The following is a 230,686-nucleotide window of genomic DNA, read 5'->3' on the forward strand; positions in this document are numbered from 1 at the left end:
TAGCACATCCCCTTGCGCATTAGCCTGTTTTACCATCTCCCAGACTTCAGCACTAAGACTGGCTCGATCATCATTCTCAAGCGCAGATTCATCCGGATTTTCACCAGCCATACTTTTGCGTACAAATTCATTTACAAGTTGTGCATACCGTCTACCTTCTTGACGCCACTGTTGTGCAATCTTCTCATCTAACCAACTCAAATGATCATTCCTCCACTCCGCCTATATGTATAGGGCGACAATGATGTGCGATTAAGAACAAATGCAGGTCATGGTCTCTACCCTCTGACTCACCTGTTTCTTCATAGAACATGGCGACTTCTCTGCCATAGGCATAATTAAAGCGCAGATAACCACCAATAGATGCCATAAATAATATACATCTATGCTCATTCTCCACTACAGCATCCCATTTGAACTCCTTTTTACAGCATTGCGCCAATTCCAATAAGGACTTACCTTGCTCACCATCCTCAAGATGATAAAATGTATGGTGCCGTAATTCATTCCATGGTTCAAAATAATGCGGGGTTAATGGCTTGTCTTGTTGATAATAACCACAGTATATACGATCCAACAGCTCACTTATTTCTGCACCATCACCCTCACAAGCCCACAACGTGATATGTTCATCATGACGCGGAAGCCAAAGCAATCCCTCGACCTGAGGGTGAACTGCCAAGAAATCTCCATCCACTGAACTTCCGATACTAACGCATTCCTGCAGTTGGCGCTGACTTATTGGTGTCTCTTCTGTATGAATCCAGAAGTCATATTCAACAAAAGGAGCTAGCACGTCTTGATCGGGCCGCTGTATATTCATCCAGCCGGTGTAAGTACCCTCTCCATATTGCTCAAGCCATCTGCGATAGGATGAAGGTAATGAGATGTTATGTTGTTCTTCGAAATGATTCAGTTCTTCAGCAGATACAGGCTTCATTGCTTGAGATACAATGTACATATGATACATCTCCCTATCATCAGATCATGCTATTTACGTTATAACATTCTAGGCCAATTCTTCTTGAACAATCTCCGTTGAGACCCCTTTGCGGTTAGTAATTTGAATGGCAAACGCATCATATCCATTACGCTTGACTAACTCAAAATTCATGCGTTCTCCCGTAATCAGTTCATAGGTTCCATCTTCATGAACATCTTCCCCAAACTCATCATCATATGGAACATTGTAGTAGGCGGTTAAGTACACTTCAAAAATATCCTCTCCTTCTACGTCCAGATAAGGACGCAAAGGCCTATTTTTAAGCTTATCCTCAGCATACGTCTCACATAGCATGGCATCATATCCATGTTTGGCAGCATCAAATAACAGATAACGTTCTCCAGTTACAGTATGCTCTACATATACAAGTAATGGTGTCGAATCATGCCAACTTATCAGATCATCATCGATCAAGTCACCATAATAAAAAATATGGAACTTGTCGTGACCATCTGGCGTTTGTACTTTTCCATTCCATTCTACTTCATGAGCTTGTTCCTTCTTCAATGTCTGTACCAACCCTTCGAGATAGGCTGGCCCTTGTTGTACTCCTAATTCATTCATGATCTCGCCTCCGGTTTATTCATTCGAATGGAAACAATCTTACGTTCCTCATCCACGGTTAATTGAATATCAATATGAAGTTGATCCCGGAACAATGCCGTTATATTAAGATACGGGTCACGGGCTGCCTTACTGCTTCCATTGCCGTTCGATCGGGTCATGCCTTGATGAATAATGGACTGAACCAACCTTCCATCGCCTTTGCCTGTTTTTTCATATGTATAGATCAGTTGACCATCGTGATTGAACACCTTCACTATAGGTATGAAGTCATTGGCATTGAGATATTGCTGCTCTTCATTGACATAATTCATTGCGTCAGATGAATAGTTTATTTGTCCCGCCAAATAAGGGTTTGTATCATTCGGCTCAATCTCATATTCTTGGTAGGCTAATTGAAACAAATTTTGAAGACCACTTGCATCAATACGATAGTAAAATTGACGGTTCTCCTCAGCTTTGTCCATCGCAGCATAACCATTAATTAGTGGCCAAGTCGCATAAGATTTGCCGTTCACTTCAATAGCTAAGGCATAATCTGACAACACTTTCTCTTTCTGAAAAACACCATAACTTTGCATGATAAAAAATGCTGGAATACATAACATAGCAAAAATAGACAGTGATACTCTTTTTTTCATTAGTAAACCTCCAACACAATATCTCTTGCAAGTTATCCTGTTTTATACTGCAGCTTCGTTAGTGTTCGAACAACCTGCTCTCGATTCTTAGCATTTTTCATATAAGCAGGGATCGCATGCGAGGCCGTTTTCATAGGTGAATTGGCAGGTTTCACTCGCAAATCTGCAGAGATATAAGCAATGAGATAATTCAAATGCTCGCGATTGACTGCCCAGACGTGCTTGCCTCTTACCTGATCGAGAAAGTACAGCTCCATACCAAAGATCGATTCTCGCCCTTCCCGAATTTCTGGATAATACCCTCGATGTGTCTCTCGACGATACAACAGAGCTTGATTGACTTTACCACAATGTGGGCATTCCACATGCGCTGATTGATGAGGTGTTCTTTTCTCATCCGTGACTTGCACATTGAACCATCGTTCACATAAGACACAACTTCCCTTGGCATCACAACGATAGTTTGGTTCTTCCGCACCTTGAGCATAACAATTGGAACACGCCCACACCAACCGATCATCAGACTTAGAAATAACCGCATGCCCACCACATTCCTTACATTTAACGTCGATCTGCTTCCCCCGATGAAGTAGATAATAAAAATTGTACTTATATGCACCTTCATCTTCGAAACGTTTCATTCCACTTCCACCTTTCACCAATTCTCATTCTAAATTATATGTAACTCAGCTACGTAGTACAAGAAACGCCCTCTTCTATTTCAACTTTTTCTCTTTCTATGACTCAAGTGTGTTTCGTATCACACCCCTCCTGATTGCATTTATGTAATCTATATATAAAAGAAAGATAATACTTCAATTTTTGTGAATTAAATCACTAGGATGCGTCTGAGAACTCCGAAGGACGCAGATTTCGCCGAATTTTTGTTCCAAGCAAGGAAGGTTCCTGCAGGCGTGCCGAGGCACGTCAAGGAGAACTGACGCGGCAGGGGGTGAAAAGGTGGTGAAAGATGCACTTCAGAGCGTTTTGAGACACCCCCTAAGATAAGGTCGTGTTCCCATGTTCTCTATACTCCATGTAATGAAATTGTCGTTGGTATTTGTCATTTTCACAGCTACTCTCGCCCACTGTAGTTCAGACTCCGTCAAGCCTGATCATCACGCTGTAGAAACGACAACTCGAATCAGTCAAGAACCTGTCGATCCAGTCATTCGGCGCGAAGGGACGAACGTATACATTGAGATGACTGCTCAAGTCACCGATATCGAAATTTCCAAAGGCGTTATGTACAATGCCTGGACATTCAATGGAACCGTGCCTGGTCCCGTCCTACGAGTAACCGAAGGAGATACATTGATTTTCACATTGAAAAATAAAGATGCCAGTATGCCTCATTCCATGGATTTTCATGCCGTGCATGCTGCTCCGAGCAGCAAATTTATCGATGTAATGCCCGGTGAGGCAGGAACATTCACATATCCTACATCCTCCCCTGGTGTATTCATGTATCACTGTGGAACGCAACCGGTTCTCGCTCATATTGCGAACGGCATGTATGGCATGATTATTGTTGAACCGAAGGCGGGATATCCTTCTGATCATCTGGTAGATCGGGAATATACCCTGGTTCAGAGCGAGTGGTACAAAGAACACGACTATGATGCTTTTATGAATGCGGAACCTAACTATGTTGTTTTTAATGGCAATGACTACGGGTTAAAAGAACAGCCCTTACTAGCCCAAGTTGGTGATACAGTTCGAATCTATGTAAGCAATGTTGGGCCAAACGAAGTCTCATCCTTCCATATTGTCGGTACCATGATGGATCGTGTCTACACAGACGGCAATCCACGCAATATTCAATACGGCATACAGACCGTTATGCTACCTGCCAGCGGAGGTGCTGTCGTCGAATTTACTGTAAATGAAGAAGGCGATTATCCTATTGTAACGCACCAATTCAACCATGTTGCCAAAGGGGCTTCTGGGGTTCTCCGTGTGACGAAGGACGGTACAGACCATGGTGGACCAGCGATGACACACTGAAACAAGATAATTCCGCACCCATTCTAACTAAACCAATTGAGGTGTTTCACAAAATGATATGTGCACACGAAGATCAGGATGCCTGTTTCTCCAAAGTATCCCTGTTCCAACATCTTGAACCGGCAGATTCCGAATTGCTGCTCTCTCTCCTTCACTCTCGGCAATATAACAAAGGGGATTATATTGTCCAGGAAGGTGATCGTTCAGATACGCTTTATGTGGTTCATCAGGGGTGTGTGAAGCTATCTAAATACACGGAGAATGGCAAAGAGCATATTGTTCGTTTCCTTTTTCCCGGAGATTTCTTCGGACAAGATGCCTTGCTTCACCAGAAACCACATCCTGCAAATGCTGAAGTTCTGGAGTCCTCTTCCATCTGCTCGATGAACAAACATGACTTTGATCAATTGCTCGAACATGATCCAAAGCTTGCTTATCATTTTCTACTTGCCGTCTCTGAGCTGCTGCGTGATACAGATGAATGGAACATTTCTCTTAGCGCTCTCACAACTGAACAGAAGATCGCCAAGCTGCTGTTGTATTTTCATAGTCGGAATCATGCACAGCATGAGATTCGTCTGCCTGTCTTCAAAAAAGATATGGCTCTGCTACTCGGGATTACCCCCGAGACGCTTAGTCGTAAGCTTACCGTTATGCAGACACAAGGGCTCTTGCAGGTTACAGGAAACTGCATTCTCATCCTTCAATTAGAACAGCTCAAGGAGAAGTTAATACACTGAATAATAGAAGATTTACGATTCAAGCAAGTAATCTATTTCACATGGAATGTGAGTAACGTCACAGTATGCAGTTGTATTCCATTATACAGTTAAGAAAAGATCAGGAGGTTGACCACATGAGTACAAATACCGTTGTAAAATTAGATAAACAGCTTATCATGCACAAAATGCAAGAGCTATGCTCACTTCTATTGCAGGATGAGGGCTACAAAGAAATGCGTGACATGATTGATGAGTTTGCCGCTGATGAACAAGCGACCACTCAATATGAACGTTTTATGGAGAAACATCAAGCATTGGAAGAGAAAGAACGGCAAAATATCGAATTGTTGGATTCCGAGATTAAGGTGTATGAAGAGGAAGAGCGCGCGCTGTATGATAACCCTCTCATTCGTCGATTTATCTATGCACAGCGTGAGTTCAGTCAATTGCATCAGCAGATCAGCAACTATTTTACGAAGTCTGTTGAATTGAATCGCTTGCCTGAATCGAAAGAACTGGGCAAAGAAGCTTGTGGCTGCGGCGGAAGCTGCTCTGGTCACTAACGTCTCGTTAGCTTTGATCTGGATTAACACATTAGAAAGAGTATCCAAAACTCAGATGATTCTGAGAGGATACTCTTTTTTTTACTTGATTTAACGTATTAGAGTTTGACGGAAACTGAGCATGTACAGAATCATATACCCAACAGCAAGGACACAAGCAATCCCATCGATGCGATCAACCCTACAATAGGGCCTCCTTCTTCAAAAGCCTCAGGCATCATCGTTGAGCAGAGCATGGCTATAATGCCTCCTCCAGCAAAAGCACCGATTGCTGCACCCATCTCCTTCGGAAGCTGTTCCAGAAACAGATACCCGCCCAAAGCGGCAAGTGCAGAGATTAGTAATACACCGAACCACATCAATAGAATTTTGCCTTTGCTATACTTGCTGTTCTTCAACCCTGCCGTACTGGATAATCCTTCAGGAATATTGCTGACAAAAATAGATACCACCAGCACCACGCTGACACCGTTGCCGGCCAGCAAACTGGCACCTAGCATGATTGATTCGGGAATCGCGTCCATCACCGTACCAGCGAAAATCCCGAGTCCGCTTTGCTGACTTGAATCTTTCTTGCTAGAACGTTTCCGATCTGACCCACCCTTGGCCGAGATAAGCAAATCAAACAGGGTATACACCACGGCTCCTGCGGTAAAACCGATAGCCGTTGGCAGTATACCTCCATCGTTCAATGCGTCTCCAAGAAGCTCAAACGTAGCCGCACCGATCAGCGTGCCCGTCCCAAAGGCCATAATCCAGCCGATGACTCTTTTCGGGATCTTCATAAATAATGCTGCAAGTGCACCGATCACAACCGCTGAGGCGGAGATGCCGCCCCACATCAATGCAGTCCACATCCGGGCTCGCCCCTCTCTTGATCCTAATTGTTTTATCTCCCATTAACCCTTGCTGCCAGATCAAAAACAAATTACGGAACGTGTGGACTTCATTTTTAATAACAATCCAATGACGGTGTGACCTATATCACCTGATGTGCACTTAAATCACGTTATGATAAAATGATGTGATTCACAGCAGGATGAACCAGAGCAGGAACTGTACCGCTCCAATAATTTCGATGATCCCCACCTTCATGGGACGCATTGTTTTACCTGCATATCGAAATGCTCGCACAGCGGAATAGACATAGGCCAGCCCCATCCATGGATACCCAACTGCAGCCGGAATGAACAGCATTACAACATGGACAAGACGTGACAACCTGATCCAGCGCGGATTGCTGCGTTCCCGAAAGACGGATTTCACAAAGAACGTACTTCCTGTAAAATGTAAAAAGGAAAATAATACAACGATGGCCATGCCGTAGTCCCATTTACCGCTGCCAATCAGATAAGCTGCCGCTCCGCCTAGAGAGAAGACCAGCATTGCACATAGATCATTGGTCAATGACCTTTCGGCCTTATGTCTTACATGCCAGATGTTAACCAAAAGCAGTCCCACCAACATGGGGCCAAACCATAACAGCGATGATTGACCAATGACGGCCGGAATGAGACACACTAGAGCGATCGTGCCGTATATGGCTGCCCATTTATATAAGCGCTGCCGATTCGCGTTTCGTTTGAGCGATTGCAGCAAAGGATAAGCGGTCAGGTATAAGCCAAGCCAGGCAAAGAACAGCGGCAGATGAAGCCATTGGGGGCTGCTTGCCGCCACACCTACAAGAAAAGGTACGCTGACCATCGCCCACCCACCATGTTCATGGGGAATTACGATTGGTTTAGCGTTTGTACTTCCATTACTTTTCAATTCAATCACAACCTCCTATCAGGTTTATCAATACAAAAAGCTTCACAGAGAGGATGAACTTGTATGACCAGGGTAAATAAAGAAAACGCAGCGGAATTTCTGCAGCAATTCCCTATTTTTCAGGATCTAAGCCCCGAAGAGTTAAAACAGGTTGAAGAAATTGCAATATCCCGAAGCATCAACAAAAAGACAGTGATTTTTAGTGAGGGCAGTGAAAAAGAAGCTGTGTTCTTCATTCGTACCGGTATTGTCAAAGCTTACAAAACGGATGAGAACGGACATGAACAGATCGTATCCTTTCTCAAAACAGGAGATATGTTTCCTCATACCGGATTCTTCAACGCTCATCCCTATCCCGCTACTGCTGTTGCGATCACGCCGTCAAGCCTGCTGGCAATTCCCGTCAGACACTTTGAACGGCTCATGCTAAGCACACCTTCGATTGCCATCAAAATCATGCGTGTACTCGGCGATAAAATACGAGAGTTACAGGATAAATTACAAGTGCTTTCCGGTCAGGATGTACGTAATCGTGTGCTCTCCTTTCTTCTCATGCTTGCCGAGCAGCATGGTCAGGAGCAAGCGGATAAGATCGTCATCAATCTGCCCATGACACACCAGGAGTTCGCCAATTCCATCGGAACGACAAGAGAGACAGCCAATCGACTGCTGAACCAGCTCGCAAAAGACGAATTGCTTGAGGTTGATCGTAGCCGCATCATCATTCACAACCTTCAGGCTTTAAAAGAACAGCGAGACGCTTAAGCATAACGGCAAGATGGCTCTCTGCATCTTGCTGCTTCTTGTTTCTTACTACTTGCTACTTTCTACTTTCTACTTGCTACTTATTTGTTTCTTACATCCTGCTCCCTGCTTCTAACTTGTTCTTTCTGTTATTCACAATGACAGCTCAGCGTTAAGCCAAATTCATCAGGAACGTTAATGACATCCTCTGGGTATTGAAACTAACGCTTGTGCAAAAAGAGACCTTAACTACTGTAAATCAAGTTAAGGTCTCTTGCTGTATGTTGGATCACTTTTTCAATAACTGTCTGTTTACATGAATCGCTTAGGCAATCGTTAGATCAGGTTTACTCATGTCACTAAACATACCCGCGTAATATTTGACTTCCCCTGCTTCATTACGGATTGCTGTAATACTAAGCCATTCCTGATAAAGCTCACCATTTTTCTTGCGATTCCATATTTCGCCCTGCCAGTATCCTTTTTCACGGAGTTCCTGCCATAACTGGTCATAAAACTTCTTATCCTGCTTGCCTGATTTCAGCATGCTTGGCTTCTGCCCTACCGCTTCTTCAGCCGTATAGCCTGTAACCGCCGTAAAGGCTGGGTTCACAGAACGAATAACACTGTTCGTATCCGTCACCAGAATTGCTTCAATGGTATTCTCCAAAATGCTAGCAGACAGTTGTAGTTTCTCTTGATAGAACATCCAGATAACCAGCACGAGACTTACCAGTGCAATCTGGGATAATGCCATGAAGCCAATCGCATAATGACCTGTCATACTGTATAGCAACGTCAGCATCAATGGAGGGAAGAAACCGCCCAAACCACCCATTGCTGAGATCATTCCGTTAGCGATACCTGCTTGTTTGACGAAATACATCGGCACTAATTTGAAAATTGTACCGTTCCCTGTTCCCGCGCAGAGCGCGACAGTCAGACAACCAACCGTATAGATATAGAAGGATGGCGCGAACGATAATACAATCGCGGCAATGGTCAATCCGCCGAACACAAACATCAATATTTTGAATGGATTAAACTTGTCACCCAGCCATCCGCCAACCGGACGCATAATCGTTGCCACCAAGATGAAGCCAGCTGTGCGAAGTCCCGCATCAACCTTATCCATCTGGAAGTTGGTAACGAGGAAGTTCGGCAAGTAAACAGTGAACGCCACGAATGAACCAAACGTCAGGAAGTAGAACAAACATAGAAGCCATAGCTTGTTATTCCGTGACACATCTTTTAATTGCTGCATCAGAGGAAGCGTGACGCGTGTTTCTTTTTTGTCTCCCAAAACAAAGTTCAATGCAGCCATACCAACCAACAGAATGCTGTAAAATAGTACCGTTTTGGACCAACCCACCTGTGCAGCAACCAATGGTGCTCCAAATGCAGATAGTGCTGTACCCAAGTTACCAATACCATAAATCCCATTAACGAAACCATGACGTTCTTTCGGATAATACTTGGGTAGCGAGGTTACTCCAACCGAGAACACGGCTCCACCGATCCCGAGGAAGAAGCCACCAATAACTAGATCACTGAATGATGTTGCTCGACTGACCCACCATACCGGAGCAAGTAATAACACAAAGCTGATCATGAAAATGTTACGTGCCCCGTACCGATTCGTCCAATAACCAATTGGAATACGAGCAATCGATCCGATCAAGACAGGAATAGCTGTCGCCCAAGCAAGCTGGGAAGAAGTAAGCGCGATATCCTCTTTGATAAAAGGCATGAGGGATGACAAGATTACCCATACCATAAACCCAAGAACAAGACTCGTCGTTTGCAAGGGCAGTTGAATTTTTCCTTTTTGCTGCATTTACATCGCCCTTTCCTTTTGTTGTTCCTGATTCGGATACACGGCTCCGTCTCTTCTGCGATACAGCACATAGCTACGTCTTAGATATCCGAGGGGCATACTCAGCATGTGCACCAGACGTGTGAATGGAAATACGCTGTACAATACAAATGTGAGCAAGATATGAACCTTAAAGTTCATGGGCACCGTCTGCATCAGAGTCGGATCAGGCTGGAATATCAACAGACCACGTAACCATGGGTTAATCGTTGTACGATAATCGAATCCACTATGATTAACCGCGTTAGCCGATGTTGCCAGAATCCCGGTCACAATGACAATGATTAACATAGCCAGTGCCACCCAATCCCCGACGCTGCTTGTTGCCCGCACTCTGCGAGCCGTATACCGGCGTACCAACAGAATAACCAATCCGGTAAATGCGATAATACCAGCCGGTAATCCGCCGAACACAGCGCCCATATGGTACGCTTCGTCACTTAGACCGATCCAATGATAAAATTCAATCGGTACAAGTAGTCCGGCAATATGTCCACAGATGACGGCGAAAATACCGATGTGGAAGAGTAAACTTCCCCATCGTAGCATACGTTTCTCCAGCATCTCACTAGATTTGGATGTCCAGCTAAACGGATTGGTTACATATCTCCAGATGGTCGCCGTGATACAAAACACAATGACCATGTACGGGAGAGCACCCCATAACATTAATTCCAGTGTACTCACCGATTGCCCCTCCTCATCAGCTCAACGATCTCGTTCAGACCGCCCAGCGGTTGTTTCTGTTCTTCTTTGCTTGGTTCAGGTACGTCCGAAACAGACGGCTCGGGCATCACCTGTAACATGAGCGTAAGGAGCGGTCCGTATGGACTGTTTTGTCCTGCGATACTTTCGGTCATCGTGACCAGCGCTTTATGGCAGGTATCCAGAACTCCGATTGCATCTTTCTCTGGAGCCTCGGCAATGAATTCAAGCACCATTGGTAAATAATCCGGCAGCTCGCTGGCTTCCATATAGAAACCAGCCGCTTCATATCTACGCTTCAAATCAATCAGTGCCGGTCCGCGATCTCGCTCATCACCATGCAAAGCATAAGTGAGATAAAGATTTGATTTTTTATCAAAATCAAACGCACGTACATAAGAATCTTGCCACTTAATGGCATCTACAGCCTGTGCATCTCTGGTGAAGGTTAACACGATCTGCTTCACTTCTTCCTCAGAGATCGAAAGAACGGCTTCTTGCACCCCAGGTAATCCCTCTCTCCACTCGGTATCAGGATATTGCAGCAGATAGGAGATCAGTTTACAGACCATTCTTCTCATTTCCGGTTCATAAACCTGTTTCACGATAGTTTCTGTATTCGTATCGATTGTCATCGTTGTTGTCTCCTCTCCTATGAGAATACGCCGCAAGAACCTGGGCCGCCTGCAAAGTCAAGGCCACAGCTTCCTTGTTCACTGAATAGATCTGCCACTTCCTCACGGTGAGCTGGCGGGATCACAAAGCGGTCATCGTATTTCGCAATAGCGAGCAGACGGTACATATCTTCAACTTCCTGCGCACTCATGCCAACAAGATCCAACAATTCGGACTCACTCGCTTTGCCGGTTTGCTGGTTACGCATGTGAATCCGCATCACAGCCATTTTGCGCAGTACTTCACGAATACGTCCTGTATCTCCAGCAGTAAGTAGGTTCGCCAGGTATTCAACCGGAATACGCATATTATCAATAGCTGGGAAAATATCATTTGCATCAAGCGAACTTCCTTGGCCTTCTACTCGATTAGTGATCGGACTCAGCGGCGGAATGTACCATACCATCGGCATCGTGCGGTACTCAGGGTGAAGTGGAAGTGCGATCTTCCAGTCGATCACCATTTTATAGATTGGAGACTGCTGCGCTGCAATAATCCAGTCCTCCGGAATGCCTGCTGCACGTGCTTCACGAATAACTTCAGGATCATTTGGATCAAGGAAAACATCCATTTGCGACTCATACAGATCCTTTTCATTCTCCACGGAAGCCGCCGCTTCAATGCGGTCTGCATCATAGAGCATCAGGCCGATATAACGGATACGTCCAACGCAAGTTTCAGAGCAGATCGTTGGCAGACCCGCTTCAATCCGTGGGAAGCATAGTGTGCATTTCTCAGCTTTGTTCGTCTGCCAGTTGAAATATACTTTTTTGTACGGGCAGCTCGACACACAGAATCTCCATGCACGACAAGCATTCTGGTCAACAAGAACGATTCCGTCCTCTTCCCGTTTGTACATAGCACCTGATGGACAGGAAGACACACAGGACGGGTTCAGGCAGTGTTCACAGATCCGCGGCAGGTACATCATAAATACCTGTTCAAAATCCATTTTGATGGATTCCTCGACACCCTTCATGTTTGGATCTTCCATCCCCGTTATATGAGCACCGGCGAGATCATCTTCCCAGTTGGGACCCCATTCTAGATTCATATATTCGCCTGTAATTTGAGATTTCGGTCTTGCAACTGGCTGGTGTTTTTTCTCCGGACTATTGGTCAGTTTCTCGTAATCATAAGTCCAAGGCTCATAGTAGTCGTCGATCGTTGGTTGATCTGGGTTGTGAAAAATGTTAAGCAAACGTCTTGCACGTGTACCGGATTTCAGCTCCAGCTTGCCATTTTTCATCTCCCAGCCGCCGCGATAACGCTCCTGATCCTCCCATTGTTTTGGATAACCGACACCTGGTTTTGTTTCGACATTGTTAAAGTACATGTACTCTGCACCTGGACGATTCGTCCAGGTGTTTTTGCATGTTACGCTGCATGTATGGCAGCCGATACATTTGTCCAGGTTCATGACCATACTGACTTGTGCTTTAATCTTCAAGCCAATCCACCTCCTGCAGTTTTCTAATGATGACGTTCAGGTCACGCTGGTTGCCTGTCGGGCCATAATAGTTGAAACCATAACTTAACTGAGCATAACCGCCGATCATATGTGTTGGCTTCACATGAATACGAGTCGGACTGTTATGCGTACCTCCGCGTGTCTGTGAAATTTTCGTCCCTGGAACGTTAATGTGTCGATCCTGGGCGTGATACATAAAGGCTACTCCACGAGGAATACGATGTGTAACTACGGCTCTTGCCACAACGACCCCGTTACGGTTGAAACATTCGATCCAATCGTTATCCACTAGGCCCGCTTCCTCAGCATCCTCATGGTTCATCCAGATCGTTGGACCACCTCGGAACAAGGTCAACATCGGTTGTGCATCATAGTACATACTGTGAATAGACCATTTGTTATGTGGTGTCATGTAGTTCAGCACGATTTCCTTGCCGCCCTCAATCGGACGTTTGCTGTTTGGATGGAACGGTGTATGTTTCAGAATTGGTTTGAAGGTAGCCAGCGTCTCACCGAACTCACGCAGCATCTCATGGTCGATATAGAACTGTTGTCTGCCTGTCAGAGTACGCCATGGAATCAGTCGTTCTACGTTGGTCGTGAACGGTGAATACCGTCGTCCGCCTTTTTCCGATCCGCTAAATGCAGGTGATGTGATAACCGTTTTTGGTTTCGAAGTAATCTCGTCAAAGGTGAAGCATTCTTCTGAACGTTCTTCTGCCAAATCCTTCAGATGCAGTGCCGTTTTCTTCTCCAAAGACTCCCACGCACGTACAGCCATCTTACCGTTCGTTGTTGTAGACAGCGTCAGAATGGCTTCAGCGACGTTACGATCTGAACTTAGATCTGGACATCCTTGTCCAACGTCATCTTTGCGGTTCACACCTAAGATGCCTTTCAGCTTCTCGTATTCTTCGCTTGCCGACCAGGACATGCCCTTCGTACCAATCGGTTTATCCTTCACGTTCGGCCCGAGACTGATCATTTTGTTATAGACCGCAGCATAGTCACGTTCAACCACTTGAATATGCGGCATGGTTTTACCCGGAATAGCTTCGCACTCTCCAGCACTCCAGTCTTTAATCTCACCATACGGTTGAGCCAGCTCATCCGGTGAATCATGCAGTAACGGTGTAGCCAGAATCTCCTTCTGTGGACCATCGAACTGCTGTTCTGCCATTTCGGAGAACACACGTGCAATCTCCTTGAACGTATCCCAGTCGGAACGAGATTCCCATTGTGTAGCTACCGCCGGGTTGAACGGATGTACAAACGGGTGCATATCCGTACTGCTCAAATCGCTTTTTTCATACCATGTTGCTGCTGGCAGTACGATATCGGAATACATTGCTGTACCTGCCATGCGGAAATCCATATTGACCATAAGATCAAGCTTGCCTTCTGGAGCTTCATCCACCCACTCCACATGCTCTGGACGAAGTCCATGATCATCATCATTGAGCAACCCGTTTGTTGCACCAAGCAAATGCTTGAGGAAATACTCATGTCCTTTGCCTGAGCTTGAGATCAGGTTTGCTCTCCAGACAAACAGCACTCGTGGGAAGTTCGCTGGATCATCCGGCTGCTCAATCGAGAATTTAAGATTTTTATTTTGCAATTCCGATGCCACATATTCGCCGATCTCTTCCTTCGTTGTTGCCCCCGCATCTAGTGCATCCTGGTGCAAATCAATCGAGTTACGGTTAAATTGTGGATAAGATGGAAGCCAGCCCATGCGTGCAGCCATGACATTATAGTCAGCAACATGCTGGAAGCGCGGGTCACCTTCAAGTGCCGAGGTTAGCTCTCCGACTTGGGTTTCCTCGTATCTCCATTGATCTGTTGCAAAATAGAAGAACGATGTTCCGTTCTGCAGACGGGCAGGTCCACTCCAGTCACGTGCAAATGCAATCGTCTGCCAACCTTCCGCTGGACGTAGCTTCTCCTGACCTACATAGTGAGCCCAGCCACCACCGTTAACCCCTTGACAGCCTGTCATCAGAAGCAGGTTGATAATGGCACGATAGATAACATCGGAGTTGTACCAGTGGTTGATCCCGGCACCCATAATAATCATGGAGCGGCCTTGCGTATCCACTGCATTTTGTGCAAACTCACGTGCGATCTGAACGACGGTATCCCGGTCAACTCGGGTAATTTTCTCTTGCCAAGCTGGTGTAAATGGTTTGTCCTCTTCTGCTTCCAGAACAACTCCTGATACGATTTCAGTAGAGTCTGCTGAACGTGTCATTTCACGATCGACACCATACTTCGCCAGCACGAGATCGTATACCGACGTGACGGTAATCCAGCGATCTTCAACCCAGATGCGGCGCACTGGGATTTGACGCTCCATTACATGACTTCCTTCATCATCGAAGTAAGGCAGATGTACGGTTACGAGATCATGATGCACTCCGAGCATGGATAATCTTGGATCGATCGGCTCGCCGGTATCCACCTGTTCCATTTTGAGATTCCACGTACCTTCTTCACCCCAACGGAAGCCCATACTCCCTTTTGGGATAGCATAAGTGCCGGAGTTTTCATCGAATACAAGGGTTTTCCATGCCATATTGTTGCCTTGGATGCCCAGGTCTTCACCAAGCAAGAATCGGCCTGCAATGTTCACGCCATCCTTCTCTTCGACAATCAACAAATTCGGGAAGTCTGTATATTGCTTCGCATAGGACATGAAGTAATCTGTAGGATGATCCAGATAAAACTCTTTCAGAATGATGTGCCCCATAGCCATTGCAAGAGCGCCGTCTGTCCCTTGTTTCACAGACATCCATGTATCTGCAAACTTCACATATTCCGCATAATCCGGACTGATGGATACCACTTTTGTTCCTTTGTAACGTGCTTCTGCGAGGAAGTGAGCATCCGGTGTACGTGTCATCGGCAGATTAGAACCCCAAACTAAAATGTAACCAGAGTTATACCAATCACTGCTCTCCGGAACGTCCGTCTGATCTCCCCAGATTTGCGGGGATGCCGGCGGCAGATCTGCGTACCAGTCATAGAAACTAAGCAATGGTGAACCTACCAAAGACAAGAAACGTGATCCGGCAGCATAACTGACCATGGACATCGCTGGGATTGGCGAGAAACCAATGATACGGTCAGGGCCGTAATCTTTGATCGTATGAATCATGGAAGCAGCAATAATCTGTGTCACTTCGCCCCATGAAGCACGAACCAGTCCGCCTTTACCGCGTACCGACTTGTATCTTTTCACTTTGACTGGATCATTCGAAATACTTGACCATGCCTGTATGGGATCACCATAAGTCTTCAGAGCGTCACGCCACATTTCCAGAAGCGCACCACGCACGTAAGGGTGCTTCACACGCAATGGGCTGTATAGGTACCATGAGAAGCTTGCTCCACGCGGACATCCACGTGGTTCGAAATCAGGCATATCCGGCCCGGTAGATGGATAATCCGTCGCTTGCGTTTCCCATGTCACAATGCCATCTTTCACATAAATCTGCCAACTACATGAACCTGTACAGTTAACGCCGTGTGTGGAACGTACCACTTTATCATGCTGCCAGCGGCGGCGATACACGTCTTCCCAGTCCCGGTTTACCGGGGACATCTCACTCCAGCCTTCCGCGTTTTTTTCACGTTTGGCAAAATACTTCAGTTTGCCCATCCAGGGCATGCTTTTGCTGCTCATTGTTGTCCTCCCACAAATGTGACCTGTTGATGCGATTTCGCACCTGAAATTGAGTTAGAGATTAAACTGCATTCGCATCTCTATTTGAAGCACTTGCTTCTCTTGCTACCCTCCGATCTGCGACATATGCCGCAGCGTAGGTGTTCCGTCAATCTGCTGCCCTTTTAAGGCTTTTACCATGTCATGAGTTTCGGGTTTGGAGCCGAGCGCCTTGTAAAACAGATCCTGTACCGCCTTGTCGTCGCCAACTAGCGGGCGAACATTGTACTCATCCGACCAGTACAGGCACGGTTTAATGTTGCCGTCGGCTGTTAACCTGAGCCTATTGCAGCTACCACAGAAATGACTGCTGACCGGATGAATCAGACCAAATGTTCCAGCTGCTCCAGCGATTCGATAACTATCTGCCGGACCATTGCCGTACATATCACCGCAGCTCTCGTAGTTCCACTTGTCTCCACAAGTCTTCAGCACATGTTCAAGCGGCAAATAACTCGACTTCCAGCTGCTCCCGCTATCACCGATGGGCATGTACTCAATAAATCGAATATCAATCGGGGCCTCCAGCGTCATGCGCAGAAAATCCTCAACCTCATCGTCATTTACACCTTTCATCAGTACAACATTTAGCTTGATGGGCTGAAATCCAGCCCTTTGACTGGCTTTGATGCCCTCCAGCACACGATCTACCTTGCCGCCTCGTGTAATACGCGCAAATCGCTCCGGCTTGAGCGAATCCAAGCTAATGTTGACCCGAGTTAATCCCGCTGACTTGAGTCGATCTGCATAAGCTGCCAGATAGATGCCATTGGTTGTCAATGCGATATCTTCAATCCCTGGAATAGCGGACAACATCGCAATCAGTTGATCCAGCCCCTTGCGAACCAGAGGTTCTCCCCCAGTCAAACGCAATTTCCGAATACCCAGTGGAGCAAGCGCCTTGACGATCGACGTGATTTCTTCATAAGACAGGATTCGTTCTGTCGGTTCAAACTGCATCCCTTCTTCTGGCATGCAATATACACAGCGCAGGTTGCAACGATCTGTAACCGAAATCCGCAAGTAGTCATGAACTCTGCCAAACGGATCCATTAATTTTGATTCCATACACGTACCTCCCTTCTCTAGGGTGCTGTCTTTATTCGGCTGAAGGAGGGAACTTGCTTCCTCTCATCAATTGTCATCTTGGTGCTAAATATAAGGATGTCTCGCTCGCCTAACTGTGCAAAATATCACAAGAAGTGAAACATAACGCACACTGGCACATTTATAAAATCGCCGCAACCCCTTTCCAAACAGGATTCTCTTTTAAATAAGGCAAGATTATGACAATAGGAAATGTGAGCCTGCTCACACAGCCCCTTCTTTTCGTTTTCTATAATCAAATTGCAGCACCACACTATCCCACTTGGAGGAATGAATCATGAACACATATGCAGCTACAATTAACGCTACTGAGTACCCACCTCATCTGAAACATAAAATCATTTTCGAAACTTTCGATCAGCTACAGCCTGAAGAAGCGATGCTACTCATTAACGATCACGATCCGAAACCTTTGCGCTTCCAGTTCCAATCTACACATCCTGATGGCTTCGATTGGGAGTATATTGAACAAGGACCTACCACGTTCCAGGTCAAGATCAGCAAACGATAGATTGGAGATGAGCAGCCATGCCGCAAGTTGACATCATAAATGACACTACACTTCGCATCACGCTTCGGCTGGAAGATGCGACGACCATGATTCAGATGGCACAACAGAATCAAGCGGAATATGCACAAGAAATCATTACGATTTATGAGAAAATGCCAGTCTTTGAATATACACACTTTTGTTTTTACGCCTATGACAGTGCAAGACTTTTTGAGCGATTGTTAGGTATGGATCCTAAGGCATATCTGTCCTTCTCTCTGGATGCGCCGGAATCATTCTTTTATGCGCTGTACGGCGGAATGGCTGCTCTCTATGAGTCGTCACAACACTTGCTCCAACAGGCCCATGTAGCGGGTACAGGATCGGATGTGAACGCACATGTCTCGAGCTGATGTCAATATTGTTGAATTGGATGTCCGGCCTCATTTAAATAAAAAGCTGGAGCCCTTCCAACTCATTATGGATACGGTAAAAGGTCTGCATCCTGAGGATGTGTTTGTACTTCATGCCCCATTTAAGCCAACGCCGCTACTTGGCATTCTCAAATTGAAAGGGTACTCCAACTCGTCTGAACGAATGAGCGCGGATCACTGGGTCACCACTTTCGTTCACAAGAAAAACAAAAAAGGCGCAAAAGCATTATCTGCGCAGCAGCTTGAGTCCGACAAACCAACTCTTGATATCTCGTTAGAATCAGACGAGGAAGCATGTCAAGGACGCCCTGAAGGAGTTAACTCTGCATTGGGAGTTGACGATCAGTCTAAGGCTACAACCATAACGCTGGATAATCGCGGATTAGAACCGCCACAACCGATGATGCGCACACTCGCTGCACTCGAGCGTTGCAAACCTGGAGATGTTGTTCTCATTCACAATGATCGCGTTCCCGTGTTCTTAATTGAAGAGTTAAACAATCTGGGCTGCCTATATACAGTTGAGGATCAAGCGGATGGCACAGCAAAAGTGAGAATTGAAAAAGGGTAAGGAGGCGAGAGCCATGTCCAGGTTGCCGTTTCTTTTTATCATCACGGGCATCTTCGGATTTGTTATGTATCACGCCTTCTCTCTGCTCTCGCTAACAGGCTGGCTTGGTGATGAATTAAGAGGCCCTGAAGGCTGGTTTCACGCTCACCTCTTTGTTCTGGGGTGGGCAACCATGCTTGCCATGGGTGCGGTGTATCAGTTAATTCACGTTATTCTGCAATCTAATATCTACAGTCTGCTACTCGGCTACTGCCATTACTTCTTCTTCACCATCGGACTTACAGGTATGTTATATGGTTTCATCCGTGGAGATGTTCATTGGATCGCCGGCTCAGCGACGCTAGCCTTGACCGGTATTTTATTGTTTGGATGGAATATGGGGGTAACGCTCTTCCGTGCTTCTCAGTGGAACCCGGTAACGATTAGTGCCGCCTGTTCTTGTCTGTATCTGGTTCTGACCGGGCTTTCCGGTATGCTGATGGGATTGAATTTTGCTTTTGGACAATGGAATGGTCTACATGAGCGCTTATTCGGAGCACACATCTGGATGGGAACCCTTGGTTGGTTCGGGATGTTAATCACTGGATTCAGCTACAAAATGTTACCGATGTTCTACCTATCTCATGATTACTCCATAAGGCTGCAAAAGATCGTCTTGGTATTATGGAATGCAGCGGTAATCACAGGTGTAATTGCATTTCTAACAGATATCAAAGACGGCTTACTCTGGTTCGCACTATTGCTTCTAAGTGCAGCAATGATCTGTTATGTGTATCACTTGGAACAGATTCAGGAGAAGCGGCATAAAAAAAATCCAGGGCCAGGTATTCGCTGGTCGGTGTATGTAAGTCGTGCTTTTGCCGTATATGTTATAGCATTGCTAATCTATTCCGCACAAGGAACGGATCTGTTGCTTCATCCTCGAGTAGTGCTTCTCACTGGATGGGTATATCTAGGAGGCTGGGTTTCACTCACGATATTAGGTTATGCTTCCAAAATCGTACCGTTTCTATGGTGGACACATAAGTATGGGAAACAAGCTGGCAGACCAGGAGTGCCCCTTATGGCTGGCATGCTGAGTGAACGCTACGTACAATGGGGACTCATCGCCATGGTGGGTGGCAGTCTATTGCTGGTGAGTGGAATTTTAATAAATTTGGCAGAAGTAATGATGGTCGGAGGAACCATACTATCCCTGATTTCCATTGCTTATATCGTAAATATAGCCTTAGTGTTTAAACGTTAATTTGGAGGATTGGAGAGCGATAACCATGGAACAAACAACAGACTTGTTAGAATGTCTGAAGGAAGTATATGACCCTGAGTTAGGCGTCAACATTGTTGATCTTGGACTTGTATATGAAGTACGTGAAGAACCTGAGCGTGTGCACGTACGAATGACTCTGACCACCCCTGGTTGCCCACTACATGATACGATTGTTGGCGCCGTGAAGTGGGTGTTACAAGAAAATACAGGCAAGACTAATATCGATGTACAAGTTGTATGGGAGCCTCAATGGTCACCTCAGCTGATGTCTAAAGAAGCCAAAGAGATGTTAGGATATTTCTGACATCGACTGATGTATTCATATCACAAAGAAACGTACTTAAGCTCTGTTCCTACCAGAGATGTAAGTACGCTTTTTGTTGTTTAACCGTTATCAAGTTCATGATTACATGCTACGATCTACAGGTGTAATTACACATGATTATAAAGTGTGACTTGTTCTTCCTATATATTTTGCGCGTAGGATTCGTTAGGCACCTTGTTTAGCGTTACAAATAAACGAGTCTCACTGTTACCTGTATTATGGAAGGCAAATTCCGTCTCTCCTCCGCAACAGATCACGTCCTCTTGCTTGACCTCCTGTTCAACTCCATCCAGAATCATCGTTCCTGTGCCTTCAACGACCAGCAAGATAACATCTGTCCCTGGGTGTTTGTGTACCGGAAGCTGCTGACCTGGTAAAAAATGAAGTACAAATGTGACACCGCCATCGTGTCGGAATAACACCCGTTTAGTAAAGCGTTCTGCACTAAATTCTTTTACGGATTGCAATGATGTGATACTCATATTCATTCATCCTCCTCTGTAATCTGTGATTACATCCATCATAACGTGTTATAGCCTGAAAATCCTTGATCTAAATCAAGAAATCCCAGGCTATGTGAATGACTATCCCGATATTTAAGTCTGATCTTATTGTAGGTATACAAAATGGAGACATTATACGACTAACTGCCCTCGTTTATCCGCAAGATTAATGGTCGCCTCCACACCTGAATTAAATTCAAGAAAATCCTGTTCAACACCATCGCTGAATATTACTCCATCTTCTGGCATCTGGGATACCATCCGTAAGGGTTGGTTCGCATGGATCTGTCCAAACACAACATTGGCGGCTGTTGTACGGCTAGGGAATGGCTCGCGAACAGTGAAGTAGAGGTAGGGTGCGTCCCAACCAAAATGCTCCATCCTTTGTTGTCCCCTATCCGTAGTCGTTAATTCATCGTTTGTGTTCATATGCTGCCAGGCCTCCGAGTTTACAATGCCAGTCGCACCTGCCAGCACACTTTTGAACCAGCCCGTAGAGCCCATCCCTGTGGATACGATCACACCACTAGAGGATTGCCGTTCTACGGCTGAACCAAATTGCACTTCATAACGAGCTGAAACATGTGTCTTCCGACCAATAAACAGATCGTTGACCCCATAGAGATACTGACCATCATTCAGTTCAACTTTGGCAATCGTGACTTCTTTTAGTGAACGCCGTCTACGCATCACGTCAGGAATAATAAAGCGCAGATCCTCTACCGTAAAAGGAAGCAGCACCCCATCCCAACGCATTGGATCAGGATTAACCCCAATAAGCGGCTGCTCTGATAGATATTTGAGTGTATTTGCAACAAGACCATCCTGACCTACAACAATGATAATATCCTGTTTACCAAATATAAAATTGGGCACATGCTCCCGATCTATCGTATGAACTCTTCCGAGCGAACCAAGAATCTGTTGCGCTTGCTTCACGGACTCCCGATAACAAGCATCCTCTGCAATATAATCATTAAAGTCCGCCCCAAGACGTTCAATATAGAACTGTGCTTGCTGTACCGTATTATAACGAACGATCAACTCCTCCAGCCGTGTTCGTCGTTTAATCAAAATAAGTTTATGTTCCGTTAGTCGATGCTCTTCCGTCGCTGGCATGGATGCTGACTTTTCGGTTGCCAATCGTCTCATCGTCCTCTACCCCCTTGCTCTCTATTCGAGTTAGACATCAAACCTTGCAGCAGATCAGGTGAGATATTCAGTTGTCCGATCTTACCTGCATTCTCCGCCAGTTCCTGGAATGCAATTGCAATAAGTTTATCCGAATTCATCCCCATATTCGCCATGGCCTGCAGAACGGTCGGTTCTACATCCTGCAGTGATTTCATTACAGCTGCCATTTCGTAAGCTTTGGCGTCTGCTTCTGCATTCCGATTGGCAATCGTCAGCTCAATCAGCTGTTGTTTTCGTTCTTCCATCGCTGTATTGAATTGGAGCTGCTCCTGCTCCATCTCATTTTGCTTTTGTTTGATGGAACGTTCTGCCTGTAATTGCGTTTCTCGAATTTGCCGCTTTTTGGATTCAACTGCGATTTCCGTATTCAGTTCGTTTTCCTTCACCTTACGCTCCTGCTCGATGGACGCATTACGACGCACATATAATGCTTCATCAGCCTGACGCAAAATTTCTTCCCGAGCCTGCGCTTCCAGCGCACGCATCGTTTCTTTGTTAGGCAAAATCGCCAGAATCGATAAACTCATTAGCTCTACGCCCAGCTTCTCCAGTTCTTGGCTCTGTGCAACCTCACGTTTCATACTCGTTACAAGCCGTTCACTGGATTGTATTGCTTCCTTCAATGGCATTTGTTCTAGATGCTTCTTGGTCAAGACTTTGGCAATCGTGATCACACGTTGATCAAGCTTACTGGGGTCATCGGAAATGTACTGATTTTTACGTAAGTTATACGTATAATTCAAGCTTTGTGTAATTTTCATGTAATCCACAATACGGTAGCTAAGTTGTCCCTGAACCGTTACGGTCTGATAATCTGCAGTTATTTCTTCGAACATAAAAGGTACTTCTACAGAGGATACAGGTAACACGACAACCGAAGTGGTTGGTTCATAATATGTGAAGGATAAACCTACGCCTTGACGCTGTACCTGACCGTTCTTCACTTTCATCACATATTCACTTGGCTGAAATTTTACAAATCGAAATCCGAACATGGTTCATTCCCCATTTCCAATATAGTCATAATGATATTATCGAAATGATAACAAACAAATTTGTTAATGTCAATATGACATTAATGATTTTTGGATTTCTTTTTTTGAGGTAGGAAAATACATCTAATAGAGATAGAGATACATTGTCTGGACAAAAAAAGATCGAGTCTTATGACCCGATCTCTCCTGCTTACATGTTATTATTCTGCATACAGCTGTTCCATCAGTCTCGCGACTGCAACAGCACCTTGTGCACGATTAGCCGTTTGTTTAGGCGCAAACGTACCATCTGCCATGCCATTTAATAGTCCAAGTTGCTGCATCGACGCTACAGCTTCTCTTGCATACCCAGCAATGGCTGTATGATCTTCAAATGTATTCCCTTCTTGCGCCGTAGGAGCTGCTGTATCCGTTTCTTGCTTCAAAGATTGCAAAGCACGATTCAGCATAACCGCCATATCTTCTCTGGAAACAGGCTCATTCGCGCCAAAGGTTCCATCTGCTCGGCCTTGGATTATATTCATCTGCACACCGATTCGCACCGCATCTGCATACCATTGACCTTCCTTCACATCTGTTGGAGTCTGCACACTTGCTTCTGGCAGGCGTGAATCTCCCATTCCTTTAATGATCATTTGCAAAAATTGTGCACGTGTCAGGTTACCATCTGGAACAAAGCTTGTGGCATTCATGCCATTGATAATCCCTTTACCATAGAGGTTCTGCACCTCTGGTTTCGCCCAATGATGATTTTGCAAATCGTTTAACGGAACTTGAACTTCAGTAATGACGAAACTTCCGGATTGTGTAGGCTTGAACGCAATGCTTTCGTTCTTGTCATTCGCTACAGAGTACATTACCGGCTTCATCTCACCATTCTCCGATAGCGATTGTACAATTCGAACGGTATCGCTTCCTTGAAGCTCGCCTTCATTGGACATGACGACTTCAATCGCTCTATCTGTCCACGCCATTGGCTTCCCATTCATCAATACATTAACGTTAAGGATGGATCGGTTACCGATGGCTGCTTTTTGTGATTCCGTTAAAGCTATATTTGATCCTTCAGACACCTCAACATCAAAGGTTCCGGCAGTTTGTTCATCTTGTAACGGAATAGAGTTCAGTGGAATGCGAATTGATGTCTGTCCTACTATTAGATCTAGTGACTTAATCGTCTGCGAACGCACCCATTCTGCAAGTTGATTCGTGTCTAATTGGAACGATACAGCTTTGGAGTTGTCAGGTAGATTAGCAATGAGCTTTAACTGATGTTCTCCTGCACCCATCGATTGAATCGCTTCGTTTAATTGCTGTGCAGTCGGACGAATCGAATAGTGTCCATTACCTGTTAAGATACCCTCTACAGTAATCGCGCCTTTCTCAGGTCGACTATTTGTGTCAGCCGGTGTCACACCATTGGAATTTCCCGTTGATGGAACCGATCCTGAACTGGACGGTTGTGACGGTTGTGATGGTTCACTTGGCTGTGATGGTTGAGACGGCTGCGAAGGCTGCCCCGAGCCAGGAGTAGCGTCTTGCCGTTCGAGTTTATGCATCGCAGCCTTTAACTCTTCATTAGCAGTGCTAGCATCTTGCACGGACGCTTCTTCATCTTGGATAATAGACTTCGCGTGCACAAGCGCCTTGCTGAACTCATTCCAGCTTGCTAATGTATAATCATTTTGTTGCAGTTTGGCTACTGAATTCACGGTTGTTTCGAGAGCCGATTTATCTGCTGGGAACGTACCATATGCTTCAAAATCCATAAACCCTACCCATTCTGGTCCCGCTGTTATCGTAACCTTAATATAACGTGCTTGTGTCTGATCAGGGAGAACGTGTCTTGGCCCAGTTGAAACAATAACATCACTTGTTGTGTCCACGACTTTTACGTATTTACTACCATCTTTAGAGACCTCAATCTTGTACTTAATACCACCACTCCACATCGACATTTCAATCGTGCGGACAGACGCAACCTCACCCAGGTCTACTTCCCACCAGCTATCTACGCTCTGATCAGTCCCCCATGACGTCGTTGTATTTCCGTCAATCGCTCCTTCTGGTGAATTCGCTTGTCCCCCACCTGTTCCAGCACTTGAAGAAGCCGTCGCTGTCTTATGAGTTGCTAGAGCTTGCAGGCGAACAAGACTTTGATTGGCCTGTTGCAATGTTTCCAAAGCTTGATTAACCTCAGATTGCACTGCACTTTGCTTATCTCTCACAACGATTGCAGCCTGCAACGCATCCATTAGCGTCTTCCAGCTTCGATGGGTATACGATGATACATTCTGCTGCTGCATCTCACCAATCAGCAACGTTAATTTGGTTTTGTCTACATCAGATAGTCCGCTAATGGCTTCATGTAAACGTTTCTCCGCCGCATCTACGTCAGTCTGGGTCGCTCTAGGATCTGATAGAACCTGACTCGCATGTGCAAGCGCCTTAGTAAAAATCCCCCATGTGACCGCTGACCAATCCGATTCCTTGTATGTCCGGGCTTCTATTACCTTAGCTTCGAGCAACGCTCGATTCGCAGGGATTACTTCCATTGAATCCATGACTTGCTTAAGGGACTCGGTTGCAGCATTCGTTTCTTCTTGCGTTACGCCTGCTGATGTATATGCCATACGGTATACAGACTTAGCAGCTTCAATCGCTGGTGCGAGTAATTGCCAGCTCTCTTCTTCGAAATCTGCGGCTACCAAACCTTGTGCGCGTGTAATTGCAGCAGATAAATGCTGACGATCTGCAGGAACATTCTGCATTCCGCGTTTATACACATCAAGGGATGGCAGTGCACGTCCTTCTAAGGAATATCCTCCGTTCCCAGGGAATTCATCGTAGTCGAACATCGCTTGATTTTCCCAAGCATCCCCTTCGGAAGCAATCCAGCCCACTCCAGCAGGAATCCATGCTGGCTCCCAATAGAAGAACCCAGCCCCACGACCTTCGGGCACTTCGGCAATCAAGTCCATGATGCCAGCAATGGCGTCATATTGACCTTGCACTGTTGCTGGGAATGTCGCGCCTCCGATATTTAACTTGTCCGGGCCGCCAATAATATTGCCATGAGCATCACCATTTTTGAAGGAAAATGGATACGATGTTTCAGCAATAACGACATCTTTTTTGTATTTCTGGGATACTCGGTTCATCGTTTCCTGTACATCTGCGAACGTACCGTGCCAGAACGGATAATAAGAGAGACCAATAACATCATAATCCAGTTTTCCTTTCTCCAATTCACCGAAGTAGGTATCGAACATATCCGCTTGTCCACCTTCAGCCAGATGGATCATAATCTGAACGTGCTGATCTCCTTCGAGGTCACGTACAGCATCAACACCACGCTGTAGCAGAGCCACATTTTCCGTCTGATTCACTGTACTCACGTATCCATTAAGCACACCGCTGTTAATCTCGTTACCAATCTGCACCATGTCTGGCATGGCACCTTCTTCCTTCATTTCACCAACAACCTCATACGTATAATCGTATACAGCCTGCTTCAACTGATCGAAGGTCAGATCTTCCCATGCTTTGGGACGTAGCTGCTGACCCGGATGCGCCCACTCATCCGAGTAATGGAAATCGAGCAGGATTTTCATGCCCTTTTCTTTCACTCGCTTGGCTAAACGGATGACATCTTCTTTATCGTTATAGCCTCCTGATTTCTGTGGATCATTCCACAAGCGAATACGGACATAATTCACACCACGGTCTTTAAGAATATCTAGCAAGTCCCTTTCGGTACCGTTACTGTCGAGGAATTTACCCTTCTTGTCTTCAATGGCCGTTAACGTGGAGATATCGACACCTCTGATAAAATCATCCTGATATCCTTGTACCGTTACCGAAGCGGTAGGTTGAATTGTTGCACCTTCCACATGACCGTTTACACTGAATGTGTTAGCCAACTGATATTGTTCAGGGTCAATATGATCCCAGACTACAGCTACATTCCCTGATTGATCCGCACCATATTGTGCCCGAATCTCTGTAGGTAAGACAGGCGCACCACCAATGATTGTCGTGATATTCACGGCATCATAAGCTGTAATATTTTCTGGCTCACGTCCTTCTTGTTGTCCAAAAATACGAATCTCGGACAGCGTTGGCCATGCCCCCTGTTGATCATAAAATGGAATAGTCACTTTTACATATCGAACTAGATCGGTTTGAAAGTCAAAATTGAGCTGCTGCTCTGTTGTTTCTTCTCTATGAGTAGCTACTTGCTCCCAATTCTCCCCATCCAATGATACCTCAACATCAAGATGAATCTTCTTTTGTTCTTTCAATACAATCTCTGCCCCGTTTAAGCGAAACTCTCCGTCCAGATCAATTTCGATCCATTGAGGAGCCTCTTCCGTAGCTTTTTCTTTTGCGCTCCAATGTGTATCCATCTTCCCATCTACTAAATGGTCTTTACTACTCTCCCATTCCAAGTATTCGGTGCTAACCGTCACCTCTTTATTCAATGCTACATTCACCTTCGTTGCCGCGTCTGCCGGCTGAACCAACAAACCTAGCTCACAAAATAACAGTAGCAACACAAGGCAACCACTTATGTACCTCTTGTTCACTCTTGATCTCCCCCTTTTTATCGTTGTAAATCGATCAATGAATGCGTTTAACCTTTTTTATTGTAAGCGCTTCAGGTTGATAGACGACACGGTATAATCCAAAGGAAACAGCAGTTTTTTTAACAAATTGTGTGTCGCAACTAGTTCAGCACATCCTGGTCGCCTTGTTAGAATTAATAGACAGCAAAAAGAATCTGTTCCGCTACCCTCAGGTAGAACAGAACAGATTCGCTTTTGTGCCATTGATGCTTTTCTTATTTCGTGAGTTTCAACTCCAACTGTAGCTTAATGTCATTCTCTGTTGAGAGAACAACAGAGTGAGGGTTTTCCATACCGAAGTCTTCGAACGTTACCATTGAAGTCGCAGACAACAATACCTGATCATTGTCATACGCAGCTTTTGCATCAAAAGTGACTTCTTTTTCAACACCTTTTACAGTCAATGTTCCATTCATTTTCACATCAACCGTCTGACCTACAGGCCATTCCGCTGGTAGACCTTCAAATGAGGTAGCTGTAAACGTTGCTTGAGGGTATGTAGCAATATCGAAGAAATCCGCTTCTTTCACATGTCCGTCGCGCTGGCCGTTGCCAGAGTCAATACCGTCCATCTCAATCTGTCCTTCTGCTTTCATCTGCGATGCGTCATCTACATTGATTGTCCATTTACCAGATACCTGCTCGTCCACAAAATTGACGGTTTCCTGTGAAGTTGTTACAGAGAAATATACTTTTGAGCCTTCGCTGATGTTCCAGTCTCCATTCAATTGCTCTGCGCCAACAACATCATTCGCTACAGGCGTTCCTGTGCTATCTACTGCTGTGGTTGATGTTGCTGTACTTGCAGGGAGCACTTGCTCGATTTCGACGTTGTTGCCGAGGTAACTATTGGTGAGATAGTATCCTCCACCCCCGAAAATAGCCACTGCGGCTACTCCTGTAATAATCCATGTTTTTGTCTTCTTGTTCATTTATTTTTCCTCCAGTACATTATTGGTTAGGTTACTTGTTGATATGGATAATATCAGCCCAATGTGTCAGGAAGAAGTCAAACAAGAACATGTTACAATTTTTTTTGAATCCTCTAATACAGGATTGGCATTATGCGCTTGCTCATGTAAAATCAGTACACAAGCTTCTGAAGTGAAAGGAGACCGCTTTTCTTGAAATCCATACTCATCGTCGAAGATGAGCAAGCCATTGCCCGGGTATTGGCTGCTTATCTGAGAAAAGCAGAATTCGAGGTGCATCATGCAGCAGATGGCCCCACTGCACTTAACCTTTTCGAATCCGTAAATCCTTCCCTTGTATTACTTGATGTAATGCTACCTGGAATGGACGGATGGGATCTGCTGCGCATTATTCGTGAAAAAAGTGCTTGTCCTGTGATCATGCTAACCGCACTGGATGACATCCGAGATCGTCTCAATGGACTAAATGCCGGTGCTGACGATTATATGAGCAAACCATTTGTTCCCGAAGAGGTGGTTGCCAGAGTTAATGCTGTGCTGCGACGTAACCCTCATTACACTTCGGGTGGTGAAGATAAACGCTGTTACGGCAATCTCGTTATTGATCTCGCTGCCAAGCAGGTATTGCTTAACGGCGCCGAGGTTGCACTCACGCCACGCGACCTATCATTACTTATATTTCTATCTGAATATCCAAATCGTACATTTACAAGAGATCATCTGATCGAACAAGTGTGGGGCATGGACTATGATGGCAGTGATCGTGCTGTAGATTTATCAATTAAACGACTACGTCAGGCACTCTCTCACTGGTTGCCAGAGACTGGAGAAATTCGGACGTTGCGAGGAATGGGGTATCAATTTTGGATCGCAAACTGAGACGGAAAGGGCCGAGACGTTCAACATCCATTTTGTCCCACTGGACACTTCGTTATTTTCTAATCTTGTGCATTGGATTCACCATTATTGTCGCAGGAGCACTCTACTGGATTCGTACAACCTCTATTGAGAAAAGTCTAAAAACTGCAGAGTTATTAGGGCTGGAGATTGCCGATCGAGTGACTATTGACAATAATAAGCTTCATGTACCACCCGATCTAGACACCATGGTAACCAAGAGGGAGAAACTATTCAATACAGATCATTATTTCTGTGTCATGGTGTTGGATAACAACAATCAATTGATTTTCTCTCAGCCTAAAATGACACAAGAAGAGGTGTTTTATCGACTGTCTGACGACTTTCGTGAACCAAGAAACAACAAATATGCAGGAGTAACCGTCAGTATTAATGAAGGTGATCAATCGTTTGGAAAAGTATGGGTAATGCAGTCGAAGCAATCTCTTACATTCGGTCCAGAGACGATGTGGCTTGTACTTTTGATTCTGGGCGGATTAATTCTATGTGGATGGTTTACGATCTATCTGCTATCTAATAAGTTGTCCCGACCTATTCGGCAAGTTGCTTATGCAGCTGAACAAATTCGTGGTGGCAATTACGACGTGAGTCTTGATATCAATACACGGGAGCGTGAGATTACGGAACTCGTGAGCTCTTTCCGAGATATGGCGACACGTCTAAGACAACTTGAGGAATGGCGTACCCTCTCCTTGGCAGGGGTGAGCCATGAACTGAAGACACCGGTCACTTCTATTAAAGGGCTCGTGATGGCAGTACGCGACGACGTGGTCAGTCCTCAGGAAGGAAAAGAATTTTTGGATATCGCTTTGAAGGAATCGGAACGTATGGAGCGGATGATTGCAGATCTACTAGATTACAATGCCATGTCTGCCGGAAGCGTTGCTGTTCGTAAGGAACGAACAGATCTGCAATTATTAGTTGGCGAGATCATCTATCAGTGGAAGATTGCGTACGAAGATAAGACACCTGAGGTTGAACTACATGCGCCTGCTGGCCCACTATACACCATTGGTGACACCCTGCGAATTCAGCAAATTATCGTTAATTTACTGAATAATGGGCTTCAAGCTACTCCTTCGGGTCAAACAGCCAAATTTGACATTGAATTGCGGGCAGAAGAAGACCATCTATTCATTGATGTACAGGATTATGGCTCCGGTATATCGGAAGCTGATCAATCCAAAATATTTGAACGCTTCTACCGCGGAGAGATAAAAAAACGTAGAAATCGTGGCTTGGGTCTCGGTCTTACCTATAGCAGACTGCTGGCCAACGCCCAAAACGGTGAACTGTCTCTTGCCTCAAGCACGCCTAATGGAAGTAAGTTCACGTTAAGACTGCCACGTTGGAAGATACCTAAACATGTGACTAAAGAACAAACGTATCCTTCACCAGTTAAAGCCTAGTTATCTATTAAAAGTTATATCAAAAATGAACAACCTACTTGCCTCACCTGCGGAGTATATGAAGCGAGTGACAAGCTACCAACGCGCACCGATGATCTATCGGTGCGCGTTTTATTTACTCTATGAGGTGAATTGTGCAAAAGTCTCTAACTTCTCTGACTATTTGCGCCAAAAAGTAGTGCAATCTGCCTTATCTTTAATGTTAAACTCAATGATTCTTTCAAGTAACGAATAATCAATCGGCAATTTCCACTTCATACGAATAAGCTGATTGGTATGCTCATAACCCGCCTGAACGATTTCTTCTGAGAACTGATCAATGACTACTTTCTCTGGAGCAACAGCTAGATGCTGCTTCGACACGCTAAAACCGATAATAAAGGTCTCATGGTCGGTAAACATCGGCTGATTCCAAGCAATTTTGGTTTTCAAACTTGGGAACTTCTCCGTAATCCATTTCAGAACCTCTTCGGTTCGTTCCTTATGCTCCGGGTTATCAATGCTTGCTAAATATTCTGCAAAAGTCTCCATCATCTTCCTCCCCCTTTTACTCCAATCCATTCTATCATGAATACGGAGTTCTAATTACCTTTTAATCAAAACGCATCATTACTGCTGCTTTTAGTATAATCCATGTCTCAAACAACTAAACAACCTGATGCATCACTGCGTTCAATCGAACTAATGAATAGCATTTGCCAACACAGTCCCTAATAGCAAACACACATACATACTCGTACAAGCAAAGAGAGCAAAAAAAGCAGTAACCACAAAGGTTATCTGCTTTTTAGTATACCTGCTCTATTACGTGCTTATATACGTGCGCTAATCAATGACGATTAGGTAGTTATTATCGAATGGATTCTATTAAATCGTGCTCGTATCAATAACAAAGCGATATTTCACATCTGAAGCCAGTACACGTTTGTAAGCTTCGTCAATCTGGTCAGCCGAAATCACTTCAATGTTGGGAGCAATATTATGTTCTGCACAGAAGTCGAGCATTTCCTGTGTCTCACGAATACCACCAATCATTGAGCCCGCGAACGAACGACGGTGACCGATGAGTGAAAATACTTGTACGGGCAATGGTTCTGCTGGCGCACCAACGTTAACGATTGTACCATCCAGCGTGAGCAGAGACAGGTATGCATTAATGTCAATACTGGCACTTACCGTATTAATCATCAGGTCAAAAGAACCCGCAAGTTTCTCAAACGTTTCCGGTTCACTTGTCGCATAATAATGGGCAGCGCCAAATTGCAGGCCGTCTTCTTTTTTGCTGAGTGATTGGGATAATACGGTAACCTCCGCACCCATCGCATGTGCAATTTTAACTGCCATATGACCAAGTCCACCCATACCTACAACCGCTACTTTTTTGCCTGGGCCAGCTCCCCAGTGATGTAGTGGTGAATACGTCGTAATACCTGCGCACAGCAATGGTGCAGCGGCATCAAGCGCAATATTATCAGGGATTCGAACAACGAAGTTCTCTGTTACAACGATATGTGTAGAATAACCACCTTGCGTAGGCTCACCATATTTGTCTACCCCAGCATAGGTCTGAATATTTCCTTTGAGACAGTATTGCTCTTCACCTTTGCGGCAATTTGCACACTCGCCACAAGAATCCACCATACATCCAACACCTACGCGGTCGCCCACTTTATATTTGGATACACCTGTACCTACATCCGTTACAATGCCAGCAATCTCGTGTCCAGGAACGAGTGGATAGTTCACAGGCCCCCAGTCACCGTGTGCAGTATGAATGTCAGAATGGCAAATGCCCGCATATTTAATCTCGATCAGTACGTCACTGGTATCAAGATCCCGTCGTTTAATTTCGGCACTTCGAAATTGTTGGTCTGGTCCGTCAACTGCTCTCGCTTTAGCTATAATCAATGTAAAAAACCTCCTAGTCATTTCGAATACAGCATTATCGTACCCCCTACAGTTAACTCTAGGTCAAATACTTTTTTTTATTTTGTTCCAACTTTGACATCTATTCATGCGACATGGTAGTATTCACTCGGATCACTCCTATAGTTAACTCCAAGTCTATCCTTAATGGAAAGGAACATCATATATATGACATATTCGATTGGCGAGGTTGCCAAAAAATTAGACCTTACGGTATATACACTGCGCTACTACGATCGGGAAGGGCTCATGCCTTTTGTTGAACGAACTTCTAGTGGAACTCGGTTATTCAAGGAATCTGACATTGATTTTCTTAAGATCATTCAATGTCTGAAAGCAACCGGAATGCCCATCAAAGATATCAAAGACTTCATTGCCTGGTGCTCTGAAGGAGACTCTACGTTAAAGCAAAGGTACGACATGTTTACAGAGCGAAGAGCTAGCGTAGAAGCTCAGATTGCGGAGCTACAGAAGACGATGGAAGTGATCGATCATAAATGCGCGTATTATGAGAGTGCACTGAGTGCGGGAACAGAAGAAATACACAGGGTGAATAATGGTAACCCCATCACCAATTAACTGTTATGTTAACATCCAATATCATCGACTTAACCTGTGATGTAACACTGAAATCTAATACCTTCAACTTCTGTCCATTGCTACTTCATTCGCATCTCATCATTACGCTCAACTTCAATACAAATAAGACCTCCGTAACTTAGACGGAAGTCTTATTTGTATTTGTATCCTTTAATTATTGTATAGGCTACTTCGCAGATAATAGGCTGTCCGTAATAAACTTCAGTTGACCCTCCAGCGTTACCGGATCATTGTATGTATCCGAGGTAGGATCAAGTTGGAACACATGATTCGCTTTAACTGCAGGAAGGCTCTTCCATAGGTTGTGCTCATAGACTTTCGAAGCATCATTTGTATCACCAGACCATGGGCTAGTGAAGATAATATCTCCCGCATACTCAGGTAAAACCTCCATGGAGATGGAAGCCCATCCTGTTCCACTGTCGATTGCTTCCGCCTGAGCCTTGGTTGGTGCCTTAAGCCCAAATTCGCCATAGATGACTTCACCACCACGGCCGTAATTATGACCGAAGACGTATAATCCTTTGTCATAAGGGTTCAGGATGGAAACGGTACGGTCACCTACAGCCTCTTTCACTTTAGGCTTTAACTCATTAATCTGCTCTTCCCAATTGCTTATCCAAGCTTGCGCTTTGTCTTCTCTGTTGGTCAACTTGCCTAGTTCGATCAATAGCTCTCTGAAGGGACGTTTACCATATTCAATCTGTACTACAGGTGCAATGAGCGATAACTGATCAATTCCCTCTGTCCCTGTATATACGATGAATAAATCAGGTTTTAAACTAACCAGTTGCTCGGGTGTAGGCACATCACCCAGATCAGTAACTCCTGCTGCTGTCAGTTGATCCTTAATATATTTATTGTTCATTGCACCGGTTAAAGCTCCAACAATTGGAGCATCTAGAGCAACAAAATAACCGGTTGTGAATGCGGTCAAGTCAATGATTCGTTTCGGATCTTTAGGCACCTGAACTTCTCCTGCATCGGATTGGAATGTGACTAACTCTTCTTCTGCAGTTGTAGAGCCAGCTGTCGTCGTATCCTGATCTGTCTTCGTTTCTGACTCTGCTGTTACGTTAGTGCCCTCATCTGTTGACGCATTAGTGCCTACAGATTGTCCGCACGCACTAAGTATGAGCAGAAGTGCAAGTCCCATCATGAGCCATATAGAAGTTTTCCCTTTACGCAAAATAAACCCACCTCTTATTTGATATTGATAATCATTATCAAATAATATCACGCTATGAAACAACTTACAAGCATATTTCATATGTCTTAAAGTAACGTGAGCGCCCCATGACCTCAACAGCAAACGCACTTAAGCAAGGTCATGGTTCCGTTTGTATACAACCCATTGCTTACATATGTAAATGATATTTTTTTCAACTCTTTACGAAATTGAAACTTGCAAGTCAGTAAGCTAAACAACTATCATCAATAGAGTAGTGTATCCTTATAAGAGAAAAAGAGATGATCATTGGAAGTTCCAATGATACGTATTCAAGGAGGACAAGATGGAAGACATTATATTGTGGTTAAAGTATTTATTATTAGGAATCGTACAAGGTGCGACAGAGCCCATTCCGGTTTCCTCTAGTGGACATCTAATCATTGCCCAACGACTTATGGGGTTGAAGCAGAACGGTTTGTCCTTTGAGATTCTGACTAACACGGCGTCTCTACTCGCGATTGTTTTTATTTTCCGTGAAGATATTAAAAAACTAATTATCGGTGCATTAGGATATCTGCGAACGCGAAAACAAGAATATAAAGCAGACTTTATGTTTTGCTTATACATAGTCATCGGTACAGTTCCTGCTGCTGTCGCTGCAGTTCTGTTCAAAGACAAGATCGAAGAAATCTTCTCGTCCGTATACACCGTTGCCATCGCGCTATTAGTAACCGGGGTTGCCCTCTGGCTGATTCGCAATCTTCGTGGACGCAAGCAGGACGGGGATCTCTCCACTAAGGATGCACTGTTGGTTGGTCTTGCTCAGGCCGTTGCGCTCATTCCAGGCATAAGCCGTTCTGGTGCTACGGTTATTGCTTCCATTGCTGTCGGGATGAAACAGGAAACCGCCCTAAAGTTCTCGTTTATGCTCTATATCCCTATTAGTATCGGCGGACTTATCATGGGTGTATCAGATATCGCCAACGATCCAAATCGGGGACAACTCGCCATTCCTTATCTGATTGCATTCATTACAACACTTTTCGTCACCTACTTCTCCATGAGATGGTTTATGGGAATTATGGCGAAAGGTAACCTCAAGTATTTCTCGTATTACTGTTTTGCAGCCGGAACATTATTGCTTATCTTTTTATAAAACAAACACCAAAAAGGAACAACTGGCCTATCGCCAGATTGTTCCTTTTTTCATTTCATTCACGAGATAAGTTGAAATCCTGAATCTTATTCTCAATGTTAAATTTCATTCTCATTTTCAATTATAACTACCCATTGTCCGTTTATTTCTTACGTCTAATCGCAGTCTTTGCATTAGGTTCCTAGTAACCGTGGCATATATTCATCATAGGCATCTGAGATCAATTGCTCATGCAGAGGGCTGCTCGTTATAATCGCTTTTCTTTTGGCTTTGAGTATAATCTGCTCCACATCGGCGAAGCTGCAGCCTTCTAACCGCTGACACATATAATGTTGCACATCAGCCTGGTGTTCAAACTGCCCCACCAGTTTGCTGATATAGCGTTGCCTACTTGGAGCATCCGGCATAGCATAATTCATTTTGGTATCAAACCTGCGCCAGATCGCATGATCCAATTGTGTTTCGAGGTTCGTTGCAGCAATACATATACTGTCTCCTTCGAACTCATCTAGGCATTGCAACAACGTATTCACAACTCTAGCCATCTCTTTTACCTCGTCGTTACTTTCTCTTGTACGCGCAATCGCATCGAACTCATCCAAGAAGAGCACGCAAGGATTCACTTTCGCGTATTCGAACAATTTACGCACATTGGTACTCGTTTCCCCGAGATGACTATGAATGATCGCATCCAGACGTACAAGCACCAACGGCAAGTTCAGACGATCTGCCACATACGATGCGGTTAACGTTTTCCCTGTGCCTGGCGGCCCAAACATGACTAATTTATTCGGAATCGGAACCTCGTGTTCTACAAAACGATCCTTCATTCCAAGAATCGTTAGAAACTCTTCAATGATGCGTTCGTTCTCCGCCGAAAATACAATATGTTTGGCTTTACGTGCACATTCCTTGGGTGAATAGAATGCGGCCATATCAATACCTTTTGCTCGTGGGATCCGATTTATATGATTGGTTTTACTCATTACGCTAACTCTCCTTTAACGCTAATCCAGCGGTATGCATTAAAATTGTTGATGATCTATAAATAAGTATGATCCGTCGTCCGGTTTTTATTCGTAATAATTACTATTAAAAGATATCACACAAATCCCTTTTTGCCAACACTGGAGAGATCATGGGATAAAAAGCATCCATGTAGTCTTGTACTGTTGCAAGCCGAGACATTATTTGCTATTCTAAATGTGCATCGTTGTGTGTAACGCAAAAAGCCCTCTTGTACTAGAGAGCAATAAAGTTCAGATTAGCAAGCGGCAACTTGCAGAATCTGGATATGTCTTATACCAACGAATGTAATCCCACTACAAAGCGAGGTTATTAATCATGGCAAAAGACGTATTGTGCGAAGTAAATTCATGTGTGCACTGGGCTCAAGAGAACAAATGTAATGCAAGCTCCATTTATATCGTAAGCCACAGCTCCAAAGAAGCAAGTGAGTCTGCGGAAACAGACTGCAAAACTTTTGAAGTAAAATAAGTTAATGAATTGTTTACAGTTAAAGGAGCCCTAGCCGGTTCCTTTTTCTTTTTGTATTGTAACAAGAATGATAATTATTATCAAGCCTTTCTTACAAAAAAACGTTATTCCCTTATCGCTCTCGGATGCACACTGGACGTTCTTCACACGTAAACTACGAAAGCAGTGCGTATGCCTATGAACGATTAGATCCAAGAGGTGAATAACGATGCCCGTTAAAAATGGCAAACAGTATATCGATCGTATCAATGCTCAAACGGTACCCGTGTGGTACAAAGGAAACCTAGTGACCGGAAACCGTTCAGACCATCTTGCGTTTGCTGGTTTAATGGATACTCAGGCCAAAATGTATGATATGCAGCACGACCCATTGCTTGCGGCTAAGATGACCTATGCCTCCCCAGTCGATGGCAAACCAGTCGGTCTTTCCTTTCTTCCACCCAAAAGCGTGGATGATCTGGAGAGACGCCGAATCTCCATGAATTTATGGTCTAATATGCATCATGGCTTCTTAGGTCGCTCTCCGGATTACATGAATACTGCAATCATGGCGTTTTACACAGCCGCAGACCTACTGAATGACTTATCACCACAATATGCTGAGAATTTAAAAAACTACTATGCTTATTGCCGCGACAATGACATTACACTCTCTCATGCATTCATTCAGCCCCATGCCAGCAAAATATCTGGACAGATTGACGCAACCGAAGATGCCATTGCGGCTAAGATCGTAGATCGAACACCTGATGGCTTGATCATTAATGGTGCATTCATGATGGCGACCCAGGGTGCCACTTGTGATGAGATTTTCGTATATCCTTCCCCTTCTCCTGCACCATTCGATGATGAGAATCCCTTTGCCTTCGCCTTTGCCGTCCCTAATGATCTGCCAGGCATCAGTATGATCTGCCGAGATACGTATGCTGCAGATTCGCGTTATAATTATCCGCTTAGCTCCAGATATGAAGAGATGGATAACATCGTCATTTTTGACCATGTATTGGTGCCTCATGAACGAGTCTTCTTCGCAGGAGATGAAGAAATGTCCTCACGTTTATTCAGCGGAAGTCATTTCCACATCTACGCAGGACATCAGGTATTGTGTCGCTATATTGCCAAGACAGAATTTATTTTGGGAACGATACAGTTACTTACGGAGACACTGGATCAAGTCTCTGAAGCTCATGTCATTGAAAAAACAGCTCGTATATTAGCAGGGCTTGAAACGCTAAAGGCGTTAGCGATTGCGGCAGAAATCAATGCTATACCCGATGGTAGAGGATTCTTACTACCTGCTCCCAAACCTCTGATGGCAGCGAACATCTTGTATCCGAAACTCTATCCTGACATGATCGACACGATGCAGTTATTAGCATCTAGCGGCATGATCATGATCCCACAAGAAGAGGAGTTCCAATCCGATGTAGCTGCTCACCTCAATACGTATCTTAAAGGTACAGATTCAACACCTATAGAACGTACTGCACTGTTTCGTCTGATCTGGGAGCTGGGTTCAGGTTCCTTCGGTGGAAGACAGACTCAGTTTGAACGGTTCTTCTTCGGCAATTCGATAACGGTATCGAATCGACTATATGCCGCCTACTTGAAGGACCAAACTTACCGCGAACTCGTTCGCAGTTTCATCGCAGGCGCAGAATGACGACATCTGTAACGTTTACATCATTTAAACGAGATGATCGTACACCGTCATAAGCTCAGAAGCGGGTCTGCCATAGTCAACATGCCTGAACGCTGGCTGGTCTCCGTACCCGATGTGAAACACACCCAACACTTTCTCTTCGGGAGTTAGACCCATCAAATTCATAAACACAGGATGATGTTGATAATCGTTCATCTTCCACACAGCATGCAAACCTTTTTCTGCTGCCAGTAACGAGAATCGTCTACTCCACGCCTTCGCGGGTAACGATTGATCCTCTCTGGCAGCAGATGGGGCTACGACGACTAGATGTGCTGGGATCGCCTCAGTGTACTGATACGTAGCCCAATCCCCATAACGATCAGCCAAGTGAGGAGGATAGCTCTGTCTAACTGCCTCCAAGTATAACTGGCGTCCTTCCCCGGCGAACAACATAAAGCGCCACGGCTCTGAACTCATTACATATAATGACGGGTCTGCTTCATCCAACAATTGTCCAATGACCGCTTGGGGTACAGGGAGTGGACTAAATTCACAGCTTCCAGCTTGACTTCTCACATTACCCATCTCATGTTTCGTATGGCTAGACATGGTATCAATCCTCCTTCATCTCACTTTAGCTTCTCTACATTAACCAGGTTTTCTTCGTCTCTAATTCACTTCTACGTCGATCAGCTTCTTCATGGATGCGAGCTTTGTCACGTGCACTGAATTGATCTGATTCTACGTCTTCAGCTTGCGGTACACTGTCTCGGATCAAATGAATATAATCCATAGAACGAGCAAGGGACTGGCGCCCAGGCATAAAACGGACTTTACGTCCTTCCAACAAACAATACACTTCAATCATGCCCGGCAGTGTGCCAAAGGCCTCATAACAAAACACACTTGCCATGTGCTGAAAAGCTTCAACGACATTGGGGTCATATACCACCATATACTTCTGGATTAATAGCGAATCCCAGCCTTCAGGTTGCCAAGCTGCATGAAAAATCATCGACAGCTCCATAGACAGCGAAGGAATTTCTGTTTTCCACTGTTCGAACAAAATCGAAGGATGCTGCAGGTCTTCATTGGTCCGGATGATACGTGATAACTCATCAATGATCTTATTTTTCACTTCCCAGTAGTGGAGCACCGATTCGAATCCCGTTGTTTTCTTAGGCCACCACTTCTCCAGCATATACTGGACAGGCACTTCTTTACGCACTTCCGGATCCATACTATAAAAGGCATTCACTGCGTGACTGACTGCATACTGGACTCGATGTCTCCATAGAAGTTGAGATGCCTGCGTGATCTCCGGTTCTGGGCGAATGAACCGGTGTGGGCTGCGCAGCATCTCCTCTAATTTGTAATCTTCAAGCAATCGTGTTGAGGTCCCTGACACCCCCAAAGGAACGCTTGCTTGAACATGTTGTTTTAACATCTTCTCTAGGACACCTGTAGTCCGGCAGCAATGAATTTTTTGCCAAAGTCACGGCAAGTATCCTTCTCCTGCTCAAGCGGACTGTATTCGATTTTAAGCATCTCTGGATATACTTCCGCCCCACGCTCCTGCAACTTCTCTGCAGCCAGATCAACCGCTCCGCAGTACTGCTCATAGGAAGTATCACCACTACCAAATACTGCGGCTCTTTTCCCGGTCAGATCTAACTCATCCAGCTCTTCATAAAAATCTAGAAACTCATCGGGTAGCTCACCATCTCCCCAGGTATATACTCCAATTAGAAATCCATCATAATCCAGCACATCCGCTGCATTACAATCCGTTACAGACTTGAGATCAGCCTCATGACCACTCTGCTTGATTCCTTCCACAATCAATTCAGCAATCTCTTCTGTATTCCCTGTCATACTTGCATAAGCCACTAACAATTTAGCCATCTATTATTCCCTCACTTTATTTAATCATGGATATTAATTCTCGAATGAAGTAACGTTTGAATTATCAAAATCATATGTGATAATGATTATCATTGTCAAATTAATTTTTCCAATGTAATCAATTTTAGTATACGGAGCTAACTTAGAAACAACACTAAAAAGCATATTGGTATGAAACTATACATCATTGTGTGGAGCAACCTTCCTCACAAGCTTGTTTTCTTATAGGTCTTGCGCCCCCCTAACTGGCGTATATGTCTATTTTTGTTGTACAATAGTATCCAAATGACTTTTGAAGGATGGATAAATGAATATGTACGTAGCTAATCAATGGAAGGATTATGAAGTAATTGATACAGGAGGCGGCGAGAAGCTGGAACGTTGGGGCGATGTCATTTTGCGTAGACCCGATCCACAGATTATCTGGCCACTTAAACAAGAAACGAATGAATGGCGTCAGGTGCATGGTCATTACCATCGTAGTTCTTCTGGTGGCGGCAGTTGGGATATGAAAAAGCCGATTCCTGAACGCTGGACAATTGGTTATGAAAATCTTAAATTTCATATTAAACCAACTAGCTTTAAGCATACCGGTCTGTTTCCTGAACAAGCCGCTAACTGGAGCTGGATGATGGATAAAATTAAGAACGCAGGTCGTCCAATCTCCGTATTGAACCTGTTTGCATACACAGGCGGAGCAACAGTTGCTGCTGCCTATGCTGGCGCTTCTGTTGTGCACGTAGATGCAGCCAAAGGCATGGTACAATGGGCGAAGGAAAATGTGCAGTTATCTGGGCTGGCAGACCGCCCTGTTCGTTTCATTACAGATGATGTATTCAAATTCGTACAACGGGAAGAACGTCGTGGTAACCGTTACGATGCGATTATTATGGATCCTCCTTCCTATGGTCGAGGACCCAATGGAGAGACTTGGAAGCTGGAACAGAACTTGTACCCGTTCCTTAAGTCCTGCATGAACATTTTGTCGGATAATCCGTTATTCTTGCTTATTAACTCATACACAACGGGTATCTCTCCAACGGTGTTGCGTAACATGCTTACGATGACGATGTCCGCTCAATATGGAGGCAACATTACCGCAGGTGAGATTGGCTTGCCGATTACACGTAGTGGTCTTGACCTGCCTTGCGGCATTTTGGGCCGCTGGGAGTCCTAGTCATGTCTGATCATTCACACCGTACGGTAGATATACCTATTTTGTTTGAGGATAATCACTTGCTTGGCATTGTTAAACCCGTGAACGTCCCAACACAGGAGGATGCCTCTGGAGATCCAGATCTGCTCACACTGCTTAAACAGGATCTGAAGGAACGCTACAACAAACCGGGCAATGTGTATCTTGGTCTCGTTCATCGACTTGATCGGCCTGTCGGTGGAGCGATGATCTTTGCCAAAACATCCAAAGCGGCTTCTCGTTTGTCTGAGACTGTTCGAGGACGAGATTTCCGTAAAATATATACAGCTGTTGTGCATGGCAAGCCACCAGCTCAGCGTGGCACGTTGAAGCATACGTTGCTGAAGGATGCCCGCACAAATACGGTTACCGTCGTGCCCCCAGGCACACCTGGCGGTAAAGATGCCGTATTAGACTACCAAGTGCTCGGTCAGAATGACCGATACAGCCTTGTGCGTGTTGAACTGCATACAGGCAGATCCCATCAGATTCGGGTACAGATGCAAGCCATCCATTGCCCTCTGTTCGGGGATCAGAAGTACGGCGCTGGAGTGAATAAACCAGGGCAGCAGATCGCCCTCTGGTCTACTATTGCAGGATTTCCCCATCCAGTAACCAAAGAAGAGATTACGCTAATATCACTTCCTCCGCGGGAATTCCCTTGGGCTGAATGGCCATTCAATTTGTACGAGCAGGCTTTTCAGAAATAGTACAATAACCGTGTATCCCGCTTAGACATGGGTACACGGTTTTATTCTTATGTGAAAGGAAAATTCATTCTTATGACACCATTCACACAAAATGTCGTCTCCATCATCTCTTCTATTCCTGAAGGCAAAGTCATGACCTATGGACAGATTGCAGCTCATGCCGGAAGCCCACGAGCTGCAAGACAGGTTGTACGTATTCTACACTCCATGAGCCGGAAGGAACGTCTCCCTTGGCACCGAGTCGTGAACGCCAAAGGTGAAATTGCCATTCCAGATGAACATTCACGGCTGATTCAAGAAACCGAGCTAATCAGTGAAGGTGTTGAATTTAAGCTCGATGGAACTATTGATCTTGTGCTATTTGGTTACCAGCCTGAGCCTGAATAACAAAAGAGAGCCTAGACAGATTAATCTGTCTAGGCTCTCTTTTTGTACAATTTCATTTTACGTGAAACATGATGCATTACGCTGTTGCGTTAACTTCGGACGATTCCTTAGGCGTCGGTTCGACAGCCGGCTTCGTTTTACGAATAAAGAACGCCATCAGCATAGCCACAATCGTCATACCAGTCGCTACCGTGAAGGCATAGTTAACACCATAGATCGTAGCGTCTGCGGTCGCACGCAACATTGCTGCTTGGTCATCCGGATTGATCTGTCCTTGAGCAAGTGTATCTGCCAGATGTGACTTCAGCTTACTACTCATAATAGTGACCAAGATCGCCGTACCAATCGCACCTGCTACAGTACGAAGTGTGTTAGACATTGCCGTACCATGTGCATTGAGACGCTGAGGCAGTTGGTTCAGACCAGCTGTCTGAATTGGCATCATCAGCATGGACATCCCGAACATACGAGCTGTGTAGATAAACATCATATAGCCATATGTTGTATCAATCGCTAAACGGCTAAGTCCCCAGGTCGTAACGGCTGTAATCGCGAGACCCGCAACGGACAACCAACGAGCCCCTACTTTATCGAAAATACGACCAGTAATCGGGGACATAATTCCCATCAGGATTGCACCTGGCATCATCAGGAGCCCAGATTCGATTGGTGAGAACCCACGAATATTTTGCAAGAAAATAGGTAACAAAATCATGCCTGCAAACATAGCCATCGTTACTAGCATGTTAATAATCGTTGTTAGTGTGTACATGTTGTATTTGAAAATACGGAACTCTAGAAGCGGATGATCGGTTGTCAATTGACGAATAACGAATAGTACCAGGGAAAGTGCACCTACAATCAGGCAACTGATAACAATTGCACTGCCCCATCCATCTGTACCTGCATCACTGAAACCATACAACAAGCTACCGAATCCAAGTGTGGATAAGATGACGCCTGGGTAATCCAATTTCGGTTTAGATTGACGTGTTACATTTTTGACAAATGCAATACCGATTGCTGTTGCAATAATAGAGAATGGCAGAATAATGTAGAACAACAGTCTCCAGGAATAGTGCTCTACCACGTAACCTGACAATGTAGGTCCGATCGCTGGAGCCAAAATCATCGCAATCCCCATTGTACCCATGGCTTGACCACGTTTCTCAATCGGGAAGATTGTCAGGAAAACAACGGTCATCAGCGGCATTAGGATACCTGCGCCTGCTGCTTGAATAACACGACCGACCATGAGAATGGCGAAGGTAGGACTAATCCCACAGACCAGTGTTCCTAATGTAAAAAGCATCATAGCCGTGATAAAAATCTGACGTGTAGAAAATTTGGCAATGAGATATGCTGTAACGGGAATCAGTACACCATTGACGAGCATATATCCAGTTGTAAGCCATTGGGCCTTATTCGCGTTAATCGCGAGGTCTTCCATGATTTTAGGAAGAGCTACGTTCATCAGGGTTTGATTCAAGAAGGCTACAAAAGCACCTATTAACAAAGCGGCAACGATTGGCCCTTTCTTGATGTTGTCCATCCCTACGGATGGCGCTGTAGCGGTTGTACTCATTGGTTGTTCATCTCTCTTCCTTCTAACTTTTCAATCATTTGAGTATGAATTCTTAGCAGATGATCGAGATCTTCCTTCGGAATGTCCAGAATAGGCGATACTCTTTCCATCCATAGGTGATGTGTCTCCTGCTGCGCCTTCTCCCCTTTATCCGTAATCTGCAACATAACGGATCGGCGGTCAGCATGTGAACGAGTCCGGATGAGGTATTCACCTTTCACGAGACGCTCTATAACCGCACTCATAGAGCTGCTTCCCATATGGCAAAGTTCTGCCACTTCATTGACTCCGATTGAAGGTCGCTCCTTCAGAATGGATAACACCATAAACTGAATAGAGGTCAACTCGATCTGCTTGTTTTCATTCCAGAATGCTCTGAAGAGCATTTGATTCACTTGTCGGAACGAATTAATAATATAGAATACTTCATACGTATCAGTCATTGTTTCACCCGTTTACTTTTGGAATATAATATTTCGCACACGAAATATCAGGGGAACAATTACTTATTATAACAAAAATATTTACATAGTCAACTCTTTACATATGATTTTTAAAATAATATTAGAACATATTATATTTGATATATAAAATATATAAGCAAGCCCGGTAGGAGCTAATCAGTTTGATTGTAGCTTTTCCCTGAACGATGAGATTATGCAGCCATAGTCTTGAACTGTAACGTTGTTCTAGTCGTCATGATCACCAAAAACCTCTATTCCACTTGAGGTGAAATAGAGGTTGATCATTTCGAGAATAAGATTGAGTTTAATGATTCGATTATACTTTTAGATAAACAAATTATGGTTCGCCTGATCTGCTTGTCCGAGATAATAACCAACGCCACCAATGACAGCCTGATCAATTAATTCCTCATGCTGAATGCCCATCAGATCCATCGACATCTGACAAGCCACGATCTCTACCCCTTGTGCGATAGCAGACTCCATAAGTTGCTCCAGCGAAGCGACATTATTTTTTTTCATCAGCCCCCGTATCATCTTTGAACCTGTACCAAACATATTCATCTTGGAGAGTCCCAGCTTGAGGCTGTTGCTTGGCAGCATCATATCAAACATACGAGCCATACCTGTTTTAGCAGGTGCTTGCAACATCTCGTGCTTGCGAATGATATTTAAGCCCCAGAAGGTGAAAAACATCGTTACTTTCCGTCCGCTTGCTGCTGCCCCATTGGCAATAATGAATGAGGCAATAGCCTTATCGAGTTCACCGCTGAATACCACCATAGTACTGGCTTTATCAAGTTGCTGTGAATGGCTTGTAATAGGTGAAGTATTCTTGGCTAAAACTGCCTCAATCACCCCGCCCTTGTCCCGCTCCAGCTTAAGAACGTCAGACCCGGACATTGTAGCCCATGCCTTCACATCCTCATAGAATCCTGGATCGGAAGCTTTCACTCGGAGAGTTTGTCCGTCTACCAGCTGATCCATTTTTTGTTTAACCTCGATTAAAGGCCCAGGGCAACTCAGACCACATACGTTCAATTCGTTATCGATGCGAAGTTCATCTGACGAATGTACTTGTGAGCCTTGCTTGGTTTCGTCATCCATCGGAATTTCCCCTTGCCCATCATCTGCTTTATTTATCTCATGGCGATTAATGTCGTTACTATTGTTCCTTCCGTTGTCCCCGTCGATGCCACCTCTTAAGACGGTTTCAGGTTTGAATTGTACCTGACGATAGGTTTTGTACCCCCCGCTCAAGTTTTTCACCTTATAGCCATGCTGGCGTAGAATTTGTGTGGCGGTATAACCACGAAGGCCTACCTGGCAATAAACCCAAATTTCTTTGGAAGCATCTAGGTCATCCAGACGTTGACGCAGCTCATCCACCGGAATGGACAATGAACCTGGAATATTGCCGTTACGGTATTCTAGGTCACTTCGTACGTCTAACAATACAGACTCAACAGGATTGCGCTCTGCCAGCTGATCATACGTGAATGAGTCTAATCGACCTGCAATCATGTTTTCAGCAGCATACCCGACCATGTTTACCGGGTCTTTCGCAGAAGAATATGGCGGTGCATAGCTCAATTCAAGTTCTGTCAAATCTCGTACATTTCCTCCGAAGTGAATCGCCACCGCAATATCATCAATTCGTTTGTCCACCCCCTCGTAACCAACAGCTTGTGCACCTAGAATTTTCCCATTCGAAGAGAAGAGCAATTTCAATGTCACTGCACTGGAACCTGGATAATAGGAAGCATGGGAGGCTGGATGTACGATCACAGTACGATAGTCTATCTGCATTCGTTTGAGCGTTTTCTCATTGCTGCCGGTAGATGCACCCGTTAACCCAAATACTTTGATGATCGACGTTCCTTGAGTCCCATTATAAGTTGTTGAGAGACCTGCAATCTGATCCGCTACAATGCGTCCTTGTTTGTTCGCAGGACCCGCAAGGGGAATTGCTGTCTGCGCACCATGAATGTAATCCCTCACTTCAATGGCATCACCCACGGCATAAATATGCGGAATACTGCTCTCCATCTTTTCATTAACAAGGATGTGCCCACGCGAACCAAGAGCCACGCCACTGTCCTGTAAAAATGAAGTGTCTGGTGTAACGCCGATCGCCAGAATAACCAGATCAGCAGATAATATAGTGCCATCGGACAATTCCACGCCGATACCTCGATCCAGTGTCCGGAAGCCTTGAACTCGTTGCGAGAATATGAGATTTACTCCATGCTGCTCCATCTCTTGCGCCAGCGTAGCCGCAAGTTCAGGATCAAACGGTGTTAACAGTTGATCATTGCCTTCAACCAAAGTTACATCGAGTCCAGCTTCCTTCAAATTTTCAGCCATTTCTACACCTATAAATCCACCGCCGATAACAATTGAACTTTGGTTGTTATGAGAACTTATCTGTTCTTTTATTCTATCGATATCGGGAATATTCCGCACGGTATAGATCAATGGGTTCTCTTTACCCGGCAGATCAGGCACAAGCGGATGGGCACCAGGCGACAAAATTAATTCATCATAACTTTCCTCATATAGACCACGTATAGCACTGCGTACCTTTACGGTGCGTTTACTTGAATCAACAGCTATAACCTCGCTTTGTGTTCGCACATCAATGTTGAATCGTTCCTCCATACCTTTCGGTGTCTGTACAAGTAGTCGTGTACGCTCTTCAATTGTACCTCCAATGTAATAAGGCAAGCCGCAGTTAGCAAATGAAATATAAGGCCCTTTTTCAAACATAATGATCTCTGCATGTTCGTCAAGACGCCGGAGGCGTGCAGCAGCAGATGCACCCCCTGCGACACCTCCCACGATTAACACTTTTTTACGTTTATTCATCTTCGCATTCATCCTTTTCGAATAAAATCCTAATTAACTGCTCCACACGTGCATCTGCAAGTACGTAATTTACTTCAAGACCATTTCGCTCTGTAGCTACGATTCCTGCACTGCGAAGCTTTTGCAGATGCTGTGACACCGTTGATTGCGGAAGATCCAGACATTCCTGCATATATGAAACGTTACATTTCTTTTTGCGCATCAAACCACGAACAATACATAAACGCACCGGGTGAGAAAGCGCCTTAAGTAACTCAGCTGGTTCGTCAAACTGTTTTAATTGATTCCGATCAAAAGCAGGCAATTCCAAAATAATTCCTCCTAAAACGTTATATCGTAATATTACGATATATTGATTTTGTTGTCAATTTTATTTTCTAAAAAGGCATATCGTATGAATTCATTGTTATTCTGTTATAACAATTCAAAATCAATTCAACCCAAAAAGCATATTCCCAGCTTATAAAAACCAGGAGTATGCTCAGGGGTACATCAATTCTGCTGGCAAGTCATCAGATATATACGTACTTCGTATCACTTTTTAGTTATATTGCCTTAGTTTAACCTGAACTCGTTAAGGCCGGCTCTTGAACGTTGGTTTTGGGTGCTGTCATCTTGCCAAGCAGGTATACCAGTAGTTGTTGATTGTGCATTGAAATATTACTAAGCACCGAATTCATGAAGTCGTTGCGAATAGCAATGCCTCGCTCCGTTTCCTTCCGTCCTTTGTCCGATAGAGAAACCCAGACGATCCGTCTATCTTGATTATCTCGATCTCTACGAATGAGACCATTCTTCTCCATGCGATCAAGCAACATCGTCACCGCCGCAGGTGTAGTCGCCAAAAAAGGAATCAAATCAGATGGCTTCATTCTCTGGTGATCCTCAAGAACCTCCAGTACTGCCAACTGAGCTTCAGTTAGGGAGGGGGCTAATTCTTGATCCATATGCAATTTATAGTCCTTTGTTAACCTTGACCAGCACTTCGCAAAATCGGAATTATACATGTTATAACGCTCCTCTCTGCATCCGGTTATCACTTCACCTGCTTAAGTTTTCGCCCTCAAAAGCCGCATTCCTGCTGGGTTTTTTCAATTTCCTAGCGATCGACCGTAATCGACGAAGGTTGTTAAACTTCGCATAAAAGCTCTCTTGTAATCCGCCTCATAGCAACAAAAAAAGACTCCTCACATGACAGGATCGCTGCACTGTGAAGAGTCTTCTATTATAACTATTTTTGAAATTTATGATGATGCGCCGGAAGCATCTTCCGTAAAGTCTCCGAGCAATTCCATAATTTCATCTTGCTTATCTACATGTACAAGTAACTTACCAATATGCTTACGCTCCGTAATCGGCACACCTTCCGAAGAAATCGCATGAGTATGCCCTTCCTTGGTCATTACATTAAAGCTTCGTTTTTCACGACAATAGAAGGCTGCTGCAATACGGCTACCGTTCGGCTTAACCCGTTTGCCTTCCTTAAACTCAAATGTTGCAAGACCTTTGCCTCCGCGGCTCTGTAATGCATAATCGAGCAATAATGAACGTTTGCCATAGCCTAGATCAGACAACACAGCAACTTCACCTTCATCGCCCTCTACCCATAAAGCAGCAACCACTTCGTCTGTATCTTTTAGCTGAATCCCGCGTACACCACCGGATACCCGTCCCATCGGATTAACTTCATCCTCACGGAAACGGATCGCCATTGCTTCTTTGGTAATCAGCATAATTTCTTTGTCACCTGTGCTTAAATGCACTGATAATACCTCATCATCCTTACCTACTTTGCACGCAGCCACAGCACCCGAACGTTTCGTTACATACTCTTTCAATTCGGTACGCTTCACCTGGCCGTTACGAGTCACAAACACCAGGCTATGATTAGGCTCCTCAAAGGACTTCACTGCAAGCACAGTGGATATCCGATCATCTTTGGCAAGTGGAATCACATTGACAATAGCTGTCCCTGGATCTTTCCATTTGAACTCTGGCACCTGATGAACAGGCAGAAGGAAGTATTGCCCTTTCTTTGTGAATACCAGTAGGTTTTCAAGTGTATTTACTTCAAGGACTTGTGATATATAGTCCCCTTCTTTTACACCGCTACCGTTACGTTCCCCACCAGATCTTGAAAAGGACTGCATGCCTGTGCGTTTAATGTATCCTTCTTTGGATAAAGTCACAAATACATCTTCCGCATTAACCAGCACTTCCAAATTAACTTTAAGCTCTTCGACTTCGCCTTGGATTGCAGAGCGACGATCAATACCGTATTTCTCTCGAATCTCCAACAATTCCTTACGAATTACTCCGATTAGCTTGCGGTCACTATCAAGAATAGCACGTAGCTGTGCAATCTTTTTCATCAGATCGCCAAGTTCTTTCTCCAGCGAAGTGATCTCCAGATTAGTCAAACGGTATAATTGCAGGGTAAGTATTGAATCCGCTTGGCGCTCGGAAAATCCAAACATCCACATTAGGTTATTCTGAGCATCTTGGCGGTTTTTTGATGCTTTGATCGCCGCGATCACTTCATCCAAAATATTCAGTGCTTTAACAAGCCCCTCTAGCACATGTGCACGGTCTTCCGCTTTCTCCAGCTCATACTGGGTACGGAACGTCACAACTTCACGCTGGTGAGCAATATAAGCTTCCAGAATCGCTTTTAAGCCCAACTGCTGCGGGGCTTTGTTGACGATCGCCACCATATTGAAGTTATAGGTGACCTGCAAATCGGTTTTTTTGAGCAAATATGCCAGAATCCCCTGTGCATCCGCTTCTTTTTTCAATTCGATTACGATCCGTAACCCTTCACGCCCACTCTCGTCACGTACCTCAGCAATGCCTTCGACCTTTTTCTCCAGACGGATGTTCTCCATCGCGGTGACTAGGCGAGACTTCACGACTTGATAAGGAATCTCCGTAATGACAATTTGCTGTCTGCCACCACGCATGTTCTCGATATCCGTTTTGGAGCGAATATAGATACGTCCTTTACCCGTGCGGTACGCATCTAGAATGCCATCACCGCCCATGATCAATCCACCTGTTGGAAAGTCCGGCCCCTTCATGAACATCATAATTTCTTCTAGCTCAATCGAAGGTTTCTCCATCACAGCAATACTTGCGTCAATGACCTCCCGCAGATTATGCGTTGGGATCTCCGTTGCAAAGCCAGAAGAAATCCCGCTTACACCATTAACCAACAAGTTCGGATAACGTGAGGGCAATACAACGGGTTCTTTAGCTGTGTTATCAAAGTTATCCTTGAACAAGACAGTACGTTTCTCAATATCACGTAACATCTCCATCGCAATCGGTGACAAACGTGCTTCTGTATAACGCATCGCTGCAGCCGGATCATCATCCTGCGAGCCCCAGTTACCATGACCGTCCACCAGCATATGGCCCATTTTCCATGGCTGTGCCATCCGCACCATACCATCATAGATGGAGGAGTCACCATGAGGGTGGTAATTACCCATAACGTCTCCAACGGTTTTGGCAGACTTACGATACGGCTTCTCAGGCGTATTACCCGAGTCATACATGGCATACAAAATACGCCGCTGCACGGGTTTTAACCCATCACGCACATCGGGGATTGCCCGATCCTGAATAATGTATTTGGAGTAGCGACCGAAACGGTCACCTACGACCTCTTCGAGAAAGGCCGGCATAAATTGTTCTGATAGACTCATTCCAAGCACCTTCTATTCTTCGTACTCTGTAAAGTCAACGTTCTCTACAATCCAGCGTTTACGCGGATCTACTTTGTCACCCATAAGTGTGGATACCCGTCGCTCTGCTTTTGCCGCATCCACAATTTCCACTTTGAGCAATGCACGCGACTCTGGATTCATTGTCGTTTCCCACAATTGATCAGGGTTCATCTCGCCCAATCCTTTGTAACGCTGAAGTTCGACGTTTTTACCTAATTCTTTCATGTAATTAGCCAACTGTTCATCCGTCCAAGCATAACGAACGGTTGACATTTTGCCTGATTTGCTAGTGATTTTGTATAGCGGCGGCTGAGCAATGTACACTTTACCCTCATCAATCAAAGGTTTCATGTAGCGATAAAAGAACGTTAGCAACAATACTTGGATATGCGCACCGTCTGTATCGGCATCTGTCATAATGATGATTTTGGAATAATTGCTGTCTTCAACCGCGAACTCGGTACCAATACCTGCTCCAATGGCAGCAGTAATTGCACGATACTCTTCATTTTTCAGTATGTCAGCAAGCTTGGCCTTCTCTGGGTTTAGCGGCTTCCCTTTCAGCGGAAGAATGGCTTGAATTTTGGAATCCCGCCCTTGTTTCGCTGAACCTCCCGCCGAATCTCCCTCTACAATGAACAACTCATTCCGAGAAAAGTCCTTCGATTGTGCCGGAGTTAACTTACCGTTCAGATTGGAACTTTCACTACGTTTCTTGCCTGAACGCATCTCGTCACGTGCCTTACGCGCTGCCTCTCTTGCACGAGAAGCCTGAACTGCTTTGCGAATCAATGTCTGTGCAACCTGTGGGTTCTCTTCTAAGAACCGTTGCATGTTCTCTGCCACGACAGAATCCACTACACTTCGAGCAGATGCGCTTCCGAGTTGGTCTTTCGTTTGACCGACGAACTCAACCTCAGACATTTTGACACTTATAACAGACATCATACCTTCACGAAGGTCGTTACCTTCTAGGTTTTTGTCCTTTTCCTTAATCATGTTCGTCCGTCTTGCGTATTCATTCATCACACGGGTATAGGCCGTCTTGAATCCGGTCTCATGTGTTCCCCCACCTCTGGTAGGTATGGAGTTAACAAATGACGCCAGCGTTTCGGTATAACCTGCGTTGTACTGAATCGCCACTTCAACTTCGATATCATCCTTCTCCGCAACAAAATGAATGACATCATGTAGCACATCTTTATTTTCGTTCAAGTATGCGACAAATTGACTTGCTCCACCTTCATACATGTACTCATCTTGATTTCCTGAGCGCTCGTCCTTGAGCACAATCCGTAGACCGGAGTTTAAGAAAGCAATCTCCTGCAAACGCTCCGCGAGTGTATCGTAATTTAACTGAATACCATTTTGAAAAACACGAATATCCGGCTTGAACGTAACCTTCGTTCCGGTGCGATTAGTATTGCCCAGCACTTCAAGGCCTGTAATAGGCTCTCCGACATGCTCTACACCTTTTTTATCTTGCCAATATTCGAATCGTTGACGATGAATCTTACCATCGCGGAAAATTTCAACTTCTAGCCACTCAGACAAAGCGTTCGTTACCGAAGCACCAACGCCGTGAAGTCCGCCAGATTTCTTGTATCCTGATCCACCGAATTTTCCGCCTGCGTGCAAAATCGTAAACACGACCTGGGGAGTAGGAATCCCTGTTTTATGTATACCTGTCGGAATTCCCCTTCCGTTATCCTGAACCGTAATGGAACCGTCCTTATGCAGGGTGATATCGATTTTGGAGCAGAATTTGGCGAGATGTTCGTCGACAGCATTGTCAACAATCTCCCATACCAAATGATGCAGACCCGAAGAACTGGTGCTGCCGATGTACATCCCGGGCCGTTTCCGAACCGCTACCAGTCCTTCAAGTACTTGAATGTCGTCCGCGTCGTAGCCTGAAGACCCTTGTCCTCCGCCTGTCGAACCTGCCGACATATCGATTTGCTCGACCATTCATGCTCCCCCTTCTTCACTACCAACTAAAAAAAATGCTAAAATGCAAACAGATGTTTTCTTATCCTTGTCCATTTTAATTCAAGATATCCCGTTTCGTAAAGACAAGGAATGACACAATCAGTGAAGCAACGCCCCAAACACTAAGCACAATAAGGGAAAATGACAAATTCATTCCTTCAATTGGCGGTAATCCACCTGACAAATAATTAGGAAGTTCAAGGTTTACCATGAAGAGATATTTGGCTGTCTCCCATGAAGCCGCCATGTTCGTAAGGATTGTTCCTGCAATCAGAGCAGCCATCATAATGACAATACTTGCAGCCGTACTTCGCACAAGAACCGATACCATAAAGGCCAGCATGGCTACGATCACACTAACAAACCAAATTAATCCTGCCTGCATGAGCATATACTGCCATTGATCTACAGCATGCACAGTCGACATGTCCACTTCTGTCCCCACAATCTTGAAGCCTGTGAAGACCGGCATCGTAAATCCTTTATATCCAAAAACAGCGCCCGATATGGCATAGCAGATCACATAAGCCGATACGACGATAATCGAAACAAACATGATCAGTGTGATCAGTTTGCTTAGAAGCACTTTCCATCGCCTAACCGGACGAGTTAAGAGCATTTTAATGGTTCCTGTTGTGCGTTCTCCTGACACAAGATCCGAAGCAATCGCCATAATTAACAGAGGAATAAATAAACCAACTGCATTATTCATGAACTCTCTCGTAAAGGTAACACCACCCGGTTCTTTCGGATTGATGTCATTTTCCAGATAATATTGCATCTGCTGGATATATACCGTTCTATATTTCTTAAATTCCTCAGGAACCCGATCACTGCCAAGCGAGTTCTGATTATCGGTAATTGCCTGTTGCAGCTCAAGTCGCCAATCGCCGTTAAACTTGTCTTGATTATTTTGCGAAGATTTCATCTGTGCATACGTAAACATCGGCACCAAAACGGCCAGAACGATAAAAATAATATAAAGGCGTTTTTTCTTCACCATTTTAATCGTTTCGTTGCGAATTAACGGCATAATATTACTCAATGGATTCACCTTCTGTCATTTTTAAGAATAGTTGTTCCAGTGTTGGCTGGATACGCTGCACACCTTCCACTTGAATCCCAGCTTGAACCATTTGCTGCACCAGATCAGGGATCTGCTCTTCAGGCATTTCGGCAACAACAGCGTTGGAACCAAGCCCTGCAACAAGAGTGTCATCCATCACATCGCCAGGTCGATCGACCAACGTAATCCCTGCATTCAACAGCATTTGTTTGCCTTGTTCCAGGGGTGTAAGATGCCATATCGCTAACTTCGAATGGTCTTCAATCAATTCATGAACGCCCCCAACCGTCAGTACACGTCCAGCACTTATTATGGCTACACGGTCACAGAGAAGCTGTATTTCACTTAACAAGTGACTGCTGACAAAGACAGCCATCCCTTCACTAGCAAGCTGCTTGATGAAGATACGTAATTCCTTGATCCCCTTAGGGTCAAGTCCATTTGTCGGTTCATCCAAAATGAGCAGTCGCGGACGTCCAAGCAGTGCTTGAGCAATTCCGAGGCGCTGACGCATCCCTAGAGAATACGTTCTAACTTTGTCGTGAATACGCTGATCGAGACGGACAATATCAACAACTTCCTGAATACGCTCATAATCCACGCCAGGTTGCATACGAGCGAAATGCTCCAGGTTCTCCCACCCGGTCAAATATGTATATACCTCCGGATTCTCAACGATGGAGCCAACGTACTTCAGTGCTCTCTCTGGATCTCGGTTCACGTCATAACCACAGACTTTAATGTTGCCTTCGGTTGGTTTGATCAGATCCACAAGCATACGAATTGTCGTTGTTTTGCCGGCTCCATTGGGTCCCAGAAATCCAAAAATCTCACCTGGTTTAACGTCAAACGTAACGTCCTTAATAATCCACTTACGTCCAATCTTTTTCTTCAGATGTTGTACGGATAATACTGAATCGTATTGCTGCTCTGCCATTTATTTCGCGCTCCCCTCTGCCGGTGTCTCTGCTTGATATTCCTGTGCAATCCGAACTGCAATTTGTTCATAGCCTTGTCCATTGGGGTGGAAATGATCGGATGATAAATATTCGCCCAGATGATTCTCAAATAGATCAAATGTAGGAACGAGCGTCATGTTGTCTTCATTGTCCAGAATAGCGGAAGCGGCATCGTTCCATGCCGAAACAACTGCATTACCAGGCTCCTCCAGTTCCTTCACATCACCAAACGGATTATAGAGACCAAGGTATGCAATCTGAGCAGTCGGATTAATCTCTTTTACTTTCTTCAATATTTCTTGAAGACGTTTAGACGTTTCCGGTAAAGCGGCTGACAACGATTCTGCTGTTGGTGGATTTTCCCCTTGCAGAACTTGCCCTCCCTGAAACAGGTCATTCGCCCCAATTGAAATGAGAATAAAATTGGACTGCTTCAGCACATAACGTACGCCTTGCTCATCGAGTTTCGTCAATAACGCATCTGTTCTCAGTCCATTAACACCAAGGTTATTCAGAACCTGTACATCGTAGCCCTCATCTTTCAGGATGTTTCCCGCCCGTCGTACAAAGCCTAAACCCTGATCATCTCCCGTACCTCTTGCTAGGGAATCACCAATAACAGCCATACGAATCTTGCCATCCTCTACAACAGCTGGTTCATCCTGATTATCACTTGATGCAGCTGCTTTATCGCCTGAATTCAGCGAGGTGTCTCCTTCCGGATAAATAACATCTTTTATCGCGTACCCAAATCCGAATATCAGCAACAAGGTTGCTAGTATTGATAATGTACCTACAATTCTCCAGATCCATGGTGCTGAATCCAGAACTTTTTTCTGTTTTTTCATCCATCACATCTCCACTCTTTACACCGCTACGGTGTATATAAATTTATAAATGACTTTACACTAAAGATGATGTTTTCATAATTAACATAAATGTTCTGTGGTTAATTTGCAAACTTTGTCATGGTAACTGTAAAATGCATTTTCATTATGTCATTTTACGGCAAAAAGGTTATACCCTCCACAGATGTTTTTCTGTGTTGGTATAACCTTTTTGGAAGCTTTATTTTAGCATATCTCGATCTTCAATACACATATAACGATATCTTATTTACCAACGAACTCTTGCGCCCAGTATCCGTTGTAATAGCCAACACCGATCTGCGTGAAGTTTTTGTTTAGAATGTTTGCGCGGTGACCCTCACTGTTCATCCATGCTGTAACAACTTCCTGCGGTGTTTTTTGACCTTGAGCAATATTCTCACCAGCATAGCTGTAAGTTACGCCAAACTGTTTCATCATGTCAAACGGAGAACCGTACGTTGGTGATTGGTGAGCAAAGTAGTTATTGTCACTCATATCTTTCGCTTTTGCCAAAGCAACTTTGTCCAGAAGTGCATCAGAAGTCAGTGCGTTTAGACCTGCTTTGGCACGTTCAGCATTCACCAATTTGACAACTTGAGAAGCAAAGTCAGACTTAGTGCTGTCAGTGTTCGTGTTGTTTGTATTACCTGTATTACCTGTGTTTCCTGTATTCGAAGGATCTTTAGCTGGCGTAGTCGCAGGCTTGTCTTCTTTAACTGGTTGTGCTGGTTGTGCTGGTTTAGCAGGAGCAGTAGGTGTAGTTGGCTCAGCTACAGGCTGTTTAACCACTTGACCATTCGTTACAGTGAATCCATTGTCTTTCAACCATTTCTCCAAGAAGGTCTGGAGGCTACCTGCATCTGTAATTTTGTATGTTTGCTTATATGTGGATGGGTTAGCAGCAGATGCGGAGGCAGGGAGCATAACCCCTACAGCCAATACAGCTGTCAAACTTCCAGCGACGACAGTTTTGATCAAATTCTTCTTCAAATAATTCATCTCCTCAAAAATTAAATTATGACAACTTTGTAATGAATACTCTAGCAGTATATCAATTAAGAGGAGTGTTGTGAACCTTTAAAATATGGAAAAGTAACTTTTTTGTCATTTTTATAACTGTTTCAATGATGAATCTACGGTTTAAATTACTATGCTGACAGCAAAAAACGATTTTACCACGATGTATATAAAATAAATGATTAATGCTATAAACAAGTTGAAAAGTACATAATCTATTATTCACGCACATAAGCATCAAAAAAAGAAATGGCATCCAGACCGAATAAACTTGTCCGAATGCCACGATTTTGTCTTGTTTAGCAACAGACGAATTCCAATAGGATTCCTCTGAACGACAAGACCTTTCTTTCTATAGAAGGACTTTACTGAAACGATATCCTTTTTTATGGAAGCCAATGTGCTCGTAAAATGAATACGTTGGTGAAGTTGCTTCGCGATTACCTCCGGTAACAAACAGCTGTTTGCCGCCTTGCTGTTTGCCCCAAGCCTCTGCACGAGCCATCAAGCGACGACCAATTCCGCCTCCACGATGTTCTTCTCCCACAATTAAAGAAGTAATCTGTGCTGCTGGTTCTGGATAGGCATGACTTTGCACACATTGCAAGCCGATCACACCAATAATTTGTTCATCCACTTCGGCAACAAGCATGCAAGCATTCGGATTGTTCTCCAACCCTTCGATACGCTCTTTCATAACATTTGTTGTTGTCGGATAGCTGACCTCTCGCATCAGTCCCGTTACCGCTTCTGCATCTCGCAGTTCACACTCTCGGATCATCAGTACAGGGGCCTGGGCATTATTGGACATGATTTACCTCCACTTTCAGCATATTTGCGGCTTGAACCGCTGTTTTTCGAGCTTCTTCCACATTTAAGTCTGCACTTAACGCTACAGCCATTCGGCGTCCAACCTTGGTCTCAGGCTTACCAAAAATACGAACCTGAGTACGCGGAAGTGCCAATGCTTCTTCGATACCGCCTATAGTAAAGTCAGATGTTTCATCAGTAGCTTTCAGCGTAGCTGAAGCTCCCGGTGTGAGCAAATGTACACCCGTTACCGGAAAACCAAGGATAGCACGGACATGTAATGCAAACTCAGAACAATCCTGAGTAATCATTGTAACCATGCCTGTATCATGTGGACGAGGAGATACCTCACTAAACACTACACCATCCGTCGTCAGAAACAATTCAACCCCGAACAGTCCATATCCACCAAGCTCATCGGTAACAGACTTCGCAATATGACAAGCTTGCTCCCATTGCTCTGGCGTCATCGCATGAGGTTGCCAAGATTCGACATAATCCCCATCCTTCTGAATATGACCGATCGGAGGACAAAATACAGTCCCTGATACAGATCTTACAGTTAACAGCGTAATTTCACTCTCAAATTTCACAAAGCTCTCCACGATAACACGTACGGATTTGCCTCTAGCTCCCGAAAGAGCGATGTTCCAGCAATCCTCCACGTCATTCGGCGTACGGCATACACTCTGCCCCTTGCCCGAAGAACTCATCAGTGGTTTGATTACACAAGGTGTACCCAATTCACGAACAGCTTCTTGAAGTTGCTCCAAATTGTCCGCAAATAGATAAGCTGCCGTTGGAAGTTTCAATTGTTCGGCTGCCAGACGACGAATACCTTCGCGATCCATCGTTAAACGAGCAGCACGAGCCGTAGGTACGACACAAAATCCCTCTTCCTCCAGCTCAAGAAGAGCTTCTGTAGCAATAGCTTCGATCTCCGGTACAATAAAATGCGGTTGTTCCTTACGAATCAATTGTTTCAGAGCCTCGGCATCTAACATGTCGATGCAGTAAGACCGGTGAGCAACCTGCATTGCAGGTGCATTATCGTAACGATCAACAGCGATCGTTTCGACTCCCAGTCGCGTGGCCTCAATAACGACCTCTTTTCCCAATTCTCCGCTGCCTAATAGCAGCATTTTTTTGGCTTGAGCCGAAAAAGGAGCACCCCACATGTTCTTTCCAATCCTCCCAAAGAGAAATCTTCTATATCTGTCTCTCTATTTTCGGGGTTTTGGTTAAAGATTGCAAGAGTACTCCCTATTTTTCTTGTGAATTTTACAAGATTTTTTCTGTTTTTTCGATCAAATTTTACAATTATTGCTTAGCGTTTTGGCACTCTTTCCAATCTTCCCAGAAATAAGGATATAAATATAATGTTAAAGCTTGTCATGTAAGAGGCCTAACATCTCGGAGATCTTGGTCACCTTTCATGGGAGAGGAGAAAGCGATTGACGAGCGATGAGAAAACGTAAATCTTCTCCTACATGTCTACGACAAACCATTTCTTTGCCCACTTATGAACGGGATATATTTCGATTTTTATCACGGAAGAGCTCGTTATGGGAGGAAACATACGCCATCTTAGCCGCCTCTGGATTCAAGTATTGTTTGGCACGATTCACGGCAACAATTGCATCGTTAAAAGCTCCAGCTATGAGCCGGACTTTGCTCTCATTAGTGGCACAGTCCCCTGCTGCAAATATACCCGGTAGATTGGTTTCAGTGTGTTGATTCATCATAACCATTCCGTCACTCATCGTTAGTCCACAACTGGCAAGATCACTAAGATTGCTTGTATACCCATGGCTAATTACAACTTCATCCACATCCAATACGATATGATCTCGATTCACCGTCTGCGTAATCTCTACCTGGTTGATGCGATCACCATTGGTATGAAGCTGTGTAATCTGATAGGGAGTTCTCACATCCGCTATCTCATGCATATCGCTGACATTCCGTTCCATTGCGCGGAATTCAGATTGACGATGGATGACAACGACACGTTGAGCAACTTTTGCAAGTTCAATAGCCCAGTCTACAGCACTGTTGCCACCACCTGACACAAGCACATGCTTCCCTGCAAAGTATTCTGGGTTTTGCACCGTATAGTGAAGGTTTATAGGCTCATTATCTTTCGATTCCTGTAGTTCCAGCCTCTGAATTTCAGCGACGCCACGACCTACTGCGATGATCATCGTTCGAGTATAATGGATCTCACCCTCAGTGGTATAGATCGCCAATACTCCGTTTTCCATACGAGAGAAGCGTTCCATCTGACAATTAAATACAACCGTTGGGTTAAATGTGTTCGCCTGCTGTACAAGCCACTCAATCAACTTTGAGCATTTCATAGGTGGCAACCCGCCTACATCCCAGATCGTCTTCTCAGCATAGGTGTGCAGAAAACCGCCAAGTTGATCTTTACCTTCAATAATTTTGACCTTCATCTCTCGCATGCCCGCATAAAAGGCCGCGTACATCCCGGCAGGGCCGCCTCCAATGATGGTTACATCATAAATATCTTCTTCATGCATTGTGGACACATCCTGATTAATTAGTTATGAAATGCGAGACTTGGTAACAGAGTTCTTTATCTACAATTCATTTTTTTCCTCAAAAGCAGCAACGATATCATCAATAACATAGCTATCTGCAAGCGGAGCCATACCCAGATTGAACCATTCCTTGCCACCTACCATGTACACATGATCTTCCTTGACGGCTTTTAGATTTTTCCACAATGATGTCGATAACATCTGTTCGAATTTCTTTTTAATTTCCGGATTAGTCTCGTCATCAAGCTGAACGATTAGATGATCTGCATCGTACTCAGGCAGCACTTCTAGGGATACGGACATTGCCTTTTCGGACTGCGGGAAATTAGGAACGGGCTTCATTCCGAGTCGTTTGTGAACAAAGTTGCCTCGGTCGATGTTCTCTCCATGCATTACAATTTCCTTTTCCATTACCCGAATGTACAGCACCGTTTCATCACCAATCCGTTTGTTCAAAGTGTCAGCAGCCATCTTCTCCTTCTCCACTAAATCTTGTATGACCTGCTCGGCCTGCTCTTCCTTGTTTACAATTTTGGCGATATCACGCAGCTCATCACGCCAATCATCACGACCTTGCAACAACACAGTTGGTGCAATTAGCGTCAACTGGTCGTAGTCTTTCTGCGACCACCAGGCTGGAGCAATAATCAAATCTGGGTTCGCCTCCATAATGGCTTCAAAATTCGGTGTCTTGCCGATGCCCATTTTCATCGTATTCGAGAAAGGCTCTGACAGATAAGAAGGAAAATCGTCATGATAATTTTGTACAGCAATAGGCACAATACCAAGGGCATACAAAAATTCAGGATATACTACGGATAGACCAACAACCCTTTGTGGTGTTTCTGGAATTTCAATTTCGCCCATCTCACTATTCACTGTTTTTACGTTACTTTCTTGTGACGTTGCTCCACTCTCCACACGATCCTGTCCGGAGCCCGAGCTTACTTCCTGCCCCTTCGCACCACACGCGGTAATCACGAGCAGAATCAATATCATGCTTACTAATGCTAGCCATTTAAATCTCATTTCTGTATGTACCCCCTATATGTCAATAAGTAATGACAATGTCTAATTAATAATAATTATCATTATCATTGTGATATAGGAGTAGTATAATCAAATTCAGTCTAGCATGATATTGACGATTCAGACTTTTTACTATGGACGATCGTGCCACAGCTTTAATAGTTCATGCAGCATAAGTTCATGGGTGAACGCAGTATAATCCAGCAGAACGCTAGACATTAATACGTCCATCTTACCGTTTCGTACCGCAGCAATATTATTCCACTCGTCCGAAGCTCGCAGGCATGTCCAAGTCTGTTTAGAAGTCTCATCTTCACCTATGATCAACAATAATCTTCCAAAATGGAGCGTGGATACTTCCTGTAGGGTGACAGAATCCTTGTTCCATAGAGTCTCTGCACCTGCAGGAGCATTCATTTCCATATCTTCATAGAAGACAGAAGCAATGCTAGCAGAACTAAGCACCTGCAAATGCTCGCCGTACACTTTGAGCACAAGCAATTCGTCCTCGCGAATGGTCACTGCAAGCTCTTCCTTCACTTGAGCTGCACGCTCTTCATACCTCTTAAGCCACACCTCGGCGATATCCGATCTATCCAAAAATCGAGCAACCACTCTCAAATGCTCTTTCCAGTCATTGTTTTCCCAAGGGACGGTACAAACGGGAGCAACGGACTGAAGCTGACTTTGTAAAGACTCGGACAGATCTGTGGATACTGTCACAATATAATCTGGTTGAAGTGATTGAAGCTGTTCTACCCAAGTGTTCTCCCCTAATGCGAGCGGGATCACCTTGTCCGTCTGATATTTTCGCCGATAATAATACGTCCATGGATGACTTGCTGGAGCAGCACATGGGATGATCTGCAGTGCAAGCAGGATCCCGATACTGAACGGATGAACGGCAGCAATTTTTTGTTTGCTATTTCGTAGGAATGCCGCTGGTGGAATACCCGAGATTTGTTTGAATTTGCGGCGGAAATACGATTCATCCTGATAACCTACATATGATGCAACATCCTTGAGTCGATAATTGTGATCGTTCCGCATCAACATCTGAGCTTGCTTGATTCGGTAAGAGGTCAAATAGTCCATTGCACTACAACCATATCTCTTCTTGAAAACACGCATAAAGTGCCTTGAACTCATTCGCGCAACAGCTGCCAACTCTTGAATGCTTAATTTATTCGTATAGTTCTGCTCCAAGTAGACCTTCACCTGTTCAACAGGTAATGCCTGTTCATTCTCTGCTGCAAGAACGCCATCAGAAAATATCGTGTACATTAGCTCCTGAAAACGAATCTGACCATAATACCGTTGCAAGCCGTCTTTGTCCAAGATGAACTGATAGATCATCTGACAGAGTTCACCAACAACAACGGGTGAAAGGGATGTGAGCTCACCGTTTACCTCATAACGGAGAAGCTGCTTCATTCGATCCAAAGCGACCACTCTATCTTGCTCTCGTGTAAACATTACATCAAAGCTCATATGATACACACCGTATTCATCTAAGGAATGTACATTCGCCTCTACTAATTGCCCAGGAAAGCCGATATACAGCCCACCTGAATGCAGCTCCACAAAATTCCCATCGATCCTTAACCAGCCCTGTCCACTAACCACAAATATAAGCATATATGTTTCAATAAAATGCTTTTTCAAAAACCATTCGCTCGTATTCTCATTCGTATGATCTATATAAGTGAGTTTAAAATGCATATGATCCAGCGGATCAAACCGAGCTGATGGTATGTTCACATAGGTATCGTGCAAAAGTGTTCCCCCCAGCCCTAAATGTAGATTTCCCTAAGCTGTTTCAATATAACATATGAAACCTTGCATGATCTAAGATAATACACTTCTTAAGAAGACCATCGTTTATAGATCTATTGAATCGACAATATGGGAAGTACTAGAAAAAACACTCCAGTAACCTTTATACCTGCCTCCAACGAATAGGTTGCTCTTATCCGAGAAGATCAAGTTTAAAAGAATACCAGAGTGTTATAGTTTAGATTCTTATAACGCTTAGAAAATGTTTAAGTTTGCTCTACAAAAACTTGTACTGAGCCTCAATAAGCCCGTTATACACACCTTGCTGTTTAATCAACTGCTCATGGTTTCCTTCTTCTTTAATTTCACCATGATCCAGTACAATAATGTTATCCGCATTCCGAATCGTTGAGAGACGGTGAGCGACCATAAAGGATGTTCTACCTTGCAACAGAACCTCCAACGCCTCTTGGATTTTCAGTTCAGTTTCCGTGTCAATACTTGCTGTTGCTTCATCCAAAATCAAGATACGTGGATCTGCCAGCAATGCACGAGCGAAGGATAATAGTTGGCGTTGACCCATGGATAAGACATTTCCGCGCTCTTCAACCTCAGTATCATATCCACCTGGAAGCTTCATAATGAATTCATGAGCGTTTACTGCTTTTGCAGCTTCCTCCACTTCTTCATTCGTTGCATCCAACCGCCCGAATCGAATATTATCACGGATCGTACCTGAGAAGATAAATGTATCCTGCAACACGATGCTGATCTGACTGCGCAAGCTCTCTACAGTTACATCCCGAACATCCCGACCATCAATCGTTAAACGCCCGTCAGATATATCATAGAAACGGCTGATTAGGTTAATGATTGTACTCTTACCAGAGCCTGTGTGACCTACCAGTGCAATCGATTGACCTGCGTCTGCCTTAAAGCTGATTCCCTTCAGCGCCTGTCTGCCTTTCTCATACTCGAATACAACATTGTCAAATACGATATCGCCTTTAATTGAAGGGAGTGGCTTCGCACCTGGTTTGTCTGCAATACTTGGCTTCTCATCCATGAATTCGAAGATCCGTTCAGAAGAAGCCATCGCAACCAGCAATTGATTGTACATTTGACCTAGACGGTTGATCGGATCCCAGAAGTTACCGACGTAGTTGGCAAAGGCTACAAGCAAACCGACAGTCAACTGATTATCTTGAATCAGGTATGCACCAAACCAGAACAGAATTAATGTACCGAAACCACCCGTAATCTCAATAAGTGGTCCGAATCCCTGGTTCATCGCTGATGCTCTATCCCAAGACTTCTTGCTGGACAGGTTCATGTTGTCAAAATATTTCATGTTCTCTTTTTCCTGCGTATACGCTTGAGTCACTCGAATCCCTTGAATGGATTCATTCAAGTGGGAGTTAATACGGGAGTTCTTCATACGCACGTCCTGCCATGCACGGCGAATCAACACACGCAGTTTGGTCGAGATAATAAACATAATCGGAACCGTGATAATGACAGCAAGCCCCAGCTTCCAGTTGATCAGCAACAAAATGACGATGATACCAAGCAACTGCACACAGTCAATCATGACGTTAACTGCACCATTTGTGAACAAGTCCTGCAAGGAGTTAATGTCATTCGTGACACGTACAAGCACTGAGCCTGCTGGTCTTTTGTCAAAAAAGTTAAAGGACAATTTCTGGATATGCTTGAACAGGTCTGATCGAAGATCGTAAATGACTCGCTGTCCAATAATATTGGTCAATTTGATCCGATACGTATTCGCACCCCACTGAATTAAATACAGCGCAAGTACCGAGCCAGCGATCAAATAAAGCAATGTCATACTAGGCAATCCCGTCTGAGGTGCTATCGCACGGTCAATCGCCAAACTGATTAGGAAAGGTACAGACAATTTGGTAATTGTTCCCAATATCATCATTAAGATGACTAGTGGCAAAAGCTGTCTTGCATAAGGTTTCATATATGCAAACAACCGACCAAACTCTTTCCAGTTAAACGGTTTTTCTATAATCTCGTCATCTTGATATACGAATCGTTCATTTAATTTCTGATTCGAGGTTCCCTTGACCTCGCGCCTATCTGCTACCGTATCGGCACTCATGAATTCACCTGCTCCCCAGCCTCCCGCTTACCGCGGGCAATGTAATCTGCATATTGAATCTTATAAACATCCTGATATGGTCCAGGTACTTCAATAAGGTCTTGGTGTTTACCGCGCTGCACGACACGTCCTTCATCGAGCACCAGAATCTCATCCGCATGTCGGAGTGAAGATATCCGGTGGGCAATAATAAATGTCGTTCTACCGCGCATAACCTCTTGGAAGCCGGATTGAATCTCATGCTCGGTTTCCATATCTACCGCACTAGTTGCATCATCAAGCACTAGAATTTTCGGGTTTTTCAATAAAGCTCTTGCGATGGCGATCCGCTGTTTCTGACCACCTGAAAGACCCATGCCTCGCTCTCCGACAACCGTGTCGTAACCTTCAGGGAATTCCATAATGAAATCATGTGCTTTGGCCAGCTTCGCTGCCCGGATGATTTCATCCATTGTGACATTTTTCAATCCGTAGGAAATATTGTTGCGAATACTTGAGGAGAACAGGAACGTCTCCTGGAACACTGAAGCAATCTGGCTACGTAAACTACGAATACCGATGTCTTTAATATTCTTCCCATCTAGCTTAATCGTTCCCGAGTTAACGTTATACGCTCTCATCAGGAGCTGAATAATCGTCGATTTTCCTGACCCTGTTCCGCCGAGGAAACCGATAACCGTTCCAGGAGGTGCATCAAAATTAATATCTGTCACGGCTGGCATTTTGTTGCCATACGCAAAAGTTACGGACTCGAAGGTTACATGTCCATTAACATGATCCGCCTCCATAATAAGTGGATCTTCTGTTTCTTGTACATCTACTGGCGTATTCAACAGTTCTAGTACGCGTTCACCCGAAGCTTTTGATTGAGTATAGTTGTTGATATGGAAACCTAGGTTCCACATTGGTCCAATTATGTACCAGATCAAACTGAAAAAGGCAACGAGTTCACCAAGTGTTAGCGTTTGCTGAATAACCATTCTGCCACCGATGACCAAGAGCAAGACCACACTTACAGAAGCGAGGATCTCCATGATCGGAAAATAATGACTCCATAGGGTTGCCGCATGAATCTGATTCGTTTTGTAACGTTCATTGCGTGTAGAGAACTTCTCCACTTCATATGGTTCACGAGCAAAAGACTTAACCGTACGCACACCTGTAATATTCTCCTGTACGGCTGTCGTGAGTGAACTCAGCGCGAGTCGCATTTCTTGGAACGCAGGGTGAATTCGGGATTCGAATCTTAGCGCAACGAAGGCAAGTAGAGGAATACAAATGAGTGTATACAGGGTAAGCTGCCAACTCATCGTCATCATCATAATTGCGCCGAATACGACCATCAATACCATGTTGAGAATCTGGGCGAAGCCAAATCCGATAAAGTTCCGGATCGCTTCCAAATCTCCCGTGAGGCGGGACATCAGATCTCCCGTTTTGGCCGTGTCATAATAACGGAAGGATAAAAATTGAAGCTTTTCATAACAAGCATTACGTAGCCGGTATGCCAAAAAGTTACCCAGTCGGCCTCCAAAGAAACCGTGTAAAAATTGCATACCTGCCTTCAAAATAACAACACCTAACACAGTTAAAGCAAGTATGGGAACGTCTTCAAAACTTCGCGGTATAATTACGTCATCAATCAAAATCCTAAGCAGGTTCGGATACACAAGCCCGAGTGCAGTCGCTAAGGCGAGGAACAAGATTGATACAAATAAATACGATCGCTTTTCCCAAAAAAAGGTTTGCAGTTGCCTGAGAACATCCATGTTTCTCCTCCTCTTGTCTAGTTCAAAATAGTATGAACATTTATGAAGTTTATCACCGTCCCCCCTTCGCGGCAAAGCGAATAACAGACCATATTCAGGCTACTTTCTCCTTAATGCGGCATTAACAGGGGTAAACAACCACCTATCAATCAAATGTTTGAATATTCTCTTCATTTCAGGTTGTTCGTACAAAAAAAAGGCTCCCTTGTTGACCTCTTGGTCGGGAGCCTTTTTGAACATGAATTCATAGGTACACACTTCGTGTAGATTTATTCGTGTACGAATTGCTGTACTTGCAGGGAAAGAGCATTCCATTCGTCTGCGAGTATGCCACTTGTCAACGTTTCATTCAGCGCGTTTACCGCTTCTTGAAGTCTCTCCTCTAACTGTCTGGCTTGATACTGTAATGACTGCCGAAGCTGCACATCATAGAATTCAATAAGCTTATGCTGGGCAGGAGGTAACACATCAGCAACCATTTGTTTGATGACAGGCTCCAGCACTTCTTGCAGTCGCTGACGCCCACCTCCTTCGAAGAACTGCTTGGGATTGCGTAAATAACTTTGATAGGTTTTCCAGCCGGATGGCTCCTCTAATCGAATCTCCTCAAGAACGGGTGTTGTCCATTCCTCATTAAAGGATAAGGATAGATCCATTCCCCCAGATAAACGCTTCAATTCCTCGATACAATCCGTGATCTGCTTCTGCAACCATGTCTGACCCGTCTGTTCTAATCGTAGTGTGGTTGCCAGGAGCTCCTGTTCAAGCTCAACCGCAATCATACGCAACAGTTCACGTCCACATGCAGCAAAGGCGCTTTTCAATTGACCGCGATCTTCTCGTAGTACTGACGGATGGAATGCCTCAGCCATAAACGTACCGAGTCGATATGCGAGTCGCTGTCTCACATGAAAGAGCAACTCCCCTGTTTCTTGTGTCAGCTCCTCCTTCATGGAACGTTCAGAGAGGGTACGAATACGGCCTACGGATTGATCCATGATCGAATTCAGCTCCAGACGACGCTGCTCTAACACCTCTTCACCTTGTACCGCATCTTCTGCTCTCTGCTTCAATCGCTGCACCACACGTGTCAATTCTTCCGCTGCTCCGTGAACGGCGAGATCGGCAAGCTCTCTCCCAGCGAAGCGATTGAATTCTTCTTCAAACCGCGTAAAGCCCGACTGCTGAAGCAACTCAGCATTACCGGTGCTCTTACCATCCATCGCAAGCAAGCTGGACACCGGGAATAATCGAGGGGAACGAATTCCGTTGGTACGAAGCTGGGTGCTCACATGATTCAGAACTTGTTCCAATTCCTCTTCTGACGAAGAAAGATCACTTGCATTCACAACAAAGAACATCTGATCCATTGCTGAGCTGTCCTTCACCCGTCCTAATTGAGTCAGGAATTGTCGATCTCCTTGTGAGAAGGCATGATTATAATACGTTACAAATATAAGCGCATCTGCATTCTTCATATAATTAAACGTTACTCCGGTATGTCGGGCATTCACCGAGTCAGCCCCTGGCGTATCTACCAGGACAATGCCTTGCTCCGTAACTGCACAACTATAGTAGAGGTCTATGCTATCAACAAAGCAGGACTTCCGTTCATTCGCTACAAAGTTACGATAACCGGCCAGATCAACTAACACATCTTGACCTAATTGATCCGCAGTATCCTCCCAACCAGCCGCAGCCGCTTGTAAAAAGCTATAATGAGGTCTTCCCGCTGGATGTACATCTTGAGGCGACAGAGATTTGACGCGCTTCTGCCAATCCGCCCCTGGTTCACCTAAGCCAAGTAAGCGGAACGAATATGCCAGATCCTCTTGGAAGGCATTGTGAGTCTTCATCCGGACTCGGGCAGTGCCATGCTCCGCTCCACCGGACGGAGCCATAATGCGGTTAATCGCCGCTGTTGTTGGGTGCGGCGAGACCGGTAAGATCGCTTCGCCGAGCAAAGCGTTGGCGAAGGAGGACTTACCCGCGCTGAACGCACCGAACAGCGCGAGTGTAAACGTGCCGCCGGCAAGCGAAGCCGCGCGTGCACGCAGATCCCGTACCGCCGACCCCATGGCGGGGTACGGCTCTACCACCGCAGCGGCGGCTTCCAGCCGTGCCGCCGCTGCGTCCAGGCGCCGGCGACGCTCAGCGCCAGCCGCCGGGTGCCCTTGCGCCGCTGCTGCTGTGCGCGGCGGCGTTGCCTGTGGCTGCGCAGCCACAGGCGTAGTGCCCGTGTGCGAGCCGGGAGCTTCGCTCGGCGGCTCGTGCGCGGGCACTTGCGGGCTCCGCACCTCCGGCAATAGCCCGGAGGAGAGGGAGCCCGCAAGAGGCAGCAGGCTTCGCAGCCCTGCTGCCTCCGCTGCGGCGGCGCGCTGGAGCGCTGTGTAGCGCGTCGCCGCAGCGGATTGCGCCAGCAACGCTGTGCGGCTGGCGTCCAGCGCTTGAAGCGCGGCTTCGCCTTGCGCGCTCAGCGCTTCAAGCATGCGGTCGACCAGCATCATGGCCGACTTGCGGTAGCGAGCCTCAATCTCGCCTCGCAAATCTTTGCTATATTGAAGTATATACTCAGGAGACAACTCTGCACTTGCACTTCGTTTCATCTCAAGCAAAGCCTCATCCACGACAGGAAGCTCTGCATTCAGCGCCTGTTCCCACTCAGATCCCCAGAGCTGATGAGATTCACCTAGCTGTCTAAGCATCGTGCGTATATGAACCTCCACTTGTCCCTGAACTTGGTCTTGCAGCAATCCAGCAAGCTCTGTCGCTCGGCGTTGTTTCTCCTGCTCCGTTTTGCCGCCCGAGAATAGGAGTCCCACCCGGAAACCAGGTTTGCGACTTTCCAGAAATGCACCTGCCGATGTACGGATATCTGCTGGTGTGAGATTGGCATTGGCCAGAAGAGGTTCAAGTTCTGCCCGAAACTTCTCTCGTTCCCGTGAGGGCTTGGAACGAAGCTCAGCTTCTTCTTGCTGAATTGCCGCTAGCTCATGCTCCAATCTCTCCAAGCCTTCCGGCCCACCGATTTCCTCAAGTAAACTCGCTTCTTCCTCTTCTCGTTCTTCCGCTCGCCGCTCTAAATGTTGTTCTGTCACATGACTGGCGGAACTCACCAAACTATGCTGGATCAGACCCTCTTTATGTTCCAACATATGTTTAATAAGCTCAGGAATCTGCTTCCACTGGTTGTAGCGGTGATCCTTGTCTCGAAGTGATGTGAACAGTAGCCCATCATATCGAACTTCCCAAGCATTAAAGATCGTTTCAACACCTTCGATATACGTATCAAACGAAAGCTCATTTTCTCGATGCTTATCAATCTGATTCACGATCAAGAACAACGGTTTGCCCCAATCCGACAAACTTTTAGCAAATGACAAGTTGCTCTCTGATTGCACATGATTATAATCCATCACATAGAACACTACGTCAGCTAAATGAAGTGCTGAATGAGTCGCCAATCCATGACCTCGATCTGTTGAATCCACACCAGGTGTATCCAACAGAACTGCATCATTTTTCAGCAAGGGAATATCATCCCACACTTCAATCGAACGATATGCACCACCATTTTTGCAATACGCTTCTAACTGCTCAGGGGAAACCTCCAGTGTACTACCCACGCCTGATGCATTGTCAGCGCTTTCGTGATCTGTCGTATGAATAATCGCTCGCGGTGCACCATTGCGGATTGATACGACGTTAGCACTTGTAGGCACAGGACTTGAAGGCAGTACCCGTTTACCACACAAACTATTAATCAGACTAGACTTACCTGCTGAGAAGTGTCCGCAGAATGCGATGGTCAATTGCTTCATTTCCGCCTTGCGGATCAGATCTGTTATAGCCTGTACCGCCGTATGGTCTCTCGTCTGCTCCATTGCCTCTCGCAGTGGAAGCAGAGGTTTAGCCATTTCTACTGGATAATCTGTTTTCGTCATGACTGGCCTTTCCCCCTGGCTCCTCAATTTGGCATCATTCGTGATAATGCCTTTCTCTTATAGAAGTTGTTCAAAAAGTCCGCTTGGATTATAAAAGAAAAAATCACATACTTACTCAGCATTTTCAGCATTAAAGTTGGATTCTTTTTGAACTCGCATTTATAATAGTCCTATTTTAACATTACCTTGTGCGAATTTGAACGATTTCTATGTATTAACGCACAGACCAAGCATCTACCCTGCTCTATAGATATCCTACCGACCCAACCTATAAATGAATTCCTTATATATAAAAAAATAAAACCGAATATATCGGTTTTATCGATGGTACTTCACGAACATGCTGCACCCTTCGTATGAGGTATTGCTTCATTATGAGCGTGCCAACACAGATGCAACATATCCATGGGTATAGGTGTAAATTAAGAAACCGCGTTCTCCATCGTAGGCAACAAGATTTCAAATACTTGTCCATGCTGAAGAATTGTAATATTTCTTCCTTTGTCTCTCATAACCACAACTTCTGGTTTTGTGGACATGCGCTCCAAATAATGCTCAGGCACGTCGCCAGAATGACTTACAGTGATACCTTCTACTTCTTTTTCTTCATTTTCAGCCATTTCCTGCTCCACAACTTGTTCAAAAATATCGGAGAAGGCTTCAAAATTGTCAGTGTAAACGGAAATGCATTTCATCGTTACTCATCCTCTTCTAATCATTAATTTATTTTTCGTTTAGGGGTACTACTACGTTCCTTATCTTTCCTGATTTGGGACGTTTTCATACGCTTTTTCCCTTCCCTGCATATATCCAGCAGAGGGCAGATCTGGCACGCTGGGTTCTGGGCCTTACAATGGTAGCGTCCAAAAAAGATGATCCGGTGATGGGTCAACGTCCACTCATCCCGGGGTACGCGCTTCATCAATTTCTTCTCGACTTCAAGAACAGAGTCATCCCATCCAGCCAGTCCTAGCCGTTTGGACACACGTTCTACATGCGTATCCACCGCAATGGCAGGAACGCCAAACGCATTAGAAACAACAACGTTCGCGGTTTTCCGTCCGACCCCTGGTAGCGTCACAAGCTGATCATGTTCCTGCGGTACATCACCGCCATACTGCTCTATTAAAATACGGCACATGTTCTGAATATGCTTGGCCTTGTTCCGATACAGGCCGATTCGCCGAATATCCTGTTCCAATTCCTCTAAAGGAACCGCCAGATAATCAGCAGGGCTTGTATACTTTTGAAACAAGTCTGCGGTTACCTTGTTTACTGTTTCGTCGGTGCATTGGGCGGACAATAGGACAGCTACCGTCAATTCAAACGCATTGCTGTGATTTAATTCGCAATGTGCATCAGGAAACATCGATTCCATCGTATCGAGTATGTGCCTAACTGTCGCTGCATTCATGAAGAGCTACCTCCCACAGAATCACCACACATGGTGGAGCCTTACTTCCAAACTTATTTCGAGTACTTTACGAGGACACAAAAGCTTGCAAAAAAAACGTCCTGATGCGGGAAAGATCCCGCATCAAGACGGTCATTCTTTGATCCTCGAAAAGAAACGATTACTGTTTTTGGATCTCCATCACGATGTTGTTCAGGAGATACAATACAATATTATCATTATCTCTTAGAGATTGCACGCTTAAAGTATTGTCACCCTGGTGAACATATACTCCTGTACCAAGTGCAAAACGATAGTTAGTGTCCGTAGTTGTCTCACGTTTCACCAGAATTTGGTTCCCTACGCCATCATAAGACCAGAACTGTTTGCTCAAGATTGTCATCACTCTGAAACGAGTGGAGTTATCCGTATCCTTCGTCATTTCGACCCGATCTCCAACAGTAAGACTTCCCAGTGAAGTTAAAGTAGAACCGGATTTAATCACTTTGACGGGACCACTAACCGGAACTGTCTCGGATTGACCATTGAATAGTTTCAGTGTAACTGAAGTTGAATCAACTGAGGTAACCTCAGCGAGTGTACGTTTCACAACCTGAACAGCTTTAGGTGTAATCCCTTCAAACGTAACGTTGATCAAGTTTCCTACTGTCAATTGTGAAGCAGTTAATGTCTGACCGCTTTCTCCTGTCAGCGTTGCTTGATCGAAGTAAAATTGGCTTGTCAGCAAATCGGATTTTACACGAACACGACCATTGGTTTCAATACCCGTAATTTCGAATTGAGCAACGGATTTCAATGCTACCTTCTGAATATAATCCTGATTCGCGCCCAACGTGACCGTAACGCTGTCGCCAATTTTCAAATCTGAGAGACTTGCACCAGACTTATTATACATTTCCACTGTAGGAGCGATTGTATAAGGTACGGTGACTGTTTGATTTCCAGACAACAAACTAATTTTTCGGTTGGAAGTATCAATATTGCTAATGGTACCCTCATACTTGTAAACAACCTTAACGGAAAGCGCACGAGTACCTACATACGTTAGATCTAGCTTGCGTCCATCGCTTAGTAGCGCCTCTAAACCTGCCATAGTTGGCTTCGTTGAATTGTAGTCCAACTTTGTTTTTTCATCCAATGTAAATACAAACGGTTTTTTGTTGCTATCCAGCACAGTAAGTACTTTTGTTTTAGCGTTATAAGATACGACAGATGCACCATTCATCGGTTCCATTTGGCGGCCAATGACCTGGATACGTGTCACACGATCTTCAGCGTTTAATGTTAACTCTACTTGATCTCCATTTGTTGCATCTGTGATCAGATCATTTAATGAAGCATCCTGTATTCCGTTAATGATAACTTCCGGTTTCTCAACCAGCAGCTTAGCTTCAAGGGAGCCACCTTCACGCTTGAATGTCAATGTAGACTGATTCCCACCAATCTCCACGAGTGTGCCTCGAACCGATTGCTCCACACCCTGTGACAATTCGATCGTTTGCAAGACGCTATCTCTCACCGTATATTTCACAGCACTTCCCGGCTTAAGCTCAGCTAGCGTCAGAATCCGATCCTGATAACGAATCATAAGGCTGTCACTATACGTGTATTGCTCTGTTATTCCTGCTGTATTAACCAGTTTAATCGTTTTGCCAGATGTTACGACCTCAGCGACTACACCCGTATCACTCTTGTTGACAATGCCCGATTTCACACGGATAACTACTGTCTTCTTGTCAGCGGAGAAAGTCTCACGTTGTACTTCTAAGGTGCTGTCCGCTGTAATATCTGATAATTTAATTGCTGATCCGTTTTGGTCAATGAACGCTGTTGAATCATCGTATCCGAATGTCTCGTAGTTTTCACCCACGAACACACCAATTTTATTACCTGATAGCGAACGCGCAAACGTACCTTCCACTGACTCTACCTGAGGTGTTGCATCGATCACTTCTACATAGGAAGCATTACCCGCTGAACCCACCACCTGCACTTTGGTATACAATTGAACATTGGCTTGTGGTGAACGATTTTCACTGTCCTTCGTGAAATAAGGCGTATTGCTGTTCACAGCAAAAGTCGTCAGTTTACCGTCAACGACCATCGTAATTCGGCCATCTTCAAGTCCAGTAACGTAACCTGTGTACGTATTAGGATAAGCGGTATCTGTCAACGATTCACCTCTACTAAAGAACGTAGCAAGCTGTGCGCGTGTAACAGAGCCCGTTGGATTGAACTTGTTTCCATCTACACCTTTGGCAAGATCTAGACTAACGGCCAGGTTAACATAACCTTTGCTGCCATCAGAGATGCTTGCATTATCAGCAAAACTTGTTGATTGATTGTTTTGCGCTTTTGCTTCTGCATCCTTGTTCAACGAACGAATAAGTAGCTTCGTGATCCATTCACGAGTAGCAGGCTTCTGTCCCCAAGATGTTTTGGACACATCCACTGCTTCTTCTTCCGTTTTATCAATCAATCCCAGTTCCAACGCTAATGCGACGTAAGGCTTGAAGTAGTTGCCTACTTCCATAGTTGTCGGTAATGCCGTAGCCGTGCTGTCATTCAACTGGTCTTGTTTATTCATAAACCGAATGGCCATAGTTACCGCTTCTTGTTGTGTTACCGCGTCTCCTGGACGGAATAAGCCTTTTTCACCGAGCAGAATTCCTTGGTAAGCCAGCTTGTATACGTGTTTCTCAGCCCAATATCCTGCTTTGATATCACTGAACAAACCGGTTGGTGCAGCCGTATTGCTTACTGCTGTCGTCTGGCTCTGCCCAGCATCTGTTGCTTCAGCTGCCAAGGCAGCCCCGCCAGCACTAAGAGCCATCATACCTGCAAGTACGGCTGAAACTACTTTTTTAGAGTGTGATGGATTATTATATTTAAAAGTCACCTATGATTCCCCTCTCTCATGTAAAACGGCTGATATTCCGCAGAGTACACGGTAAACAAGATATGAAATTCTCGATTAAGATCTTGTCATTGGATGTTCCAAATCCACATGGCCCATCAAACTCTCGGACTGTTGTCCATCCACCAATAGATCAAGTGTCTTCACTTCATCAAACTGGAAGAACGTTTTTTGCAACGCTTCAATGGCATATGCTTCTCCACCAGCACCGAGCCTAGCCGTATCCGGCATATGGATATCGAGTGTGAGCGCGCCATCTTTAAACTGAACAGACTTCAGTTCAATGTCTTTAGACCACAGTGGGACAAGTTTGTCATCTGTTGTTTGTTGTAGCGCTGCAAATGCAGACTTGTACTTGTCTTCTTCCGCTGCAAAGCTCACTGTTGCCGTAGATTCATGCAGCTCTAACTCCTCTGGATCTGTAAAGAATACGTTGATGGTCTTCTTCTCAGTTGCTTGCGAAGCATCCGCTTGTCCTGTATTTTCTGAGCTTGGGTTGGTACCCTCCGATGAATCCGTTCCTTCCGATTCAGACGTAGTCGTGTCTGGTGTTGGTGTCGAAGACGTTTCATCTGGCTCTACAGTGGTAGGTTCAGTAATTTCCGTCTCACCTTGCACTTCTGTCACAGTATCCTCGGAACCTGCACCTTGCGTCTGAGGTGGAGCGGCTGTCGGTTTATTTCCACATCCCGCAGCGACCGCCATAACCGTTACTAGTAGTGCTGCAATCCATAATTTTTTGTTCATTCTAACTCCGCCTCCTGTACATAAGGAATTCACCCTTATTTGATTCCCAGATACTCCTTGATCCCTGCAACGATACCTTTGGCTACACTATTTTGGAAACTTTCCGTAAACAGTGCTGCTTCGTCACTCTTGTTGCTCAGGAATCCACCTTCCAGCAGAACAGCGGGCATTGTTGTTTCGCGAGTTACATGTAGACTAGCCGTTTTAACACCGCGATCCTTTAACCCTGATGATTGCAATAAATGCTTATGCATTACTTTTGCTAGTGCTTGACTAGTAGCGCGAGAATAAAATGTCTCTACACCATTCGCCGCCGCAGGTCCGCTGTTCGCATGAATTGAAATGAAAATATCTGCTTTTAGACTTTCAGCGATTCTTACACGCTCTTTTAACGCCAAAAATGTATCATCGCTGCGCGTCAGCATAACGTCAATGTTCGATTCTTTTTTCAACAAGGCTTCTACTTTCAGTGCCATTGCCAAATTAAAGTCTTTTTCTCTTTTGCCCGTTACGCCGATCGCACCTGGATCTTGATCCCCGTGTCCTGCGTCAATAACAACTACTTTTTTACCATTGTTTCCAACAGGAGGCAGTGTTGTTGGGCCTTCTTTGTTCAGATCAACGATAACTAAACCAGAATCATTCTGTACGTCATAACCTTTGCTATTTGTCAAATCAATAACAAATCTTACGGTTGATGGCGTATTGCTGTATAACGAATAACGAATCTTAGATACATCGGGATATCCGTTCACAACAAGTTGTCCATTCTGATTGCTATCAAGAGCTTGTCCTTGACTGAAAGAATCAGCAAATGCCGTATTAGGCAAATCGATAACAATTCGATCCGGTCCTGTCATCGTGAAGACGTTCGGCTTCGTGTCTCCGCTTGTTGCAATTAAGAAGCGATTATCACTGAAGCTGATGCCGTTCACCAGTACAAGACCTTCTTGCGTGTCTCCGCTGTTATTGCCGGAGTTCGGGGGAGTAGTCGTTCCGTTTCCGGAACCTGAATTCTGGGTAACTAATGTTACCGTCTTCGTGGTATTGTTCCAACCCACCTTTAGACCCATTTGTTCACCAACAAATCGGAGCGGAACAAGTGTCGTACCATTTTTCACGAGTGGCGGGACATCCAGGTTCACGTTACTGCCGTTCACCGTTGCCGTCTTCTGTCCAACAATCATCTGCATGGCAGTGTTGTCTTTGCTTATAGTCACGGTGCTTGTCTTCTGTTGCCAGTCCACACCATATCCCAGGCTTTCGGAAATGACCCGAATTGGAACCATCACACTGCTGTTGATGTTTTCCGCTTTGGCATCCGAAGGCTGCACAATCTCTTTCCCATCTAGGATAATTTTCGTATCTGTTGCTGCATGACTATAGCCCGGGAAAACGAGCCCAAAGACAAATAACAGTACCAAAAAACCGAACTTCTTCATCCTTCACCCCTACCATTCTCATATTTTTTTGCCACACGTTGCGGAATTTCAGCTCTGACTGACTACTCGGGCATTACCAGACACCTATTAGACGCCTCCAACACGCAAAAGTTGCGAATATATTCCATTATCACTGAAAAAAAACGTTGTTAAATCAAGCTTTTTCTACATTTTTATGGTTTTAATTTCCCATTATTCACAACTATGCATCTTGAAACAACGAACTGTCCTAATCATTAAAATTATGACTATTTCAATCTTTGTTCAAAAATTCTAATATTCCATCAACGATGGCCTGTGCACATTTGTTCTGATAATCTTCGGTGAACATTATCGCTTCATCCGATTCATTACTTAAAAATCCAAGCTCTAGAAGAACGGCTGGCATTGTGGTTTCCCTCGTCACGTGCAAACTTGCCGTTTTAATGCCACGATCCTTAAGTCCCGTAATAGGCAGTACATATTTATGAAGGATATCCGCCAACTCTTTGCTCTCTGAGCGAGTGTACAGCGTTTCTACCCCATTAGGCACAGGTGTTGTAAATTTATTGCCGTGTATGGACACAAAGACATCAGCATGATTCAATTCAGCTAAATCAACACGCTGCTGCAAGGACAGTTCCGTATCATCCTTCCGTGTGATGACAGTCTGAATGTCCGTATAGGGCTGGAGTAATGCTTGTACTTTGAGTCCTACAGCCAAATTAAAGTCCTTTTCATATTTGCCTGTCACACTAACCGCTCCAGACTGTCTTCCTCCATGCCCTGGATCAATGATAACAACCTTTGTCCCGTTAGGAACTTGCACAGCAGGAGGCGGAGTGATTGGTGTTTCATCACTATTCGGGGTGAGATCGATCAGTATCTTTTGATTGTCTCCCAGTGACCACTTCGCAGTAGCAACATGACTTAAATCAAAGACAACTCGTACAGTAGCAGGAGAATTGCTAAAGTTAGCATACCGAATCTGATTAACAAATGTAGAGTCTGTGACTAGAAAACTGCCGCTTCCATCTGGCTTGGAAGCTTGTCCTTGAATAAATTGTTGTGAGAATGTAGTTCCCGGCAAATCTACGATGATACGATCCGGATTCGTAAGTGTGGACAGCTTCGGAGTGATGTTTCCGTTGATTTCCAAGCTAAGCTGATTTCCGCTAAAGTTAATGCTATTTAGCTCTGAAAGATTGACCGATACAGGTGTTTCTATCGAATCTTCTCCGTTATCTACTTCTACTACAGGCGGAAGGCTGGATAGGCTTACAGTCTTGGTTCCATTGTCCCAACCTACATTTAAACCCATGCCCTCACCAACAAAGCGCAACGGAACTAGAGTCGTTCCTTGTTTGATTAAAGGAGGCGCATCCAAGCTTACTTTGGTTCCATTAACAGTAGCTTCCTCTTGCCCAGCGACCATCTGAATACTTCTTGCTCCTTTTAGCACACTGACCGTCTGCGTCGTTTTCTCCCACTTCACTTCATAGCCCAAATTTTCGGACACCACTCGGATGGGAACCATCACTGTCTTGCCCGTATTTTCAGCAGGAGCTCCCGTTTGCTGCTCAATCGTTACACCGTCCAGTACGATGGAAGGAGGCGTGTCAGCATGCACCATTGTAGGAAATACGCACAGGAATAAAATAAATACAAAGACTGCCGACCATTTTCTCATACATCATCCACCATTCTGTTGGTCTGTTGAAATTTCCAATATCTCTAGATATAAGCACATGTCTTACGTTATGTAGCCTTCCATAATCTACTAACCAGTTTATCAGATATCCTGTCATATTCCGGTTACAACGTTGTCATAATTGGTCGGAAATATGGCGAAAAAGAATAAACATCGGTACATGTTTTCTATCTGTGAATGTAGCATCTATTCATCGTGTTTGTATTGACGTTAGCACTTTCAATAAGGTAACTTGGATTATACATATTATGGAACTTCAAATAGGGCACGAGAGCTATGTATTACAATCTATCCAAATGGAGGTATGGCGTGTTTACTTTATATAAGAAGAAACCCGATGGTAATCTACTGTACGCAGAATACTGGATTGAAGATGGACAGCTGGTTGAGCATGTTGGAACAGTTGGTGCATTAGGTACGACAAGTCGAATTGATTTTCCTGGCGAATATCAAAATGAAGACGAATTCAAACATAATTTTCTATCACGGTACACTAGTCAAGGCTATGAAGAAGCTTCCAAGCAAGAGGCTGTCATCTTACTCATCCAATATCCGATGAAGAGCATCTCAGGAAGCAAACGTGATCTGTGGCTGAAGGAGAAAGCAACGGAGGCATTAACAAGTGAGCTGGGCTGGAGAGGTCTAGGCTTCGTAGACGGCTTCGATATGGGCAAGTCTACCAATCCAGTAGAGCAATACGCCTTGAACATATACTGCCATGTTGTGGATGAGAAGCTTGGCATCCAAGCCGTCAAGCGTGTACTTAGAGAAACAAGATTGGATTACACTCAGGTTAAAATCGCATCGAGAGCCATGAACTGTGATGCAGCATATGTGTTACAATATTCGGCCAAGAAAGACTCCGTATTTTACGTATAAGAGTTCGATGAATGATCGTAGAAATCGATCAACATATACTGAAATGAAAAAAGCTTCTGAATCACAGACTGGAACCAGGTCCATACTGTGAATCAGAAGCTTTTACTCTTATTATTTTAGCAATTAACCAAACAATTTTGCCGCATGGCGTTGCTCATATGCTGTGATTTCATCGTCATGTTGAAGTGTCAAACCGATATCATCCAGTCCTTGCAACAGGAACTGACGACGGTGCTCATCCAGGTCAAACTCAATACGTAACCCGTGTGCATCTGTAATCGTTTTGTTTTCCAGATTTACATTCAATTCGTAGCCATCATGAGTTGCAGTGCGTTGGAACAGATCTTCTACCTGTTCTTCGGACAACTTGATTGGCAAAATTCCGTTCTTGAAGCAGTTATTATAGAAGATATCCGCAAAAGATGGTGCAATCACACAACGGAATCCGTAGTCCATGATCGCCCATGGTGCGTGCTCACGAGAAGATCCACAGCCAAAGTTAGCGCGAGAGATCAGAACTGATGCCCCTTCATAACGCGATTTGTTCATTTCGAAAGAAGGATTGTTGTTGCCCTCTTCGTCAAAACGCCATTCGTAGAACAAAAATTGTCCAAATCCAGTGCGTTCAATCCGTTTCAAAAATTGTTTGGGAATAATTGCGTCTGTATCTACATTGACCCGGTCAACCGGTGCAACGATGCCTTGCAGTGTTTTGAAAGCTTCCATATGATCCGTTCTCCCTTCTATTCGTTACAATTAGATAACTGCTTCCGTTTTGAAATTCCAGTCACGTACATCAACAAAGTGACCTTTAACCGCCGCTGCGGCTGCCATTGCTGGAGATACCAGATGCGTACGTCCTCCGCGTCCTTGACGTCCTTCAAAGTTACGGTTGGATGTCGAAGCACAACGTTGACCTGGTTTCAATACGTCGGGGTTCATCGCAAGACACATACTGCATCCTGCATCACGCCATTCGAAGCCAGCTTCTGTGAAGATTTTATCAAGTCCTTCTTTTTCAGCCTGGATTTTGACACGTCCTGATCCGGGAACGACAATTGCCGTAACATTACTGGAAACCGTGTGGCCTTTGGCTACTTGTGCAGCCGCACGCAAATCCTCGATCCGTCCATTAGTACAAGAACCGATGAACACATAATCCACTGGAATTTCGGAGATTGGTGTTCCAGGTGTAAGACCCATATATTCAAGCGCTTTTTCTGCCGCTTTACGTTCATTTTCAGTAGGTAATTCCGCAGGAACAGGTACTTTGGAAGAAATGTCAGTTCCCATACCTGGGCTAGTGCCCCAAGTTACTTGTGGAATCAATGACTCTACATCGATTTCAACTACGCGATCAAACTCAGCACCTTCATCAGTCACAAGCTCTTTCCAAGCTGCAACAGCTTCATCGAATTTTGCATCTGCAGGCACATATTCACGTCCACGCAGATATTCAAATGTTGTTTCGTCTGGAGCGATCATACCTGCTCTTGCGCCACCTTCGATGGACATGTTGCAGACCGTCATACGCTCTTCCATACTCAGTTCACGAATAGATTCTCCTGTGTATTCGATAACGTATCCAGTTGCAAAGTCAGTACCATATTTAGCGATTACTGCGAGGATCATATCCTTCGCCGTTACACCTGGGTTGCGTTTACCAACAAAACGAACTTCCATCGTTTTAGCTTTGGCTTGTTGCAAACATTGCGTTGCCATAACGTGCTCTACTTCACTTGTTCCGATCCCGAAGGCAAGTGCACCAAACGCACCGTGGGTTGAGGTGTGGCTATCACCACAGACAATCGTTTTACCTGGATGAGTCAGACCCAATTCAGGACCCATAACGTGTACGACACCTTGATCAATCGTGTCCAAGTCATATAGCTTAACGCCGAAATCACGGCAGTTCTGCGACAACGTATCAATTTGTTGTTTGGAGATTGGATCAGTAATGTTGAAACGATCTTTCGTTGGTACGTTGTGATCCATTGTTGCAAATGTCAGTTCAGGACGACGAACTTTACGACCGCTCAAACGCAAACCTTCAAATGCTTGTGGAGAAGTTACTTCGTGTACAAGGTGCAGATCGATATAAAGAATGCTTGGCTTGCCTTCTTCCTGATGAATTACGTGGTTTTCCCAAATTTTCTCAAACATCGTTTTTTTACTCATCATTTTCACCTCATTATAAGTTCGTTCCTTGGAAGAGCCTCTTGTTTCGTTCACATCAGTGAAGCTCTTGAATGACATAAATATATCACTCGTCCATTCATTGTTCCAAGATATAATATCTATAGATGTAATAGGATTAACCTATAACGAGGAAAAACCAAATAAACCACTGCTCTCAGCAGAGGTTTTAATTGATAACAATTATCATTATCATAACCCTATACTACGTTTCTAAACGGATTGTGTCAATGTATTTTAGCAAAAAAGGATTAAACGACTTGAGGGTGATATAATAGTGGCAATGATGAAAGGAATGACCAATGACGATGGAATTTAGACAGCTCCAATATACGTTGCAGATTGCGGCAGAACGGAATTTTTCACGTGCAGCAGAGAAGCTACATATCGCACAACCTTCGTTAAGCCAGCAATTATCCAAATTAGAAAAAGAATTGGGCGTGCTCCTTTTTCAACGAAATACGAGCACAGTGGAATTGACCCATGCTGGTGTTACCTTTGTTGAACAGGCTCAGAAAATCGTAGATGCGGTTGAGCTGCTCAGACAGGAAATGTCAGACATTTCGCAACTTCGTAAAGGCAAAGTCGTTGTAGGCAGTATGCCAATTACCGGCTCTCATCTACTACCTCATGTTCTGCCTGCATTTCAACAAACCTATCCTGAGATTGAAGTAACGTTGCTGGAGGACTCGGGTCTTACGCTAGAGAAACTAACGGCAAGCGGCAAAGCCGATCTTAGCTTGTTATCCCTTCCGCTACAAGAACCAAGTTTATCCTATGTTGTGATCGGTGAGGAACGAATTGACTTGGCCGTACCTCCAACGCACCCATTAGCACAGCGAGGTGATCCTGCCAACCCTATTCCCGTAAGGATGGAGGAGCTTCGTGAAGAGTCTTTTGTTGTCCTGAAGAAAGGACAAGGTTTCCGCAAACTAACCTTTGACCTCTGTGAACAGGCTGGTTTCGATCCCAATGTCGTGTTCGAGAGCAATAATATTGAAACCGTACAATCCTTAGTAGCTACAGGCATGGGTATTACTCTGGTTCCGCGCTTTATCGCACGAGCACCTCGCAGTGAATTTGTACCGGTGTATGTGCCTCTGGCTGAGCCTGTACCGAGCCGTACTTTAGTTGTTGCGTATCGTCAGGGACGAGTATTATCCAAAGCAGCTGAAGCCTTTATCCACACCTTCAAGCAGACGGTTGCGAAACTGTCTGAAGGTGACCATTAGACATATACTAATCTAGGTATAGTGCTGTGTAGACTGATGCTTAAACTCAAGACAAATAAAAGGGAAGACCCGCGGGTCTTCCCTTTTATTTCATACAGCGCTTGCCTATTACAGCAAGGCATTCTTCAACTTATTCGAGCGTGTTGCACTGTTCGAGCACAATGTTTCACACGTTTATTGTTTAATCATCTAAGTTAACGTAGAAACGTACATAGGTCGTTTCGATCTGACAGTTTATTTACGTAAATTACGATCACTCGTCAGCCTGTTCTGCTGATTCACCAGACGTCCTTCATCTGGCGTTCCTTGTTCAGGGGGTGATAGCCCTCCTGCACCATTCTCTAAGAATTGTCTTAAGTGATCTACCCTTGTGTTATCCTGTTCCAGTCTCCTGAGCGTATCTTTCACATGGTTGTCCATTGATTGATCATCCTCCTTGGTGACGGGATAGTTATCATTACCCGTCCACTGAGAGGATAAACACTTATTCTCAATATTTTATTTATTTTTATTTATTTTTCACCAAAGTAAAGCCCCGGTCTCCGATCCTCAAATACCGGAATACGTCCACGAACCTCATCCACCAAGGAAGGACGAATCATTCCCGTTACGATCTCCTCCCCTTCTCCGCCCTCAGCTACAATCTCCCCCCAAGGGTCGATAACGAGAGAATGCCCGAAGAATTCCGTGTCCCCTCCCAGTCCTACACGATTACAAGCGATCACATACATCTGATTCTCGATGGCTCTGGCCGTCAGAAGTGTGCGCCAGTGATGCAGGCGAGGTTTTGGCCATTCAGCTGGTACAATCAGAGCTTTAGCCCCATTCAGAGCTAATGTCCGCGCAAGTTCCGGAAAGCGAATATCATAACAGATGGAAGCCCCTGCCGTAAGACCATTTTCCAATTCGAAAATTTCCGGCTCTGCGCCAGGCTGCAAATACTTTTCTTCATCCATTAATCGGAATAAATGCAGTTTATCGTAACGTGTTACCTCACGACCTTCCCGATCATAGGCATACATCGTATTGTAAATTTGGTTATTGCGTTTCTCAGCAATGGAGCCACCAACAATCGAGATTTGATGCTTTTTGGCAAAAGCAGATAACCATGCTCGCGAATGTTCCCCCTCAGGGTCAGCCAGCTCATGAATTTGCTCCAAGGCGTAACCTGTATTCCACATCTCGGGCAATACAGCCAAGCCCAGATCAGGATATTGTTTCACTGCCCGCTCAAGCAATGATTGCATATGTTGATGATTAGCCTCAGGATCTCCCAATTGAATATCAGCTTGTATCAAGGCTACTCGCATTTCTCCTTGTTGTTGTGTCATGACCAGCGCTCCTCCGAAATGTAATATTGGATATCATAGCTTGATCATCCTGACGTCTGCAAGTGCACTTTTAGAGGTTGTTCCAAAAGTCCGCTTTTGACTACCTATCAGAACGCCGACCTAACAGTTCTGGCAGCAAGCTCAATAAATTCATGCGGGTAAGTGCATCACCCAAGTTCCATATCGTTTCTTCAAGCAGATATACGTGACCCTTTTTCACTGCGTTCAGCCCTTGCCAAGCAGCACTATGCATTAAAGCTTCCGTCGCCTGCCTTGCAATGGGATCTTCAGGTAACATAAGAAAAACACGGTCTCCAGCATATTGGTGCAACGCCTCAGCAGCAATTTCTTTATAGGCTCTACCTGCGGCCAACGCTTCCTGTACTTTTGCAACTGGCTTGAAGCCCAGGGGATGATATAACATTGGAGCAAGTCCAATGTTACCCATCACGAATAATCGCACACCGCGGTGATAGACAAAGACAGAAGCGGTTTCCCCTGGTTGAATGAATGCCTGGAGCTTTTGCCACATTTTCATCTCATCTTCGGTATACGTCAACCACCATTGCTCTGCCTCAGCATATTTACCAAACCAACTTCCGATCATGTGAATACGATCGAATAGCGTCGCATGAGAGTTATACGCAAGTGTCGGTGCAATCCGGGAGAATTGTTCAAATTGCTGATCATCGCTGCTGTCAAAAATGATTAAGTCTGGCTTCATCTCCACGGTTTCTTCCACATTAATCGGCTGCACCGCATCATATGCTCGTTGATTCAGTATCGGAAGATCCATGATCAGCATATCACCTGCCGATTCCCCGTAATACATAATGCGTTCAGGAACAGCTGGAATATTCACATCATGAGAAGAGAAGTCTTGAACAAGTGTCTGACGCTGAAGAGATCGGTCATATTGGCGAGGAGCGAAACCCGTGGATTGGCGAAAACGTCTGCTGAAATAGTATTCATCCTTAAAACCAACCCTACTTGCAATATCTCTCAGTGGTTCATCGGATTTGCCTAGCCATTCTTTGGCGATTTGGATTCGCACATGATTCACATAATCCAGTGGCTTACGCCCTGTGAGCTGTCTAAATAACGTCGTGTATTGAGCAGGCCGCAGCCCGGCCAGCTTTGCAAGTTTTTGTACAGTGATCTCCTCAGCGTAATGCTCGTCCACATACTTTATCGTGCTGTTTACTTTTCCTTCTGGACTCAGTTCCGTCTCCAATGAAGTATATCTGGTGATCATCATCCCCATCAGCTTCTGAAATTGCACATTCAACCCAGCATATTCGCTGTCTGTACGATAGTCACGCATAGGAAGCATGGATTCTAGAATCCCGCTCAACTGAGCGTATGCATAACCCCCCAGTTTGTTACGATGCTCAAATAATGAACGCGTATATAATTCTGGATCATCTGTTAACACATGAAATACATCATACTCAACCGCCACATAATGTAGAGCTTGCTTATCATCATGTTCAATCTGATAACTCTCGCCTGGAGCCAGGGGATAGATCTTGCCGGATGAAAATACATACTGCTTGTGACCTATATACAGACGTCCCGTACCTTCCTCACAAATCAAAAATGTATGTTTTCGGCAATCCTTCTCCAGCATCCTTTGTTCAGGCTGCTCCTTACGCTGCTCTATACTACCAAACCGGAACATAAATGCCGAAAAGAACAACGTGCCCTCAACCTGCTTCGACACAGGCATTGGGTTCACCTCATCATTTATATACATAGTTCATTCACCTATATTGAGAATAATTATCACTTCGTTATACTTTTGATTATATCGTAGGTATGCCCACGAATCCAGAAAATCGCATGAATCCATACAACAAAAAGAACATATCAACAAAAATGTTGAATGTTCTTCATGTGTGAGTGGTCACAACTAATGATTTAGCAGTATTTTCGTACTTTGATATGAAATTGAAATTAGAGCTATTTCCGTATCTTATGGCGTGATCTGTTTAGGAAGTTCTTCCAAAAGCCACTCTCTAGATACCGCATCACTTGAAGCTTTGACAATATCAAATTGGTACACGTGACCTGCTTTTACCGCAGGAAGGTTCTTCCATACTGAGCTATCAAGCAGTTCTTTGGTTGATTGTTTCGCTTCCTCTGGTACAGGATTTAGAATAAAGATTCGGTCACCTGCGATTTCTGGCAGTTTCTCTGTTGAAATCTCAGCGAAGCCTAACCCTTCATCCAATACTTTCTGAATTTCTGCTGTGGGCTTCATTCCACCTGATCCATACAACAATTGAGGCAATCCTGCACCCGCCATGACGAACAAGCGATTGCCCGGATACATCGTGAACACCGACGCGGTCTCATCGGCTTCTAATCCATTCTCGTGAAGTTGCTGCCACATCGCTTCTGTCGCTTGCTGATGGGCTGTGATCCACGCTTCAGCTTCTTCCTTTTTATTCAACATATCACCTAATGTACGCATTCTATCTTCAATCGTTGCAAACGAATCAAATGTCACTGTTGGCGCTACCTTAGAGATTGACTCATACTGGTTCTCATCACTGTTGGAGAAAATAATTAGATCCGGGTTAAGCGATAGAGACTTCTCTACGCTGATCGGGAATCCCACGTCCTCAGCTTCTGTGACTTGATCATCATACACGGTTCCTTCTTGCCGAAGTATACCTACGGGCACGACGCCGAGTGCTAGAAGATCTCCCGTAACCTCACCATGGTAAATCACTCGTTTAGGTGATACTGGAATTTCTACCTCATGGCCTGTCCAATCTTTAAATATCCGAGTTTGAGCTTCTTCGTTACTAGCTGAAGTCGCTGCTTGATCATTCTCTGTTGTTGTACCGGACTGTGCCTCACTGGCTGTGCTAGACTGTTCTGTAGAATTGGCTGTAGAAGTCGATGCCTCGTTGCCACAAGCAAGTAGAAGCATGGATAGCCACGTTAGTGTCAGTAAAACTGCCGTATTTCGTATACCTTTTTTCATTCCCATTTCTCCCCCTAGATCTGTTCATGTACTTTATTTCTCTGTAAAAGAAAAATCGATCTTATTAATGATATTGATTATCATTATCGAGTTGTATCATAAAACAAATCATCGTTTATGCTCAATGGACAAACGTAATTTTCTACTTTTCGTTTTGTACAAAAACCCGAAACATCCACGTGGTTAGGAACATCAGTGCTCTTTTCCCTCTATACAGCTCGGGATTGACGTGATAAATTAATGAATACTTATTTCCATTTTTAAATAACCGGAGTGATGATACTAATGACGAATTCACAGCACAATTCAGGTCGTTCAGCCTTTACGATACCTACATCTGATGTAATGACACAGTTGCCTACACAGTTCTTCGCAAGTCTTGTGCAGAATGTGAATCGCGAAATCAACGCTGGACATGATGTCATTAATCTTGGACAAGGCAATCCCGATACACCAACGCCACCTCATATCGTAAAAACGTTGCAGGAATCGGCTGAAAACCCGCTCTATCACAAATACTCACCATTCAGTGGATATGCCTTCTTGAAGGAAGCGATTGCGAAGCGATATAAAGAAGATTACAATGTCGATCTTGATCCAGACACAGAAGTTGCTATTCTATTTGGTGGCAAAACGGGTCTCGTTCAATTACCGCAAGTGTTACTTAATCCGGGTGACGTATGTTTGGTTCCAGATCCGGGATACCCCGATTATTGGTCTGGTGTAGCTCTTGCCAAAGCACATATGCATTTTATGCCACTGCTGGAGTCCAATGCTTTTTTGCCTGACTACGAAGCAATCTCGGCTGAGGACAGAGCGAAGGCTAAGCTAATGTATCTGAACTATCCGAACAACCCGACATCTGCCACAGCTCCTCTTTCTTTCTATGAAGATACGGTGGAATTTGCTGTTCAGAATCAGATTGTTGTAGCTAGTGACTTTGCCTATGGTGCAATCGGATACGACGGACACCGCCCTGTGAGCTTCCTCCAAGCACCAGGTGCTAAGGAAGTCGGAATTGAATTCTACACCCTATCCAAAACGTATAATATGGCTGGATGGCGTGTAGGTTTCGCCCTTGGGAATGCGGACATTATCTCGAAAATCAATCTATTGCAGGATCACATTTATGTCAGTCTGTTCGGCGGTATTCAATCGGCTGCAGCAGCAGCATTGACCTCCTCTCAGCAATGTGTCACCGATCTAGTGGCACGGTATGAATCTCGTCGCAATGCGTTTTATGGTGCACTTGAGCATATCGGTTGGCAGGCTGCCAAGCCAAGTGGTTCATTCTTCAGTTGGCTGCCTGTGCCTGAGGGTTTCACGTCTTCTACTTTTGCCGACCTACTCCTACGAGAAGCCAAGGTCGCTGTAGCTCCTGGAATTGGCTTCGGTACGCATGGCGAAGGTTATGTTCGTGCTGGGCTATTGAGTGATGAGACACGGTTACGAGAAGCTGTAGAGCGCATTGGTAAGCTTAACTTATTTAAGTAATAATCGTACCTTTTATCGTTTGTCTTGAGATCAATTGATTTTCAGTCCGAGAAGATGGAACACAGCTAGAAATGGGAAGCATTATAGGCTGTATATCTCTTTGCATCTGGGGAGTTTCCATGGTATGTTATAGAGAAATATTGAACGAAACGTGATGACGGGACCAGTACGAGAGGAACAAGACACGCACAGAGAGTAAATTCCATGAGGCTGCAAGAATTTACCGTGACTTCTCTCCGAAACCTACCCCTGAGCGGCCTGTTTTTATATATGCGTGTTCAAAATATAGTTTTCACTATCGATTAGATGGGATGAAACTGGTGAATTTTTTGAACAAACATGATATGAACAGGACAGTGCCTTCTGTTACAGGGCATGAAGCCGGATGATACACTCATCAATAAAGGTGGTACCGCGGAAGTAACAAACTTTCGTCCTTTTTATAACAAAAAGGGCGGGAGTTTTTTTTGTACCTGTATAGATTTTCCTTTCAGAGCTTGTTCAAAATTCGCATTGCATGACGAAGTATGGCTGAGAGTTCACCAGCTTCTGATCGTACTGGATACGATACTTTTTGAACATTGTTCTGTAACGAATCATTCATTATGTTTAAGGAAGTGAAAGCATGTCCTCACGTATAGTTGTTAAGATTGGTAGTAGCTCGCTTACTACGGAAGAAGGCGGACTCGACCGCGACTCCATTGCTTTTTTTGCTGGAGAAATTGCTGCGTTGATGCAAAATGGTCATGAAGTGCTACTCGTCACATCCGGCGCTGTTGCCGCAGGATTCCGAGAGATCGGATACGTGCACCGCCCTAAATTGCTCCATGAGAAACAAGCAGCGGCGGCTGTTGGGCAGGCATTGCTGATGCAAGCATATCAACAGGCTTTTGCGGCGCACCGCGTTACTACGGCACAAATCCTTCTGACTCGAACCGATTTTCATAGCAGAAAACGGATGGGTAACGCGGGTATGACCGTCGAGGAATTGCTGAAACAAGGTGTTATTCCGATCTTTAATGAGAATGATACGGTATCTGTCGATGAGCTCAAATTTGGAGATAATGATCTATTGTCTGCTCTGGTCGCGAATCTAGTGAAGGCGCAACACTTGGTTATTCTGACGGATACCAACGGCCTCTACACCGCAGATCCACGCAAAGATCCTTCTGCTACGCGATACGATCGGATTACAGAAATAACAGCCGAGATTTATGCCTATGCAGGAGGTTCCGGATCATCTGTGGGTACCGGGGGTATGCGCTCTAAGGTGGATGCAGCCAAAGTAGCAACACGTGGAGGCGTACCTGTCTTTGTTGGCCGTGTGAATGAGCCTGGTGATATGCTCCAAGCTGTGGAGGGCACAGGTAAAGGAACCTATTTCGAAACCAAGCTTGCTGCTCTATCCCGTAAGAAACAATGGCTTGGCTTCATGTCTACCCCGCTTGGAACCGTCGTTGTAGACGCTGGTGCAGAGGAAGCTCTCGTGCATGGCGGACATAGTCTTCTCCCCGTCGGTGTTCGGCGGGTGCTTGGCACCTTTCATGCCGGTGATGTCGTCGAAGTCCTTGGACCCGATGATACACTGCTTGGCCGTGGGATTGTAAATTACGATGATGACCAACTGCGACTTATCGCAGGACTACCTAGTGGTGAGGTTATCAAAACATTAAATAGCATTCATCGACTTGAGGTTATCCATCGGGATGAATGGATTACTTTGAAATAAGGCTGGGCAACAGCCTTAGGTTGATTTATTTTTCATACGAATCAGAGAAAATGGGAGGAATACAACAATGAGTGAAGTGAGACAAAAAGCCATTCAGGCACAAGCCGCAGTTCCACAATTGAACCGACTGACAACAGATCAGAAAAATAAAGCTCTCCTTGCCATGGCAGATGCTCTCCTAGAGAAGTCAGATATCATTATTACTGCAAATGGTGAAGATCTGGAGCGCGGTAGACAACAAGGAACGCCAGAATCTATGCTTGACCGGTTAGCGTTAAATCAAGAACGAATTGCGGGAATCGCAGAGGGACTTCGTCAGATCGTGGATCTGCCTGACCCTGTGGGTGAAGTTCTTGAAACCTTTACGCGTCCAGATGGTTTGCACATTCAGAAGTTAAGAGTACCGATCGGGCTCATTGGTATTATCTATGAAGCACGACCTAATGTGACAGTAGATGCTGCAGGGTTATGCCTCAAGACTGGCAATGCAGTTCTACTGCGCGGCGGATCATCTGCCCTCTCCTCCAATCGCAAAATTGTTGAGGTATTACATGAGGCATTGGCAAAGACAGATTTACCTCCAGACGCCCTACAGCTTGTGGAAGATGCTAATCGTTCGTCTGTGGACGAGATGCTTAAACTGAATGGACTGCTGGATGTCATTATTCCCCGCGGCGGAGCTTCGCTCATTCAAAATGTAGTTGCGAATGCGACAGTACCAGTCATTGAAACGGGTGCAGGCATCTGCCATACATATGTGGATGAATCTGCCGATCCGGTAATGGCAGCAGAGATTGCGATTAATGCCAAAGCGCAACGTCCATCCGTATGTAACTCTATGGAAACTCTATTAGTACACGCTGCTTTCGCAGAGCAACATCTCGCAAATATTGCGGAAAAATTCCGTGAGCTAAACGTGCTATTAAAAGGTTGCGATGCTGTGCGACGTATTGTCCCTTCTGCCCAGCTGGTTAGCGAAGAAGACTATGCGACAGAGTATAACGACTACATTTTGAATATCCGTGTTGTATCCGGCCTGGAGGAAGCCATGCAGCACATTGCTCAATACGGCACCAAGCATTCCGAATGTATCGTCACGGCGAATACAGAAAACGCTGAGCGTTTCTTGCATGATGTTGATGCAGCAGCCGTGTATCATAATGCTTCTACCCGTTTCACAGACGGCTTCGAGTTTGGTTATGGAGCCGAAATAGGCATCAGTACTCAAAAGTTACATGCACGTGGTCCAATGGGATTACCTGCACTTACTTCAACCAAGTATCGCATTACTGGCGATGGTCAGATCCGTCAATAAGTTCGCAGTTTAGTTATTTAGGAGGACGATAATCATGAGTCAAGAACAACAGACGTTATTACAACAGAAAATCACTTTCCACGGAGCAGGTGCGATGGCCGAAGCAATCGTACGCGGATTAATCTCCCGCCTTGTCGTAAGTCCACAGGATATTACGATGCTGAACCGCAGCAACCAGAAACGTCAGGAGGAACTCAGCAGCCGTTACGCGGTTCATACCGGAACTGCGGCACAATCCCAGGAGATTCTCTCGGGTTCTCCCGTTATTGTATTGGCCATGAAACCAAAGGATGCCGCTGCTGCTCTGCGGGAATTAGGTCCTCTTTTATCACCAGATCAACTGATCGTATCCGTCATTGCGGGATTATCTATACGTACGATGCAAACGCTGCTTGGTCGTAAACAGCCTATCGCTCGTACAATGCCAAATACATCAAGTACCATTGGACTTGGCGCTACAGGCCTTGCCTTCTCGGCCGAAATAACAGACGAGCAGCGTAGCACGGTTATGACCATGTTTGAAGCTGTCGGGATCGTTACCATTGTGCCTGAAGATAAGTTGGAGATTCTTACAGGGATTTCGGGAAGCGGGCCGGCTTATGTATACTATCTAATGGAGGCTATGATCGCTGCAGGTATTCGAGGCGGCTTATCCAGCCAGCAGTCACGTGATCTAACCGTTCAGACGGTGCTTGGTGCCTCTCGAATGGTTCAGCAGACCGGACTGGAGCCAATGAAGCTTCGCAGTGATGTTACGTCTCCTGGAGGTGCAACTCAAGCTGCACTGAAGAAGCTCGACGAAGGCGACTTCTTTGAAAATGTAATTGCAGCCGTTAACCGTTGTGCTGAGCGCTCACGGGAAATGGGGGCTGCTTTGGAAGGAGATTTTAAATGAATAACATGTGTACTGCTACATATCGTTTGCATGACGATCATGCCGATTTTCGTAAAAAAGCGGAATCCATTGCCATTGGTATGACTGTTGGCAGCTGGACTGAGTTACCACAGGCCAAACGCGAAGCGATGCAGAAGCATTTAGGAGAAGTTATTAAGGTTGAGGTGCATGAGGCTGACGGTATGTCTCCTGGTGAGCGTTATGCTGATATCACAATTGGATATCCAGATGTGAACTTCAGCCGAGATATTCCGGCTCTGCTTGTTACCGTATTTGGTAAAATTTCGATGGATGGGCGCATTAAGCTTACACAGCTTGGCTTCTCAGACAATTTCCTGAGCGCATTCCCTGGTCCTAAATTTGGACTAAACGGTGTTCGTGATCTGCTTGGTGTACATGATCGTCCGCTGTTAATGAGTATTTTCAAATCCGTTATCGGACTAGATGCAGATGAACTGCGTGAGCAGTTTATCCGTCAAGCGCTCGGTGGCGTTGATCTCATCAAAGATGATGAAATTCTGTTTGAGAACAAACTAACTCCGATTGAAAAAAGAGTCGAGGTTTGTATGAAAGCAGCCGAGCAGGCTCGTCAAGAAACGGGAAAGAAACTGCTATATGCAGCGAATCTGACCGGTTCGACCTCACAACTGAAGAAACAGGCTGAGCGTGCCATTAACGCCGGAGCTAACGCCTTGTTATTCAACGTATTAGCGTACGGATATGACGTTCTACACGAGCTTAGCAGCGACCCTGATATCAATGTGCCAATTATGGCTCATCCAGCCCTTGCTGGCGCGGTGTATCCATCTCCACATTACGGTATCTCCGCTTCCGTCTTACTTGGCCAACTGATGCGACTTGCGGGTGCAGACATCGTCTTGTTCCCATCTCCATACGGCTCAGTAACGATGCCAAAAGAAGAGAATATGGCGATTACTGAACAATTGCTGTCGACAGAACTTCCTGTGCGTGCAAGTATGCCTGTTCCTTCAGCAGGAATACATCCTGGCCTTGTACCGCTGATTCTGCGGGATTTCGGTACCGATGTGATTGTAAATGCTGGCGGAGGCATTCATGGACATCCTATGGGCACTGAGGCTGGTGGACGTGCATTCTTGCAGGCAATCGAGGCATCGCAGCGTTCGATTCCTCTGGCACAACATGCATTGGAGCATCCGGAACTCAAAAGCGCATTGGATCTGTGGGGTGGTGAACGATGAGAAGTGATAAACAAACCGTCATTTTCTGTGATTTTGATGGAACCATTACGCTTTCGGACAATATCGTTGCCATTATGAAAAAATTCAATCCTCCTGGTATTGAGGCTATTATGAAAGATACCATTGAACAAAAAATAACATTACGTGAAGGCGTTGGGGCAATGTTCGCCCTCCTGCCCTCCTCACAAAAAAATGAGATTGTGGAATTTGTGCTTGGACAAGCCGGTATTCGTGAAGGCTTCAGCGAATTCCTAGAATTTGTTCGCCGTGAAGGCATTGAATTCAATGTGACCAGCGGAGGCATGGACTTTTTCATCGAACCTTTGCTCGCACCATTCGATATCCCGCAGGATCATGTGTATTGTAACGGAGCAGATTTTACGGGCGAAACCATTCGGATTGAATGGCCGCATCCTTGCCAGCCTCCTTGCGAGAATGGCTGCGGTATGTGCAAAACTACGGTCATCCGTACCTTCCCAGCAGATCAATATAATCGAATTCTGATTGGCGATAGCCTTACTGATTTTGAAGGTGCCAAAATTGCTGACCTGGTCTATTCCCGTTCTATTTTGACGGATAAATGTATTGAACTTGGTGTCGATCATGTGCCATTCACTACCTTTTACGATATCATCGAAGATATGAAACAGAAGCAAACACAAGGAGTGCTGTAAAGATGGGTTTTGAGAAAATTACTTTGGAACACAAACGTCAAGTTCTCGAAGAACTAGCGGATGTTAAAGCACTGTTTGCCAGCCGTAACTGGTTCCCAGGTACAAGTGGAAACTTGTCCATGCGTGTTGGTGATTTTGATCCAGAACAGTTTTATTTTGCAGTAACAGCTTCCGGTAAAGATAAATCTCTGCGCACGCCAGAAGATTTCCTGTTCGTGGACAAGCAAGGTAAAGCGATTGAAACAACTAACCTGAAGCCCAGTGCAGAAACGCTAATCCACTGCGAAATCTACCGCTTAACAGGTTGCGGCGCGGTATTCCACGTACATACCGTGTATAACAATCTAATTAGTGAATTCTTCGGCGCTGATGGCCAAGTGCCAATCCAAGGAATCGAATTGATCAAAGCATTCAACATTTGGGAGGAAAATGCGGAGATTCGTGTACCGATTCTGCCTAACTTTGCTGATATTCCTTCAATCGCTGAATTGGTTCCAGATGTGCTTGATGCCAAAGTACCGGGTATCTTGCTGCGTAATCACGGTATTTATGCATGGGGTAAAGATGCTTTTGAAGCCAAAAGACATCTGGAGGCCTTCGAATTTTTGTTCGAAGTAATGTATCGTCAGCTATTGCTTAAAGGGGCTACATCGTAATTAATATGTGATATTGATTACGCTATATAGATTGAACGAATCATTTTCACACTGACCACTATAATGACACAACAACATTCCGATCACTGTTATCCCCAGATTTCTTTGATCCCAATGACAAAGGGGAACATCCGTGGATAGCTTATGCTTCCGATGTAGCTTTCTTGGAGAAAGCTTTCAGACGAACGCTTCGCTTCAAAAAACATAAAACACGCCGATGTTCCCATGAGGAACTATGGCGTGTTTTTGATTTAGGATCGATCTTCACGATCTTTGAACAAAAATAGACTGTCGAGTTCATCGTCGGGATTTTTGCTATTCCCACTCTTGATCGGACGTTGCTTCCCAAAGAGCAGCTTCAACCCTCCAACGATAAGTAATAACGAGACGATCATCGTATTCAGGTAGGATCGAATCTCGTACGTCAAGAATACGTTGGGGAACATCTCACTAAGTTGCGGAATAATAAGACGAATCGCTAAGTAGTACAAGCCTAGTGCTGCAATTCCGAATCCAATCAGTCGTTGATGGCGCGCCCAATCCTTGAAGATGGGATGATCCTCTAACGGTTCCCGCCCATACCGGCTTGAGCATTGAAGACCGTCAAAGAAGCTATAGAACCAGATGAGTGGAATCATAAATAAAAATACGGATAAACGAAGCAAATCTAGAATGTATATACTGCCCAGGAACAAAAACATGAGCTGCATACCTCTTTTTTGTAAACCTAAGTAGAGATGCCCAGCGCCTGGGAATGCTGACAACAGCGTTGCTAGCATTCTGCTACGTCGCCCATTTACTCTTCCCATTTCCAACTCTTCAAACAGTGTGCGGTCTTGTATTACCTCACCTGCTTGCTTGCGATGAATATGCTGTACCGCATCAAACATACAGTACACCCAAATGACAGGTAGAATGAGCAGGAACATTAAGAAGTTCTCTTCATTCGTAATAGAGGCTACAAAAACCATCATTGCAAAGGATCCAAAGAAAGCAATTAAGAACGATAGTCCTCGGTGCAACAGCCCCATATGAAGATGTCCAAGTCCAGGTATAAATGAAAGGAGTATCGTGAAGAATCGTTCACCTTCAGTACCTTTGCGATACATCGGATTACCGTATGCCCCTTCAGGACGATCATATCCTTCATAGACGTGATCTCCATGGCTTTCGTTCGGCTCAAGCGAATCTACCCTTCGGTCATGAAAAGAGTCACTCACTCGGCCGTAAGGCGCCCTATATCCTTTATACTGTTCTTCTCGATAGCTTGTCGAACTTAATAGCACGATAATCATATCAAGCATGCTGATCCCCCAGAAGAATACGGATGCCACAGCACCAAAGATCACCAAATCCTGTTCCGACAATACAATACCCAACATGAAGAACCCTACAAGTGTTCCAAAAAAGAGAAGCGGGTAGACGACTGCCCGAATAGGTCTTCTCCAATATAAGAATCCAAGCCCAGGGATCATATTTAGTAGAAATGCGAGTAATTTATTACGATCTGATTGCACAAACGTCATCCTTTCTTTTCAGGCAATACGAACTTATTTATGGTTTCGGTTTGAAGTTATCCAGCCACGACGTAGCTGCCTCCGTCCATTTCTCTGTAAATGATCCGCCAGACTCACCATCCTGAAGATGATAAGGAGCTACCTTATCAAACAACCCCGATGATAGGAAAATCAGCGTCAGGCAGGCTGCCACAGCGTAATGAAATACTTTATGTTCAAGCCAGCGATAACGACGCGAACGTGGTAGAGGCAGGACATTGGACGGTTGCATTTGATTAATCTGATGCATGATCGAGTCGGCAAAGCCCGTTGGATCACTCAAGGAAGGCAATTCTCCATGAACATCGAGAGCTTCTAGATAATTGTGCATTTCGTCTGGATTGTCTATAAGTGCTTGTTCCATATACAGTGATTGGTTGGGAGGGATTCGACCTTCTATATATTCGGACCATTCCTGAACGGTATATACACCTGATTTATTCACGCCACTCATCCTCCTTCCAATGATTTCGTATCCACTGCCGTGCACGATATAATCGGGACTCTACTGTTTTTACAGCCACTTGGGCATCGTGGGCAATTTGCTCATAATTTTTCTCTTTTAAATAATATGCCGTGATGATATCACGATGCTGAGCAGGCAACTGGCTAATTCGTGCTCGTAGAGCTTCCTTACGTTCTTCCCGAATCAGTCTTGTAAGAACATCTTCTTCTCGTCCAGGTAAGTGATGGATTCTCTCTTCTCCACCTAAATCTTCATTGCTTCGTCTGCCGAGCTTACGCTTGGCATCAATTGCTTTGTGAAACGCAATGCGGGTAAGCCATGTTTTGAAGCCTTCGGATCGGTAATCAGGGAGAGATTTGTACATCTGTATGAACGCTTCCTGAGCTGCATCCTGAGCTTCTTGATCGTTTCGTAGTACCGAGTAAGCCACGTGGTACACATGCTGGCTATACTTATCGATCAACAAGCGAACCTGGGATGTGTCTCCTTCACGGATTTGTTCAATTATGCGCGCTTCATCAATAACTCTCCCCTCCTCTCCATTACATTAGACGACAAAGCTTCACTCTGCCCCTGCATATTATTTTATTTTTTATTCACATAGTTGCCTTTCGCCTGAAAAGCGGAATTTCCATCCTGAATCATATCACAATCAAAACCACCCGTATAACGGGTGGTTTGCTCTGCGGCTGAAAGCCTTTGTTACTGGCCAGCCCTAAAAGGGCGTTGAAGGATTCGCCAACCGCACTACTTTTTCGGCCACCCTTAAAAGGGTTCTCTATTTCTTCTTCTTTCGTTGCTCCTTTGTTTCTTCGCCTGTAAATGGATCGATGTACTCCGCCATGGTTATTTGTTCTGCGACGATGTCTTCCTGCAATTGATTTTGGATATATTCCTGTATCACTTTCTTGTTCCTTCCGACCGTATCTACATAAAATCCTTTACACCAGAACTTCCGATTTCCATATCGATACTTTAGACTAGCATGTCTGTCAAAGATCATTAGGCTGCTCTTTCCCTTTAAATATCCTATAAATGCTGACACACTAAGTTTTGGTGGGATACTCACCAACATGTGAATATGGTCTTTACACGCTTCCGCTTCAATAATCTCTACATTTTTTCGCTCACATAATTGTCTCAATATCTTTCCGATGTCTTGTTTCAATTTTCCGTAAATCACTTGTCTTCTGTACTTTGGAGCAAACACGATATGATACTTACAATTCCATTTTGTATGTGCTAAACTGTTCACATCAGATGACATCTGTATTCCTCCTATTGTCGATAAATTCGGTTGGCGAACCAAATTTATTGTAACATTAGGAGGAATTTTTTTTGATACATCGCTGAAAGCTCCCCTGAACCATACGCATAGCGTATGGTTTTCTTTTCACAACAATAAAAAGACAGGCACAGAATAACATCTGGCCTGTCTGATTGTCTGAATAGAGATACTTCTATATGTTGAATTAACGACCACCACTGCGAAAACGTTGCGTATACGCTTTGGCGTCTTGAACCGTCTTCACTCGATTACGACTCCATTCAAGCAAGATTCGATCAATGTATCGGAAATGTACTTTGCCTGCAAACACAGCCTCTTTCAGCGCCATCAGAATTAATTCTTCTTGATACCGATCCTGATCGAGCCAACCGGAGATCGTTTCACATTCCATAGGTGAAAGTGGACGTCCGAATTCTTTTTCAAAGATGGAAAACATATTACGCTCTTCCTCTTCTATTTGAACACTGTTCGAATTCGAACGCGCGTTATTGTCCAGCTGTTGTTTCTGTAGAGCAGCAACATCCTCAGCCACACAAGTCGCTAATCGTGCAAACAGCCCATGCAGGTCATAACGTTCGTACTGAATATCTCGTTCCTCATCTCGATGTTCATCAATGGCAACATATCCATCCTTCATCAAGCGTTGCAGCATTCTTGCAATGCCTTCTGGGGCTAGTCCCATACGACCACCGAGCTCTTCCAAGGTAGGAAACTCATTGAATTCTGCCTGTTGAAAGCCCAGAAGTTGAACGAGCAAGAGCACCTCTGCATCGGATAGACCTAACTGATGATAATAGCGCAGTAATGCATAAGGAAGCTGCGCTGTTCCCGATGTCATCCCATAAGCCGCTCCATTGATCCATGCTTTGGAGCCGGTATCTTCCATAGACTCACGGTTAAGCATTAAGGATACAAACGATAGAGCATACGAGGGAATGCAATCGTTTCACGTACATGATCCAATCCACAGATCCAAGCTACCGTCCGCTCCAATCCCAGACCGAAACCAGAATGAGGTACCGATCCGTATTTACGCAAATCCAAGTACCATTGATATGCTTCATCCGAAAGCTGGTGCTCATCAAAGCGTTGTTTCATCAGTTCTGGATCATCAATCCGTTGCGAACCTCCGATGATCTCTCCATAACCTTCTGGTGCAATCATATCTGCACAAAGGACAACTTCAGGTCGATTCGGGTCAGGCTTCATGTAGAATGCTTTGATACCTGCTGGGTAGTGTGTGATGAAGACCGGTGTATCATACTTCTCAGCAATCGCTGTTTCGTGTGGTGCACCGAAGTCCTCTCCCCAAGGAATATCGAAGCCTTGTCCATTCAGGAACTCAATCGCCTCATCATATGTGATGCGTGGGAATGGTGCGACAATGCCTTCAAGCTTGCTAACATCACGTCCAATTGATTCGAGCTCTGCACGGCAGTTCTTCACCACGGATTGTACAACATGAGCAATGAACTTCTCTTGTACTCGTAAGCTCTCTTCATGATCTACAAACGCCATTTCCGGCTCAATCATCCAAAATTCAATCAAGTGACGACGCGTTTTGGATTTTTCTGCGCGGAACGTAGGCCCAAAGGAATACACCTTACCAAGTGCCATCGCTGCTGCTTCCATGTACAACTGTCCACTTTGAGTCAGATATGCATCTTCGTCAAAATACTTAATGTGGAACAAATTCGTAGTACCCTCTGCAGAGGATGGTGTCAGAATTGGTGGATCAACCTGTGTGAATCCGTTACCATCAAAAAACTGCTGAACAGCGCGGATGATCTCTGCACGAATCACCATAACTGCACGTTGTTTAGTCGAACGCAACCACAGATGACGATGATCCATCAAGAAGTCAACACCGTGCTCTTTAGGCGTAATTGGATAGTTCTCCGTGAGATGAATAATTTCGACATCGGTAACTGTCATTTCGTAGCCGGAGTTACTGCGCGGCTCTTCACGAATAATACCTGTAACATATAGCGAGCTCTCTTGGGTAAGACTCTTTGCTGCATTCCAGATCTCTTCGCTTACTTCACTTTTTACGACAACCCCTTGAATATATCCGGTTCCATCACGCAGTTGCAAAAATTGAATTTTGCCGCTGGAACGTTTGTTGTTAATCCAGGCGCCGATCTTTACGGTCTCGCCTACATGTTCATTCACGTTACGAATTACACACTCCGTGCTCATGCCCATATCTCTCCCTTAGTGCTGAATTTGAAAATGCAGCGGGCAGGCTTATGCCTGTCCCCTGCACTTCCTTGTCATGCTATATTCACTTTACAATTAGATTACTGAGAATTCAATACGATTCGGTGTGTATCTCTTGCAATCACCAATTCTTCGTTCGTTGGCACAACAAGAACATCCACTTTGGAATTGCTAGTTGTGATGCGGCGTGGTTCGCCGGAACGGATAGCATTCAAAGCTTCGTCTAGTTCAACACCTAGGTATGTCAGTTGCTCACATACTTTTTGGCGCAGAACAACGGAGTTCTCACCTACACCTGCTGTAAAGACGATTACGTCTACACCGTTCATTGCTGCTGCATATGAACCAATGTATTTACGCAGACGATATTCGTACATCTCGAAAGCCAGTGTGGAGTTAGCATCGCCATTCTCCATACCTTCTGTAATCTCCCGCATGTCACTGCTAATCCCAGAGATCGCCAGCAATCCACTGTGTTTGTTCAGCATGGAGTTTACTTCACTTACGCTCAGTTCTTCCTTGTTCATTACATAAGGTACGATCGCTGGATCAAGGTCACCACTACGTGTTCCCATCATCAATCCTTCGAGCGGCGTCATACCCATGGACGTATCTACAGAAAGACCACCTTTAACTGCTGTTACACTACCACCGTTACCTACGTGACAAGTGATAATTTTCAGGTCTTCTAACGGACGATCCAGATATTCTGCTGCTGCTTTACTTACATAGTCATGGGAAGTACCGTGCGCTCCGTAGCGACGAACTTTATATTTTTTGTAAAGTACACGCGGAATTGCATACAGATAAGCTTTCTCAGGCATGGTTTGATGGAATGCTGTATCAAAGACCATAACTTGAGGAACGCCTGGCATATTCAATTCAGCCGCACGAATACCCATCATCGCTGCAGGGTTATGAAGCGGCGCGAGGTCGAACAGACGGCGAATCTCAGCTTTCGCTGCATCATCAACCAATGCGGATTCTTTAAATGCTTCACCACCGTGAACAACACGATGTCCAACAGCTTGAATTTCATCTACAGAACCCAACACTCCGTTTTCTTTGTCTGTCAGCATATCGATAACTTTACGAATCGCAGTCGTATGCTCCAGAATTTCGCTAACTTCTGTCACGTCTTCGCGACCAGTTGGTTTGTGCGTGAGAATGGAGGAGTCCATCCCGATCCGCTCTACAAGACCTTTTGCGAGTACGGACTCGTCTGTCATATTATACAATTGATATTTAAGCGAGGAGCTCCCCGCGTTGATTACTAATACTTTCACAGTCTGTCACCATCCTTGTCGTACTTGAAGAATCCTTCGCCCGCTTTGACACCCAGGTGTCCTGCACGTACCATTTTCTTCAGGACAGTCGAAGGACGATATTTCAATTCCCCGAATTCACGGAACATTCTTTCGAGTGCTGCTTCAACGGAATCAAGTCCGAAACGGTCAGCCATCTCAAGTGGGCCATGCTGGAAGTTGTATCCAATACGCATTGCGTCATCAATGTCCTCAGCAGAAGCAACACCTTCTTGCAATACATGAAGTGCTTCATTGATCAGAAGGCAGATCAAACGGGATGTAACGAATCCTGGGGATTCATAAATCATAACGCCTTTTTTATCTACTACTTCTTCAACAAAACGTCTAGTCTCATCAAATGTGGAATCCGACGTCTTCAAGCCACGAATAATTTCAACAAGATCAACCCGGGATACCGGGTGAATAAAGTGCATACCAATAACACGCTCTGGGTACTTGGTCGAGCTTGCAAGCTCGGTCAAACTCAGCGTGGATGTATTACTTGCAAGAATAACATTACTTGGGCAAACTTGATCCAGTTGGCTAAACACTGCTTTTTTAGCTTCCAGATCTTCCGAAATCGTCTCAATGACCATATCGCAAGAACCCAGCTCTGCCAAATGAGCAACTTTGTTGATTCGGGAGAGGATCAGTTTCTTCTCTGCCTTCGTAATTGCCCATTTCTCTAGTTGTTTATCCAAGTTGGTCTCGATCATATTATAGGCATAATCAAGCTTCTCCGTTGTATGCTCCACCAGAAGCACATCAAGTCCTTTGGCTGCGAGCATTTGGGAAATACCTTGCCCCATCGTACCGCCGCCGACAACTCCTATTTTTTTAAAAAACATGGTTCTGTTCCATCCTTTCGGTTCTCTATTTCTCTATTGTACCCTGTTCGCCGAAAATTACAAATTTCGACCCAACATATAATAATATCTTAGCACGACTGAAATGTAAAAAAAAATAACCGACATAAATAAATTATGCCGGTAAAAGGGCGCTGTCACGAAATTGACAACGAAATTGCTCTCCAGACAACACTTCTTCTCTCATCAAGGTATCCAGAGAGTTGTCGAATATTGTCCGTTGCTCTTCAAGCAATCGTTTCGTTTGATTCATAAGCTCCTGCAAAATGACTTTATTCTCACGCATCAACTCTTCGGTAGTAACCATGTCCATATTCACAATACCGAGCGATGTCAGACCAGAAGCCATCATCGTCTGTACAACATTTGTCGCCTGTTCAAAGTCATTACGTGACCCCGTACTACGACCACCGTAATACATTTCCTCTGCAGCCGCACCACCAAGGGCAATCATAATCTGCTCTTCTAAGAAACGTTTGGTATATAAATACTGTTCTTGTTGTGGATTGTGACGAACATAACCAAGAGCCTGTCCACGGGGACTGAGCGCTACCTGACTAACACTACCAGGACGAACTAACTCCGCCATAATGGCATGTCCCAATTCGTGAATAGCTACCCGTTTCTTTTCTTCAACAGTGGACTCACGATCGGTCTTCTCGCCCATCATAACTTTGTCAATTGCCATCGACAGATGACGCTGTTCGATACTGGACAATCCATCTCTCATCGCATAAATCGCAGCTTCATTCATCACACTTTCAAGTTGTGCTCCAGAGAACCCATAAGACTCTTCAGCCGTCTTCTCAAGGCTTACATCCGTCATTATAGGCTTATTAACTGCATGCAGTTCCAAGATGTGCTTTCTACCCTTCTTATCAGGCATGTCCACCTGAATATGACGGTCAAAACGTCCCGGACGAGTCAATGCACTGTCTAACATTTCTTTACGGTTAGTTGCAGCAATCACTAAGATTCGAGGTGTTTCGGATGAATAGATTCCATCCATTTCAGTCAGAAGCTGGTTCAACGTTTGGTCGTATTCACGTTGTTGTCCACCTTCACGCTTACCACCAATGACATCAATCTCGTCGATAAAAATAATGGCATTTTCTTTATTTTCTTTCGTTGCACGTGTTCTTGCATCACGGAACAAATCACGAATTCTACCCGCACCGACGCCGACATACATTTCAACAAATTCACTACCTGATGCAGCGACAAACACGGAATCTGTATAGTGAGCGGCAGCTTTGGCCATTAAGGTTTTACCTGTTCCCGGAGGCCCTGTGAGCAATATACCTTTCAGCGGGCGAATCCCGAATTTTTGAATTTCTTCATGCCGGATAAGGAAATCGAGCGCTTCTCGTAGTTCTTGCTTGGCACTATCCTGACCACCAATTTCTTCAAATGTCAGCTTGGATGGCCCTTTTTTCTTCCGTTTGCGCTCCTGACTTGCTCCAACGGTAATACCACCACGCATCTGCATCATGAACAGCAATCCACCGACCAACAATACAGCAAACAAAATTGGGATGATATTTACACCCACAAAAGCAAGAAAGATAATTAGCACTGGAACAAATCCAATTACAACTTCTTTAGTCCACTTAGGCATTTGGCCACACTCCTATCTGTCCTGGCACACGTGGTAGAATAATAAACTTGCTTGCGTCTCCATCTCGCAGACTGACGTATACGTTGTTATCATCCATAGCGGTATTTACTTTAATTCCATTGGTAGCCATCTTAGACAGCGTTGGTGTGATCTCGGTATATTGTTTGTTTTCCATCGCTTGAGCTACGGTGAACATCGCATCACCCCACCAATTTTCTAATGCCTCGTTGGAGTGATCAATAACGTCAAGTTTAAGGCTACGATTGCCAATAAGAGTCTGTCCTTCTTTGTGAATATATTGAACTAGTCTCCCCAAATCGACATCTGGTTCAAGATCAAGTTTCATTTGCACGCTATTGCGGTTAATAGTTAAATGAACATCATTGACTCCATCATACTGGGTAATCATTTTTTCGATCGGATTCTGCATGGCCACTTGGCGATACACAAACCAACCTCCAAACAACAGGACGGCAGAAATGACGACAGTTAAAGCAATCGGTAATACTTTTAGCTTCAAATGAGTTTCCCTCCCAAATTTGGCCTATACTAAGCCTGTAGGCGTCAATAAATTTGCAATCCAAGTCCTGTTCGTAATTAAACAGGATTTATTTGTCTTGTTTATTCATCATGTAATGTTGAATACATATCTGAGTATATCACATCGTATATACAATTTCGAAGGCTAAAATATGAATAAATTATTAATTTTAACTATTCAAATCCAATAGAATGACAAAAACACCAAAGAACCGTGCAGTCTGCTATCATCTGCCGGTACTTTGGTGCTTTATGGTACTATACGAGTTAGACTTCATTACAAGGAAGTAATGTTGGCAACTGTACAGTAGCTAGCTATTTGGTAATGTGTAGACTAAATCTACCTGTTCCCCATTGCTAAATCGATAGAAACGATAATAATTGTGGGTATCGTCATTATAATACACTTGCCATACGTAGATTCCGTTCACGACACCAGGCATAATACGCTTTATTTCTCCACCCGGTACCTCTGAGCTAAATCGATTGCGAATCTGGGTTTCAGACATGCCATTCTGAACCAGTTCACTGTGCACTACATCAGAGCCTGTTACCGGCTTGTTTGTATTGTCGAACTTCACCCATACGAGAACATCCTGCTTGTCCTTATTTTTACCTAGAAAGGTCCAATAGATGTTGTCTGCGCCATCTTTACCACCCCAGACATATTTACGGATATCTTGAGTGAACGTAATGTCTTGCTGCTGTGCAGCTTCAATAGCCATAGCTTCTTCATTGCGCTGATCCTGAGTGACATAGACATAATAACGTTGAAGTCCAAACAGGAGCAGAACTAGAACCAGCAACGATATCCAGATCCACTTCTTTTTTCTCTTCAAAAGCCGAACTTCCTTTCCTCTAAAACGCTACATGAATTAACGGGCAAGCAAACCATCAAATGCCGATTGAGACTCACGCAAGATGCGCTCTTCGTCCATTGTGAGACATTCGCCGTGTTTAATCACTTGTTTACCATCCACCCACACATGCTCCACGTCTTTCGCTGAAGCCGAATAGATGGTATGTGAGATTAGATCCGTATGCGGATAGAAATGAGCTTGTTCAATGTTAAGGGCGATAAAATCTGCCTTCATCCCCACTTCTAATAAACCCGTATCATCTAGGAAAATAGATTTGGCGCCATAAGCCGTTCCTAACAGAAGAGCTTCTCCAGCTGGTACAGCCGTTGGATCACCCGATACTCCTTTATGAATCAGAGCTGCCAGTCTCATCTCTTCAAACATATCCAGGTTGTTGTTGCTTGCAGGGCCATCGGTTCCCAAGGACACCATCACACCAGCTTTTAGAAGATCCGGTACACGAGCGACACCCGAAGCAAGCTTCAAGTTACTACCCGGATTATGGGAAACTGCAACATGATTTCGAGCCAAAATTTCAATTTCTTCATCATTCAGGTGTACGGCATGAGCAACAAGGGAAGGACGGGAGAAGAATCCCAGTTTCTCCAGATGAGCAACAGGACGAAGCCCATAATCAGTCACATTTTGCTCCACTTCTCGGATCGTTTCTGACATGTGTGTATGCAGAGGCAGATTCAAGTCGTGTGCAACTTGTACAAGCTTCTCTATGTAATCCGGCGGACATGTGTATGGAGCGTGCGGTGAGATAACCGTTGTGATGCGGCCATCCGCTTGTCCATGCCACTCACGGGCAAATGCAGCCGATTCTTCCAGCTTACGCATCTGCTCTTCTTCTGAACACAGACCAATAACTCCACGAGCCAGAGAAGCGCGAATACCGGATTGTTCTACCACTTTAGCCACTTGATCCATATGATCATACATATCGAGGAAAGCCGTAGTTCCTCCTTTTAGCATTTCTAACACAGATAGGGATGATCCCCAGTACACATCTTCAGCCGTCATTTTAGCTTCCATAGGCCACATTTTCTCCTGTAACCATACCTGCAGCGCTAGATCATCTCCATGTCCTCTTAGAAGTGACATTGCTGCATGACCATGCGTATTGATCAGACCCGGTAGGAAAAGAAGTCCTTTTCCATCCACTTTAGGCAGGCTCTCGTCCCCTTCCGGTAGCGTCTCACCAATATGCACAATCTTATCATTTTCCACAACCATATAACCTTGAACCACTTTCCAGTCCAAACCACTATTTACAGCAAATTTGCCGTTATGAATAACCCATTTATTTGTCGTCATCTTCCTCGTCGTCCTTTCCATTCTCCAGGTAATAAGCAAGGCTGAGTAGATCCGTCGTAAAGTCAGCATGGTGAATGCGAATATGCGGCGGCGTTTTCAAGATCGTTGGTGCAAAATTAAGTATAGCCTCAATACCCGACTCGACCAGTTGATCAGCTACATTCTGAGCTTCTGTATCTGGAACTGTAATTATGCCGATACGAATATTATCCTTTTGGACAGACTCTGATAATTCATTCATTGGTTGAACTTTCAAGCTATTAATCTGAGTACCAATCTTGGGACCGTAAGCATCGAATACGGCAACAATCTTCATGTTGTCTTTCAAGTATGCATTGTAATTAGACAAGGCGTGTCCAAGATTACCCGCACCAACCAATGCTACGTTGATTTGCTGATCGATCTTCAGGATGTGCCGAATTTTCTCGATCAAGTAGGAAACGTCATAGCCAATGCCTTTGCGACCAAAATCACCAAAATAGGCTAGATCCTTTCGGATCTGAGCTGGATTAAGATCCAAGCGTAGTCCTAGTTCTTGAGAAGAAACCGTAGTAACCTCACGTTGACTCAATTCACTCAAATAACGCAAGTAAACTGGCAAACGCCGCACGACAGCTTCTGATATTTTATCTGATTTCATTCGTTTACTCCCCTTTACCAATGTGACCCTGAAGATAGATTAAATAGGAGGCACCCTGCATGCCATACAAAATCACGGTTACGTGGACAGGATGCCTCAATGATATACATTATGATAGCAGTAATCTTTATTTCTCAATTATTGAATCTTATAAATTTTACAACTAATTGCGATCAGGGTGCAACGCTTGCGCGTATAGCCCTATTCCGATGCCTCATCAGTAGGCTGGTCTAACCACTCACGAATTCGTGGAACCATCTGTTCGGTCAGCATATGCTCCATTTTGGGACCTGGTAACGAATATAAGAAATACTTACCGTAATATGCTTCAATGACCCGTGTATCGTATACAATGACGATGCCTCTGTCCTTCGCTGTCCGTACAAGTCTTCCGAAGCCCTGCTTAAAACGAATAACAGCTTGTGGCACAGATAGCTTCATAAATGGATTTTTCTTCTGTTGTTGCAACAGCTCGCTTTTCGCTTCCAATAATGGATGATTAGGCGGCTGGAATGGCAATCTAACAATTGCCAGACAGGTGAGTGCTTCCCCTGGAATGTCTACCCCTTCCCAGAAGCTGCTGGTACCCAAAAGTACTGTTGCTTTGGCGTCTTGGAATCGGCGTGTGAGCTTCGAACGGCTACCACTATCCACCCCTTGACCGAGCAGCGAGATATCATTACCCGCCAAGGCCTCCTTGAGCGGATCATACACTTGTCTCAGCATCCGATATGACGTGAAGAGCACCATCATTCGTCCACGCGTCGCAATGGCCGTTTCGGCTAATGAATGCACCAACATATCAACAAAGTGTGCATCCCCTACGCTGCCTTTTAAACTTGGGAAATCACGTGGAATAACAAGCAAGGCCTGATCCCGATAACGGAACGGAGACGGTAGCAAGGACGTAAGCAGACGGTTATGGTCTGCTGCTTCCTGCAATCCTAGTTGCTCAATCATAAATTGGAATGACTTATCTACAGAAAGTGTAGCTGAAGTCAGAACAACGCTTTTCTTTTTGTCGAAGAACAATTCCTTCAGTTGTGCGCTGACATCTACAGGAACCGCATAGAGCTGTAGCGATTTACTTCGGAACTGTCCACTTGCTTCCATCCAATAAACGGTATTGACATCATCCATACGCATGAAGAAACGTAGATTCTCTTTGAGTAGGGCAAGATCCTTCAGAAGGCCTGTAATATCCGTAATCAAGCTATCGGATTGATAATCATCTTGTTCTTCCTTGATCTCAAGTAACAGCTTATCACCCTTACGAATCAAGTCACCTAACGTTACGTATATTTGATTCTCATCCTCTTGAAGCGCCTGCCACTTATCAGGCTTCTGCGACGGCTTCAATCGAAGAGAGAATTGACCTGTCTCCCCTGGGGAAGCATCACTACGCTCAGGAAGAAGATTAAATAAAGATTCGCTCAATCTGTCCCACATGTCCTTGACTTCAACAGCAAGCGGGAACATCTGATCAATAGCTGAACCCCATTGTACTGATTTTTCATGGCTTGATAGCTGGGAGCGAAGCATAGGCAACTGACCGTTACGGCTATCTTTAAACAGACGTGTGAGCGTATGAACCATCGTGAAATATTTCATATGCAAGCCTAAATGTTTGCCTGCTACGTCCTCTAGGTGATGAGCCTCATCTATAACAAGACTTTCATACGCAGGAAGAAGCTGATGACTTGCTTTCACATCGGTAAATAATTTGGAATGATTCGTAATTACGATATCTGATAAGCCAGCTTCATGCTTCGCCCGGTGATAGAAACATTTGCGGAACCATGGGCAAGATCGCCCAAGGCAGGATTCAGACTCGCTCTGCACCGTCTCCCAGAAGTCCCCACCACGCGCGCTCAGGTTCAGTTCTTCGTCGTCCCCTGTTTCTGTCTGAGCAAGCCAAACAATCATCTGTGCTGCTGTGAAATAGTCTTCTTTGGGTGTAGCAAATTCACGTTTGTTGATTTTGTGTTCGAATTTGCGCAGGCACAAATAATGACCCCGACCTTTGAATACAGCAGCTTTAAACGGCAACGGTACAACTTCAGTAAGCATCGGTATATCCCGTTCTCTAAGTTGCTCCTGCAGATTAATGGTGTGTGTGCTCACCATTACTTTCTGTTCTTGCTTCACACTTTCATAAATGGCTGGTAGCAGATACCCCAGAGACTTACCTGTCCCCGTACCTGCTTCAATAAGCAGGTGCTTCTCTTCATCCAGAGCCTGTCTCACACTGCTGAACATTAAAGTCTGTGCTTCCCGTTCCTCGTAGTGATCCAAGGTATCTCTGAGATTGCTTCGAACCTGATCCATGAATTGCTCAAAACTGACACCATCTAGCGGATTACCCTCCAGCTCATTGCGTGGAGCACCAATGTCCATCCAATCACTCACATTAAGCGCTAATTGGCGATAATAGGTGTGTCCATCCAAATCCTGAATAGGTTCAGCTTCCTTCTCACTTCGCATACCGTCGAGGTACCAACCGAAATCGCTATCCTCTGGTGCAAATAAGTCAGACAAACGCTGAATCGTAATAAGTGGCAATTCCCGTAGCTCATCCAAGCACTTCAGCAGTACATGCGCGGTAGCTAACGCGTCGCTATCCGCCTGATGCGGACGGTCATGCTGAAATCCGAATTCAGTCGATACATATCCTAACTGGTAGGAGCTAAGTGAAGGAAATGAGATTTTGAGAAAATCAATGGTATCCAAAATTCGTCCTGTGAATGGCAAATATCCACAACGGTCTAATGCATTTTGAAGAAAATGAAAATCAAATGCGACGTTATGACCAACCAGAACGACATCGTTCAACAGTGGAACCATCTCCATCATCATCTCTTCTAATGAAGGAGCGTCCGCAACATCTTCCTCGGTAATACCGGTTAACCCCGTAATAAACGGTGGAATCGGTACGCCCGGATTCACATAAGAACTATATATTTGAGATATGCTGTAGTCATGATCTATGATGGCAAGTCCGGCCTGTATAATTTCACCGTCGGACTGCGTGCCGGTTGTTTCGAAATCCAATACGGCAAATTTCATTGCAATGTACGATCCCTTCCATTCCAGTCTATGTTACAGCATAGCAAAAAAAAGGACGTTTGAAAATTAACTGACAAAAAAAGGCGGTGCCTCCTCCGTAATCCCTGAGGAAGAAACACCGTCTTCATGCTGGCTACTCCAATTTTTTATCCCAAATGCAGTCAGCCAATTCCGAATTGCAATTGTCCTTTGTTTTGCCTGCAAGCTTCCATATTATACAGTGGTTCGGTCAACGTTGGGTCATGCTGAAGCGCCTGTGCAAACAACGAACATGCTCCTTGTGGATTCGCAAGCTTGGCTTCAATACATCCAAGGGCATTGCAGACCAGCCCCTTTAGACGTGGTGATCCCTTAAGTCGCAATATACGATGTAAGTGTGCTAATGCCTCTGTGTTTTGTTCCAAATTGAGATGAGCAAGCGCCAGATAATAACGAGTCAATGCACTATCTGGATAGTCGGCTACAATCCGCGAAAATTGGGTAATGGCTTGCGGGTACATCTGCAATTTGAAATAGCCTTGACCGCGGCTAAAGCACTCCAAATGAATTTCAGGTAGTGCCGTAACGGCTTCCTGCTCCGGTTCTAGCGACGCAGGTTTGACCAGCTCTTGTTCACGTACCTGACTCATCTTCTCCTCAAACATCAGCCACTCATCAATCATGCCATCACTCATCCGCTTGAGCAAATTCCACTTTTGAAGCAACTCCTGTTTGTTCAGGCCTTCAGCGGAAGGGTAGCGCTTGATAATTTCATCTAACATGTCGTTCATTTCTGCGAAAACATGCTGGAACATCGATGCATCCCCACCCTTGAAAAAATGAATTAGTGCAGTGACCTGTACTCATTTTTTGCTTGATGCACCGATTTCATTCCCCTTACCAGTCGATTACATAATTGTTGCGTGGATCTCTTGTTTTAAGGTTTGAACAGGCTTATTCTGCTCGTCTACAAAGACAACGGTTGGTTTATGAGCATTAGCCTCCTCTTGAGACATCATCGCATATGAAATAATAATTACGGTGTCACCAGGTTGAACCAACCGAGCAGCCGCTCCATTAAGACAGATCACACCGCTGCCACGCGGGCCAGGAATCACGTAAGTTTCGAGACGTGCTCCATTGTTATTGTTAACAATTTGAACCTTTTCATTTTCCATCAAGTCGGAAGTTTCCATCAGATCTTCATCAATGGTTATACTACCCACATAGTTCAAATTCGCTTCCGTGACGGTAGCGCGGTGAATTTTGGATTTCATCAGTGTTCTAAACATGAGACAGCACCTCCGATTTGTGCAACTTAATATTATCAATCAATCTTGTTTTTCCAAATTTAACTGCAAGGGCAATTAAGACATCCTCACGTCCGTACACCATTTCATGATCAGCTAGTGGCTGTAAGCTTGGAAAAGCTTGAATTTCGGCATAATCAATGACTGCCAGTGGTGACGCCTGAATCACCTTACGTAACATCTCGCGAATGTTCGCCGCAGTTACCGAGGAATTCGTATCTATAGTCTCTTGAGCTAATCGCAGAGCCTGTGACAGCACGAGTGCCTGCTCACGCTGTTCTTCGCTTAGATAGACGTTCCTTGAGCTTAGAGCCAAACCATCGCTTTCACGTACGATTGGGCAAGGTACAATCTCCACCGCCATGTTCAAATCATTGACCATTTGCTGAATAACGGCCACCTGTTGCGCATCCTTCATGCCAAAAAATGCACGCTGCGGTTGCACGATATTAAATAACTTAGAAACCACCGTTGTGACCCCATCAAAGTGCCCTGGGCGGGATGCTCCGCACAAACGATTCGTTAATTGGGAAACAGACACTGTTGTCTGCGTAGGTTCTGGATACATCTCGCTCACAGAGGGAATAAATACGATATCCACCCCTTGCAGCCTTGCTGTTTCCACATCCCTAGCTTCATCACGTGGATAGCTATCAAAGTCTTCGTTTGGTCCGAACTGAATTGGATTCACAAAGATACTTAGAACAACGATATCGCTCTGCTCCTTCGCTGCCCGCATCAAGCTCGCATGTCCCTCATGCAGATAACCCATAGTAGGTACAAAACCAACCGTGGCTTCAGCTGAACCAATGCTCTGGCGCAATCTGCTAATTTCCTGTCTTACTTCGGTTATTGTGCGGATTACTTTCATCCGTTGTTCGCCACCTTTTCTTTGCGATGTCCATATAATTGGTCTAGCACGCCATCTGCTGCTGTGAACACGTGCTCTTGTGCTGGGAATGAACGGTCTTTGACTTCCTTCACGTATGAACTAATGCTGTTACGAATCAGTTCGCCTACATCCCCGTATGTTTTGACAAAACGTTTGGGTGTATAAGGTGAAGCATATTGCACCACATCATGGAATACCAACACCTGGCCATCACAGCCACGTCCAGCTCCGATACCAATCGTAGGAATCGAAAGTTCTTCTGAGATCGCTCTTGCCACTTCTTCCGTTACCAATTCCAAAACAATCCCGAACGCCCCCGCCGCTTCAAGCGCCTTAGCTTCATCCATGAGACGTTTCGCATCAGCCGCATCCTTACCCTGAATACGATAACCACCGATCTGATTAACGGATTGAGGGGTCAGACCGATATGCCCCAGAACAGGCACACCTGATTGAACTACCGCTTTCACGGTATCTGCAATCTCCATTCCGCCCTCCATTTTGACGGCGTGAGCATGCCCCTCCTGCATCAGGCGACGCACGCCTTTGAGTGTCTCATCAATACTGCCGTGATAGGTCATAAACGGCATATCTGCAACGATAAAGGTATTCTCTGCCCCGCGTACTACAGAGCGTGTGTGATACACCATATCATCAATTGTTACAGGGAGCGTTGAGTTATAACCGAGCACAACATTACCGAGTGAATCTCCAACCAAAATAAGGTCAATACCTGCTTCTTCGGCAAGTTGCGCGGTTGGATAATCATAGGCAGTAATCATACTCAGCGGAACGCCATCCTGTTTATATTTTTTCATTTTCACAATATTTAATGCTTGTTTGTTTGCCATTTTGGTCATGGCTCCTTTCACCTTTTCAATGTAAACACAACAAAAAAACCTTTTAGTTTTCCACTAAAAAGTCCCGAAAAGTCAAAAAAGAGTCACTTGCGATCGTCCCTTCTGTCTCGGTCCTCTTCGGCTCAGAGCAGAATCCAACATCTCACTTCAACATCAATTCAATTGCTGGTTACACGTTTCAAAAATTCGCATCCAAACGCGATCTTTTGGAACATTTCCTAATACTGTTCGATTCAAGCCAATAAGGCATACTGTTGCGTGGAGTGCAATTCGGTCTACATTAGCCGATATCGCCTCACAAACACAGTATACCAAAGTTCGGCTTAAACTTCACGTCTTATGTTCATTTTAATCTTGGAAATTCGACAATTCTCTAGTCAGTTAACGAAATTTCGCCAGAGAAAACCGTAATCCGTTCTCCATCCTTTTTCTGTACAATTAGTGCACCAGAAGAATCAATACCCAGTGCCGTTCCTTCAACAATGCCATGAGCATTGGATACTTTAATATCACGATGGAGCGAGACGGATAGTGCTTCCCACAAAGTAGCAATCACATTAAAGCCTTGCTTTTGATACATATCATATAATTGCTCTAGCTCTGATAGAATTGCTGCTGCAAGTAAAGTTCGGTCTACCGTTTTGCCTGTTTCTATTTGGAGAGACGTCGCAATCGGTGACAGTTCCTCAGGATAATCCTGCTTGTCAAAATTAACATCGACCCCGATTCCTGCAATACAATATCTCAGTTCATGATCTTCTAGAGCTGACTCCATTAGAATCCCACATATTTTACGTCCATTAACCAGCACATCATTCGGCCACTTAATTCCAGCATCTACGCCTGTAAATGAACGAATCGCGCGACAAACGGCAAGCCCTGTTAACAATGTTAGTTGCGGTGTATTACGGAGAGATTGCTGTGGACGCAGCAAGATACTCATCCATATGCCCTTACCTGGAGGAGAATACCATCTGCGACCATAACGGCCTCGTCCATTGGTTTGTTCCTCCGCAAGTACAACAGCACCTTCGCTGACACCTTCGTCTGCGAGCCGTTGCACCTCTCCCTGAGTAGATGGCGTCGATTGCATAATAATCGCCTGACGTCCAAATACTTCTGTCTGCAGCGCCAACTGGAGGCCTGCTTCGTCAATGCTATCAGGCTTCGTAAGAAGCCGATATCCTTTTCGAGAGACAGCTTCAAACTCATAACCAAGATCGCGCAGCTTATTCACTTGCTTCCACACGGCAGTTCGGCTGATGAGTAAATTTTTGCTAATCTCCTCCCCAGATACAAACTGTCCATCCGCTTTTAGTAACATATGTAGCAGTTCTTCATGCTTGGTCAATGGCTCCCACCCGCTCCACTTCTGCACTCAGCGCTTCAGGCTGGTTTGCTATATTTCCAATTGCGGTTTCTCTCAGCAGATGCTTCATGAGCTGTCCCAACCAAGGCCCGCCTTTGCGTCCAAGTAAACCGAGAATCGCCTCGCCAGTAATATTCAGATCCTTTAATTCCTGCACCTGCATGGACTGGCTCCACTCTGAAGCGTGGGCTTGAATATAGTTGAACTGATCTTCCATGGAGACCGGCAGTTCTCTCCAAGCGGTTGGAAGAATGGATTGTATCATGAGCCAGTCTTGAGTGGCACGGATCCCACATACCAGTACCGCTTGAATCCACTCTGCTCGCAGAGCCTCTACAGGTTTATTTTCCTGCACAAGGCTGCTGGTCACCGCTTCCACTTGGAGAACTCCAGTCATACGGGTACGTTCGTCGTTAGAGAATGTCCATTGACGTAACAGCGTATCCGCCTCATCCTTTGAATAGTTCCCTGCCAGCAGAAGTAATGCCCAACGGAGTAAGACATGTTCACCCTTGAGCTCTTCAAGATTCATCAGAAGTGTTCTATTAAACCGGTTGGCATCGACAGGGGCTTTGACTTCTTCCAATATTCGACTGCGAAGCAGAAGCTCCATACCTGCGAGCGGATGTGAACCTGACATCATTTTGACCATCTCGGTTCGCACTCGTTCCATAGCGATATGTTTTAACAGATCTCTCTGAAGGAGAAGTCCCTTCCACGTGTTATAGGCAATGCTAAAGCGGAAAACGGATGCAAAACGTACACACCGAAGGATTCGCAGTGCATCTTCACCAAATCGCGCCTTGGCTTCTCCCACACAACGAACTCGCTCCTCGCGAATATCAAGTTGACCACCGAAAGGATCAACAATATTTCCGTCTGAGTCCATTGCAAGAGCATTCATGGTGAAATCGCGTCGCTGCAAATCCTCTTTGATATCCTTCACAAAATGTACGGCTGAGGGTCTTCGATTATCCTTATATTCCGATTCTGTGCGGAATGTTGTCACTTCGAAGTAATAGCCACCGGAGCGAACGGTCACCGTACCATGCTGGAGCCCAGTTGGGATACAATCTTCGAACAACTGCATCACCTGCTCAGGAGAAGCCGAAGACGTAATGTCCATATCATCCACTGCTCTGCCTAGGAGCTCATCGCGTACACAACCACCGACCCAATAGGCTTCATAACCATGCTCGTTCAACGTACAAATCACACGTTCACTTTGTCGTGCCATCTCTTGATCCACCTGTACCCATTGAACCACTTAACTCACCTCATTACTGTCCTGCACTTCGCTAAGCACGTCCATATGCTCTTACGAGGTCAAGATTGTATCAACCACATACCGGCTTGAGACTCGGAACTTCACGTCCCAGCACCCGGTAGTAAATTTCTTCATATTCATGACGAATGGCATCATTGCAGAAATCATGATGAGCTCGATGTAAACAAGCTTCTCTGAATTCAGCAGCTAGACGATCGTCGGTTAACAAACGAATTGCATTCTCCGCCATGGACTGCGTATCTCCGATCGGAGACAAGAATCCTGTTTTGCCGTGTAACACCAGTTCAGGAATACCGCCAGCCTGTGAACCAATCGTTGGCACACCACAAGCCATTGCTTCAAGCGCAACAAGGCCAAAGCTTTCTTTTTCCGATGGTAGCATCAGGACATCAGCCATGGAGATCACTTGCGCGATATCATCCTGTTTACCCAGAAAATGCACGCGATCACTCAAGCCCATTTCATTGATCTTCCACTGAATTTTGGGGAGGTCTGGCCCTTCACCCACAAACAATAATCTAGCAGGAACTTGTTCCTGCACCTGCCGAAATACCTCTACTACATCCTGCGTTCTCTTCACTGGTCGGAAGTTAGAGATGTGCATTAATATTTTCTCATTCGGCGCTGCAAAATCACGACGTAAGCTGGCCGCATCACGTGGATAATAAATTCGTTTATCAATAAAATTATACGTGAGATCGATTGGACGCTGGATATCCAACAAGTCCACCGTCTCACGAATCAAATCACGAGATACAGCGGTTACCGCATCACTTTCATTAATCGCCAGACGGATGAGATCCTTCAATGATTCATCCTGTGCGAGCACTGTTATATCTGTACCATGAAGGGTTGTGACTACTTTTAGGTCATCGCCCACCATCTGCTTAGCTAAGAAAGCACATACTGCATGCGGAACCGCATAATGTACATGAAGTAAATCAAGTTGCTGAGCCTTCGCTACTTGTGCCATCTTCGTCGCGAGAGAGAGATCATAAGGCGGATAACGGAACACGTAATAGTCGTTAACCTCTACCTCATGATAGAATATATTTTTCTGAAACGTACCCAGTCTAAAAGGGATACTGTTGGCAATAAAGTGAACCTGGTGCCCCTGTTCGGCAAGCAATTTGCCTAGCTCCGTTGCGACAACGCCAGACCCTCCTAGGGACGGATAACAGGTGATGCCAATCTTTAACTTTTGATCCATCCAATGGACGCTCCTTTGATCCCCCGCGAGTGCAGGTTAATGTAATGCAACGGAAATCGAATCATCATTCATCATCTATAATAAGAAGATTCACCGTTATTTATGATTTGCTGAACCAAACTGACGAACAACATAAGGTGTTAAAGTTGCGAAACCTTCAGCAAAAGGGATGAGGCTACGCTGCCCTAATAGAGAATCCCTTGCCCTTACCCGCTCAATGTATCCTTGATTCAGTGGAGTGGAGACAGTACCAACCCCCATCTCAAACTGTGAACGATAACATAGCAGTGAATTTTCCTTTTGTTCATAGTGTTCCGAAATATCTACAATCAAATCCGTTTTGCCAATATCGTTAATAAAGTAAAAATAACATTCCTTCACTTGCACAGATGGCAATTCCGGCATGTAATTTCTTAGTTTCGCATTAAATACAGCTTCCTGCACAATTTTACTGCACATCACATGATCCGGATGGCGATCCTCCCAATAGGGAGCAAATACCACACGTGGGGCATGGCGACGAATCTCAGCCGTTACCGCTTGAATATGCTCTGGCGTTATGTATAAGCCTCGATCAGGCAGTCCCAGATTTGACCGACACGAAAGACCGAGGACGCGGGAGGCTTCCTCCGCTTCCTCGGCCCTGCGCTCCACCGTACCGTTCGATGACATCTCAGCTCGGGTTAAATCGCACACGCCAACCTTTAATCCGGCTGCCGTGTGTTTCGCGATAGTTCCACCCATACCAATTTCCGCATCATCCGCGTGAGCACCGAAAATGAGTATATCTAAACTCATTGCGTATCACCCGGTTCTACACCCGCCTCTGGCTTATATTTGTGAACAAGCTCTCTCCATGCAAAGTCACCACGATCCAATGCTTTAACGAGAATCTCGGCTGTTGCAATATTGGTTGCCAGAGGAATGCCTTGAACATCACATAGACGAAGAAGTGCATTAATATCCGGTTCGTGTGGCTGTGCCATCAGTGGATCACGCAAGAAGATAATAAGATCCATCTCATTCTGCGCAACCAACGCACCAATCTGTTGATCTCCACCCAGCGGGCCGGATTCGAATCGGTGGATCTGTAGAGATGTTCCTTCCATTATACGAAGACCTGTAGTGCCGGTGGAATATAATTGATGGTCAGTAAATACAGGTTCATATGCTGTCACGAAGTTGACCATTTCTTCTTTTTTGCGATCATGGGCAATAAATGCAATTTTTAACATGACAATCTCCTTTTAGGTTCAGGTTCAAAACGTCCGGGTTCTGAACAGCCTCTTTTAGTCGATAAAGTTATCGAAACCGTAGACGAGTCCTGTATATTCCATAACTTTTTGGATACCAATTTTAACACCTGGCATATAACCTGCACGTTCATAGGAATCATGACGAATTTTGAGCGACTGGCCAAAATCACCAAATACAACTTCCTGTTGTGCAAATACGCCTGGTAGACGAACGCTATGAATGCGGAAGCCATTATAATATCCACCACGAGATCCCTCGATAAGCTCTTCTTCATTCGGGTTACCTTGGCGAAGTTCCTCACGGTTGGCTGCAATGAGCTCAGCCGTTTTGATGGCCGTTCCTGATGGAGCATCCAGCTTCTGATCCCCGTGATACTCAATGATCTCCACGTTAGGCATATGTTTGGCTGCTTGTGCCGCAAATCTCATCATTAGAATAGCTCCAATGGAGAAGTTAGGAGCAATCAAACCTCCAATACCTTTGTCCTGACACTGCTTGTCCAGTTGCTCAATTTGTTCGGTTGTAAACCCTGTAACGCCCATAACGGGTCTTACCCCATAACGGATCGCAATTTCAGTATGTTTAAACGCATATTGTGGGATCGTAAAATCAACCATAACCTGTGGTTTAGATTCAGCAAAAGCCATTTCGATATCGTCGGTCACCAATACTCCACACTCTGGAAGACCGACGAGTGTTCCGGCGTCTGTGCCGGCGCCGGAACGGTTAACTGCTGCTGCCAATTCTAATTCAGGATCTTGAAGCACCAATTTCACCACTTCTCGGCCCATCCGGCCAGCCGCTCCAATTACGGCAACTCTGATTCTTTCACTCATCTTGGCTGCATCTCCTCGCTATGTTTGATCAGTAGTCCGAATCCGTTCTATGCTAATGTCGCCATTAGAATGGATTCTTATTGAATAGAATTCATACGCTGTTTGATTTGGTCGAGCAATAGATGCAATTGCCCATTCTGAGGATCCAGAGACAATGCATCACGTACAGCATTCGTTGCAAGTTCGAACTCGTTCAGATCGCTGTATGCAAGAGCTAGCATCACATGTGCCTCCACAGATAAGGGATCAAGCTTAACGGCTTGCTTCAGCAGCCTAGCGGCTTGCACATAACGTTCATGTGTTCCACTTCCTGCCTGTTCTAACATGCCCTTTGCTTGAATGCTCAGTTGCTTCGCTTCAAGCGTCTGCAAATGCAATCTGTACTCCTCCGTGTCTTGAGACAACTCCACAGCCTTGCGAGCATATTGCAATGCAGGACTAAGGTGCTGACTGCGCGCATGCGTGATGGAACAGCGATAGTAGAGCTCCGCATGTTCCGGGTGAGCGTGAATGGCTGATTCGAACCACCGAATCGCCTGCTCAAAATCATTTTGCAAAATACAGCGATATGCTTGCTGCATGTAATCTTCCGGCTTCATCATCCAAGCTGTCCCTCCCCAATCGGGTGATGGTACAGCATATGTAATCTACGCCTAATCGGTGTTTTTTGGAGTCCACCGATTAGCATCGCGTGTATTAAATTTATGCATGACTTTATCGTGTGCCTGAGCCAGGTCAATGCCGAGCGAATTGGCAAAACAAATCGTGATAAATAAAATATCTCCAAGTTCCAGTTCAATCGAGTTATCTGCTTCAGAAGCCTTCTTCGGCTTCTCACCAAACTCATGATTCACTTCCCGTGCAAGCTCCCCTACTTCTTCTGACATGCGAGCCAGCATGGCGAGTGGGCTGAAGTATCCCTCTTTGAACTGTGAGATATAGAGATCAACCTCACGCTGCATTTCTGCGATGCTTTTCTCCATGAGAACGGATTCTCCTTTTGAAATAATGTCGTATTTGTTCATAATAATATCAGTTATTTAGATACACTTCCACAATATAAACCACAAATCATTTTTAAAGAATCTACAAAAAGGTATACTAAGATGGGAATGATTGCTGTAAGTGCGTGTTCAAAAAGGAAAGCTGACTTTTTGAACAACCTCTCTAACATTCTAAATTTACATACGGTGAGGGATCTTATGAGTACAATTAAATCGTTGGTGCAATTTAAATTAATTCTGCCTATTTTGCTCGGTACAGCCTTGTACGCGTTCGGACTGCTCTATTTCATCATCCCTAACCAGTTGATGGAAGGCGGAGTCACCGGCGTCACCGTTTTAGTTAACTATGCATTTGGCATCTCGCCTTCACTCACAACCTTAATTCTGAATGTGCCACTTTTCCTGATTGGACTCAAAGTTTTGGGTGGCAAACAGATGATCTATACCGGCGTGGGGATCGGCGCGCTCACTATTTTCCTATGGTTGTTTGAAAAAATGATTCATTTGGGTTGGATTGAACCCCTCCATACGGAAAATGACCTCTTGCTTGCTGCCTTATATGCTGGTGTTACACTTGGCGCAGGCCTCGGGATCGTCTTTCGCTGGGGCGGAACGACAGGTGGTTCTGATATTATCGCTCGCATTCTGAATCGAAAATATGGCTGGAGTATGGGACGTATACTGCTGGGGATCGATTTTATCATTATCGGGATCTCTCTGATTTACATTCCTAAAGAAAAGATTCTATATACGCTCGTGGCTGTATTTATCGCTTCAAAGGTCATTGACTTTATCCAGGAAGGGGCATACTCTGCTCGTGCGTTTATGATCATCAGTGACCATGCTCCCGAAATTGCTGATCTGATTACCCGGGAAATGGATCGCGGAGTCACACTCATTCCTGCTATTGGAGCCTACTCCAAACAAGCTAAGCACATGGCATACTGCGTTATTTCTCGCCAGGAGTTTAGACGTTTGCAAACGATCGTGCGTTCCGTTGATCCACGTGCATTTGTCATTATCAGTGACGTACATGACGTGCACGGTGAGGGGTTCAAGGAAAACTAATCATAATAAAAGACCTCTATCTCCAAGAAATTAGCTGCACGACAGCATTTCTTGTGGATAGAGGTCTCTCTTCACATTTCCATGTATTCTTGCCTATCTCCGAAAAGGAAATATCCCCTGTTGCTGAGCCCGATATTTCCGAAATCCTGCGTAACTTAGAGTCGCAACAATCACTGACGTAATAAACATTCCCGCTGCTCTCCGATCCGGTCCTTGTACAAATGGAACGAAGGCACTTTCGTCTTTTTCACGTCCAAACAACTGATTCACCAACTCTTCACCATGCATCATCATAGCCTGTAGTTGTGAGAGATCAGGTTGTTTTCCCATCGTCAGCCCTTTGGTATGAGACAGCCAGGCATCCAGTTGCGCAATCTCGTAGGGTTCACGCCGAATCAGAGCTGCTGGACGAACGGTCTCATAATGCTCTTCCAGCGCAGCATACCGACTTAACAATGTCGCAGCATTTTGTCGCTGATTCGCCGCTAAAGACAAAGCTTGAAGATCGTCTTTTATAATCTTATAGTACTGCAGCCATAATGGTTTTGCGGGATTAGCCAGGCTATCGGCTGCCAGTCTTAATTTCGCCGAAGCTTGCTGTAGAGCTGCAGTATCACTTTTAATTCGTACAGCAGCCTCTTTTACTTCAACCACTGTCTCAGATAAAGCATGGATGCCCTCCACCGTCGTTTGACCTTCGAACGATATATGTTCCAGCCCATTACTGATCCTAAGAATACTGCCTCTGACCTTCTCCACATCCTGCTCCAGTGCGTAACGGTATAATAGAGCTGCTTCTTCATTCATCTGCTGAATCGAAAGATTGGCTGAAACAGATTCTTCAACTTGACCATTCTCACCATTACTTTGCGCAGAACCACTATATGACAAGTTCGCCCAGAACAGTAGAGCCATGAACGATATTATCCATAACCTTAATGTACTCTTGAACCTTCTCTTCATGGACATCCCCCCCACCATCAATCTATGGCAGGTTTTCCTTCCTTAGAACAGGCTCATACGTGAAATTAACTCCGTTTGGCTTGCCTCAATGCAAGCCATGACACCAGAATACTTAGCAGCGTTAAGACCACTGTGAAATTGCGTACCAGATCTACATGATCCCAGAGTGTGTAAGGTAGCCATGGGTAGATATCATACGTGTAATCCATCGCATCATTAAGTAAAGTCCACAACACCGCAATTAGAAGTGCCACCCAGCGGAAACCGAAAAATCGAACATATAACAAAGCTTCAATAGCCATAGCACCATGTGATGCAATCAACATCCAATCCTGCCAAGCTGCCGCATTTCCCTGCGACCATCCAGCGAAAATGATAGAGATCGCCCACACACCATACTTAACTGAGGTCACTACCGCTAAAGCTTGAATCACATGTCCAATACGATTAACCCATTGCGATTTCGGTTTATACAAAATCCATAATAAGGACAGCGTAAAGAATAAGCTTGCCGTTGGGCTGTCAGGCACAAATACAATTTGCCAAAGTGGCTGCTTCTCTAGCGTGTCTACCAACTGATCACCATACCATATGTATCCATATACTGTTCCTAATGCATTACACCAAAATAGAAGCCACAGGAAATAACGGTTAGTCAGAAATTCCTTACTCCAAAAAAACGATAAAGACACGTTCGCTTCCCCTTCCTACATCCTTGTTTTCAAGTATAGCTAAAGTCTCCAAAAAACCTGACCGTATAAACGATCAGGTTTCATTGGTTAATTCGATTTTACTGTTCCGCCTTCTGTTTCGCAAGCCATTCTGTCAGATGGGTAATCTCCTCATCGGTAACCCCTTTAGCAATAGCATTGTTGTACTGAGGCTGCATTTGGTTATATCCTTCTTTGATAATCGTCAGAATCTCTTCCTGGCTATGTTTGTCACCTACACCTCGAAGGGATGGGCCTGAAGGTCCACCCTTCATATCAGCTGCATGACATCCAATACAGCCCGCCTTCTTGAACGTTTCCATCGCTGGATCATCCTTTTCGACGATGGCAACTTCCTGCTGCTGTCCTGGTGCATTCGAAGTAGGCAGTCCCTGTTCAGCCCTCTCATGCGCTTCTTCTTCCCGTTGAATATGCTCAGGCTTCTGACCTGACGCCTCAAGCTCATGCTTGTAGTGCGTCCAAGCAACATTCGTGAGATAGAATACAGAAAGGACAGACAGAATCATCAGCGATGAAGCAATCGGGCGCTTATAGAAGCGACGCTCCTTACCAGTGTCCAGAAACGGCGCCAGCAACAACGCACCAAAAGCAACTCCACTTACCCCCAGTACGCCGAGCAACACATAGTCACCAGAGGCATACGGATATTTCAAGTACTGATACAGAAATAGGAAGTACCAGTCAGGCATCGGAATAACCGATGCGCTAGGATTGGCCGGATAACCTAAAGGTGCAGGTTCGGATATGGTTAGTACGAGAATACCGACCAATACCACGACACCAACCATCCATTCCTTCAGCAAAAAGTTAGGGATGAACGCCTCAGACTTGCCCGGATAAGCCGTGTAATCTGGTGGCGTGATGAAACCAGCACCCTTGCGGACACGTGAATCACCAACATAGATAATCTTTTCCTCATCCTCTGACTTCGGTCCGTGAGCCATTACGATTCCTCCCTTCTCAAATTATAGTGGTCCTGAAATACCCTGTCTGCGGATCATAATAAAGTGTCCGACCAGTAGCACTAGAAGCACTGCGGGGAGGAAGAAAACGTGTAGGGCGAAGAAACGTGTTAACGTTTGTGCACCTACAATAGTACCGCCTTGTAAAAATTCTTTAATAATCGGGCCGAGCCACGGAACTGTGTTGGCGATTTCCAAAGTAACTTTGGTAGCAAAGTACGCTTTGTTATCCCATGGCAGTAAGTATCCTGTCAAACCAAGACCTAGCATGACGAAAAAGATTAACATTCCTACTACCCAGTTCATTTCACGCGGTGCCTTGTAAGAGCCTGTAAAGAACACACGCATCGTATGTAAGAACATCATTACGATGACAAGACTCGCTCCCCAGTGGTGCATTCCGCGTACAATTTGACCGAAGGCTACTTTGGTTTGCAAATACTCGACACTCGCATAAGCATTAATAATGTCTGGCACGTAGTACATCGTCAGAAACATTCCTGACAAAATTTGAATTACAGTGATAAAGAACGTCAACCCACCAAAACAGTACACGAATGCGGAAAAATGATGTGCCGGGTTCACGTGCTCTGGAACCTCATGATCCGCAACGTCCCTCCAGATGGGCGTGATATCGAGACGTTCGTCAATCCAGTCATAGATATTTTTAAACATCTGCGTCCACGCCTCCTAATTCACTCTGGTGTTCGGAACGATCTCGCCGAGGTATACCCAGCCTTGTTCCTCTTTGACCACGTACTCATCCAGCGGTTTCGGGGCCACGGCAAGATTTTTCCCCTCCTTGTCATAATGCGCACCATGACAAGGGCAATGATACTCATCAGGATAATTTTTGTCGCTGTTCCAACCTACGGTACAACCTAGATGTTTGCAAATAGGCGAAAGCGCATAAATCTTACCCTGCTCGTCTTTACGAATCCAAGCCACCAACGAAGCATTGCTTAGATACCAACCGTCCTGTTGTTGTAGTTCAAATGTAAATTCTTGAGGTTCAGTTGTAATTTTGCTGATTTCTGCTACTTTGACAGAGGTACCTTCTCCCTTATGCTGCAAAATCGGATCCACCGCAAAACGGATCATGGGCAGAACTGCACCGGCGGCCATGTAGGCTGTAGCTCCACCAAGCGTGTACGTCAAAAACTGCCTGCGTGACATTTCCATCCTGCTTGGCGGTCTCTTTGAGTTTTCGTGCTGGTCATGCTCACTGCTCATACTGTCTCCAACCCCCTTTTTCAGCCAACTCTCTCAACCGTTTTCATTATCAGAAATTCCACGTCTTACTAGAACATACATAATCATATAGTAGCCCTAGAACACCGTCAAGAATTTGTCACACTTTTTTAAGGTTCAATTGTAAGCGTTATTACAAAAGTGTCGATTTTTTGTCACATTTACCAATTCGAATTCATCTTTTCCATAAGTCACGGATTTTCTCCCCAACATACCGAGGAATTTCGTTTTTTTCCACGTTCTGAACGATATCTGAGCGAAGTAAAATTAAATCAGCATCAGGCATTTGATCTTTCTCTAATAGTCCATCTGATGACATTATAACCACATATTTGAAACCAGATGCTTTAAGCTGTTTACACACTGTGTTTAATGCCATTGACATTTCCGGAATTTCAAAATGGAACGCCGGATAGGTCATAATTCGCCCTTTGAATGGGATCTCTACCAAGTCTAGAAAATCTCGAAGCCGCTCCAACGCTTCAGTAGCTTCAACTGGCGATTGATTACCTTTAAGGGCTGTATAAGGAATTAGACAGGTGTCCAGATAGAGTTGCAGCTCAGCCCAACTGTCTTGAGTCATCTCACTGAATTTCACTTCCCTATTTCCCCTCTCCATCCATTTTATTCCCATATTATATATGAGCAATTCGCATAAATCTATTGATTTAAATTTGACCTTTCTTGCTAATACTGCATAATTTGTGCCAAACAGAGTTGCTGACCCCAAAAAATCAATAAAAAAACAAGGAATGCGACATACACACTCCTTGTTGGTTCCATTCTATATGAATGTTTATTTAAACATTAAATATCAGCTTATGGCCTTCAGTTCATCCGTTAGACTCCGGAAAGCTACTTCGTCTCCAGTAGCCAGCGCTTTGTCGATTTCCATATACAGCTTTTCGCTACGCTGTTTACGAAGCGCCTCGTCCCACACCATCTCAGCAGCCAGCCCCAACATGACTTCATACGTAACTTTCATTTTATCCAATAGGATGCACCTCCAAAACGGATTTAAGAGCTCCTATATTCCTTTCCTTTGGCAACATAACCTAGTGAAGTCCTGGACATCCGCTCACGATCAGCATCCGTCAATTCACGTATCACTTTGGCTGGTGTTCCCAAAGCAAGAGTATAGGGCGGAATTTTAGTATTCTCAGTAACTACTGAACCGGCGCCGATTAAGGAGTGTTCCCCTATCTCGGCTCCATTAAGAAGTATAGCTCCCATACCAATCAGTGAGCCAGTTCCAATCTGACAGCCATGAATTATAGCAGAATGTCCGACTGAAACATCATCTCCCAGAATCAAGGGTTGATCTGTATTCACGTGACCAACCGTATTATCTTGTATATTACAACGCTGTCCAATGATGATCGGCGCTAAATCTGCCCTTAGCACAGCGTTAAACCAAACAGTAGACTCCTCGCCCATTCTCAAATCGCCAATAAGTTTCGCACCTTCAGCTACGTATACTGAAGGATGAAGCTGCGGCAGTACGCCTTGATATGGAATTATCATTCGTATCACTCCTTAATTTGGGAGTGATTTTAGCAACTTGTCCTTCATTTGTCAAACAAAACGGGTGAGATGTCTCCAGAAAGCGAACGACAGGATGCAGCAAGACGTGAACCCCATGCCGTCATTTGTACAGTTCGTCCATTCGCAGCTTCCCCCATCCGAAGCATCCCGAGATGCAGCATCATTTTGAGGATTCGGTTCTCGTAGATCGTCTCGGGCGTATCGTAGTAGAAGGGCTGAATGAACGGGCCTATTTGGCGAAACAGCGACTCTGTACTAGACCATTCATCGGCGCACTCACCTGTCCAATATACGATGGAGGATAGGTTTGGAATAGCACCTTTATACAGTCTTAACCAAAATCGAAATAGCTGTATCATTTCCGATGTTTTCTCTGTTGAATTCTCAGCAGCTTGTTTTTCCTCCCCAGCGGACGTTAGTTGCAGTATTCCTTGTTCTTCACGGATGAGCCGATAGTGAAATGCATAGTCATACATGAAGGCGAATCGATCTGGATAATCCTTGAAGGAACGACCATAGCCAAATCTCCAGCCTGCTTTGCCAACTAGCTCTTCGCTAACATGCAGATGCTCCATCACCTGCTGCTGTGAACGACGATACATCATGCCTTCAGCATTAAGTGCGATCTCATGTTGTTGCACATATCGCAGAAACAACCGAAGATCATCGACAAGCAAGTGATATTCGTCTCTATACATTGTCGGTTCGCTTGTGTTCGCAATGCCGGCTCTCAGATGGTTCGATAACACATCTCGGAATCTTAACTTCAGATCAAGAGGGACTTGGTACAAATATTTAGTATGCTGCGTCGTTCCATTGAACAACCATCCACTCTTATGGAAACGAGTGATCAAATCACGTGGACTAGCACCTGTCTCGTTTTCCTTTTTATCCATAGATTGACGTGCTATGGCAACCAGTTCCTCAATACCGAGATATTGGCGGGGATCAAATAACAGATTGTTCAAAAAACGCAGTTGAACGGGATTCAGTTCATGAACCTGTTGTTCAAAAAAAGATCTGCTTCCCAGTGTGGTGAGAATACTCTGGATGAGTTCATGTTTGGAATTGGGTTTACACTCACACTGGTAATAATCTGCTATTCGATTCAGTTGGCCAATATCTGCAAAAGTAAGCATATCCGCTAGATTCATGGGTCATCGCCTCGCTAGCTAACTACTTATGACTATTGATTCAGAGCCTAGAGTAGTTTGGTTTTGTAAACATCGTTGACGGAATTCCCATGATCTAAACCTCTTTTTTCAAATCTTTTATTAAATCTTTTATCTGTTAGTAACCATCCTATGCCTAGATGTGCCTAATCAGAAGAAAAACAAGAGACAAGTAGTCCTATTACTCCTACTTAAACATATCCTTATGACTGCGCAATTCGCAGAAAACAAAAAAAAAACAACCCGAGTTCATTACTCAGATTGTTTGGCCGAATTCATTATAAGATGTTCTGTACAGTTGTATAGGAGAGGACTCCAGTCACTCTGGGTTTTCTCCAGAATCGTAAGTGAAAGATTACCTATTCGTTCTGTATACCGGTCTTTGAAGATCGCGGATAACAGATTTGCCAGAAATGCTCCATGAGATACAATCAGGACATTCTTGTCCGGATATGCTGACCATAGATCCTCCAGAAACGCCAGTGCACGCGCTTGGATATCCAAGATATGCTCCTGTCCTAGATCCAGCGTCTCCCAGGTTGCACCCCAGCGAGCGATTCGTTCTTCTGAGGTTAAACCTTCGATCTGACCGAACGCTCTCTCTTTAAGCCTTACATCCGGCTCTAGCATGGGTACATTCAGCAGCTTGGAAATAATCTCACCCGTCTCCTGAGCACGAGATAAACCACTCGTAATGATATGATCCCATTGATACACCTCGGTGAGAAGACGTTTACCCAAACGCTCTGCTTGTTCACGACCTTCTGCATTCAAAGGAATATCTGTCTGCCCTTGAATACGTCCTGCAGCATTCCAATCTGTTAAACCATGACGTATAAGCCCGATCCGCATCTTATCCCTCATTTCTCAATACACAGTAATGATCATTGAAACTAAGCACGTACACCTTGCTTACGCTTGCTCGTTGTACGGTGCATACGTCCAAGCGAGAATAACGCCATACCAATGGCCAGTAATGATAGAGCCATCCAGTATCCTGGATAGGTAGGACCCATACTCACGACAAACGGCTCAATGATGCTACCCCGATCCGTCCCTGGCATATTATATTGATACATGCCAGATGAAGATGGTTCGCTGCCAGCAACGGCCGTCTCCAAAATACCTGTAGAGATGACGCGTGGTTGCTCTGCTTCCGATACAGCCGGCTTAAACATCGCCATGTACAGGAAACTGCACAAAAAAATAGCCAGAAACGCAGCAATCCACAAAGACATATGCTTGCGCACTGCAGCAGAGAATCGATTTACTTTTGCCTCTTCAGGCAAGAGCCATGGTGACTCCGCATAAATGCGATCCATTACATTTCGATTTACTCGCTCTGCTTGTTGCTCTGTTACGGGTGTCGGTATGCTATGCAGCAGAAGTTGAGCTTCATGCCAAACTTCAAACTGCTGTGAGCACTCCTCACAACCAGCGAGATGAGCATGAAATGCAATCTGCTGAGGATGAGTTGCCGGCAAGTCCCAAACCATTGCAAACAGTTCCTGGGCTTCATTGCAATTCATCGGTTCTTCATCCCTTCATATGGCTCGTACACCGGTTCGAAGAAATAAGGCTCCAATTGAGTTTTTACGCTTGATCTTGCTCTGAACAATAACGATTTTACAGAACTTACGCTCTGCCCAAGAATATTAGCAATCTCTTGGTAGTCTAACTGATCATACTCACGGAGTATAATGGCAGAACGCTGCTTCTCCGGCAAATTGTTAATGGCATCCCTAACCAGCATCACCCGCTCACTGCGCAATACAGCATGCTCTGGAGCATTCTCCGAAGGAGCAATCGGCACGACGCCACTCTCTTCGAGTGGAACATTACCGCTGCGCTGTTTGCGAAGCTCACTCAATACCGTATTTCTCGCAATGGTATACAACCACGTAGAAAAAGAGGCATCCACCTCACGAAATGAGTGTAAACTGCGGAACGCCTTATAGAAAGTCTCAGAACAGAGATCTTCCGCAAGCAGCTCCATATTGGAACTTTTCAACATATGATATACGAAAGCCAGTATTTTACGCTGATAACGACGCATCAGCTCGGAATATAACTCCAGGTTACCTTCCTTGATCTCTCGAATCAACTGGGAATCCGTCATTTGAGTGCGACCCCTCCTCGCCCATCCATGTGCTTCTCCCCGTTCGACTCTATCCATGTATTACCGAACAGGCACAAAAAAGTTGCGGTTCTCACCGCATATAAACAGCGTTCAGTGCCGAAACAGGCCTTCCCGCCAAATTCCCCTATGTAATGGCAATTTCCCCAACGTTTCTACATTAACAGTATTTATTGTACAACGGTCAGCCGTTGCTGGCAAATCTATTCCGTTCAACAGGAACCCGACCAGACATTCATATGCTTTCTTTTTCTCGTCTATGACCCCGTTGACTCAAAATAATCCTCCAATGCCAATGAACCACCATTACAGAACTCTAACAGGAAACGAATCCCTATTTTACTCAGGCTTGTTTCGTCTCGTAATACCTTCTATATCTTCAAACGTAAAAAGAATGAAAATGGTTGCGTTTATACAAACTTTTTCCTGAATTGACGGAAGCTATGATTATTTAAAATAATTACGCTTTATATGTTGACAAAATGAAAACGTATACATATAATAAAAGTACAGTATGGTTTCTCTCCACTCCTATCCAATAACTGTATTGCTCCACGTGAGCAATGGCCGCTTTTGTAAGCGGTCTTTTTTTTGCGTTCTTTTCCATATTTCAAGTAACAACTTAAGAACAAGCGAATTTCACACGCAAATAAAGAGGGCTGTCGCCCTCTTCTTCAATTTCTATATGCATGATTAAACCCAAACTTGGTATCCAAGGGAAGCAAGTAATGTTCTCGCTCGCTCCATATCCTCTTCTTGCCGGAAAGATAGCCGCATGATGCCAGGGACGTCCACACGATTCTCGATAATTTCCAAGTTGCTCAAGTTAATGTCATTTGCACCAAGTTCGGTCGCAATCTTACCAATCATACCAGGCGCATCCTGAACATCCGTGTACAGATCATATAAAGACGAGATCATACCTTTCCGGCGCTCGGGAAGCACACTTCTGAACTCCCTGGCTTGACGAAAAGCCTCTTCAATCCCTTCCCCGTCCTGCTGTTCCAACATATCGGTGAACGCAGACATCTGGCTGTTCCAATCCTTCATTAAGCCTAGAAGTACCTCTCGGTTGCTAAGCAAAATGTCTCTCCATACAATTGCATCGCTTGATGCGATCCGGGTAATATCCCGGAAGCCACCTGCTGCCAGCATTTTATAGAGTGGATTAGATTCGTTGTACTCCCGCACCTGATTGACAAGTGCTACTGCGATAACATGTGGCAAATGACTGATTGCTCCCACAATATCATCATGTAGCAGCGGTTCAACTCGAACAATCTGTGCTCTCGTATATGCTAAGAGCTCAGACAATCGGCTATAAGCTTCCTCCGGTACGTGCACAGAAGGAGTCAATACATAATAAGCATTCTCAAACAATACTGCAGATGCTGCGTCAACGCCTGCACGTTCTGACCCAGCCATCGGATGTCCTCCAATGAAGTAGGCATCGGTCATTCGAACATGTTCAGCACACGCAGCGATAGAAGCCTTGGTGCTGCCAACATCCGTAATGATGCATCCTTTCTTCAAGGGAAGCTTCGCTAATTGTTGAAAATATGATTCCAATAAACCTACAGGTACACACAAAAAAATGAAGTCGGCATCCTGCACCGCTTCCTTCAGTGATAGCGTAGCATCATCTACTACACCACTTGCTATGTACTTGTCCTTTAGTTCAGGCAGATGGGCGTAGCCCATCACCGATACACCTGGCTTGCCTTTGAAGCAAAGCGCCAGGGAACCACCGATGAGCCCTACACCAATCATTGCAATTTTTAGTTTCATGTAGTCCTCACTCTTTCATCGCTAGAATTAAGGGCGTGCTACCGCCTTCTCTGCCAGCGTGTTCTCCAGTGCCGCAATAAATGCACGGTTCTGTTCTGTTGTTCCAACGGACACACGAATGTAAGTTGGGTACACTTTGAAACCTGGACGCACGATAATACCTTGCTTAAGCAAAGATTGAAATGCTGTCGCTGATGGCATATCCAAATCAACCATAATGAAGTTACCTTGCGATGGGAAGTATGGCAAGCCAAGACGTGAAAACTCATTTTGCAGGAATTCACGTTCCTCCGTATTGCGCTGAGCACACTCTTTCACAAAAGCCTGATCCCTTATCGCTGCTGTCGCTGCCACCTGACCGAAACGTGAGGTGTTAAATGGCTCGCGCACACGATTAATTAAGTCGATGATCTGCGGGCTCGCAATACCATATCCGATCCGCAAGGAAGCCAGACCATAGATTTTGGAGAATGTCCGCAAAATAACCAAGTTAGGATAGCGATCTAACATAGCAATACTTTGAGGATAAGCTTGATCCGTTACGAATTCATAATAGGCTTCATCCAGCACCACCATGACATGGGAAGGCACCCGATCCATAAACGCAGTCAATTCCTGTTCGGAAATGATGGTGCCTGTAGGATTATTAGGGTTACATACCCATACCGCTTTTGTTTTATCATTGATCTGTGCCAGCATAGATGCCAAATCATGTGTCCCATCCTTCAATGGAACCTCAATGCTCACCGCACCCTCAATATCGGCATTGCTTTTATACACCGAAAACGTCTGATCTGCCATGATTGTCTCGTCTCCCGGAAGGAAGAACGCCCGCGTAATCAGAGCAATGATCTCATCTGATCCGCAGCCAAAAATCAGATTATTACGATTCACACCAAGGTGCTCAGCAAGAACCTCTGTAAGCTCTGCAGAGCTACCGTCCGGATATATGCTAACATTCACAACTTCCCTAGTTATAGCTTCCACCGCAGCAGGAGAGCTACCGTATGGATTCTCGTTGGAAGCCAGCTTGATGACTTGCTCAAGCCCCAGTTCACGTTTCACTTCTTCAATCGGTTTGCCTGGCTGGTACACCGGCAAATTAACAATCTGGGATTTAGGTTTCAATCCGACCACCGCCTGTTCATCAAATAAGGATCATGATGCCAATACATAACGAGGGATTATGAACTATAGTCCCTATCCTTTTAATTGTGCCACAAAGTTGCGAATTTGCAACAGCCCTGCCTGATGTGTCTCTGGATTCTCCAGGAGCGGGATGGCTTCCTCCACCTGACGAACAATGGCACTACCCACAACAACCCCATCACAAATACGGGAGAAATGCGCTACCTGTTCACGGCTAGAGATACCGAAACCAACAGCTACCGGAATGTCAGTTAAGCTTTTTACCGTTTCAATAAACTGCTCGACTCCTTCAAAGAAGGATGCTCTCTCTCCGGTTACACCAAGGGAAGACACGCAATAGATGAAGCCGCGTGCACCTGAGACGATCCGCTCAATTCTCGCATTGGACGTAGGTGCAACCAGCGGTACCAAATGCACCCCCGCTGCTTCGGCACGACGACGCATCTCTTCAGCTTCTTCGATCGGAAGATCCGGGATAATCATGCCACTGATGTCATGCTTGAGCAGTTCATCAAAAAACACATCAAGCCCAGTCTGCAACACAGGATTATAATACGTAAACAAGACAAAAGGCATTTTCACTCCAGCCTCGCGCGCCTTAGCTGCCGTCTCCATACAAGTACGAATGGTAATCTGGCTTTTCAGTGCCCGCTCGGAAGCACGCTGAATGACAGGGCCGTCGGCAAGAGGATCTGAGTAAGGTACACCTAGCTCTAGAATATCTGCACCTGCTTGTTCAAGCTCTTTAATAATCTCTACCGTTGTATCCACATTGGGATCTCCAACGGTTAGGAAAGGAATAAGTGCTGTTCGATTCTGCTCTTTCAATTGTTGGAAGGTTTGATCCATTAGATTCATGCGAATTGCCCTCCCGTATACTTCATGATGGATTCGACGTCCTTATCTCCACGACCTGATAGACAAATCACGACAATATCATCAGATGTGAGTTCAGGAGCAAGCTTGACTACCTGCGCAACGGCATGAGCAGATTCTAGAGCAGGTATAATTCCCTCGGTTCTTGAGAGCAATTGCAGCGCATCCAATGCTTCCTGATCCGTGATCGGAACATATTTCGCACGTTCGATATCTTTAAGATAGGAATGCTCTGGTCCAACGCCCGGATAATCTAAGCCAGCAGAGATGGAATGAGCCGGCTGAACCTGTCCATATTCATCCTGCAGCAAATAGCTCATAGAGCCTTGGAATACACCATGTGTTCCTTTGCTCATCGTTGCCGCATGAAATTCAGTATCCACACCTTTGCCTGCTGCTTCGACACCCACAAGCTTCACATCTGCATCACCAATAAATGGATAGAACATACCGATGGCATTACTTCCTCCACCTACTGCTGCCACAATAACATCAGGCAGACGACCTTCAAGCTCTTGAATCTGACGACGAGTCTCATCTCCAATCACCCGTTGGAAGTTACGCACCATCATTGGATATGGGTGTGGCCCTACAACTGAACCCAAGACATAGAATGTATCTTCAACGTTGCTAACCCAATATCGCAGAGCTTCGTTCCCTGCATCCTTCAATGTTCTCGTTCCTGACGTTACTGGAATTACTTCTGCACCGAGCAACTTCATCCGGAATACATTCAATTGTTGACGCTCTGTATCTTCTTCACCCATGAATACCTTACACTCTAAACCAAGCAAAGCAGCAACCGTTGCTGTAGCTACTCCATGTTGACCTGCTCCTGTTTCAGCAATAACCTTCTTTTTGCCCATCCGTTTAGCAAGCAATCCTTGTCCGATGGCATTATTAATTTTATGTGCACCCGTATGGTTCAGATCCTCGCGCTTCAGGTACACCTTAGGGCCATCCAAACGACGAGAGAGCTGCTCTGCATAGTACAGTGGTGTCTCCCGACCAGAATACTCACTGAGAAGATAGTTTAATTCTTTATTGAATTCCTCATCTTCTGAAAAGCGGCTGTATGCTTCCTCTAGTTCAATTAATGCGTTCATTAGTGTCTCTGGAACAAAGCGGCCTCCGAAGGAGCCGAAACGCCCATGTTGATCCGGCAATTGATGTGTCATGCCTGCTTCACCCTCTCTACAAATGCTGTAATTTTTGCGATATCTTTTATTCCGTCCGTCTCTACTCCACTTGAGACATCAACACCATTCGGTGCATATGCCTGAATCAATTGTTGAACATTATCAGGCTGCAAACCTCCAGCCACAAACAAGACAATGCCGTGATCTCTCGCCCACTTCGCATAGGTTGGAATCCGCTCCCAAGCGAAGGTATGACCAGAACCACCAACATATTGAGGATCATACGTATCGAGTAATATAGCATCTATTGTGTGCACGTAACTATTAAGTGTCGTTAACGTGGTATCATCCACTTCGGTACCCGACTCATTTTTCGGGAAGGAAAAAGCTTTGAACACTTCAGTCTGCCAACGTTGTTTCACCTGCTCACAGAAGGCCGGCGTTTCCTGTCCATGTAGCTGTATCACGTCTAATTGTACCGCGTCCATGACGTATTCAAGCTCTTCCAATGTAGGATTAACAAATACCCCGGTTAACTTCGGTCGATCCAATGTCGTCCACGCAAGCAATACTTGTTTTAATTCAGCAGCCTGCTCGGGCTCAATGCGGCGACGGGATTTAGCAAAAACAACACCAATATAATCAACAGGCAAGTTTATCATCGATTTTAGCACTTCAACGTCCTGAAGTCCACAAATTTTTACGGCCGCAGCCGGTTGTTTATGCAGATTCATGTCTCTGCTCCCCGTACCGTCGTTCGTATATTCATTCATCATCGAGAACCCATTAATTCGTTCACAGCCGCTTCAACATCATCTTTACGCATCAGATGCTCCCCAACGAGAATTCCGTGAACACCCGCTGTAATTAGTTCCTCCAACCGTTCAGCACCATCAATACCACTTTCGCTGATGAGTGTCACCCCTGATGGAATCAACTTCATGAGATCTAGCGTTGTATTCAGACTGGTCTCGAATGTTTTCAGGTTCCGATTGTTAATCCCGATAAGCGTTGCCTGCGGTATCTCCAATACTTGCTCTAGTTCAGCTTGATCATGCACTTCAATTAAAGCATCCAGACCTATACTTTTGGCAAAATCCAAGTAACGTCGAATCTGATCTTGTGTCAGTATACTTGCAATCAGCAGAATAGCATCTGCTCCTAGCAGTCTTGCCTCGGCAATCTGACGCTCATCTATAATAAAATCTTTACGAAGCAATGGAATGTTCACAGCTTGGTGGATCTCCTTCAAATACGCTGCACTTCCTTGAAAATAAGAAACATCTGTGAGTACAGAGATACAATCTGCTCCAGCTCGTTCATAAGCTAATGCAATGTTCACCGGATGAAAGTCCGGTCGAATTAATCCTTTGGACGGGGAAGCCTTCTTCACTTCGGCAATAAGCCCCAGTCTCCGGTTACGCCGCTCTGCTAACGCCCGTTCAAACCCACGTGTTACTGGCAACTGCTCAATCTCTTTAAGCGCCTCATCCATGTTAAATGTTTGTGAGAGCACTTCGACTTCCTGCTGTTTGGTTGCAACGATTCGATCAAGATACATGACTGTACGCCTCCGTTGTGTATATTAACTGTTCCAGTTTCCCAGCAGCTTTCCCTGTATCTACAGCCTCAGCAGCCATAGTCACACCTTCCGCAATGCTATCCGCAAGACCAGACACATAGATACATGCTCCAGCATTAAGCAAAACAACATCACGATACGCGCTCCGCTCTCCCTGGAAGATCCGTTTAATAATTTCGGCATTTTGGACTGCATCTCCTCCCAGTACCGCTTCAAGTGGATGCAAGTTTAAGCCCATATTGCGTGGATCAATGTCATACGTATGCACTTCTCCATTTCTTAACTCCGATACTTGCGTAGGTGCAGAAATACTGATTTCATCCAGACCATCATGACTAGCAACTACCAATGCTCTCTTTAAGCCCAGACGATTCAAAACCTCAGCAATCATCGGTGTGCGGCTGCGGTCGTACAGACCAAGCAATTGGCGGTCTGCGCCAGCAGGGTTCGTTAATGGTCCGAGCATATTAAAGATTGTACGCACACCCAGCTCTTTGCGCGGTGCAGCTGCATGCTTCATTGATGGATGATACACTTGAGCAAAACAGAAACATATTCCAATCTCATCAAGACATTGTCTCGCTTGCTCTCCATTCAGATGAATATTAACCCCTAACGCCTCAAGCACATCCGCGCTGCCTGCTTTACCTGATGCAGAACGATTGCCATGTTTGGCAACCCGAACAGAAACTGCTGATGCTATAATTGCCGAAGCCGTGGAGATATTAAATTTGTGAATACCTGAGCCACCTGTACCACAAGTATCTAACAGCCCATTACCATCGGTAAGAATTCTGCCACCTTGACCACGCATAGCCTCGGCAAAACCAGTAATTTCATCCACGGTTTCACCTTTCATCCGCAGCGCCATCAGCAAACCTCCGATTTGAGCCGGAGTAGCCTCGCCTTTCATAATGGAGTACATCAGGTCACGTGCTTCTGCTTGCTGGAGATCGTGTCCCTCCAAAATTTTAGCCAGACCTTGTTTCATCCCCTCTTCCGATTGAGGCGTTGAAGTCAGTTGCTGTAAGTTATCATTCATTACAGGATTTATGTTCATATCCGGTCTCTCCTCTCTCAGTTTTCTGCGACGCCTGCTGGACTGACAAAATAATCAGCATTGGCAAGTTTCAATCCATGATGTTTGCTCTTGACTGGGAACATCGCTTCCGCTGTCCGAATCGCCTTGAGTAACGCTTTGGCTTTATTCACCGTCTCTTCATATTCCTTCTCAGGCACAGAATCCCATACAATTCCCGCTCCAGCCTGTACATAAGCTTTTCCCTTTTTGAAAATAATGGTTCGGATCGTGATACAAGAATCCATATTGCCCGAGAAACCAAGATAACCGATCGCTCCCGCGTATGCCCCACGTGCCTCACGCTCAAGCTCCGCAATAATTTCCATTGCCCGCAGTTTCGGTGCACCAGATACAGTTCCCGCAGGCAGACAGGACAGAAATGCATCGAAGAAATCCTTATCTTCTCTAAGCTCACCTGTCACATTCGATACCATGTGCATAACGTGAGAGTACCGCTCGATTTCCATAAACATGTCACACTTTACGGTGCCAAAGTTGGATACCCGTCCCAGATCGTTACGACCCAAGTCAACCAGCATTAAATGCTCTGCACGCTCCTTCTCATCTTGTAGCAGATCTGCTGCAAGTGCACGATCTTCACTTTCCGTTGCGCCTCTTGGACGTGTGCCAGCTATCGGTCGTGTCGCCACTCGATTTCCATCTATTTTAACCAACGCCTCAGGCGAGGTTCCTACGATAATTTCATCATCCATCTTCAGATAGTACATATAAGGTGATGGATTCAACGTTCTCAGCACTCTGTATACGTGAAGCGGAGAAACTTCGGTATCAATGTGAAAACGCTGGGATAGCACCACTTGAAAAATGTCTCCTGCGCGGATGTACTCTTTAGCCTGCTCCACATTGCCAATAAATTGTTCTTTCGTCAGATTGGAACGAATATCCCCTAGCTCAACATCACCTGGAATCGAACGAGGATTCAAGTTTTCACCAGGGCCTTGTTGCTGCAAACGCTCCGCAGCCTGCTCCAGCTTCTCAGAAGTCAGTGCGTAAGCTTGGCGTATTTCATCATCCGTAGCTCCATCTCTTACATGCACATTACCTACAAGCAGCATTTGTTGCTTCACATGGTCAAAAACGATAATCTGATCACAGAACATAAAGCGAATATCATCCATATTGAGATCATCCAGCGCGTGAGCTGGAAGCTTCTCATAATATTGCAGAAGGTCGTATCCGAAAAATCCAATCGCTCCGCCTGTAAATGGAGGAAGCTCATCATCTTTAGGACTACGGTACTTTCGCAAAAGAGCCTTCAGCTCTTCAATCGGCTTACCAGGAAGCTCCCGAGTATGCCCTGCCTCTTCTACTACGATTCGGCCTTTTTTGGCGGAAATCATCAGGAACGGATCTGTACCGACAAAGGAATATCTCGCCCATTGAATTCCACCCTCGACACTTTCCAACAGAAACGCTCGGTCATTGTCGGCATAACGGCGGAAGATTCGGATTGGCGTCTCCATGTCAGCCAAGATCCGTTTAACAACGGGAATCAGATTATATTCATTTGACATTTTCAGTACTTGATTAACGTTTGGCGTTATCATTAGATCACGTCCTTTCAGATTAGGTACATATATACAAAAAAACCTCTACCATCAGGTAGAGGTTTGGTTATAAGCTGTATTCAACAAGTTCGTGTTTTATAAATAACAAGTCCCTATACATCTTTTGCCGGATTCATCAGGTTATCGGTAGATTAAACGTACATCCATTATACACATGTTCCGTTCAGGTACACTGAATCAAATCCATTCATCTATGATAATACTCATAGAATCTGTCTCAATTTGAACAGGTTATACCAAAACAAAACGATGTCACTGGACACGTCTCTTTCCCTAATCCTGTAATCCTATAGCGCGACGTACCGCGAATCAGTTGACCGGCCTATGTTACTCCGGCTACCACCCGCTGGACTCTGCTATTACTCCACTAGCTCAGCTGCTCTCAGCTCAATCTAAACTCTACTCAACTGCTTCTCACTATACATGATTCCATTCGGTTTGACAACCACTGGAATTATGAACCGGAAGGTGCTGCGAGATCTGGACGCAATGCCTGCGCACCATTCAGGTATACATGATTAATTTCATTCTGGGCTTTGGCTGTGTTCACATGCACCATAAAACGAATACATAGTGGCAATGCCCCTTCTACTGGAACCTCCAGTGCGCACATTAGCGGCACAAGCTCCCAGCCTTCCAACTGGCGAATGGCTTTTGCAGGAAAAGCTGCATCCAAATCTCCCGTCATTGTGATCCAGACACTACAGATATCTTCCGGCGTAATATCATTACGATCTACGATCTCTTGTAACAATATTGCCGTCTCCTGCAAAATATGTTCTTCGGTGTTATGCGTGACTGTTGTAGCCCCGCGAATTCCGCGTGTCACCATGTTGTTAATCTCCCTTCTTAAGCAATTCAATCACTTCCATGACAGTTGACACAGGCACGTCTTTTTCAATTCGAGCTGCACCAATACGTTCAGGAATAATGAAGACCATATGTCCTTCACGGAACTTCTTGTCATGCATCATCGCTTCCATTAATGCATCTGTACCTAGATGACTCGGCAAAGTTACAGGAAGACGCAAGGCACGAAGCATACGAACCGTATCATCATACAGCCCTGCTGGGGCTCCCAGCTTCTCTCCAAGCAATGCTGAGCCAGCCATACCAATCGAGATTGCTTCACCATGCAGGAATTCGCCGTATCCAGCAATTGCTTCAATAGCGTGACCAATCGTATGACCCAGGTTTAGCAGCGCTCGTTCTCCATTTTCGCGTTCATCTCTAGATACAATCTCTGCCTTAATTCCGCATCCACGCTCAAGTCCATAGCCAAGTGCCTCTGGATCTAATGCGAGCAACTGCTCTGCATGCTCTTCACACCAACGTGCGAACGCTTCGTCACGAATCAAGCCATGCTTCAGCATCTCGGATAAACCAGCAGATACATCACGAGGTTGCAACGATTGCAGTGTATCTACATCATAGAGCACGAGCTCCGGCTGGTGGAAAGCACCGATCATATTTTTGGCAAGCGGATGATTGACTGCAACCTTACCGCCTACACTGCTGTCATGAGCCAGTATCGTTGTTGGTACTTGAACGAACTTGATTCCACGCATATATGTAGCTGCAACGAATCCAGCCAGATCACCTACCACGCCACCGCCTAAAGCAATTATCGCTGAGCTTCGATCTAGCTTGCCTTCAATTGCAGCTGTCATCATATCTTGGTAAACGGATAGTGACTTCGATGTTTCACCAGCAGGAACAACGGCTGAGACAACTGTAAATCCAGCCGTGCTCAGCGTTTGTTCAAGCGTGGACAAATATTTAGGAGCCACATTTGCATCCGTAATAATTAATAGCGGGCTCTTCTTCGTTAGACCATACTGCTCAAAAAAGTGAGGTGCTTGTGCCAATAAACCAGAACCAATCAGAATCGGGTATGATCTTTCCTCCAATTGAACTGTTAACTGGCGCATTTTAGTAGTTCTCCAATTGAGCTTGGTAGCTTGCAACGTTCGCGCGGATTTCCTCCATGGAGTCTCCACCGAACTTCTCTAGGAACGCTTTTGCAATCTCCCATGCAACCACATGCTCCATAACAACACTTGCTGCTGGAACTGCACATGCGTCGGAACGCTCAACCTGAGCTGAAAAAGCTTCCTTGGTATCGATATCCACGCTCTGAAGCGGCTTATAAAGAGTTGGAATTGGCTTCATTACGCCTCGTACAACGACAGGCATGCCGTTAGTCATACCACCTTCGAATCCACCCAAACGATTCGTTGCACGATGGTAGCCACGCTCATCCGTATGCATAATCTCATCATGCACTTGGGATCCACGAATCGTACCAGCTTCGAACCCGATACCGATTTCTACCCCTTTAAATGCATTAATGGACATTACACCTTGAGCAATTCGGGCATCCAATTTGCGGTCATATTGTACATGACTACCGAGTCCAATAGGTACACCTTCAACGATACATTCAACAATACCGCCGATCGAGTCGCCTTCTTGTTTGATTTGATCAATGTATGCTTCCATCTTCTTCTCCGTCTCTGCGTCCGTTACACGTACTGACGAAGCTTCTGTTACCTCGATCAATTCATCGATTGGCAGATCACGATACGGAGCCTCAATCTCTCCAATACGTAGGACACGTCCAGCAACTTTGATTCCGAATTCTGCTAGAAATTGTCGTGCAATTGCACCACATGCTACACGTACTGTAGTCTCACGTGCACTAGAACGCTCTAGCACGTTACGTAAGTCCTTCAGGTTATATTTGAGTCCACCGTTAAGATCAGCGTGTCCTGGACGTGGACGATGCACACGACGCTTCTCTTCGTCACTGCCTTCGATTGGCTCGATGTTCATAATCTTCTGCCAGTGCTTCCAGTCATTATTTTCAACAACAAGTGCTACAGGTGCTCCTGTCGTATATCCATGGCGAATTCCACCAACGAACGTTGCCTGATCCTTTTCAATTTGCATCCGGCGTCCACGACCATATCCTTTTTGGCGGCGGTGAAGCTGGAAGTTCAATTCTTCAAAGTCAATATTCAGATTGCTCGGCAATCCTTCAATAATAGCTGTCAATTGGGGTCCGTGCGTTTCCCCTGCGGTCAAATAACGTAAACTCATAATACGTTCCCCCTTTAAACTGTTAAACTGCACATTGCTAAAATCCCATAATTTCTTTGCTCATTATAGTATAGCTGACCCGCTTTGACAAGAAAGCACACGTTTTCTTGCACCAAAACGAACTTTCGACTCCGTTCATTGTTCTGAATTATTGTACTGCTCTTGCTTCATTTCTCCCTGCTTTGCAAAATAACCGCCTGAGCGTACACATGAACATGTGTAACCCAGACGGTTATGAACAATATCTAGTCATTACGAAATGAACTTATTTCTTGCGATAAAAGAATGTTTCTGCTGTCTCCAAGCCATACTGCCCAGGAGAGAAAATCTGCTCCGTACTACCCACGAATAAAACACCGCCTGGACGCAAACTTGCTGCAAACTTGTGATACAACAGGTTTTTGGCTTCCTCGGTGAAATAGATCATTACGTTCCGGCACACAATCAGGTCGTACCCATCATCGAAACGATCCAACAACAGATTTTGCTTCACAAACTTAACCGAACTTTTGAGCTTCTCATCAATTCGGTACACCAAGCCATCCTGCTTGAAGTAGCGCTCAGCCGTTTCCTTAGGTACATCTTTGAGCGAACGCTCCATATAACGACCTTCTTTGGCTTTGGCAATTGCTCCTTCGTCCAAATCACTTGCTGTGATCGAGCTATCCTTGAGAATCCCCATCGTATCAAGAATCATAGCTAACGTATACGGTTCCTCACCTGTTGAACAAGCCGCACTCCATACCTTCGCTTTACGCTTGGAACCTACCAGTTCAGGTAAAATCTGATCCCGAAGCACTTCCCAACGATTCGGATTACGCCAGAATTCGGATACGTTAATCGTCATACGATCCAAAAATTCATAGAATAGGGACTTATCCTTCTGCATTGCATCAAAAAAAATAGAAAATGTATTAAATCCGTTTTTGTTGCGAAGTGTGGTCAGCCGTCTTTTCATCTGGCCTTCCTTGTATTGAGCAAGGTCAATGCCCGTGCTCTCTTTGATTTTACGAATGAATCCGGCATAATCCGGGTCTAGTTGTTGTTCCTGCTCCAGCATCGTATCACCCTTCTGGTTAATAAATTACAACCAGGCTGCGATGCTCTTGTCGTACGTTACCAATTCCTCAGAACTAAAGAAGTTTGCTGCTTCACGGGTAGCACTTTCCGGCGAATCTGCCCCATGAATTAGGTTATGCGGTGTGTGACTAGCAAAATCTCCACGAATAGTACCTGGAGCTGCTTCTTTCACATTGGTCTTGCCGATTACGATCCGTGCTAATGCCACGATATCGTCACCTTCCCAAACCATCGCAAATACAGGTCCAGATGTAATAAATCCAACTAATTCATCGAAGAACGGCTTGCCTTCATGCTCGGCATAATGTCGCTTAGCTTGATCCTCCGTCATCTGCACCAGCTTGCCCGCAACCATTTTAAACCCTTTGTCCTCCAGACGGCTAACAATACGCCCTATCAAACCACGCTGCACACCATCAGGCTTCACCATTAAAAATGTACGATCCATTGGCTCACTCCTCACTCACGGTTCAAAGTTATTTCAATATGTAGACGCAATCCCTTTGATTGTAACATACAAGTGCATTTCCTCCCAATGAGGATTGTCACTTCTACATTCGTGCATGAGTCATTCAACTGCCAATCCTGAATTCAATCGACACCTGAAATTAATGAGTACGTTTAACGACAAAATGAGCAATATCACGCAAATTTTTGCTGGTCTTGATGTTAGGCAGCTGATCCAGAGCATCGAGCGCTTTCTTCATATATCGGTCAGCGAGTGCTTCTGCTTTAGCAATTCCTTGACTTTGGCGAATCATTCCAATTGCATCTGATGCGCTTGCACGTCCGTCCTCGTGTTGAACACGAGTAATTTCTGCTAGTAGTGGTTCACGTAACTGCTGTTCTTGTAATGCATAGAGCACAGGTAACGTAATATTTCCCTGCTTCATATCACTGCCCGGAGGCTTACCCAATTGCTTCTCTGTTCCAACCAGATCCAGCACATCATCTTGAATCTGGAACGCCATGCCCACATTATACCCGTAGGTATATAGCAGAGAAGATACTTCCTTGGGTGCACGTGTCGCAAGAGCTCCCAATTGACAGCTCACTGCAATCAGCAATGCCGTTTTACGCCGAATACGAAGAAGATAATTACGAACACTTTGTCCAGTGTTAAAAAAGTCGCGAATCTGCTCCATCTCACCGATGGACATCTGAACCATTGCCTTGGCCAGAATACGATGAATTGCCGGGTCGGATAAACCAGCAGTCAGTTGGAGCGCTTTCCCATAAATATAATCCCCGGTGTACATAGCAATCCGATTATCCCACTTGGATTTCACTGTCGGCTTACCCCTACGAGTTGCCGCATTATCAATGACGTCATCATGTACAAGGGAAGCCGAATGTATCAATTCGAGCGGAACCGCAATGAGCTTTAGCCGCTCAATATCATATGTACCGTATTTCCCACCAAGCAGCACAAATACGGGGCGTAAACGTTTCCCACCTGCTTTGAGCAAGTGAAGCGAAGTTTCACTCAGCAACTTTTGTTCCCCTTGAACACTGCGATATAACTCTTTTTCAATGTAATCCATATCTTTTTTTAGCAACCCGAAAATATCTAATAGTTTCATTCGTTCACCCGTATCAGCGTATTGTCAGTCCAAAAATCCATGCTTACCTTCCCCTCCAGCAATTCCGGCCTGCAGGCATAACGAAAGCCCGGGCTCGCCGTCCCTACTTGTGTTCTATATGTCGTGCCACATTTCTTCGAATGCCATGACCGACATCCGGGATTTAAACTCTTCGACGTATTCTGAAACAAGGATACAGAAGTTGCCGGAGTATGGGTCAAGGCTGTGTGCCATCACAAGCATTCATCAGCACTCACCAATACCCCGGGTGCGGGGCGACAACCAGAAGCATAATCTTCTTACTAGCCACAGGGACATAGTTAGCTTCCAGTTGTTAACCCCGTTCATCCGGTTCTCCCCATCGCTTGAAGAGCTGATGCGGTATGCGCAGACTATCCAGCACTTTACCCACCAAAAACATAATCAACTCGTCCATACTCTGAGGTTTGTAATAAAAAGCCGGCATCGCCGGAATCATGCGCACACCTAATCTAGAGAGCTTCAACATGTTCTCCAAATGGATTGCATGCAGCGGCGTCTCTCGTGGAACGAGAATTAACGGTCTCGCTTCCTTCATCATCACATCAGCTGCGCGAGACATCAGATTATCAGATGACCCTTGCGCAATAGATGAGAGAGTTCCCATGGAGCAAGGCATAATAATCATACCCTCGGCAAGATAAGATCCACTCGCAATAGAAGCTCCAATATCGCTAACGGGATGGTAGATGATTGAGCCGGAGCGGCCCCCGAATTTTTCCTCAAGCACAGCGTCACGGCTCGTGATATCCCAGTCCATTTCTTCTTTTAACACACGCCAGCCCGCATTAGAAATCACGAGATGCACTGTGTAGTCCAGATCAAGTAACGTTTCAATCAGCCTAATGCCATAAATGCTTCCACTGGCTCCAGTAATACCAACGACGAGGCGTTTATTGTCCGGCTGCTGCATCGTTACTTCACCGCCAGATCAATCAAAGTGAACGTAAACACCACAAGGCTAAGCACACTGTTCATCGTAAAGAATGCCGTTTGAACTCGGCTCATGTCATTAGGTGATACGATGTAATGTTCATAGAATAGAATACCGTACGTAATCAACATACCCGCACCATACCACCAGCTGAGATCAGTCATTAACAAGAGTGCTAAGAAACCGATCGCCGTAATGATATGGAAGAGCTTTGCGATGTTCAATGACTTAATCAATCCAAAGCGAGAAGGAATGGAATGCAAGCCTTCTCCCTTGTCAAACTCCAGATCTTGACATGCATAGATGATATCGAAGCCTGCTGTCCAGAATACAATCGTAACGTAGAGTACAATAGCTGTCCAATCCATCGAACCCGTAACCGCGACCCAGCCCCCAAGTGGAGCAAGACCAATCGTCATACCAAGCACGATATGACATAGCCATGTGAATCGTTTGGTATATGAATACAGTACTAGCATAAATACAGCAATAGGCAACAATTGCATGGATAACACATTAAGATTGGATGATGCCCAGAATAACAATACAAATGAAACAATAATGAAAATAATAACTTCGCCGTTCTTCAGCAATCCAGCTGGAATAGCTCGCATTGCCGTACGTGGATTCTTGCCGTCAATGGCCTGGTCAATAATACGATTGAGGCCAAATGCTGCACTTCGCGCACCTACCATAGCTAGTAGTACCCAGAAGATTTGCATCCAGGACGGGAAGGTGCCATTGACTAACATGGAACCGAGAATAGCTCCCATAAAAGCAAAAGGTAATGCAAAAAGCGTGTGTTCAATCTTGATCATTTCTAAAAAGATACGAATTTTCCTAAACATGCTGATTCTCCTTGGTTCCAATATGCAGTGCCGCGATGCCTCCGGTCAGAGGATAGGCCTGCACTTGCTGTAATCCGGTTTCTTCAAAAATGCTCGCCAGTTCCTTTCTTCCCGGAAATAGTGCCAGCGAGTCTGGTAGCCATTTGTACTGCTCATAACGCTTAGCAAATAGCTTGGCCATATTAGGCAACATATGTTCAAAATAAAAATAATAAATGCCTTTAAAAGGTTGCCATGTTGGTTTGGATAGCTCTAGACATACCACCTTGCCTCCCGGCTTCACAACACGTTGCATCTCAGACAGAACCTGTCTCAGATCCGGTACATTCCGAAGACCAAAACCTATCGTCACGTAATCAAACGTATTATCGTCAAATGGAAGTGACATTGCATTTCCTTGCACAAGTGTGATCTGCTTGTCACGATTCACTGCATTAATCTTCGTTTGGCCTACCTCCAGCATGTTACTGCTGAAATCGAGACCATGCATGTGACCCGTTTCACTTGCTTCCGCCATGGCAAGCGTCCAGTCGCAGGTTCCGCAGCACAGATCAAGCCCTGTGTCTCCTTGGGACATGTTCATCTTTTTCATCGTGAACTTACGCCAAGCTTTGTGCCTACGAAAACTTAGGATATCATTCATGACATCATACTTACCCGCAATACTCTGAAAAACCGAATGGACAAATTCTTCTTTCGGTTTGGTCTCTGTGCTACCCATTCGTCTCCCCCTCAATCTTCCCTAACTACCGCATGTGAAGGCTGCAAATAGGTGAGGTAAGGTTCCAAAATCGTCTGCACTTCATGCAAACTTTCACCCTCCACCTTGTCTTGCAATAATTGCTGTATGCGGTGTGTGCTATTACGAAGCTTGTCCAGCAAGATTTCACCAATTCGATACTTCAAAACCAGTCCAGCCCACGCACGCATATCTGGCTCAGGTTGACGAAGAACCTTCCGTTCCTCATCACTGCCCTGCTCATTGATACTCCAGAAGGCATAACTGTAAACAAAGCTTTTCTCATCATTTAGCTTCTGCAATTCTGCCACAATGTTCTCACAAGTGCTAAATTCCGCAAGCAGATGCTTCCAGATCGACTGATCCTTTTCTCTGATTATGTCTGTAAAAGAAAGAAACAGCTGCATTTTCAGCTGTACCGTTTCACGTAAGTATTCATCAGGCGAAACGACGAGCTTCTTCATACGTTCATATAATGACATCTTACCCACGTTAACCTCAGCGACTGCACCACTAAGTTTACCAATCATTTCGATCCGGTTGGCATGGGCAAGCAATTGATAGAATCGACTACTGAAATAATCGCCAGCGAGCACATTCAACTGACGAGATCGCATCTCCTGTTCTCTACGTGCTCCGGATAAAGTATCAATACGATCATGCGTATCCATGGCCAACTGAACGAGCGAGGTAGCTAGAGCATAAATTTCATCATGCTGCTTCTCATCTGTGCGGCTCACAAACACCTGCAACAGACGCGCTCGGCTATCCGGAAACGGTGGTATTTCCGTATGTTGTCGAATCATGTCGTAATCCGTATATTTTTTTGCTAGTTGGGGTACGCGATATGAATTCATTCTCCAGCCTCCGAGACTTTGCATTGTTAAACCTTTTTCTGCACTACAATCTTATATATTATAGCATATGTTTATCGGACACGCACTGAATCCTGCTATTCTATTACCCCTGGTTCAACATTTCGAACTGCTTCCTCCAGAGTTCCGTCACCATAATATGAAACCAGGCTTTTAATTCGTCAGATAACGCTGGACTATTCCAATTTCGCAGGCTATCAATTGCTTCCATCGGCCATTCATTGCGGCGAATATCCGCGGCAAGCAACAGATGTTGTTTATGCAGCCATTCATCCTCGGCCATAACACGAAGCAATACTTGTTCCACATTGTCCAAGCTCCGAAAACTCAGCTCGGCAATCGCAGCCATGTTGGCGTATATTTCACTATAGCTTGTTCCCGTTCCAATTACCTTTAAGTCGAGTTTCAAAATGGATTGCTTCCATTCTACTCTTGCGATGGGAGTTGTTAAATGCATAGAATTTAGCACATCCACCAAATTTTCATCGGATAATTCGTCTGGTGCTTTTGTTGCTGTGACTGGCAGTACGTGATCCTCGCCCCATGTACGTATATGTAAATTCTGTATCGCCACCAGCAGAAAAACTGCTGCAACCGTTGCTAACACTGAAGTGGTAAGGATCATTCCGGGTTTCATAAACGCCTCCCTGCCCTCACCTGTTAGTGTAGTCTGTCCGGTAAAGGCTCATACCTCATTGTACAATGAAAAAAAGCAGGCTATGCCTGCAATTTTCATTATTCGGACTGAATTTCACCATGCTTGGTAATCAGCGTAGCTTTGCCCCGGATTTTGATAGCAGAAGTATGATTCGTGAATTGAGCAAACATTACTTCTCCCTTGTCGAGCTTCTCTGTATGGTGAAAACGCGTGTCCTGGCCCCGAGTTAAGCCGATTACCTGTACACCGTTCTCTTCCGCTCGAATGACAATATAATCACTGCCGGTTGGATGGTCCATCACGTAACGTCCCCTCTCCTAGTTCAATAGCGTTAATGATGATTAAAATCGTTGCATTTGTCAACAGAGTCCTATCCATATGAAACGCAACAATTATTCAATGACGGGTCATACTACAAAATATCTAGTTACAGAAAGGAGAATTACTCTTGAAATACACTCCAGCAACACTAACAGAAGAACATGTGCACCAGATTCAAGAGGTTGAACAGCATCTCTCTGATGCCGCAGGCAAAGAACTGATTTTAATCGCTTATAGCCTGCAGCCAGAAGAAACGAATCCGTCAGACAGCCGTTCAGATCCACTTTAAAAGGGCAAAAGAAAAGGCCGTGAACAAGTCACGGTCTTTTTGTCGACATATGGAATATGTAGAAATCTTATTTAATTCCGTCTTTGAGCGCTTTACCTGGTTTGAATGCAGGAATTTTGCTCGCAGGAATTTCGATTTCTTCACCTGTTTGCGGGTTACGTCCTTTACGAGCAGAACGTTCGCGAACTTCGAAGTTCCCAAAACCAACCAATTGTACTTTGTCTCCGCTTTGAAGAGCCTCAGAGATTGCTTCGAACACGGCATCAACCGCTTTCGTTACATCCTTTTTGGACAGTTCAGTAGCTTCAGACACGTGTGTAATCAAGTCTGATTTATTCATTTGTTTTTCACCTCCTGAATCAATGTCCTGAATGTTATACTGTGTTTCCGTTTTATCGCGAAATATACGTTCATACGCAAAAAATCTACGTACATCTTGAGCGTGATGAACACCATTCTCCGCTTGCGGTTAACAGTTCTTTCCGGCAGAATGCCGCCTGAAACCAAGCGCGCTCCATACGCGGAACAAATTTTATACTAATACAGACAGCACACAATTTCAAGTGCGGTTGCGGTTTAACACGTAAAATGTAACGGCCAAGGCCAGGACAAGAACGCCACCTTTTACAATATCGTGTGTAAAATACTGTACATTCATCATCGTCAAACCATTGACCAATACACCAATTAAAACCGAACCTATAAATGTTCCAATCACGTTTGGTTTCCCCGCACCAAACACAGAGAACCCTACAAATACAGCCGCTACGGATTCCATTAACAACGGAGAACCAGCATCAATCTGACCGGAACCAACCTTGGATGCATAGATAATACCACCGATTGCAGCAAACACACCTGCTGCCACATAGGCGAGTGTTCTTACCTTTTTCACCTTGATTCCAGACAATCTAGCAGCCTCTTCATTCCCCCCCGTAATGTACATTTGACGACCATACTTCGTATACGTTAAAAAGATGTGAACGCCGATTACCGCAATGAGCAAAAGGATAACCGAAATCGGCATCCCTAGCCATTTTCCCTGTCCAATCTGCAAAAACGTTGGGTCCATCTCCCCCGCAGCTTTGCTTCCATCCGGAAATTGCATGTGGTTATAGATGGTATAGCCTTGTGCGTACGTTTTGTGAATCCCGCCGATGATATACATCATGGCTAGTGTAGCCAGTAGATCAGGGATACGGAGTTTCACAATAAGCAGTGCATTAAGAAGACCAATGACAGCGCCGATCACCAGCGGAACGATGATAACAACGGCTAACGGTTGTTGGTACCAGATCATCAAAGAGGCAGTAACCACCGTCGTTAGTGATACAGTTGCGCCAACAGAAAGGTCGAATCCATCCACAATTAGAGATAATGTGACACCAATCGCCACGAACGTCACGATCGAGATGGAACCTAGAATATCGGTTAAGTTGCTGTACGTAAAGAAATAAGGCAATTTAATGCCGAAAAATGCAATAACACCAATAATAACGATAATTGCTCCGTAACGGAACGCAAAATCTAATGATTTGTCCTTCATGCTTGCACCTCTTGTCCACCGCTTGCATAATATAGCAGCTGTTCTTGGTTAGTTTCGCCTCGTTTGAATTCCTTTACAATCTCACCTTCACACATCACAGCAATCCGGTCTCCAATGCCAAGTCCTTCATCCAATTCGCATGTGAAATAAATAACTGCTTTTCCTGCAAGAGCAAGTTGGTTAATGATCCGAAAAATATCACTTTTAGCTCCGATGTCTACCCCTTTTGTTGGCTCATCAAATATAAATACATCGGCCTCCGCGTTTAGCCATTTGCCAATGGCTACCTTCTGCTGGTTACCGCCACTTAAATACTTAACCTCCTGACGAACAGAAGAGGTCTTAATACCAAGTTGCTGAATTAATGATTCCGCGTTCTCCTTTTCCCTTTTACGACTCACAAAACCAAGCCGACTTAACCTGCTAAGCAACGGTAAGCTTAAGTTGCGTTCAACATTCTCATGAATCAGGACACCCTGCTTACGACGTTCTTCAGGCACAGAGACGATTCCCAGTGCCGCAGCATCAGCAGGTTCAGCCATCCTAAGCTTGTTATTGTTCAACCGTATCTCGCCTGCCTCCAGCCGATCTGCTCCAATTAAGAGACGTGAACATTCCGTCTTGCCTGCACCTACAAGACCTACCACAGCAAGCACCTCACCGCGGTGTACAGATAGATCAACGCCTTTAACCTTCAGCCCACGACGGAGTCCACGCGCTTCAAGCAACAGATCACCGATTGGTGCCTCAGTCTTAGGAAATTCTTCATCAAAGGACTTACCCAACATCTGAGTAACCAGATCGTTAATCGTCAATCCATTGGTATCCCCCGTAAACACATGCTGACCATCTCTCATCACCGTCACTCGATCACAATGACTCGTGACTTCAACAAGGCGGTGAGTAATGAAAATACATGCGACTCCGCGATCCTTCAGCAAATGCACGATACGAAAAAATGCATCCGTCTCTTCCTGACTAAGGGGGGCAGTCGGCTCGTCAAAAATAATAACCTTGGCTTCTTGAACCAAGATACGCGCGAGCAAAATCATCTGTTTCTCCGCAAGTGTAAGGTCGGCCACTTTCTTGTGCACAGAAATGTCTGCTCCCAATTGCCTCAACACCTCGCTAGCGCGCTGCTGCAGTTTTCGCGGACTCTTCCACCATCCCCCAGCAGAAGAGGCAAGTTGATCTAACATAATATTCTCTGCTGCGGTTAATTGAGGCACTAGGGCTGCATCCACTTCTTGATACACACAGTGGATCCCCTGGCTTTTGGCATCACCAGGAGAGTTCAAGCGTAGGATCTGGCCGTTCAGGTTAATCGAGCCCTGATCTAGCGGATAAGCACCGGAAAGAATCTTCATTAATGTACTCTTTCCGGCTCCATTAGCTCCAAGAAGTGCATGAATCTCTCCACCTTTTACAGCGAAATTCACATCTTTAAGTGCAGGAACGCCAGCAAACTGTTTATGGATATGTTCCATTGTCAGCAGAATAGATGCCGTTGTCATGATGTGTACCTCCAATCACTTCCTATGGGTGTATTTGTTGTTTTCTTTTTTATTCGTTAGAGCTTACTAACCTATATTCATCTGATCTTCTGTTGCTGGAAAAAGCGCGCCTCTCGGCGCGCTCGACTAACGCTTGTTGATTGCTATTAAGGAACATCTGGAGCAGGCTTATTTGGCAGTAATGCCGTAATCCTTCATCCAATCCTTGATACCCTGCGTACTTCCACCCCAGCCTTCTACATACTCTGACAGCTCCGAAGTAGAAATTTGTTTCTCAGGCAATGCTTCACGTTGTACATAAACCGGATTGAGCACCACTGCATCCTCTGTCTCGTCACCATTAATCTTCTGGTAAGCGTATCGAACTTGTACTCGTCCAATGTCCGTTGGATCAACTGCTGCGGATGCAACCCATGGATTTTTAGGGTCTTGGATCATTTGCAAGTCCTCATCACTCATATCGATACCATAAACTTTAATTTCATCGCGACCAGCTTGTTGAATTGCACGTGCTGCACCTTTAGCAAATTCATCCCATGCTGTCCACACTGCTGTAATTTCACCTTTTGGATATTGCTTCAGAATGGCTTCCATTTTTGCTTGAGTGTCAAGCGCTGGATTTTGAGCTGAGCCAAATGTAGCAATTTCTTTAATGTGAGGATTTTCATTCATGAACTTAGCGTAAGATATTTGACGGCGTTCCATCGGTGCAAATCCAGCTACCCATACTTTAACAATATTGCCTTGACCGTTGATGTCCTTTTTCATTTGTTCTAATGTGAGCTCAGCCATCTTCTGATCATCCTGAGACAGCACTGTAGCACCTGGAACGCTAATATCCGCATCAAATACAACAACTGGAATGTTTTGTTCTACAGCCTTTTTGACACCTGGTTCAAGCAACGAATCACCATGATCCGTCAGAATGGCATCAAACTTTTGGTTAATCGCACTATCGAGCAATGATACCATTTTCGCTTTATCGTTATCGGCAACAAACGTCGTCAGCGTGCCGCCGAATTTTTCAATTTCTTCCCGAACACCTTGTACGTATTGTTGTGAGAATGTACCTGTGTTGAATTCCATAATCAGAGCAACCCGTTTACCACTTAGCGGGCCAGTGACTGCTTCAGTCGCAGGCTTGTCCTCCGCTCCAGAAGCTGGTGTTGCTGCTGGCTCTTTTTTGATTCCGCATGCGGACAGTGCCAATGTAAACACGAGCAGTACACTTAACCAAACCCATTTCGTAGCTTTTCTCTTCATCTCTATTCCCCCTAGTCATTCTCTCTCTCTGTGATCTTGATCACAATAGTTGAATATTAATATAACGGCTAATCCCTAGTATGTAAATGGGTTTTAGTAATTTAAAGCTAAAACTCGCTAAGTTTTTTTTCGTAAAATCTGAACTTCCATCCAAATCCTCCAGAATCAAGAAAAAGCACAGTAAAAAGACCGCAAGGCATCCCTTGCGGTCTTTGATTTTACAGTATGATGGCGATTAATCCGCCTGATCCTTCGTTAATAATTCTTCCGAGCGTTTCTTGTAGCTTATAGCGTGCATTATCCGGCATCATAGCAATCTTGCCCTGAATGCCTTCTCTCACAATAGAATGCAATGAACGTCCGAACATATCTGAATCCCATACCTTGATCGGATCATTTTCGAAGTCCTGCATCAGGTATCTCACCAGTTCCTCGCTCTGTTTCTCCGTACCGATAATAGGTGCGAATTCAGACTCCACATCGACTCTAATCATATGGATCGAAGGTGCGGTTGCCTTTAAGCGAACTCCGAATTTAGTCCCTTGACGAATCAGTTCAGGTTCATCCAACGCCATCTCAGCCAGAGAAGGTGCCGCAATGCCGTAGCCGGTCGTTTTGACCATCTCCAGTGCCTCAGCGAAGCGATCATACTCTCTTTTGGCATGAGAGAACTCTTGCATCAGTTGTAACAGATGATCTTTGCCTCGAATCTCGATCCCCACAACTTCCACGAGGATCTGATCATACAACTCATCCGGCGCATACAGATCAATCTCAGCTACACCCTGACCCATATTCATTCCGCTCAGTCCAGCGCGGTCAATGAATTCGTATTCCATGAACTGAGCTACTACTCGATCCACATCACGCAGTCGACGAATATCCTTCACAGTGTCACGGACAGAATTTTCATAGTTGCTACGCAACCAGTGTGTATCATTCAGTACCATAACCCAGCTCGGTAAATTCACATTCACCTCATGTACTGGGAATTCATACAATACTTCACGAAGAACACCTGTCACATCGTCTTCCGTCATTGTCGCTGCACTCAGCGTCATCACTGGAATGTCGTATTTCGCTGCAAGCTCGTTACGCAATTGAAGTGCCTCTTCACTGCGCGGACGAGTAGAGTTGATGACGAGCACAAACGGCTTACCCACTTCCTTCAGTTCAGCAATAACACGCTCTTCGGACTCTACATAGGAACTCCGTGCAATCTCAGCGATTGTACCATCTGTTGTAACAACAACGCCCAGTGTAGAATGTTCCTGGATAACTTTCCGTGTGCCAATCTCTGCCGCTTCCTGGAACGGAATTGGCTCATCGAACCAAGGTGTAGAGATCATACGTGGGCCATTCTCATCCTCGTATCCCTTAGCTCCCTCTACAGCGTAACCTACACAGTCCACAAGACGTACATTGACATCCAATCCTTCGGCGACTTTGATCTGAACTGCGTTATTTGGTACAAATTTCGGCTCGGTGGTCATGATCGTTTTACCTGCTGCACTCTGTGGAAGTTCATCCACTGCACGGGCACGATCAGCCTCACTTGCGATGTTAGGCAGTACGATTGTTTCCATGAATCGTTTAATAAATGTTGATTTCCCCGTCCGGACTGCGCCGACAACCCCGAGATAGATATCCCCTCCGGTCCGCTCAGCAATGTCCTTAAAAATGTCTACTTTCTCCAATGAAATCCCCTCCCTAAATTACTCCGAAGGAAAAATGCTAAAGAGCATCCGCTTCGTTTTTTCAATCAGAAGACTGAAATCCCTGCAACGGTAGAGCCGCCTTTGTGAGTGCCCGGAAGTCGTCCGCCGCCGAACGTTGCATTCTGATGAAACCGGCGAAAGCGGCGTTAACTCGTACATGCAATTGGACTAGTATCATCTTATGTATCCGTATGCAGCATTATGACGCGTATTTTTGTTTTTTTCTTAAGGTTTTTGTCCTTAGAAAATTGCCCGGCTCCCGGACTGCGCGTCTTTATTACAATCTACCTTATGAGCGCTGTGCAATATTTATGACGCTTCGTTTTATTGGATTTCAGTGAATTTCATTGGAGATGCCTAACAGTCAAAGAACCCCGCTTTATTCGAACCAACGTATGCCAAAAAGGAGATATTCCTTGGACTGGAACTCTCCCTTTTAGGTGAAACCTATCTCATATAGATTACAATGAATTACTTTTTGCTACAGGAGCATTGCTCTCCCAAGCATAAGTGACTGATTTGACAGGGACAAAATATGAGTGTTCCAACAGATAATCACGTACGTCCATTGTCTCAGTAGGCGACTCTTCTGATTTCTCCACAGCCTGCATAATGTCAAAAGCATAATCCACATATACATTGCCTGCCTCATCTACCATAAAGGGCAGCTCTTGCCCTGAATACACACTATTAAGTGTTACCTCAGGTGCGCCAGCAACAGCAGCTTCTTTCATATCTACACCATGCAGACCAGGGTATAACTCTTCTCCTACAGGTAACTTGCCATTATGTACGGACTTATACTGGTTAACCATTCGTTGTACATCATTAACCTTCTGCACAGTCTGCAGATCCATAACTTTGATCGTTGGCTTTACCTCTTCATTCTGTATTAAGAAGTAAGCGCTACCACCGTTCTCAAAAGCCGTTACCGGTATTTCATCGATGTACCCTTGCTGCTTCAGCTTAGCGAGATCAACTCTGAACTTTTCGAATTTGGGCGTTTCCTCACCCGCATTAAGGATAGGTAATATTCCCTGATCTTGCTGAAAGGCTTCCACTGCAAGCTGTATTCGGCTAACACTTTCCCGATAGGCGACTTTGGGATCTGCACCACTTTGGGATTGATACATACAGCCACTACCCACTAAAGCAAATAACAGAAACAAGAATAAAGCGCTAATGTGCCGTCTTCTTCTACTCCACTGCGTGTTAGACGAGTTCTTGATCATCCGTATCCTCCTTGGATCTCATGCATGAAGTACAACGTAATTAACCAAAAAAATATTAAACTATCTGGCTGTTAGAATAAGTTTAGAACCAGTCATCATCTTCCTGTTGCTGACGCTCCAGTTGTTTACGAATCGCGGCTTTGAGAGGATCTTCAGGCACGTGAACAGACAATGAAGCCCCGACCTTGGCTTGGCAGGCCAGTCTCGTTCCTTGTTCCAATAACTGCCCCAGTTTACGTTTCTCTGCATCGGTCGGAGGGTACAACGCATGGGCATAGTCTTCATCGACTCTCACTTTACACATCAGGCAAGCCGCCTTCCCATCACAACGCGTCGTTATTTTTACGCCTGCACGGCGTGCGGCATTCAGTAAGGTTACGCCTGCTTTCAAACGAATACTTTTCTGATCAGGCAAAAATGTAATGATCTGCTCCATGTGCTCCCTCCTTTCTATTACGCATGCCAATCAAACCCGATAAGTTCACTAACTTCGGATCGAAAACGACTTGTCCACACATTTTGCTCACTGAGTAAAAGCATGAGGGATTGATGTTCATGTGGCTGCTTCCGAATCTGCTTCGCAATTGCTTCATACCGATCCACGCGTCCCCTCAATACGTTGAATAACAATTCATGAGCTAGCGGCATTAGTTTAACTGTGAATGCACCCATCTGAACACAAGGCGCATGCGCAGCGAGTAAACGATCAATTTCTACCCGATACCAGCTCTTTCTTGCCCATATCTCAAAACCACCGACTAGTTCCAACGCACATTCTCCCACCTGGTAATGGCTAAGTAAGGAAGCGTACGGGCCTGTCTTATCGATCTGTGGTTCGTCCAGAATTGTCCCAGGTGCAGTTCTATGTAACATTTTGGCCGCAGCAATATCCGCATAAATATCAATGTCTCTTGGCGCCTGTTGCAATTCTACCTCTTGCAATAGCAGCCCACAACTCCCTCCGAGCAGCCATGTGAAGGGTAATTTACTCCAGACCTTCGCGATTTCCAGCAGAGCAGCATGTAATTCCGGATAATCCGCTGTTCGTTCCCCCGTTTTATTCAGCTCCATCCGGGCTCACCTTCTTTCATCCGTGTTCATTGTGTCAGTTCTTATGATGTGCTTATTCGGATGTTATCCCTCAGTCTCTGGATCGGCTCAGGTTAGAGATGCAATTCCGCCGAAAAAGCCAATTAACATAATCAGAAATGCAATAAAGGACAATACCCCGCGTATAATACCTTTCGTTTTGGCACGAGCAAACGTAATCAGGAATACAGATAAACCCATAATCAGAATCGCAACCAATGACAGCCACATCTTGTCCATTGCGCTCATAATCCAACAGTCTCCCCTTCAGTCCGTTAATTCATCACTGACACCGTGACAATTGCAATTATTATAACACGAAATTCAACGCTTTTTTCCAAAAAAAAGACAAAAAGCAAGCTGGCAGAAGCCAGCTCACTTTTCATCTTATTCATCCACTGCCTATGCAGGCACGATCTATTATTTTTTCATCATCATTTTCATAAGCGATTCCATGCTGTTCGGGTTCAATCCGCTCTTCTTGACCGCACTTACAATATCCTGAACCGTATCTTCCGACACCGGAACTTTCGCCATAGCGGATACCTGCTTAATCAATTGGCGCAACTGAGCTTCGTTCTGCATCGTGGATGGTTTCACTGTGCTAGCCAATTTCTTGACAGCACCTTCCGTAATCGTTTTGCCTGTTTTTTTGTTGATCGCTTTCAGTGCATCCTTAGAAATATTGTTACCCATTCGTCTCCCCTCCTCCGGTAATACTCATGTGTATAGTATGAGTGCACCGCAGAAAAGGTGAATAAGCTTCCATATCCGTTCAACAAGGTACAACAATTAGGAGTGCCATTGTTCCCAAGTTTCAAGTTTCATAACTTCCATCTCCGTTTTGGGATCTCGACCCATTAGAGCCTCAACCGCATCTCGTGGCAGTCTCTCCTGAAAAAGGACATGATACAATTGATCCGCAATTGGCATCTGCACATTATATTTTTGTGAAATAAAATAAGCAGCCTGTGTAGTACGAATTCCCTCAACCACCATGCCCATTGAGTTCAAAACATCGTCTAATTTCTTACCTTGACCCAGCATAGAGCCTGCTCTCCAGTTTCGACTGTGTTGACTGGTAGCTGTAACTACCAGATCGCCGATCCCTGCCAAACCAGAGAACGTCAGTGGATTCGCACCCATCTCCACACCAATGCGTGTAATCTCAGCAAGACCACGTGTTAATAACGCCGCTTTAGCATTATCACCAAACTGAAGTCCATCGGACATTCCCGCACCTAGTGCAATGATATTTTTGAAGGCACCTGCCAATTCAACACCAAGCATATCTCGGTTCGTATACACCCGGAAATAGGCATTCATAAACAATCCTTGGGCTGACTCAGCAGCAGCCTTGTCCAGCGATGCGACTACTACTGTTGTTGGGCAACGCTTTACTACTTCTTCCGCATGACTCGGTCCTGAGAGGACAACGACTTGTCCTTCTTCACATTCAAGCTCTTCGGCGATAACGGTTGACATCCGTTTCAGACTCTCCGTTTCAAACCCTTTGGTTGCGTGAATAACGAGCATTTCCGGCTTGTAGTGAGCCTTAAGTTGTTGTGCCACAGCTCTCATTGCTGAAGAAGGTGCAACAATGACGATTGCTGATGCGCCTTCAACCGCAGCACCCATGTCCGTCGTTGCCCGAATCAGCGGGGACAGTTCAGCACCAGGGAGAAAGCGAGCATTCGTATGCTGTTCATTTATCTCAGCAGCCTGTTCTTCCCCACGTGTCCACATCATTACATTCAACTGATTCGCAGCGAGCACACTGGCAAGAGCGGTTCCCCAACTGCCCGCAACCAGTACAGCAACTTTTTTAGACAACGCGTTTTCCCCCTCCAGGGTTTTTCGATCCCAATTTATTTTCCTGTCCTTTGGCGAGCTTCGCAATATTGGTACGATGTCTCCAGAATGCAAACAGACAAATAATCAGACTTCCCCAGAAGATAGTCATTGAATATCCGGGTAAAACAAGAATAAAGATAGGTGTCAATGCAACAAAGATCAGTGACCCCAATGAAACATACCGTGTCAATACGATGGACAGGATTGCGACAACTCCGGCGCACAATGCAGGAACAAGAGAGAGTGTCGCAAGTACACCAATTGCCGTTGCAATTCCTTTTCCCCCGCGGAAACGGAAGTATAGTGGCCAGTTATGCCCTGCAATAGCTGCTATACCACAGATCGCTGGAATCCATTCCGAACCGCCGCTAAGCCAAACTCCAATCCATACCGCAGCGATTCCTTTGAGCACGTCAAGGAGCAGAACCAGAATAGCTGGCCCTTTCCCCAGAATACGCAACGTATTCGTAGCTCCTGCGTTACCGCTGCCATGTTGACGGATATCGATCCCCCGAATCGCCTTGGCAAGGAGGACACTAAAGCTGATTGAACCGAGTAGATAACTCAGTACAATCGCTGCGATTTGTAAAATCACAAACTTCTCCCCTAACTTTCGTCGGACTTCTTCCGAGTAAATATACGAATTGGCGTACCTTCAAAGTCGAACGCACCACGGATTTTATTCTCCAGGTACCGCTCATATGAGAAGTGCATCAACTCTGGGTCGTTTACGAAAATAACCATTGTTGGTGGTTTAACCGCTACCTGTGTTACATAGTTAATTCTCATTCTGCGACCTTTATCCGTTGGTGGTGGATTGATCGCAACAGCGTCAGATACGACATCATTAAGCAGATGTGTCTGAATGCGTAGTGCATGCTGCTGAGCCACATGTTGAACAACCGGTAGCAATTTTTGTAAGCGTTGTTTTGTTTTGGCTGACAAAAAGACCACGGGAGCATATGTCATAAACAAGAAGTGATCCCGAATTTTTTTCTCAAATTCATTCATGGTCTTATCTGTTTTGTCCACAACATCCCATTTGTTTACTACAAACAGTGAAGCTTTGCCCGCTTCAAATGCATAACCGGCAATATGCTTGTCTTGTTCAATAATGCCTTCTTCACCATTAATGACAATCAAAACAACATCGGCACGTTCAATAGCACGCATCGCACGCATAACGCTATACTTCTCGGTCGTTTCGTACACTTTACCACGTTTGCGCATACCTGCTGTATCGATTAATACGTAACGCTGACCATCCTTTTCAAACGGGGTATCAATGGCATCACGCGTAGTTCCCGCAACATCACTAACAATAACCCGCTCTTCGCCCAGGATCGCATTCACAAGTGAGGATTTACCTACATTCGGACGGCCGATCAGTGCTACACGAATAACATCATCATCATACGTCTCTTCTTCAAGTTCTGGTAACTTCTCCACGATTGCATCGAGAAGATCACCTACGCCTGTACCATGGCTACCTGAGACCCCAATCGGATCACCGAACCCGAAACCATAGAACTCATAAATCAGTTCGCTGCGCCCGATATTATCCACTTTGTTAACGGCTACAACGATAGGCTTACCTGAGCGGTACAGCATCTCTGCAACTTCTTCATCTGATTGCGTAATTCCCGCTTTGGCGTCACACATAAATACAATAACATCCGCTTCTTCAATCGCAAGTTCTGCCTGCATGCGGATGGATTTCATAATGACGTCCTCGCCGTCAATCTCGATACCACCTGTATCGATAATACTGAATGCTTTGCCGTTCCATTCACCGATTCCATAAATCCGATCTCGGGTAATGCCCGGCTTGTCTTCCACAATGGCCAGCCTGTCGCCGATAATCCGATTAAATATAGTGGATTTACCCACGTTCGGTCGTCCGACAATTGCCACAACGGGTCTTGCCATACATTCCACTCCTCCTGTCCATACTTTACGATACTCATCATAGCAAAAAACACCTGTCTTGGCTAACCTTTCGTACCGTAATCCTCGTAATAACAACAATCGGCGAACCCGCCTGGGGCTCGCCGATCTTGCTTTTATTGTTCAGCAAAATATGCAGTATATAACTAAGAACCATGCACAGATAACTTATTTGAATTTGCTGAGTTTGTCGCCAAACAGTTCACCAAGCGTAGTGCTCATACCTTGATTGCTCAGGGAAACGTTAGGGTTGTTGATTTCTTCACGTGGAGCATTGTTTCTAGCAGGTCTTTCTGCTTTAGGTGCTTGAGCTGGAGCTTCTTCTGTTTCTTTGATGCTCAAGCTTACACGTTGTTCAGCAGGGTTCATGTCCAAGATTTTCACTTGAACTTCTTGACCTTCTTTCAACACTTCATGTGGAGTGCCGATGTGTTTGTGGGAGATTTGTGAGATGTGCACAAGTCCCTCAACGCCAGGAGCGATTTCAACGAATGCACCGAAGTCAACCAAACGTTTTACAACACCTGTTACGATATCGCTAGCATTAAATTTGTCGCCAGCTGTTTCCCAAGGACCTGGTTGAACAGCTTTCATGCTCAGGCTGATTTTACCTTTTTCAGGATCAACTTTGAGCACTTTCACGTTAACTTTGTCACCTTCGGACAGAATGTCAGATGGTTTTTCAACGTGAGTCCAAGCAAGCTCGGATACGTGAACCAAGCCATCAACTCCGCCTACATCAACAAATGCACCGAATTGTGTCAAGCGTTGAACTGTACCTTCGATAACTTGACCTTCTTGCAAACCAGCCATAACTTCAGCTTTGTTTGCTTCGAATTCTTGCTCCAATACGTCTTTTTGGGAAAGGATCACTTTATTGTTTTCACGGTCGATCTCTTTCACTTTAACACGCAATGTGCGGCCTTTGTAGTCGCTGAAGTCTTCAACGAAGTGGCGCTCAACCATGGATGCTGGAATGAATCCACGCACGCCCACGTCTGCAACCAAACCGCCTTTAACTACATCAGCTACAACAACTTCGAATACGTCTTGGTCTTCAAAATGCTTTTGCAATTGATCCCAAGCGTTTTCGCTGTCGATTGCACGCTTAGACAGAACGAGTTTTTCTTTCTCGTCGTCAATCGTGAGGACTTTTGCCTCAACTTCTTGCCCAACTTCAACTGCATCAGACGCGCTGTCTACATGCAAAGAGGACAATTCACGAATTGGAATAACACCGTCATATTTATATCCAATGCTTACATAAGCTTGGTTATCTTCCAATTTGACGATGGTTCCTTTTACGGTATCTCCCTTTTTCAAGGAAACGAATTGATCCAACTCATCTTGGGTTGCTTCTTGATTTTTAATTTCTTCCGACATGTCAAATACCCTCCTCAATTCAAAAACCCCATTATATTCAAACCTGCCTATAGCAGAGTTCAAAACACTTTCAGTACCAGATGCTTCTATAGCTTCCCACAGGTAAAATGGAAACATACACCCAGCAATTCAGGTCATAACCTTATTTACTCGGTACGCCTGTTTTAACCATTTCATTGATTTTGGACATAATCTTCTCAGTTGCTCTCTCGAGCGCATCACCCGAAGGGTCTTCCTTGAACTCGTCCAAATTCACTGGTGCACCATACACCACTTTCATCTTACGAAAAAGCTTGTAGTTGCCGATAATAGCAGTAGGGATTACAGTAGCACCACTTCGAAGAGCAAAGCTCGCTGCACCTTTTTTACCAATTCCACCATCATTGTGGCGACTTCCCGAAGGGAAAATCCCTAACACTTCACCACCACGCAAAATATTGAGTGAGGTTTTGATGGATTCCTTGCTTACGCCTCCCCGCTTAACGGGAAAGGCTCCTACAGCCTTGATAATACGGCCGAATACGGGAATATCAAACAATTCGCTTTTGGCCATGAAACGAACCTGACGACGAATCTTGATTCCCACCGTTGGTGGATCAAAGTTACTGATATGATTGGAACATAAAAGTACGCCGCCTTCTTGCGGGATATTCTCCCGACCAACTGCTTCAAGACGGAAAAGAATGGTGTAGATGATCCGCAGTAAAGTGCTGCAAAATGTGTAAATCATAGACCGATCTCTCCTCTGACCATTGTGCAATAAGATACGATTTTGTCAACCACTTCATGGATGCTCATCTCAGTTGTGTCAAGAACAGTGGCGTCCTCTGCACACCGAAGTGGGGAAATCTCCCTCTCTTCATCCAATTTATCACGGGTGGCAATGTCTCGCTCTAGTTGCTCCAACGTCAGTCCTTCAGAGGGATCCAGTTCTTTGAAGCGGCGAAGTGCACGCTCTTCCACACTGGCAGTCATGAAGATTTTCACTTCCGCATCGGGCAATACTGTCGTTCCGATATCGCGTCCATCCATAACGACGCCCTTGCGCAAAGCCATTTGCCGCTGAGTATCCACTAATTGTGTACGCAGCCCCTCGATTTGCGCATATCGTGACACGATTCCCGTTACTTCACGGGAGCGGATTTCCGAGGTTACATCTTCCCCATTACAGAACACTTTCTGTCCGTCGGGATCCGGTTGTAAATCAATGACCAGCTTCTGGGCTTCCTGAAGCACCTCTGTTACATTCTCCGGCTTTATTTCATTCCGAATCATGTGAAGAGTTACCGCACGGTACATCGCGCCAGTGTCAACGTAAATGTACGCGAGCGCCTCTGCAACTAATCGAGCCACCGTGCTTTTCCCGGCACCGGCAGGACCGTCAATTGCGACGTTCATTTTCCCGTTCTCTGATGTGTTCTGGCTTGCCAACGGGGCATTCCTCCTCAAACGTTAAGCCTCAATAAAAAAACAGGCATTGCCTGCATCGTGAAAATTATACCACACTATAAAGAGGGATGCAAAAACAGGCAAATCAATAATTTTGTTGCCATGTCGAGATTTGGTTCTCAATCGGCGTTCCTTCCATGTGATCGATTATCGTCATTTTATTTCTCAAATACGGAATTTGCAGAAGCAGTTGATATAAGATCAGCAGCAAACAAAGAACCGCAATCAGTTTGAGAAATCGTTTTTCCATACGATGAGACCACACATAATAGAGACGTTCGTATCGAAGAGAGTTCCGGTGGTTATCCATAACGCACTCCTCTGGTTTTTCCATTACGTTACCCACCGCAATCCCTATTTATCCAACATTACAACTACTTATTTGGTGCGATAATCGAGTTGGCGCTCGAAACAAAATTTAATGATCTTCTGCCGCTCAGAATCCGTGATTTGCACAAATTTCAGCATACAGAGCTGTCTACCCGTCTCTAATTCCTTGATCCGCACAACCTCTGCCTCAAAAGCAACATGTTCTATTGCAGAGTTACGGTAAGGAACGAGTAACCAACAATTCAACTTTTGGCCTTCAATCAGCGAGAAGTTAGGTTCCCCGTAGATGGATAACCCACCACCACCAATATCCTCAGTCAGAGCTACTGCTCTCGTCAGATCTTCAGCTTGAATGGCTAATTCAAGATTTGCGTGAACACGTAAGAAGCTTCGGCGCTGAATTTTGGAAATTTCATCTGGTAACGGTTTGCGAATACGGACAAGTCGAACGACATCTTCTTCAAAACCAGTAACATACGTATTAAAATAATGCCGGACGCCATCTTCCGTAATATAATAAATCGATAATTCCTCACCAAAAAAGAGTCTTTTCAGTCTGCTGCTTCCTTGCTGCATTGGAACTTCAATCAGAAAACTGTTATCTTCCACATCAGCAATACGGGATTTGTATTCTTTGATCGCTTCTTTTTCATCTGCTGAGGCTATTTGAATGAATAGGATTTCGTTTATTTTGGGATACAAATTGCTCACCGTCACTTTATGTATTGTCTTCATATGTACAAGGACCATTATACCATGACCTTTCTCATAGTGAATAACAAAATAAAAGAACAGACCGTCTTGCGATCTGTTCTTTCGGTTACGTAAATTAGGTAAGGTTCTTAAGTGAATATCCTACGAAGTCGCATTCACTGGTTTTATTTCCTCAACAGCTTCTTCCATGCCTGTGTCCGCATTAATGTAGATTCGATATCGGGTTCCATTGATCCGTCCACCGAATTCGTAACACAACACTTCCTTACTGAATTCATTCTCAATAAGTGATTTACGGACATAATTCTCTTCAAAATCAGGATTCAATTTCTTCCGGGCTTGCTCAGCTGTAAGACGCGCTTTTGGAATGTTGCGTTTATCTTTATGTTCGTTGACAAAGTCACTTGCTTGAAAACCTGTTACTTCACCTGTATCCAAGCCAGCACGAACAGAAATTTTCTCAGGATAAATCAAGGTATCGCCTTGCTTGCGCACATAGGTCAGGTTCGCCAAGTTCCCATACTCATCGTAATTGACAGCTTTCATATTTTTATAACCTTTGTCGGACAAGAATTGATCCGCTTTAGCCATAACCTCATTACGTGAAACTTTCTTTGTTCCAATCTGACGAGTGTCGCTATACGAGATCAGCATTCCACCATTACGTGTGAAATCCATCATGAGTTTACTGTCATTCGCCTGTCCGACAGACGCAGTAAATGATTCCCATTCAGTACCCTTACCGTTCTCTTGTACTTGGATATTACCAACCGATTGATTGGAGAACTTAGCAGCTTTATGCTGAATCTGTTCTTTGGTCATCGGAATACCGTCTAGCTTCTTCACTGTTCGCTTGGTGTACATACTAGAAACCGACGGCCCCCAGTCCAATTCAGGGTACTGTTGTACCTTTTCGTTGACAGACCGGAATCCATCTACAATCGTATTGTCATTGACTTTACCTTGGGCTGCCATAGCCGTTTCTGCATCCATCCACCGCAGACGATCCGATAGAACTTTTTGCTGCACTTCTTTTAAGTTCTTCGTAATTTCAGATGAATTTTGGTACAGCTGCTTCAGGTTGCCCAGTTCTTTTTCACTCAGAGGTTCATTCGTTAGATCTCGCATCGATGCCTTATAGGCAAAGTTAGAGATTCGCGACAGAAAATCATCAGTTTCATGGAAAGGTAGCATGGTCAGAGGCAACTGACTAATCTCATTTTGAGCCTCACTGGTAAGTCGCCACACGTTCATCAGACCTTTACGATGCATGCCGAGTGAGCTTGTGTGAACAGCAAGGGTGTTACCAATCTCGGAATGCAACTTATCCATATGAAAAGATAGATCGTGAAAAGCTCGTTGATATTGATTCTCCGCTTTAATTAGAATCGCGTTTTTCTCCTGGTTCTCTTGGTAACCCCAAACGAGAGCACCGATCAACAGGACTGCGACGATCGGAAACATGACTGAACTTAAACGTTTATACATCGGAAGTCTCCTTTCTTCTGAACCGCTATCTATATTGTGGATCGAAGAAAGACCTCTTATGCATCGAATTTCCAGTTCAGTCACTTGCCCTAGTAAACACACTCACCTAATTTAATTGAACCCATGAGGCTCTTCCTTCTTCTTCAATCTCAAATTGATCCCGATTATCGCAGAGACATTGCTTAAATCCCGTTTCAATCCGCCCTCTTTCTTTCTTTCCTCTCAGCGTAAAACGCTCCCCACACTGCTTGCATCTAATTTTAATTTTAATCCGCATAATAAGCTTAATCCCCGTTTCTGTTAGATTTCCCCGGAGATCTTCTATTTTCATACAAAAAAAACACACCGGGGCATTGTGCGCAGCATGCGCTTCATGTCCACCAGTGTGTCCGTATTTCTATAATTTAACCTCTTCCTCTCGCTTCACAAAACGAAATGGAGAACGATTATTGGCTCGTGTAATTTTCCCGATTGCACCATACCACAATCCCGCCATGAGCGGTGCGATAAACCATAGCCAGTGATTAACCATCGTGTTCATAATCACATCGTAGAGTGCATGCCAGAAAAACGGCAAGATCAAGGATAACATGAGATACCAACGCTTTTTCTTACCATCGGTAAACTTAGCCCGCCCCATATAGTATCCCATAATCACTGCAAACATCGCATGACCTGAAACAGGGAGCAGTGCACGGAGAAACATCGCTGAGACTGAGGCATTCCCCGCAAAGGCATACAACACATTCTCAACAGTTGCAAATCCGAGCGATACCGCTACTGAATACAATATCCCATCATAGGGTTCATCAAATTCGGTGTGATTATAAATGATGTGATAAATCACAAACCATTTGATAAATTCTTCAACACCACCAGAGATTACAATGGCTTCAAGATAAGGATTGTCTCCGAGCCAAATCGTCATGCCACGTTGAATGATCATGATAGGTAACACCATTAAGACCCCCATCACGAACACTCTCAGCACCATGTGAAGTGGCTCAGAATCATAACGGTCTTTCAGATAAAAGTATGTTAACAAGGCGAGACCCGGAGCTACTGCTGCCGCTAATACCGAGAACAAAAGCACCGAAAATTCCCTCCTCTGACTAAGACGCGATTACAATGATGAACTTAATCTTGACGTTTGAAATGCGTACAGATAACCTCTATGGCTTGTTCAGGAATGATTACTTTCCCGTACTCTTCCATCACTGCCGGTGTAACGGATGATCCCTCACCAAATTCAGCGAGCAATGCGATCAATGCTGCATGTTTGGTGGAATCAACATCATCGGGCTCCAAGTGCAGGAACCATTTGTTTTTATATGAATACAGTGTTCCGGCATTAGTGACATGTTGACGCAGCATATGCGCTGCTTCAATGAGCACCTCGAAATCTTTGAAGGCGTAAACGATGGTATCGCTTTGTTCGAGCGTAACTTCCATCTCATATACTTCCTCAGGAAGATCATCCTCATTGCCTGAGCCATATTGTTGCGGATCATATTTCCCACGGGTAACAATGACAACCATACCTTGAGCGGGAAGTGCGAATACTTCGACAGCAAGTGGACCTGTGGCATCAAACCCAAGTTCGGAATAAGCCTGATCCATCATTTCAGTGAACAGTTCATGAACTTTAGGTATTTCCTGCCACATATCTTCTTTTTGTATTCCGCGCTCGCTCAGATCGTCAAAGGTCAGGAAAATCCGTATCTTATCGTGACTTAATCGTTCTATTTTCATACAGGATCTCCCCTTTATAAGCAAGTCTTATAACAGATTATGAAGCACAAAACAATATGTGCTGAAAATAAATCTATGTAGTTATGTTATCATTTTATACCTGTAAATGCACGAAGTAAAATCGACAAAAAAAAGAATCAATCCACAGCAAATAAAGACTGTGGTTGATTCTAAACAGAAGTTTTGGTTTATAAACCCGGTACAGTTGTGTGTGTTTGGCTCAAAATTTGTTCAACTTCGTTTTTCACTTCTGGGTTAGAACGAATAAAATCCTTGAGCATTTTCATATTTTCTTCTTTTTCTTGCGGCGTGATCGGTCTTGCTTCTTTCTTTAATGGGCTCTTATGGTTGTCACTATGTGCATTCGGTTTAACATCAAATCCGTCCATGCCTGGAAATGTCATTTCCATCATTTTATGCTTAGCCTGGTCCATCATGTTACGTGACGAACCAGAAGACAGCATGGGTACTTTGCCTTTGGCAATCCATGAGCTAGCAGCAACGCCAACGACGATACCCCAGAAAAAGGATGAAGCCTTCATTACACCAACCTCCTCTAAATGTTAAAATCATAACTATTGTTTGCTGGATGACAGCATCTCATTCCGCATAAATACAGGAAAGTGAGTTGTTACTGATGTTCAGACTTACCGCGACATGTTTAATCGCCACTTGTTTGCTTCTGACAGCTTGTGGAAACGAAACAGAAACGGTTCCTCAAAACCCTAATAATACGTCTAGCCCAACCGTTGATACGACCGTCAACTCCAATGAAACCGAAGATACAGATCAAGTTAACAATCCGGATAAGTCTACACCTTCGGAGCCTTCTTCTTCGCAAACTGCACATGAAGAAACTTCCGATACCATACAGAATGCTGAATCAGAATCGATACAAGAAGAAATTCCAAAAATGTATCATATGAATAAAAATTATTTCATTAAGCCCAATGACGATTCCGTTGAGAAAAAGGTGGTCTTGTTGACATTTGACGACGGTCCCAAAGAAGAAGGCATGATTAACCAATTAATCGACACGTTGGATAAACACGATGCAAAAGCAATTTTCTTCGTTAATGGTTATCGAGTCCAAAACAATCCAGACTTACTCAAGCTCATCCATGAACGAGGTCAAATCATAGGTAATCACGCATGGGATCATGAAGATCTCAAAAAAATGTCCGATGCCGATGCTGCGAGACAGGTGGAATCTGTACAAGACATCGTTAAAGAAACGATTGGCATAACGCCTCAATTTTTCCGTCCACCCTTCGGTTCTGGAAGTGACGCACTTAAAGCGGTGGTCGATAAAAATGATATGCTTTACATGACTTGGTCTAACGGATCACTTGATTGGGATAAAAGTACGAAGGATCGACCGGATAAAGTAATTCAAAATGTATTAGATCAACTGAACCCTGGGAGCAACATATTAATGCATGAGCTGCCATGGACAGTTGAAGCTTTAGATGGGCTACTCATTAAACTCAAAGAGAAAGGTTACTCCTTTGTAGATCCTCGCTCCATCGAACTGAAAGTGCGTTAAATAACAAAAAAACAGCCTAACTACAGGCTGTTTTTTTGCTTTTTCTTCATTTCAGACTATGCCTACTACCCCGGCCAAGGTAAGAACGTATGCAGAGGCGGTGCTCCTTTTACTCCCCACCACACTAAACTAGCCGTGAGAAGAACGAAAAGAAAGATAAGCGAATTAACAAAACGTTTGCTTAATCGCAAACGGCGAGAAGGATGAAGCTCCGTACGTGTAGGAAGTGAACCTGCTTCCGATACGCTTTGTTCTTCATTCTGTTTCTGAGATGTTTTGGAGCGTGTTGGGGCACGGCTTGGAAGTACCGGACTCTCCAGCGATGCTGATAGGGGTTTGCGTTTGGATCTAGGCAAGGAGATAGCGGTAATCGGCGCTGCTCCCCCTTGGTCAACGGCTACGGCCGTTTCAGCAAACATGCTCACTTCTGGCGTCAAAATAGGCTCGGATTTCTCTTTTTGTTCCAAGTTCCGATGACGCTGACTTCCGTATGTTTTCATTCTACTCAATTGCTGGTTCATGATCCCCTCCGAAAACGTATCGCTAATCCGGACACCAAATCAATTATAAAGTGACATAGTATCGGCGCCCACAATGTGCCGGATTGCAAGTATATCCAACCCAATCCATAGCTTGAGACAAACACCCACCCTGTTGGAATCCAATGCCTTAAGTAACGTATGTGGATCACTGCAAATAAAATACTTGTCCAATAAGGGCCAATTGCATGTTGTATCGCTCCACGAAATAACAATTCTTCGCAAATCGCGACAACGGCTGCAATACATACAATGTGCCAAATAGGTCGATTTTTGAACAACATCTCATTAATGCCGCCATCATCCATACTTTCCTGAGGAATGACATAAGACAAAATCAGATCCATAACAAGCATAGTCCCTGCAAGACCAAGTCCCCACCAAATAAAGTGAAGATTGTCAGGCAATGCAAGCACATCAAGCAAATTCCTCTTCTGTAATAAAATCCACACAACGCCAATAATTAAAGTCAAACCTTGTGTAAAGTATAAATTGATCAGAAGTAAGCGCTCGGTAAGCTGTTGGGGTTCAGCCTTCTGAATCTTAAACTTGGGAAACTTCCATTTTTTCATTGACTGTGTCTATCCTCTTGACTTAAATTTGATGGATGAAAAAACCGATCCAATAGGATCGTTACTAAATGATAGCCAAAAAATCAAATTGGTTCAAGACCTGCCCCAAGTCCCGGTTTAAGAAGCCTATAAACTCATTTAAGCTCAAAAGCGAATTTTGAAAACCTATTTCACAAAACAATTAGTAAATAAGCTAAATATATGCCGTAGATAACCACATTCATAAAAAATCATTCGTGTTTTCCATGATAGGCAAACTGTATCTACACTTTCAAACTAAAACATTTATGCCTATTGACACGGTCATGTTAGCCATGATACATTATGAAAAAATTAGTCACGTTAAACACGATGATGGAAAAAAGATGTTGCTGTGTCTTTCAGAGAGCCGATGGTTGGTGAGAATCGGTGGCTGGCAAATGATCTTGAGCGTTCCTGAGTTATTGCATTGAACATTGGAGTAGGTGCAATCGGTTTAGACCCGTTATCCTCTTCGGTCTTCATTGACCGCTAAGACTGTCGTTGCGAAACGGCGGTGAATTAGGGTGGTACCACGACAACTCTCGTCCCTTATTGCGCAAGCAGTATGTGGATTGAGAGTTTTTTTGATTATTTTAGGAATATAGACGTGGAATTCACCCTATTGTTACACCTTCCCCCTCTGTTACGACACCGCGTTGTTGGAGGGAAGGATTAAACTGGTTTTAAGGAAATCCTCTTCGATGGGGAGTAGCCTTAACGATATAGATACACATACCTAAGGAGGAAGAAACCATGTACAAAGTGTTAGTGTCGGATCCGATTAGTGATCTGGGAATTCAGCAATTGGTGGATGCAAATGATGTGGTTGTTGAAAAGAAAACCGGTCTTAGTGAAGATGAACTTGTTGCCATTATTGGCGAATATGATGCCCTACTCGTTCGAAGCCAGACACGTGTTACCGATCGTATTATGACTGCGGGTACCAACCTTAAAGTGATTGGCCGCGCAGGCGTCGGTGTAGACAACATTGATCTGGAAGCTGCTACACAACGCGGTATTATTGTAATTAACGCACCTGACGGTAACACGATCACCACATGTGAGCATACATTTGCAATGATGATGGCGCTCGCGCGTCATATTCCTCAAGCTTATGCCAAAACCATTCAAGGTACATGGGATCGCAAAACTTTCTTAGGTGTGGAATTACGGAATAAAACATTGGGTGTCCTTGGTATGGGACGAATCGGTAGCGAGGTAGCCAAGCGTGCCAAAGCATTTGGTATGGATATTCTTGCTTATGACCCATTCCTTACACAAGAGCGTGCAGAGAAGCTTCAAGTGAAGTTAGCTAGCGTTGATGATATCATTCGCAATGCAGACTTTATGACTGTACACACACCTTTAACACCTGAGACTCGTCATATGATCTCGCGTCCTCAATTCGAAGTCATGAAAAAAGGTATGCGCATTGTGAACTGTGCCCGTGGTGGTGTTGTTGACGAAATGGCTCTCGTGGAAGCTATTGATGAAGGTATCGTTGCCGGTGCTGCCTTTGACGTATTCGAGAGCGAGCCGCCAGCAGCGGATCATCCATTCCTAAATCATCCGAGCATTATCGTGACACCACATTTGGGTGCATCTACTGTTGAAGCACAAGAGAATGTAGCGATTGATGTTTCGGAACAAGTGCTTCACATTTTGCGTAACGAACCGTTCAAAAATGCAGTGAACATGCCTGCGGTAGCTCCTACGGTTATGAACAAATTGCAGCCTTACTTTAAACTTGGCGAGACACTGGGTAGTTTTGCAGCTCAAATCACTCAAAATGCGGTTCAAGAGATCCGAATTGATTATGCGGGTGATCTGTCAGAGGTCGATACTCAACCACTAACTCGCTACATTGTCAAAGGCATCCTTGCTAGACATCTGGGTGGAGAAGCTAATATCGTTAACTCCATGCATTTGGCCAAAACAAGAGATCTGAACGTTGTAGTTAGCCAAACATCTACGACAAAAGGATTCACGAACTTGATCACCGTTACTCTAGTGACAACACAGGAAGCTGAAGAACGCCGCGTAGCAGGTACTCTTCTTGCAGGTTACGGTGAGCGAATTGTACGTCTGGATAAATTCCCAGTGGATATCGCTCCAGAGAGCCACCAAATCCTCATTTCTCACAATGATAAACCGGGAATTATCGGCCGTGTGGGAACCTTGCTTGGTCAAAATGACGTAAACATCGCATCCATGCAGGTAGGACGTAAAATTATCGGTGGAGCAGCAATCATGATTCTTACAGTCGATAAAGAAGTTCCAAAAGATGTCCTTGTTCAACTCACGGCTCTTCCAGAATTAAATACCGCGGTTGAGATCGTTCTGTAAATACGGGATGATATTGATCGGATTATTAAGAGACGAACCTTCGCAGGTTCGCCTCTTTTTTTTGCATCTGAAATTGCTAGCGACTAAATTGCTTCTTAATAACTAACTTAATCGAATAATATTCAGCGTAGCACCTGGCGGTGAAAGAACTGCTGTTGCGGCAATACCGAATAATTGGAGCTGAATCGTTGATCCTGCTGTCACTGTAACTATAAAGTCTGTACCTAACTGGCTTAGAGAAAGCAAAGGTGATATAACACTTGCAGGAATAGCAGTTCCGTTGAGTACTATACGTGTTTGAACAGCAAGGGCAGCTGTGAGGTTGACTTTGTAACTGATATAGTAACGACCTGCAGTGGCTAGTGTGAATGTCTCACTCCCACCGCTGACAGTTATTCCTGTTCCTATATTTTGGTTCGTAGGAAGGGGTACCGCTGTTCCCCCTAAGAGAACAAGAATCGTTCCATTGGAATTTTCTGCAAACGCTGATGTTTCAGTGACGGAGGTACCCGTAACACCTGTGATTCCTGTTGCGCCGGTGGCTCCGGTAATACCTGTTGCTCCCGTAACACCAGTCGCTCCTGTTGTACCTGTTACTCCTACGCCTGTGGCTCCCGTTACTCCAGTCACTCCAGTTGCACCTGTTACTCCTACGCCTGTTGCCCCGGTAACACCAGTCGCTCCGGTTGTACCTGTTACTCCTACGCCTGTTCCCCCGGTAACACCAGTCGCTCCGGTCGCACCTGTTACTCCTACGCCTGTAGCCCCGGTAACACCAGTCGCTCCTGTTGTACCTGTTACTCCTACGCCTGTGGCTCCCGTTACTCCAGTCACTCCAGTTGCACCTGTTACTCCTACGCCTGTTGCCCCGGTAACACCAGTCGCTCCGGTTGTACCTGTTACTCCTACGCCTGTTGCCCCGGTAACACCAGTCGCTCCGGTCGCACCTGTTACTCCTACGCCTGTAGCCCCGGTAACACCAGTCGCTCCAGTTGCACCTGTTACTCCTACACCTGTGGCTCCCGTAACACCAGTCGCTCCAGTTGCACCTGTGACTCCTACGCCCGTGGCTCCAGTGATACCAGTCGCTCCGGTTTCTCCTGTTACTCCTACGCCTGTTGCCCCAGTGATACCAGTCACTCCAGTTGCACCTGTTACTCCTACGCCTGTGGCTCCCGTAACACCAGTCGCTCCGGTTTCTCCTGTTACTCCTACGCCTGTGGCTCCCGTAACACCAGTCGCTCCGGTTTCTCCTGTTACTCCTACGCCTGTGGCTCCCGTAACACCAGTCGCTCCGGTTTCTCCTGTTACTCCTACACCTGTGGCTCCCGTAACACCAGTCGCTCCGGTTTCTCCTGTTACTCCTACACCTGTGGCTCCCGTAACACCAGTCGCTCCGGTTTCTCCTGTTACTCCTACGCCTGTAGCCCCGGTGAAACCGGTCACTCCAGTTGCACCTGTTAGCCCAGTGGCTCCTGCACTCGCCAATAGGGTGTAATCTGGCGATGTGCCCGGGGTACCCGTTGGTGAAGCTACGTTTGCAACATACGTACTTCCATTAAACGTGACTACCTGACCGGCTGGATACGTTGGTGCCACCGCTGGGTCAAATGCTACAATGCCGGTTAAGCCCGCACCGGTTGCTCCAGTTGCGCCCGTCACTCCAGTTCCAGTTGCTCCTGTAACTCCAGCTGTACCTGTTACTCCTGTGGCTCCTGCACTTGCCAATAACGTGTAATCTGGAGACGTGCCCGGTGTGCCCGTTGGTGAAGCTACATTTGCTATATACGTACTGCCATTAAACGTGACTACCTGACCCGCTGGATACGTCGGTGCCACCGCTGGATCGAATGGTACACTGCCCGTTAAGCCTGCACCGGTCGCTCCAGTTGCGCCCGTCACTCCAGTTCCAGTTGCTCCTGTAACTCCAGCTGTACCTGTTACTCCTGTGGCTCCTGCACTTGCCAATAACGTGTAATCTGGTGATGTGCCCGGGGTACCCGTTGGTGAAGCTACGTTTGCAACATACGTACTTCCATTAAACGTGACTACCTGACCGGCCGGATACGTCGGTGCCACCGCTGGATCAAATGCTACAATGCCCGTTAAACCTGCACCCGTAGCTCCAGTTGCGCCCGTCACTCCAGCTCCAGTTGCTCCTGTAACTCCAGCTGTACCTGTTACTCCTGTGGCTCCTGCACTCGCCAATAACGTGTAATCTGGCGATGTGCCCGGGGTACCCGTTGGTGAAGCTACGTTTGCAACATACGTACTTCCATTAAACGTGACTACCTGACCGGCTGGATACGTTGGTGCAACGGCTGGGTCAAATGCTACAATGCCGGTTAAACCTGCACCGGTCGCTCCAGTTGCGCCCGTCACTCCAGCTCCCGTTGCTCCTGTAACTCCAGCTGTACCTGTTACTCCTGTGGCTCCTGCACTCGCCAATAACGTGTAATCTGGCGACGTACCCGGGGTGCCCGTTGGTGCTGCCACATTTGCAATATACGTACTACCGTTAAACGTAACTATCTGACCGACCGGATACGTTGGTGCCACGGCTGGATCGAATGGTACAATGCCCGTTAAGCCTGCGCCGGTCGCTCCCGTTAAACCAGTTGCACCTGTCGTACCAACGCCCGTTGCTCCTGTAACTCCAGTGGCTCCTGCACTTGCCAATAACGTGTAATCTGGAGACGTGCCCGGTGTGCCCGTTGGTGAAGCTACGTTTGCAACATACGTACTGCCATTAAACGTGACTACCTGACCAGCCGGATACGTTGGTGCCACCGCTGGGTCAAATGCCACAATACCGGTTAAGCCTGCGCCGGTTGCTCCTGTTAAACCAGTTGCACCCGTAGCTCCAGTTGCTCCTGTAACTCCAGCTGTACCTGTTACTCCTGTGGCTCCTGCACTCGCCAATAACGTGTAATCTGGAGACGTGCCCGGTGTGCCCGTTGGTGAAGCTACGTTTGCAACATACGTACTGCCATTAAACGTGACTACCTGACCAGCCGGATACGTCGGTGCCACCGCTGGATCGAATGGTACAATGCCCGTTAAGCCTGCGCCGGTCGCTCCTGTTAAACCAGTTGCACCTGTCGTACCAACCCCTGTTGCTCCCGTAACCCCAGCTATACCTGTTACCCCGGTAGCTCCTGCACTCGCCAATAACGTGTAATCTGGAGACGTGCCCGGGGTGCCCGTCGGTGAAGCTACATTTGCTATATACGTACTGCCATTAAACGTAACTACCTGACCCGCTGGATACGTTGGTGCTACTGCCGGGTCAAATGGCAGAATCCCACTTAATCCTACACCGGTTGCTCCCGTACCGCCTGTTGCTCCTGTCGTACCAACCCCTGTTGCTCCCGTAACCCCAGCTATACCTGTTACCCCGGTAGCTCCTGCACTCGCCAATAACGTGTAATCTGGCGATGTGCCCGGGGTGCCCGTTGGCGCTGCCACATTCGCAACATACGTACTGCCATTAAACGTAACTACCTGACCCGCTGGATACGTTGGTGCTACTGCCGGGTCAAATGGCAGAATCCCACTTAGTCCTACACCGGTCACTCCCGTACCGCCTGTTGCTCCTGTCGCACCAGAACCTGTGGCACCAGTCGCCCCTGTGCCACCTGTTATTCCTGCACTCGCCAACAACGTGTAATCTGGCGATGTGCCCGGGGTGCCCGTTGGCGAAGCTACGTTCGTAACAAACGTACTTCCATTAAACGTTACAACTTGGCCCGAAGAATACGTCGGTGCCAATGCTGGATCAAATGGTACAATGCCACTTAAACCTACACCTGTAGTTCCTGTCACACCCGTTACACCTGTTGCTCCTGTAGGACCGGCACCTGCTAATAATGTGTAATCTAGCGATGTACCCGGTGTTCCCGCGGGCGAAGCTACATTCGTAATATACGTACTACCGTTATATGTCACAACCTGACCAGCCGGATATGTTGGTGCCTGAGCTGGATCAAAGGCAAGTGCACCACCAAGCCCTATACCCGTTGCTCCGGTTGCACCTGTTGTTCCTGCACCAGCAAGTAAGGTGTAATCTGAAGATGTGCCTGGTGTTCCCAATGGACCGGCTACACTTGATATATAAGTACTTCCATTAAACGTGACCACTTGACCTGCCGCATACGAGGGAGCAGATGCTGGATCAAAGGGAACCGAACCAGACAGCCCAACACCAGTCGCACCTGTAGCTCCTGTTGTGCCAGCCAAAAGCAACAAGCTATAATCTGGAGAACTGCCTGGAATTCCAATTGGACCATTTACATCAACAACATAAACACTCCCATTGAAACTAACAACCTGGCCTTGGGCGTACGATGGGGCAAGAGCCGGATCAAATACGGTAATGTTGTTCAAACCAGTACCCGGAGCGCCTGCCGATCCCTGTGGTCCTTGAATCCCTTGTGGCCCCTGCGGGCCAATCGGACCTACTGGCCCAGCTACTCCCGCAGTACCATTTGTTCCTGGAGGCCCCGCTGGTCCTGGTACGCCTGGAACGCCGGGAACACCTGGTACACCTGGTGCTCCAGGTGGCCCAGCTGGGCCAGTAATTCCTGATGAGCCAAATGTTGTCGTTGCTCTACTAAGTGACACAGATATGGAACGAATTAATCCTACCAGATTATCTTTTTCTGCCGGAGCAATTTCAAGCAGCAAAGTTACACTTAATAAGTCATCTAACAGATTTTGTAGGTTACCTGCCAAATTAATCAAAGCTACCGGAACAACTTCCGAACCTGCAATACTTAACTCTAACACAGCTTGAAGTTCCGCCTTTACTCCAGCACGAAATCCTGAATCGTTAACAAAGGCAAGCAAGTTCTTCAATCCAGTTTGTAATGTACTTATATTGGATGCCGTAGGTTGACTAATAGCTGCTGGAATACTAATGGCAAGGGTTCGCAAGATCGCTTCAAACTGTTCCCTTTCACTTTCGGTTATTGGAATAAATGGAGAACCTGCTCTAAACGATCTACCGTCCAAAAATGCCTTAATATTTACTCTTTTGCGCCGATCGGACATGCGTAATTCAATCCTCCTTTAATCACCTTATTCCTCAAGCATATGAGCTTGTGGAGGAAAAATTATCTTGGACACATCTTTTCACTGAAATTATTGACATCGTTGTTCCACGTTGAACAAGATTAAACGGGTGACTTCAACAAAAAAACACCCTCCATTGGAGGGTGCCTTCGCACTTTTTGTATAAAATCAATCTATTTCGGAGAATCAACAGGAAACTGCATCATAAACTCAGTTCCTTCGCCAAGAATGCTATTCGCCTGTATGGTTCCATGATGAGCATCTACAATGTTTTTTACAATAGCAAGTCCCAGACCCGTGCCTACACTTTCTCCGCGAACACGAGCTTTATCAGCTTTGTAGAACCGTTCAAAGATAAACGGTAGATCCGACGTTGGAATGCCTACACCCTCGTCCTTAATCGAGATTTTGACTGCAGGAATTCGACTATCTGTTACAAGCTTTGCTGATATCATAACGTTTTTATTCGTAGGAGTATGTCGAAAAGCATTGTCCAACAGATTGGTGAAGACCTGCTCAAGGCGATCCTCATCTGCGTGATGCAGCTTAATGGAGGATTGTGCACAGTCCAGGTGGAGCGAAATCCCTTGTTCTTTGGAACGTACCGAGAATTTACGATAAACTCGTTCAAGTACTTCCACCAGATCAACTTCTCTCATCGCCATATCTGTATGACCCGCTTCCATTCTAGCCAGATCCAATAGATCTTTCACCAATCTCCCCATACGAAGAGACTCGTCATGAATAACCTGAATTAATTCTTCGCTCTCTTCCGGAGATGCTGCCATACCATCCAAAAGAGCTTCACTGTAGCCCTGCATCATGGATAAAGGCGTACGTATTTCATGTGATACATTCGCAACAAAATCTCGCCGCATCTTCTCCAGGCGCACTTCCTCCGTTACGTCACGAAGTACAGCAACAGCTCCTCGGATCACACTATCCGCATATAGCGGAGTCATCTGAACAGACCATACTCCCTGTTGAACATGAACGTTGGAACTCTGATCTCCACCTTGGTCCATAACGAGCTTGAACAGAGGAATGAGCGGTTCGGGTACATCCCGAGAAGCACCTGCCCGTTCTGATGTATCATCTATATCCGCTTGTGACCAATCTAGATCGCACCAAACCTGCATAATTTTCTCGCCTGGAGGATTGGTTAGAATCACTTTGCCTTCACCATCAAACGTAACTACTGCATCCGTCATGCTTCGTAGCACACTAGCTAGATGCTCTTTTTCATGATTAAGATTCCGGATATTATCTTCCAGTTGCGCAGCCATATGATTGAAGGTGTTTGCCAATTCGCCAATTTCATCACTCGTCACGAGTGATAAGCGGGTATCATAATTTCCTTTTCGAATGGAGTTAGCTGCTTGAATTAATTGCTGCATCGGCTGAGTGATTTTAGTAAAGAGAAATAACGCAAAGAATGTTGTCAAACTGAAGCCTATAATACAGACATACGTAAATAATCTCTTGATATCCCTCGACTCTGATTCAGCAAAATTGGTATCAATGTAAGGCAGCAAAAAAAGCCCCAGCGCTATGAGTACACAGCCCACAAGGAAAATAATCGTAATCCATAACTTGCCAACGAGCGATCTCCAGAACGCAAAACTATTTCGGTACTTCCAGTTTATAGCCCACACCCCAAACTGTCGTAATCATCGCCGCCGATTCAGGCGAAACCTTGTTTAATTTTTCACGAAGACGCTTAACATGTGTATCTACAGTACGGAGATCACCGAAAAACTCATAATTCCAAACATCCTTGAGAAGCTCTTCTCTAGAAAAAACCTTATCTGGAGAAGTAGCCAAATAATGCAACAGTTCGTATTCTTTTGGTGTAAGACTAATCTCTTCTCCGCCTGCTGTAACGCGGTGAGCATCATGTTCAATAACCAAGTGTGGGAATACAATGTTGTTGCTTGAGTTGCTCTCTTTGGACAAGTACGCTGTTGCAGATGAACGACGTAATATAGCCTTCACTCGGTATATCACTTCACGTGGACTAAATGGCTTGACCACATAATCATCAGCTCCAACCTCAAAACCCTGAACCCGATTAATTTCTTCACCTTTTGCGGTCAGCATCAGGACAGGAGTTGATTTAACTTGACGCAGTCGCGTACACACTTCAACGCCATCCATTCCTGGCAACATAACATCCAGAAGAATCAGTCCATAATCTCCTGCCGTAGCTTTCCGCAATGCGGTCTCTCCGTCCTCTGCCTCATCAATTTCGTAGCCTTCTTTTTCAAGATACATCTTCAAAAGTCTGCGGATTCGTTCTTCATCATCCACAACGAGAATTCGATTCTCATGCTCTGCCATTCCAACTCCAGCCCCTTTGCAATAACTGCTCGTCACTTCTATTATGTTCGATCTGGCGAACAATATTTGAATGCCCGCTTTTAACGTGAGGGCTCACACCTATGTTTCATGGGTTTCTCTCCAGAACGTTATGAAACAACCGCCTTAATCTGCCCCTGCATAAGAGTGTAGCCCTGCGATGATCAGATTGACACCAACCAATGTAAACATCACAACCAAGAAGCCTAACACCGCAAGCCAAGCAGATTTCCGTCCCTGCCATCCTCGGGATAAACGTAAATGTAAGTATACACTATAATAAAGCCACGTTATTAATGCCCATACTTCCTTCGGATCCCAGCCCCAAAACCGACTCCAAGCAATCTGAGCCCATATCATAGCAAAAATCAACGCGCCTAACGTAAAAATCGGAAAGCCAATGGCAATAGCTCGATAACTAATTTCATCTAGATCATCAGCATCAATACCATCTAGTGCAGGTTGTAGGACTTGTCCAAGTGGTCTTCTTACAATTAAACGAATAATGCCATACAAGATCAGACCCACGATGACAGACCAGACCACCGTATTCAGTTTGCGTCCAGCATTTACCCCGTTCATCCAAGATGGTGTCTCAAGAAGCGGTTCTTTCATGCCAAGAAACGGTTTCATGCTCTCTACCTCACTCTGATACGGTGCAAAGATAGGAGGCATGCGATAAATCACTTTCTCTATTGTACTATTTCCCTGTACCTCTGTGTCAATGCTCGCTGTTTCTTTGACGAACACAGCTTCATATCCAGACGCACGAAAAGCAAATACTGTACCGATAAATCCAATGACGACCACAATCGTAATCAGTGTAAATTCGACCCAACCACGCTGACGTCTAGAGGATTTATCCTTGCCACTGAAATCAACGGTGCGCAACAAATACATAAACCCTGCCGCAAAGCCCACTGCAAAGAAGGCTTCACCTAGTGCTGCCAAGGTGACATGAATTTTCAACCAAATAGATTGTAACGCAGGAATGAGTGGCTGCACTTCCTGTGGAAATACGGCCGCATACGCCATAATAATAATGGTAAGCGGTAGCGCGAAAAGTCCAATTAATGTTTTACGATAAATTGCATAGACTACGATGAAAGCCACCATAATCATCATGGATAAAAAGCTCATAAATTCATACATATTGCTTACAGGGATGTGCCCTGCACCAGCCCACCGAGTGAAGAAAAAGATCAAATGAGCTGCAAGCGCTATTGTTGAAGCAACAAAGGCTCTCTTGCCCCATTTTTCAACATGAGCCTGAGGATCACGATTACTCCACTTTTTGCCCATAACCGCCACACCATATAACATAAACGCTGCACTATAGAGAAAAAAAGATACAATAAATGCGTCGCTGCTGAAATCCAATAAACTCATGCTTGGTTCCCCCCGTTATCCAACGACTTCTCATCTACTTCCACATTCATCTGTTTTAGCACAGTTGCGACCTCACGCCTAAAGCCGAACCAATTTTTGTTGGTATGACCTCCAAGCGTAAGTTGACCATCATCAATACGTATCCATATACGGCGGTGATGCCAGTAGAAGCCCATAATCAGACCCAACATGACAATTCCAGCCCCTACCCAGACAAAAGGCATTGCTTTATCAATTCGGATATTGAGATAACTTACCGATTGAATGATGTCCACTTTATCCATACTATCCACTTCTAGCTGAAATGGGATTGGATCACCCGAAAGCTGTTGGTTAATTGAATCTTGTTGAAATCGCTCTTTGTCGATTTGCTTAGCAAAATACAAATATTGAATGCCCCCTTCAGGCAGCTCTGGCCCGGTAATCAAAAACAAAAAAGCCGGTGCATTTGGTGAGGGCGACTTCGAGGTGGGTTTCCCTTGCGCATCCAAAGCAAAGTCCATAAATTTATTTTTGACCTCTAACGTATATGGCCCAACTTGGAAGCTTGGCTGCGTATCCACCATATCGATCTTCAGTTCGCCAATCTTCTCCCCTGTTTGAGCATTAACCAATTCAGGAGTAACTGATCGTATGGTCGGGGTTAAGTCGTAATCAAATTGATATGCCTTCAGCCCGTTGTAGTTTAATGGATGATTTACTCGCACATCATGTCTTGCAACCTCAGACAACTGAGGTTTTTTGGTCAGATCCGAACAGTCAGCAGTACATTCATACAGCACAACTTTGGTTTCAAAGAGCTTAGGAACCATCCGATTCAAATTACGAAATTGTTCCGTCACCTCTTCCTCACTGTAGAACTCCACATTAAACTGTTCATTCTTCAAATACATAGATGTATTCGGAATCTTCTTAATCTCACCTTCGGGAAATGCCACATGCTCGTCCAAGTTCAATCCCGGTAATCCCCGAGCAAGCACAGCTAGTAAAAATATGATGAGTCCAATGTGGATAACATAAGGTCCCCATCGGCTGAATCGCTGCTTCTCAGCAAGCAATGCATCACCTTCGGTATGTACACGATACCCCTTCTTTTTAAGCGGCGTAACCGCTTTCTTAATCCAATCCGCAGAATCACCCTCAATTGTACCCTGGTACACGAGACGTTGTCGGGTAAGAAACTGCATATGCTTTCGGATTTTCTGCTTATTCAGCGCTTTGTAAAGTGGGAGTACTCGGTCAAGGCTGCATATGACTAGCGAAGCACCAATTAACACAAGTAAAAGTATAAACCACCATGATTCGTATGTATGGGATAAGCCCAGTAGATAATAGATATGACCTAATTGCCCATACGTCTCTTTGTAGTACACGGAAGGGTCAATATTAAGAAACGTGCTTTCTTGAGGATAGATTGTCCCGAGTATAGATCCAAGCAGCGTAAGCACAATCACGTATACAGCAATTTTTACGGATGAGAAAAAGTTCCAAACCTTATCAATGATATTAGGATTGCTGCGCTGTGAACGTCGAGCCATTCCATCATAACGCATTTCGAGCACTTCATCTGATTTGGCCTCAGCTTCAAGCAGTGGCTTTCCGCAGGCTTCACACAGCACCGTGCCTACTGGATTTTGGTGTCCACACTCACATTTTGTGTTTTGGAACACGACTGGACCTCCGTTCAGGGCTGTTTAGCCAGTTGTGAAATTTGAGCGTCAAGTGTGTCTAAATCTAGTTGACCAATGTGAATGGTAGAAATTTTGCCCGTATTAGACACGAAGAATGTAGTCGGCATCGGAGATATCCCATAATCTCGAACTGAATTTTTGTCACGATCAAGCATAATAGGAAATGTAACACCAACCTGCTTCACAAAATGCTCTACGGTCATCTGATCTTCCCCTACATTAATCCCGATAAATTGAACACCCTGGTCTTTCCACTTATCCGCTTGTGCTTGAAGTGCAGGCATCTCCTTCACACAAGGCTCACACCATGTCCCCCAGAAGTTGACGACTAGTGCCTTGCCCTCGTATTCCTCAGACGTATGTACTTGACCGTCCAAGCCCAGCAGTTCAAAAGAAGGTGCTCGATCTCCTTCTTTTGGCTTGCCATTCGAGCCGGATGCGGATGTACTAATTGCATATCCGCCCAACACCAGGATCAAAAACAAAATGACGATCTGCACCGTTCTTCTTGATTTCCCCATGTGCGCTCTCCTTTTAAGGTGACTATATAAATTGAACTAAAGAATAGTACACAAACCTCTCGTGTAAATGTTTAGTTCAATTTATATAGATCATTCGCAATACGTAACTGTCCCAGATATCTGTGAACATCCTATGAACAATTATAGCGAATTCCGTCACAAAATTGCGGCAGTTTTATGAAAATTATGTGTCCTTACATTACCTTTTCTTCATTTTTTTGGCTGGTTCTGATTTTGCGAGTTGAATTAGGTTATTGACTTCTTCTTTGGATAGATTACGAGTCAGTCCCCGTTTCAGGTTTTGCAGCAAAATCCCACCGAAAGCAATACGTTTTAAGCGTGTCACCGGATGGTTAATCGCTTCAAACATCCGTCGAACCTGGCGGTTACGACCTTCATAAATAGTAATTGAGATTACGGCCTCATTGTTTGCGGTATCCACATCCTTGTATTCAACCTCAGCCGGAGCGGTCATACCATCATCAAGCATAATCCCTGTCTTTAATTTTTCCAGCGCCGATCCATGCGGAACGCCTTTGACTGTTGCCAAATACGTTTTGGGTACATGGTGCTTTGGATGTGTCAGTAAATGTGCAAATTCGCCGTCATTCGTAAGAATCAATAAACCTTCCGTATCATAGTCCAGTCTTCCTACTGGATATACACGTTCTTTGACCCCTTTAAGGTAATCGGAAACAATTTTCCGTCCTTCTGGATCGGATGCACTTGTAATTACACCTTTTGGTTTGTTCATAAGCAAGTACACTTTTTTCTCACTGCGGATCGGCTTCCCGTTTACCGTAATGATATCCTCTTCAGGGTTTGCTTTCGTGCCGAGTTCGGTCACGACCTCCCCATTGACTTCTACTTTGCCGGACTGGATCAGTTCCTCGCTTTTGCGACGGGATGCGATACCAGCTTGAGCAATAATTTTTTGTAATCTTTCCATGTTTGTCATGTCACCTCACACTAATGATACCCATCAAGGAGGGAAATCACAAGGATAATCCAAGGAAAATGTAAACAGAGGCTCTAAATGACCATTTCGAGTACTAACCGTATAACTTTTAACGCAAAAAAACTCACCCTTCTTATCTCTGTTACGAGAACAAGAAGGATGAGCAGCATCCAGCTATGTTTTTTGTTTGCTCTACTTTTTATAACATCATAAGTATAATTCAACTAATTTGAAACCTTGCCTGCAACAACCACTTGCTTTCTCGTAGGTTTCGCGCTGTCTTTAATAAAGTCTTGCAGGGTTTGTGATGTAATGAAGTACGTTCTTGAACCATAGACAAAGGTCATCATGCCAATGACTTGATTGTTTTGATCCAACACAGGGCCACCAGAGTTACCTTGTGCCATGGATTTCACAATACTGCCTATGCCTTTTCGACCTGGAACATCGGTTGCATTAGGGCTGGAAACCCGGCTTTTAGCAATCGTATTGTAAGTCGCAGGGAATTCATCATCGAGAATAACTAAATCCCCATCTGGATTTTTGGGAAAACCAATTGTATACACAAGTTGATTATCCCTTGCGTTTGCAAACGTTACAGGCTGTACATTTATTTCTTCATCCAGCTTCAGTAGCGCCATATCTGTTACCGGATCAGTCTTTATAATTTTGGCTTTGATCGGACGCTTCAGCTCGCCTGGACTGGCAACAGTTAACGTTCCCTCATCACCCTTCGCTAGCTCCGCATACTCCTGAACGACATGATAATTCGTAAGCACTTCGTCCTTGGATATCAAAATGGAAGTTCCGACATCATAATACACCACGTCCGGCTCATCCTGCTTGACTAAACGAACGTTAACGACTGGAAAAGAATCCGCGGTAACCGCAAACTTTTCTCGTAATTGTTTATCAAAGTATCCGGTAAAATGTATCGTGTTGACCGCTTGCGCATCCACCATTCCAGTAGGGCCAGTTAGCAATCCTATCGCCATCATGCCTGACAACCCAAACTGAAGCACTCGTTTCCATCTCTTATGCATGTGCAACTCTCCTCCCGCTATCCATTCTAGCATATCTTGTATATCGGAAGGAGAATGCAACTTGGTTAACTATAGTTATAGAATATATCGAAATAGATTTATCCAAAAACGATTAAACAGATGACAAGTGCCGCAATGAAGCCTACAACATCTGAAAACAGACCTACTTTGAGTGCATATCGACCGTTTCGAATGCCTACCGCCCCAAAATATACGGTTAGTACATAGAGTGTCGTATCTGTGCTGCCTTGAATTGTAGAGGCCATACGACCAATCATGGAGTCGGGTCCATAGGTCTTAATTAGATCGGTTGTAAAAGCCAGAGAGCCTGTCCCCGTTAGCGGACGAAGAATTCCCAGTGGCAAGACTTCTCCTGGTATACCCATCCAAGATACAAGTGGAGCAAACCAACTAATCACAAAATCAAGGGCTCCCGAAGCACGAAATACACTTATCGCAACCATCATTCCCACGAGATGAGGAATAATGCTAATCGCAGTGGAGAACCCCTCTTTTGCTCCATCAACGAAGGATTCATAGACTGGAACCTTCTTGGTAAACGCATATAATGGAACAAACGCGATAATAACCGGAATGGCCCAGGCAGAGATCCAGTTGACGAAGGTTAGCAAGGTTATTCATCCTTTCATGCCAGGATTGCCACTTTTCACGATACGTGGCGGTTTGTTCAGCGTTCTATTTCTATACCAACGATCTGCCATAATCGCTGCCAGTGTTGCGATAATTGTTGCGATTAGCGTTGTTCCCACAATCTCTGTTGCGTTGGCAGATTGGTAATTTAACCGAATAGCAATTAGTGTCGTAGGGATTAGCGTAATACTTGCCGTATTTAGCGCGAGTAATGTACACATAGCTGGGGATGCCGTTTGTTTATCAGGGTTAAGTTCTTGTAACTGTTGCATCGCCTTAATGCCCATTGGTGTAGCAGCATTCCCTAGACCCAGCAGGTTGGCACTCATGTTGGATAGGATATAACCCATGGCTGGATGATTACGAGGCACGTCCGGAAACAAGAAGGCAACGACTGGACCAAGAAGCTTAGCAATTTTGCTAAGCAGTCCAGCATCTTCACCTATTTTCATCATACCCATCCAAAATACAAGCACACTGATCAGTCCTAAACAAACCGTAACCCCGGTGGCCGCCCCATCAAAAGCCGCTTGTGTGACCACTTCAATCTTTCCATTCACTGCTGCAAAAACAAACCCAATCACAATCATCAGTAACCAGATTAGATTGATCAACCAGGAAAACCTCCTTTACGGGGACAACAAGTGACTTATCACGGCACGCCATGCGGCTGCCCAAGTTGTAATTTCCCCGATCCCAGCAAATGCAGCTTCTTGCATCTCAGGTTGGGGAGGAATATAACTTCCTTTGTGATACACGGGAATAGAGCCTATGAACTTCCCATTCAGTTGCATTTCAATACGACCAGCTAGACCAAATGAAAGATCATTCGCTTTACTTTCGTTTTGCGATTCATTTTGACTACGATTGTTCGTTAAGATCAGCTTTTTACTTATAGAGTCGATCTCACTTTCAGCCAGCGGATATTGAAATCCTCGTCCTGTAACAACCGTGGTATTCCCCACAGGCTGTTCTTTTTCGGCGATTTCTCTTAAAGGAAAGTTTTTAAATCCGAAATCCAGCATACGTGCATGATCGTTCCAATCGTCTCCATCATTCAGGGTTACAGCCGCTAGCTGCTGGCCATCCCGCGTCGCAGAGCTTACCAGACACCTGAAGGCTTTTTTGGTATAACCGGTCTTAACCCCGTCAGCTCCTTCATACAATCGCAGCATTTTATTTTTGTTGTGCCAGGAGTATTCCCAGCTTTCGTTAGGATTCGGTGCCGATTTATTCTCTGTTGCCACGATGCGTTTGAACACGGGATTATGTAGCGCATACGCCGTTAAACGTGCCAGATCATTCGCCGTAGAATAATGCCCTTCTGCATCCAAGCCATGAGGATTCATGAAATGGGAACGGGTTAACCCGATCTCCTCTGCCTTCTTATTCATCAGAAGCACAAAGCCTTCCTCTGAGCCACCAACATGTTCGGCAATAGCCGAAGCTGCATCATTACCAGAGCGCAACATAAGTCCATACAGCATGTTCTCAAGCGTCATCTCTTCGCCAAGTTTGAGATAAAGCGACGATCCTTCCTTTGCAAACGAAGAGGCTGTCACCTTTACCTTATCTTGTAGTTTTCCATGTTCAATGGCGACAATCGCGGTCATGATCTTGGTCAAGCTGGCGATACGCAATTCTTGATCTCCAGACTTGCTGTACAAAATCCGCCCAGACGTGACATCAATGAGAGCTGCGCTCTGAGCATGAGTTGAGGGGCTTGGAATCGTTCCAGATGCACCGGCAATTCCAACTGAAGACAACAATAATAATGGAATCAGGAAACTCGCAATCATTTTCGTTAACATTTTCATTCAACCATTCCTCCGGGTCACTTGGAATCTTGTACTACTTTATGTCTGGACAACCCGAAGTATGTCCTAGTGATACAAAACAACCTAAAAATCCCTCTCGCATGTGCAGCGGGAGGGATTCAATACATCCATTATTTTAGCTGTAAGTCGATGGATCAGGAGTTCGGATCTCCGGTTCATCTTTAGAAGGGTTACGACGGAACATCTCCTGAATTCGATCCATAACGTATGGCGTTGAATCGATTAATTTCTCAAATAGATGTGTTGAATTATCAAGTGGTACGATATGAACACCTTGTTTTCCTACGACGAGGAAGGCAATCGGACGGATGGACACGCCACCCCCGCTACCTCCACCGAATGGAGAAGCAACCTTGGCTGATTTTGCATGTTCCGCAGTTGACGCAGAACCACTTTCTTTCTTTTCGACATTTACATTAAAGTCACTACCGCCCGCTGCAAAACCAAAGCCCACTTTACTGATCGGCAAAATAACCGTACCGTCCGGTGTTTCAACTGCATCGCCAACGATTGTATTGACATCTACCATGGCCTTGATATTCTCCATAGCAGTTTCCATTAAGCCTTGTATTGGATGATCTGACATGTAAGTTCCCTCCAGTTTCATTTTAACTAGGTTTGATCTAAACCATATCATCCCCAATTTCAAGGGAGTTATGTACCAGTGCATACCTGGATACATCCTGAATTAGTTTAAACCATCATTTGGCAAGGCTCACAATTAAATGTGAGAATTATGATGTTGTTCCTTGAGCTTCTGCTTGTGTTTGCGTCGCTGTTCTTGTACAAGTCGAAACCACATCCGCCAGCCCCCTTCTACTTTGAGAACACGCGTCATCAGACGGAGTCCTGCGGTGAAGACAGCACTAAATCGAATGCGCATATGCAACTCTAGTTCTGTCTGAAATTCCATTTCATCCCCCCACACTGGAATGACTTCCAGACAAGGTGTGCGTTTAAACTGTACCTGATAGGATAAAAATCCAATCATAATGGACTTTATTGTCCATACCCAGCCTGTAACGATGGCCGTATAGGCCGCATCCGCTACTCCAATCCGGGTAGACCAGGATAAATCAGTCATATGTACACGGGTGAGCGTTTGTTTGACCCAAATTTTGAGTGCGTCCGTCGCTCTAAGCATTACTTTTACTTCTTTTGCCCATTTTTTAACTTTGCGTTTGTTCACACGCTCGTTGCCCTCTGCTTCCCCCCGCGAATGGTTCGTTCGTTGCTGCGTCTTCACAAGAAATCCTTCTTTCATATTTTTGAAGACGATACTCGGAATTTCATATTTGATTCGAACCAGGCCGTAGAGAAGACGAATATTGATAAGAGCATAATCATCACTTCTATGTTTACGGAACGTAAAGTGTATATGAATATTCGAGATGAGAACAATGGCAAGTAAAAGAATGGCAAATAGCACGATTCCCCCAAGCCAAATCCACACAGGCCTTACCTCCAAGGCTACATTTCTCTTCCTGAATAGTATGACACTATATATTGGAAAAAATTCATGGCTCATAGAAAAACCGTTGAACTTACACCATTCAGTCATAACCCTTCCGCTTCATACAAACGCAAATAGACCGAAGCCTTTATGTACAAAAGGGATCGGCCTACATGCGCGTGTAACGCGATGACAACTGTTTAATCCTTTACCTATTTTCGTGATCTCCATCATCCAAGTCTTCAGCAATGTCGAATCCATGATCATCGATTACCTCATCAAATGAATCCGTCTGATCACTTCCATCCAAGCTTACCTGTTGCACATCTAATTTATCGAACAAGAGCTGTGTCTCTTCCTCTAGGTTTTCCGTATCTTCGAATAACCCTGGCTCAGGAAGATCCTTAATTGTAGCCAGTCCGAAATAATCTAAGAATGACTTGGTTGTTCCATACAGGATCGGGCGCCCGATCGCCTCTGCTCGTCCCACTTCATGAATCAGATCTTTGTTCACTAACGTATGAATCGCACGTTCAGACTTCACGCCGCGAATCTCTTCAATCTCCACCCGAGTGATTGGCTGACGATAGGCCACAATGGCAAGCGTCTCTAGGGCTGCCTGAGATAACGAAGTACGCGCTGGAGAATAGGCAAGTTTCTCAAAATAAGAGGCATGTTCCGGCAATGTACCAAGCTGTACAACACCTGCCAGTTTGAGAATCTGAACCCCTCTTCCCTGATTTGCAAAATCTGCGACCATTTCCTCCACCGCATCGGACACCCGTTCCGGTTGTTGATCTACGATTTCGGCAATTTGTTTGATACTCAGACCTTCTTCTCCGGACAAAAACAGCAGGCCTTCAATAATCGACTTCAATTTCGGAAAATCCATGATTCCTTGCTTCCCCTCTCCACTCCATAACAATATCCTCAAACATCCGTTCCTGATAACAGACAATCTGCTTCATCTTCATAAGCTCCAAGATCGCAAGAAAGGTAACGACGATTTCATGCCGATAAATCTGTTCATCTAACAGCTTAGAAAACAACAACTTACCTCCAGGCCCTACACGTTCCAGTGCACCAATGACATCACGAATACGGTCTTTAACCGATATTTCATCTCGTTGAATACGAGCAACGGTCGTTCGTTTCTCAGCCTTACGTAGCGCCTTCTGAAAAGCAGCGATGAGATCCGAGGTATGAAGACCCTGAACCGGATTCGATTGTGTCTCCACAGGCATATAAGGTCTAAGATCTTCAGGCTCTTTGGAAAAGATGAGGCTCCGCTCCCACTCCCGCTCATGCAGATGCCGTGCAATCCCTTTGTATTTGCGATATTCAATCAGACGTGCAATCAGTTCAGCACGTGGATCATAATCTTCATCTTCGATATAATCATAATCCTCAAAATCCTCAATTACCGGTGGTTTGGGCAGTAATAGTTTGCTTTTGATCGATAAAAGTGTTGCAGCCATCACGAGAAATTCACTTGTAATATCGAGCTCCAATTCTTGCATCGAATGCAGATACGCCATATATTGATCGGTAATATCGCTGATGGGAATATCCTGGATTTGAATCTCTGCCTTGTCGATCAAGTGAAGCAGCAGATCCAAAGGACCTTCAAAAGTCTCCAGTTTGTATGTAACTACCGTCACTAGACGAATCCTCCCGCCAGAAAAATACAAAACCCTGCTAAGCCGCCGAATTCGGTCTCCCGTTTTCGTCTGCGCAGAGCAGGGCACTACATTAAATAAGCACTATTTTAGCTGTTTCGTCAAGTTCGCCATTTCAATTGCGGCCGTAGCTGAATCCCAACCTTTGTTGCCCGCCTTTGTCCCAGCGCGTTCAATCGCTTGCTCAATGTTCTCTGTAGTCACGAGACCAAAGATCGTTGGCACGCCTGTTTTGAGGTTAATTGCCGCAACACCTTTTGCCATTTCATTACATACATAGTCATAGTGAGTTGTTGATCCACGAATAACTGTTCCTAGTGTGATAACGGCGTCATACTTGCCACTCTCGGCCATTTTCTGCGCAATAAGCGGGATTTCGAAGGCTCCTGGAACCCACGCTACATCGACTTCATTGTCCTGAACGCCATGGCGTTTGAAAGCATCCAGTGCACCGCTGAGCAATTTACTCGTAATAAATTCATTGAAACGTCCAACGACTACTCCATATTTTAATCCTTCTGACACTAAATGTCCTTCGAAAAAGTTTGGCATTGTTAGTCAACTCCTATAATTAGTATGAGATATAATCGAATGATCTTGTCGTATTCTTTTTCCACAAATTACATATATGAATCGATGCTCAATTATTTTTCATTTTGCTCGATTTCATCAAATTTCAGCATGTGTCCTAGCTTCGCTTGTTTGGTATGCAGGTACAGCGTATTATCCTCATTCTCTTGGATCTGAATCGGTACCCGTTCAACTACCTCAAGGCCGTAGCCTTCTAGCCCTTTGATCTTTCGTGGATTATTGGTTAACAGGCGTATCTGACGAACACCAAGGTCTTTGAGGATCTGGGCTCCAATCCCATAATCACGAAGATCCGCAGCGAATCCAAGCTTCAGGTTGGCATCCACGGTGTCTAGACCTTCCTCCTGCAACTTATAGGCTTTGAGCTTGTTGATTAATCCGATGCCCCGACCTTCCTGTCTCATATAGAGCAGAATTCCATTGCCCTCTTCATCTATCTGTCTGAGTGCCGCATCGAATTGAGGCCCACAGTCACAGCGATGAGAGTGGAATACATCCCCTGTGAGACACTCCGAGTGAACGCGTACCAATACAGGCTTGGAACCATCAATCTCACCCTTAACCAGTGCGACATGCTCCTTATTATCCACCGCATTGGTGTATGCAACTGCCTGGAATTCACCAAAATCCGTAGGCATACGCACAGCTACCTCGCGCTGTACTAGCTGTTCCTTCTCATTACGGTACCGAATCATGTCCTGAATGCTAATCAATTTCAGATCATGCTTACGTGCGATTTCCTGTAGATCAGGTAATCTCGCCATCGTACCATCTTCCTTGATAACCTCACAGATCACGCCTGCAGGGTATGAACCACACATGATTGCCAGATCTACTGCAGCTTCAGTATGTCCTGCTCTACGCAGCACTCCGCCGTCTTTGGCGATGAGCGGGAACATATGGCCCGGCTTGCGGAAATCCGAGCTTTTGGCATCAGGATCAATTAAACCCTTCACCGTAATGGAGCGTTCAAACGCAGAAATGCCAGTTGTTGTATCTTTGTGATCAACTGACACGGTGAACGCTGTTCCATGAAAGTCCGTGTTCTGTTGAACCATCGGTTTGAGATTAAGTTCGTCTGCACGTTGCTGTGTAATCGGTACGCAGACTAGACCTCTACCCTCGGTGATCATGAAATTAATGACTTCAGGCGTTGCTTTATCTGCCAAAGCGATGAAATCACCTTCATTTTCCCGGTCTTCATCATCCACAACGATCACGGGTTTTCCTCGCATCAGATCATAGATGGCTTCCTCGATTGGATCGAGAATGGATTGCTCTGTCATACGTCTCCCTCCAATTCTTTTATCTGTCTTTCTCCGTTCTCGTGTAAAAAGTTTATTCAAACCTATATTTTACGCAAAGCCGTGATTGGCCAGATACTCTTCACTTATACTCTTGGGCTTCGTCTCTTTCGTACTGGAGTGACCGTTCCCGTAATGAAGTAAATGATCCACGTATTTACCCAAGATGTCACATTCAATATTGATGGTATCTCCAGTTTTCTTAACATTCAGCACAGTCTCTCCAATGGTATGAGGAATAATGGAAACCGTGAATGATCCGGAAGTGGTGTTCACAACGGTAAGGCTGATGCCGTCTAAGGTGACAGATCCTTTTGGAATCAAATATTTAAAAAGATCATGATCATCCGGTTTAATTTCGAAAACAACCGCATTTTGGTCACGAGTAATACTGCCAATCACTCCCGTGCCATCCACATGCCCCTGTACAATATGTCCACCAAACCGGCCACCAGATAGCATTGCACGCTCTAAGTTTACTTTGCTTCCTGATTGCAGGTGGTTCAAGTTCGTATGTCGATACGTTTCTGGCATAACGTCAGCGGTAAAACCTCCGCCTTCCAGCGTAGTTGCCGTTAGACACACTCCATTTACGGCCACGCTATCACCAATTTTCAAATCATCCATGATGGCGGAAGCTCCGATGTTCAGAACCAATGCTTCGCCCTTTCGACCGATGCGCCGAATGTGACCGACTTCTTCCACTAGACCGGTAAACATGCTACCGCCTCCTTCTTGTACATCCTCTTAGCACTCACGCTTCATCGATCTCCCTTATTCTGGCCAGACCGGGATACCGCCAATGCTAATATTATCTCCAACTTGCTCGATTTCCAGTTGATTCAATTGAATGGCCTGGCTCATACGCTCAACACCTTCGAAACGGAAACTTCCCGGCGTATCATACCCTCCCACAATTTTGGGAGCAATGAACATAAGCATACGATCCACGAGTCTAGCTTCCAGCATTGCGCCGTTCAACGTGCCTCCACCTTCAAGCAAAATAGATCCAATCTCACGCTCACCCAGTTTGCTGAGTGCATTAAGCAGATCGACACGTGGTCCTGGTCCACAGCGGATAACCTCTACACCATATGCCTCTAGGCGCTCAGCCGCTTCAGGGCTTGCTTCATCCGTTGTAAGTACCCAGGTCGGTGCAATCCCGTCCTTGACCATTTTCGAGCCTACAGGTAGGCGTAGCTTGGAATCCACTACAATTCGAACTGGGTGAATGCCTTCCACTTGCAATCGAGTCGTCAATTCAGGATTGTCCGCGATGACAGTCTCAACGCCGACCATAATCCCCTGGTGACGATGACGAAGGGCATGCACGATCTCACGAGCAGGTTCATTGGAAATCCATTTACTATCTCCACTACGGGTAGCAATTTTGCCATCTAATGTCGAGGCCGTTTTGAGCGTCACAAACGGTAATCCTGTGGTGATGTATTTAATGAACTTTTCGTTCAGGCGTCTTCCACGTTCACGTAAAATGCCAACCTCAACCTCAATTCCTTGTTGGCGAAGCATGCTAATCCCTCTGCCCGATACTTGAGGATTAGGGTCTTCACAACACACCACTACGCGCTTTACTTTCTCATGAATCAGACGTTCGCTACATGGAGGTGTTTTGCCATAGTGACTACAAGGCTCCAACGTAACATATACCGTACTGCCCTCAGCATCGCTGCCTGCCATGTTCAACGCGTGCACTTCGGCATGACCTGTACCACGTTTAAGATGTGATCCCAGCCCGACTACGCGGCCTTCCTTGACCACAACACAACCTACAACGGGATTAATTCCAGTCTGTCCTTGTGCCCGTTCTGCCATATCCAATGCGAGTCCCATATAAAATTCATCATTAATCATTTCCAAGTCCGTCACCCCACGGTCTAATCTATTTTGTTATTATCTTCTCCTAGTGGAGAAAATGATGTGCATCTTCATTGTAAAATGATTTTCAATTCGCTATCGAATGTTTAAGGATTCCGTTAAGAAAAATAAAAAATCCCCGTCGAACAGTCCGTTCGATGGGGAGAAGAGACACTACGTCGTCGCAAGACAGCGTTGATACACTGGTTATAAAGCGCACAAAATCACTACCTTGATCGATTCAGGTAAGTGAAAACAAACACATACCCTAATGAAATTCATTTTAGGTAAAGCGCTTCTAAGACATAACCTATGTATGGAGGCAATGGGAAACACCCGTTTTCTCCATGTACAGTCACAAACTCACTGCACACCAACACATCTGCGAATGCAGCCAGAAGCTACACTCTCTCCTTCTCCCATCCAGACTATACTGTCGGTTCTGGAATTGCACCAGATCAGCCATCTGCCTCAGCAGACAGGTCACGGACTTTGCACATAGACATAAATGATTCACGAACATGTGCATCACCGCCGGTAGGGAATCTCACCCTCCCCGAAGGATTGTTGCGTTATTAATTGGATGTTAGCACTTTAACGTCAAAAAATCAATTGTTTTTTGTTCCTTTTTGTCACATACTAACTTTTAATAAGCAAAGATGATGCCAAAAACCGTTTCCCGGATGAGAAACGGTTTTGTCTAAGTTTCGATCGAATCGGCCACAACACCATCTATAGATTAGGAAAGCACCAACCGGCCATATGTTTCAAATCCTTGGCATGATGAAACGGAATTCGATCAGGTACAGGCAGCATGGATGATGGCTGAGGCATATTTCTCGCTACCCTTCTTACCCAGCTTGTGGAGTCGATAGCGAGCGCGGAGCACTGCCAGCGTTCATGTGGTCTCGGTCGAACGGTCATAATTAGCTCCGATTTCCCTGGCATCTCTGGAAAGACACCATCCAGATATTCCACCACCACTCGATTGTCCTTCAGTTCATGACAGTACACTGTGATCCATACCCCTTCACGAACCCGAACCGCATAAACATCGCCGGGCTGTACCGATCCTGTTCCAGCATCAGGAGAAGCCTTTGGAACTTTACTACGGACGATCTTTCTTTTCACCAGTTGACCCAGCATCGTTTCGTCCAAAGGTGGGCTTTGAGCAGGTTTCTCCTCAAGCAATACATTCCTTCGATCAAAATCATGAAATAGTCTAGCCAGATTCTCTTCATTCACACCTACAGAGCTATCCCACCATGCAAGTGGAGCCTGCACTTCAACCCGAACGTTCGGGCGCTGGTCACGCTCCCTATAGGATGTGAACGCCGTGATCAAACCCGGATGTTCAGGCGTATCCAGGATGCCAATTAAGGCTAGGGTCTCAAGCAGGTTACGGTAGACATATTCAGTTTTAGTTGGAAGCAGACCCTCTTTCTTAAGCAGAGCCGCTGCCTTACTATAGCGGGTTTTGGGAGGCAGTGTTCGAAGTACGGTTAACACAGCGCGAAATGTCCAGCGATCATATTCGTTTGGAACAGGAAGATCCTTCTCTTTCACATCTATAAGTTCTCTCAGCGCTAACACATGCCCAAAAGGATCACCGTCCAAAGGTGTTCCTTCTGTCATACGCCAGTACCATTGTATTGTCTTATCCTCTGCCTGGTTTACACTCAATCCACAAATTTCGCAGATTTCCGATGAAGGATATGGCCTGTGTTCATGATTAGGCATGTTACTCGCAATAAGCTTACCTGTTAGCAATGAGCGCCAGATCATCGGTGAAGACCACAAGGAAGCCACAAAAGCTTGCACTGCCTCATCCAACGTCCAATGCTCCGCCAGCATTTTCAACTCAGCAATCGTTTCGTCATGTTGCGGTTTAATAAACTGATTGGGATGACGGCCTGCCGTTTCTAGTGCCTCCCGGTCTTGAATGGGTATGCTTTCTGGCATGACATGCCTAGAAGCCTGTAGTTCTTCGTCCCAGACCATGTTTTCGCTATAAATTTGTTTCAATAATCTTAATTGGTTTACAATATCCAAATTCCGTCATCCCTTCTTAGTACCATATCTTGATGGATGATTTTTATACTTCATAAATCCTCTGAACCAAGAATAACCCATGCTTGAAGGATTCACCAGAATCGATATGCCCATTTATAGACAAGCCAAATATGTAAAAAACCCTTAGTGCATCTGTAACAGAAGCACTAAGGGTTTTGTGTAAAACATAAGTATTTAGTAAAACTTACGCTTCAACAACTTCAACAGTTTCCATTTTGTCGCTTCCTTCGAAAGCGTCAACGAACTCCATACCTTTGGTTACTTTACCAAATACAGTATGTTGTCCATCCAAATGTGGTTGTGGTTGATAGCAGATGTAGAACTGGCTTCCACCTGTGTTACGGCCAGCATGCGCCATAGCCAATGTTCCACGCTCATGTTTGTTCGGGTTAATTTCACAGTTGATTGTGTAACCAGGGCCGCCTGTACCGTTACCAGTTGGGCATCCACCTTGAGCTACGAAGCCAGGGATAACACGGTGGAAAGTCAAACCATTGTAGAAGCCGGAGTTTGCCAGTTTCTCAAAGTTTGCTACTGTGTTTGGAGCTTCTTGATCGAACAGGTCGATCAGAACTTCTCCGCCGTTTGCCATTTTAATTTTCGCTTGTTTCGCCATATGTAAATGACTCCTTTCGTATTGACCATCATTAGTGGTGCCAGAAGCACATGACCCTAGGTCAAGCTTAATAGCACTTTTCATAGTGTACACCGAAATGCGTTCAACCGCAAAATAATCAGCAATTTTTTTCGCACAATCCGGCTAAAAAGGGTGATTTCTGTCCGATCTGTTCTCGTCTTCAAGTTGCTCGGATCTGCTGTAACATAAGAAAGAAGACAAAAGAGCAACGCTCCTTTGCCTTCTTCCTAAATGAGTTACTGATTTACAATGCTATTGCACATGCCACCCACGCATCTATGAAGATTAACGAGTTACCGGCTGTTTAGCGATACGCTCAGGTACCAAGTCATTCTGAATGATGTCCTGATATGTCTCACGACGAACGACTACATCACCTTGACCGTCTTTAACAAATACAACCGCTGGACGACGAATCCGGTTGTAGTTACTCGCCATGGAATAGTTGTATGCCCCTGTGCACGCAACGGCAAGCAAGTCACCGCTTTGTACTTTTGGCAAATCCAGATCCCAGATCAACATGTCGCCACTCTCGCAGCATTTACCCGCAACTGAAACGGTCTCTTGAACGGCTTCGTTGGCACGGTTTGCAAGCACCGCTTCATACTTGGACTCATACAGCGCAGGACGAGGGTTATCTGTCATTCCACCATCTACAGCAACGTATTTACGTACGCCTGGGATGTCTTTGCTCGTACCCACTGTGTAAAGTGTAGTTCCCGCTTCACCAACGATACTGCGACCTGGCTCAACCCAGATCTCAGGTACAGCATAGCCGATGGTAGCAAAATGATTTTTAACCGCATCTGTAATAGCCTTCACGTATTGTGAAACTTCAAGCGGCGTATCTCCATCGATATAACGGATTCCGAATCCTCCGCCAAGGTTAACCACTTTGAATGCAACATTTAGGCGCTCATACACACTTGCCGCAAATTCAGCAACACGCTGAACAGCCATCTGGAACCCTTCAACCTCAAAGATTTGGGAACCAATGTGAGAGTGAACGCCGAGCAGAACCAGGTTCGGTTGTTTGGAAGCCAGTTCGATTGCCTCGAATGCCGTTCCGTTACCGATATCAAAACCGAATTTCGAATCAGTCTGACCTGTAGAAATATATTCATGTGTATGTGCCTCAACACCAGGCGTTACGCGCAGCAAGATGTTAACTTTGCGGTTTTTGTCCGCAGCCACAGCTTGCAACAAGTGAAGTTCATTAAAGTTATCTACTACGAAGCAACCGATCTCTGCATCCAGTGCCATCTCGATTTCTTCCAGCGTTTTGTTGTTACCGTGGAAGTGAATACGATCAGCAGGGAATCCTGCTTGCAATGCTGTGAACAACTCACCATCAGATACAACGTCTAGTGAAAGTCCTTCTTCTGCAGCCAAAGCACACATCGCCATTACGCAGAATGCTTTACTTGCGTAAGCCACTTGGAAACCCAGACCCGAAGCGCGGAATGCATCCATATACTCTCTGCAACGATCACGCACTAATTGCTCGTCCACCACATACAGCGGTGTACCAAACTGTTCTTTCAAATCTGTTGCGTCTACTCCACCAATTTCTAGATGTCCTTGTGCATTTATTTTACTTGTACCATGTAAATACATAATCTGCATTCCTCACTTTATATACTGGAATTTTATCTATTCCAATGATTTTACACCAGTATACCAAATTAGGCATCAAGAAGAATGGATTTTTCAGCAGATCATTTGTGTTTTTTACTTTTTCGTGATTCTCCGTCTGGATCATCAGGCATTTTGGTATTATCACGAGTTTTGTTGAACGATGGACGTTTTTTACTTTCAAGCAATGGTAATCGGAATAAAAAGTTTCCAAGCGCCTTTGCATTAAACGGTATGAACGGCCACAGATAAGATGAATTGTAGGAACGATGGATTGTCAGCGCAATGACTAATAAGGTGGTACCGATCACGAATCCGGGTACTTTGAAAATAGCCACCGCAATCAGAAGGAACAGCCGTACCAGCCTGTTGGCTAGTCCAAGTTCATAACTAGGCGTTGCAAACATTCCTATCGCAGCAATAGCCATGTAGAGCACAACCTCATTAACAAAATATCCTGTTTTGACGGCAATATCCCCGACAAGTATAGCTGCTATTAAACCCATCGCTGAGGCAAGCGGTGTAGGTGTATGCACCGCTGCCATCCGTAAGAGATCGACACCGAGTTCTATCAGCAGAAACTGAAGAATAAGTGGAAGTTTAACATTCTCCTGTGGGCCGATAAAATCAAACCCCATCGGTTTAATGGCAGGATCAATCACCATGAGAAGCCACAACGGAAGCACAAACAGCGAGATTAGAATACCTGCGAACCGTACCCAACGTAGGTAGGTTCCCATGAAAGCCGTTTGCCTGTTTTCTTCCGCATGCTCGCAGAGATCAAAAAAGGTTGTTGGTAGGATCATCACACTTGGTGAGGTATCTACAAAAATAACAACTCTGCCTTCAAGCAGATGAGATGCTGTAACATCAGGTCTTTCCGAATATCGGACGAGCGGAAATGGGTTCCACCCTTTGTTGATAATCGCTTCCTCCAACTGCTTATCGGCCGCGGGAATACCATCGATATCGACCCGTTTTATTTTTTCACGAACAGAATCCACTTGAACCTTATCCACGATATCATCAATGTAGACTACACATACATCCGTTTGCGTTCTACGACCCACTTGCATGAGCTCGAACTTTAATCCAGGGTCACGAATTCTCCGTCGAACTAAGGCCACATTGGTCAAAAGCGTCTCTGTAAATCCATCTCTCGATCCCCTTACCACCCGCTCTAAAGAAGGTTCTTCAGGTGATCGAACCGGGTAACTCCGTGTGTCCATGATAAGCACGGAGCGATCTCCTTCAACAAACATCGCGCTCATACCCATAAGAACCTTTTTAATTACAGCGCTCATGCTATCTACTTTTTCCACCTGAATATGAGGAATGTAGCATTCAAAGTAAGATTTCAGCGCATGTTCCGACACTTGATCCGGAGTGAGATAGGTTAATCTTTTTAACACTTCAAGTAAAATCTCATCTTTGGCAAACCCAGTCAGTAGCAGTATCCCAACATGCTTGCCTCCCAGAACCATTTCCCGCAGATCTACGTCGAAGGACTCTCCGAGCCCCAAAATTTGTTTCAGTGTATTCTTGTTGTCGCTCATTCGTGGAGAGATTTCATCATTTTCCTGCCAGTAATGCACGGATTCTTCCACGCTGTCAGACATCTCATTTTGCTTTTTCTCTTGATAAGCCTTCTCTTCTTCTTCCTTCTGAATCTCATACGGTGACTTATTCAATAACTCTTCGGGTACTCCCTCATCATGTTCCTGTTCACCGTGATCTGATCTCACATCCATGTCCATCCTCCTTCAACCATTGCTCTCTAACGCTGGTATACAAAAAAATCGAATAACGAACCCGTCATCTTACCCAGAATCATGGCAAGCAGCAATCCAAAAAGATACGGCTTCATTCCTAACCTTTTGGCAAGTACAGGCAATACGTTTAATACTTCCGTCAGCGCTGCCGCAAGTAAGCCGATAAACACACCGCAGAACAGCCCAACGATTGGACTAAGCAACAGCACCCCATGTACTTTCCAGTGCCAGAAATCTGCAACCGTGCCTACTAACGAGCCTCCGATAAGTGCACCTTCATACCAATGTGTTTTGTCATAGGATTGAGTCAATTGAGCCAGCCGTGGAATCATATCTAGTACTAAGATAAGCGCGATCACGCCACTTCCTACTGCGATTCCTCCAGCAATGCCGAGTACGATGCTAATCGCTCCATTAAGAACGCTCATCTGCACTCATCTCCCCATGTTTCTGGTCATGCATACGCTCGTTTTCCTGAATAACGACATACTGGTCGACATTTTGCTGATATAAAAACATTTCCACTTCAAGAGGTGTCGGTTCTTCATTCCACTTCTTCTTGAATAAATGATTGAAGAACACAGCCATACCAAATCCAATCCCGATGGAATACGCCACCTGAAATAAATAGGGATGCTCATCTCGGCGGCCTGTAATCATCTCCACAATTCGAATTTGAACTTCCTGCATACTCACGTCCGCGTGAAAATTCATAATGGTTAATGCTGAGCCAAAAAAAAGCAGCAGCCACACCAGAATAAACAACGATTTGGACGGTTTGCCATTTCCCTCAACGACCTCAACCAGCGTATGTCCCGAGCCGATCAACTCGACACTGACATCGGGAAGCACACCTCGGATCTGAGGAATAATCTGCAGAATATCAATGAGAATCAGATTGCCATCTTCCGGTCCAGGGCGCAGCAGTTCAAGCTCAATCAGCCTTCGCTCCTGTTCTTCTGAAGAGGTCAGCACATGGGCGATATCCCGAAGCCTGACTTCTTTTCCCCGCTGGATGCGGACGCGGCTGCGCAAACGAATGTAGACCGTTGGAGTGGGTGTCAGGGACATCCGATACACTCCTTTACTGCGTAATTTAGGTAGGACGTATCTTAAAACTCACTTCCTTCGGAGTTCCAGATACGCCCTAGTATTTGAAGAATGTGCAAATTTATTACATGGAGGTTGGAAAAAGATTGGGACTGTGCAGGAGCTGCGGGATGGATTGGTTGCCGGTCGCTGTTCTGAGAAGGCTGGATGAGATACTCGCGGGCGTTCCAGTGGCAGACCAACCTTCCGATCGCTGTTGTCTCCAAATTCTTATCATTGTATTTCTAATCGGTTAGAAATTCGGAGACAAAGGCGAGCGCTTCGCTTCTTCAGGTTTTTCCTGCCACCTCCACTGCTTGTGTATCAGAGTAAAACCTTCGCGCTCCGCTCCTCTAACCAATTCCATCCCTCCGCTGCATCAGCTCCCCTTTGTCCAAACGCTTGAAAGAAATTTGCTGGGTGGGGGTATGGTCGAAAGGATATGGAATGTGAAGCGCTGAGGGATGAGTAAATGCCGGCCGCTGTTCTGAGAAGGCTCGATGAGATACTCGCGGTCGTTCCAGTGACAGAGCAACCTTCCGATCGCTGTTGACTAAAAATAAAAAAAGTCACCCTATTGGTGACGAAATTTAGAATGATTATATTTTTTGGTGTAAACGAAGGCTGTATGAGTATGAGCCGTAAAGCTGTGGAAGGAAGAGTACTACCATTAAAAATGAATCTGGGGCTTATGCTCATTATTCTTAGTTATTCACCTCTACTCGTCTCTTTATCGCCATCTCCCTTCTGAATTTCAAAGGGGTTGTGTTCATTATTTTGCCGAATTGATTAATGTAATAGCTTGTGCTGTTAAATCCAACCTGATATGCGATCTCAGTTATACTCATTTCAGGAAGCTGAAGTAATTCTAGACTCTTCCGAATACGATAATCCATCACATAATGAATCGGCGTTGTTCGTAATATTTGTTTAAAATAACGACAGGTCTCTGAGCGACTCAGTTGCCCTGCCTTTGCAATATCCTCTAACTTGACCGGTTCAGCATAATGTAAATGAATCCATTCCAGCATACCTTTCATGCGCCGATTGCGTGTAATCTCGTTTGGATCGTACTCCAGTAAGCATCCGTTTGAAATAAACTGTTTCCATATGGTGAGTAGTTGAGCAGAGATATCTAATTCATAATGCACAGGTTGATTCCGCAGGTTCTGCTTAATAGCTTGAATGGCTTCAAGGATCTTCACTCCCCAGCTCTGATCTCCTCGGATTAACAGATAGGGCACATTGGTCGCCGTAACATAAGGGTGTACAAATTTCATATATAGCTCTGCCGGCAGAATAAATTGCGGACTAAGATTCAAACAGATATATTTGCACACATTCCCCTCTCCAATGTCCTCCGCCATATGCATGGAACCACTATTGATAAATATTCCATTGCCTTCGGGCACACTAATCTCCTCCTGATTTACTCGAAAGAGTGCCTCCCCCTGCATTACAAAAACAAACTGTAGTTCATCATGCCAGTGAAGCGGTATATAACCATGTACATTATGAATAATTGTCGTTTCATAACAAGCAATCGGCAACGAAACGGTACGATGCTCCGTCAGTTCCTTCAGATTTTGATCGATGTGGAATTCCATTTTGTCTACCATGTTTATCATACGCCCTCAATATATTTATATTTATCTATTCAATAATGATATTAATATCTAATATTACATCCTAATATAACACTATTCTTATATTTTAGGACGAAGGTGTTATTACATGAGTAAACGATCATTTGCACATTTTAATTCCAGAAAAAGAGGGTTGTTGTTGGTTTTGACCGGAGCGATCTGTTGGGGAGTTGGCGGAACCGTGTCACAAAAGCTGTTTCAGCATTACGGCATTGAGGTCAACTGGTTTGTTACTGTTCGATTGTTCATTGCAGGCATTCTGCTTCTAACCGTTCAATATTTCAGACCTAAGCGCTCACAGATTCTAGAAGTATGGAGAAACAAAGTAACAGCCTTTCAGTTAATCATTTTTGGTTTGTTTGGCATGCTTGCTGTGCAATATACGTACATGGCCTCTATCCAACATGGTAACTCTGCTGTTGCTACATTATTGCAATATCTGTCCCCTGTTATAATCATGCTTTACCTGATCTGGCGCAAACAAGCCGTACTGGACTCCAAAGATCTATTATCTATTATTCTAGCTTTAGGCGGCTGTTATCTCTTGTTAACTAATGGTTCCATTTCCCAGTTGTCTGTACCCTTCATCGCTATCATTTGGGGGCTTTTATCTGGTGTTTCCGCTGCCTTTTATACATTGTATGCTGCGAAATTAATACGACAGTTCGATTCCCTGGTAATCGTCGGTTGGGCCATGATAATAGGTGGAACTGCACTTAGTTTCATTCATCCACCTTGGAAATTTGAATTCACGAGCGTGCCCCTCGAAGCGTACGGATATCTATTATTTACTATTATTTTCGGTACCATGATCGCTTTCTGGTTTTACGTCGAAAGTTTGCAAAGTCTCTCTGCTAAAGAAACCAGCTTACTGGGAAGTGCAGAACCACTAGCTGCGGTTGCCACAACGGTCATTTGGCTTCAGGAACCCTTTGGACTATTTCAATGGTTAGGCACGGCATGTATTATTGGTCTCATTTTATTAATGCAATTGAGTCGCCAAAAGGATCTTACCATCAACGACAAATAACCTTCTACGCAAATTGTAGCGCGAAAGAAGGTTGTTAGTTGTCGTATCTTGGTGATAAACCGCAGATCTCATCACCATGTAGCTCATTCAATCACCAATCACTGTGCGATCTGGTCGCGGATGGATTGTAGAATTTTTTTCTCCAGACGGGATACCTGAACTTGTGATATTCCAAGTCTGCTGGCAACCTCAGACTGTGTCTGATCCCGGTAATACCGAAGGTATACGATAAGCCGTTCTCGTTCACTCAGACCACCGATAGCTTCGTTCAATGCCAGTTTGTCAAACCAACGTTCCTGTGACTCGTCAGCAATCTGATCCATTAGCGTAATCGGATCACCATCGTTCTCGAACACCGTCTCATGGATCGACGTAGGCGGTTTATTGGCTTCTTGAGCAAATACAACTTCCTCTGGGGTTACCCCCAGTTGTTCAGCTACTTCCTTAATCGTTGGCAGACGATCAAGATGTTTGGACAATTCATCTCTTTTTTTGCGAACTTTATTCGCCATCTCCTTAAGTGAGCGACTGACCTTAAGTGTGCCGTCGTCCCGCAGGAAACGCTGGATTTCTCCGATTATCATCGGTACAGCGTAGGTCGAAAATTTCACATCATAGCTGAGATCGAATTTGTCCACCGACTTGAGCAGTCCGATACAGCCGATTTGGAACAGATCCTCCGGTTCATAACCTCTGTTCATAAAACGCTGTACGACAGACCAGACAAGTCTGATGTTGCAGTTTACCAGCGTGTCTCGCGCATCATGGTCACCCGATTGACTGAGCGCAATCAATCGTTTGACCTCGGCATCATCCAAATAGGTCTGTGAAGATGGTTTCACTTCAGCATCCATAAGACCAACCCCTAATTATACAATGCTTTCTTGGATTCAATCCTTTTCTTCATCTTGATGGAGGTGCCTCTGCCGGGCTCACTGCTGACTTCGAATTCATCCATGAAGTTTTCCATAATGGTAAAGCCCATACCCGAGCGCTCAAGTTCGGGTTTGGATGTATATAGCGGCTGCTTGGCAAGCTCCAGGTCTTCAATACCTTCGCCACGATCTTCCACGATGATCGTAATCATGTCTTCACGAATCTCCGCCTGAATGGATACAACCCCTTCTGGGTTATTGTTATACCCATGAATGATACTGTTGGTTACCGCTTCGGAAATAACCGTCTTCAGATCGCTGAGCTCGTCCATCGTAGGATCAAGCTGCGAGATAAAGGCCGCAACCGTTACACGCGCGAACGATTCGTTCTCCGACTTGGCCGCGAATTGCAGATTCATGAAATTTCTCCCTGTTCCTTCATTCATGAGACGACCTCCAGACCCGAGAGAGCAGTTCCCTCATTTTCGTAAATCGGCATAATCTTGAACAAACCCGACATCTCCAGCAAACGGTACACTGGCGGATTAACATCACATACAACCATCTTACCGCCTTTATTCTTAATGAGCTTATATCTTCCCAAAATGACACCCAAGCCTGAGCTGTCCATAAATTGCAGATCCTTCAGGCTGAGCACCAAGTGCTCGCATTGTCTCCGCTGGATCGCTTCATCCATCTGCATCCGTACCATATCCGCAGTGTGATGATCCAGTTCTCCCGATAGTCGCACAATCAGAATCCCACGGTGATGTTCCATTTCCACATGCAAGTTCACGTTTGCTCACTCTCCTCCCTGTCTTGAACAAGGATTTCTACGTTGCCCAAAGCATTTCCTGCACCCCGACAAAACTAGAAGAAAACCCCTAATTAACTACAAAATACGTTCAAGGATGCAGGTAGCACACGTAAATTGACGCTTAATCAAAAAGATTGGAAGTGGTGCGTTTGAATAGCTTCCACCAGCCGGCTTTGTTTACATCCTGAGGAGCCTGAATGTCGAACTCCTTAATAACCTCATCACCCTGATAAACCACGAGCTTACCTACACTTTGACCTGCTTTAATCGGTGCTTTTAATTCTTTTGTCATCAACAATTCATGTCGAATATCGTTCGACTTGGCACCTTTGCGCATGAGCACACTATAATTTTGCGTAGCGTTCAGTGGCAATTCGGCAACCTCGCCTTTTTCAACTTTCAGACTACCGAGCAGATCGCCTGCTTTGTATAAAGGTTTCATCGTGTATTGACTAAAGGCATAGTCGAACATGGAGGAAACCTCAGCATTACGTGTTTTCGTGTTTGGTTCTCCCAGCACAACAGCAACTGTACGCAATCCATCCTTCATCGCTGTTGCTGATAAACAGAATTTAGCTTCCGAAGTGTAACCTGTTTTCAAACCATCTGCACCTGTGTAGAAACGGACGAGCTTATTAGTATTCACTAACCAGAAAGGCTTCTCCGTATCTTTCCGGAGGTAGTCCTGATATGCGCCAGTATATTTGGTAATGCCCGAATGTTTCAATAATTCCCGACTCATGAGCGCAATATCATGTGCCGACGAATAATGATTATCAACCGGGAGCCCATTACAATTGGCAAAATGGGTATCCTTCATGCCCAGTTCTTTCGCACGTTCGTTCATCATCTGTACAAAAGCTTCCTCAGAGCCGGCAATTTTCTCAGCCATAGCTACAGATGCATCATTTCCTGAGGCCATAGCGATCCCTTTGAGCATGTCGTCTACCGTCATCTCTTCACCGGGTTCAAGGAAGATCTGTGATCCACCCATAGAAGCAGCATACTCACTTGTTCTCACTTTGTCGGTCAGCTTCAACTTACCTGAATCAATCGCTTCAATCGTTAAAAGCATGGTCATAATCTTCGTAATACTTGCCGGAGGCAGTTGATCATGACTGTTTTTCTCGTAGATTACAGTTCCTGTGTCTGCATCCATCAATATTGCTGAACGTGCTGAAGGCGCCAAATCCGTTCCACCTGTTGGGGTAGGTTTTTCTTCAGCAAGTGCTGTGGATGCCATCAGAGACAGCAAAATACAAAGGGTCATGAACGATGCCATTATACGTTTCTTCACGATCGGTAACCTCCTCAAATGACTTGCTTAATGCATTTCCATGCATGTACTGCTAATCATTGTCGGCTCGTTTACAGTAAATTATTCCATGTAAAGCATGATTTCCCGAAACTTTTTTTGTAAAATGTATCGTCGAACAAAAACGCAAAAAACATGCCCCTACTCACTGAATGTGATAGAGGCATGTCTCTTCAAGATGCGATAGTATCCTATGGAGCTGTATGTCTAGGAAGGAACTATCCTTCTCGTCTTCAGTAGCCCAGTTATATAGTTAGATGACTAACTCGGCTCTGTAAACTATTACATTTGAGGAATAACAGCTACAACCAGGGCGAGGAAAGACTCACGCACCCGCTCTGTTGTCTCCATAACCTCATCATGGGAGAGCGGTTGATCCAGAATACCCGCTGCCATGTTGCTGATACAAGAGATACCCAGAACTTCCAAACCTGCATGGCGAGCCACAATGACTTCAGACACCGTGGACATACCAACAGCATCTGCACCCAGAGTACGGAGCATAACAATCTCAGCTGGTGTCTCATAGTTTGGACCGAGCAGACCTGCATAGACGCCTTCACGTACGTTGAAGCCTTGGGATGCTGCAGTATCTTTCGCCAACGCACGCAAGCGGCGGCTATAAGCTTCAGACAGATCCGGGAACCGCACACCCAGTGCTGGATCATTAGGACCGATGAGTGGGTTTTTGCCTGTAAGATTCAGATGATCAGAGATCAACATCAAGTCACCTGGTTCGTACGATGTGTTTACTCCACCTGCTGCGTTCGTTACAAGTACCGATGTAACTCCAAGTTCCTTCATCACACGAACCGGAAAAGCAGTAAGCTCTGGACCGTAGCCCTCATACATATGGAAACGTCCTTTCATCATAACAACAGGACGGCCTTTGATTGTTCCAACCAGCAGCTCACCCTCATGTCCTTCTACCGTAGATACAGGGAAATGGGGGATGTCTTGATAAGCGATACTCACACCATCTTCAATGAGTTCAGCCAAAATGCCAAGACCTGAGCCAAGAATCAAGCCTACTTCAGGCTTAACGGGGCTTTTGCTTTGAATATAAGATGCTGCTTCCAAAATCATTTGTTGAGTTAATGCTGTCATTACGATGTTCCTCCTTGAGTTGAAACGATCCGTTCATGTATGCAGATCAGCTCCAGGCTAGTCCCACTAGACGGAAGCATATGCTTATGTATACGGCGTTTAGTGTATTCAATTTATTCTATCCTAAATAGGCAACATGTTCTGCATTTTTTTGCAAAAACATTCACGTCCAACCTATTTAGCCCGTGGATGATGTGTTTCGTAGATTTCCTTCATCGTTTTACGACCATGATTACCATACTGCTGACCTGGCTGTTCAACATGACCTAGCATGTCCTGAACGGCTCTTGTGTCAGCTCCGCTAGCAATAAGGTGAGCAGCAAACGAATGCCTTAACGTATGTGGCGTAATTTCGCCTGGGATTCCTGCATCCACCGCAGCTTTTTTGAGCAATTTCCAGAATCCTTGGCGTGTCAGACGTCTCCCCGAGACATTGACAAAGAGCGCCTGCTCGTCCGAACTTGCTTTGAGCAATCGGCTGCGTTTCTCATCCAGATACACATCGATCCAATGGGCTGCAGGAGCACCAATCGGAAGAATCCGTTCTTTCCCTGCCCCCCCGCAACGAATAAACTTCATACTCGGCTGAACATCTCGGACATCCAGTGCAATCAATTCTGAGACACGAATGCCTGTGGCATACAGTAGCTCCAGCATCGCACGATCTCGAATTCCTTGGGGTGAACGCGTATCCGGTGCATTAAGCAGCAATTCAATCTCATCAATGGTCAATACTTGAGGCGGGGTTTTATCTGCCTTAGGAGCCTCCACATCAAATGTAGGGTCTTGAAGGATATCTCCCCTGCGCATTAGAAAATGAAAGTAGGAACGTAAGGATACAATACTCCGAGCAATCGTAGCATTAGCGCGTCCGGATTGCTTTAACTTACCTACAAATAAAATAACGTGTGTACGCCGCACCTGACCGGCATCACGTATATCATACTCTTTCTCTGCAAATTCGATGAACTTGTCCACATCGCGAAGATACGACTCCAGTGTGCTGCTTGACATCCCTTTGTCTTCTTCCAAGTAAATGGCATAGGCGTGTATCGTCTGTTTCATGTACAACGCTCCTCATCTCCAGAACTGCCCCGCGTGCAGCCTGTTACCGTATTTGCATTCCTAGATGCTCCAACTACTCTCCATACCAGTAAAACAAACGTAGCCGTTCGGCAAGTGAAGGTCGCCCTTCCCCATGAACTGTCCAATCCGTTTCCTGAAATACTTTGACCGCATTACCTGAAGGAATCTGATACTGATCTACAGGTGAGATCCAGCCGTTGAACAGATCCAGAACATTATAGAACAAATAAACTAATGCTGAAAAAAAGATTATAAAACGAATAAAACGGAGCCCTCTCCGTAGTGATATGATCATCGTTTGTCCGCCTCCTAAGTCTCGATCCTAGCCCCAGTTCTACGAAGCTGGAACCTCGTTCCCTGCACCATATCATGGGCAGAGAAGCGTCTACAGACAAGGTATGAGGACAAACACAAGAATATGACATTGGGTAAAGCTCACATCAGATCCGGTACCAAAAAAGCTCTCCCGTCAAAACCGCCGGTGAGAGCTTGAAGATATGTTATGTTATTCTTCATCTTTGGGTTTCTGGTCATTTTTTGCTTTGCAACGATAACAAATCCCATGGAAATCCAATCGGTGGTCTACCACCGAAAAGTTAAATTCTCGCTCCAGTCGCTCTTCAAGCGGCCCAAGCCAGTCTTCGCGTATTTCATCCATACTGCCACATTGAACACAGATTAAGTGATGATGATGATGCTTGGACGTATCTCCGCGCAAATCATAACGGGCTACGCCGTCGCCGAAGTTGATTTTCTCTACAACATGCAGCTCACTTAGTAGTTCGAGGGTACGGTACACGGTTGCCAGACCGATTTCGGGAGCCTTTTCTTTAACGAGCATGAATACGTCTTCTGCGCTCAGATGATCTTCTTCATTCTCAAGAAGTACTCTTACGGTGGCTTCCCGCTGGGGCGTTAATTTGTATCCTTGGGACTGTAGTTGCTGCTTAATTTTATCGATCCGTGCTTCCATTTTCTCCCTCCCCCTAGGAAATCACTGCACACTGCAACTTAACCCACTTCTTTCATTATAGGGGGAGTGTATAATTAAAGTCAACAATTTACACTTTACTGCCTGAACCTATGCAGGTAGTAACATTGGCGTGACCCAGCGCATCATCGCTGGTGTGACCCAAGTTTCAAAAGAAGCTACCCCGAGCAGCAGTGCCGCCATAGCTAAAGTTAACAATACATACGATGCAAAAGGTCTTTGACCACCTGGAGTACGTTGCATCAAAACCCGATTCCGAATGATATATAAGGAAAAAGTTATCGCAGATACACTGCAGATTAATAGCACGGGAATGACGAATAGATTGTGCGGAGCAACGGAAACAAGTGCAAACAGCAGCCCTTTCCATGAATATTGTCCAACAAGATATCCGACAGTAAATCCGATCAGCACACCCTTTAGAAAATCCAGTACAAGTATGCCTGGTAGGCCTATAACGGACAAACCAAGGATCCAGATTAGACCGACCCATTTCAGATGTAGTATAGCAATTTCCCAGTAGGTGCCCGTCTCTACAACCTGTCCCCCATGCTGCACTGTCATGAAGAAGTTTCCTAGGTATCCTTCCAAATCCTGACGCTGCTCTAAGGACAACGCATTAACCATCAACGCCCCGAAGATAACACCTACCAGGAATAGAACCGCCACAAATACATATAACGAGGTTTGACCTTTGAATATAAAGGTGGAAGATCGCACAGACACAAGTCTCCTTTCCGGTTGTCACGCTGCTGAATTTCGAACTGAAACCCACACAGTCATTCTATGAACCGGAAAGAGAACGTATGACATCTTGTCCAGAATAGGTGTTATATACATTTAAGAGGCTGATTCATTTTATTGTAAACGATTTCTAGCTCCATTAGTGATCTACACGGTCGTTCCCAGCAACTTTACCATAAGTTCCACCGCCACCAGAGGACAGAGCTAACTGACCATTTCTTGCTGCAACGATCATAGACGCCATCACAGGGCCAACAACAGTGGCAAGTTCGTCTTCGCTCGTACGATGCAGCACATTCATCTCTGTGCCAAATCGTTCAAGTAATTGACGTAGCTTCGCTTTTCCAAGACCCGGAATAAACTCTAACGGCACCTGATAATGATAGGCAGGTCTACTGTCAGGTACCTCTGGATTATCTCGATCAGCTATCGCAAGAATTCGGTCAAGTACACCCTGAACAAGCTTGGTACTGTCACAATGTGGACAACGTTCTGCCGATAACGCCTGCTCGTCCAAGATACGTCCACATGCCGAACAATACGTTCGATGATACTTGCCAAGCCTAGGGTTCAATCCATAATTAGCTGTTATTCCCCTACCACCCTCGTTTTGCAGTGCCATCCGAAATTCATCAAAAGAAGGCGTCGCTAGTGTTAATTCATTGTATTCTCTACCAATCTTACCTAGGGAATGGGCATCTGAATTCGTCAAAAAAGGAACGCGATCCAGCTCCCGAATATAACTTGCCATCGTAGAGTCTGAGCTTAATCCAAGTTCAACGGCATCAATAAGACTCGTATCAAGCACATCAGCCATCCGTGGTGCTGTACTGCCATAGATACCTTTATGCGGGGTAAATGCATGCGCAGGCACAATAAGTCCTCCACGAGCCTTAATTTCCGACTGTATCTCCATTGTTGGCACGTATACACGCTGTGAACTTAAATTCACATTTTTCATATAACGCTGCATAAATGCAGTAAACGACTTCATCGACGCTAAATCTCGAAAATAAGCAAGCAAATGAAACTCCCGCATGCCTGGCTCCCGCAGTTCAATCTCTGTGCCGAGCAAAATAGTGGTGTCCTGGTAAGCGATCCCTCCACCTTCCAGCTCAGACATTGTGCCGTCCTCCAGTAACTGCTCAATATCCATCTGCACAACAGGTGAATGAGAATCAATAACGCCAAGCAACTGGATACCTTTGCGATCCGATGCTTCACGAGCAATGTTTTCAAACGTCAGATCCCGACTTCCACTAATCTTTACAGCTTCACCACGGGACGTTCGCCCAATATGAATGTGCAAGTCTGCATAACATGGCTCCCACAGATTACGTACGTCTTGCTGCTGATCATTCATCGTTATAACCGTCCCGTTGTTCTGTACAGATCCCATGCGTACACCGCTAACATCGTTTTGGCATCACTAATCCGATTTTGATCCATTAAAGCGTAAGCCTCTTCCAGCGTAATTTCACTAACCTCTAAAAATTCATCCTCATCCAGAGCCATATCTCCGGCTTCCAATTCTTCAGCAATATACAAATGTATGATCTCGTCTGCGAATCCTGGCGATGTGTAAAAAGAGCGCACAAGACGAAGTGACTTAGCCACATACCCTGTCTCCTCGCGTAACTCACGCGCAGCTGCAACTTCTGGCTCCTCCCCTGGATCAAGCTTGCCTGCTGGAATCTCCACTTCGGTTCGTCCCATAGCTTGCCGGTATTGATCTACGACCAACATCCGATCCCCATTCAATGCAAGCACAGCTACAGCTCCTGGGTGGCGAACGATCTCTCGGGTTGCTGTCTGTCCATTGGGCAACTTCACCGTATCCACCTGAAGTGTAATCACTTTCCCTTCAAAAATGGGCTGTGTTGATACTGTTTCTTCGTCTAATTTAGGATTGGCTGGATGTGATTGATGTTTAGAATGCGTAGGATTCATGGTTGTCAACTCCGCTTCTTTGATTTTAATTTTGTCCTCTGTAGTTCACATAAGAATATGGATGTATAAATCTTCGATTTTGGGCATATGGTGAGCGTATAGAGCAAGCTAGCCTATTATGATCAATCAGGGGGATACCAATGAACAGTTATCTGACGCCGCGATCCGTGCATTTGGTTGGACAAGCAAAACAAGTGCAACTTATCCTTAGACAGTGGTTGCGTGAATGGGGTCCAGATGCCAAACTAACTGACCTTCTTGCCGGTCGCAAATAAGTTCTAATCCATATGCATGAAATATAACATGATTTTGCAAAAAGTCCGAATCCGGTACATAACCCGTTTTCGGACTTTTCACTACAACTACAACATCAATTTATTCTCTAGGCTCTCCTACTTCGTACTCGTCGATGCTGTTTCCTGAATAATAGCAACAACAATTTCGGACAATTTCGCAATATCCTGCGCACGAATGCGTTCTTTCGTCGTATGAATATCCTCATATCCCACGGCGAGGTTCGCAGTAGGGATATTGAAACCGTTGAAGATATTGGCATCACTACCGCCACCAGAAGGGAATGTGCTCGTCTCAAGGCCTACGCTGCGAATGGCACGCTGTGCAAGCTGAACGACCTCATGCTCATCATGGAATCCAAAGGCAGGATATAGAATCTCACTGCGGAATTCAGCCGTTGCTCCATATTTGCGACATGTTGTCTCCAGCGCTTCACGCATCTGTGAAACTTGCAATTCTACTTTCTCTTGAACAATACTACGCGCTTCTGCTTCAATCTGAACAAAATCACATACCACATTCAAGGCAGAACCGCCTTGGAATTTCCCGATATTCGCGGTTGTCTCATCATCAATACGTCCAAGCTTCATTGCAGCAATCGCTTTGGCAGCTACCTGAATTGCACTAATACCGTCTTCCGGATTCACACCAGCGTGTGCAGACTTACCATAAATATTCATTTGAATCTCGGCTCTTGCGGGTGCAGCAACACAGATCGTACCGACTGCTCCATTGGAATCGAGTGCATATCCGAACTCAGCTTGGATATCATCAGGATTCATGGCACGTGCTCCAACCAGTCCTGACTCTTCGCCAACTGTGATAACAAACTGAATCTTACCATGCGGCACGTTGTTCTCCTGAATCGCGCGAATGGCTTCAAACAGTGCCGCAATGCCGGCCTTGTCGTCTGCACCAAGAATCGTTGTTCCATCACTGCGAATCCAGCCGTCTTCACCCAGTTCAGGCTTAATGCCTTGCCCAGGTGTTACAGTATCCATATGGCAAGTGAAAAACATCGGGGTTACCCCTTCAGTTCCTTCTGCTTCCCATGTAACAACGAGATTACCGGCACCATGCCCCGTTTTCTCCATTGTATTGTCCTCATATACGCTGAGACCAAGAGCCGCGAACTGTTCTTTTAACACCTTAGAGATGTTATGTTCGTTCTTAGTCTCACTATCGATCTGTACAAGTTCCATAAAATGATCTACGACACGCTTTTGATTAATCATAGGACTTTCCTCCCTTACGTGGATACGGTACAATAACATTACTGTGGTTTTTTATTTCTTGGTTGAAAGGAGTTCGCTCATCATGCAAAGAAAAAAATGGTTTCGCATCATTGTCTACATCATGCTAATCGCCATGGTTGGCTCCACCCTATTCATTGCTCTCGAACCATTACTATTTGGTTAAAACATGAAGTCTTGAACTGTCTCCATTACAGACGGTGAAGGGCTTCTTTTTCTGAGATCCAATTCATCTCATACGAGAACAGCCTGCTGAAATAGGGAACGATATCTTGTGCAACCCGTTGTATCTCGTAGGTTTGTCCTGTCATATCCTCTAGTGAGGTCACCCCATATTGCTCAATGCCGCAAGGGACAATGCCTTGGAATCCTTCATGCTGAATCCCTGACGTAACATTAAAAGCAAACCCGTGGCTTGTTACGAAACCTCTCCTCGTCTTACAACGATTGAACTTTACACCGATCGCGGCAATCTTCATATCCCCGATCCAGACTCCTGTGTACCCTTCTTTGCGTCCTGCATCAACGCCTTGATCTGCCAAATAATCAATGATGACCTGTTCTAGCCTGCGCAGATAGGCATGTAAATCGAGATCTTCATCTCGTCCGAGCACAAGCAAAGGATAACCCACAAGCTGACCAGGGCCATGATAAGTAATATCACCGCCGCGGTCAATTTGAAACACGGAGATTCCTTGCTCTCGTAATTGCTCCTCACTTAAAAGTAGATGCTCAGGATGATTTTGAGAACCAATTGTATACGTAGGTGGATGCTGAAGCAAAAGTAGTTGTTCCACCCCTACGCCTTCATCAAGTTGCTGCACAATCGCTTTTTGCCGGTTCCAAGCCTCTTCATAATCAAGCATTGGTATGTATGCCACATCCATAGGCTTGTTCATGATCTCCCACACCCTTTTCCTTCAATGTGCAATGTATTCATGAGCGCCCAACCATATACAGCGGGAAAAGTGCACGGCCTACGGCCATACACTTATCCATAACCCTTCATTTCACATCTAACATCGATGTTTCTATTCGGAATATTTAGTTACAGCATCATCAACAAAAACTTAATAAACTTTGGTCTCCATGTTATAACCTTCAAGATTCTCTTTGACCCGTTGCAAGAATCGCCCACTGATTACACCATCCAGAATACGATGATCTAGGGACAGACAGAGATTCGCCATGGAGCGAACTGCAATCATATCGTTAATAACGACTGGTTTTTTGACAATAGATTCAAATGTCAGAATAGCCGCTTGTGGATAATTGATGATCGGTTGAGATAGGATTGAACCAAACGAGCCGGTATTGTTCACTGTGAACGTTCCACCTTGCATATGATCAAGTTTCAACGTTCCTTCTCGGGTTTTCCGTGCTAAGTCATCAATCTCACGAGCCAGACCCGCGATATTACGCTGATCTGCATGTTTAATTACAGGCGTTAAGACCGAATCTTCTGTACCCACAGCCATAGATAGGTTAATGTCGCGTTTCACAATAATTTTATCGACGGCCCAAACAGAATTCATAATTGGGTAGTCCTTAATTGCATTTACGACACCTTTCATCATGAATGATAAGTACGTCAGATTGATGCCTTCTTTGCGCTTGAACTCATCCTTGAGTTTGTTACGCAGCATAACCAGATTAGTAACGTCTACCTCAATCATGGTCCAAGCATGAGGGATTTCCGATACACTTTGCCGCATATTACGAGCGATTGCATTTCGTACAGGGGTAACATCAATAAAGTATTCCGATCTTCCCTGTCCGCCGCCTTCCACTTCAATTTGCGGAATTTTCGGACTCTCGGTCAGATGAATGCCCGAATGTCTGACTGGAATGCCAGCATCAGCAGCCGGAACAGCTGCACCTGAAGCAGCATTAGAGACTTGTGCATCATTCCGATTCAGTCCGCTAAACGGTGACGGCGAAGCAGCTGATACCCCAGCGGAAGCATTCTGCCCAGTCGATGGTGTAGCCAGCGTAGATGCTCCTTGTCCGCCTTGTGCAATGACTGCCAGTACGTCTTTACGTGTAATACGTCCACCCGTGCCTGTACCTTGGATACTCTGTAAATTCAAACCGTGCTCCGCTGCCAGTGTTTGTACTGCTGGAGAATAGCGGTTACGCATCGGCTGATTCGGATCATGTGCAATTGCACCGCCAGCATTTGTACTTGCCGATTGAACCGAAGCTTGTTGTTCACGAGCTGGCTCTTGATGTAGACCCTGCGAAGCCTGCATCTCTTGTGTTGCCACGTCTTGTTCAGATGCTTCAACTTGCATACGGCAAATGACTTCACCTACAGCAATAGTCGTGCCTTCCTCTACGAGAAGATCACCCATGATTCCATCAACAGTCGATGGAATCTCAGCATTAACTTTATCCGTAATGACTTCACAGATCGGTTCGTACTGCTCCACTTGATCACCCGGTTTTTTCAACCATTTCGCTATGGTAGCCGAGACCAGCGATTCCGCCAGTTGTGGCATAATGACCTCGATCCATTTCATACTCATTGGTTTTATCACTCCAAACTTTACATTTAACCTCATATGGAAATTGTAGCATAACACGAACTTTGGAAGCAGTTATACTTCAGAACAATTTCATACAACGTTCTTGAAAAACAAATCTATACGTTCATGTTCAGAGAGATTGTTATTCAGTACCTTCAAACAACCTCTCTAGACCTTTAATACTCGGCGAGTGTGCGCATAGCTTCCTTCGCTTTATCCTTGCTCAGCATATAAAACTTCTCCAAGGTTGGGCTGATTGGCATAGCTGGCACATCTGGACCGCATAAGCGCTGAATCGGAGCGTCCAGTTCAAACAAGCACTCTTCGCTAATTATGGCAGCAACTTCGGCACCAACGCCGCCCGTTTTGTTATCTTCGTGTACAATCAGTACTTTGCCCGTCAACCTTGCGGATGCAATAATGGCTTCACGATCAAGCGGTTGTAATGTACGCAAGTCAAGAACGTGTGCTGTAATACCTTCTTCACGTTCCAGTTCTTCCGCAGCCTGCATAACGAAGTGCAACGGTTGACTGTATCCGATCACGGTAATATCCGCACCTTCGCGAAGTACATTGGCTTTGCCGATTGGAACGATGTAATCATCTTCTGGTACATCTTCCTTGATCAGTTTGTAACATTTTTTGTTCTCAAAAAAGAGCACAGGATCCGGATCACGAACAGCCGCCTTAAGCAGTCCTTTGGCATCATATGCCGAATAAGGAGCTACAATTTTCAATCCTGGTGTACCAAAAAAGATCGATTCTGGACATTGGGAGTGATACAGTCCGCCAAAAATACCGCCGCCAATTGGTGCACGGATGACAATAGGACAACTCCAGTCATTGTTAGAGCGATAGCGGATTTTGGCCGCTTCACTGATGATCTGGTTCGTTGCCGGTAACATGAAATCCGAATATTGCATCTCAGCAATCGGCTTCATGCCATACATTGCCGCACCAATGGCTACACCAGCAATTGCCGACTCAGACAACGGTGTGTCCATGACTCGCATGTCGCCAAACTGTTCTTGTAGTCCTTTGGTCGTTGTGAACACGCCGCCTTTGACTCCAACGTCTTCCCCGAGCACAAATACATTCTCGTCTCGCTCCATCTCTTCCTTCATCGCAAGACGGATTGCATCAATATATTCCATAACCGCCATGTTTACCGTCCCCCTTCTTCGCTGTCCGCATATACGTGCGTCAGAGTATCCTCAGGTTTTGGATATGGCGCGTTGTCTGCATATTCAGTCGCTTCTTTCATTTCCAGCGCGAGCTGGGAAGCCAGATCCGCATCCCGGGCTTCATCCCAGATGCCGCAATCGATCAAATAGTTTTTCATGCGTGGGACGCCGTCTTTTTTCCAGTTCTCATCAACTTCTTCCTTCGTTCGGTAAGCCAAATCGTTATCAGAAGTAGAATGCGGTGACAAACGGTACATCATCGCTTCAATAAGGGTAGGGCCTTCGCCAGCGATTGCACGACGACGTGCTTCCTTCACAGCTGCATATACTTCTAATGCATCGTTACCATCCACACGAATACCTGGGAAGCCATAACCCAACGCACGATCCGAAACTTTACCACTAAGCTGCTTGTGAATCGGTACCGAAATGGCATATTGGTTGTTCTCACACATGATAATTACAGGTAACTTATGCACACCTGCAAAGTTAGCACCCTCATGGAAGTCTCCCTGGTTACTTGATCCTTCACCAAAGGTAACAAAAGAAACAAATTCCTGCTTCTTCATTTTGGCTGCAAGTGCGAAGCCTACGGCATGAGGAACCTGCGTTGTCACTGGGCTGGAGCCTGTAACAATCCGTAGCTTCTTGTGACCAAAGTGTCCTGGCATCTGCCGGCCGCCACTGTTCGGATCCTCTGCTTTGGCAAAGGCAGACAACATTAACTCACGCGGAGTCATGCCTACTGCCAGTACGAATCCGTAATCACGGTAATAAGGTAAATAATAATCGTTATTCCGATCCAAGCCAAAAGCAGCACCCACTTGTGCAGCTTCCTGTCCTACACCAGATACGTGAAAGTTAATTTTGCCGGCTCGCTGAAGCAACAAGCAACGCTCGTCGAACTTTCGTGCAAGCAGCATATATTTGTACATGTCTAATACTTCTCCATCGCTAAGTCCAAGCTGTTGATGCCGGTGAACCGCGTCTGCAGTACCTTGTGAACTCATATGAGGTACCTCCTTTTAATCAGAGCCTATGCCAGTCTTACAACCCGATCTTATAACCTGGTACTAAGACTTGGCTTAACCTTATTATAATCCCTTTTGCCCAAAAAAGGAAAGGACCTTTCTCATAACTCATCTAAGTTACATGCCAATGGCTTTTCCATCTACCGCCAGCATCGCTTCCCCCATAATCTCCGACAACGTCGGGTGAGGGTGGATCGTCTGTCCAACTTCCCATGGTGTAGCATCAAGCATTTGTGCCAAAGAAGCCTCGGCAATAAGTTCCGTCACATGGGTTCCAATCATATGTACACCCAATATATCATTCGTTTTGACGTCAGCAATCACCTTCACGAAACCATCCCGGCTACCTTGTACGAGTGATTTACCAATGGCTTGAAACGGAAACTTACCTGTCTTCACTTCATATCCACGCTCTTTCGCCTCAGTCTCCGTAAATCCGATGCTTGCCGCCTCAGGACGTGTATAGACACAGCGTGGTATCCGGTGAGATTCTACTGCGTGAACCTGCTCGCCCGCGATATGATTCACAGCGAGGATGCCTTCATGACTTGCGGCATGTGCCAGTTGCAATCCACCGATACAGTCACCAATCGCATAGATATGTCCTTCGCCAGTTTGCAGGTGCTTGTTCACCGCAATGAATCCTCGCTCCAACTTGATATCCGTGTTCTCCAGTCCAATATTTTCAACATTCGCCTGTCTTCCTACAGATACGAGCATTTTCTCTGCTGTTAATGTCTCTTGTTTGTTATTTCCCAGCTCAACATCGATCTGGATCCCGTCCTTCTGTGCGATATACGTTTCTGTCAGAATCTTGCTTCCTGTGAGGAAACGAACACCACGTTTGCCGAGCAACCGTTGCATTTCCTTCGCCACGTCTTCATCCTCTGCTGGAAGTACATGTTCCGCCGCTTCCACCACCGTGATTTCAACACCAAAGTCATTCAGCATTGAAGCCCATTCTAGTCCGATTACGCCGCCACCTACAATAATGAGGGAAGCAGGAAGCTCATCCATCCGCAATGCCTCGTCACTACTCATAATGTACTGACCATCCGGCTCTAGACCAGGCAATACACGTGGACGGGAACCTGTAGCAATAATAAGGTTAGTCGGTACAACAGTGTCCATTTCACCATCTTCAAACTCGACAGCAACCGCTCCACTTTGCGGGGAGAAGATGGATGGCCCGATTACGCGTCCATTGGCGTGTACAACTTGAATTTTATTTTTTTTCATTAAATACTGAACACCTTGATGTAATTGCTCAACGATCGCATCTTTACGTGCCTGCACTTTCGGGAATACAAGCGTTGACCCAGTTGTTTCTATGCCATAGGTTTCGCTCTCTTGAATTTCAGCGTATACTTCCGCACTTCGGAGTAATGCCTTGCTAGGAACACAGCCACGATGCAGGCAGGTTCCTCCAAGCTTGTCCTTTTCAATAATCACGACTTGCTTACCAAGTTGAGCCGCTCGAATGGCAGCTACATATCCCCCGGTTCCTCCTCCAAGAATGGCAACATCACATGTAATAGGCATCTTATCTGTTCTCCTCTATGGTTATAATAATTTCGATCATGTTGTATGAGTAATAATACAATTCCGATAAATCTTTCTTATGTTGTAGCTATAATCCGCTATACTCCATTGTACTCTCCTTCACCTAGCAACTCAAAGTTTACCCTTAACGCCATGGACAGCTCAACGAAACCAAGCTATGATGGAATTAGACATCACCTGTAAGCGCAACCTTTATTTAACGTCGATATAAGGCAGAAAGGGTTATGATGATGAATACAAGGCTTGTCTTTGCGCGTTTCTTGGCTATTATGGTTCTGGTTATACCCGGATTGATGGCGATGAAGGGTTTTCTAATGATGAAAGATGCGCTTTTCCTCTTTTACGCCGAGCACGGTAATGAGCAGATCTCACCAGGATTCCAGTGGCTGTCCTTTGGCGGCGGACTTGTCCTATTTGCAGCAGGTATGAGCTTTCTCGGAGGCTGGATTCTGTTTCGTGACCGCAAGAGAAATTATGTAGGCCCTCGTTTTCGTTCCAAAAGCACACCTGAAGCGACTGAGACGCCCGGAGGGACTTCATAAGTCCGGGCTTTTTGTCTGTGTATTTACATATAGCAAAATCGATTTTATAGTACGTTATGAAATGGACTTAGCCACTTACATTCGTATTTAGGCCACTGGGATCGCCAGGAGACCCTGTTTCACATTTAATACAGATAGGATGAAATAAACGTGATTTCTTTTTTACTTACACTCAAACGACTGCTGAAAGGAATTTTTCACGCTTTTAAAGACTCGCAGTTTATCGCTCTATTCACACTGACATTGGCTACCTTACTTTCAGGCACTATATTTTACAGCCGTGTAGAGGGTTTACACTGGATAGATGCGCTCTACTTCTGCGCCGTAACTTTAACCACGGTAGGACATCCTGAATTCGTGCCTTCCACAGGCTTCAGTAAAGCGTTCACCGTAATCTACATGTTTGCAGGTATTGGTCTTACCTTCGCCATGATTGCCAAAATTACAGCAGGTATTCTATTTCCTCGCAAAAAGAAGACAGAAGAGAACCCGGAGTAGTCTCCGGGTTATTCGTATAACGCATCCCTAAGTTTTGTCGACATGCGTGATTCTTTGGAAGAGGATTTAAGAATTGTACGGCGCAAAGCTACATTGCTCGTCTGCAGTTTCTCTACTTCTGACAATAAATCAGCAATGAAGACCTGCGTTGTCTCATCCAATACGGCTTGTTCCTTCAAGCGATCATATCTCGCCTGTAACTCAGTTAAAACTTCACTCAATTGTAACACCTCTCTCTTTCGTTGCTGGATGGTGACCTGCCGTCGCCAACCACTTCACATTCCATATAGTAACACAAAGCTGTTAGGATTAGTTCTGGCTCTGAACAAAGATTTTGTGGTACTCTGTAATGGTCGCTTTTTTTGTCAGCATTTTGCAAACTTCAATAATAGGATTATATTTTTGCAAAATGCTGTTCGTTAATTCTGTATGTGAGAGGAGTAGCAGCATCGTGCCAACAGGACGTATAACCGTTATTACAGGACCTATGTTTAGTGAAAAATCAGGGGAACTTATTCGCCGCTGCCAAAAGTTAAGCCAATTTGGACGTAAAAAGGTGGTTGCCTATAAACCTGCTGAAGATGATCGCTTTGCTCAAGACGAAATTGTTAGCCGGATCGGCTATCGACTGACCGCACACTCCATTCCCCGTCAATTGACGAACGAGCTGGTGGAGACGATTATAACTCAAACGAAAGATGCAGATGTCGTTGCATTTGATGAAGTTCAATTTTTCAGTAGTGCTATTATGGAGCTTGTATCAGAACTCGCTTATTGTGGTAAACATGTCATTGTGGATGGACTTAATATGGATTACCGCGGCAAAGAGTTTGGATATATAGGCGGTCTACTTGCGATGGCTGACGACATCGAGAAGCTCTCTGCATTCTGTGCAGTATGTGGAAGCCCCGACGCTGCTTTTACACAGCGAATTGTAAATGGAGAGCCCGTAACCCTTGGCCCCGTAGTGATGATCGGAGATTCGGAAGCTTATGAGCCACGTTGCCGGAGCTGCTTCATTCCACCACATAAGGTGGAGTGTTAGGATCCTTGTATTTAAATATTGGTTTCTTAACAGCGAGTTCTGCTACTCCTGAAACCTAATATATTCCCAAAGCCCTTAGGGGCTTTTTTTTCTACTATTTACTTTATTATATTTTCTTAAGCGATCCTGTTTCAACTCCATCCAATCACCTTCTACCGCCCCGCCCAATGATCTTCCCAGTTTCACATTTAGCAGAACAAAAAAAAGCACCGCGCACTGGCGATGCTTCCACAGATGAATCTCGCTAATCGCGAGAGACAAAATATTTGTTGGTCATGTAGTAAGCGTCACCTCGGGACGTTTCCACCATTCCTTTTTTGGCATCCAGAAATACAATCTCTTTACACTTCGTGCAATACCACTTCGTACGCTTGTAAGGAGATTCTGTCACGTAAGCCGTGCCACATTTGCAATCAATCTTCATCAATAATTCGGTTGATTTATAAGCACTGGACAAGCGTTCCAGGTTATCCTGTTGCTGTGTAGGCATAATCGTCTGTTGATAATCGGATAAATGATTCTGAACCTTAAAGTCTGCCACAAGACCAGCGTTTAATCCAAAGAACTCCTTGCCGATCTCAGTCACGAAGCGCTTCTCATTTCTGTAGCAATCCAGCCACTCAATAATTTGCTTGTTAGACAGTGGAACCGTACCCTTGATACCGCTGTTTAAGGTGTAGGTCATGATGTATAAAGTATCGTCTTGTCTACCTGAGTACATTAGAATCCTCCTTCGAATACATTTGCTAATGTACTACAAAAACGCGCATAAATCAAAGTAATGTTATTTCCTTAGCGCATCTTTTTGAATTAAATGGGAACCATTTCCTTACAATCAGCAGTCGTTTTACAGGAACTGCATACACCTGCAACTTTTCCCTTTGGATCTCCATGAAAATATAATTTTGACCTTTTTCTGGCACAGCGAGCAGAAGTACCTCCTCTCTACTTGGGTAGTCTAATTCAATCATTTTACTGCGTTTTGAGACTATCTGGATCCGCATAAAAAGCCAAATCACTTCATCTCTCTCACTCTTCCTTAATGTCTACTTCTTCCCAAATGGTTCTTGAGGCTGTGCAATTATGCTCTTATGTATACGTAACCAAGTTGTGCATGGCTATCTCATAAACTATTCGACGTTTTTATTATATTTCCTGTTTTTATTATCGCTATACATATAAAAAAACCGACAAAACATGTCTCTTCTCTTAACATCAAAAAGAAAAGCTGCGTCGGTTATGTTACTTTATTTATAATACGTACCTAATACTTCAAGTGCAGATGACCGCTCGATGCGAAAAGGATAGATATACCCCATGTTCAATCGTTTGAACTTTCTCCCCCATAGATCAAGGCCAGATGTAAACTGATAAGCCTGATATATAAATTTGGAGCAGTAATTGCGTTCAATGCTACGCAGATTCGTCTGTAAACGATACAGTTTGACCTGTGGATAATACTCTTGCACCCATTCTGCGGCTCTTAGACCTGCCATATTCATCCGAGATCGAAAAACAATAAAACGATCCCCTGCATAAAACCGATTTAGATACCACTCCATCGTATCCGCAAATACAGGTCCATAAGGATGCACATGATAGATCTTACCGTCGAGCCCAATAATGCCCATATGTCCAGCATAATATGTGGACTCTGAGCTCGGCGTATATACGATGTCTCCTGGTTCTAGCTTAATCTCACTTATATCAGCAATCGGCCGATCCTGCTGCAGTCGTCTTGCAGCGGTACGTTCACGTCTTCGTTCCACCAACAGTCGATGCAATGCACCTGCTAACGCCAAATAAATAACGGAGCCTTTTATTTTCTTTTTCCTTAATAAGTTAAGCCACTGTACGATCTGGGTGGATGCACGTCGAAACACATTCTTCATTAATGTCTGCCTCCACAATGATTGAGTTGGTTTATCAAGCTGTTATGCTCTCTAAGCCTATTATAGACAGTGGAGCATAACCGATCAATTAGACTGCTTATATAGAATGTACAGATCAGGGAGATTCATACAACTCCTATGTAAAAAAGCAGCTCTGGGTTATCCCAAAGCCGCTTCCTTTTTGAATACTTATTTAGTCCAAATCCACATATTTGATCCTATCCATTTACTCTTCTGTAACGCCAAGAGCTTTGTTTTTCTCTTTAAATCTGCTGTTATGGGAAGATACATAAGCTACTTTATCAGCCTCTGGATCCATATACAGCTTCGCACTATTTACCGCAAGTGCTGCGTCCGTAAACGTACCTGCAATGAGATGCAGTTTACTGCCATAGTTTACAAAATCCCCTGCCGCAAACACTCCGGGAATATTCGTATGTAACTTCTCGGATACGCTCACATGCCATTCACCAAGATCTAAACCCCAGTCACGGATAGGCCCAAAATCACTCTTCATTCCGTGGTTAACAATAATGGCATCCACATCGAGCAATTCACTTTCACCCGTTTCAATGTGAGAAATGGTTACTTGCTCAATAACTTCACCATTCGTGCTATGCAATGTTTCCACAGCATACGGGGTACGCACATCCACCGAAGATTCCTTCATACGCAGGACGTTACGCTCCAATCCACCAAACCGCTCACGACGATGCACGACGGTCACCTGTTCAGCCAGTGGTTCAAGCTCGTTTGCCCAATCGACAGCGGAATCTCCCCCGCCAGAGATTAATACCTTTTTACCACGGAAAGGTTCCAACTCCTGTACGGTATAATGAAGGTTGGTCACCTCAAAACGATCAGCACCTTCAATCTCAAGCTTAGCCATCTTGTAGATACCATAACCAATGGCCATGATGACGGTTCTAGTCCAATGCTTTTCCCCTGTGGAGGAAGTCAATATAATAGTTCCATCTGGCTGACGCTCGAATCCTTCAATCTGTTGCTCAAACACCAGGGTTGGCTCAAATGTTCTAGCCTGTTGTTCCAACTGCTTAATCAGATCAGCACATAATGTAGGTGTAACACCGCCCACATCCCAGATCATCTTCTCAGGATAAAACAACATGCGTCCTCCAAGCTGATCCCGAGCCTCAATTAATTTGGTCTTCATATCACGCATACCGCTATAAAATGCAGAGTACATCCCGGCTGGGCCCCCGCCAATAATTGTTACATCATACAATTCCAATGGTTGGTCCATTACGTTACCTCCGTTATTTCG

At 45.0% G+C, this 230,686-nt stretch carries 223 protein-coding genes, 1 riboswitch and 1 other annotated feature (1 of these 225 cut by a window edge); of the genes, 38 read left to right on the forward strand and 185 right to left on the reverse strand.

Annotated elements, in window-relative coordinates:
• The 5 genes in view from V6W81_RS17875 to V6W81_RS17895 are tightly spaced (at most 48 nt apart) and all read right to left on the reverse strand, a layout consistent with a single transcriptional unit that may run on beyond the window.
• A protein-coding gene (locus V6W81_RS17875) for a hypothetical protein (protein ID WP_145047350.1) crosses the window boundary here: on the reverse strand, positions 1 to 201 show its 5' end (the start). Its footprint begins 1,101 nt before the window's first position; only the first 201 of its 1,302 coding nucleotides appear in the window; the start codon lies at positions 199 to 201; its stop codon lies beyond the left edge, outside the window.
• Between the two features lie 4 nt (positions 202 to 205).
• The gene (locus V6W81_RS17880; RefSeq protein ID WP_338539954.1) at positions 206 to 961 is read right to left on the reverse strand and encodes an SMI1/KNR4 family protein; all 756 of its coding nucleotides are present in this window, start codon (positions 959 to 961) and stop codon (positions 206 to 208) included.
• A 48-nt stretch (positions 962 to 1,009) separates the two neighbouring features.
• Complete coding sequence (locus V6W81_RS17885; RefSeq protein ID WP_338539955.1) at positions 1,010 to 1,567, reverse strand: hypothetical protein; 558 nt, start codon at positions 1,565 to 1,567, stop codon at positions 1,010 to 1,012.
• Positions 1,564 to 2,208 (reverse strand): hypothetical protein, encoded by a 645-nt coding sequence (locus V6W81_RS17890; RefSeq protein WP_338539956.1) that lies wholly within the window; start codon positions 2,206 to 2,208, stop codon positions 1,564 to 1,566. Before V6W81_RS17890 ends, V6W81_RS17885 begins: the two co-directional genes overlap by 4 nt.
• Positions 2,209 to 2,240: 32 nt before the next feature.
• Positions 2,241 to 2,849: a hypothetical protein gene (locus tag V6W81_RS17895; protein ID WP_338539957.1), complete on the reverse strand. Its 609-nt coding sequence runs from the start codon at positions 2,847 to 2,849 to the stop codon at positions 2,241 to 2,243.
• A 379-nt stretch (positions 2,850 to 3,228) separates the two neighbouring features.
• Between V6W81_RS17895 and V6W81_RS17900 the strand changes: the two genes are divergently transcribed.
• The 3 genes from V6W81_RS17900 to V6W81_RS17910 all read left to right on the forward strand — a co-directional run bounded on the left by V6W81_RS17900 (position 3,229) and on the right by V6W81_RS17910 (position 5,500).
• Entirely contained in the window at positions 3,229 to 4,215 is a 987-nt protein-coding gene (locus tag V6W81_RS17900; RefSeq protein ID WP_338539958.1) for a multicopper oxidase domain-containing protein, read from the forward strand.
• A 53-nt stretch (positions 4,216 to 4,268) separates the two neighbouring features.
• On the forward strand, positions 4,269 to 4,955 hold the full coding sequence (locus tag V6W81_RS17905) for a Crp/Fnr family transcriptional regulator (protein WP_338539959.1): 687 nt from the start codon (positions 4,269 to 4,271) through the stop codon (positions 4,953 to 4,955).
• Positions 4,956 to 5,071: 116 nt separating this feature from the next.
• Positions 5,072 to 5,500 carry a YlbF family regulator gene (locus V6W81_RS17910; protein WP_056689722.1) on the forward strand — a complete coding sequence of 143 codons (429 nt, stop codon included), beginning with the start codon at positions 5,072 to 5,074 and terminating at the stop codon, positions 5,498 to 5,500.
• A gap of 131 nt (positions 5,501 to 5,631) precedes the next feature.
• Here the strand turns inward: V6W81_RS17910 and V6W81_RS17915 are convergent, their stop codons facing one another.
• Both V6W81_RS17915 and V6W81_RS17920 read right to left on the reverse strand, forming a co-directional pair.
• Positions 5,632 to 6,357, reverse strand: a complete 726-nt coding sequence (locus V6W81_RS17915) for a ZIP family metal transporter (protein ID WP_145047366.1) — start codon at positions 6,355 to 6,357, stop codon at positions 5,632 to 5,634.
• Positions 6,358 to 6,529: 172 nt separating this feature from the next.
• Complete coding sequence (locus tag V6W81_RS17920; protein WP_338539960.1) at positions 6,530 to 7,279, reverse strand: YwiC-like family protein; 750 nt, start codon at positions 7,277 to 7,279, stop codon at positions 6,530 to 6,532.
• Between the two features lie 54 nt (positions 7,280 to 7,333).
• Here V6W81_RS17920 and V6W81_RS17925 point away from each other — a divergent pair, with 54 nt between their 5' ends.
• On the forward strand, positions 7,334 to 8,035 hold the full coding sequence (locus V6W81_RS17925; RefSeq protein WP_145047368.1) for a Crp/Fnr family transcriptional regulator: 702 nt from the start codon (positions 7,334 to 7,336) through the stop codon (positions 8,033 to 8,035).
• Positions 8,036 to 8,339: 304 nt separating this feature from the next.
• Here the strand turns inward: V6W81_RS17925 and V6W81_RS17930 are convergent, their stop codons facing one another.
• From V6W81_RS17930 to moaA, 6 genes are all read right to left on the reverse strand, one after another.
• Complete coding sequence (locus V6W81_RS17930) at positions 8,340 to 9,851, reverse strand: nitrate/nitrite transporter (RefSeq protein ID WP_338539961.1); 1,512 nt, start codon at positions 9,849 to 9,851, stop codon at positions 8,340 to 8,342.
• A complete protein-coding gene (gene narI / locus V6W81_RS17935) occupies positions 9,852 to 10,559 on the reverse strand; it encodes a respiratory nitrate reductase subunit gamma (RefSeq protein WP_145047514.1) in 708 nt (235 codons plus the stop codon). It abuts the gene before it with no gap.
• Positions 10,560 to 10,573: 14 nt separating this feature from the next.
• Positions 10,574 to 11,230: a nitrate reductase molybdenum cofactor assembly chaperone gene (gene narJ / locus V6W81_RS17940; protein ID WP_145047372.1), complete on the reverse strand. Its 657-nt coding sequence runs from the start codon at positions 11,228 to 11,230 to the stop codon at positions 10,574 to 10,576.
• Between the two features lie 17 nt (positions 11,231 to 11,247).
• Positions 11,248 to 12,720 carry a nitrate reductase subunit beta gene (gene narH / locus V6W81_RS17945; RefSeq protein WP_056689708.1) on the reverse strand — a complete coding sequence of 491 codons (1,473 nt, stop codon included), beginning with the start codon at positions 12,718 to 12,720 and terminating at the stop codon, positions 11,248 to 11,250.
• Positions 12,710 to 16,426 carry a nitrate reductase subunit alpha gene (locus tag V6W81_RS17950; RefSeq protein ID WP_338539962.1) on the reverse strand — a complete coding sequence of 1,239 codons (3,717 nt, stop codon included), beginning with the start codon at positions 16,424 to 16,426 and terminating at the stop codon, positions 12,710 to 12,712. Before V6W81_RS17950 ends, narH begins: the two co-directional genes overlap by 11 nt.
• 105 nt (positions 16,427 to 16,531) lie before the next feature.
• Positions 16,532 to 17,533, reverse strand: coding sequence for a GTP 3',8-cyclase MoaA (moaA, locus tag V6W81_RS17955; protein ID WP_338539963.1), 1,002 nt, complete (start codon positions 17,531 to 17,533; stop codon positions 16,532 to 16,534).
• A 316-nt stretch (positions 17,534 to 17,849) separates the two neighbouring features.
• Between moaA and V6W81_RS17960 the strand changes: the two genes are divergently transcribed.
• The 5 genes from V6W81_RS17960 to V6W81_RS17980 are packed head-to-tail and all read left to right on the forward strand — an operon-like array spanning position 17,850 to position 20,638.
• Positions 17,850 to 18,083 (forward strand): DUF2249 domain-containing protein, encoded by a 234-nt coding sequence (locus tag V6W81_RS17960; protein ID WP_145047378.1) that lies wholly within the window; start codon positions 17,850 to 17,852, stop codon positions 18,081 to 18,083.
• A gap of 17 nt (positions 18,084 to 18,100) precedes the next feature.
• Entirely contained in the window at positions 18,101 to 18,475 is a 375-nt protein-coding gene (locus V6W81_RS17965) for a hypothetical protein (RefSeq protein ID WP_338539964.1), read from the forward strand.
• Entirely contained in the window at positions 18,462 to 19,067 is a 606-nt protein-coding gene (locus V6W81_RS17970) for a DUF2249 domain-containing protein (RefSeq protein WP_338539965.1), read from the forward strand. The genes V6W81_RS17965 and V6W81_RS17970 overlap by 14 nt, the downstream gene beginning before the upstream one ends.
• A 13-nt stretch (positions 19,068 to 19,080) precedes the next feature.
• Complete coding sequence (locus V6W81_RS17975) at positions 19,081 to 20,313, forward strand: hypothetical protein (RefSeq protein WP_338539966.1); 1,233 nt, start codon at positions 19,081 to 19,083, stop codon at positions 20,311 to 20,313.
• Positions 20,314 to 20,338: 25 nt separating this feature from the next.
• Positions 20,339 to 20,638, forward strand: a complete 300-nt coding sequence (locus tag V6W81_RS17980) for a metal-sulfur cluster assembly factor (RefSeq protein ID WP_338539967.1) — start codon at positions 20,339 to 20,341, stop codon at positions 20,636 to 20,638.
• 161 nt (positions 20,639 to 20,799) lie between these two features.
• On the opposite strand, the gene V6W81_RS17985 is transcribed toward V6W81_RS17980, so the two are convergent.
• The 5 genes from V6W81_RS17985 to V6W81_RS18005 all read right to left on the reverse strand — a co-directional run bounded on the left by V6W81_RS17985 (position 20,800) and on the right by V6W81_RS18005 (position 28,911).
• The gene (locus tag V6W81_RS17985) at positions 20,800 to 21,141 is read right to left on the reverse strand and encodes a cupin domain-containing protein (protein WP_338539968.1); all 342 of its coding nucleotides are present in this window, start codon (positions 21,139 to 21,141) and stop codon (positions 20,800 to 20,802) included.
• Between the two features lie 153 nt (positions 21,142 to 21,294).
• Positions 21,295 to 22,314, reverse strand: a complete 1,020-nt coding sequence (locus V6W81_RS17990; protein ID WP_338539969.1) for a sugar kinase — start codon at positions 22,312 to 22,314, stop codon at positions 21,295 to 21,297.
• Positions 22,311 to 23,351, reverse strand: a complete 1,041-nt coding sequence (locus V6W81_RS17995) for an SPFH domain-containing protein (RefSeq protein ID WP_056689684.1) — start codon at positions 23,349 to 23,351, stop codon at positions 22,311 to 22,313. Before V6W81_RS17995 ends, V6W81_RS17990 begins: the two co-directional genes overlap by 4 nt.
• Before the next feature lie 200 nt (positions 23,352 to 23,551).
• Positions 23,552 to 27,940, reverse strand: a complete 4,389-nt coding sequence (locus tag V6W81_RS18000; protein ID WP_338539970.1) for a glycosyl hydrolase 53 family protein — start codon at positions 27,938 to 27,940, stop codon at positions 23,552 to 23,554.
• Positions 27,941 to 28,194: 254 nt separating this feature from the next.
• On the reverse strand, positions 28,195 to 28,911 hold the full coding sequence (locus tag V6W81_RS18005) for a YceI family protein (RefSeq protein WP_338539971.1): 717 nt from the start codon (positions 28,909 to 28,911) through the stop codon (positions 28,195 to 28,197).
• A 192-nt stretch (positions 28,912 to 29,103) separates the two neighbouring features.
• Here V6W81_RS18005 and V6W81_RS18010 point away from each other — a divergent pair, with 192 nt between their 5' ends.
• Positions 29,104 to 29,790, forward strand: a complete 687-nt coding sequence (locus tag V6W81_RS18010; protein ID WP_145047390.1) for a response regulator transcription factor — start codon at positions 29,104 to 29,106, stop codon at positions 29,788 to 29,790.
• Positions 29,775 to 31,238 (forward strand): HAMP domain-containing sensor histidine kinase, encoded by a 1,464-nt coding sequence (locus tag V6W81_RS18015; RefSeq protein ID WP_338539972.1) that lies wholly within the window; start codon positions 29,775 to 29,777, stop codon positions 31,236 to 31,238. Before V6W81_RS18010 ends, V6W81_RS18015 begins: the two co-directional genes overlap by 16 nt.
• 159 nt (positions 31,239 to 31,397) lie before the next feature.
• Here the strand turns inward: V6W81_RS18015 and V6W81_RS18020 are convergent, their stop codons facing one another.
• Together V6W81_RS18020 and V6W81_RS18025 are read right to left on the reverse strand one after the other, a co-directional pair.
• On the reverse strand, positions 31,398 to 31,769 hold the full coding sequence (locus V6W81_RS18020; protein ID WP_338544026.1) for an iron chaperone: 372 nt from the start codon (positions 31,767 to 31,769) through the stop codon (positions 31,398 to 31,400).
• Positions 31,770 to 32,105: 336 nt separating this feature from the next.
• Entirely contained in the window at positions 32,106 to 33,146 is a 1,041-nt protein-coding gene (locus tag V6W81_RS18025) for an NAD(P)-dependent alcohol dehydrogenase (protein WP_145047392.1), read from the reverse strand.
• A 186-nt stretch (positions 33,147 to 33,332) separates the two neighbouring features.
• On the opposite strand from V6W81_RS18025, the gene V6W81_RS18030 reads away from it, so the two are divergent.
• Positions 33,333 to 33,743 (forward strand): MerR family transcriptional regulator, encoded by a 411-nt coding sequence (locus tag V6W81_RS18030; protein ID WP_338539973.1) that lies wholly within the window; start codon positions 33,333 to 33,335, stop codon positions 33,741 to 33,743.
• Between the two features lie 187 nt (positions 33,744 to 33,930).
• On the opposite strand, the gene V6W81_RS18035 is transcribed toward V6W81_RS18030, so the two are convergent.
• Complete coding sequence (locus tag V6W81_RS18035; protein ID WP_338539974.1) at positions 33,931 to 34,953, reverse strand: ABC transporter substrate-binding protein; 1,023 nt, start codon at positions 34,951 to 34,953, stop codon at positions 33,931 to 33,933.
• 325 nt (positions 34,954 to 35,278) lie between these two features.
• Here V6W81_RS18035 and V6W81_RS18040 point away from each other — a divergent pair, with 325 nt between their 5' ends.
• On the forward strand, positions 35,279 to 36,091 hold the full coding sequence (locus V6W81_RS18040) for an undecaprenyl-diphosphate phosphatase (protein WP_338539975.1): 813 nt from the start codon (positions 35,279 to 35,281) through the stop codon (positions 36,089 to 36,091).
• A 173-nt stretch (positions 36,092 to 36,264) separates the two neighbouring features.
• Here V6W81_RS18040 and V6W81_RS18045 read toward each other — a convergent pair whose 3' ends face one another.
• The gene (locus tag V6W81_RS18045) at positions 36,265 to 37,077 is read right to left on the reverse strand and encodes an AAA family ATPase (RefSeq protein WP_338539976.1); all 813 of its coding nucleotides are present in this window, start codon (positions 37,075 to 37,077) and stop codon (positions 36,265 to 36,267) included.
• A 358-nt stretch (positions 37,078 to 37,435) separates the two neighbouring features.
• Here V6W81_RS18045 and V6W81_RS18050 point away from each other — a divergent pair, with 358 nt between their 5' ends.
• Both V6W81_RS18050 and V6W81_RS18055 read left to right on the forward strand, forming a co-directional pair.
• Positions 37,436 to 37,588 carry a DUF1540 domain-containing protein gene (locus tag V6W81_RS18050; RefSeq protein WP_338539977.1) on the forward strand — a complete coding sequence of 51 codons (153 nt, stop codon included), beginning with the start codon at positions 37,436 to 37,438 and terminating at the stop codon, positions 37,586 to 37,588.
• 208 nt (positions 37,589 to 37,796) lie between these two features.
• Positions 37,797 to 39,251 (forward strand): 4-hydroxyphenylacetate 3-hydroxylase family protein, encoded by a 1,455-nt coding sequence (locus V6W81_RS18055; protein WP_338539978.1) that lies wholly within the window; start codon positions 37,797 to 37,799, stop codon positions 39,249 to 39,251.
• Between the two features lie 24 nt (positions 39,252 to 39,275).
• Here V6W81_RS18055 and V6W81_RS18060 read toward each other — a convergent pair whose 3' ends face one another.
• From V6W81_RS18060 to V6W81_RS18070, 3 genes are read right to left on the reverse strand one after another with little or no spacing between them, the layout of a single operon-like run.
• Positions 39,276 to 39,842, reverse strand: a complete 567-nt coding sequence (locus V6W81_RS18060; RefSeq protein WP_338539979.1) for a nitroreductase family protein — start codon at positions 39,840 to 39,842, stop codon at positions 39,276 to 39,278.
• A 34-nt stretch (positions 39,843 to 39,876) separates the two neighbouring features.
• A complete protein-coding gene (locus V6W81_RS18065) occupies positions 39,877 to 40,680 on the reverse strand; it encodes a hypothetical protein (RefSeq protein ID WP_338539980.1) in 804 nt (267 codons plus the stop codon).
• 5 nt (positions 40,681 to 40,685) lie between these two features.
• On the reverse strand, positions 40,686 to 41,138 hold the full coding sequence (locus tag V6W81_RS18070; RefSeq protein WP_056689646.1) for a flavodoxin: 453 nt from the start codon (positions 41,136 to 41,138) through the stop codon (positions 40,686 to 40,688).
• Between the two features lie 313 nt (positions 41,139 to 41,451).
• Between V6W81_RS18070 and V6W81_RS18075 the strand changes: the two genes are divergently transcribed.
• The 3 genes from V6W81_RS18075 (at position 41,452) to V6W81_RS18085 (ending at position 43,430) form a co-directional block, all read left to right on the forward strand.
• On the forward strand, positions 41,452 to 42,315 hold the full coding sequence (locus V6W81_RS18075) for a class I SAM-dependent methyltransferase (RefSeq protein ID WP_145047516.1): 864 nt from the start codon (positions 41,452 to 41,454) through the stop codon (positions 42,313 to 42,315).
• Positions 42,316 to 42,317: 2 nt separating this feature from the next.
• Positions 42,318 to 43,043 (forward strand): RluA family pseudouridine synthase, encoded by a 726-nt coding sequence (locus tag V6W81_RS18080; protein WP_338539981.1) that lies wholly within the window; start codon positions 42,318 to 42,320, stop codon positions 43,041 to 43,043.
• 72 nt (positions 43,044 to 43,115) lie between these two features.
• Entirely contained in the window at positions 43,116 to 43,430 is a 315-nt protein-coding gene (locus tag V6W81_RS18085) for an MGMT family protein (protein ID WP_338539982.1), read from the forward strand.
• Between the two features lie 76 nt (positions 43,431 to 43,506).
• On the opposite strand, the gene V6W81_RS18090 is transcribed toward V6W81_RS18085, so the two are convergent.
• The 25 genes from V6W81_RS18090 to V6W81_RS18210 all read right to left on the reverse strand — a co-directional run bounded on the left by V6W81_RS18090 (position 43,507) and on the right by V6W81_RS18210 (position 80,187).
• The gene (locus V6W81_RS18090; protein ID WP_145047402.1) at positions 43,507 to 45,015 is read right to left on the reverse strand and encodes a DHA2 family efflux MFS transporter permease subunit; all 1,509 of its coding nucleotides are present in this window, start codon (positions 45,013 to 45,015) and stop codon (positions 43,507 to 43,509) included.
• Positions 45,012 to 45,458 carry a MarR family winged helix-turn-helix transcriptional regulator gene (locus V6W81_RS18095; RefSeq protein WP_145047403.1) on the reverse strand — a complete coding sequence of 149 codons (447 nt, stop codon included), beginning with the start codon at positions 45,456 to 45,458 and terminating at the stop codon, positions 45,012 to 45,014. Before V6W81_RS18095 ends, V6W81_RS18090 begins: the two co-directional genes overlap by 4 nt.
• Before the next feature lie 345 nt (positions 45,459 to 45,803).
• Entirely contained in the window at positions 45,804 to 48,347 is a 2,544-nt protein-coding gene (locus tag V6W81_RS18100; RefSeq protein WP_338539983.1) for an FAD-dependent oxidoreductase, read from the reverse strand.
• The gene (locus V6W81_RS18105; RefSeq protein ID WP_338539984.1) at positions 48,340 to 48,657 is read right to left on the reverse strand and encodes an ArsR/SmtB family transcription factor; all 318 of its coding nucleotides are present in this window, start codon (positions 48,655 to 48,657) and stop codon (positions 48,340 to 48,342) included. Before V6W81_RS18105 ends, V6W81_RS18100 begins: the two co-directional genes overlap by 8 nt.
• A 250-nt stretch (positions 48,658 to 48,907) precedes the next feature.
• The gene (locus V6W81_RS18110; RefSeq protein ID WP_145047406.1) at positions 48,908 to 49,354 is read right to left on the reverse strand and encodes a MarR family winged helix-turn-helix transcriptional regulator; all 447 of its coding nucleotides are present in this window, start codon (positions 49,352 to 49,354) and stop codon (positions 48,908 to 48,910) included.
• A gap of 237 nt (positions 49,355 to 49,591) precedes the next feature.
• Positions 49,592 to 52,054 carry a DNA gyrase subunit A gene (gyrA, locus tag V6W81_RS18115; RefSeq protein ID WP_338539985.1) on the reverse strand — a complete coding sequence of 821 codons (2,463 nt, stop codon included), beginning with the start codon at positions 52,052 to 52,054 and terminating at the stop codon, positions 49,592 to 49,594.
• 12 nt (positions 52,055 to 52,066) lie between these two features.
• Positions 52,067 to 54,046 carry a DNA topoisomerase IV subunit B gene (parE, locus tag V6W81_RS18120; protein WP_145047408.1) on the reverse strand — a complete coding sequence of 660 codons (1,980 nt, stop codon included), beginning with the start codon at positions 54,044 to 54,046 and terminating at the stop codon, positions 52,067 to 52,069.
• Between the two features lie 76 nt (positions 54,047 to 54,122).
• A complete protein-coding gene (locus V6W81_RS18125) occupies positions 54,123 to 55,112 on the reverse strand; it encodes an ABC transporter permease (RefSeq protein WP_338539986.1) in 990 nt (329 codons plus the stop codon).
• Entirely contained in the window at positions 55,105 to 56,070 is a 966-nt protein-coding gene (locus V6W81_RS18130; protein WP_145047410.1) for an ABC transporter ATP-binding protein, read from the reverse strand. The genes V6W81_RS18125 and V6W81_RS18130 overlap by 8 nt, the downstream gene beginning before the upstream one ends.
• Complete coding sequence (locus tag V6W81_RS18135) at positions 56,071 to 56,940, reverse strand: GDSL-type esterase/lipase family protein (protein ID WP_338539987.1); 870 nt, start codon at positions 56,938 to 56,940, stop codon at positions 56,071 to 56,073.
• A gap of 264 nt (positions 56,941 to 57,204) precedes the next feature.
• Positions 57,205 to 57,951, reverse strand: coding sequence for a CAP domain-containing protein (locus V6W81_RS18140; RefSeq protein ID WP_338539988.1), 747 nt, complete (start codon positions 57,949 to 57,951; stop codon positions 57,205 to 57,207).
• A gap of 379 nt (positions 57,952 to 58,330) precedes the next feature.
• Positions 58,331 to 58,789, reverse strand: a complete 459-nt coding sequence (locus V6W81_RS18145) for a GNAT family N-acetyltransferase (protein ID WP_145047413.1) — start codon at positions 58,787 to 58,789, stop codon at positions 58,331 to 58,333.
• Positions 58,779 to 59,966 carry a formate-dependent phosphoribosylglycinamide formyltransferase gene (purT, locus tag V6W81_RS18150; RefSeq protein WP_145047414.1) on the reverse strand — a complete coding sequence of 396 codons (1,188 nt, stop codon included), beginning with the start codon at positions 59,964 to 59,966 and terminating at the stop codon, positions 58,779 to 58,781. The genes V6W81_RS18145 and purT overlap by 11 nt, the downstream gene beginning before the upstream one ends.
• A gap of 342 nt (positions 59,967 to 60,308) precedes the next feature.
• Positions 60,309 to 61,331, reverse strand: a complete 1,023-nt coding sequence (locus V6W81_RS18155; protein ID WP_338539989.1) for an NAD(P)/FAD-dependent oxidoreductase — start codon at positions 61,329 to 61,331, stop codon at positions 60,309 to 60,311.
• A gap of 60 nt (positions 61,332 to 61,391) precedes the next feature.
• A complete protein-coding gene (locus tag V6W81_RS18160) occupies positions 61,392 to 62,381 on the reverse strand; it encodes an ABC transporter substrate-binding protein (protein WP_338539990.1) in 990 nt (329 codons plus the stop codon).
• A gap of 132 nt (positions 62,382 to 62,513) precedes the next feature.
• A complete protein-coding gene (locus V6W81_RS18165; RefSeq protein ID WP_338539991.1) occupies positions 62,514 to 64,157 on the reverse strand; it encodes a helix-turn-helix domain-containing protein in 1,644 nt (547 codons plus the stop codon).
• Positions 64,158 to 64,434: 277 nt separating this feature from the next.
• Positions 64,435 to 66,285, reverse strand: a complete 1,851-nt coding sequence (locus tag V6W81_RS18170; RefSeq protein WP_338539992.1) for an ABC transporter ATP-binding protein — start codon at positions 66,283 to 66,285, stop codon at positions 64,435 to 64,437.
• On the reverse strand, positions 66,282 to 68,054 hold the full coding sequence (locus V6W81_RS18175) for an ABC transporter ATP-binding protein (protein WP_338539993.1): 1,773 nt from the start codon (positions 68,052 to 68,054) through the stop codon (positions 66,282 to 66,284). Before V6W81_RS18175 ends, V6W81_RS18170 begins: the two co-directional genes overlap by 4 nt.
• A 269-nt stretch (positions 68,055 to 68,323) precedes the next feature.
• Positions 68,324 to 71,998 carry a dynamin family protein gene (locus tag V6W81_RS18180; RefSeq protein WP_338539994.1) on the reverse strand — a complete coding sequence of 1,225 codons (3,675 nt, stop codon included), beginning with the start codon at positions 71,996 to 71,998 and terminating at the stop codon, positions 68,324 to 68,326.
• Between the two features lie 422 nt (positions 71,999 to 72,420).
• On the reverse strand, positions 72,421 to 72,693 hold the full coding sequence (locus tag V6W81_RS18185; RefSeq protein ID WP_056696846.1) for a hypothetical protein: 273 nt from the start codon (positions 72,691 to 72,693) through the stop codon (positions 72,421 to 72,423).
• A gap of 23 nt (positions 72,694 to 72,716) precedes the next feature.
• Entirely contained in the window at positions 72,717 to 73,412 is a 696-nt protein-coding gene (gene nth / locus V6W81_RS18190; RefSeq protein ID WP_128102497.1) for an endonuclease III, read from the reverse strand.
• Positions 73,413 to 73,572: 160 nt separating this feature from the next.
• Entirely contained in the window at positions 73,573 to 76,311 is a 2,739-nt protein-coding gene (locus V6W81_RS18195) for an S-layer homology domain-containing protein (protein ID WP_338539995.1), read from the reverse strand.
• Between the two features lie 75 nt (positions 76,312 to 76,386).
• Positions 76,387 to 77,076: a GerMN domain-containing protein gene (locus V6W81_RS18200; RefSeq protein WP_338539996.1), complete on the reverse strand. Its 690-nt coding sequence runs from the start codon at positions 77,074 to 77,076 to the stop codon at positions 76,387 to 76,389.
• A 35-nt stretch (positions 77,077 to 77,111) separates the two neighbouring features.
• A complete protein-coding gene (locus V6W81_RS18205) occupies positions 77,112 to 78,518 on the reverse strand; it encodes an N-acetylmuramoyl-L-alanine amidase family protein (protein ID WP_338539997.1) in 1,407 nt (468 codons plus the stop codon).
• Between the two features lie 253 nt (positions 78,519 to 78,771).
• Complete coding sequence (locus V6W81_RS18210; RefSeq protein ID WP_338539998.1) at positions 78,772 to 80,187, reverse strand: N-acetylmuramoyl-L-alanine amidase family protein; 1,416 nt, start codon at positions 80,185 to 80,187, stop codon at positions 78,772 to 78,774.
• A gap of 330 nt (positions 80,188 to 80,517) precedes the next feature.
• Here V6W81_RS18210 and V6W81_RS18215 point away from each other — a divergent pair, with 330 nt between their 5' ends.
• Entirely contained in the window at positions 80,518 to 81,087 is a 570-nt protein-coding gene (locus tag V6W81_RS18215) for a hypothetical protein (RefSeq protein ID WP_338539999.1), read from the forward strand.
• A 123-nt stretch (positions 81,088 to 81,210) separates the two neighbouring features.
• On the opposite strand, the gene leuD is transcribed toward V6W81_RS18215, so the two are convergent.
• Both leuD and leuC read right to left on the reverse strand, forming a co-directional pair.
• Positions 81,211 to 81,813: a 3-isopropylmalate dehydratase small subunit gene (gene leuD / locus V6W81_RS18220; protein WP_145047426.1), complete on the reverse strand. Its 603-nt coding sequence runs from the start codon at positions 81,811 to 81,813 to the stop codon at positions 81,211 to 81,213.
• Positions 81,814 to 81,843: 30 nt separating this feature from the next.
• Complete coding sequence (gene leuC, locus V6W81_RS18225; protein WP_056696989.1) at positions 81,844 to 83,265, reverse strand: 3-isopropylmalate dehydratase large subunit; 1,422 nt, start codon at positions 83,263 to 83,265, stop codon at positions 81,844 to 81,846.
• A gap of 326 nt (positions 83,266 to 83,591) precedes the next feature.
• On the opposite strand from leuC, the gene V6W81_RS18230 reads away from it, so the two are divergent.
• Positions 83,592 to 84,515, forward strand: coding sequence for a LysR family transcriptional regulator (locus tag V6W81_RS18230; protein WP_145047427.1), 924 nt, complete (start codon positions 83,592 to 83,594; stop codon positions 84,513 to 84,515).
• Positions 84,516 to 84,749: 234 nt separating this feature from the next.
• Here the strand turns inward: V6W81_RS18230 and V6W81_RS18235 are convergent, their stop codons facing one another.
• From V6W81_RS18235 to V6W81_RS18250, 4 genes are all read right to left on the reverse strand, one after another.
• The gene (locus V6W81_RS18235) at positions 84,750 to 84,935 is read right to left on the reverse strand and encodes a hypothetical protein (protein ID WP_145047428.1); all 186 of its coding nucleotides are present in this window, start codon (positions 84,933 to 84,935) and stop codon (positions 84,750 to 84,752) included.
• Between the two features lie 92 nt (positions 84,936 to 85,027).
• On the reverse strand, positions 85,028 to 85,846 hold the full coding sequence (locus V6W81_RS18240) for a carbon-nitrogen family hydrolase (protein WP_338540000.1): 819 nt from the start codon (positions 85,844 to 85,846) through the stop codon (positions 85,028 to 85,030).
• Between the two features lie 100 nt (positions 85,847 to 85,946).
• On the reverse strand, positions 85,947 to 87,602 hold the full coding sequence (locus V6W81_RS18245; RefSeq protein WP_338540001.1) for an AraC family transcriptional regulator: 1,656 nt from the start codon (positions 87,600 to 87,602) through the stop codon (positions 85,947 to 85,949).
• Between the two features lie 219 nt (positions 87,603 to 87,821).
• Complete coding sequence (locus V6W81_RS18250; RefSeq protein ID WP_338540002.1) at positions 87,822 to 88,841, reverse strand: ABC transporter substrate-binding protein; 1,020 nt, start codon at positions 88,839 to 88,841, stop codon at positions 87,822 to 87,824.
• A gap of 285 nt (positions 88,842 to 89,126) precedes the next feature.
• On the opposite strand from V6W81_RS18250, the gene V6W81_RS18255 reads away from it, so the two are divergent.
• The 7 genes from V6W81_RS18255 to V6W81_RS18285 all read left to right on the forward strand — a co-directional run bounded on the left by V6W81_RS18255 (position 89,127) and on the right by V6W81_RS18285 (position 96,824).
• Complete coding sequence (locus V6W81_RS18255; RefSeq protein WP_338540003.1) at positions 89,127 to 90,335, forward strand: pyridoxal phosphate-dependent aminotransferase; 1,209 nt, start codon at positions 89,127 to 89,129, stop codon at positions 90,333 to 90,335.
• A 625-nt stretch (positions 90,336 to 90,960) separates the two neighbouring features.
• A complete protein-coding gene (proB, locus tag V6W81_RS18260; protein ID WP_338540004.1) occupies positions 90,961 to 92,064 on the forward strand; it encodes a glutamate 5-kinase in 1,104 nt (367 codons plus the stop codon).
• 67 nt (positions 92,065 to 92,131) lie between these two features.
• A complete protein-coding gene (locus V6W81_RS18265; RefSeq protein ID WP_338540005.1) occupies positions 92,132 to 93,379 on the forward strand; it encodes a glutamate-5-semialdehyde dehydrogenase in 1,248 nt (415 codons plus the stop codon).
• Between the two features lie 34 nt (positions 93,380 to 93,413).
• On the forward strand, positions 93,414 to 94,274 hold the full coding sequence (gene proC / locus V6W81_RS18270; RefSeq protein WP_338540006.1) for a pyrroline-5-carboxylate reductase: 861 nt from the start codon (positions 93,414 to 93,416) through the stop codon (positions 94,272 to 94,274).
• Complete coding sequence (locus tag V6W81_RS18275; protein WP_338540007.1) at positions 94,271 to 95,494, forward strand: 2,3-diketo-5-methylthiopentyl-1-phosphate enolase; 1,224 nt, start codon at positions 94,271 to 94,273, stop codon at positions 95,492 to 95,494. Before proC ends, V6W81_RS18275 begins: the two co-directional genes overlap by 4 nt.
• Positions 95,491 to 96,168, forward strand: a complete 678-nt coding sequence (locus V6W81_RS18280) for a 2-hydroxy-3-keto-5-methylthiopentenyl-1-phosphate phosphatase (RefSeq protein WP_056696815.1) — start codon at positions 95,491 to 95,493, stop codon at positions 96,166 to 96,168. The genes V6W81_RS18275 and V6W81_RS18280 overlap by 4 nt, the downstream gene beginning before the upstream one ends.
• Positions 96,169 to 96,170: 2 nt before the next feature.
• On the forward strand, positions 96,171 to 96,824 hold the full coding sequence (locus V6W81_RS18285; RefSeq protein WP_056696813.1) for a methylthioribulose 1-phosphate dehydratase: 654 nt from the start codon (positions 96,171 to 96,173) through the stop codon (positions 96,822 to 96,824).
• A gap of 251 nt (positions 96,825 to 97,075) precedes the next feature.
• Here V6W81_RS18285 and V6W81_RS18290 read toward each other — a convergent pair whose 3' ends face one another.
• The 26 genes from V6W81_RS18290 to V6W81_RS18415 form a co-directional block, all read right to left on the reverse strand.
• Complete coding sequence (locus tag V6W81_RS18290; RefSeq protein WP_430700892.1) at positions 97,076 to 98,350, reverse strand: multi-tm2 domain protein; 1,275 nt, start codon at positions 98,348 to 98,350, stop codon at positions 97,076 to 97,078.
• 28 nt (positions 98,351 to 98,378) lie between these two features.
• Positions 98,379 to 98,825, reverse strand: coding sequence for a hypothetical protein (locus V6W81_RS18295; protein WP_338540009.1), 447 nt, complete (start codon positions 98,823 to 98,825; stop codon positions 98,379 to 98,381).
• A complete protein-coding gene (locus tag V6W81_RS18300; RefSeq protein ID WP_260985357.1) occupies positions 98,818 to 99,312 on the reverse strand; it encodes an RNA polymerase sigma factor in 495 nt (164 codons plus the stop codon). Before V6W81_RS18300 ends, V6W81_RS18295 begins: the two co-directional genes overlap by 8 nt.
• Positions 99,313 to 99,624: 312 nt before the next feature.
• Positions 99,625 to 100,113, reverse strand: coding sequence for an IS200/IS605 family transposase (tnpA, locus tag V6W81_RS18305; protein ID WP_090915317.1), 489 nt, complete (start codon positions 100,111 to 100,113; stop codon positions 99,625 to 99,627).
• 205 nt (positions 100,114 to 100,318) lie between these two features.
• Positions 100,319 to 101,020: a DnaD domain-containing protein gene (locus V6W81_RS18310; protein ID WP_145047439.1), complete on the reverse strand. Its 702-nt coding sequence runs from the start codon at positions 101,018 to 101,020 to the stop codon at positions 100,319 to 100,321.
• Positions 101,021 to 101,037: 17 nt separating this feature from the next.
• On the reverse strand, positions 101,038 to 102,333 hold the full coding sequence (gene asnS, locus V6W81_RS18315; RefSeq protein WP_056696807.1) for an asparagine--tRNA ligase: 1,296 nt from the start codon (positions 102,331 to 102,333) through the stop codon (positions 101,038 to 101,040).
• A 101-nt stretch (positions 102,334 to 102,434) separates the two neighbouring features.
• Positions 102,435 to 103,640 (reverse strand): acetate kinase, encoded by a 1,206-nt coding sequence (locus tag V6W81_RS18320; protein WP_145047440.1) that lies wholly within the window; start codon positions 103,638 to 103,640, stop codon positions 102,435 to 102,437.
• Complete coding sequence (locus tag V6W81_RS18325) at positions 103,637 to 104,509, reverse strand: 3-hydroxyacyl-CoA dehydrogenase family protein (protein WP_145047441.1); 873 nt, start codon at positions 104,507 to 104,509, stop codon at positions 103,637 to 103,639. The genes V6W81_RS18320 and V6W81_RS18325 overlap by 4 nt, the downstream gene beginning before the upstream one ends.
• A 133-nt stretch (positions 104,510 to 104,642) precedes the next feature.
• Positions 104,643 to 106,145 carry an AAA family ATPase gene (locus V6W81_RS18330; protein WP_145047442.1) on the reverse strand — a complete coding sequence of 501 codons (1,503 nt, stop codon included), beginning with the start codon at positions 106,143 to 106,145 and terminating at the stop codon, positions 104,643 to 104,645.
• Complete coding sequence (locus V6W81_RS18335) at positions 106,138 to 106,665, reverse strand: hypothetical protein (protein ID WP_145047443.1); 528 nt, start codon at positions 106,663 to 106,665, stop codon at positions 106,138 to 106,140. Before V6W81_RS18335 ends, V6W81_RS18330 begins: the two co-directional genes overlap by 8 nt.
• Positions 106,666 to 106,996: 331 nt before the next feature.
• Positions 106,997 to 107,524, reverse strand: coding sequence for a hypothetical protein (locus tag V6W81_RS18340; protein ID WP_338540010.1), 528 nt, complete (start codon positions 107,522 to 107,524; stop codon positions 106,997 to 106,999).
• 36 nt (positions 107,525 to 107,560) lie between these two features.
• Positions 107,561 to 108,865, reverse strand: a complete 1,305-nt coding sequence (locus tag V6W81_RS18345; RefSeq protein ID WP_145047445.1) for an amidohydrolase — start codon at positions 108,863 to 108,865, stop codon at positions 107,561 to 107,563.
• A complete protein-coding gene (locus V6W81_RS18350) occupies positions 108,852 to 109,505 on the reverse strand; it encodes a redox-sensing transcriptional repressor Rex (RefSeq protein ID WP_056696791.1) in 654 nt (217 codons plus the stop codon). The genes V6W81_RS18345 and V6W81_RS18350 overlap by 14 nt, the downstream gene beginning before the upstream one ends.
• A 201-nt stretch (positions 109,506 to 109,706) precedes the next feature.
• Positions 109,707 to 112,571: an ATP-dependent DNA helicase DinG gene (gene dinG / locus V6W81_RS18355; protein ID WP_338540011.1), complete on the reverse strand. Its 2,865-nt coding sequence runs from the start codon at positions 112,569 to 112,571 to the stop codon at positions 109,707 to 109,709.
• Between the two features lie 161 nt (positions 112,572 to 112,732).
• The gene (locus V6W81_RS18360; RefSeq protein ID WP_145047447.1) at positions 112,733 to 113,365 is read right to left on the reverse strand and encodes a tetratricopeptide repeat protein; all 633 of its coding nucleotides are present in this window, start codon (positions 113,363 to 113,365) and stop codon (positions 112,733 to 112,735) included.
• A 93-nt stretch (positions 113,366 to 113,458) separates the two neighbouring features.
• Positions 113,459 to 113,842 (reverse strand): aspartate 1-decarboxylase, encoded by a 384-nt coding sequence (gene panD, locus V6W81_RS18365; protein ID WP_056696783.1) that lies wholly within the window; start codon positions 113,840 to 113,842, stop codon positions 113,459 to 113,461.
• Positions 113,835 to 114,731: a pantoate--beta-alanine ligase gene (panC, locus tag V6W81_RS18370; RefSeq protein WP_338540012.1), complete on the reverse strand. Its 897-nt coding sequence runs from the start codon at positions 114,729 to 114,731 to the stop codon at positions 113,835 to 113,837. Before panC ends, panD begins: the two co-directional genes overlap by 8 nt.
• A complete protein-coding gene (panB, locus tag V6W81_RS18375; protein ID WP_145047449.1) occupies positions 114,728 to 115,603 on the reverse strand; it encodes a 3-methyl-2-oxobutanoate hydroxymethyltransferase in 876 nt (291 codons plus the stop codon). The genes panC and panB overlap by 4 nt, the downstream gene beginning before the upstream one ends.
• Before the next feature lie 382 nt (positions 115,604 to 115,985).
• Entirely contained in the window at positions 115,986 to 116,963 is a 978-nt protein-coding gene (locus V6W81_RS18380) for a biotin--[acetyl-CoA-carboxylase] ligase (protein WP_338540013.1), read from the reverse strand.
• Positions 116,950 to 118,218 (reverse strand): CCA tRNA nucleotidyltransferase, encoded by a 1,269-nt coding sequence (locus V6W81_RS18385; protein WP_338540014.1) that lies wholly within the window; start codon positions 118,216 to 118,218, stop codon positions 116,950 to 116,952. Before V6W81_RS18385 ends, V6W81_RS18380 begins: the two co-directional genes overlap by 14 nt.
• Before the next feature lie 100 nt (positions 118,219 to 118,318).
• Positions 118,319 to 119,479 carry an N-acetyl-alpha-D-glucosaminyl L-malate synthase BshA gene (gene bshA / locus V6W81_RS18390; RefSeq protein ID WP_307212880.1) on the reverse strand — a complete coding sequence of 387 codons (1,161 nt, stop codon included), beginning with the start codon at positions 119,477 to 119,479 and terminating at the stop codon, positions 118,319 to 118,321.
• 96 nt (positions 119,480 to 119,575) lie between these two features.
• Positions 119,576 to 120,277, reverse strand: coding sequence for a bacillithiol biosynthesis deacetylase BshB1 (gene bshB1, locus V6W81_RS18395; RefSeq protein WP_338540015.1), 702 nt, complete (start codon positions 120,275 to 120,277; stop codon positions 119,576 to 119,578).
• Positions 120,274 to 120,714 (reverse strand): methylglyoxal synthase, encoded by a 441-nt coding sequence (mgsA, locus tag V6W81_RS18400; protein ID WP_338540016.1) that lies wholly within the window; start codon positions 120,712 to 120,714, stop codon positions 120,274 to 120,276. The genes bshB1 and mgsA overlap by 4 nt, the downstream gene beginning before the upstream one ends.
• A 54-nt stretch (positions 120,715 to 120,768) precedes the next feature.
• Positions 120,769 to 121,572, reverse strand: a complete 804-nt coding sequence (gene dapB / locus V6W81_RS18405) for a 4-hydroxy-tetrahydrodipicolinate reductase (protein ID WP_338540017.1) — start codon at positions 121,570 to 121,572, stop codon at positions 120,769 to 120,771.
• 77 nt (positions 121,573 to 121,649) lie between these two features.
• The gene (locus V6W81_RS18410) at positions 121,650 to 122,174 is read right to left on the reverse strand and encodes a tetratricopeptide repeat protein (protein WP_338540018.1); all 525 of its coding nucleotides are present in this window, start codon (positions 122,172 to 122,174) and stop codon (positions 121,650 to 121,652) included.
• A 51-nt stretch (positions 122,175 to 122,225) separates the two neighbouring features.
• Positions 122,226 to 122,555: a nucleotide pyrophosphohydrolase gene (locus V6W81_RS18415; protein ID WP_056696770.1), complete on the reverse strand. Its 330-nt coding sequence runs from the start codon at positions 122,553 to 122,555 to the stop codon at positions 122,226 to 122,228.
• A 219-nt stretch (positions 122,556 to 122,774) separates the two neighbouring features.
• Between V6W81_RS18415 and V6W81_RS18420 the strand changes: the two genes are divergently transcribed.
• Positions 122,775 to 123,644, forward strand: coding sequence for a YitT family protein (locus V6W81_RS18420; protein ID WP_338540019.1), 870 nt, complete (start codon positions 122,775 to 122,777; stop codon positions 123,642 to 123,644).
• A 93-nt stretch (positions 123,645 to 123,737) separates the two neighbouring features.
• On the opposite strand, the gene V6W81_RS18425 is transcribed toward V6W81_RS18420, so the two are convergent.
• From V6W81_RS18425 to mtrB, 32 genes are all read right to left on the reverse strand, one after another.
• The gene (locus V6W81_RS18425; RefSeq protein ID WP_338540020.1) at positions 123,738 to 124,607 is read right to left on the reverse strand and encodes a sporulation protein YpjB; all 870 of its coding nucleotides are present in this window, start codon (positions 124,605 to 124,607) and stop codon (positions 123,738 to 123,740) included.
• A 65-nt stretch (positions 124,608 to 124,672) separates the two neighbouring features.
• Complete coding sequence (locus V6W81_RS18430) at positions 124,673 to 125,299, reverse strand: DUF1405 domain-containing protein (RefSeq protein ID WP_338540021.1); 627 nt, start codon at positions 125,297 to 125,299, stop codon at positions 124,673 to 124,675.
• Positions 125,300 to 125,397: 98 nt separating this feature from the next.
• Positions 125,398 to 126,282, reverse strand: coding sequence for a c-type cytochrome (locus V6W81_RS18435; RefSeq protein WP_338540022.1), 885 nt, complete (start codon positions 126,280 to 126,282; stop codon positions 125,398 to 125,400).
• A 21-nt stretch (positions 126,283 to 126,303) separates the two neighbouring features.
• Positions 126,304 to 126,975, reverse strand: a complete 672-nt coding sequence (gene qcrB / locus V6W81_RS18440; RefSeq protein ID WP_056696759.1) for a menaquinol-cytochrome c reductase cytochrome b subunit — start codon at positions 126,973 to 126,975, stop codon at positions 126,304 to 126,306.
• 15 nt (positions 126,976 to 126,990) lie between these two features.
• Positions 126,991 to 127,533: a ubiquinol-cytochrome c reductase iron-sulfur subunit gene (locus V6W81_RS18445; protein ID WP_145047459.1), complete on the reverse strand. Its 543-nt coding sequence runs from the start codon at positions 127,531 to 127,533 to the stop codon at positions 126,991 to 126,993.
• Positions 127,534 to 127,726: 193 nt separating this feature from the next.
• A complete protein-coding gene (locus V6W81_RS18450; RefSeq protein ID WP_145047460.1) occupies positions 127,727 to 128,149 on the reverse strand; it encodes a DUF2487 family protein in 423 nt (140 codons plus the stop codon).
• Positions 128,150 to 128,365: 216 nt separating this feature from the next.
• On the reverse strand, positions 128,366 to 128,545 hold the full coding sequence (locus V6W81_RS18455) for an IDEAL domain-containing protein (protein ID WP_056696754.1): 180 nt from the start codon (positions 128,543 to 128,545) through the stop codon (positions 128,366 to 128,368).
• Between the two features lie 23 nt (positions 128,546 to 128,568).
• On the reverse strand, positions 128,569 to 129,075 hold the full coding sequence (locus tag V6W81_RS18460) for a gamma carbonic anhydrase family protein (protein WP_338540023.1): 507 nt from the start codon (positions 129,073 to 129,075) through the stop codon (positions 128,569 to 128,571).
• Between the two features lie 44 nt (positions 129,076 to 129,119).
• Positions 129,120 to 130,250 carry a hypothetical protein gene (locus V6W81_RS18465; RefSeq protein ID WP_145047462.1) on the reverse strand — a complete coding sequence of 377 codons (1,131 nt, stop codon included), beginning with the start codon at positions 130,248 to 130,250 and terminating at the stop codon, positions 129,120 to 129,122.
• A gap of 270 nt (positions 130,251 to 130,520) precedes the next feature.
• Positions 130,521 to 131,120: a histidine phosphatase family protein gene (locus V6W81_RS18470; protein ID WP_145047463.1), complete on the reverse strand. Its 600-nt coding sequence runs from the start codon at positions 131,118 to 131,120 to the stop codon at positions 130,521 to 130,523.
• Positions 131,121 to 131,161: 41 nt separating this feature from the next.
• Positions 131,162 to 131,797 carry an anti-sigma factor gene (locus V6W81_RS18475; protein ID WP_338540024.1) on the reverse strand — a complete coding sequence of 212 codons (636 nt, stop codon included), beginning with the start codon at positions 131,795 to 131,797 and terminating at the stop codon, positions 131,162 to 131,164.
• Positions 131,794 to 132,387, reverse strand: coding sequence for an RNA polymerase sigma factor (locus tag V6W81_RS18480; protein ID WP_145047465.1), 594 nt, complete (start codon positions 132,385 to 132,387; stop codon positions 131,794 to 131,796). The genes V6W81_RS18475 and V6W81_RS18480 overlap by 4 nt, the downstream gene beginning before the upstream one ends.
• A 711-nt stretch (positions 132,388 to 133,098) precedes the next feature.
• Positions 133,099 to 134,193 (reverse strand): prephenate dehydrogenase, encoded by a 1,095-nt coding sequence (locus tag V6W81_RS18485; RefSeq protein ID WP_145047466.1) that lies wholly within the window; start codon positions 134,191 to 134,193, stop codon positions 133,099 to 133,101.
• A gap of 27 nt (positions 134,194 to 134,220) precedes the next feature.
• Entirely contained in the window at positions 134,221 to 135,321 is a 1,101-nt protein-coding gene (hisC, locus tag V6W81_RS18490) for a histidinol-phosphate transaminase (RefSeq protein ID WP_338540025.1), read from the reverse strand.
• Between the two features lie 72 nt (positions 135,322 to 135,393).
• Complete coding sequence (gene trpA / locus V6W81_RS18495; RefSeq protein ID WP_056696739.1) at positions 135,394 to 136,200, reverse strand: tryptophan synthase subunit alpha; 807 nt, start codon at positions 136,198 to 136,200, stop codon at positions 135,394 to 135,396.
• Complete coding sequence (trpB, locus tag V6W81_RS18500) at positions 136,197 to 137,396, reverse strand: tryptophan synthase subunit beta (RefSeq protein ID WP_145047468.1); 1,200 nt, start codon at positions 137,394 to 137,396, stop codon at positions 136,197 to 136,199. The genes trpA and trpB overlap by 4 nt, the downstream gene beginning before the upstream one ends.
• On the reverse strand, positions 137,393 to 138,091 hold the full coding sequence (locus V6W81_RS18505; protein WP_338540026.1) for a phosphoribosylanthranilate isomerase: 699 nt from the start codon (positions 138,089 to 138,091) through the stop codon (positions 137,393 to 137,395). Before V6W81_RS18505 ends, trpB begins: the two co-directional genes overlap by 4 nt.
• A gap of 38 nt (positions 138,092 to 138,129) precedes the next feature.
• Positions 138,130 to 138,918, reverse strand: coding sequence for an indole-3-glycerol phosphate synthase TrpC (trpC, locus tag V6W81_RS18510; RefSeq protein WP_145047470.1), 789 nt, complete (start codon positions 138,916 to 138,918; stop codon positions 138,130 to 138,132).
• On the reverse strand, positions 138,908 to 139,981 hold the full coding sequence (gene trpD / locus V6W81_RS18515) for an anthranilate phosphoribosyltransferase (protein WP_338544027.1): 1,074 nt from the start codon (positions 139,979 to 139,981) through the stop codon (positions 138,908 to 138,910). Before trpD ends, trpC begins: the two co-directional genes overlap by 11 nt.
• A 35-nt stretch (positions 139,982 to 140,016) precedes the next feature.
• Positions 140,017 to 141,588, reverse strand: a complete 1,572-nt coding sequence (gene trpE, locus V6W81_RS18520) for an anthranilate synthase component I (protein WP_338540027.1) — start codon at positions 141,586 to 141,588, stop codon at positions 140,017 to 140,019.
• Between the two features lie 475 nt (positions 141,589 to 142,063).
• Positions 142,064 to 142,441, reverse strand: a complete 378-nt coding sequence (aroH, locus tag V6W81_RS18525) for a chorismate mutase (protein WP_251381368.1) — start codon at positions 142,439 to 142,441, stop codon at positions 142,064 to 142,066.
• 4 nt (positions 142,442 to 142,445) lie between these two features.
• The gene (gene aroB, locus V6W81_RS18530) at positions 142,446 to 143,540 is read right to left on the reverse strand and encodes a 3-dehydroquinate synthase (protein WP_338540028.1); all 1,095 of its coding nucleotides are present in this window, start codon (positions 143,538 to 143,540) and stop codon (positions 142,446 to 142,448) included.
• Between the two features lies 1 nt (position 143,541).
• Entirely contained in the window at positions 143,542 to 144,711 is a 1,170-nt protein-coding gene (gene aroC / locus V6W81_RS18535) for a chorismate synthase (protein ID WP_056696727.1), read from the reverse strand.
• Between the two features lie 265 nt (positions 144,712 to 144,976).
• Positions 144,977 to 145,771, reverse strand: coding sequence for a CheR family methyltransferase (locus V6W81_RS18540; RefSeq protein ID WP_128102548.1), 795 nt, complete (start codon positions 145,769 to 145,771; stop codon positions 144,977 to 144,979).
• 24 nt (positions 145,772 to 145,795) lie between these two features.
• Positions 145,796 to 146,239, reverse strand: a complete 444-nt coding sequence (gene ndk, locus V6W81_RS18545; RefSeq protein WP_056696723.1) for a nucleoside-diphosphate kinase — start codon at positions 146,237 to 146,239, stop codon at positions 145,796 to 145,798.
• 160 nt (positions 146,240 to 146,399) lie between these two features.
• Complete coding sequence (locus tag V6W81_RS18550; RefSeq protein ID WP_338540029.1) at positions 146,400 to 147,374, reverse strand: polyprenyl synthetase family protein; 975 nt, start codon at positions 147,372 to 147,374, stop codon at positions 146,400 to 146,402.
• Between the two features lie 334 nt (positions 147,375 to 147,708).
• The gene (locus V6W81_RS18555; RefSeq protein ID WP_338540030.1) at positions 147,709 to 148,326 is read right to left on the reverse strand and encodes a UbiX family flavin prenyltransferase; all 618 of its coding nucleotides are present in this window, start codon (positions 148,324 to 148,326) and stop codon (positions 147,709 to 147,711) included.
• A 2-nt stretch (positions 148,327 to 148,328) separates the two neighbouring features.
• Positions 148,329 to 149,195 carry a UbiA-like polyprenyltransferase gene (locus V6W81_RS18560; RefSeq protein ID WP_338540031.1) on the reverse strand — a complete coding sequence of 289 codons (867 nt, stop codon included), beginning with the start codon at positions 149,193 to 149,195 and terminating at the stop codon, positions 148,329 to 148,331.
• On the reverse strand, positions 149,188 to 149,916 hold the full coding sequence (locus tag V6W81_RS18565) for a demethylmenaquinone methyltransferase (protein ID WP_056696715.1): 729 nt from the start codon (positions 149,914 to 149,916) through the stop codon (positions 149,188 to 149,190). The genes V6W81_RS18560 and V6W81_RS18565 overlap by 8 nt, the downstream gene beginning before the upstream one ends.
• 11 nt (positions 149,917 to 149,927) lie before the next feature.
• On the reverse strand, positions 149,928 to 150,791 hold the full coding sequence (locus V6W81_RS18570; protein WP_338540032.1) for a heptaprenyl diphosphate synthase component 1: 864 nt from the start codon (positions 150,789 to 150,791) through the stop codon (positions 149,928 to 149,930).
• A 103-nt stretch (positions 150,792 to 150,894) separates the two neighbouring features.
• Positions 150,895 to 151,446: a hypothetical protein gene (locus V6W81_RS18575; RefSeq protein WP_338540033.1), complete on the reverse strand. Its 552-nt coding sequence runs from the start codon at positions 151,444 to 151,446 to the stop codon at positions 150,895 to 150,897.
• Between the two features lie 98 nt (positions 151,447 to 151,544).
• The gene (gene mtrB / locus V6W81_RS18580; protein WP_056696710.1) at positions 151,545 to 151,766 is read right to left on the reverse strand and encodes a trp RNA-binding attenuation protein MtrB; all 222 of its coding nucleotides are present in this window, start codon (positions 151,764 to 151,766) and stop codon (positions 151,545 to 151,547) included.
• A gap of 149 nt (positions 151,767 to 151,915) precedes the next feature.
• On the opposite strand from mtrB, the gene V6W81_RS18585 reads away from it, so the two are divergent.
• Positions 151,916 to 152,077: a hypothetical protein gene (locus tag V6W81_RS18585; protein WP_239287140.1), complete on the forward strand. Its 162-nt coding sequence runs from the start codon at positions 151,916 to 151,918 to the stop codon at positions 152,075 to 152,077.
• 67 nt (positions 152,078 to 152,144) lie between these two features.
• Here V6W81_RS18585 and V6W81_RS18590 read toward each other — a convergent pair whose 3' ends face one another.
• The 22 genes from V6W81_RS18590 to V6W81_RS18695 all read right to left on the reverse strand — a co-directional run bounded on the left by V6W81_RS18590 (position 152,145) and on the right by V6W81_RS18695 (position 171,898).
• Positions 152,145 to 152,417 (reverse strand): HU family DNA-binding protein, encoded by a 273-nt coding sequence (locus V6W81_RS18590; protein ID WP_024630670.1) that lies wholly within the window; start codon positions 152,415 to 152,417, stop codon positions 152,145 to 152,147.
• 219 nt (positions 152,418 to 152,636) lie between these two features.
• Entirely contained in the window at positions 152,637 to 153,623 is a 987-nt protein-coding gene (locus tag V6W81_RS18595) for an ABC transporter permease (RefSeq protein WP_145047478.1), read from the reverse strand.
• Positions 153,620 to 155,137, reverse strand: coding sequence for a sugar ABC transporter ATP-binding protein (locus V6W81_RS18600; protein WP_338540034.1), 1,518 nt, complete (start codon positions 155,135 to 155,137; stop codon positions 153,620 to 153,622). The genes V6W81_RS18595 and V6W81_RS18600 overlap by 4 nt, the downstream gene beginning before the upstream one ends.
• Before the next feature lie 168 nt (positions 155,138 to 155,305).
• The gene (locus V6W81_RS18605; RefSeq protein WP_338540035.1) at positions 155,306 to 156,400 is read right to left on the reverse strand and encodes a sugar ABC transporter substrate-binding protein; all 1,095 of its coding nucleotides are present in this window, start codon (positions 156,398 to 156,400) and stop codon (positions 155,306 to 155,308) included.
• A gap of 218 nt (positions 156,401 to 156,618) precedes the next feature.
• A complete protein-coding gene (spoIVA, locus tag V6W81_RS18610) occupies positions 156,619 to 158,097 on the reverse strand; it encodes a stage IV sporulation protein A (protein WP_056696702.1) in 1,479 nt (492 codons plus the stop codon).
• Positions 158,098 to 158,579: 482 nt separating this feature from the next.
• A complete protein-coding gene (locus tag V6W81_RS18615) occupies positions 158,580 to 159,350 on the reverse strand; it encodes a hypothetical protein (RefSeq protein ID WP_338540036.1) in 771 nt (256 codons plus the stop codon).
• Between the two features lie 82 nt (positions 159,351 to 159,432).
• Positions 159,433 to 159,786, reverse strand: coding sequence for a 2Fe-2S iron-sulfur cluster-binding protein (locus V6W81_RS18620; protein WP_145047481.1), 354 nt, complete (start codon positions 159,784 to 159,786; stop codon positions 159,433 to 159,435).
• 17 nt (positions 159,787 to 159,803) lie between these two features.
• The gene (locus tag V6W81_RS18625; protein ID WP_338540037.1) at positions 159,804 to 160,421 is read right to left on the reverse strand and encodes a hypothetical protein; all 618 of its coding nucleotides are present in this window, start codon (positions 160,419 to 160,421) and stop codon (positions 159,804 to 159,806) included.
• 87 nt (positions 160,422 to 160,508) lie between these two features.
• A complete protein-coding gene (locus V6W81_RS18630; protein WP_145047483.1) occupies positions 160,509 to 160,688 on the reverse strand; it encodes a DUF2768 family protein in 180 nt (59 codons plus the stop codon).
• A 171-nt stretch (positions 160,689 to 160,859) separates the two neighbouring features.
• Complete coding sequence (locus V6W81_RS18635; RefSeq protein ID WP_056696692.1) at positions 160,860 to 161,135, reverse strand: stage VI sporulation protein F; 276 nt, start codon at positions 161,133 to 161,135, stop codon at positions 160,860 to 160,862.
• 96 nt (positions 161,136 to 161,231) lie between these two features.
• Positions 161,232 to 162,272: an NAD(P)H-dependent glycerol-3-phosphate dehydrogenase gene (locus tag V6W81_RS18640; protein WP_145047484.1), complete on the reverse strand. Its 1,041-nt coding sequence runs from the start codon at positions 162,270 to 162,272 to the stop codon at positions 161,232 to 161,234.
• Complete coding sequence (gene plsY / locus V6W81_RS18645) at positions 162,265 to 162,888, reverse strand: glycerol-3-phosphate 1-O-acyltransferase PlsY (RefSeq protein WP_145047485.1); 624 nt, start codon at positions 162,886 to 162,888, stop codon at positions 162,265 to 162,267. The genes V6W81_RS18640 and plsY overlap by 8 nt, the downstream gene beginning before the upstream one ends.
• An 11-nt stretch (positions 162,889 to 162,899) precedes the next feature.
• The gene (gene der / locus V6W81_RS18650; RefSeq protein ID WP_056696686.1) at positions 162,900 to 164,222 is read right to left on the reverse strand and encodes a ribosome biogenesis GTPase Der; all 1,323 of its coding nucleotides are present in this window, start codon (positions 164,220 to 164,222) and stop codon (positions 162,900 to 162,902) included.
• Between the two features lie 186 nt (positions 164,223 to 164,408).
• A complete protein-coding gene (gene rpsA / locus V6W81_RS18655) occupies positions 164,409 to 165,623 on the reverse strand; it encodes a 30S ribosomal protein S1 (RefSeq protein ID WP_145047486.1) in 1,215 nt (404 codons plus the stop codon).
• A 142-nt stretch (positions 165,624 to 165,765) separates the two neighbouring features.
• The gene (locus V6W81_RS18660) at positions 165,766 to 166,353 is read right to left on the reverse strand and encodes a lysophospholipid acyltransferase family protein (RefSeq protein ID WP_338540038.1); all 588 of its coding nucleotides are present in this window, start codon (positions 166,351 to 166,353) and stop codon (positions 165,766 to 165,768) included.
• Positions 166,350 to 167,054, reverse strand: a complete 705-nt coding sequence (cmk, locus tag V6W81_RS18665) for a (d)CMP kinase (protein ID WP_145047488.1) — start codon at positions 167,052 to 167,054, stop codon at positions 166,350 to 166,352. Before cmk ends, V6W81_RS18660 begins: the two co-directional genes overlap by 4 nt.
• Positions 167,055 to 167,157: 103 nt before the next feature.
• Complete coding sequence (locus V6W81_RS18670; protein WP_145047489.1) at positions 167,158 to 167,406, reverse strand: hypothetical protein; 249 nt, start codon at positions 167,404 to 167,406, stop codon at positions 167,158 to 167,160.
• 44 nt (positions 167,407 to 167,450) lie between these two features.
• Positions 167,451 to 168,104, reverse strand: coding sequence for a flagellar brake protein (locus V6W81_RS18675; RefSeq protein WP_338544028.1), 654 nt, complete (start codon positions 168,102 to 168,104; stop codon positions 167,451 to 167,453).
• A gap of 153 nt (positions 168,105 to 168,257) precedes the next feature.
• A complete protein-coding gene (ypeB, locus tag V6W81_RS18680) occupies positions 168,258 to 169,604 on the reverse strand; it encodes a germination protein YpeB (protein WP_338540039.1) in 1,347 nt (448 codons plus the stop codon).
• A gap of 397 nt (positions 169,605 to 170,001) precedes the next feature.
• Positions 170,002 to 170,697: a glutamic-type intramembrane protease PrsW gene (gene prsW / locus V6W81_RS18685; protein ID WP_145047493.1), complete on the reverse strand. Its 696-nt coding sequence runs from the start codon at positions 170,695 to 170,697 to the stop codon at positions 170,002 to 170,004.
• 44 nt (positions 170,698 to 170,741) lie between these two features.
• Positions 170,742 to 171,356 carry a genetic competence negative regulator gene (locus V6W81_RS18690; RefSeq protein WP_056696670.1) on the reverse strand — a complete coding sequence of 205 codons (615 nt, stop codon included), beginning with the start codon at positions 171,354 to 171,356 and terminating at the stop codon, positions 170,742 to 170,744.
• A 188-nt stretch (positions 171,357 to 171,544) separates the two neighbouring features.
• Positions 171,545 to 171,898, reverse strand: coding sequence for a hypothetical protein (locus V6W81_RS18695; RefSeq protein WP_338540040.1), 354 nt, complete (start codon positions 171,896 to 171,898; stop codon positions 171,545 to 171,547).
• A 95-nt stretch (positions 171,899 to 171,993) separates the two neighbouring features.
• On the opposite strand from V6W81_RS18695, the gene V6W81_RS18700 reads away from it, so the two are divergent.
• Positions 171,994 to 172,902: a polysaccharide deacetylase family protein gene (locus tag V6W81_RS18700; RefSeq protein ID WP_338540041.1), complete on the forward strand. Its 909-nt coding sequence runs from the start codon at positions 171,994 to 171,996 to the stop codon at positions 172,900 to 172,902.
• A gap of 65 nt (positions 172,903 to 172,967) precedes the next feature.
• On the opposite strand, the gene V6W81_RS18705 is transcribed toward V6W81_RS18700, so the two are convergent.
• The gene (locus V6W81_RS18705) at positions 172,968 to 173,423 is read right to left on the reverse strand and encodes a hypothetical protein (protein ID WP_145047497.1); all 456 of its coding nucleotides are present in this window, start codon (positions 173,421 to 173,423) and stop codon (positions 172,968 to 172,970) included.
• Positions 173,420 to 174,013, reverse strand: a complete 594-nt coding sequence (locus V6W81_RS18710) for a type II CAAX endopeptidase family protein (protein WP_310136547.1) — start codon at positions 174,011 to 174,013, stop codon at positions 173,420 to 173,422. The genes V6W81_RS18705 and V6W81_RS18710 overlap by 4 nt, the downstream gene beginning before the upstream one ends.
• Positions 174,014 to 174,355: 342 nt before the next feature.
• Positions 174,356 to 174,587, forward strand: a binding site (T-box leader).
• 200 nt (positions 174,588 to 174,787) lie between these two features.
• On the opposite strand from V6W81_RS18710, the gene serA reads away from it, so the two are divergent.
• The gene (gene serA, locus V6W81_RS18715) at positions 174,788 to 176,380 is read left to right on the forward strand and encodes a phosphoglycerate dehydrogenase (RefSeq protein WP_056696662.1); all 1,593 of its coding nucleotides are present in this window, start codon (positions 174,788 to 174,790) and stop codon (positions 176,378 to 176,380) included.
• A gap of 102 nt (positions 176,381 to 176,482) precedes the next feature.
• Here serA and V6W81_RS18720 read toward each other — a convergent pair whose 3' ends face one another.
• The 25 genes from V6W81_RS18720 to V6W81_RS18840 form a co-directional block, all read right to left on the reverse strand.
• The gene (locus V6W81_RS18720; RefSeq protein WP_338540042.1) at positions 176,483 to 181,432 is read right to left on the reverse strand and encodes a BclA C-terminal domain-containing protein; all 4,950 of its coding nucleotides are present in this window, start codon (positions 181,430 to 181,432) and stop codon (positions 176,483 to 176,485) included.
• Between the two features lie 194 nt (positions 181,433 to 181,626).
• A complete protein-coding gene (locus V6W81_RS18725) occupies positions 181,627 to 183,108 on the reverse strand; it encodes an ATP-binding protein (RefSeq protein WP_338540043.1) in 1,482 nt (493 codons plus the stop codon).
• Complete coding sequence (locus V6W81_RS18730) at positions 183,077 to 183,793, reverse strand: response regulator transcription factor (protein WP_017687664.1); 717 nt, start codon at positions 183,791 to 183,793, stop codon at positions 183,077 to 183,079. Before V6W81_RS18730 ends, V6W81_RS18725 begins: the two co-directional genes overlap by 32 nt.
• A 144-nt stretch (positions 183,794 to 183,937) precedes the next feature.
• Positions 183,938 to 185,200, reverse strand: a complete 1,263-nt coding sequence (gene ccsA / locus V6W81_RS18735) for a cytochrome c biogenesis protein CcsA (RefSeq protein WP_145045227.1) — start codon at positions 185,198 to 185,200, stop codon at positions 183,938 to 183,940.
• On the reverse strand, positions 185,197 to 186,870 hold the full coding sequence (gene resB / locus V6W81_RS18740) for a cytochrome c biogenesis protein ResB (RefSeq protein ID WP_338540044.1): 1,674 nt from the start codon (positions 186,868 to 186,870) through the stop codon (positions 185,197 to 185,199). The genes ccsA and resB overlap by 4 nt, the downstream gene beginning before the upstream one ends.
• A 14-nt stretch (positions 186,871 to 186,884) precedes the next feature.
• Positions 186,885 to 187,412, reverse strand: a complete 528-nt coding sequence (locus tag V6W81_RS18745; RefSeq protein ID WP_056696649.1) for a redoxin domain-containing protein — start codon at positions 187,410 to 187,412, stop codon at positions 186,885 to 186,887.
• Between the two features lie 199 nt (positions 187,413 to 187,611).
• On the reverse strand, positions 187,612 to 188,361 hold the full coding sequence (locus tag V6W81_RS18750) for a pseudouridine synthase (RefSeq protein WP_056696646.1): 750 nt from the start codon (positions 188,359 to 188,361) through the stop codon (positions 187,612 to 187,614).
• 233 nt (positions 188,362 to 188,594) lie between these two features.
• The gene (locus V6W81_RS18755; protein ID WP_338540045.1) at positions 188,595 to 189,413 is read right to left on the reverse strand and encodes a S1 family peptidase; all 819 of its coding nucleotides are present in this window, start codon (positions 189,411 to 189,413) and stop codon (positions 188,595 to 188,597) included.
• A 98-nt stretch (positions 189,414 to 189,511) separates the two neighbouring features.
• Complete coding sequence (locus tag V6W81_RS18760; RefSeq protein WP_056696642.1) at positions 189,512 to 190,045, reverse strand: spore maturation protein; 534 nt, start codon at positions 190,043 to 190,045, stop codon at positions 189,512 to 189,514.
• Between the two features lie 6 nt (positions 190,046 to 190,051).
• Complete coding sequence (locus V6W81_RS18765) at positions 190,052 to 190,678, reverse strand: nucleoside recognition domain-containing protein (protein WP_145045233.1); 627 nt, start codon at positions 190,676 to 190,678, stop codon at positions 190,052 to 190,054.
• 15 nt (positions 190,679 to 190,693) lie between these two features.
• Positions 190,694 to 191,881 carry a D-alanyl-D-alanine carboxypeptidase family protein gene (locus V6W81_RS18770; RefSeq protein ID WP_338540046.1) on the reverse strand — a complete coding sequence of 396 codons (1,188 nt, stop codon included), beginning with the start codon at positions 191,879 to 191,881 and terminating at the stop codon, positions 190,694 to 190,696.
• 136 nt (positions 191,882 to 192,017) lie between these two features.
• Complete coding sequence (ytfJ, locus tag V6W81_RS18775; RefSeq protein ID WP_056696635.1) at positions 192,018 to 192,488, reverse strand: GerW family sporulation protein; 471 nt, start codon at positions 192,486 to 192,488, stop codon at positions 192,018 to 192,020.
• 135 nt (positions 192,489 to 192,623) lie between these two features.
• On the reverse strand, positions 192,624 to 193,355 hold the full coding sequence (locus tag V6W81_RS18780; RefSeq protein WP_186380832.1) for a DUF2953 domain-containing protein: 732 nt from the start codon (positions 193,353 to 193,355) through the stop codon (positions 192,624 to 192,626).
• Positions 193,356 to 193,563: 208 nt separating this feature from the next.
• On the reverse strand, positions 193,564 to 194,247 hold the full coding sequence (gene scpB, locus V6W81_RS18785; protein ID WP_338540047.1) for an SMC-Scp complex subunit ScpB: 684 nt from the start codon (positions 194,245 to 194,247) through the stop codon (positions 193,564 to 193,566).
• Positions 194,216 to 195,016 carry a segregation and condensation protein A gene (locus V6W81_RS18790; RefSeq protein WP_145045238.1) on the reverse strand — a complete coding sequence of 267 codons (801 nt, stop codon included), beginning with the start codon at positions 195,014 to 195,016 and terminating at the stop codon, positions 194,216 to 194,218. The genes scpB and V6W81_RS18790 overlap by 32 nt, the downstream gene beginning before the upstream one ends.
• Before the next feature lie 102 nt (positions 195,017 to 195,118).
• Positions 195,119 to 195,586: a 6,7-dimethyl-8-ribityllumazine synthase gene (gene ribH, locus V6W81_RS18795; RefSeq protein ID WP_338540048.1), complete on the reverse strand. Its 468-nt coding sequence runs from the start codon at positions 195,584 to 195,586 to the stop codon at positions 195,119 to 195,121.
• Positions 195,587 to 195,678: 92 nt separating this feature from the next.
• The gene (locus V6W81_RS18800; RefSeq protein WP_307212693.1) at positions 195,679 to 196,911 is read right to left on the reverse strand and encodes a bifunctional 3,4-dihydroxy-2-butanone-4-phosphate synthase/GTP cyclohydrolase II; all 1,233 of its coding nucleotides are present in this window, start codon (positions 196,909 to 196,911) and stop codon (positions 195,679 to 195,681) included.
• A gap of 69 nt (positions 196,912 to 196,980) precedes the next feature.
• Complete coding sequence (ribE, locus tag V6W81_RS18805; protein ID WP_338540049.1) at positions 196,981 to 197,649, reverse strand: riboflavin synthase; 669 nt, start codon at positions 197,647 to 197,649, stop codon at positions 196,981 to 196,983.
• Positions 197,650 to 197,703: 54 nt separating this feature from the next.
• Positions 197,704 to 198,807 carry a bifunctional diaminohydroxyphosphoribosylaminopyrimidine deaminase/5-amino-6-(5-phosphoribosylamino)uracil reductase RibD gene (gene ribD / locus V6W81_RS18810; protein ID WP_164848736.1) on the reverse strand — a complete coding sequence of 368 codons (1,104 nt, stop codon included), beginning with the start codon at positions 198,805 to 198,807 and terminating at the stop codon, positions 197,704 to 197,706.
• A 404-nt stretch (positions 198,808 to 199,211) separates the two neighbouring features.
• Positions 199,212 to 199,372, reverse strand: a riboswitch (FMN riboswitch).
• 164 nt (positions 199,373 to 199,536) lie between these two features.
• Positions 199,537 to 200,856 carry a hypothetical protein gene (locus V6W81_RS18815; RefSeq protein WP_338540050.1) on the reverse strand — a complete coding sequence of 440 codons (1,320 nt, stop codon included), beginning with the start codon at positions 200,854 to 200,856 and terminating at the stop codon, positions 199,537 to 199,539.
• Between the two features lie 205 nt (positions 200,857 to 201,061).
• Entirely contained in the window at positions 201,062 to 201,493 is a 432-nt protein-coding gene (locus V6W81_RS18820; RefSeq protein ID WP_056696621.1) for a peptidylprolyl isomerase, read from the reverse strand.
• 306 nt (positions 201,494 to 201,799) lie between these two features.
• Positions 201,800 to 203,131 (reverse strand): diaminopimelate decarboxylase, encoded by a 1,332-nt coding sequence (lysA, locus tag V6W81_RS18825; RefSeq protein ID WP_338540051.1) that lies wholly within the window; start codon positions 203,129 to 203,131, stop codon positions 201,800 to 201,802.
• A 101-nt stretch (positions 203,132 to 203,232) separates the two neighbouring features.
• Positions 203,233 to 204,900: a spore germination protein gene (locus V6W81_RS18830; RefSeq protein ID WP_338540052.1), complete on the reverse strand. Its 1,668-nt coding sequence runs from the start codon at positions 204,898 to 204,900 to the stop codon at positions 203,233 to 203,235.
• 26 nt (positions 204,901 to 204,926) lie between these two features.
• Complete coding sequence (locus V6W81_RS18835; RefSeq protein WP_145408359.1) at positions 204,927 to 205,349, reverse strand: stage V sporulation protein AB; 423 nt, start codon at positions 205,347 to 205,349, stop codon at positions 204,927 to 204,929.
• On the reverse strand, positions 205,336 to 205,992 hold the full coding sequence (locus tag V6W81_RS18840; protein WP_145045250.1) for a stage V sporulation protein AA: 657 nt from the start codon (positions 205,990 to 205,992) through the stop codon (positions 205,336 to 205,338). Before V6W81_RS18840 ends, V6W81_RS18835 begins: the two co-directional genes overlap by 14 nt.
• 149 nt (positions 205,993 to 206,141) lie before the next feature.
• On the opposite strand from V6W81_RS18840, the gene V6W81_RS18845 reads away from it, so the two are divergent.
• The gene (locus tag V6W81_RS18845) at positions 206,142 to 206,267 is read left to right on the forward strand and encodes a hypothetical protein (protein ID WP_338540053.1); all 126 of its coding nucleotides are present in this window, start codon (positions 206,142 to 206,144) and stop codon (positions 206,265 to 206,267) included.
• 447 nt (positions 206,268 to 206,714) lie between these two features.
• Here the strand turns inward: V6W81_RS18845 and V6W81_RS18850 are convergent, their stop codons facing one another.
• Positions 206,715 to 207,629 (reverse strand): AraC family transcriptional regulator, encoded by a 915-nt coding sequence (locus V6W81_RS18850; protein WP_338540054.1) that lies wholly within the window; start codon positions 207,627 to 207,629, stop codon positions 206,715 to 206,717.
• Positions 207,630 to 207,744: 115 nt separating this feature from the next.
• Between V6W81_RS18850 and V6W81_RS18855 the strand changes: the two genes are divergently transcribed.
• Positions 207,745 to 208,686 (forward strand): EamA family transporter, encoded by a 942-nt coding sequence (locus V6W81_RS18855; protein ID WP_338540055.1) that lies wholly within the window; start codon positions 207,745 to 207,747, stop codon positions 208,684 to 208,686.
• Positions 208,687 to 208,784: 98 nt separating this feature from the next.
• Here the strand turns inward: V6W81_RS18855 and sigF are convergent, their stop codons facing one another.
• The 11 genes from sigF to V6W81_RS18910 form a co-directional block, all read right to left on the reverse strand.
• A complete protein-coding gene (gene sigF / locus V6W81_RS18860) occupies positions 208,785 to 209,540 on the reverse strand; it encodes an RNA polymerase sporulation sigma factor SigF (RefSeq protein ID WP_056696605.1) in 756 nt (251 codons plus the stop codon).
• Between the two features lie 11 nt (positions 209,541 to 209,551).
• Positions 209,552 to 210,007: an anti-sigma F factor gene (spoIIAB, locus tag V6W81_RS18865; protein ID WP_056696603.1), complete on the reverse strand. Its 456-nt coding sequence runs from the start codon at positions 210,005 to 210,007 to the stop codon at positions 209,552 to 209,554.
• A complete protein-coding gene (gene spoIIAA / locus V6W81_RS18870) occupies positions 210,004 to 210,357 on the reverse strand; it encodes an anti-sigma F factor antagonist (RefSeq protein ID WP_036663380.1) in 354 nt (117 codons plus the stop codon). The genes spoIIAB and spoIIAA overlap by 4 nt, the downstream gene beginning before the upstream one ends.
• Before the next feature lie 142 nt (positions 210,358 to 210,499).
• Positions 210,500 to 211,675 carry a D-alanyl-D-alanine carboxypeptidase family protein gene (locus V6W81_RS18875; protein ID WP_430700893.1) on the reverse strand — a complete coding sequence of 392 codons (1,176 nt, stop codon included), beginning with the start codon at positions 211,673 to 211,675 and terminating at the stop codon, positions 210,500 to 210,502.
• Between the two features lie 300 nt (positions 211,676 to 211,975).
• The gene (locus V6W81_RS18880) at positions 211,976 to 212,800 is read right to left on the reverse strand and encodes a purine-nucleoside phosphorylase (protein WP_145045258.1); all 825 of its coding nucleotides are present in this window, start codon (positions 212,798 to 212,800) and stop codon (positions 211,976 to 211,978) included.
• 174 nt (positions 212,801 to 212,974) lie between these two features.
• Positions 212,975 to 213,865 carry a tyrosine recombinase gene (locus tag V6W81_RS18885; RefSeq protein WP_239287199.1) on the reverse strand — a complete coding sequence of 297 codons (891 nt, stop codon included), beginning with the start codon at positions 213,863 to 213,865 and terminating at the stop codon, positions 212,975 to 212,977.
• Positions 213,866 to 213,938: 73 nt separating this feature from the next.
• Positions 213,939 to 214,181 (reverse strand): DUF4227 family protein, encoded by a 243-nt coding sequence (locus V6W81_RS18890; RefSeq protein WP_056696595.1) that lies wholly within the window; start codon positions 214,179 to 214,181, stop codon positions 213,939 to 213,941.
• Positions 214,182 to 214,391: 210 nt separating this feature from the next.
• Positions 214,392 to 214,859 carry a Fur family transcriptional regulator gene (locus tag V6W81_RS18895; RefSeq protein WP_024630961.1) on the reverse strand — a complete coding sequence of 156 codons (468 nt, stop codon included), beginning with the start codon at positions 214,857 to 214,859 and terminating at the stop codon, positions 214,392 to 214,394.
• A gap of 108 nt (positions 214,860 to 214,967) precedes the next feature.
• Positions 214,968 to 215,597, reverse strand: coding sequence for a stage II sporulation protein M (spoIIM, locus tag V6W81_RS18900; protein WP_056696594.1), 630 nt, complete (start codon positions 215,595 to 215,597; stop codon positions 214,968 to 214,970).
• Between the two features lie 163 nt (positions 215,598 to 215,760).
• A complete protein-coding gene (locus V6W81_RS18905) occupies positions 215,761 to 216,984 on the reverse strand; it encodes an endonuclease Q family protein (RefSeq protein WP_338540056.1) in 1,224 nt (407 codons plus the stop codon).
• Between the two features lie 2 nt (positions 216,985 to 216,986).
• Positions 216,987 to 217,571, reverse strand: a complete 585-nt coding sequence (locus V6W81_RS18910; RefSeq protein WP_338540057.1) for an NUDIX hydrolase — start codon at positions 217,569 to 217,571, stop codon at positions 216,987 to 216,989.
• Between the two features lie 140 nt (positions 217,572 to 217,711).
• On the opposite strand from V6W81_RS18910, the gene V6W81_RS18915 reads away from it, so the two are divergent.
• Positions 217,712 to 217,846, forward strand: a complete 135-nt coding sequence (locus V6W81_RS18915; RefSeq protein WP_338540058.1) for a Z-ring formation inhibitor MciZ — start codon at positions 217,712 to 217,714, stop codon at positions 217,844 to 217,846.
• Positions 217,847 to 217,963: 117 nt separating this feature from the next.
• Here the strand turns inward: V6W81_RS18915 and V6W81_RS18920 are convergent, their stop codons facing one another.
• Positions 217,964 to 219,100, reverse strand: a complete 1,137-nt coding sequence (locus V6W81_RS18920; protein WP_145045268.1) for a M20/M25/M40 family metallo-hydrolase — start codon at positions 219,098 to 219,100, stop codon at positions 217,964 to 217,966.
• Between the two features lie 82 nt (positions 219,101 to 219,182).
• On the opposite strand from V6W81_RS18920, the gene prli42 reads away from it, so the two are divergent.
• On the forward strand, positions 219,183 to 219,284 hold the full coding sequence (prli42, locus tag V6W81_RS18925) for a stressosome-associated protein Prli42 (RefSeq protein ID WP_128102605.1): 102 nt from the start codon (positions 219,183 to 219,185) through the stop codon (positions 219,282 to 219,284).
• 25 nt (positions 219,285 to 219,309) lie between these two features.
• Here prli42 and lipB read toward each other — a convergent pair whose 3' ends face one another.
• The 5 genes from lipB to lpdA form a co-directional block, all read right to left on the reverse strand.
• Positions 219,310 to 220,017 carry a lipoyl(octanoyl) transferase LipB gene (lipB, locus tag V6W81_RS18930; RefSeq protein WP_056696587.1) on the reverse strand — a complete coding sequence of 236 codons (708 nt, stop codon included), beginning with the start codon at positions 220,015 to 220,017 and terminating at the stop codon, positions 219,310 to 219,312.
• 171 nt (positions 220,018 to 220,188) lie between these two features.
• The gene (locus V6W81_RS18935) at positions 220,189 to 221,646 is read right to left on the reverse strand and encodes a dihydrolipoamide acetyltransferase family protein (RefSeq protein ID WP_338540059.1); all 1,458 of its coding nucleotides are present in this window, start codon (positions 221,644 to 221,646) and stop codon (positions 220,189 to 220,191) included.
• Positions 221,647 to 221,822: 176 nt separating this feature from the next.
• The gene (locus tag V6W81_RS18940) at positions 221,823 to 222,809 is read right to left on the reverse strand and encodes an alpha-ketoacid dehydrogenase subunit beta (protein WP_056696583.1); all 987 of its coding nucleotides are present in this window, start codon (positions 222,807 to 222,809) and stop codon (positions 221,823 to 221,825) included.
• A 2-nt stretch (positions 222,810 to 222,811) separates the two neighbouring features.
• The gene (locus tag V6W81_RS18945; protein ID WP_145045271.1) at positions 222,812 to 223,840 is read right to left on the reverse strand and encodes a thiamine pyrophosphate-dependent dehydrogenase E1 component subunit alpha; all 1,029 of its coding nucleotides are present in this window, start codon (positions 223,838 to 223,840) and stop codon (positions 222,812 to 222,814) included.
• Positions 223,841 to 223,978: 138 nt separating this feature from the next.
• A complete protein-coding gene (gene lpdA / locus V6W81_RS18950; RefSeq protein ID WP_338540060.1) occupies positions 223,979 to 225,403 on the reverse strand; it encodes a dihydrolipoyl dehydrogenase in 1,425 nt (474 codons plus the stop codon).
• A gap of 245 nt (positions 225,404 to 225,648) precedes the next feature.
• On the opposite strand from lpdA, the gene V6W81_RS18955 reads away from it, so the two are divergent.
• Both V6W81_RS18955 and V6W81_RS18960 read left to right on the forward strand, forming a co-directional pair.
• A complete protein-coding gene (locus V6W81_RS18955; RefSeq protein WP_056696578.1) occupies positions 225,649 to 225,966 on the forward strand; it encodes a DUF2627 domain-containing protein in 318 nt (105 codons plus the stop codon).
• A gap of 150 nt (positions 225,967 to 226,116) precedes the next feature.
• Positions 226,117 to 226,464, forward strand: coding sequence for a potassium channel family protein (locus tag V6W81_RS18960; RefSeq protein WP_056696576.1), 348 nt, complete (start codon positions 226,117 to 226,119; stop codon positions 226,462 to 226,464).
• Positions 226,465 to 226,472: 8 nt separating this feature from the next.
• Here V6W81_RS18960 and V6W81_RS18965 read toward each other — a convergent pair whose 3' ends face one another.
• On the reverse strand, positions 226,473 to 226,685 hold the full coding sequence (locus tag V6W81_RS18965; RefSeq protein ID WP_145045275.1) for a hypothetical protein: 213 nt from the start codon (positions 226,683 to 226,685) through the stop codon (positions 226,473 to 226,475).
• Between the two features lie 230 nt (positions 226,686 to 226,915).
• Here V6W81_RS18965 and V6W81_RS18970 point away from each other — a divergent pair, with 230 nt between their 5' ends.
• Entirely contained in the window at positions 226,916 to 227,509 is a 594-nt protein-coding gene (locus V6W81_RS18970) for a thymidine kinase (protein ID WP_156395444.1), read from the forward strand.
• Between the two features lie 244 nt (positions 227,510 to 227,753).
• On the opposite strand, the gene V6W81_RS18975 is transcribed toward V6W81_RS18970, so the two are convergent.
• The 3 genes from V6W81_RS18975 to V6W81_RS18985 form a co-directional block, all read right to left on the reverse strand.
• Entirely contained in the window at positions 227,754 to 228,230 is a 477-nt protein-coding gene (locus V6W81_RS18975; RefSeq protein ID WP_017687614.1) for a hypothetical protein, read from the reverse strand.
• 526 nt (positions 228,231 to 228,756) lie between these two features.
• A complete protein-coding gene (locus V6W81_RS18980) occupies positions 228,757 to 229,401 on the reverse strand; it encodes a hypothetical protein (RefSeq protein WP_260985289.1) in 645 nt (214 codons plus the stop codon).
• Positions 229,402 to 229,627: 226 nt separating this feature from the next.
• The gene (locus V6W81_RS18985; RefSeq protein WP_338540061.1) at positions 229,628 to 230,665 is read right to left on the reverse strand and encodes an NAD(P)/FAD-dependent oxidoreductase; all 1,038 of its coding nucleotides are present in this window, start codon (positions 230,663 to 230,665) and stop codon (positions 229,628 to 229,630) included.
• Between the last annotated feature and the right edge of the window lie 21 nt (positions 230,666 to 230,686).

Origin of the sequence: Paenibacillus tundrae (genome assembly GCF_036884255.1) — a bacterium.
Lineage (GTDB): Bacteria > Bacillota > Bacilli > Paenibacillales > Paenibacillaceae > Paenibacillus.

Bases quoted from the DNA above. Each gene is read 5' to 3' on its own strand.
- V6W81_RS18040 (WP_338539975.1), top strand. From the start codon at position 35,279: ATGGAAGACATTATATTGTGGTTAAAGTATTTATTATTAGGAATCGTA.
- V6W81_RS17890 (WP_338539956.1), bottom strand. From the start codon at position 2,208: ATGAAAAAAAGAGTATCACTGTCTATTTTTGCTATGTTATGTATTCCA.
- V6W81_RS18620 (WP_145047481.1), bottom strand. From the start codon at position 159,786: ATGGAGCAGATCATTACATTTTTGCCTGATCAGAAAAGTATTCGTTTG.
- V6W81_RS18915 (WP_338540058.1), top strand. From the start codon at position 217,712: ATGAACAGTTATCTGACGCCGCGATCCGTGCATTTGGTTGGACAAGCA.
- V6W81_RS18750 (WP_056696646.1), bottom strand. From the start codon at position 188,361: ATGGAAAGATTACAAAAAATTATTGCTCAAGCTGGTATCGCATCCCGT.
- scpB (WP_338540047.1), bottom strand. From the start codon at position 194,247: ATGGATTTTCCGAAATTGAAGTCGATTATTGAAGGCCTGCTGTTTTTG.
- V6W81_RS18600 (WP_338540034.1), bottom strand. From the start codon at position 155,137: ATGACAACGGCATCTATTCTGCTGACAATGGAACATATCCATAAACAG.
- V6W81_RS18330 (WP_145047442.1), bottom strand. From the start codon at position 106,145: ATGCCTAAGTGGACTAAAGAAGTTGTAATTGGATTTGTTCCAGTGCTA.
- V6W81_RS18410 (WP_338540018.1), bottom strand. From the start codon at position 122,174: ATGATGAAGCCGGAAGATTACATGCAGCAAGCATATCGCTGTATTTTG.
- sigF (WP_056696605.1), bottom strand. From the start codon at position 209,540: ATGGATGCTGAAGTGAAACCATCTTCACAGACCTATTTGGATGATGCC.
- der (WP_056696686.1), bottom strand. From the start codon at position 164,222: ATGGCAAGACCCGTTGTGGCAATTGTCGGACGACCGAACGTGGGTAAA.
- V6W81_RS18005 (WP_338539971.1), bottom strand. From the start codon at position 28,911: ATGAACAAGAAGACAAAAACATGGATTATTACAGGAGTAGCCGCAGTG.
- V6W81_RS18880 (WP_145045258.1), bottom strand. From the start codon at position 212,800: ATGACAGCATTAACTCAACAAATGATTTTGGAAGCAGCATCTTATATT.
- V6W81_RS18975 (WP_017687614.1), bottom strand. From the start codon at position 228,230: ATGTACTCAGGTAGACAAGACGATACTTTATACATCATGACCTACACC.
- V6W81_RS17995 (WP_056689684.1), bottom strand. From the start codon at position 23,351: ATGTTCGGATTTCGATTTGTAAAATTTCAGCCAAGTGAATATGTGATG.
- V6W81_RS18070 (WP_056689646.1), bottom strand. From the start codon at position 41,138: ATGGCTAAATTGTTAGTGGCTTATGCAAGTATGACAGGGAATACAGAA.
- V6W81_RS18175 (WP_338539993.1), bottom strand. From the start codon at position 68,054: ATGGATGTTCTCAGGCAACTGCAAACCTTTTTTTGGGAAAAGCGATCG.
- V6W81_RS18985 (WP_338540061.1), bottom strand. From the start codon at position 230,665: ATGGACCAACCATTGGAATTGTATGATGTAACAATTATTGGCGGGGGC.
- V6W81_RS18095 (WP_145047403.1), bottom strand. From the start codon at position 45,458: ATGACTGATACGTATGAAGTATTCTATATTATTAATTCGTTCCGACAA.
- trpE (WP_338540027.1), bottom strand. From the start codon at position 141,588: ATGATAACGCCAAACGTTAATCAAGTACTGAAAATGTCAAATGAATAT.
- V6W81_RS17970 (WP_338539965.1), top strand. From the start codon at position 18,462: ATGTCTCGAGCTGATGTCAATATTGTTGAATTGGATGTCCGGCCTCAT.
- V6W81_RS18100 (WP_338539983.1), bottom strand. From the start codon at position 48,347: ATGAATAAACGTAAAAAAGTGTTAATCGTGGGAGGTGTCGCAGGGGGT.
- V6W81_RS18560 (WP_338540031.1), bottom strand. From the start codon at position 149,195: ATGTTTAGGAAAATTCGTATCTTTTTAGAAATGATCAAGATTGAACAC.
- V6W81_RS18820 (WP_056696621.1), bottom strand. From the start codon at position 201,493: ATGGCGAAACAAGCGAAAATTAAAATGGCAAACGGCGGAGAAGTTCTG.
- lpdA (WP_338540060.1), bottom strand. From the start codon at position 225,403: ATGCCTATTACATGTGATGTTGCCATTCTTGGAGGAGGAACCGGGGGA.
- proC (WP_338540006.1), top strand. From the start codon at position 93,414: ATGAGTCAAGAACAACAGACGTTATTACAACAGAAAATCACTTTCCAC.
- panC (WP_338540012.1), bottom strand. From the start codon at position 114,731: ATGAAAGTAATCCGCACAATAACCGAAGTAAGACAGGAAATTAGCAGA.
- V6W81_RS18705 (WP_145047497.1), bottom strand. From the start codon at position 173,423: ATGAACCAGCAATTGAGTAGAATGAAAACATACGGAAGTCAGCGTCAT.
- V6W81_RS18955 (WP_056696578.1), top strand. From the start codon at position 225,649: ATGATGATGAATACAAGGCTTGTCTTTGCGCGTTTCTTGGCTATTATG.
- V6W81_RS18615 (WP_338540036.1), bottom strand. From the start codon at position 159,350: ATGATCAAGAACTCGTCTAACACGCAGTGGAGTAGAAGAAGACGGCAC.
- V6W81_RS18920 (WP_145045268.1), bottom strand. From the start codon at position 219,100: ATGATTAATCAAAAGCGTGTCGTAGATCATTTTATGGAACTTGTACAG.
- V6W81_RS18745 (WP_056696649.1), bottom strand. From the start codon at position 187,412: ATGGGGAAATCAAGAAGAACGGTGCAGATCGTCATTTTGTTTTTGATC.
- V6W81_RS18425 (WP_338540020.1), bottom strand. From the start codon at position 124,607: ATGAAGAGAAGGTTCAAGAGTACATTAAGGTTATGGATAATATCGTTC.
- V6W81_RS18090 (WP_145047402.1), bottom strand. From the start codon at position 45,015: ATGAGTACAACCGCTACAGCGCCATCCGTAGGGATGGACAACATCAAG.
- V6W81_RS17930 (WP_338539961.1), bottom strand. From the start codon at position 9,851: ATGCAGCAAAAAGGAAAAATTCAACTGCCCTTGCAAACGACGAGTCTT.
- V6W81_RS18435 (WP_338540022.1), bottom strand. From the start codon at position 126,282: ATGGCTCACGGACCGAAGTCAGAGGATGAGGAAAAGATTATCTATGTT.
- lysA (WP_338540051.1), bottom strand. From the start codon at position 203,131: ATGTATTTACATGGTACAAGTAAAATAAATGCACAAGGACATCTAGAA.
- V6W81_RS18385 (WP_338540014.1), bottom strand. From the start codon at position 118,218: ATGGCACGACAAAGTGAACGTGTGATTTGTACGTTGAACGAGCATGGT.
- V6W81_RS18280 (WP_056696815.1), top strand. From the start codon at position 95,491: ATGAGAAGTGATAAACAAACCGTCATTTTCTGTGATTTTGATGGAACC.
- V6W81_RS17895 (WP_338539957.1), bottom strand. From the start codon at position 2,849: ATGAAACGTTTCGAAGATGAAGGTGCATATAAGTACAATTTTTATTAT.
- purT (WP_145047414.1), bottom strand. From the start codon at position 59,966: ATGTGGGGTGCTCCTTTTTCGGCTCAAGCCAAAAAAATGCTGCTATTA.
- V6W81_RS17925 (WP_145047368.1), top strand. From the start codon at position 7,334: ATGACCAGGGTAAATAAAGAAAACGCAGCGGAATTTCTGCAGCAATTC.
- V6W81_RS18850 (WP_338540054.1), bottom strand. From the start codon at position 207,629: ATGGTAGACAAAATGGAATTCCACATCGATCAAAATCTGAAGGAACTG.
- V6W81_RS17900 (WP_338539958.1), top strand. From the start codon at position 3,229: ATGTTCTCTATACTCCATGTAATGAAATTGTCGTTGGTATTTGTCATT.
- V6W81_RS18245 (WP_338540001.1), bottom strand. From the start codon at position 87,602: ATGTATATAAATGATGAGGTGAACCCAATGCCTGTGTCGAAGCAGGTT.
- rpsA (WP_145047486.1), bottom strand. From the start codon at position 165,623: ATGTCGGAAGAAATTAAAAATCAAGAAGCAACCCAAGATGAGTTGGAT.
- V6W81_RS18160 (WP_338539990.1), bottom strand. From the start codon at position 62,381: ATGAGATTTAAATGGCTAGCATTAGTAAGCATGATATTGATTCTGCTC.
- V6W81_RS18575 (WP_338540033.1), bottom strand. From the start codon at position 151,446: ATGAAACCCGGAATGATCCTTACCACTTCAGTGTTAGCAACGGTTGCA.
- aroH (WP_251381368.1), bottom strand. From the start codon at position 142,441: ATGGTGACACGCGGAATTCGCGGGGCTACAACAGTCACGCATAACACC.
- V6W81_RS17910 (WP_056689722.1), top strand. From the start codon at position 5,072: ATGAGTACAAATACCGTTGTAAAATTAGATAAACAGCTTATCATGCAC.
- V6W81_RS18075 (WP_145047516.1), top strand. From the start codon at position 41,452: ATGTACGTAGCTAATCAATGGAAGGATTATGAAGTAATTGATACAGGA.
- V6W81_RS18465 (WP_145047462.1), bottom strand. From the start codon at position 130,250: ATGAATCTAGCGGATATGCTTACTTTTGCAGATATTGGCCAACTGAAT.
- V6W81_RS18630 (WP_145047483.1), bottom strand. From the start codon at position 160,688: ATGAGCGCAATGGACAAGATGTGGCTGTCATTGGTTGCGATTCTGATT.
- V6W81_RS18345 (WP_145047445.1), bottom strand. From the start codon at position 108,865: ATGACGACAAATAAATGGGTTATTCATAACGGCAAATTTGCTGTAAAT.
- trpB (WP_145047468.1), bottom strand. From the start codon at position 137,396: ATGACACATCAATTGCCGGATCAACATGGGCGTTTCGGCTCCTTCGGA.
- V6W81_RS17975 (WP_338539966.1), top strand. From the start codon at position 19,081: ATGTCCAGGTTGCCGTTTCTTTTTATCATCACGGGCATCTTCGGATTT.
- serA (WP_056696662.1), top strand. From the start codon at position 174,788: ATGTACAAAGTGTTAGTGTCGGATCCGATTAGTGATCTGGGAATTCAG.
- V6W81_RS18265 (WP_338540005.1), top strand. From the start codon at position 92,132: ATGAGTGAAGTGAGACAAAAAGCCATTCAGGCACAAGCCGCAGTTCCA.
- V6W81_RS18185 (WP_056696846.1), bottom strand. From the start codon at position 72,693: ATGAAATGCATTTCCGTTTACACTGACAATTTTGAAGCCTTCTCCGAT.
- narI (WP_145047514.1), bottom strand. From the start codon at position 10,559: ATGTTATGGGGTGCTCTCCCGTACATGGTCATTGTGTTTTGTATCACG.
- panB (WP_145047449.1), bottom strand. From the start codon at position 115,603: ATGGCAAACAAACAAGCATTAAATATTGTGAAAATGAAAAAATATAAA.
- V6W81_RS18590 (WP_024630670.1), bottom strand. From the start codon at position 152,417: ATGAATAAATCAGACTTGATTACACACGTGTCTGAAGCTACTGAACTG.
- V6W81_RS18460 (WP_338540023.1), bottom strand. From the start codon at position 129,075: ATGATAATTCCATATCAAGGCGTACTGCCGCAGCTTCATCCTTCAGTA.
- V6W81_RS18755 (WP_338540045.1), bottom strand. From the start codon at position 189,413: ATGCATAAGAGATGGAAACGAGTGCTTCAGTTTGGGTTGTCAGGCATG.
- V6W81_RS17880 (WP_338539954.1), bottom strand. From the start codon at position 961: ATGTACATTGTATCTCAAGCAATGAAGCCTGTATCTGCTGAAGAACTG.
- V6W81_RS18895 (WP_024630961.1), bottom strand. From the start codon at position 214,859: ATGGAAGCACGGATCGATAAAATTAAGCAGCAACTACAGTCCCAAGGA.
- V6W81_RS18200 (WP_338539996.1), bottom strand. From the start codon at position 77,076: ATGAACAAAAAATTATGGATTGCAGCACTACTAGTAACGGTTATGGCG.
- V6W81_RS17985 (WP_338539968.1), bottom strand. From the start codon at position 21,141: ATGAGTATCACATCATTGCAATCCGTAAAAGAATTTAGTGCAGAACGC.
- trpA (WP_056696739.1), bottom strand. From the start codon at position 136,200: ATGAATCTAATGGATCAAACCTTCCAACAATTGAAAGAGCAGAATCGA.
- lipB (WP_056696587.1), bottom strand. From the start codon at position 220,017: ATGAACAAGCCTATGGATGTGGCATACATACCAATGCTTGATTATGAA.
- V6W81_RS17980 (WP_338539967.1), top strand. From the start codon at position 20,339: ATGGAACAAACAACAGACTTGTTAGAATGTCTGAAGGAAGTATATGAC.
- V6W81_RS18285 (WP_056696813.1), top strand. From the start codon at position 96,171: ATGGGTTTTGAGAAAATTACTTTGGAACACAAACGTCAAGTTCTCGAA.
- V6W81_RS18800 (WP_307212693.1), bottom strand. From the start codon at position 196,911: ATGACAGAGCAATCCATTCTCGATCCAATCGAGGAAGCCATCTATGAT.
- V6W81_RS17905 (WP_338539959.1), top strand. From the start codon at position 4,269: ATGATATGTGCACACGAAGATCAGGATGCCTGTTTCTCCAAAGTATCC.
- V6W81_RS18445 (WP_145047459.1), bottom strand. From the start codon at position 127,533: ATGAGCAGTGAGCATGACCAGCACGAAAACTCAAAGAGACCGCCAAGC.
- tnpA (WP_090915317.1), bottom strand. From the start codon at position 100,113: ATGTCATCTGATGTGAACAGTTTAGCACATACAAAATGGAATTGTAAG.
- V6W81_RS18540 (WP_128102548.1), bottom strand. From the start codon at position 145,771: ATGCTGGAGCAGGAACAACAACTAGACCCGGATTATGCCGGATTCATT.
- proB (WP_338540004.1), top strand. From the start codon at position 90,961: ATGTCCTCACGTATAGTTGTTAAGATTGGTAGTAGCTCGCTTACTACG.
- V6W81_RS18255 (WP_338540003.1), top strand. From the start codon at position 89,127: ATGACGAATTCACAGCACAATTCAGGTCGTTCAGCCTTTACGATACCT.
- qcrB (WP_056696759.1), bottom strand. From the start codon at position 126,975: ATGTTTAAAAATATCTATGACTGGATTGACGAACGTCTCGATATCACG.
- panD (WP_056696783.1), bottom strand. From the start codon at position 113,842: ATGTTTAGAACACTGATGAAATCCAAAATTCACCGCGCTACCGTCACG.
- V6W81_RS18475 (WP_338540024.1), bottom strand. From the start codon at position 131,797: ATGAATTGCAATGAAGCCCAGGAACTGTTTGCAATGGTTTGGGACTTG.
- V6W81_RS18420 (WP_338540019.1), top strand. From the start codon at position 122,775: ATGAGTACAATTAAATCGTTGGTGCAATTTAAATTAATTCTGCCTATT.
- V6W81_RS18770 (WP_338540046.1), bottom strand. From the start codon at position 191,881: ATGAAAATGTTAACGAAAATGATTGCGAGTTTCCTGATTCCATTATTA.
- V6W81_RS18565 (WP_056696715.1), bottom strand. From the start codon at position 149,916: ATGGGTAGCACAGAGACCAAACCGAAAGAAGAATTTGTCCATTCGGTT.
- gyrA (WP_338539985.1), bottom strand. From the start codon at position 52,054: ATGAGTCTATCAGAACAATTTATGCCGGCCTTTCTCGAAGAGGTCGTA.
- V6W81_RS18935 (WP_338540059.1), bottom strand. From the start codon at position 221,646: ATGAGTATGAAATGGATCGAGGTCATTATGCCACAACTGGCGGAATCG.
- V6W81_RS17915 (WP_145047366.1), bottom strand. From the start codon at position 6,357: ATGTGGACTGCATTGATGTGGGGCGGCATCTCCGCCTCAGCGGTTGTG.
- V6W81_RS18710 (WP_310136547.1), bottom strand. From the start codon at position 174,013: ATGAAAAAATGGAAGTTTCCCAAGTTTAAGATTCAGAAGGCTGAACCC.
- V6W81_RS18135 (WP_338539987.1), bottom strand. From the start codon at position 56,940: ATGAAAAAACAGAAAAAAGTTCTGGATTCAGCACCATGGATCTGGAGA.
- V6W81_RS18415 (WP_056696770.1), bottom strand. From the start codon at position 122,555: ATGGAGAAAAGCATCGCAGAAATGCAGCGTGAGGTTGATCTCTATATC.
- asnS (WP_056696807.1), bottom strand. From the start codon at position 102,333: ATGAGCACGGAGTGTGTAATTCGTAACGTGAATGAACATGTAGGCGAG.
- V6W81_RS18080 (WP_338539981.1), top strand. From the start codon at position 42,318: ATGTCTGATCATTCACACCGTACGGTAGATATACCTATTTTGTTTGAG.
- mgsA (WP_338540016.1), bottom strand. From the start codon at position 120,714: ATGTTAAAAATTGCATTTATTGCCCATGATCGCAAAAAAGAAGAAATG.
- V6W81_RS18065 (WP_338539980.1), bottom strand. From the start codon at position 40,680: ATGTTAAAACAACATGTTCAAGCAAGCGTTCCTTTGGGGGTGTCAGGG.
- V6W81_RS18595 (WP_145047478.1), bottom strand. From the start codon at position 153,623: ATGAAGGACAAATCATTAGATTTTGCGTTCCGTTACGGAGCAATTATC.
- V6W81_RS18110 (WP_145047406.1), bottom strand. From the start codon at position 49,354: ATGTATAATTCCGATTTTGCGAAGTGCTGGTCAAGGTTAACAAAGGAC.
- ndk (WP_056696723.1), bottom strand. From the start codon at position 146,239: ATGGATCGTACATTTTTAATGGTGAAGCCTGATGGTGTGCAGCGTGGT.
- V6W81_RS18055 (WP_338539978.1), top strand. From the start codon at position 37,797: ATGCCCGTTAAAAATGGCAAACAGTATATCGATCGTATCAATGCTCAA.
- V6W81_RS18845 (WP_338540053.1), top strand. From the start codon at position 206,142: ATGGATTGGTTGCCGGTCGCTGTTCTGAGAAGGCTGGATGAGATACTC.
- V6W81_RS18210 (WP_338539998.1), bottom strand. From the start codon at position 80,187: ATGAGAAAATGGTCGGCAGTCTTTGTATTTATTTTATTCCTGTGCGTA.
- V6W81_RS18130 (WP_145047410.1), bottom strand. From the start codon at position 56,070: ATGGCAGAGCAGCAATACGATTCAGTATTATCCGTACAACATCTGAAG.
- V6W81_RS18910 (WP_338540057.1), bottom strand. From the start codon at position 217,571: ATGAATCCTACGCATTCTAAACATCAATCACATCCAGCCAATCCTAAA.
- V6W81_RS18690 (WP_056696670.1), bottom strand. From the start codon at position 171,356: ATGAAAATAGAACGATTAAGTCACGATAAGATACGGATTTTCCTGACC.
- V6W81_RS18720 (WP_338540042.1), bottom strand. From the start codon at position 181,432: ATGTCCGATCGGCGCAAAAGAGTAAATATTAAGGCATTTTTGGACGGT.
- V6W81_RS18605 (WP_338540035.1), bottom strand. From the start codon at position 156,400: ATGAAGAGAAAAGCTACGAAATGGGTTTGGTTAAGTGTACTGCTCGTG.
- V6W81_RS18470 (WP_145047463.1), bottom strand. From the start codon at position 131,120: ATGCGGATCGGGCTTATACGTCATGGTTTAACAGATTGGAATGCTGCA.
- V6W81_RS18350 (WP_056696791.1), bottom strand. From the start codon at position 109,505: ATGAAATCAGATAAAATATCAGAAGCTGTCGTGCGGCGTTTGCCAGTT.
- V6W81_RS18485 (WP_145047466.1), bottom strand. From the start codon at position 134,193: ATGAAACTAAAAATTGCAATGATTGGTGTAGGGCTCATCGGTGGTTCC.
- V6W81_RS18570 (WP_338540032.1), bottom strand. From the start codon at position 150,791: ATGAATTCATATCGCGTACCCCAACTAGCAAAAAAATATACGGATTAC.
- aroC (WP_056696727.1), bottom strand. From the start codon at position 144,711: ATGAGTTTACGTTATTTGACCGCAGGGGAAACGCACGGACCCCAATTG.
- trpC (WP_145047470.1), bottom strand. From the start codon at position 138,918: ATGTATCTTGATCGAATCGTTGCAACCAAACAGCAGGAAGTCGAAGTG.
- leuD (WP_145047426.1), bottom strand. From the start codon at position 81,813: ATGGAAGCTTTCAAAACACTGCAAGGCATCGTTGCACCGGTTGACCGG.
- V6W81_RS18905 (WP_338540056.1), bottom strand. From the start codon at position 216,984: ATGAATGATCAGCAGCAAGACGTACGTAATCTGTGGGAGCCATGTTAT.
- spoIIAB (WP_056696603.1), bottom strand. From the start codon at position 210,007: ATGAATGAAGGAACAGGGAGAAATTTCATGAATCTGCAATTCGCGGCC.
- V6W81_RS18250 (WP_338540002.1), bottom strand. From the start codon at position 88,841: ATGAAAAAAGGTATACGAAATACGGCAGTTTTACTGACACTAACGTGG.
- V6W81_RS18730 (WP_017687664.1), bottom strand. From the start codon at position 183,793: ATGGCAGAGCATGAGAATCGAATTCTCGTTGTGGATGATGAAGAACGA.
- V6W81_RS18240 (WP_338540000.1), bottom strand. From the start codon at position 85,846: ATGACACAACAACAAGGAGAAATGCGAGTAGCCTTGATACAAGCTGAT.
- V6W81_RS18155 (WP_338539989.1), bottom strand. From the start codon at position 61,331: ATGCATGAAGAAGATATTTATGATGTAACCATCATTGGAGGCGGCCCT.
- V6W81_RS18030 (WP_338539973.1), top strand. From the start codon at position 33,333: ATGACATATTCGATTGGCGAGGTTGCCAAAAAATTAGACCTTACGGTA.
- V6W81_RS18050 (WP_338539977.1), top strand. From the start codon at position 37,436: ATGGCAAAAGACGTATTGTGCGAAGTAAATTCATGTGTGCACTGGGCT.
- narJ (WP_145047372.1), bottom strand. From the start codon at position 11,230: ATGACAATCGATACGAATACAGAAACTATCGTGAAACAGGTTTATGAA.
- V6W81_RS18700 (WP_338540041.1), top strand. From the start codon at position 171,994: ATGTTCAGACTTACCGCGACATGTTTAATCGCCACTTGTTTGCTTCTG.
- prli42 (WP_128102605.1), top strand. From the start codon at position 219,183: ATGCAAAGAAAAAAATGGTTTCGCATCATTGTCTACATCATGCTAATC.
- V6W81_RS18885 (WP_239287199.1), bottom strand. From the start codon at position 213,865: ATGAAACAGACGATACACGCCTATGCCATTTACTTGGAAGAAGACAAA.
- V6W81_RS18020 (WP_338544026.1), bottom strand. From the start codon at position 31,769: ATGGAGACTTTTGCAGAATATTTAGCAAGCATTGATAACCCGGAGCAT.
- V6W81_RS18045 (WP_338539976.1), bottom strand. From the start codon at position 37,077: ATGAGTAAAACCAATCATATAAATCGGATCCCACGAGCAAAAGGTATT.
- V6W81_RS18180 (WP_338539994.1), bottom strand. From the start codon at position 71,998: ATGACGAAAACAGATTATCCAGTAGAAATGGCTAAACCTCTGCTTCCA.
- V6W81_RS18695 (WP_338540040.1), bottom strand. From the start codon at position 171,898: ATGAAGGCTTCATCCTTTTTCTGGGGTATCGTCGTTGGCGTTGCTGCT.
- V6W81_RS18890 (WP_056696595.1), bottom strand. From the start codon at position 214,181: ATGATCATATCACTACGGAGAGGGCTCCGTTTTATTCGTTTTATAATC.
- V6W81_RS18660 (WP_338540038.1), bottom strand. From the start codon at position 166,353: ATGATTTACACATTTTGCAGCACTTTACTGCGGATCATCTACACCATT.
- ccsA (WP_145045227.1), bottom strand. From the start codon at position 185,200: ATGAGTTTATTGGATTTCAGCAGCGACGCATTTATTGTATCTTTTTTT.
- ribH (WP_338540048.1), bottom strand. From the start codon at position 195,586: ATGCCAAACTTTTTCGAAGGACATTTAGTGTCAGAAGGATTAAAATAT.
- V6W81_RS18625 (WP_338540037.1), bottom strand. From the start codon at position 160,421: ATGGAGCTGAATAAAACGGGGGAACGAACAGCGGATTATCCGGAATTA.
- V6W81_RS17960 (WP_145047378.1), top strand. From the start codon at position 17,850: ATGAACACATATGCAGCTACAATTAACGCTACTGAGTACCCACCTCAT.
- V6W81_RS17885 (WP_338539955.1), bottom strand. From the start codon at position 1,567: ATGAATGAATTAGGAGTACAACAAGGGCCAGCCTATCTCGAAGGGTTG.
- V6W81_RS18840 (WP_145045250.1), bottom strand. From the start codon at position 205,992: ATGTCCCTGACACCCACTCCAACGGTCTACATTCGTTTGCGCAGCCGC.
- nth (WP_128102497.1), bottom strand. From the start codon at position 73,412: ATGAATGCAGCGACAGTTAGGCACATACTCGATACGATGGAATCGATG.
- V6W81_RS18325 (WP_145047441.1), bottom strand. From the start codon at position 104,509: ATGTTTTTTAAAAAAATAGGAGTTGTCGGCGGCGGTACGATGGGGCAA.
- V6W81_RS18235 (WP_145047428.1), bottom strand. From the start codon at position 84,935: ATGGACAACCATGTGAAAGATACGCTCAGGAGACTGGAACAGGATAAC.
- parE (WP_145047408.1), bottom strand. From the start codon at position 54,046: ATGGTCGAGCAAATCGATATGTCGGCAGGTTCGACAGGCGGAGGACAA.
- moaA (WP_338539963.1), bottom strand. From the start codon at position 17,533: ATGGAATCAAAATTAATGGATCCGTTTGGCAGAGTTCATGACTACTTG.
- V6W81_RS18855 (WP_338540055.1), top strand. From the start codon at position 207,745: ATGAGTAAACGATCATTTGCACATTTTAATTCCAGAAAAAGAGGGTTG.
- V6W81_RS18085 (WP_338539982.1), top strand. From the start codon at position 43,116: ATGACACCATTCACACAAAATGTCGTCTCCATCATCTCTTCTATTCCT.
- V6W81_RS18275 (WP_338540007.1), top strand. From the start codon at position 94,271: ATGAATAACATGTGTACTGCTACATATCGTTTGCATGACGATCATGCC.
- bshA (WP_307212880.1), bottom strand. From the start codon at position 119,479: ATGGATCAAAAGTTAAAGATTGGCATCACCTGTTATCCGTCCCTAGGA.
- V6W81_RS18835 (WP_145408359.1), bottom strand. From the start codon at position 205,349: ATGAGCGTTCTTAATGGAGCGATTAGCATCGTACTCGGCATTGCTGGA.
- dapB (WP_338540017.1), bottom strand. From the start codon at position 121,572: ATGAGTGAAAGAATCAGAGTTGCCGTAATTGGAGCGGCTGGCCGGATG.
- V6W81_RS18980 (WP_260985289.1), bottom strand. From the start codon at position 229,401: ATGAAGAATGTGTTTCGACGTGCATCCACCCAGATCGTACAGTGGCTT.
- V6W81_RS18555 (WP_338540030.1), bottom strand. From the start codon at position 148,326: ATGCAGCAGCCGGACAATAAACGCCTCGTCGTTGGTATTACTGGAGCC.
- V6W81_RS18170 (WP_338539992.1), bottom strand. From the start codon at position 66,285: ATGAGTGCCGATACGGTAGCAGATAGGCGCGAGGTCAAGGGAACCTCG.
- V6W81_RS17950 (WP_338539962.1), bottom strand. From the start codon at position 16,426: ATGAGCAGCAAAAGCATGCCCTGGATGGGCAAACTGAAGTATTTTGCC.
- V6W81_RS18145 (WP_145047413.1), bottom strand. From the start codon at position 58,789: ATGTCCAATAATGCCCAGGCCCCTGTACTGATGATCCGAGAGTGTGAA.
- V6W81_RS18635 (WP_056696692.1), bottom strand. From the start codon at position 161,135: ATGGGTAACAATATTTCTAAGGATGCACTGAAAGCGATCAACAAAAAA.
- V6W81_RS18310 (WP_145047439.1), bottom strand. From the start codon at position 101,020: ATGGAAGATACCGGCTCCAAAGCATGGATCAATGGAGCGGCTTATGGG.
- V6W81_RS18550 (WP_338540029.1), bottom strand. From the start codon at position 147,374: ATGAAACTATTAGATATTTTCGGGTTGCTAAAAAAAGATATGGATTAC.
- ypeB (WP_338540039.1), bottom strand. From the start codon at position 169,604: ATGTATAAACGTTTAAGTTCAGTCATGTTTCCGATCGTCGCAGTCCTG.
- V6W81_RS18830 (WP_338540052.1), bottom strand. From the start codon at position 204,900: ATGGATGTGAGATCAGATCACGGTGAACAGGAACATGATGAGGGAGTA.
- leuC (WP_056696989.1), bottom strand. From the start codon at position 83,265: ATGAGTAAAAAAACGATGTTTGAGAAAATTTGGGAAAACCACGTAATT.
- V6W81_RS18670 (WP_145047489.1), bottom strand. From the start codon at position 167,406: ATGGAAAAACCAGAGGAGTGCGTTATGGATAACCACCGGAACTCTCTT.
- ribE (WP_338540049.1), bottom strand. From the start codon at position 197,649: ATGTTTACCGGTCTAGTGGAAGAAGTCGGTCACATTCGGCGCATCGGT.
- aroB (WP_338540028.1), bottom strand. From the start codon at position 143,540: ATGCGCCAGTTAACAGTTCAATTGGAGGAAAGATCATACCCGATTCTG.
- V6W81_RS18290 (WP_430700892.1), bottom strand. From the start codon at position 98,350: ATGACGTTTGTGCAATCAGATCGTAATAAATTACTCGCATTTCTACTA.
- V6W81_RS18945 (WP_145045271.1), bottom strand. From the start codon at position 223,840: ATGAGTTCACAAGGTACTGCAGACGCGGTTCACCGGCATCAACAGCTT.
- V6W81_RS18360 (WP_145047447.1), bottom strand. From the start codon at position 113,365: ATGTTCCAGCATGTTTTCGCAGAAATGAACGACATGTTAGATGAAATT.
- dinG (WP_338540011.1), bottom strand. From the start codon at position 112,571: ATGAAATTTGCCGTATTGGATTTCGAAACAACCGGCACGCAGTCCGAC.
- V6W81_RS18480 (WP_145047465.1), bottom strand. From the start codon at position 132,387: ATGACGGATTCCCAGTTGATTCGAGAGATCAAGGAAGGTAACCTGGAG.
- trpD (WP_338544027.1), bottom strand. From the start codon at position 139,981: ATGAATGATAACTTACAGCAACTGACTTCAACGCCTCAATCGGAAGAG.
- V6W81_RS18230 (WP_145047427.1), top strand. From the start codon at position 83,592: ATGGAATTTAGACAGCTCCAATATACGTTGCAGATTGCGGCAGAACGG.
- V6W81_RS18060 (WP_338539979.1), bottom strand. From the start codon at position 39,842: ATGTCTAGCCATACGAAACATGAGATGGGTAATGTGAGAAGTCAAGCT.
- V6W81_RS17965 (WP_338539964.1), top strand. From the start codon at position 18,101: ATGCCGCAAGTTGACATCATAAATGACACTACACTTCGCATCACGCTT.
- bshB1 (WP_338540015.1), bottom strand. From the start codon at position 120,277: ATGAGTTTAGATATACTCATTTTCGGTGCTCACGCGGATGATGCGGAA.
- mtrB (WP_056696710.1), bottom strand. From the start codon at position 151,766: ATGGACCATCCAACCGGCAGTGATTATATTGTCATTCGAGCGGAAGAG.
- V6W81_RS18505 (WP_338540026.1), bottom strand. From the start codon at position 138,091: ATGAATCTGCATAAACAACCGGCTGCGGCCGTAAAAATTTGTGGACTT.
- V6W81_RS17990 (WP_338539969.1), bottom strand. From the start codon at position 22,314: ATGAGACGATTGGCAACCGAAAAGTCAGCATCCATGCCAGCGACGGAA.
- ytfJ (WP_056696635.1), bottom strand. From the start codon at position 192,488: ATGTCAGATCATCCAATACAAGGCTTAATGGAAACTGCTATGGAGAAT.
- V6W81_RS18940 (WP_056696583.1), bottom strand. From the start codon at position 222,809: ATGGCGGTTATGGAATATATTGATGCAATCCGTCTTGCGATGAAGGAA.
- V6W81_RS18205 (WP_338539997.1), bottom strand. From the start codon at position 78,518: ATGAAGAAGTTCGGTTTTTTGGTACTGTTATTTGTCTTTGGGCTCGTT.